This is a genomic window from Desulfovibrio sp. 7SRBS1 (genome assembly GCF_049723905.1).
Classification (GTDB): domain Bacteria; phylum Desulfobacterota; class Desulfovibrionia; order Desulfovibrionales; family Desulfovibrionaceae.
On sequence record NZ_JBJKFD010000001.1, the window covers coordinates 1,948,852 to 2,179,537 of the forward strand.

Sequence of the window (230,686 nt, forward strand, 5' to 3'; positions counted from 1 at the left end):
TCGACCTCGTCGTGAATGGTCCGCAGATGGTCGAGGTAGCCTGCCCCGAAAAAATCCGCACGCGTCGCCAGCACCTGGGCAAACTTGATGAAGCAGACGCCCTGCTCCAAAATGTAGCGTTTGAGCCGTTCGGGAGAAAGCGGCGGAACCAGCAGGGTGCGTTTTTTGCGCAGGGCCAGGGCAAAGACGGTCAGAAGAATTCTGACCGTCTTGTATACCCTGACCGGAGAAAAGGAAGCGAGCATCAGGACTTGTTGATAAGCTTTTTCAGCTCTTCAATATCGTCCTTGGTTGCCATGTTCAGGTCGCTCATGGCCTTGCGCATGCATTCCCGGATGCGCTCTTCAAAAGCCTCCTGCTCCTCCTTTCCCTTGGCCATGGCCTGGTCGGCAAAATGCTTGATCTCTTCCCGGCTCAGTTCTCCCTGCTCCTGAAATTCCTTGAGCTTGGCTTCAATGCTGTCGCGGGCCATGGATGCTGCACCCAGGCCAAGATACAAAAGGTCGGCTGGCTTCATAACATAGTCCTTGCGCTCGGCGCTTTTTACCCGGCTTCGGTTTCTTTTTGGGCACTGCCTTCACCGCCGGAAGTGGAGGCATGCGGCACATAAGCCATATCCGTAATACGAACATGGTTGGAAAACCAGGACATGACAAATCCAAGCAGGTCCTCGGCCTGCATGTAGTCGCCCTCAAGCACATTGATTTCATACTTCAAGAGGCGCAGGGAAAAGATGTCGTGCTCCCGGCGGTGCCGGATATATCCGGGATACCGGATGGAGCGCATGAATATCTCTTCCGTATAGAAATGGTAAAAGGCGTAATCGCGCAACTTCATCACAAGCCCGATTATCGTGGCCTTGTATGTCTTGTCATGCAGGTGGTGGGCGTCCTCAGGACGGGATTCGACAGCCTCTTCCAGGGCGTTAATCAGAGTTATTAAGCCCTTATGCTGGGCGTCGATCTTGGGCACCCCCGTACTCAAATTCTCGTTCCACTCGATCTTCATAGTCCCCCGTGCCTCACAAAAATCTTTGCCGTACTATGCCAGCACACGGAATTTGCCACAACTCCCCCGGCAAACTTAAAATCGGGAGTTCATGGTATCGAGCAGGCGGAGCAAATTTTCCATATCTTCCGATTCGAGTTCCGCGGTAAGTTCACGGGTTAGGGACAGATGATGTTTGTCGTGCGACCTGTAATGGGCCTGCCCTTCTTCCGTCAGCCCCACCAATATGGAACGACGGTCGTCCTTGTTAGGCATGCGGCGCACAACGCCCTTGTCTTCCAGCTTATCCACAAGAACGGTCAGGGTGCCGGTGGTAACTCCCATTTTCCCGGCCAGTTCCTTCATGCGCATGGGGCCTGTCGCACCCAATATCTCCACGGTGTGCATCTGCGGCAGGGTCAGTTCCTCCCCGCGCACCACGCCGTGTTCCCAGCTGGAAAATTTTTCGAAAAACTCAACAAGCAGTTCGGAAAGGCGGTGCAACGCCTCCGTATCATTCGCCATAGAGAAACCCCCAGGTTGAAAATGCAATGGTCAGCACACCCGCGCTGCGCATAATGGCGCTTTCTATCCACGGCTTTTCCAGCTTGCGGGCCATGGCCGCAGCCCTGTGGATGCAGAAGATGACGCCGCCCACACTGATGGATGTAGCCAGGGCGTAGACCAGAAAAACGCTGGTGCCTCGCAGCCAGTCCCCCGAATTGATTGCATAGCCGTACATGATGGCAGCCGTGGGACATGGGACGATCATATTGAGAAAACCGATGGCAAACAAGCCAATGGCCCCGGCACCGACAAGCTTTTGACGCAAACTGTTGCCGTGGTGCGTATGGCAATGGTCCCCGGCACAACACGCTCCATGATCATGTGTGCCTTGGGCTGAAGCATGGCTGCAATGGGCATGATCGTGATGGTCGTGGACATGATCATGCGTGTGCCCATGGTCATGGTCGTGATCGTGGTCATGGTCGTGACTGTGCAGCAGTTCGGGCTTGAGCACAAGAATCAGCCCCAGCACCGCCAGGACACCGAAAAGCACCAGGTCCATAATGTGGGCGGCAGAGGGCGGAATGAACGCCGACAGGGAGCCCAGCGTCATGCCCAGCAGCAGACAGGCAAGGGTTGTTCCGGAAAGAAAGGAGATGGTCAGCACGGCAGCCCTGCGCCCATCACGACCGTTGACCACAAAGGGTGCCAGGACAAGCCAGGAGTGGCCACATGGGTTGATGCCGTGGATGAGCCCCAACACAAGACTGGCTTGGAGCGCGGCGAAAAAGAGGGAAGATTCCATACGAGGTATCCTTTTGTTTTGACTTTCAAACTTTCCTACCCCCGTTTATTTTGACTATCAAGCTTTTTGGAAAACAATTTATCACTCTCCCAAACAAAAGGACCACTCCCCCTACAAAAGAACGGGTTGAATGCCCCCCACGGGATATTATATATAGATGGTATGGATCGAGCCGAGGAGCACCAATGAAAAACAAAACCGACACCTCCGCCCTCTTCCCTCCGACGCAGGGAATGACGCGGCGAGATTTTCTTCGCATAGCCGGACTGGCCGCAGTGGCCGGCCCCACGCTGGCCGGATGTGCAGTGAACCCCGTAAGCGGCAGAAGCCAGCTGATGCTTGTAAGCCGGGATGAAGAAATAAGCATGGACCGCCAGGAGTCTCCGCACCAATTTTCCAACGACCTTGGTGCGGTGCAGGACAAGGAGCTGAACAAATATGTCTCCGATACAGGCAAAAAGCTGGCTTCCCTGAGCCACAGGCCGGACATGCCCTATTCCTTCCGGGCCGTGAACGCCACGTACGTGAACGCCTACGCCTTTCCCGGCGGCAGCATTGCAGCCACGCGAGGCATTCTTCTGGAACTGGGCAACGAAGCCGAGCTGGCAGGATTGCTCGGCCACGAAATAGGCCACGTCAATGCCCGCCACACAGCCTCCCGCATGACCCAAAGTATCCTTGCCTCGGTTGCCGTGACAGGCGCGACCATTGGCGCAGGCATTGCCGGATACGACGAATACACCCCGGTGATAGGCGGCATCGGCGGCCTGGGATCTTCCTTGCTGCTTGCAAAGTACAGCCGCGACGACGAACGCCAGGCCGACGACCTGGGTATGCAGTACATGCACCGGGCAGGCTACAATCCCCAGGGCATGGTCGGACTGATGAACGTGCTGCGCTCCCAGTCGCACAAGGAGCCCTCCACCATCGAGGTGATGTTCGCCACCCACCCCATGTCGGACGAACGCTACGAAACAGCCAAAAGAAACGCGGAAACCATCTACAAGGCCGACGCGAAAAAGCCCCTGTACAAGGAACGCTTCATGGACCACACCGCCGGGCTGCGGCGCATCAAGCCTGCCATAAAGGCCATGCAGAACGGGGATAAACTGATGCAGTCCAAAGACTACAAAGGGGCGGAAAAACAATACGAACTGGCCTTGCAAAAAGCACCCAACGACTACGCAGCCCTCATAAAGATGAGCAAGTGCATGCTGGCCCAGGACAGAAACAAGGATGCCGAACGCTACGCAGACAAGGCCGCCGCGGTCTATCCCAAGGAGGCGCAGGGCCATCACTTCAGCGGCATTGCCAAGATAGCCAACAAGGATTGGAACGGGGCCTATGCCCAGTTTTCCACCTACGAGAAACTGCTGCCCGGCAACCCGTCCACGGTGTTTCTCCAGGCTCTTTCCTTGGAAGGCATGGGCCGCAGACGCGCTTCGGCCAAGGATTTCGCCCGTTACCTTAATATGGTGAACCAGGGCGACGCAGCCAAATACGCCTACACCCGGTTGTACCAATGGGGTTACGTACGCTAAATCAAAAGCCCCCAGAAAAAACGAAAACGGCCGTCTGAATTGCAGACGGCCGTCTTATTTTGCTTCTTGCTTTCACACATTGAAATAACATTGATATCTTTAATCTTCCCACGTTCTCAGGCTGTTCAGAAGGGGTGAGAGCAAAGCGTAAAAAAGGCGCAAGCTGTGATGTTCCCCAAACCTCTCAGGCTGTTCAGAACGGTGCGGAAACGAGGCGCGAGAGAAACTCAAGGCCGACGCATATTCTTCCATACGCGAGGATTTGAGTTTCTCGATGCAACGACGTTAACGTGCCGTTCTCAGCTGCCTCAACAGCCGCAGGCGGCTGAGAATAGTGGGGAAACAAGGCGCCAGACACATGAAAATGCGCAGTGTGCTCTTTGGCACATGAGCAGTTTTCATGTGCCGCAGCAACGATGTTAACGTGCCATTATTATCCCAAAAGCAGCCGCAGGCGGCTGAGAATAGTGCGGAAACAAGGCGCCAGGTGCATGAAAACGCGCAGTGTGCTCTTCTGCACATGAGCAGTTTTCATGTGCCGCAGCAACGATGTTAACGTGCCATTCTCAGCCGCCTGCCTAGGCTTTCATTTCGGAAATAAGGGACTCCAACTGCCCAGCCTTGCTTGCCAAATCCCCGATCTCCTCGCGTGCCAGGCGCATGGCCTCGGCCGTATCGTTGGACACGTGCGAGATATCTTCCACAATACGGCCGACTTCGTCCGTGGATGCTGCCTGCTGCTCGCTGGCGGCGGCTATGGCCGTCACCTGTCCGCTGGTGGATTCCACTATATCCACAATACGTTCCAGGGCCTGTCCCGATTCCTCGGCAAGCTTGGCGCACCTATCCACGGCATCCATGGACTTTTCCGCATCGGCCACGCTTTTTGCCGTGCTGGTCTGGATGCTGCTGATGGCTTCGGCCACTTCCTTGGTTGCGGTCATGGTCTTTTCCGCAAGTTTGCGGACCTCGTCCGCCACCACGGCGAACCCGCGTCCGGCATCGCCCGCACGGGCTGCTTCGATGGCTGCGTTCAGAGCCAGCAGGTTGGTCTGGTCGGCAATATCGCTGATGACTCCCATGACCTGGCCGATATCCTGGGCTTTGGCCCCGAGGGAGTCCATGGTTTCCTTGAGTCCGGCAGACTGGTCATGCACGTCGTTGATCGCATCGATGACCTTGGCAACGGAGTCCTTGCCGCCGGTGGCTTCCTGACGAGCCTTGTCCGCATTGCTTGCGGCTTCGGAGGCATTGCTGGCAACTTCAAAGACGGTGGCCCGCATCTGCTCCATGGCCAGAGCGGTCTCGCCGGTACGCTGGCGTTGCAGGTCCGCGCCCTTGTCGGCAAGTTCCACCTGAGAGGACAGGCTCTGCGAAAGAGTGCTGACGTCCTGGGCAATGCGCGTGGATTCTTGGGCCACGTTTTCAATCTTTTCGTTTTTTGCCGTAATTTCAGCTTCCTGGTGCCGAATCTGGGTAAGCTCGAAATAGAGGGTGAAGGCACCAGCCAGTTCACCGTCCAGGTCGAAGATGGGATTGGAGCTGACGTTGATGATGCGTTTCTTCCCCTGAATATCGCGGAACTGGCCTTCTTCCGTGATGGTCAGCCTGTCGCGCAGGGAGCGTTCCGTGCGTGTCATGTGGTTGGGGTCGCCGAAAAAGAACTCGCCCGGATTCATCCCGATATACTTGGCCGAATCTCCGGATTGTCCGGCTATGGCGATCATCTTGTCGTTCACAAAGGATATTTTGCAGTCCTTGTCCACTGTCAGGCAGGGAAAGGCACCGGAAATGCTCTTGAGAACACCTTCGGAAATGCCCAGCTTGAGCTTGAGCTCCGCCACCATGGCCTGGATGGAGGCCTTGAGGCTGCCGTACTCTCCGGGGAAGTTGCCCGAAATAGGAGCATTGTAGTTTCCTTCGGACACTTGCTTGGCGTATGTCTGCAACCGCTCCAGCGGACGCGTGACCATACCGGCAAGCCAGAATGCGCACCCCGCGCCCAATGCCAAGGCCAGCAAAACGGTCAGTCCGGCGGCCCACAGCATGGTTTTGGTGGTCTGCGCGGTCTGGTTCTCAACCTGGGTACTGGCGGCCATGGCTTCGGCTTCGTCTATTTCGGCAATAAGTCCGTACTTCAGCCCAGGCAAAGACAGCGGCTGCCACGAGGCCATGACCTTGCTGCCATCGGGCCCGGTGATGACCCCGGACCCGGATTCGCCGTCCAACGCCTTGCTTGCGGCTTCGGTGTCGATTTTCTTGTGCAGGACGTCGAGCTCGGCGCCGGAATTGAAACGCGACTGGGAGCGCATTTTCATGTCCGGCCCCACCAGATAGGTCTGTCCGCTCTTGCCCAGCCCCATGGCTTCCCACTGGCGGTCGGAAAGCATGATGCGGTTGATCTCTTTTTGGGAAATTTCCAGGGCCAGGGCACCGACAAGCTGGCCGCCGTCAAATATGGGCGCGGCCATAAAGGCGACCGGCGCGTTCTGCGCAGGCTCGTAGGGTGCGAAATCGCGGGTAAAAACAACCCGGGTATCCTTGGAGCGTCCGGCTTCCATGGCCTGTGCCACACATTGGCCCAAAGCCGAAGAGGCAAAAGGCCCCTTGGACAGGTCGGTCAGAAAATCCCTGTCCTTGCGCACGGAATAGAGTACGCGCCCTTTTTCCGCACTGACGATAATCATGTCCTTATAGCCGAACTGGTCTATGAAATCGCGGAATACGGGTTGATAAAGCTTGTGGTTGTCGTTGTAGCCACACTCCAGGTTGTCGACGGAATCCGCTTTGGATTTGCCGAGATAGGCGTGCTGCAGCAAAATGGCGTTGTTTTCCTTGGGAACGTAACTTTCCGGAGCGGAGGGGGTGTAACCCGAGGCAATGACCTGATTTTTCCTGAACTCTTCACTGCCGAGAAACTTCTGCCCGGCAGCCGAGGTTTTCAGTTCTTCCCGCGCCCTGGCAGCGTCGTCCACGGATTTTCCAGCTTCGTGGCGTACCATCTCGACGTCAAAGTCGAAGGCCAGGCAGGCATCAATAACTGTTCGGTCATGCGCCATGGTCAGGACCTGGCTGTGCATGGTTTTGAAAAGTTCTTCAATCTGCGCGGCCTTGAGGCTGCGCACACTTGCCAATTGATCCATTGCCCGTTGCTTGAGGCCGGCAGATCCTTCCTGTCCAAGACTGTCCATGCCCCGGGAACTGATTGTGAACAGGATGAGAGTGATGCCAAGGCTGCTGACGGCGAGCACAGCTGTAAGCAGAGCAGCAATACGCGGTTTCATTCCTAGATGTGAAAACATGAACCCCTCACAGTACATCTACGGATTAATAATGTAAAAAGAACGATATTGGGATGCGTTCAGACTTGCCTCGTTTATCAAATTTGTCAATGGATCATTTGTGACAGTTTTCCAAAAAAAAGGCATCTGCAAGCAGATGCCTTTGAAAAACCGAGATTTTTTTAATTTAATGTACGGGAATATCTTCCTTGAGAATGACCCGCTTGCCCACCGCCTCCATTACAACAAACGATTCGGTGGACGTTACCCCCCCAATTTCCGAAAGCTCGTCCACCAAGAAGCGGCGTAGCGCCTTACGGGATGTGGTGTAGACTTCGACGACAAGATCGTAGCGGCCGGTGACATTGATAACCGACTGCACGCCGGGAATCTCGGCAATACGTTCCATAAGCTGGCGATTGGCCGGATGGTCGAGGCTGAGGCCGACAAGGGCTGTCAGTGTGTCCTCGTGGTACAAAGGATCTACGGAAGCTGTAACCTGAAGATATCCGGAACGCATCATCCGCTCGGTGCGGTAACGGACTGTACCATCCGAAACGCCCAAACGCTTCGCGATATTCGTAAAAGACTCCCGCCCATTTTCCTGCAATTCCTTGATTATCCTTATATCAAGGGCATCCAAAGAATAGGGTTTGTCATCCATAGCTCTCCTCCATTGAAAAAAGTTCTTTGCGTGGCACTTGGTAACATATGCTCCATTTTTGCGTTTTTCGCAATAGTTTTCACCAATTTCACCCTACAAAGTAAATACAATTCTCCATAAATGTCACAAATACAACTTTGCACTGTACGAGAGGCAATTTCGAAGTCAAAAAAATTGCTCTTCCTCCAGCACTCCACTCGATGGAATTATGAAATTTTGTACCAATAAAAAAAACGCGCCCTTTTCCTGTTTTCGAAAGCCCTGTCCAATAAAGGGAACAGCACGGCAACACATGGACGACACCGTGCTTATGCGGGATTTTCTAATGCAAGGGACGTAGGTGAAACAGAGATAGCCGGACGGAAAACAATTCAAGACAATGAGGGGGCAAACTGTTCGTTCTTGCAGAAAAAGAGGAATCACGCCGTATTCAGCCACTACGCAGCGGAATGCTTTTTTCCATACAAGAAAATCCGGCTCCTCAAGAACCTGAATCATTTTCCCGCAGGGCTGGAGGACGAAAAAAAAGACAGGGCGGACACCAAAACAAAACCGCCGCCCATGCAAAGCTGCATGAACGGCGGTTCTGCTGTGTGAGGAAAGAATCTACATAATGACAACCGGCTTGATCAAATCGCGGGGCTTATCCTTCATAAGCATGAGGGCTTCCTCGATATGGTCAAAGCCATTGAACCGATGGGTAATCAGAGGCCGTAAATCGAGCCGCCCGGTTGTCACCAGCGTGGCCAGCTTTTCCATGCGCAGCCTGCCGCCGGGCATGAGACCTCCGGCAATTATCTTGTGCGCCATGCCGCATCCCCATTCCACACGGGGGATACAGAGGCTTTCGCCCGAGCCGTAGTAGTTGACGTTGCCAATACGTCCGCCGGGCTTGACCAGCCGCACCGCCTGTCCCAGGGCGTCCACATTGCCACCAGCGATGATGACCTTGTCCACGCCCTTGCCGTGGGTCTTGTCCAGAATCTGCTCGACAAGATCGCCTTCACGGTAGTTCACGATGTCGGTGGCACCATACTTGATGGCCGCATCCACACACACCTTGCGGGACCCAACCGCATAAATGTGGGATGCGCCACGCAGAGCCGCACCAGCAACCGCCATAAGGCCCACCGGCCCTATTCCGATGACCGCCACGGTATCCCCAAACTGGACGTCCGCCAATTCCACACCATGCAGACCTGTGGGAACCATGTCGCTGAGCATGCTTGCCTCAGCAGGCTCGATCCCTTCGGGGATCAGCGCCAGGTTGCCGTCAGCGTCATTGACGTGGAAAAATTCTGCAAAGACACCGTCCTTGAAGTTCGAGAACTTCCAGCCAGCCAGCATTCCACCGGAATGCATGGAGTATCCGGCCTGGGCTTCAACCGAATTCCAGTCCGGCGTGATGGCGGGAACAATGACCTTGTCGCCCGGCTTGAAATCCTTGACCAAAGCACCGACCTCGACAACTTCACCCACTGCTTCGTGACCAAGAATCATATCCGTACGTTCGCCGATAGCCCCTTCCCACACCGTATGCACGTCCGAAGTGCACGGCGCAATGGCAAGCGGACGCACAATGGCGTCCAGCGGCCCAGGCTTGGGAGCGTCCTTGTCTATCCAGCCGATCTTCCCGATGCCAAGCATGGCGAAACCCTTCATAACAGCCTCCTTGTGAATTTAATCACTTAGAACAACTTTCATGCAATCAGACATGTGAATTAAATCACATACCGGCTTGTACGTTACGCCCTACATAAAATGAATCAAGACATTTTTTTCATACAAAATAATCAAACAATTACACAATTCTACATATACTCAAAATAGCGTCACCACAGCCTTCCCGGAAGATTTCTACGTTCATCCCCGTACCTGCAACCACGTCCCACCAAGCAAGCATCCATGGCTTCCCCTTCCATGAAATTTGCGCCCTTCGTACCCCAAACAATTGCCCCCCTTCACCCACCGAAGCCCCATTGCCGCGGGCAATGTTCCCCCAACAAGCAAGCGCTCCTGCGGTCTGCCCCCAATTTCGGATACGGCCGCAGAAACAAAAAAAGTGCCTGGAGCGGTATTCCCCGCATTCCAAACACCTTCATTCAACAGCTTGAGCCGCAACCGACTCTGTTTTCAACCCGCTTATATTATAATCAGTCCGGGAGACGTGAGACCGCATTATTCGCCACTTCCTGGACTATAAAAATGCTCTGCCTTTCCCTGCCCAGAAAAAATGGGGGAAATTGACGGTGCTCCCTCTTTCCGGCTGGGTAAGTTTCGTGGACTGGGAAAACAAAAAGAGGTGTTTGAGAATGCGGAGAGTAGTGAACCTACTGCCCGGCCTCAAACACCTCTTTTGAACGAACCTAAACGCGTTCGTCGCGAAAATCGTGTAGCCTGAAAAAATCAGGCTGTTAAAAAACCAAACTGACCAGGCGCGAGAAGTTTGGCGAACCCTCGTGTATTCTTCAATACACGAGGGTTCGCCAACCCCGCAGCAACGCCGTCAGGGCGTTTTTTTTAACAACAAATTTTAACCTAGGCTGTTAAAAAAACGAACTGACCAGGCGCGAGGAGTTTGGCGGTTCCGACGTGTATTCTTCAATACACAAGGGTTCGCCAACCCCGCAGCAACGCCGTCAGGGCGTCTTTTTTAACAGCCTAGCAGACGGGACAACCAATGTCGGAATACACCAGACGCTCCTCATACTCCGCCAACTTGCCCTTGTTGAAGCGCGATACGGGGCGGTAGTAGCCGACAATACGGGTGTACACCTCGGTTTCCTCATTACAGGTGGGGCACTCGAAGTGCTCGCCGTAGATGTATCCATGGTTCTTGCAAACCGAAAAGGTCGGCGTGATGGACAGGTAGGGAATTTTGGTCTTGCTGAAGGCCTTGATGATGAAGCTTTTGAGGGCTTCCTGATCGGCCACGGCTTCGCCAAGATAGGTATGGAACACGGTGCCGCCCGTGTACAGAGGCTGCAATTCGTTCTGGTGCTCCAGGGCCTGGAAGATATCCCTGGTGTAGTCCACGGGCAGGGTGGTGGAGTTTGTGTAGTACGGCGTACCGTTGCCCGAGGTAATGATGTTCTCGTACAGTCCGCGGTCTATCTTTGCCAGCCGGTAGCTGGTCCCTTCGGCGGGCGTGGCTTCCAGGTTGTACAGGTTGCCGGTTTCCTCCTGAAAATCGGAGGTCAGATCGCGCAGATGGTTCAGGGCGCGCTGCATAAGGCGCGTTCCGGCTTCCGAATCTATGCCCTTGCCCAACAGGTTGAGGCATGCCTCGTGGCCGCCGACCAGCCCGATGGTGGAAAAGTGGGCATTATACCCGTTCTTGAGGTAGCGGTAGGTCCAGGGAAACATGCCGCGCTGCAGATTGTCGTTGATCATCTTGCGCTTGAACTCCAGGCAGTCCTTGGCAAGGGTGGCGTACTCGCCGATAAGGTCGAGAAAATCTTCCTCGCCCTGGGCAAGATAGGCCAGCTTGGGCAGGTTGAGCGTAACCACGCCGATGGAGCCGGTCAGGTCGCCCGCGCCGAACAGTCCACCGGTTTTCTTGCGCAGTTCACGCAGGTCCATCTGCAGACGGCAGCACATGGAGCGGACGTCTTCGGGGGCCAGGTCCGAGCTGATGAAGTTCTGAAAATAGGGAGCGCCGTATTTGGCGGTCATTTTCAGCAGCAAGTCCCCCACTTCGCTGTCCCAGGGAAAATCTTCCGTGATGTTGTAGGTGGGGATGGGAAAGGAAAAGATACGGCTGTGGTGGTCGCCGCGCAGCATCACTTCCAGGAAGGCGCGGTTGATCATTTCCATTTCGGGAATGAAATCGCCGTAGGTGGCATCCTGCAACTTACCGCCGATGATCACGGCTTCGGACGCCAGATGCTTGGGCGGATTGAGATCGAACGTCAGGTTGGTGAACGGGCTCTGCCCACCCCAGCGCGAGGTCGTATTCAGGTTGAACACGAACTTCTGCATGGCCTGAAAGACTTCGTCGTAGCTCAGATTGTCGTGGCGGACAAAGGGAGCCAGGTACGTGTCCATGTTGTTGAAGGCCTGGGCACCAGCCCATTCGTTCTGCAGGGTGCCGAGAAAGTTGACCATCTGCCCCAAAGCGGAGTCGAAATGGCGGGCCGGGCCGGCGCAGGAACGGTCTTCCAGTCCGAAACCTTCCAGCAGCAGGTCGCGCAGGCTCCAGCCCGCGCAATACCCGGCCAGCCCAAAGGACAGATCGTGGATGTGGAAGTAGCCGTGCTCGTGGGCCTGGCGGACTTCCTCAGGATATTTTTCCAGCGCATAGCGGGCCTGAACCGTTCCGGACAGGTGCAGCATGAGCCCCTGAAAGGAATGGGTCATGTTGGCGTTTTCACTCACACGCCAGTCGGCCTTGTTCAGGTAGTTGTCTATGGTGTCCTTGATGTCGAGATAGGCCTCGGTATGCTCACGGAGCTGGCGGCGCTTTTCCCTATAGATAACATAGCGACGGGCCACATGGTACAGACGGGACTCCATGAGCACCATCTCGACCATGTCCTGAACCTGTTCCTGGTCGGCAATATCTACATCACCAAGCTTGGCTTCTACTTTCCCCGCCAGACGTTTGGCCAGCAGCGGGTCCTTCACCCCGCTCGCTTTCAGGGCTTTCAGAATGGCCAGGGCAATCCTCTCCGTGGACCAGGTCTCCAGACAACCGTCGCGTTTGCTTATCTTGCTGGGCATTGCTTCTCCGTGGGGGGACGTAGTCTTGCAACGTCAGTTTAAAACCGTTGGGCAGATAGGTCTTGGCAGTCTCGATATCCTGGGCATCGAGCAGAGGTACTTTGGTAAGGCGAAAACGAAAGACGTCCGGCTGCTTTGCGGCCAGAGCGAAAATCCACTCAAGGGATTCCTGCGCCTGACGTTCGGTGCATGTATCGCCGGTAAGGGCCGGATACTTGTGCCATGGACCTTTCACGTCCACAAAAAACGCGTCGGCAAGCTTTTGTTCCAAAAGCATGCTCACGGTGCCCGGCTGCAACCCGTTGGTATCAACCTTGACGGGCAGCCCAAAGCTCCTCATGTCCTGAAGGAATGCGGGGAAATCGGGAACAATGGTGGGTTCCCCGCCGGAAATGACAATGCCGTCGAGCCAGTCCTTGCGGCGCTCGATGTAATTGACCACGTCGGGTGTAAACAAGGCAGGTTGTTTTTCCGGGTGCCAGGCAATGTTCGCATTGTGGCAAGTGGGGCAACGCAGGTTGCATCCGCCGAAAAACAGAACACAGGTGGTGTGACCAGGCCAATCGCAAAGGCTCAGAGGTTGGAGTCCCCGAAGCAGCTGCCAGGCCGGAGAAAGTTTGTCGTGCATGCGGCTGTATTTTGTGTGGCTGAACGTTGTCGTCTTCCTTGTGGAAGACTTTTGGAGGAAGTCTTCAGGCAGGGTCTGCTGGCTTATCCCGAATCGGCAAGAACATTCTGAAAACATTCACTGATTCGCGAAATACAGCGGCGGAACCGCTCCGGAATCGCACCGGAAAACCGAAAAAAAATCAAGCGATTAAGCGTAACCTGAAGAAATAATTCGCAATTTTCCATCCTGCCCCAAAGGCCGGAAGACAATCGCGCACATTGAGAGTGAACCTACTTCATCAGCCATTTCTTGTACAGTGCAGCTCTGTTCAAAAGCGTTACTTTATTTTGGCTCATCGCCGATTACAAGCAATTAGGTTCAATTAATCATGTCTGAAAAACTTTTTCCACAGGACAGTGGAGGGGGACCCCCTATTCGGCAGGGCATCAAAAAAAATTGAAAAAAAGCCCCGGCCATTTCACATGGCGGGACTTTATCTTATCGGCAAAGCATCTGGAGCGTACTGACAGCGCATGTTTCACGGAATAGGATTAGGAACAGCACTCCCCGGATTATACACAGGCCGGTCATAGATCTAAATAAAAAGTCCGTGGAATACATTTATGTACCTCACGGACTTTTCCTGCCAAAAACCACCCTGCTCTTGTCCGGCCCGCTGCACGCGGCCATATGGGAAGGCAGTTTACTGTTTCTTTCCGGCGAATTTTCCGGCTTCCCCGGTCGGCCAGTTCAGGAGTCGGCCAGTTCCTTGGCAATTTCTTCAGGAGTCATGTTCCAGAAAGGAAAGCCGTCCTTGGTGCGCCGCACCTTGACGAATTCGTTCTCGGTCTTCTTGATCTTGGTGGCCATGAGCACATCGTGCCCGTCGATTTCCACCCAAGCACCGTATATCTTTATTTTCTGTCCGGGCCGCAGATTGAGCGCTTCCAATTGCTCGTGGATGTACCCCTTGGGAGCCACATGCACCACAATATCTTCGCCGTCCGCACGGTCCTTTACCACAATGGCCGATCCCACTGCCATTCCTGGCAAGGGAGTCACATCTATAAGCTCTACAAAGCTGCCCTTGATCTTATCGTACTCGGCAACGTCGTACATTTTACTGTATTCGCCGTCCGCCTCCCAGCCGACAAACGTGTCCGCTGCCAGGGCAAAGGACCCCCACATGAATATCCCCAAAAAGACAACGGCCAGAGCCGACGCTGTATGCCGCATAGGTGAAACTCCTTTCTTCGCGTTTATCTGAGAATAGGCGGGGGGAGTTTTTTTTTCAAGCAGAGATGCGAACACACATCGACCGCATCCCATGACACGCCCATATAAATAATAAAATATAATTGGGTACCAAGGATTTGCTCTGCCCTATCCCCCCCAATGGCCCTTTGGACAGCACAACGTTTATATGGGGGATAAGTTGCCCCCTGCCCTTCGCATACAAAAAAAGCCCGATGCCGAAGCACCGGGCTTTTCCTCCACAAAGGGAAGATGTTTGATGAGTTAGAACATGTCGGAACTGATCTGTTCGGCAGCCTGGTCTATTTCCGCTTCGTCGCATGAAGGGCAAAACTTCTCGAGAAGCTTACGGACCAGATCTTCCGTTTCTTGGGAACTCTCAGCTTCAGCGGTTTTCTGAGAACCGGAAGCCTTGGCATTGGCCACGATTTCCTTCACAGTCATGCTCAGTCTCCATTGCTCAATAGGTTGCAGTACGGGGCTTCTGGAAAAACTAGGCTGGAAGAACATGTAAAAAAGGGCCATTACGATTGTATGACAATTCCATTGCTTTGGCACAATGTCAAGCCACACTATGGAAATCAATTTCTTCTCTCCCACATTTTTTATCTGAATGTAAACTCCCCAGTGAGCACAAAATTGTCTGCATACATTTCAAGAGTCTGTTGACCAACCTCCCCTGATTGCTGCAAAGTATCCGTTGAGGGGGCTTACGATCATTCTTCTGACAGTCTCGCAAAGACTGTGCGGAACTACCGCCGGCCGTGCCCGCATGGAGCGCACACGGTTTGCAGAAGACGGCACAACCATGTTTTGCATGGTGACGGACGCGCCATAGTGCGCCGACACCGCCAACAGGATGCCTATGATACGCAAAGCCATTATTACAATTACGCTTTTGTGCTGCCTGCTCTTCTGGGGCGTCAGCATTGGAATAAACCGTCTGGTCGAGAGTGCCGTAACCGACTACCTCAAAGACACCTGTCTTGTTAACGGCACCCTTTCAGAGGCCAAGGTCTCGCTTCTTTCAGGCGAGGCCGTGCTCTACGATCTGCGAATCGACAACCCGAAAGGCTTTCCCAGCGGAAGCGCCTTGGCAGTGCGGTCCATACGTCTGGCCTTCAAGCCGGATATCCTGTTCAACTCTCCGTTCACCTTGCGCGAAGTCGTCCTGGATGAGCCGGTCGTCCTTTTGTCCGGCCCTGTGGATGAAGACAACATTCTGGAAATAGGTCGCAACCTCACCGCAGCCATCCGCGTGTACGCAATGGACCTGCACCACAAGCGCAGCGATCCACTCATCCGCATCGAAAACATGTACACAGTGGACGGCATGCTCAAAAGCAAGGATACAGGGCCCGAACCGGTGCGCCTGCCCACGTTGCTCCTCAGCCAGGTGGGCGGCAGCAAGGGGCTTCCACTCAGCAAGGTTGTCATGCGTCTGCTTACCTCGCTGGACAACGCGGCCAACACGGCCAAACTGGCCGCCTTGCCGGAAGAAGGTGGCATGGGCGGCGGAGAAGAACCAGTCGGTGCCGGGGAGACTCCCCAGCCGGCGCAGGCTCCCCAAGCTTCCAAAACTTCCAAAGGCCCGGCCGGCAAATAATTTTTCCGGACCCATCGGAGCCCAGGCAAAACAGGTCAGCACTTTCAGATTGCTCAAAAAATAAGGCCCGGCGCAGGAACTCTGCGTCGGGCCTTATTAGTCATTTGAGAAGATCGCGTTTTGTTGCGGGCCTACAGCAACCGCTTGGCGATCTCCTTGGCTGCGCGGCGTCCGGCACCCATGGCCAGAATAACCGTGGCAGCGCCGGTTACGATATCGCCACCGGCAAAGACGTTGGGAATGGAGGTTTCTCCAGTCTCTTCATCCACCTGCACGTAGCCCCACTTGTTCAGTCCCAGGTCGGGCGTGGCATCCAGCAGGATTTTGTTGGGGCCGGTTCCCACGGCAATAACGGAGAGGTCGGTTTCGATCTCAAAAGTATCACCTTCAATGGGCACAGGACGGCGCCGTCCCGAATCGTCGGGTTCCCCAAGCTGCATGCGCTGCACCTTGAGTCCCCTCAGGTTGCCCTTTTCATCGCCCAGGAATTCCGTCGGGCTGGCCAGCAGATTCAGCTGCACGCCCTCTTCCAAAGCATGGTGAATTTCCTCTTTACGGGCGGGCATTTCTTCCTGCGTACGCCGGTAGACGATGGTCACCTCTTCGGCACCCAGACGCAGAGCGGTACGGGCAGCATCCATGGCAACGTTGCCTGCGCCCAGAACCGTCACCTTGCGGCCGCGGATGACCGGAGTGTCGTGCTCGGGGAAATCATACGCACGGCCCAGGTTCACCCGGGTGAGGTACTCGTTGGCGGAATACACGCCGATGAAGTTTTCACCGGGCAGTTTCAAAAACCGGGGAAGCCCGGCACCAACACCGATGAACACGGCTTTGTAGCCCTGGTCGAACAGGTCCTGAACGGTCACGGTGCGACCGCCGACCCAGTTGGTGTTGATTTCAACCTCGTGCTCTTTCAGGGCGTTGATTTCCCTGTGCACGATGGATTTGGGCAGGCGGAACTCGGGGATGCCGTAAATAAGCACACCGCCCGGTTCGTGCAGGGCCTCGAACATGGAGACCTTGATGCCCTTGGTGGAGAGATAGGCCGCAACGGTCAGGCTGGAAGGACCGGAGCCGATGCAGGCCACTTTGAGGTCTTCCCGGACCAGAGGACACTCGTCCTTGCCGGAAAGTTCCTGGCAGGCGTCGTCCGCGGCAAAGGTATCGGCCACAAAGCGTTCCAGCCGTCCGATGGCCACGGGCTCGCCCTTCTTGCCCAGAATGCAGGCACCTTCACACTGGTTTTCCTGCGGGCAGACGCGGCCGCACACGGCGGGCAGGCTGTTGGTCGCCATGATCGCCTTGTATGCGGAAACGATGTCGCGCTCCTGCACGTGTTTGATGAAGTCCTTGATGTTCACTTCCACAGGACAACCGGCCACGCAAAAAGGCTTTTTACACTGCAGGCAACGGTTGGCCTCGGCCACGGCCATTTCCATGTCGTACCCTAGGGTGACTTCTTCAAAGTTGGTACGGCGCACTTCGGGCGCCTGTTCAGGCATGGGGGTACGGGGGAGGATCTGCTTTTTCTTTTTTGTATCAGCCATGACGCTTCCTGTACTCTTCCATTGAAAGGATTTCCAAGGGGCGATAAGCGCCCAGCCGGCTGCGCAGTTCGTCGAAATCAACGGCATGGCCGTCAAATTCCGGACCGTCCACACAAGCGAACTTGGTTTCTCCGCCCACGGTGACACGGCAAGCGCCACACATTCCAATGCCGTCAATCATAATGGAGTTAAGCGATACGGTGGTCTTGACCCCGAAAGGCTTGGTCACCTTGCACACGGCTTCCATCATGGGGACGGGTCCCACGGCAACAACTTCGGCGACGGTCGGATCGTCTTCCAGGCGCTGCCTGACAAGATCGGTCACAAACCCTTTGTGTCCCCGGCTGCCATCGTCCGTGGAAATCATCAGTTCCGGGCAAAATCCTTCCAATTCATTACAGAAGAGCAACAGTTCCGCACTGCGAGCTCCCACAGCGGCAACAACATGGTTGCCGTTTTCACGGTGGCCTTTGGCTATGTGGTGCATTGCGGCGATACCCGTGCCGCCGCCCACACAAATAACAGGGCCGTCGTGTTTTTCAATGTGCGTTGGAGTTCCCAATGGACCGCAAACATCCAAGATCTCGTCGCCCTCTCCCATTGTCTCCAGCAGGGCGGTGGACTTGCCCACCACGAGGTAGACAATTTTTATAGTCCCGTTTTCTTTGTCCGTGTCGGCGATGGTAAGGGGAACACGTTCCCCATTTTCGTCAATTCGAAGAATGACGAAATGTCCAGGCCGGGCCTTCGCTGCAATTTGAGGAGCCTCCAGCGTGAGTTCGCTGGTCTGCCCAGGGATCAGCTGCCTTTTGGCTAGAATTCGAGTTGACATGGTACGTCCTTGCGATTGCACTTGGTACAAAATTCTAAAACCAGAGAATACCGGGGGGGGCAGGTGCTTGTCAAAAGCTCCCGGCAGCCTTATCCTTGTCTGGAAGGACAATTATTACGTCTTTACACCTCCTTGCGGGGCTAAAAATTTTTTTTACCCCTTAGAATTTTTTTCTTCCATGGACGGAAGAGCATATCGGCCTTCGCGGATGAAGGCCCGCTGAGAGACCCAACCTTCCCCACATCAAAAGACTTGGGGTATGGTTTCTCAGAGAAATATCAATGAGTTGCCCGAAAGGTCGGCAGATATGCATATCCGTGCCCAACAGGCGTATCAAAAAGCGTCGTATTCATATTCCAGCGCCTTTTCCCAAAAGCGCTCCGGTCCCAATGGCCTTGGCCCAAATAGCCCTGGCCCCAAAAGCTCTGGCCCTAAGAACTCTGATATGTCCGGTGCCGAGCGGTACATGGCCGATACCGGCACCGGCTATTCCGAAGCCACCGGAATCCGCACCATGCAGATTCCCAAGGCCCGCGTCACCAGCCGCGAAGTCGGCTTTTCCGTGGGCAAATTCGGGCTGAACTATACCTCGCAGAATGTCGCCTTCGACCAGGAAGCGATCAGCAACCTCCAGGGGCGGAAGCAGCTTTTTGAAAAAGAACTGGCCCATGCCCGGGAAATCGAGAACCTGCGGGAACGGACCGCATCTTTCATCCCGCCCGAAGATGCCCAGCCAAGCCAGGTATTCAGCATGCGGCAAGGCATTGTGGCCTATGCCCGCAACGCCTCCGCGCAAAGCTACGCGCAGCCAGCAAAACGGCAACTGCTGGCGACAGTATAAACCTACTTGGAACGCAGCGCCCGGCAGGCAGTCTGCAGCAGGTACAGCGGAAAACGCCGCACCAGCCAAAAATTGAAGTTTGCATAGGACACACGATCAGCCAAAATGTCAATATAACGGGACAGGGCCGCGGAATCGGTAAGCACTGCGCGCAACAGCCAGCGCGGCATCCACTCCATGGCCCGTGCCAGCAACAGGGAATGGCCCAGGGCGCGGCCTATCTCCCGCCCGACTATCTTGGTGTAGCGGGCTGCCGTTCCCGTGTCGCCGCCATGCAGCACACTCTCGGCAACGCACCCGGCGGCTATCTGGCCCGAACGTACGGCATAGCCTATGCCCTCGCCCAGCATCGCGTCCGTAAAGCCCCCGGCATCGCCTGCCAGCAGCACCCGGCCCTCGGCCACCGGCCGCCGAAATCCGCCCAAGGGAATCTTGTGGCCGTAGAGCTTGTCCGGCAGTTTCACGCCATGGCCGGAGAGAAAGTCCGATAACACCTTCCTGGGCTCGGCAAAGGTGGACATCTTGTCGCCTATGCCCACAGAGACCCGGCCGGGCTGGCCGAAAATCCAGCCGTAGCCCATTCTGCACAACCCAAAGTGCAGCACCAGAGGCGCACGCGACGACAAAGGCCCCGGCCGCATGCCGGTGTCCTCCACCTCGGGAACCTCCCCGCACAAGCAAAACATCACCTGGTCCGGCGTGGCTGCCGGACGCACCAGCTGCTTGAGCCTGCCCGAAGCCCCCTCGGCAACAATGAGATAACGAGCCCGAAAATCTCCCTCTGCCGTGTGGACCAGAACATGGTCGCCCTTGTCCCCGGCATCCAGCACCGGCGTTCCCGTATGGGCAACCGCTCCCTTCTGCACAGCACGCGACAAAAGATGGGCGTCAAACTCGCTGCGCCGCACCAGAACCCCGGCCATGTAGTCGTGCTGGATTTCAAGCCGGGAATCTTCAAAACAAAGCAGGCCGCCGTAAAACTCTCGGTGAATCAGCTCCGGCGGCAGATCGTGCTCCAACCAACGCAGACACTGCAGGGAAACCGCCCCGGCGCACGGCTTGGAACGAGGAAACCGGTCGCGGTCGAATACGGCAACACGCAACCCCTCACCCGCAAGAGCACTCGCAGCACTGGAACCCGCCGGACCGGCACCAACAACAATCGCATCATAATCAAACTGGGACATCGAAAACGCCTCCAATAACCGAGGCATCCTGGCCCAGCCCTGCCGAAAAGTCCACTGTGCCGGGGCTCCCGCCCGTTTTCCAGGTCAAAAGAACGTCACATCAACCCCCTCCCGGAACGCAACTCCTTGAAATAGAAAACCGTTCTACCGGACAGGTTCAATCACGGTATCGTTGGCCACAATACAACCCACCCGGTACAAAAAGATCAGCGCCGCCAAACCAAGCGTTACGATGCTGAGGAGTATCCACAAAAGGACATGGCCGATCTGCGAAGGAATATCCAAATCGCAACGCAGCCGTCCCACAGGTTTGTCACCTTCCATGATCCACGTTTTGTTGATGACGAACTTTGCCAGGGCATACGGGTACAGGAAGCTCCCCAGACCGAGTGTGCAGATGATGATGAGGTACCACAGAAGAAGATGGCCGATGGACGAACCTATGGTCAGCTCACAATAAAACCTTCCAACACGCATGTATTCTCTCTCCCGGCTGATGTTTCTAGTAAATATTACGTGCTATAGACCGGAGTACGGCTTGGTTCAAGTACGGAAAGGACGAAAGAAAGGGAACCAGAGGCGCTGCCTCTGGACTCCGCCAGGGGCATGATGCCCCTGGACCCGCATCACGTGTTTTTTGTTTTCCCCGGCAGGACTGCCGGAAAAAACAAAAACACGGAAGGGCCTAAAAGAAATATTTTTTTAGCACACTCAATGTCGAAAGAATGCCGAAAGGCTGTTCAGAACGGTACGAAAGCAAGGCGTGCAGCAACGAAGTTATCTGACTTTTTTCAGCGACATTGAATTAGGGGGCTCAAAAATGTTGGAGAACGAGGCGCAAGCAGAATTCATGACGACGCGTACTCTTCTGTACGCGAGGATTTGAATTCTGTGCGGCAACGAAGTTATCCGGCCTTTTTCAGCCAACATCATAAATTAGGGGGCTCAAAAAGGTTGGAGAACGAGGCGCAAGCAGAATTCATGACGACGCGTACTCTTCATGTACGCGAGGATTTGAATTCTGCGCCGCAACGAAGTTATCCGGCCTTTTTCAGCCCCCTAACGCTGGCAAGATGGGCAGTAAGTACTGGTCCTCCCCGCCACCTTCCGCACCGCCAACTTCGTCTTACACCTTGGGCAAGGCTCTCCGCCCTTGCCGTAGACGTTGAAGCGGTTCTGAAAGGCTCCGGAATCGCCGTGGGCGTTGCGGTAGTCGGAAATGGATGAGCCGTTTTCCGAAATGGCCTGGAGCAGAACTTCGCGCAAATGGCGGTGCAGTTCGGCCAGCCGCTTGCGGGAAACCTGTGATGCTTTGGTATGCGGGGCTATTCCGGCCCGAAACAGAGACTCGTCCGCGTAGATATTGCCGATGCCCGCGATGATCTTTTGGTTGAGAAGCACGCCTTTAATGGCCCCGGAGCGCGCCTTGAATGCGATGACGAAGTCTTCCACCGACATTTCCAGAGGTTCCGGCCCCAGGGTGCACAGAAAATCCAACTCTGCCAGTTCCGCATCCGTCATGGCGCGGCACCAGCCGAACTTGCGCACGTCCTTGAACTGCATGGCACAGCCGCCGGACAGGGAAAAAAGTATGTGGGTGTGTTTGTCCGGCGCGGTCAGGGCGGGATCGCCACAGGGCGGAACCCACAGCCGTCCGGTCATCTTGAGGTGCACGGCAAGGTGCATGTCTGCCGTGATATCAGTGGTCTCAGGTGATGCCGCTGCCTTGGAGGGAGTCGCAGAAGCCAGATCGACCAGCAGCATCTTGCCGCGCCGACGCACAGCTATCACCCGGCAGCCTGTGACACGGCGCGCGAACTCGTCCGCCCCCATGCGCGTGGCATTTGCGTAACGCACGTCAACAGACTCGATGGTACGGCCCACGATTTCCGGGGCCAGTCCACGGGCTATGGTTTCAACTTCGGGAAGTTCGGGCATGAAGCAGCTATTCCCCCACCTTGCCCAGATCAATATCCATCATCTCGCCGTCGCGCTCCACGCTGAAAATAAGTTCGGACTTTTCCTTGAAGGCCTTCATACCTGCCTTGTGCAGGTCGGAGAGGGCCTCGACAGGATCGCCCATGGCTTTGCGCACAATGTCGCCCTGCCGCAGTCCGGCCTTGTCGGCCTTGGAACCGGAAACAATGTCGGAAACCACCACTATGCCGTTCCGCTCTTCCAGGGACATGCCCCGGCTGCTGCGGTGGCTGGTCGGGCAATAATACAAAAGGTCGGCGCTGCCGATTTCATTCTCGCCGCCCCGCCAGGGCATGATGGTCAGGATGGTTGCGCCGGGATCGAAAATTTTCAGCCGGTGGGCAATGCCCCAGCCGAATTCCACATGGCCCCCGCCTGCCAGGATGATCACAGGCCGGTTGTAGCGCTTGTGCGCGGCTACGGCTTCCTGCGCCATTTTGCTGTCCCAAAGCGACTGCACCAGCACAAAACGCTCCAGGTGTTCGTTCTCTTCAGCAGCCTTTGCATCAGCCTTTTCAGCAGGCTTTTCAACGTCTTTTGCATCACCTTGGGTGGCATTGGTCATGGACGGCATGTTCTTGTGCGCCAAAAACGACGCGCGCAGGCTTTCGACCTGCTCTGCCGGAGGCGGAACAATGCGTGAGGGCAGGTAGGCGGCGAGTTCGTCGTCCAGATTGTCCACTCCCTGGCGGCTTACGGCATGCACCACCTTGCGCGGCACATTGAGCGGTTCCACGGGCAGCTTGTAGATTTCCGCGGCCCGAAACACGCCCCGGTACAGGTCGAACGGATAGCCCCAGGTGTTTTTCCAGCGCAACTCGGCTGGCAGGTCGTCCAGAGCAATATCGCCCCGGTTGAACTGCTGCAGAATAAAGGCCTGATCCGTAGAAACCATCTCCAGCCCGATGACAGGCATTTCCCCGGCACTGCCCATACGGTCGATGAAACGCATCTGCATGCGGTGGTCGCAGCGGTTGCTGTGCCCTTCACCGACCAGGATGTAATCGGCCTTGGCAGCCATTGTGTCGAACAGGGTGATGTCTACGGCCCGGCCCCGAGGGTCGGTGAGACTGCCACGCAGCGGAAGCTCGGATGTTCTAGCGGACGACCCCATATCCTTGGAGCCCGCTTGCGGAGTGGATATCGGCTTTGGGCCGGTAGGCGCACGCCCGGTCCCGGCACAAGAGGCCAGGACCAGGGCGGCGGTAAGAAGCAGAAGAAGGCGAACGGTTTTGATTAATCCCATTTGCGCTTGTCTTCGATGGGACGAATCTGCGGAGGCAGCGTACCGGGCGCAACAACGTTAAGCACCGGACGCAGCTTGATCTTCTCGCGGAAGATGTGCAGCAGCTCGTCCTCGCGTTTGAAGTTGTTTGTTTCGATGTGCAGGGTCATCTCGTCGATGCCTTCGGGGTTGGTGACTTCGATCTGCCAACGCTTCACTTCTTCGAAGCGCGACATGACCTGTTCCACCTGGTGCGGGTAGACGAACATGCCCATGATGCGGGCGGTGGTGTCCACGCGGCCCACGATGTTGCCCAGGCGCGGCGTGGTACGTCCGCAGGCGCAGGGGGCGCGGTCGATGTACGACAGGTCGCCCGTTGCCAGACGGATGAGCGGGTAGGTCTTGTTAAAGGCCGTTACCACGATTTCGCCCACTTCCCCGTCCTTCAGCGGAATGCCGGTGTCGGGGTGGCAGATTTCAACAAAGGCGCGGTTGGAAATGTGCAGCCCGGTCTTGTGGAAACATTCGTAGCCGATGCAGCCCACATCCGCCGTGCCGTAGCCCTGGCGCATGATGAGGTCGAACTTCTTTTCCACGGTGGAGCGCATTTTTTCCGAAAACTTTTCGCCCGTTACAAAGGCGACTTCCAGGAAGAGATCCTTGCGCAGGTTCAGCCCCTGCTCCTCGGCCTTCTGGGCCAGGTGCATCAGATAGCTGGGCGTGCCCACGTAGCCGGTGGCGCGCAGCTTCTGCATGATCTCCAGCTGGCTGCTGGTGTTGCCGGGGCCCGCAGGCACAACGGCGCAGCCGAGGTTCCGCAGGGGTTCCTCGAACATCAGACCGGCAGGGGTCAGGTGGTAGTTGAAGGTGATCTGAGCCACGTCGCCACTCCGGTAACCGGCGGCATAGAAGCCTTCGGTCCATCCCCAGTAGTCTTCGCTGCGGTCTTCCGGGTCGAAGATGGGACCGGGAGAAAGGAAGATGCGGCGCAGTTCGCCCAGGTCCTTGGTGAGCAGTCCGCCCAGGCGGGGACCCATGGACTGCAGGAAGATGAGTTCCTTTTTCTTGAGAATGGGAATGTGCTTGAGATCGGACAGTGTTTTGAACTTTTCGGCCTGAAACTGGGCGCGGTCAAAACGCTTTTTTACGTCCTCGCTGTAGCGGTAGGCGTAGGTGAGAAGCTCTTTAAGCTGAATGAGATTGTATTGATTGCGTTCGCTTTCATCAAGCACTTCGCGCCGGGAATAAATCCCTTCTGTTCTGTCTTTACGGGTCATGGATTTGTTTCCTCCAAAAGGCAATAATAGAAGCCCCCTGGCGTAATCTTTCCCGATTGAAAGCAACGGAAATACGCAAAGAGGTAGTGAGATTGGCGTTGTCTGGGGCAGGCTGTGAAGCCCTTTTCCGTAGACTTATCCAATGGTAGTCTATTGTATAGACACAGATGACAAAAAAAGCAAGAACTTCAATATAACCTCAAGGAATAACTAGAAATCCTCCCAAAGCACACTTTTTTATCAAAAGAGGCCCCCCAGGAACCATCCCACTGGGAACGACTCTTGCGGGGTCTCTTTTAACAAACGTTTCATTTTTCCAGTAAAGTCGCCAGCCCCACGGGAGCGGGCTGCCCGAATCCGGCCTGGACAAGACGCACGCGCGACAGAATCGGCGAGCACGATATCATGTCCAGAATAAGCAGCACCATGCTGAAGTCCCGAATATTATCCGGGGTGGTTTCCTGGGCGATATAGCCCTTGAACAACTCAAGATTTTCATCCAGAGACGTGTCCGGACCTCTGCGATCCGGATAGCAGACAGCATCCAGGATGCAGAGCAGGTAATGTTTCCAGTCCTCGTGGTAGTAGAGATGGTGGGCCATTATTTCCTTGATCTTGAGCATTCCGAAAAGAATGGTCTCGAACTGGGAAAAATCGCGCTCCACAATGTCTCTACGGTTCAGTACCGGGGGCGGGGCTATGGGCCCCGTCTCCTGCGCCTCGGCTAACTTGAAATTACGGTAGTCGTCCAACGAAATGACGTTTCCCATATCTTCACGACCTCCATGCCGCGCGGCCGGCTCCGTCCTTGGGCCGACCATTTGGGGCGCATCCTTGGCCCCATGGGTAATACATGTGCAAAATCCGCACATCATTTCTCTCGGACAATCATGAAAAAACTTTAACCTTTTTTTACATTATCTCGCCTGGGCATGGTCGGGAGGCAAATTTTCCCCCTGCACACGGTAGTTGAACTCGTAGCCCAGGGAACTGCTCCATTCTTCGTCGAACACATCCCTGCTGCGGGTGCCCCAAAGCGGTCCCTCGGGCTTGCCGAAGGTGTAGAACCAGTTGACTATGGGGTCCCCGGCAAAGCCCAGGCCGAGCCAATAATATCCGGGCCGCAGCACGGGCCGCTCCCGTCCGAAATCGAAGTTCTGCCAGCGATATCCCGGAGCCATGGACATTGCCACCACATCAGTCATTTCGCTGGCCGCCAGCAGTTTGCCCGGCGCTCCGTCCGCGTTCTCGTACAGGTCGAGCCAGAGCATTCCCCCGCCGCCGTACCGGTGCAGGGCAAGCGCCACTTTTTCCAGCGCCATGGGATGCTTCACCCGAAACACCTGTGCGTACTGGGTGGCCCTGGTGGTGACGTACTCCGCACTTTCCACCAGAAAGTTGCGGGTCACTTCAAACTGATCCTCCCCCACCTGGGTCATGGTGCCGTAGTCGGTAAAATCCGTATTTTCCGGGAAGTCCAGATTCCCGAATTCCACGGGTCCGACGAACCGAGCAGGAGCCGGACGGTTGGGCCAAAGAGGCTTTCCCGGAACGGAAGGCGCAACCGTTTTCCCTGGGGCGGGAGACGGCGCAGGGGCATCATCCTGAGACACCTGGGAAGGTTCCGGCATGGGAGCCACCTTTGCTACGTCGTTATCCACGACGGGCTTGTCCGGAGCCGATGTTTCACCGGGCACGGCCTTGGGAGCACTGGATTTCCCCCCAACAAACTCGGGGGCCGGGGCCTTGGGCACCACGAATTTCGGTGCGGCTTTTTCCGGTACGGCAGGTTCTGACGTGACAGGTTCTGGCGCGACTGGTTCAGGTGCGGCAGGTTTAGGCTCTACCGGTTTCGGCTCTGCCTTGGGCACCACGGGTTTTTCCGGGGCAACCTCGGGTACTGCGGGCTTGGGTTCAACAGCTTTTGGGCTGACCGGGGCCGATTTGGCAGGCTTTGGGGCTGATGTTTTCGCAACGTCAGTTTTCGCAATGGACGGCTCGGCCACCGGAGGAGTGGTCGCTTGCACGGCAGCCACAGCCTCCACACCAGGGAAAAGCAGCAGCTTGTCGGTAACCAGACTGCCCTTTCTGGCGGCCAGATTTACCGCATCGTCCGTGAAATCCCCGCCCAGGCCGCTCTTGAACTGTGGCCGCGGGGCGTTTGCCGACGCCCGGGTAAAACGGATGCGTCCGTCGTTGATGGTTTCCTTGTTGTCCAGCCCCACTTCCACGCGGATAAACCGGTTGGCGACGAAAAAAGATGTTTTCTGCGCGTCGAACGGCACCCATCCCAAATCCGGAAACCACACCTCTATCCAGGAATGGCGCCCGTCCGCGGATTTAAAGGTGTAGATGGACCGCCCCTCCTGCACACTATAGGGCCGGGCCAGGGTGTAGCCGTTGACGATGCGGGCCGGAATGCCCGAGGCCCGCAGCAGGGCCGCGCTGAGGTGCGAAAAGTTCTGGCAGTTCCCCTTGCCGGATCCCATGGAGTAGACGGCGTCGTATTTCTTCGGCAGGCTGACATAGCGCAGATGGTCCACCACATGGCCCACAATCTTCTGTACCGCGTCGTATTCGGTATCTGCTCCGGCTGTCAGCCGCGCGGCCAGGGCCTTTATGCGGCTGTCGTCCGACTGCACCTGCGCGGATGGTTCAAGATAGGGCGCTACGGACGGAGGCACGCTGAACACGGGAAACCCCGCTGTTGTTTCCAGGCGGTGCAACAGGGTCTGGTTGTCGACCTCGAAGGTCACAGTCATGTCCACCTTGTCCGGAGGATTGTTCCAGGTGGCCGTGATGATGCGGTTGCCCCGTTTGTCCGTGGAGGAGTCCTTCCTGTTGGGCGGTGGGGAAAACAGCAGTTTGTAATCGTGTATCTTCTGTACAAACGTGGGGGAGACGAACTCGTCCGGCACCACGAAGCTGGCACTCACCCGTTTTGCACCTCCGGGAAGAGTGATATCCTGCTTCAGCTCAAAGGCCACGTTGGAGCGCATGTCCCCGTCCAACTCCAGCGTTTGGGCATGAACCTGCGACCATCCCAAACAAATGGCAGCCACCCCCAGCCATGTCAGCAACCCGCGCATAATACCCCTCCCTATCGACCCTTTTCATTTCCGATTATTCGGATCGGAGATAAGTTATAATGAGCCCCACTGGCTTTTTACAAGGGAACAATGCATACTATTTCTAGGTAAACAATAATTACAAACGGAGCTACTCCTTCCTATGGAATGCGTCCTGCATACAAACGGCAACGAGTTTGTCAAAAAAATCCTGGAAACAACGGAACAGCTAAACTCCTACAAGGATGTGGACACTATTCTGGACCGTATTCTCCTGGAAGCAAGACGCATGTGCTGTGCCGACGCCGGTTCCATATTCCTGGTGGAAAACGACAAGCTGAATTTCAGCTATGTACACAACGATACCCTGTGCGAGCCGGACGAAACAACCACGGCAGTCTACTCCAATTTTTCCATCCCCATAAACGATACATCCATCGTGGGCTACGTGGCCCATACCGGCACCCCTCTGGTCATCGACGACGCCTACGACATCTCGCCCAAACGGCCCTATTCCTTCAACCAATCGTTCGACGAAACGTCGGGCTATCGCACCACCTCCATAATGACCATCCCGCTCAAGACCTTCCGCAACAAACTTGTCGGGGTGATGCAGCTCATCAATGCCAAGGACAGCACAGGCAAAAGCGTTCCTTTCAGCCAGGACAGCCAAACCTACGCCCCGCTCTTTGCCAACAGCGCCTCCGTTGCCATAGAGCGCGGCATAATGACCCGCGAACTCATCCTGCGCATGATGAAGATGGCCGAACTACGCGATCCGCTGGAAACCGGGGCGCACGTCCAGCGCGTGGGAGCCTACTCGGCGGAAATCTACCACCGCTGGGCCCTGAACAAAGGGGAGAACGCCAAGACGATAAAACAGACCAAGGACATGATCCGTCTGGCGGCCATGTTGCACGATGTGGGCAAGGTGGGCATTCCCGACGCAATACTGAAAAAGCCGGGCAAACTCACGGAAGACGAATACGAGGTGATGAAGCTGCACACCGTGTTCGGAGCAAAGCTTTTCCTGAACTCCACCAGCGACCTGGACCGCATGAGCTACGAAATAGCCCTGTTCCACCACGAAAAATGGGCAGGCGGAGGCTACCCCGGCAGGATAGACTGCGATCTGGACAACGTGACGCGTTGCGGCCAACCGCACGAACGGGAAGACATTCCCCTGGCCGCCCGCATCACCGGGCTGGCCGACGTGTTCGATGCCCTTTCCTCCCGGCGCAGCTACAAGGAAGCCTGGGACGACGGCAGGGTGCTCTCCATCATTCGCGAAGAATCGGGCCGCCATTTCGACCCGGACGTGGTGGAGGCATTTTTCCAGGTCTTCGACGTCATCAAGGCCATCCGCACCAAATTCAGCGAGAAGCCCCCGAAGAACTGATTCCCCGGTACGTGAACACAGCCCTGCACCGGGCGTTTCATACACGTTTCGCCGGAACCGCGTCCCGTTGCTCCCATCACGGATATGTCATACAAGTTCCAAGCTGCTGGCAAAGGTACAGTCGTTTCGTAAACTCCACCCCTCGCGTATCTGCAACTATGCGTCGGGATTGGGTTTTACTACAGGCACATTGAATCCTGCGCCTTTGCCAGCAGCCTGCCAGATTGCATATCGTAATCAAACTGGTGGTACCGTCTTTGCGTTTACCGTTTCCATATCAACCACTTCGGGGGGAGTGCATGCAACGCGGATTTTCCTTTTTCATTATCGTTTGTTTTTCCTTGCTGGCCGGGGCCTGCGCACCGCAGGTCGCCATGCAGAGCGTTCCGGTTTCCACCGCACCCATCGGCGCACAGGTTCTGGTGGACGGCAACGCCACCTGCACCAGCCCGTGCAGCGTGGACCTGCCGCGCAACAAGGACCACATCCTTACCCTGCTCAAGGACGGCTACCGCCAGCACGACGTGATCATCAAACGCCAGTACCAGCAGGACAAGACCATCCTCAACGCCCTGCAGACCGGTGTGAACCAGGGCACGTTCTTCAACAATCCGGCCATGGGCGTGATGGCGGGCGTGGATTCCATCGACTCGCAGGAAAAAACCGGCGAGGCGTATATTCTTCAGCCCTCGGCCGTCTCCGTGCAGCTGGTGCCCAATGATGCCCCGGCAAATGCCAAAGCCCAGGTGAAAACCACGGCAACCGGAAGTACGGGAGCGCAGGAATCGCAAAGCCTGGACATCGGCAAGATGGACAAGGAAAAAGCCGCCTGGGGAGCTGCCAAGGTAGGGGCCTCGGCCCTTCCCGGTCCGAAAAAGACCTGGAAGAACAGCAACGAAAAAAGCCATACCTCAGTATCCAGCGACGGCACAGTTACCAAAACCACCACCAAGACGAGCACCTCCGCCAGCGTGAGCGTGAATCCGGCTGCGGCCGTGGACCTGCTGGAAAGCCTGACAACGTCTCCAAACGACTCGACGGGCACGGCAAGTAATCCGACTGGCAATCCGACGGGCGAGACAAGCGACAAGCAGTAACCATATTCCCCGGGCGTTGAACTCCAGCGTCCGGGGAATACACATACATTGAACCAATGCCGCAAAGGGTGCGACAACCAAACGCGGGAAACACAGAGAATGGACAGCAACGCCACAGCCCCGGACCTTGAACACGCCTTGCGCCTGCACCGCGCCGGGCAGTGGAACGAGGCGCACGCCGCATACCAGGCTGTTCTCGAAAAAGAACCAGGGAACGCCCACGCCTTGCATCTGCTGGGCGTACTCATGGCGCAGGCTGGCGAGCTGGACGTGGCTGCGGATCTTCAACAGCGGGCCGCATCCCTTATGCCCGATGAAATCGCCTTTATCCGCGACCTGTGCACCACCCTGCACCGGGCCGGACGCTGGGAGGACTGCCGCACCGCAGCGCAGGCCGGGTTGAGCCGCTTTCCCCACGATTTTCCGCTATGCCACGCCCTGGCCGAAAGCCTGTACCATCTGGAAAAATTCGCTTCCGTTCCCGAGCTGTTGCAGAATATTCCAAGCGGTCACCCTCTGGCGGGCCGCACATTTTTTCTGCGGGCCAATGCCCGCCACGAACTGGCCGATTCCGAAGGTGCCATGGACGACTATGCGTCCGCCCTGGAACTGGTCCCGAACATGACCGCCGCCCGCATGAATCTTGCCATGCTGTACAAGGAACGCGGCCAGGTGGAACAGGCCTTTGCCATGTACCGCGAGGCCGCAGCCGCCGATCCGGCCAATGCCACGGCAGCCGCCACAGCACTTTTCTTCCGCCACTACATTCCCGGTTCCCGGCCTGCCGACTTTCTGGCCGAGGCCAAGGATTGGGCCGAACGCTTTACCACCTCCACCGGCCCCACTGCTCCCACCGGCCCCACAGGCGCCCCGCCTGCCCGGCACAAACCGGGCTCGATTCTGCGCGTGGGGCTGCTCTCAGGCGACTTCCGGTCGCACGCCGTGGGCTTTTTTCTCTACCCCGCCCTGGCCGCGCTGCAAGAGCTGTTCGGCGATCGGCTGGAACTGCACTGTTTTTCCAACAATCCGTTCAACGACGACACTACCGAACGCTTTACGGCCCTGGCCCGCAGTTTTTCCGACATCCGCTGCCTGAGCGACGAGCAGGCGGCCCAGACCATTGCCCGGCACAAACCCGACCTGCTTCTGGACCTGTCCGGGCTGAGCCCCAACTGCCGCCCCGGTGTCATGGCGTTGCGTCCCGCCCCGGTCCAGGCGCTCTGGCTGGGCTACTTCAACACCACCGGCCTGTCCGCCATGGATTGGATTGTTGCCGACAGCCACGTACTGCCTGCGGAAAGTGAACCTTTTTATACAGAAAGCCCCCTGCGTCTGCCCGCATGTTTTTTCTGCTATCCGCCACCGAAGTATGATATACTCCCGGCAAGTGAACTGCCTGCCCGCAGTGCCGGGCATATCACCTTCGGCTGCTGCAACGACACGGCCAAACTCAATGCGGATGTGCTTGCCCTATGGGCTGAGATTCTGCGCCGGATTCCCGATTCGCGTCTGCTGCTCAAATCCGAGCCATTTGGCGATTCTGCCGTGCGCCGCATCTTTGCCGCACGCTTTCAGAAATTGGGTGTGGAGCCCACGCGGCTGGACCTGCGCCCGGCCAGCAGCCACCGTGACTATTATGCCACCTACCGGGAAATCGACCTGGCTATGGACCCGTTTCCATACAACGGTGGCACCATTACCTGCGACGCCCTGTGGATGGGCGTGCCCGTGGTGAGCCTGTCCGGAGCGACCTTTGCGGGCAGGATGGGACGCAGCGTGCTGACCGAGGCGGGGCTTTCCGAACTGGTGACCGACACGCCGGAGGAATACGCCGACCTGTGCGAGGCCCTGAGCAAAGACCTTGACCGTCTGGCCGTATTACGCCACAACCTGCGCCAGCGGTTCACGACCTCGCCCGTCTGCGATATGAACGTTTTTTCAAAGGCTCTGGCCTCGGCACTGCACCGCATGATAACAACACCCCCGATTTTCTGAGCGGGCTGAACGGGCTGAACGGTCTAACTGGGCCTAACGGACATAACTGGTCCAACGGCCCCCGCAAACAGACGAACAACAAACCCAAGGCCATTATGTTCACTCTTTCCATCAATTCGTCCATCCTCGTCACCTGCCCCAAAGGCATGGCACCATATCTTGAACAGGAAATGAAGGCGCTGGGCTACGCCACAGAGCAACTCGACGCGGGCGTACGCACCACCGGAACCCTTGCCGACTGCATGCGCCTGAACCTGCACCTGCGCTGCGGGCACCGGGTCCACTACCGCCTCAAACGCTTCGGCGCCATGCACCCGGACATGGTCTACAACGAGACCAACAGCATGCCCTGGGAAGAGATCATGCGCCCGGACGGCTACCTGAGCGTGCATTGCAATGTTTCGCACCCCAGCATCCGCGACTCGCGCTTTGCCAACGTGCGGGTAAAGGACGCAATCGCCGACCGCTTCATGGCCAACAACGGAATCCGCCCAGACTCCGGCCCGGACGAAGGCAAGGGCGTGTGCATATTTCTCTACTGGCGTGGCAAAAAGGCCGAGCTGTTTCTGGACACCACGGGCACGCCCCTGCCCAAACGAGGCTACCGCACCCGTCCCCACCGCGCGCCCATGCAGGAAACCCTGGCCGCTTCCGTAATATTGGGCACGGGCTGGAAGCCGGACACACATTTCATCAACCCCATGTGCGGCAGCGGCACACTGGCTATCGAAGCCGGACTCATGGCCTGCAACATCGCGCCGGGCCTGCTGCGCCAGGACTTCGCCTTCCGCCACCTGCTGGATTTCGACCAGGAGAAATGGGAAGAGATGCGCTCCGAAGCCCGCAAGGCCATGCTGCCCACGCCACCGGCCCGCATCATTGCCACGGACATCGACCCGCTGGCCATTGAAGCGGCCCGCGACAATGCAGAGCAGGCCGGACTTGCCGACGCCATTGAATTTTCCGTGTGCGATTTTCGGGAAACCGAGGTGCCGCCCGCGCCGGGGGCCGTGGTGGTGAACCCGGAATACGGCGAACGGTTGGGCACCCAGGAAAATCTGGAAGAAATTTACGCGGCCCTGGGCGATTTTCTCAAACACCAGTGCAGCGGATATATTGCAGGCATTTTTACCGGCAGCCGCCTTCTGGCAAAGCATATCGGCCTGCGCTCCAAATCCAGGGCGCCGTTTTACAACGCCAAGATTCCCTGCACCCTGTTCCGGTACGAAATGTGGACAGGGTCGCTCAAGGAAAACAAGCAGAAGTAAGGGATTGGCTCTCGAAAATAGAACGCGGCTCTTAATCGTTTAGGTTAAGAGCCGCGTTCTATTTTGGGGTAGTAAGAGAGTAGGAGGGAATGTGTGAGTTGTCACGGCTTCCGGCTAAATCCGCATATCATCTCGGATTCACTTGCTCAGTGGGTGGGGACTTTTATTTAGTTATCTATACTATCAGTACTGTTTGGGAAAATATTCTTTCCCTGCTTGCCAAAGATACTTATCGATCTGTTTTGGTGTGTACTTTTGCAACCCATAAAACATTTTGAAATCCTTAAGAATTAAAACGTATCTTTCATATGACTTCATATCAGCCTTCTTAAACTCACTAAATTTGTCTTTGTTCTTAAAGTACATCAACAGTTTCTCAACAAAGCTGTCAAAAATAGGGTACGTTTCAGGTTTATGGTGGCTGCAATACTTAGTAGCAAATGAGTAAAAATTTCTTTGATTTTTTCCAATTTTTGTAATGGCGATCACATTTACCATACTGAGGTCGTTTGCTTTAAGCCTAGCGTCTATATTAAGAGCTATGATGTGTTTAGCTACTGCGAACGGTGAAAAAATATTTGTGCTATAGAAGTCATTCAAAGAGCAAACCTTAATCAAAACATCATCAAGCTCTTTGTTCTCTGGGTAGGTCACCGTGAAGAGCTTTCTCAGGCTGCTTTCTTGAGAAACATAATTTTCCATTGTATCCCATTTCGCGAGGTACGAATCTACGTGGCTTGGGGATGGTGTGGGTATAGTTGCTGATAACACTGAAACATCCTTGGTTTGTCGCTCCGCCCATTAGTTCCAATGGCGTTTCCATTTATTTTTCAGAAGTTATTTAATAGAAAAAAATACTTTCTATTATTGCAAGTAGATTTAAAAATCACAAAAAATGAAACTCTCGATCCTGCTTAATCCATGCGCATTCAGATAGAGAGGATTTGGTTACTGGTCTGCAAGCCTTTTCAGCATCTCACTATACTCTTCAATCAAATTAGGTAGCGATTCAGCTCCTCTGAAGAAGGTCTTTGAGTCAAAACCTTGGTCTAATGTGAGTCCTGTCATCTTTCGAACCCGATCAAGTCCAGCGGGTTCGACATCTCTTGACCAACCACGAAAGATCATGCGTCCTAATCTTCTTTTTGTCGTTTTCGTGGAACCGATGAATCCGTATTTTTTGACTTTTTCAATTTTGATTACATCAATATAGCCTTTGGATGGGGTTTCAAGGCTAATGGCATTCGCATGGAGTATTGAATTTAACTCATTATATGTAATCGTCGGTTTGTCGTATTCTATTGCTCTTGTTTTCCGTTTTAAAAATGTTGCGATAACTTTAATTTCCCCATTCTCTTTTTTTAGATACTTTTTGTATTCTTTGTAGTTGACCAGTTTGTTCCTGGCAATGTTCACAGTAAGCTTTTCAAATGCTGCGTGTGCAACACTTGGTATTCTATTCATTGTCCGTAAATAGAAAAAAGCAGTTAGAATGGCAGTCCTCTTATTGCAGTCATGGAAAGGGTGGTTTTGGATTAAACCATATAGGAGTGAAGCGCATATTTCAAAAGAGTCTTCAGACCAGCACTGTCGAGCGACAGCAGAGCAAAGCATATTTATGTCTTTAGGGCCAATTCCTCCAACTCTTTTTTCTGACTCTTTGGAATGATAGAAATAGTCAACTATGTGGTAATGAGCACAAAGCACATCTTTCACACTAATCTGACACCCTGCATATTCTCTGTCCCTTTCGGGTATAGAGTTGAAATGGTACTCGAAATCAGGCTTTAATTCTGGGTGATTGAATTCCATAATCTTCGTCTTATTGCTTATACTTTCTCAAACCATCGGCTATCGACTTCAACTTCCTCGCCCCTCCTAACATTAACTCCCAGACGAAGCTTCTTAAGCATTTCAACGAGGTCATCACCATCAATCAAGTCAATCGGTGAGCCCTGCGGGTGCCTTTTGGGTTGGGTCTCGTGTAAAATTCCCACTTGTAATAAACAGTCCTTTGCCTACTCTGCGACCATGGCTCCTCTGAAATCTCGAATTGCCCTAGTCTCACTGAACCTTTATAGCGTTTAGACTGGATTTGTAGTCGATATACTCCTCCATCTATATAAAGCCAAGACTCGAACAAAAAAAGGTTCATCTCCCAATTCCGGGGTCCATAAAAAGTTGAGGACAACGGCAACCCTCCGTAATCTCGACAGTTCCTACACTTTCGAGAGACACAAGGAGGACACCGTTGTCCAAGAGCAAGATTACTCGGTTGTTGGGTGGCTGGAAAGGATATCGTATCGGCGCAGTCCTGCGCCATGATATGAACGACGCATATGCCGCCGAGGTAGGGGCGCAATGTCCGAATGCCGAGATCGTTTACGACCTTTTCCATGTCGTAGCCAAGTATGGGCGCGAGGTCGTGGACCGTGTCCGAGCTGACGAGGCCAACAAACTCAAAAATGACAAGCAAGGTCGCAAAGTGGTCAAGGGCTCACGCTGGTTGCTCCTGCGCAACAAGAAAAACCTTGCGTATCAGGAAGACCGAATTCGACTTTATGATTTGCTCCAGGCCAACAGAAGTCTGATGAAGGTCTACGTACTCAAGGAGGATTTGAAACGGCTCTGGGACTATCGATATCCCAAGGCCGCCAGGAGGTTCTGGAAAGGCTGGTACAGCCGCGCAATGCAGAGCCGAGTTGCACCGTTTATCAAATTCGCCAAGCGTCTCACAAGCCATACATCAACGGGATCATTTCACACTGCCGGTATCCGCTCCATACCAGCCTGCTCGAAGGTATCAACAACAAGATCAAGGTGATCAAACGCATGGGCTACGGCTTCATGGATGACGAATACTTTTTCCTGAAAGTCAGAGCCGCCTTTCCCGGAATTGGGAGATGAACCTTTTCTTTAGACGCAAAGACCGGACCAGAAAAATTCTTTTTCCATTTTTCAGATAGTAGAATGACTGCGCCACGGCGATTATTGCTTGTTTGTGGTACGCTTCGTGTGCTGCATCGCCTAGGCCCGGAATACGTCTTGCCACCTCTAGACCAGTGGTCTAAAAGTTTTTTCGTCGTTCATGCAAATGACCCTATTAGGTCAGAGGAGGGTTCCTTGGGCTTACGAAATGACACCAACCAACGCCTTGCGGCACTTTCGAAAGTGGACAAGGCACGATGGCTGGATCCGGCAGAACAGGAATTTCGTGACTTGGGCTTCGCGAAAGCGTCTCTTAACCGAATTTTGGCGTCGGTAAAGGCAAGCAAGGGGCAATTTTACTACTACTTTGCCAACAAGGAGGCTCTTTATCGTGCCGTAGTCGAACGGGCGCTTAAACAGTTTGTCGTAAAGCTTGATGTGCATCCTCCCCTCGTATGCGCGTCAGCTACCGAGTTCTGGAAGGAAACTACTGAAATAATCGCCAATGTTTCCAGTGCATTTCGCGCAAATCCGCGATTTGCCGAACTCGCCCGCGGAATTCACCGGGAAGCCGCTGCGGAAATGGCAGTTCCAGGCCTGCAAAAGCGTTTGCTCAATTGGTTACGGAAGTGGCTCATCTCGGGGCAGCAGAGTGGCGCCGTGCGCGATGATTTGCCGCTTGATCTGATTGCTGCCCTGGCATTCTCAGCCATGCGCGAGGCCGATCACTGGTTCGCAATCCACGGCAACCAATTGCAACCGACTGAAGTCCGCACAATCAACGGTGTCATCACCCAGATGCTCTTGGCCATGCTTGCACCGCCTGATCGACTGGCCGACCTGACAGCCCGGTGTCCAATTACTTCTTAAGGAGACAACTTATGTTAATTTCAGAAGTGTTCACTGTCGCGCTGCTGATTGTCTCGGCAGTCAATATGGCTCTAATGATCCCCGGAGGTTTTGTTGAGACGCGAGATTTCAGCGCCTACTCTAAATTGACCCTTGGCGCGTTTAACCTGTTCCTTACGATCCTGGGCCTGGGCAGTTTCGTGCTCGCGTGGCGCATTGCTTTAACCAATACCGGTTTCGAGCTGGCCATGGCCTCGGGTCTACTCTATTCCATGGTTTATATTGCAGATTTGGGGCTGATATTTCCCGTCTCTCCCAGCCCCATGTCTCCGCTACTTGCCCGATTGGAAGCATTGGGTGCCACACTTGGCGGGGCTTTGGCGATGGTTGGAGCTTCAGCGCTCTGGAACCATCCCCTTGAACGGACAAACGAACGGGAATTGCCCTTGACCGTGATAATCGTATTGGTACTTGGCGGTATTGCAATTATTGCGTTCGCGACGCGTGCTGCAATGAAGGGAAAGTAGGCTTCTTTGACTCTACCTTTGTTCTTAACCGGGGCATGAACCTTAAATGCGGACATCGAGAATTGCTCCGCAGGCCTTGGATGTCTGTGGAGACTGTCTTGCTTGGAGAGTGGCGGGACACAAAATTTATGGAATCTCCTGAGCATGTGGAGGCTGCGGGACAACCTAACCGGCTAATATTCTCAAATCGTTAGAATGGCTGGGAGCCTGTCACGCCAGAGGCCGAGGGCTCGAGTGCCTGGGAGGATATCTATCAATATTTCAAGCCGTAGATAAAAAAAGGCCGAAACTTTCGTTCCAGCCCCAAAGTGACTCTTCTTACAATAACTGAATATTTATCCTGTTCTCCTGAAATATTCACACCCTACCGCCCAGCGGCTGCGTAAGTTTTGTCCGTGGCAAGGCGCAAAAGGGAATTTGGGGGCGAGGATAGGAGTTTTGCGCTCCATCCCGGCCCCAAATTCCTTTTTGCAACGCCGCCACGGGGAAAAATCGCGCAGCCGCCAGCCACTCGCCAGCTGTTGCCAGCTGTTTCCAGCTGCTGCCCCCTACCCCGCCGGCAACTCAATCACAAAAATCGTCCCCTTGGGCTGGTTGGGCCGCACCCGGATAAATCCGTAGTGGTCCGTGACAATGGAGCGGGTAATGGTCAGCCCCAGTCCGGTGCCGCCCTTTTTGCGCGAGAAATACGGCTCGAAAATGCGGGAACGTTCATCGTCGCTCAGTCCGGGGCCGTCGTCCCGAACCTCGATGCGCACATGGTGCAGGATGGTGTCGTAGCTCAGTTCCACCTCCACCCGGCCATGCCGGGCGTCCTCGTCCCTGTCGTTACCATGCTCCGCCCTGTAGGCGGTTTCCAGCACGTCGGCGGCATTGGATAGCAGGTTGATCATCACCCGGCTCATGCCGTCGCGGTCAAAGCGCACTATTGCCGATTGCTCGGGCACGGTCAGATCCCATTCAATGAAGCGGTGGCTGTGGCGGAAATCCCCCACCACTTCGCGCAGCAGGTCCGCCATGTCGCCGGGCTGGGGCACAACCTCGGGCAGTTTGGCAAAAACCGAAAACTCCTTCACCATCTGCTGCATCTGCTCCACCTGACGCACAATCATGCCGGTGCACTCGCCGAAAACCTTGTCGTCTATGGAGGGGCCGTACTTGCGTTCCAGCCGCTGGGCCGAAAGCTTGATGGGCGTCAGCGGATTCTTGATTTCATGGGCGATACGCCGAGCCACTTCACGCCATGCGGCCAGCCGCTGCATCTTTTCCAGCTCGGTAATATCTTCGAACACGGCCACCAGTCCGGCGTCGCGTCCGTCGTCGGTTTTCAGGGAAACCGCATTGACGAGAAAGGTCATCTGACGGCTGCCCACGGGAATTTCCATCTGACGCTGCCAGGTGGTGTCCGGGCTGATCGCCAGCTGGGAGGCTACCTCACCGACCAGATCGGCATACTCGCCCTGCACCAGATCCACAGGCAATTTTCCGGTCAGCTCGTCAGCGTCGATGCCCAGCATGGTCTCGGCCGCCGTGTTCACCTTGCTGACACGCCCTTTTTCGTCCAAGGAAATAACGCCTGCCGTGATGTTGTCCAACACGGCCTCGATGTATTTGCCGCGCGCTTCAAGCTCGGCGTTCTTGTCATTGAGGTGTCTGTTCACGTGGCGGATGCTGGCCTGGCTCTGCTCCAGGTCCTCTGCCATGCGGTTGAACGACTGCACCAATACGCCCATTTCATCCGAAGACTTGTCGTCCAGGCGCACGGAGAGATCCCCCCTTGCCACGCGCTGGGTGCCTATTGCCAGGGCCTGGATGGGGGCGGAAAGTTCTTTTGCCAAGCGGAAGCCGAACCACATGGAACCGAGAATGATGCTCAGGGTCATAAGGCCGAGGGTCAGGTAGAGAATCCCCTTGAGCGGCGACTTGAGGGTCCGCAGCTTCTTGTACTCCTCCACACCCACAACAATCTGGTTGAGCTTGTCCAGCAGCCCCGGCCCCAGGTCCTCGCCCAGCACCAGAAAGCCGGTCTTGCCTTCATCCACGGGCACCACGCCCACGGATGCGTCCGTGTTGTAAAAGGAACGGATGTCTCCCCAAAAACGCGGGTCTTCGGCCAGGGTTTCCCAGGGAACAGTAACATCCACCGCCTCCCAAATGCCGTCCCAGGCCGGATCGGCATGCCAGTTCTGGCGTTTTCCCTCTGGGCTTATCACCCCGATAAGCCGCAGCTGGTGCTGCTCCTTGCGCTCTTCCAGCAGGGAATCCATGGCCTTGCCACCCCAGGCGAACTTGCGCCCGCGCACGTCCGCAATGATGCTCAGCCCCAGGTTGTTCACGCGCCGCTGGGCCAGGCTGTAGAACTCCCGGCCCACTTCCAGGGACTGCTCCATGGAGCTTTCCACCTGGCTCTTGAACCAATAGTCCACACTGGTCTGCACAAACTTTACGGCCACAAAAAACATCAGCAGCGTCGGGATGAGCGAAAGCAGCATAAAGGACATCACAAGCCGCGTTCGCAACCGCGACCCCAGGACCTTGCGCCGCCGTTCCAGCATCAGCTTGACCATGTTGCGGATAACCACAAACAGGACAACGGACATCAGGAGGATGTTGAGATTGAAGAGAACCAGAAAAAGATAGGAATTGATGCCAATGTATTTGAGTTCCACCACAGTCATGACCGCGATGACCACGATACCGAAAACAGCCAGCCAGAGCTCGCGCTGACGGCGTTTGCGCTCCTTGGTGTCGGCAACGCTTACGCGTATGGGTTCCGGTGGGGTTCTCATGGTGTATCCGGCGGACCTTCGGGCAGCCCTGCGGTCAATACTGGAATGACATTCGGTAGGTGGTTTCCGGCACGGCGTCCCAATTCCAGAAGAAAAGCACGCTCTTCATCCAGCTGGGAACTTCCTGATGGATCAGACGGATGGACATATCAATAAAAAAGCTCTCGCCCGGTGCAAGCAAAGACCACTGGCCCAGGTCCAGATCAATATGCTTCCAGGCCTTGGCAAGCAGCACTTCCAAATCCTTGTCCCGCAAATTGTCGTCCACGCCCGGACGCTCCAGAATATAATTGCGGGTCAAAGCATCGAACCGCAGGGTGCTGTGATGCTCGGCATCCGTCAGCCCCTTGCTCCATATCAGTGACCGGTCCTGGCTGAGGTCTGCGCTTACGATGAGCTCCAGAACGGCTCCTCGCTCCAGCTCGGCAGCCAGACGCTCAGCACCGTCGAGCTTCAGCCCGAAACGGATCATGATACGGTCTTCCTGGTTGTCCACAACCAGGTTTTCCAACACTATATGTTGGGCCAGACAGGGGCGGGCATAGCCCATAAAAAGCAGCAGGGCCATAAGCAGAACATAGGTCAACCGCCCTTTGCCGCGAAGTCCAAGCCCATTGGGGGGAAAATGCATTTGTCCTCTCACTGCACAGCCGGTAGATACTGCTCGTATTCTGGTGCAAGTCATGCGGCGCAACTTTACCGCAAGTGGCTGCAGAGTATAGAAACGAGGTTGCTTTGACAACTTGCAAAGCGGGTTGTACAGACTGCGCGGCGTGTATTTCACGCTGAAAAAAATGGAGAAAGACGGGTGAAACCGGTACGGATACTCACAGTGGGCAAGGCCAAAGCGGGCCATTTTGGCAAGGCTGCGGACCACTACCGTAAACTGCTGAGCCGTTTTTTCCGGTTGGAGGAAGACTGGGTAAAGGATTCCTCGCCGCGTCTTTCCCCGGAACAGCGCAAGGAAGCGGAAGCCACGTCCCTGCTGGCCCGGCACAAGCCGGGAGAGGCCCTGATCTGCCTGGATGAAAAAGGCAAGTCCATGGCCTCGCGTACTTTTTCCGCCAAACTCCACAATCTTGTGGAGCGGCACAGCGGCGTCTGTTTCGTCATTGGCGGGCCGTACGGACTGGGAGAGGAAATTCGCAACAAGGCCGACATGCTGCTGGCGTTCGGCCCCATGACCCTGCCCCACGAAATGGCCCGGCTGGTACTGCTGGAACAAATTTACCGGGCCGCAGCCATCCGCGCGGGGCTGCCCTACCACAACGACTGAACGCCCCGGCATGGCCGGGATACCAGGAGACACACACCCTGCGGGCTTTGTACAAGCCGACGGGGTCTGACGGGGCCGCATTTTCACAGCCTCCTCTCTCCGCTTTACCCGCTACCGGGTTTGTGGCAGGTTCCCACGGATAACCGACGAACTGGAGACCACCATGCTCACTATTGAAGAGTTGAATAAATTCGAAGAGCTTATGTCTTCCGGCAAGCTGGAGGAACAGTTCCGGGGCGGCAGCCTCAACAAGCAGTACGAAATTCTCGACCTGCTGGAAAAGCTGATGGACGTTGCCGAACTTGCAGACGCAACGGCCACCAAGCTTATTTTCAAGGATTCTTATTTGGAAATGCTGACCGGGGTAAAGGCCCAGAAGTAACGCACGGCATCCAGCACGGTGTAGCGCGTTCCGGCCACCAGCCGCCACTGCGTCGGACCGGCACCGGCTTCCACGCAATCCCCTGCACCTACCGGTTCGGGTTCGTTGGCCATAACCAGACAGATTCCGCCGGGGCTCAGAAAATCCAGGGAAATGTCGAGAAAATCACGCCAGGGCATGAATGCCCGCGAGACGATCAGGTCGGCCCCGCGCAGGTCCTGCGGCAGGTTTTCCACCCGGCTCTGGTGCACATGCGTATTCGCGGGCTTGAGCCGCGCCGTCGCATAGCGTAAAAACGAAGCGCGTTTGGCCCGGGCCTCCACCAGATGATAGCTGCCCCGCGTCCAGAAGGCCCGCAGCGGCAGCCCCGGCAGTCCGGCTCCCGCGCCGAAATCCAGGCACAGCGGATCGGACGACAGGGAAAGCGAGTCCAGAAAACGGGCCAGATGCCAGCTGTCGGCGGCAAGCTGGCGTAGAATTTCCGCAGCGGACGACGGACCCACCAGGTTCATTTTTTTGTTCCAGGTTTCGGTCAGTCCGGCGTATCCTGCAAGATAACGGGCCTGCTCGTCATCGAGCGGCCAGCCGTCTCCGGCAGCCAGACGTGCGGCCTCGGCGGGCGAAAAAGTTTGCGACATATATGCTCCTGAAAAATTCGCTCCGGCCATGTGCCGGAAGTGCAGGGGCAAGCTATACCACACCGACGAAAAAGTCATTTATTGCGGCGCCGTTCCCAAGGAATGCGCTGTAGGGAGAAAACAACAATGACCACGACCGACCTTTGCGCCGTACTCTTTCCGGGACAGGGTTCCCAGGAAAAAGGCATGGGCCGCGATATAGCCGAAGCCGATGCCCAGTCCATGGAATTGTGGAAGACCGCGGAGTCCGTTTGCGGCTACGACCTGCGCGGACTGTACTGGGACGGTGACGACGCCGACATGGCCGAGACACGATGGCTGCAACCCGCCCTTACCGTGGTGGGCATGACCTTCTGGCGCCAGGCCAAGGGCAAGATATCCCCGGCCTTTGCCGCGGGCCACAGCCTGGGTGAATTTTCCGCCCTGTTCGCGGCCGGAGCTCTGGACGCAAAAAGCATCATAGAGCTGGTCGCCCTGCGCGGTCGGCTGATGTCCGAATGCGGCGGCACAGACGGCGCCATGGCCGCCATGCTCAAGATGAACCGCGAAACCGTGGATGAAATTGTCCGCGAGGCCGCCGATTCCACGGGCAAGCCGCTGCGCATTGCCAACTACAACACACCGGTCCAGTACGTGGTGAGCGGCCATGTGGACGCGGTAGCCGCCGCCGAAGCGCAGGCCAAGCCCAACAAGGGCCGCGGCATTCGGCTGGCCGTCAGCGGAGCCTTCCACTCGCCCATGATGAACGAGGCCGCCGCCGAACTTGCCAAGGTGATGGACAAGCTGCACTGGCGCAATGCCGACTTTCCCGTGGTCCTGAACGTTACGGGCGCGCCCCAAAGCGCCGGCCCAGCCCTGTGCGAGCAGATGAAAAAACAGATGATCTCCTCGGTCCTCTGGACCCAGAGCATGGAATCCATGTGGCAGGCCGGAGTCCGCACCTTTGTGGAGCTTGGCCCCAAGGGCGTGCTGACCCGCATGGTCGGCCCCAACGTGAAACCGCTGGGCGACGAGGAATTCGAAGCCCGGAGCTGTCCCGGTCTGGAAGCGGTCCAGGCCCTGTAGCTCGCAACCAATTTTCCCAAACAACAAGCAACCGAGAACCCAATGCGTGCATACAACCATTTGAAAGCGACCCTGGAACAGGCCCTGGCTTCGCTGGAGCTGCCCGTTCCCGAAAAGATGACCATTGAACCGCCCAGAGACAAAAGCTTTGGCGACCTGGCCACCAACGCGGCCATGATGCTCTCCAAGGTGGCCAAGAAGGCGCCCCGGAAAATCGCCGAAGACCTCAAGGCGGTCATCGAAGGCATGGATACGTCCATCGAACGCATCGACGTAGCCGGCCCCGGTTTTCTCAACTTTTTCTTTTCCGACGCTTTCTGGCGCCAGACCGTGGTGGATATCCGCGAGCGAGGCGAAGAATACGGACGCATCGACCTGGGACAGGGACGCAGGGTGCAGGTGGAATACGTATCCGCCAATCCCACGGGCCCCCTGCACATAGGGCACGGCCGCGGCGCCGCCGTAGGCGACAGCCTGGCGCGCATCATGCGGGCCGCCGGTTGGGAAGTTTCCACGGAATACTATCTCAACGACGCCGGACGCCAGATGCTCATTCTGGGCAAGTCCATCTTCTGCCGCTACCAGCAGCACTTCGGTGCCGACATCGAGCTGTTCGAAAACGGCTACAAGGGCGAGTACATCATGGACCTGGCCAAGGAGCTTGCCGACAAGCACGGCAAGACCCTGCTGGACATGGCCGAGGACGAGGCGGTTTCCATCTGCCGCGAATACGGCATGGCCGTCATTCTGGACGGCATCAAGCAGGACCTTCAGGATTTCAACGTGGAACACCAGGTATGGTTTTCCGAACGTTCCCTGACCGAAGCAGGCAAGGTGGACGAAACCTTCGACTTTCTCAGGAAAGAGGGACTCGCCTACGATGAGGACGGCGCGCTCTGGTTCCGCTCCACAGATTTCAAGGACGACAAGAACCGCGTTCTGCGCAAGTCCAGCGGCGACCTGACCTATTTTGCCTCGGACATCGCCTACCACGACGACAAGTACAAGCGCGGTTTCGATCTGGTCATCGACATCTGGGGTGCGGACCACCACGGCTACATCCAGCGCATGAAGGCCGCGGTGCAGGCCCTGGGCAAGGAAGCCGACCAGCTCGAAGTCATCCTTGTGCAGCTGGTCAACCTGCTCAAGGGCGGCGAACAGATCGCCATGAGCACACGGGCCGGAAAATTCGAAACCCTGGCCGACGTGGTCGAGGAAGTGGGTGCGGACAGCGCGCGCTTCATCTTCCTGTCACGCAAGAGCGACAGCAAGCTGGATTTCGACCTGGATCTGGTCAAGGAAAAGTCCATGGACAATCCGGTCTACTACGTGCAGTACGCTCACGCCCGCATCTGTTCCGTATTCCGCAAGGCAGAGGAACTGGACATTGCCATTCCCGCTCCGGGACAGGCCGACCTTTCGCCCCTGAATACCCTGGAAGACCAGTTGCTGCTGCGCTGCCTGGAACAGTTCCCGGACGCGGTGCAGGCCTCGGCCCACACCTTCTCCCCGCACCACATCAGCTACTATTTGCGCGAACTGGCCGGACTGCTGCACCGCTACTACTCGGCCAACAAGATTCTCACCGCCGGGGACGACGCAGTGATTGCCGCACGCCTGGCTCTCATCGATTCTGTACGCCAGGCACTGGCCAACGGCCTGGGCCTGCTCGGTGTAAGCGCCCCGGAAAGCATGTAGGCGCATAACAGCCGAGGACAAGCAATGGCTTTTTTGAGAAAATCCAACGGCAAATCCGACAAAAACGGAAAAGCCAAAAAAAACAGCGAGGCCAAGCAGCCCCGCAAGTTTACCCTGGAACTCTCGCCCGGCGGCCTTATCGCCGCCGGGTTCGGAGCCTTGCTCTGTTTGATCTGGGTTTTTATATTGGGCGTCCTGCTGGGACGGGGCTACCGTCCGGAAAATGACGTTCCCGAACTGTCCAAGCTCATCCCCGAACCGCCCGCCGCAAAAGCCGTGGCGGAGCAGCCCAAACCCGAGGACCGCGTCCTCAAGGCCGTGGAGCTGGACTACATGAAGTCCCTGCACCAAAAGTCGCCCAACACTGTCCGGGATATGAAGCCCAGCCCCAAACCGGAGCCAAAACCAAAGCCCAAGGCCGAACCGGCCAAAGCCCAAAAAGCGTCCCAACCCGCTCCGGCCGTGCAAAAGGCTTCCGCCCCTGCCACGCCCACCCCACAAAAGGGCATGTTCAACTACGTCTATCAGGTGGCGGCCTTTCAGGACAAACTCTCGGCCCACGGCTTTGCCAATACCCTGAAGGATCGCGGTCTTCACCCGGCAAGCGAATCCGTCAAGGTGGGGCAGAAAACCTGGTACCGGGTTCTGGTCCATTTTCGCGGAAAGCCCGCGGACACGGCCCATCTCAAAAGCATTCTTGCCGAGCTGGGTGTGAACAAGATCATCATGCGAAGCAAAAAACCGTTATAAACCTGCGTTCCCTATAGAACGCCCCGTGGGGTGGGCTGCAAACGGGTTTCAGCTTTTCCCTTGTCATCCATCCCCGTGCAAATTATACACCTGCCCATCAATTTTCGAGGGGGAGAGATGTCCGAAGAAACACGTCCCTGGTTCGCGAGCTACGATCCCAACGTGCCCAAGAACCTGACATACGAAAATATACCGGTATTCGAATACCTCGACCGCAGCGCCAAGGAATACCCCGACCGCGCGGCCATTATTTTCAAGAACAAGACCATCACCTACGCCGAACTGCACGCGCAAGCCGAGATAATGGCCGCCAACCTGCGTGCCCAGGGCGTTCGTTCCGGCGACCGGGTCGGCGTCATGCTGCCCAACCTGCCCCAGACCATCGTCACCTACTGGGGCATTCTCAAGGCGGGGGGCGCCGTGGTCATGACCAACCCCCTGTACAGAGAAAAAGAGGTCCTGCACCAATTCAACGATGCGGACGTACGCCATCTGGTGCTGCTGGACATGCTCTGGCCCAAGATAGAACCGCTGTACGACAGGACCCCGGTCAAAAAAATCTACATCACCTCCATCCCCGAGGCACTCAAGTTTCCCCTGAACTGGCTGGCCAAACTCAAACTGAAAAAAGAAGGCCGGGCCGTAAGGATTCCCTACGACGGAAAGAAGATCCTTCCCTGGAAGTCCCTGCTCAAGGGCAAGAAACGCTACTCGCACCCCAACATCATGCCCCATGCGGACCTGGCCCTGCTGCAGTACACCGGCGGCACCACGGGTGTTTCCAAAGGTTGCATGATCACCCACGCCAATCTGGTGGCCAACGCAACCCAAATTCACTCCCTGCTGCACACCTGCAACATGGGGTCGGAAGTTTTTTTGGGAGTACTGCCCTATTTCCATGTGTACGGTCTGGGAACCTGCCTGAACCTGCCCACCTCTCTGGGCGCGACCACGGCACCCATGCCGCGTTTCGACCCCATGGAAGTGCTCCAGGCCTTTGGCAAGATCAAGCCCACCATCTTTCCCGGCGCTCCCAGCGTGTACATTGCGCTCATGCACCAGAAGCGCTTTGAGGAGACGGATTTCTCTTCCCTACGCTATTGCGTTTCAGGGTCGGCAGCCATGCCCATGGAAATCCTGAACCAGTTCAGAAAACGCACGGGCGCGGAAATCATCGAAGGCTACGGCCTTACCGAAGCCTCTCCGGTAACGCACCTCAACCCGCTCAACGGCGAACGCAAGCCCGGCACCATCGGCCTGCCCTTCCCGGACACCGATGCCCGCATCGTGGACATGGAAGTGGGCGGTCCGCCCCTGCCTCCGGGAAAACTGGGCGAACTCATCATCAAGGCTCCCCAGGTCATGAAGGGCTATTGGGGGCGTCCGGATGAAACCGCCAGCACCCTGCGCAACGGGTGGCTCTACACCGGCGATATCGCCACCATGGACGAGCAGGGCTACTTCACCATCGTGGACCGCAAAAAAGACCTCATCATCTCCGCCGGGTACAACATCTACCCGCGCGAAGTGGACGAGGTGCTCTACGAACACCCGGCCATCCAGGAAGCCTGCGCCGTGGGCATTCCCCACCAGACGCGCGGCGAAATCGTCAAGGCGTTCATTGTGCTGAAACCCGGACAGCAGCTGACCAAGCAGGAGATTCTGGCCTACTGCAAGGAAAAGCTGGCTGGTTACAAGGTGCCCAAGCGGGTCGAGTTCCGTGACGAGCTGCCCAAGACCCTGGTCGGCAAGGTGCTGCGCCGTGCCCTGCGCGATGAAGAGCTGTCGCGCAAAAAAAGCAGAAAAAAAGGCGAGTAACAGACGCGTACCGTCTCCATTGCCGAAACAAATTCAAACCCCTCGCGTATTTTTCCATACGCGAGGGGTTATTTTTTCCGAGGTACCAAGCGCATCTCGACGATGCTCTCATGCCCTTCCCCCATACACCATGCTGCTCAAAGAGGTGGGAGCACAAGGCGCGAGGGGAAACTCAAGGCCGACGCGTATTTTTATATACGCGAGGATTTGAGTTTACCGAAGCAACGCAGCTATCGGGCCTCTTTCAGCCTTACGCCATGGCGCTCAAAAAGGCGGGAGAGCAAGGCGCAAGGGGAAACCCAAGGCCGACGCGTATTCTTATATACGCGAGGATTTGAGTTTACCGAAGCAACGCAGCTATCGGGCCTTTTTCAGCCTTACACCATGCTGCTCAAAGAGGTGGGAGAGCAAGGCGCAAGGGGAAACCCAAGGCCGACGCGTATTCTTATATACGCAAGGATTTGCGTTTACCGAAGCAACGAAGCTATCAGGCCTTTTTCAGCGCCATGGCACTTAAATTTGCTGTAAATGAAAAGGCAGGTCCCGCAAATCCTCCTGAAACTCCTGCCCGCATTCCTGGGCAATGTCGTTGTCTTCGTGGAAGCGCCAGCTCACCTCTATGTCTTTGCCGTTGCGCACGGCATCGTCGAGCATATCGAAAAGATCCATAAAGGCCTTGGAAGTGGAACTGTTGAAATAGACGATTTCCATGTTCAGGCGCAGTTTGTCCGATTGTGGGGATTCCAGGTATTCGCCCAGCAGGTCGAACAGGGGATCGTAGAACTTGCCGCAATTTTCAGGATAGGACTCCCCGCAGATTTCCAGAAGGCCTTCTTCCGGGTCAAAATCCACGGCTGGGGACGACTTTGTGGCCCCTATTTGCACGCGCTCCATTACTTCCCCTCCATGTCGAGACTGGCATTGACCACGAAGAAGAGCCCCTCGTCCTCCATGGGATCAAAGCTGTAGGTCAATGGTCTGCTGGCCTTACGCGCCATTTCTATGAATCCCAGCCCGGCCCCCAGAGAATCGGTGTCGGACGTTTTGCGTCGCTGCTCCCGGTAGTAAATTTTAAGTTGCTCTTTATCCATGCCGTTCACGATTTCGATCTTTGTACGGATTTTGTCTTTCATGGAAGGAGAAATCCTGTTGCCGCAGCTTACTGTAAAGCCGCCGTTGTTACGGCTTACCAAAATCTGCCCCATGCCCAGCCGGGACGATTCGCCCCGGGGATTCTCGCCCGCATAGTTGACCACGTTCTGCATCTGCTCCACCAATACGGCAAAGACCTTGCGAACCGTGTTGGAAGCATGATTCTCACTCGCCATTTTGCAGCGCAGCACATCGCCCAGCCCCTCCACCAATCCCTGGCAGATAGGGCCGCAAAAATACAGCACCACGCCTTCTCCTTCCATATGTCTATACTTCTGCAGCATGTTCCCTCCTGTCGGTCAGGGCAAAACCCAGAACTGTCCGATCGTCCCGAACGGACTCTCCACCACGATACCGTGTCAATTCGTGTTCCAGCAGCACCTGTTGTCTTGAAAAATCCTCTCGCCCGTTACCGGACAAAAAATTACGCAATCTCTTTTTACCATACGGCAGCCTCGTTTCGCCGCCCACCTGGTCCACAACTCCATCACTCATCAGGTAAAACCGCATGCCGGGGCGAACGGTCACCACCTTGTTTGTAAAACCGTAGTCGGCCGGAGAACGAGCAAACCCCACGCCGCACCTGTCGCCCTTCACTTCCGTAACGGCACTGTCGGCATGGCGGATAAAAAGTGAATTACGAGCCCCGGAAAACACCACCTGCTGCCTGTCGTCGGGGATGTAGCAAACGGAGCAGTCCATACCGTCGTCGGCACCGGAGCTGCCATCATCCGAGCCCAGGGCGCTTTTGACGCCGCGGTTCATGCAGGCAAGGACGCTGGCGGGATCGCCCTCCATGGATTCCACGTCCAGCCGTTCGAACAGAGAGTGGACAATAAGGGTCATAAACGCCCCTGGCACCCCATGCCCGGTGCAATCGATAACTGCCACAAATACCCCTGCCGATGTTTTGCGCATCCAGTAGGAATCACCGCCCACCACGTCGCGCTGTTCCCAAATGAGAAAATGATCGGGAAAAACCCCTTTCAATTCCTCGGGCGGGGGAAGAAACGCCTTTTGAATAAGGCTTGCGTAATCCAAAGACTCCATTACCCGCTGCTGCGCTCCCGCCAAATCCTTCAGCGCACTATTCAGGGCAATCTGGCGGCTTTCCACGGCATGGCTCATCCAAAACATGTTTGCCTTCAAAAGTTGAAGCTCATCCGGATTTTCCCAGTCTTCGGGCACGGATTCGAAAGGCGAGAGGTTTCCATTGCGCATTTCACTACAGGCCGCATTCAATCGGCGAATTGCTCTTCCGGCGACAAAATTAGTGGTCAGGTACGCACCAGGAGCCAGCAGAATAAGTCCGGCAGCCACCCATACCCCCAAAACGGTTTCCACGGTTGACCGATCCATGTAATCCATACCGATCAGCAGAATCAGGGGAAAGGCGATGGTGCCTCCAAACAGAACCAGTCGCATTTTCGTCTGCATGCGCATATTCATCCCTTTATCCCGCTGTTGTGCGAAACCGGGGCCGCGCTCTGGAGCCCGCCGCAAGCCACGAACGGCCCGTCGTACAGACACACCCTGTTTCTGCCGCTTCGTTTGGCTTCATACAGGGCCACATCCGCCCACTTCAGCAGCACGTCCGGGTCCGCTTCCTTTGTGTCTTCCGCATGTTCCAACTCCTCATGGAGCAGGTCCGGAGTCCAGGCGCACACCCCGATGGAAACAGTCACCAAGGGGCAGCGCGCCCCACCGCAACAACAATCCTCCACTGCCCCGCGTATCCTTTCCGCAGCCGTCAGGGCGATCTTTGCCTCGGTTTCCGGGAAGAGCATCACAAACTCCTCACCGCCCAGGCGTGCGCAGGTGTCCACATCGCGCACACTTCCGCAAATGCAGTGCGCCACCTTGCGCAGCACCGCATCTCCTGCATCGTGCCCCATGGTGTCGTTTACACGTTTAAAAAAATCTATGTCCGCAATCATCACGGCAAGAGGACTTTGGGCATGTCTGCTGCGCCGCAATTCCCGGCGAAATATCTCCATGAAATATCGGCGGTTTGGCAGTTCCGTCAGGGAATCCACATTGGCGCGGTGCGACAGTTCGGCCATAACCCGGCGCTGCTCTGTCATATCCAGGGCAACCCCCACGTAGACCTCTTTGCCGTCCGGGCAGACAACAACTTCCTCGTGGAGCCGCTGCACACTCAGTTGAATCCATACCTCGCCCCCGTCCCGACGTCTGAGCGCGGCTTCAAAGCGTTCCACACGGCCATGTTTGGCAAGCACATTCAGGTAGCTTTCATGGTCTTTGGGGGAAACAAACAGCGCCCCCAGACCGGGAACCGCAGCCACAAAACTCTCGGCAGATTCCCAGCCCAGAATGCGGGCCATGGCAGGATTGACCTCGACCAGATCGCCGCTGGACGTGGTGCTGAAAATCCCTTCGGAAACATGGGAAAAGATAGAGCGATACAAAGCTTCTTTGGCTGCTATCTCACGATTGAGCACATTGAGTTGCGCCTGCATTCGGTCGCCCATGGACAACAGTCGACCACTCTGACGCAGCAGCTTTTTGAAGCCTTCCAGCAGTTCGCGGAAGTCGTCCAGAGTCGGTGGTTCCCCTCCTGCCGCCCGGGACAAATAATGTTCAGCCCTTTCCACAAGGGCTTTCTCTTTTTTCAGTGGCATGTTCAGCTTATCTTTGCGGTTCCTTGTCTCGGCCCGGATATGCGGGAAGTTTTCGTAGGCGCTTCGGAGTATCCTTTGGTATGCCAGGAATTGTTACTATTGAATTTAATAATCAAGATCAATAGCTATTCCATCAAAAAGAAACTTGTTTCCACTTTTTCGCCACGCCATTGTGCTCAACAAGCCCACCGTGTACTATTGAGACTCCACAAAAACGCCAGCCAAACGGATATTCGCATGAAATTGTATTCCTGGAACATCAATGGATTCCGCGCCGTTATCAAAAAAGGCTTCTGGGACTGGTTCACGGCCTGCGACGCCGATGTGGTCAGCCTGCAGGAAATCAAGGCCACTCCGGACCAGCTCGACGAGGGCGACCTCAACCCGCACGGCTACACGGGCACATGGAATCCGGCCACGGTCAAGAAGGGCTACTCGGGCACGGCCTGCCTGTACCGCAAGGAACCGCTGTCCGTCAGCACCGGCCTGCCCGAGCCAGAATTTGCAGGCGAAGGCCGTCTCATCACCCTGGAATATCCAGAGATATACCTGATGAACTGCTATTTCCCCAACGGCCAGATGAGCCAGGAGCGCCTTGATTTCAAAATGGCCTATTACGACGCCTTTCTGGCCTATGCCCAGCAGCTGCGCGAGAGCAAGCCCGTGGTCATCTGCGGCGATGTGAACACCGCGCATACGGAAATAGATCTGAAAAACGCCAAGGCCAATGAAGACCGGTCGGGCTTTCTGCCCATGGAACGGGAGTGGATAGACACCCTGCTGGACCACGGCTATGTGGACACCTTCCGCATGTTCCAGCCGGACGGCGGCCACTATTCATGGTGGAGCTATCGCTTCAAGGCCAGGGAACGCAACGCGGGGTGGCGCATCGACTACTTTTTCGTGTGCGAGGAGCTTCGCCCCAAAGTCAAACGCGCCTGGATAGAGGACGACGTGACCGGTTCGGACCATTGCCCCATCGGGCTGGAGCTGGATCTGTAGACGAACGTCCGCAACCAACGAATAGCATCCGTCGCGTTCCGTCTGCCCTGCGCAGGTACGGGACGCGGCGGATTACTCTGTCTCTCCATCCGCCGCCTGTCCCACACCTCGGCTTGTCCCTATTCGACCACTTATTCGGTTACTTGTTTCACCACGCTATTTCACTACACTTTTCGTGTAGGTACGGACCAGTTCGTCGTTGCGGTCGAAAACCATGAACAGCCTGTACGTGTAGTCCAGCTCGTTTATCCGATGGCGCAGCCAGCTGCAGTATTTAAGGCCGTCGGGACGGGTATTACAGGACATGGGCTTGCCGAACTCGGCCACGGCCTGCTGGTAGTTTTGCGCTTCCACGGTTTTGGTAAAGCAGCCCCCAAGGCATAGCGTCGCCGTCAGCACGGCAAGCAGGAAGAAAATACGCATCTTGCTTCTCCTTTGATTAAAGGAAAAATACGCTGGAATACTCGAGGATTTCAAGCGACCATTTTTCTCGTGTCGCGTCCGGTTAATTTGTTGCATTACAAATGCAGGAGTACACGCGACACGTAACATGGTGGGAGAAGCCCACCATGCGCCGCCGGAAATATTGAAGGCGGCGTGAACGAACCTGAAAACCACGTTTTTCAGGTCGTGATCTTCCACCAACTCCATGCATGAAGTTGGTGGACATCACATGGATACTAAAATTTTCCATCCTGTCCCGCCACCTTGACGCAGTGGTGGTTTGTCGGGCATTTAAAACGCCTTATCCGGCTGTTGTGCCGAGTCTTCGGCAACCTGGTAGTGCCCCGGGTACGGGCGGATCATCATTCGTTATAAACGGAAGGATTAATACATTACGGAGGGCGACATGCTTTTTGATTATGAACAGGAAACCCTGCCTCGTGAAGAACTCGAGGCGCTCCAACTGCGGCGCTTGCAGACCCAATGCGAACGAGTTTACGCCAATGTGCCCTTTTACCGCAAAAAATTTGACGAGGCCGGGCTGAAGCCTTCCGAGATCCGCTCGCTAAGCGACCTGACCAACCTTCCGTTTACCGAAAAGCAGGACCTGCGCAACCACTATCCTTTTGGCATGTTCGCCGTACCGCGCGATCAGGTCGTCCGAGTGCACGCCTCGTCCGGCACCACGGGCAGAGCCACGGTTGTGGGCTACACCCGCCGCGACATCCGCAACTGGTCCGAACTCATGGCCCGCAGTTTCATGCTGGCCGGTGCCAACAGCAACGACGTCATCCACAACGCCTACGGGTACGGCCTGTTCACCGGCGGTCTGGGCGCCCACTACGGTGCCGAACGTCTGGGTGCCACGGTCATTCCCATCTCCGGCGGCAGCACCAAGCGCCAGGCCGTCCTGCTCAAGGACTTTGCCCCGGACGTCATCTGCTGCACCCCCAGCTACGCCCTGCACCTGCACGAGGCAGCCATGGAAGCGGGAATAGACATTGCCAAACTGCCCCTGCGCATCGGCATCTTTGGTGCCGAGCCCTGGACCGACGAAATGCGTCGCGACGTGGAACGTAAAATGGGCCTGAAAGCCATGGACATCTACGGTTTGTCCGAAGTCATGGGCCCCGGCGTTGCCATGGAGTGCATCGAAGCCCAGAACGGCCTGCACATCCAGGAAGATCACTTCCTCGTGGAAATCATCAACCCGGAAACAGGCGAAATTCTCCCTCCCGGAAGCACGGGCGAACTGGTCATCACCACGCTGACCAAGGAAGCCATTCCGCTTATCCGCTACCGGACCAAGGACCTGACCAGCCTGGACTACACGCCCTGCAAATGCGGCCGGACCTTTGCCCGCATGCACCGTCTGATGGGCCGTTCCGACGACATGCTCATCATCCGCGGCGTCAACGTATTCCCGTCCCAGATCGAAAGCATTCTGCTGGAAACCGAGGGACTTACTCCGCACTATCAGCTGATTATAAAGCGCGAAGGCACTCTGGACACGCTGGAAGTGCAGGTGGAAGTCGACGAAAAGCTCTTTTCCGACGCGATCAAAAATTTACAACGTCTCGAAGGCGGGATACAAAAAAATATCAAGGATTTCCTGGGCGTCACCGCAAAGGTCAAACTGGTCGAACCAAGAACCATTGAACGCAGCGCGGGGAAAGCCAAGCGCATAATTGACCAACGCGGCTAAACGTCCGCACCCGGCCGAATTATCAACCTGAAGCGAGGACGCAATGAAAGTCGAGCAACTCTCCATTTTTCTGGAAAATAGGGCGGGACGTCTGGCCGAAGTGACCAAGACACTTTCCGACAACAACATCAACCTGCGTGCGCTTTCCCTGGCAGACACCTCGGATTTCGGCATTCTGCGCCTGATCGTGTCCGACTTTGAAAAGGCACGCAAGGTACTGAAGGAAGCCGGTTTCACCGTGGGCCGGACAAGCGTGGTGGCAGTGGAAGTCCCGGACCGTCCGGGCGGACTGCACGACATCCTGGAAAATCTGGGAGAACGCGGGGTAAACGTCGAGTACATGTACGCCTTTGTACAGCAGAGCGGCAAAAACGCCGTCATCATCTTCCGCTTCGACAAGCTGGACCAGGCTATCGAAGTGTTGCAGGAACTCGACATCCCGATCATTCCCGGCACGCAGCTGTACGAAATGTAGCGCCCATCCCATTTGGTCCGAAGGCACCCCGGTGTCTTCGGACCAATGTTTCGCCGCTTCTTCCCCAAACAGGTTTTTCACAATTCAAACAACCAGCTCCCCGGCAAAGGGAAATGGCGGCTTTATAGAGTTTTTCAATGCGAATCGACGTACATACTCACGCTTTTCACGACAAGATTGCGGAAAAAGCTGTTGCCCATCTTGAGAACCACTACGGCATTCGGCCTTTGGGCACGGGCAAAGTGGACGACCTTTTGGAACGCGCCCGCAAGGCGGGGCTGGACAAGGTGGTTGTGCACTCTGCCGCAACGGACCGTTCCCAGGTTATTCCCGCCAACAACTGGGCCATCGGAATGCAGCAGAAATTCCCGGAGATTATCGCCTTCGGCACGCTGCACATCGACTACCAGCAACCGGAAAAGGAAATCGAACGCCTGCTCCGCAACAACATCACCGGCCTGAAAATGCACTGCGACTTCCAGGGCTTTTTCATGGACGATCCCCGCTTTGTGGAAATGCTGCGGCTTGTCGTGGACAAGTTCACCATCATGTTCCACGTGGGAGATGTACTCCCCCCGGAGAAAAACCCCTCCTGCCCCATCAAATTCGCCAAACTCATGCGCACTTTTCCCGGCGCACGCTTCATTGCCGCGCATATGGGCGGCTACCAGCACTGGAAATACGCTCTGGACACCATTATAGGCACGGAAGCCTTCATCGACACCTCCAGCACCCTGGACTACATCGACGACGCCACGCTTTCCGCCATCTGGAACAAGCACCCCAGGGAACGCATTCTCTTCGGTAGCGACTACCCTCTTTTCGATCCGGGCGACGAAGCCATCAAGCTGCAAAAACGCCTGCACCTCACCGACAGTGAACTGGACGAAGTGATCTGCAACGGCGGCCGTCTTTTCGAATAGCTGAAAAATCTGCCCCCAAAGACGCACCATCGCCGCAGGAAAGTCATTCCCTGCGGCGGAGGTGCGGTGTTAAGCGGCTAAATTCGAATTCTGACAATACCCAAAACATCATTTTCATAGCCACCGTCGCGCTTGTACTCGCGATAGCCCGCCGAATGCGCGCAGCCTACGGCATACAGTCCGTCGTTTTCCGCAACCAGGTGCGAAGAGACTTCTCCCGTACACAGCTGGCAAAAAGCGTCTGTCAGCGGAATCTTGTCCCCGGCCTTGTGCTCGGGATTGGTGGAGGCGATTATCACGCCGTCCGGGCTGACGAACAATCCTTCTGAATTTTCCAGAATATTGCCCTGCCCGTCGCGCGGCATGACGTCTTCCAGCATGGCCCGGAACTGGGGTTCCGAGTCGAAGATGATGCCAATCCCGCCAACCACGGTTTCATTGTCGTCCAGGGAGGTAATGGCTGCATTGTAGATGTAAGTATGGCGCGGCTCTCCGTTCTCCCCGGCATACAGGTGCGTGGATTTGAAATCCGACACGCTGTACTGCTGCGAGTTGGTCAGCGCCAGGGCTCCGGAAACGCAGGGCCCGCTAAGGATGCTTTCTTCCTGCCCGTATTCCGCGGGATTGGAACAGGCCAGGATACGCCCCGTTGCATCGTACACAAACAGGTTGGTGTAGACCGTGTACAGCCCGTTGATGTAGCCGAGAATCTCCCGCATCCGGTCGCGGTCGTCCGGGGTAACGGCTCCCTTTGCCAGAATGCGCCGGAAGTCCGATGTCAGAGCCCACCAACGGCAGTCGTTGGCGCGTTCGTAGAGGTTGCGGTCCATGATGTCGATGGACAGCTGTGCCAGAAACTGGACGTCGCTGAGCCGGGAAGTCGTTACAAGCTTGAGCAGATCGCCGGTGGACGACTGAAAAACATGCTGAATCTGGTCGCCGATCTTTTTGACTTCACTCAGGATGTTGGGCAGGGCACGAGCCTCTATCTTTTCCGATTCATCAGCCTGAACCGCCTTTTTGGCGGCCATTATCTCGCCGTTCTGGACCACCAGCTCCAGGTCGGACAGGACGTTTTCCGATGCTTCCTCCACCTTGAGCAGCCTTCCGGAAAAGTCCGCCTTGCTGCGGATCATTTTTTCGTCCAGGGCGTGACCGTTCGATCCGCTCCGGAAAGCCACATTAAGGCGCTTCATCACATGGCCGTACCACGGCAACCCCATGAACCCCTGATACCCCTTGGTATTGAGGGTCTTCGCAAGATAGGCCACGCCATCCATGTTCACAATGCGGAACGCGTCATGGCCTGTGGTGGTCAATTGCCGTCCCACGGCAACACACGAAGGATCGCTGGACGCAATGGCCCTGCCGGATTCGTCCAGAATGGCTATGGACATATCCTTGGAAAACAAGGCGAGATTTTCAAAAATCCCCTTCATTTCGTTTTCAAAGTCAAAGACAAGGCACAATACCCCAAGCGGGGCACCGGTCCCCGGCATGCGGATGGCCTGCGAATAGATCAGTACAGGACCGCGTCCCGGCACAAGGTCGGTTTCGCGGTAGGTCTCCACATACTGGTCCGGGTCGTGCGGGTCTTTTTCCAAGGCCGCTTTCAGCATGGGATCGTCGGAATGGTAGATTTTGTTGGACCGGTCCAGGTGGGCGCGTACTTCCCCCTTGGCGTCCAAGATGATGATTTCGTTGTAAACAGTATATTTATTACGATATTCCAGGAGCCGTTCCTCGATGCGCATAACAGCCCTGGCATCGCTTTCCGTCTCCTCATGGAGAAGAAACTGGACGATATCGTCATCCGTGGCCAGAAATCCCACGTCCGCAGTTCGTTCAAAAAGGTTCCGTTTGAGAATGTCGATGGCAACCTGCGCAACAGCGGAAATTTCCAGGACCACTTTTTGAAGATTTTCCACAAGCAGCGTGTCGATAAGGTTCTGCTTGAGAGAGGAAAAATTCTCCTGCGTGGTGATGATGAACTCGATGAGCGTGTGCGCAATCCGGCTGCAATTTATCTTGCCCGTCAGCGTGGCCATGGTCCACTGTCTGTCGAGACGGGAAAGATGGTTAACGCAGTTGTCCACGGAGTTCATGGCACTCAGCAAAGTCCGTTCGTGCCGCTTTACCAATGTCTTGTCCATTTTTCTGCTCCAATCTGGGCATGAATTCCGGGCCGTTTATAATATGAATTTTAATTGCCTAAATCATGCCAACCTGTTTGGACAGCAACACATGAAGAACATAACTCAGGATAATTAAAGACTCTTTTTCTTATAATCTTTTCTACTGATACGAGAAAAACCTTGCACACCAGACACAAGCGCCTTTTAAAAGGCAGCATGCTCTGCTAAATTTACATTTTGACGAAATTCCTATGTAAAAATATTTCAGTATATTTGTAATTTATTCATTTTTGCAATTATATTTTTCAATCAGTAAAAAACAATCTTCCAATTATGCGGCAGATTTCGCGTTCGAAAAATCTGTCTCTATTCATGGGCAAGCCATGTACGGCCTTGGTTATCGGGGGATGGGCCGGAAGCTGGCAACAGCAGGGGCCAAATGGAAAGCACAAAAAAAAGCGAGCCAGTTCCCAGCCCGCTAAAAAAACAAACCATGGCATATTACAAAAAAGTTATGCCCAAAATTTGAATGGAATTGAAATATCCTGAAAGGCCAAAGGCAGACTACCCCCGCCCGAATACCGCCTTTTGAAAATCTTCCAGCCGCTTCACGCCCTTTACGCCGGAACCGGAATGAAGAATGGGACCATACCCCAAACGGTCGGCCTGCTTGAAGCGCACCTCGTGGCCGGAAACAGGGCGTATCTGGCCGCTCAGGTCCACTTCTCCCCAAAACACCGCGCCTTCGGGCAGCGGGGTATCGTAAAAAGAAGAAAGCAGGGACGCCACAATGCCCAGGTCCAGGCCGGGATCGGCCAGCTTCAGCCCTCCCCCGATCTTGGCATAGACATCGAACTGTCCGAAATTCAGGCGCAGATGTTTTTCAATGACGGCCAGCAGCAGGTTGAGGCGTCCCTGGTCAAATCCCAGAGCCGTCCGCCGAGGCACGGAAAGAAAGGACTTGCTGGCCAGGGCCTGCACTTCCACGGCAAAGGGCCGGTGGCCGTCCACTGCCATGACCACGGCGGCTCCGGGCTGTCCGGCATCCCGCGCGCCAAGAAAAAAAGTGGAAGGATCGGGCACCACTTCCAGCCCCTTGGGCCGCATCTGCAGCACAAGCAGCTCGTCCGTGGGACCGAAACGATTTTTGAGCACCCGCAGGATGCGGAACACGTGGCGGCGGTCGCCTTCCAGGTAGAGCACGGTATCGACCATATGCTCCATGAGGCGCGGTCCGGCAATCTGGCCGTCCTTGGTGACATGGCCCACAAGAATAAGGGCGCAGCCGGACTTTTTGGCCTCCTCGACCAGCCCGGACGAAACCGCCCGCACCTGGGAGACGCTGCCGGGAATGGAATCCGCCTGGGAGGTTGCCATGGTCTGGACCGAATCCACAATAACCAATTCCGGCTTGTCCGTGCGCATCAGCGCGGCCACGTCGTCGGCATTGTTGCCGGACAGCGCGGTCAGTCCCGGCCCCAGCAGGCCGAGGCGTTCGGCCCGGCCCCGCAATTGGGAAAGCGATTCCTCACCGCTGACATACAGGGCGGAACGCCCCTGGGCCGCCAGTTGCCCGGCCAGTTGGATAAGTAACGTGGATTTGCCTATGCCCGGTTCCCCGCCCAGCAGCAGGGCCGCGCCGGGCACGAGTCCGCCGCCCAGAAAGGCGTCCAGCTCGTCCATGCCAGTGGGACGGGCCGCGCCGTCCTCCACGGGCAGGTCTTCCAGGGCCACAGGACGCACCAACGAGGCATCGGAAGACGCCTTGGAGCCAAGCCGCGTAACGGAAACAGGCTCCTCGGCCATGGTATTCCACTGGCCGCAACGGGGACACTGTCCGCTCCAGCGGGGCGAAACAGCCCCGCAGGCGGAACAGGCATATTGTGCGCGTTTTTTCATGGAGGGCAGAGGGCTACATTTTGGGCGGAAGCTTGGCCTCGACGACCTTGACCCCGAATTCGGCCACATCCTTGGGCGGATCGAAAAACAGGATCATGAACGGCGAGCCAGCGCCCTTGTCCAGATTCGTATTGTTGTTCAGCACACCCATTTCGTTGGAAAGGTTGGCCTCCAACTCGGTGCGGGAAAGAATCTGCAATTGGAAGTAGGAAAGCACGTTGCCGCAGACGACTTCCTTGCTCGCCAGGGACACACCGTCGGCATTGAACAGCGTGGCCTGCACCTTGAGGAACTCTCTGGGCGTATCGAAATTATTGACGGCCTTGCCCTCGATGACAAAGAGCGACCCGGCCTTCTCGTTGTTCACATAGTACTGACGCACGTTTTCCAGCAGAATGAGGCGGACGGCGTCTTCGGGAGACTTGGTGCCTTCCTCGCCTTCCGCGGTCTGCGTGGCATTTTCCGCGCTTCCCAGAAAGGGAATCATGTCCATGGAAACGACCTTAAAGTGGACAAGGGCAAAGCCACCGCCGCCCAGCAAGAGCAGCAGAATGAGCAGGGACAGAAAAATCTTCTTGCCCTTGCCTTTTCCCTTGGCCTTTTTCTTCTTGGATTTGCCTCCGATATCGAAGCCCATATCCATGTCGCCGAAACTGTCCAAACCGCTGCCGGAATCCTCGGTATCGCGCTCGCTCTCCTGCTCGGACGCGATATCTTCCTCTTCCTGTCCATTGGCGCCAAGCAGATCGTCCAGGGCTTCGTCCCCGGACGGCACGGACGGCGAAACCGAAAACACGTGCTTGCACTTGGTACAACGGACACGGGCTCCCGAAGGCGATATTTTGTCGTCAGGCAGATTGTATTTTGTTGCGCATTCCGGACAGGTTACGATCATTCGGATTCCTCGCTTGGCCTTGACATGGTGGTCGGCGCCATCACTCGACTATCTCATAGACTCCGGGAAGTTCCCTGTAGCGCTCGGCGTAATCCAGCCCGTATCCCACAACAAACCCTTCCTTCAAGGAAAAGCCGCTGTAGTGGACTTCAACTTCCACCTCGCGCCGCTCTGCCTTGTCCAGCAGGGAACAGATGCGCACCGAGGCGGGACCGCGCTTTTGCAACACGGCCATGAGAAACTCCATGGACCGCCCCGAATCCACAATGTCCTCGAAAATCAGAACATGTTTGTCGGTGATGTCGATTTCCAGGTCTTTGGAAAAGAGAATCTTTCCGGACGTGGAGGTGCTGTTGCCGTAACTGGACAGGCGGATGAAATCCAACATGGGCCGCATGGTCAGCCGGCGCACGACGTCGGAAAAAAAGCAGAAAGCCCCTTTGAGCACGCACACGCACACGACTTCCTTGTCCGCGTATTCCGTATTCAGCTGGTCGGCGATTTCCTGAATACGTTTCTGAATGGCCTGGGGGCTGATGAGTTCAACGAGATTGGCGTTGTTCATATCCATAAAAATACTATAGGGGTTTGATACTAATTAACATTGCGGTTTCATCGCAATCGGGAAACTTGGGGCAGTTCAGGCAATCGGACCAGATTTTCTGGGGCAATGTTTCCTTGCCCACCTTTTCCAGCCCCATGTGCTCAAAGAACCCGACCTCGTAGGTCAAAGTAAAGACCTTATGTAACCCAAGGGAGCGTGCCTCGTCCAGGCAGGCACTCACAAGCGCGCGGCCCAGTCCCTTGCCCTTGACTTCCGGTGCCACGGCCACGGAACGGATTTCGGCCAGGTCTTCCCAGAATATGGTCAGGGCCGAACAACCAAGCACTTCGCCGTCCTTGCCCTCGGCCACATAGAAATCGCGAAGGCTGCCGTAAATCTGATTCAGGGAACGCGGCAACAGCCGCCCCTTGCCCGCATAGTCGTACAGCATGGCGTGAATGAGTTTCACATCTTCCATGCGCGCTTTGCGCACACAATACTCGCTCATCTGGGAATACCTACTCGGATGCCTGTTGCACGGCCTGGACGAGTTCGTCCCATTCCAACACACCAACACGGTTCAAGACCCGTTTGCCCTTGGCCTTGTAAATCATGGTGTGGGGAATGCTGGAAACCCGAAACGCCTGAAACAGGTCGTTGCCCCCGCGATACACGGGGTAGTTCATGGGGTTGAGCACGAGAAACCGGTCCAGGGCGTTGATGTCCTGGTCCACGGAAATGCCGATAATCTTGAGTTTGCTCGTATCGTACGTCGCCGCCAGCTTGTGCAGCGTGGGGAGCTCCTGGCGGCAGGGACCGCACCAGGTGGCCCAGAAATTGACCACAACCGGGGTGTCGCTGGTTGCCAGCACCTTGAGCAATTGCGTGTACGTCATTGCCGGCGGCGCCTCGGCCCCGGCAGGTCCGGCCAGGGCCAGACAAAAAAGCAACAGTATTGCTGCCACTGTTTTTCGCATGTTCATTCCCTCGATAACAACGTTTAGCCAGGCGGGAGTTACGCTCCGCAGAGCTGCTTGGCCAGCTTTACCGCAGCCACGGCATCGGCGGAATAGCCGTCCGCGCCGATACTGTCGGCAAAGTCCTGTGTCACCACTGCGCCGCCCACCATCACCTTGGCGGCCAGCCCCCGTTCCCGCACCAGCGTCACCACGTCCTTCATCTTGACCATGGTGGTGGTCATCAGGGCGGAAAGCCCTATGACGGAAGCCTTGGCCTTGGCGGCCTCGTCCACAATGCGCGCGGCAGACACGTCCTTGCCCAGGTCAAAGACCTCAAAGCCGTGGTTGCGCAGCATCAGACAGACGATGTTCTTGCCGATGTCGTGGATATCGCCTTCCACCGTGGCCATGATGATGACCGCTTTTTCCTCTGTTGCCCCGCCCTTTTCCAAAAGCGGACGCAGCAGGTTGAAGCCGCGCTGCATGGTCTCGGCAGAGAGCATGAGCTGCGGCAGAAAATATTCCTTGCGTTCGTACTTCTCACCCACTTCCATGATGGCGGGGATGAGATCCTCGTTGACGATGGCCGAAGCGCCACGCCCGGTATCCAGCTCGGCCTGGATCATCCCTTCGATATCGTCCCTGGCACCGACGATGACGGCATCGCCAAGGGTTTCTATCTTGCGCCGGGCCTTGGCCGTCCCGCCTGCTCCACCGCCGGAGCCGGGCTTCCAGTCCGAATATCCGGCTATGAAGTTCTCGGCCTGGGCATCGCGCCCCAGCAGAACTTCGGCCGCGGCCATGGCCTCGCGCATGCGGGCCGAACCGGGATTGGAAATGAACGAGGTAAGCCCCGAGGCCATGCTCATGACCGCGAAATTGGTATTGATCAATTCGCGGGCGGGCAGACCAAAGGAAATATTAGACAGCCCCATGGTGGTGGCAAGCCCCCACTTGTCGCGGCAGTGGCGGATGACCTCCAGGCAGGCGGCTCCGGCCTGCGGCTTGGACGAAACCGTCAGCACCAGGGCGTCCACGCAGATGAGACGGCGCGGAATGCCCAGATCGTCGGCCTTGGTCAACAGCTGATCAATCACCTGCAAGCGGTCCTGCGCACTCACCGGCAACTTACGTCCGATAAGCGGCAAAAGGATGAAGGGAGCGCCGAAAAGTTTGCACAGCGGGCCAAGGCGTTCCATGCGCCCCGGTTCGCCGGAAATGGAGTTGATGAGCGGAGAGCCGGGATAGTTCCACAGGCATTCTTCGATGGCGTCCATGTCGTTGGAATCGAAACACAGGGGAATCTGGGCGCGTTCCACCAGCAGCTTGCCCAGAGCGGGCAGCACGGTCTTTTCCTCCACCATGGGCGCGCCCACGTTGACGTCCAGTATACCGGCCCCGGCTTCCATCTGCTCCTCGGCCAGCGCCATGGCATAGCCGAACTCGCCCTGCTGCAACTCGTCGATGAGACGCTGCTTGCCCGTGGGGTTGATGCGCTCGCCAATGATGACCGAAGGCAGGCCGAAGCCCATGCGGGTGGAAGCAGACCGCGAGGTGAGCGACAGCACCACCTTTTCTTCCGGCTCGTTGCAGGCAAAGTCCGCGCCGCGCACCTTTTCCGCCAAGGCCCGGATGTGGTCCGGCGTGGTGCCGCAGCAGCCGCCCAGGGTCTTGGCGCCGCACGTGGCAAACTTGGCGGTTTCGCTCGAAAAAGTTTCCGGGTCCAGGCGGAACACGGTTTTGCCGTCCACCATCTGGGGCAGTCCGGCGTTGGGCTGGACATGCAGAGGCGTTTCCAGCACCTTGCCCATACGGCGCACTGTGGACATAATCTCCACAGGACCGGCCGAGCAGTTCACGCCAATGAGCTCCACGCCCATGTTCTGCATGGTTTCCACAAACACGTCGGGAGGCGTGCCGGTAAGGCTGACGCCGCCCTCAAAGGTCATGGACGTAAGAATGGGCAGGTCGCAGACCAGCCGGGTGGCAACCACCACGGCCCGTATTTCGGCCAGATCAAAATGGGTTTCGGCCTTGATAAGGTCCACCCCGCCTTCCACGAGGCCTTCGATCTGCTCTTTGTAAATATCCACCATGTCGCGGAAACTGAGCGGTCCGAGCGGCTGGACAAACAGCCCGGTGGGACCGACGCTTCCCGAAACAAAAATATCGTTTCCAGCCACTTCACGTGCAAGCTGGGCCATGGTACGGTTTAGCGTGCGGACGTCTGCGGCACCTTCCAGCTTGGGCGCGGAACCGCCAAAAGTATTGGAGGTGAGTATCTCCGCACCGGCGGCAATGTAGTCACGGTGCGTCTGGCGGATGACCTCGGGTTCCTCAAGCCCCCACAGCTCGGGGGAACGCCCGGCAGGAAGTCCACGGGCCTGGAGAAGGGTTCCGTACCCACCGTCATATATATGGATGCGGCTGTCTGAAAGAAGTTTGCGGAAATCCGGCACGATATTGGCCTCCGAAATTTGGCGTGACACGGGGGAACGGCACTCCGACATGCGGTTCCATTCACAGAGGACCCGCACTCCCGCGTGTGGGGCACGTTTACTCAAAAACGTTGAAAAGGACAAACAAAAACTATAGAAGGTATGGTTCAACCCGTATCAAGACTGCCAGTCATACACACCCCGGCAAGGACGCTCGAGCGTTCAGCCAAAACAACACAAAATGAGCCCAAAAAAGACTACAAATAAAGCCAGGACCAAGAAGCTCGACCGTTCGTCGCAACCCAAAACGACACAACCCAACGATGAGAGCCTGGAAATGGACGATATGGCCCCCGAAGAACACGACGAAGACGTTCTCGACCTGGAACTGGACGACGAACTCGACGCCGCTCTTAACGACGATTCCCTGAAAGATTCCATGGACGATTCTGTGGACGTTTCCCTGGAAAACTCCATCGACGACACCATGGGCACAGACGTGGACGACCACGACGACTTTGTTCTGCTGCCCGCCCGCAAAGGAAGCGTGGCCGCAGGCGATCCCCTGCAGATGTATCTGCGGGAAATCAGCCGTTTTCCCATTCTGGACCCGGACGAGGAAAAGGAACTGGCCCGCAGGGTCCGCGACTTCAACGACTCGGACGCGGCCTTCCGCCTCATCAGCTCCCATCTGCGCCTGGTCGTCAAGATCGCCATGGACTTTCAGCGCCGCTGGATGCAAAACGTGCTCGACCTGATTCAGGAAGGCAACGTCGGCCTCATGCGTGCGGTCCAGAAATTCGACCCGGAAAAAGGCATCAAGTTTTCCTATTACGCTGCCTTCTGGATCAAGGCCTACATCCTCAAGTTCATCATGGACAACTGGCGCATGGTCAAAATAGGGACCACCCAGGCCCAGCGCAAGCTGTTCTACAATCTGAACAAGGAGCGCCAGCGCCTGCAGGCCCTGGGCTACGACCCGACCACCTCGGCCCTGTCCAAAAGCCTCGGGGTGTCCAAAGAGGATATCACGGAAATGGATCAGCGACTGTCCAAAAACGACATGTCCCTGAACCTGACCTATGGTGAGGATTCCAACGCCACGCGCATGGACTTCCTGCCCGCCCTCGGCCCCGGCATAGAGGAAACCCTGGCCGGAGACGAGATGAGCAGTTTGCTGACCTCGCACATCGATACGCTGCGCCCCAAACTCAACGAAAAGGAACTGGCCATTCTGGACGAACGGCTGCTTTCGGAAAGTCCGCAGACCCTGCGCGAAATAGGCGAAGAATACGGCATAACCCGCGAACGGGTGCGCCAGATCGAAGCCCGGCTGCTGCAAAAGCTCAAGCAGCATTTGTCCAACAGGATTCAGGACTTTTCCGTGGACTGGATTCGCAAGGAAGACTAACTTAGTCCCTCGTCGAGGTATGGAATACAGCCTTCCTCGAAACGCATCTTTTCAAGGATTGTTCATGCTGGATGCAACCATGATTCAGGCCCGTGCGGCGCAAAGCGCGTCCATCCCCACTCTCCGCACAACCGGAAGAGTTCCGGCCCGCCCCGCGTCGTTCGCGCTGGCACTGCTTTTGGCCGTGCTCCTGTCCGGCTGCGCTGCGCACAGGTCAATGCCTGCGCCCCAGCCCCTTCCCATGTCCAAGGATTCGGCCGCGTCCTATGCCTATCTCGTTTTTCTGGACGCCTTCAAATACGGCAACATGAAAGTCGCGGAAGAAGCCATCGGCAAGGTGCTGGAAATGCACCCCACGCCCGAGGCATATCTGGAAGCGGCGGAATTTCACTGGCGCATGGGCGGCTTGGACAAGGCCCGCGAAGTGCTCAAGAAGGGCCTGGAAAACTTCCCCGGCGATACCTTCATGACCCTGCGCCTGTCCGACGTCTACCTTGCCGAACAGCGGGCCGACTCCGCCGCCACCACCCTGGAGCTGTACCTGCAAAAGCACCCGGACGATGCGGCCATCCGCCTGCAGTTGGCCAAGGTGTACCTGGAAATGCACAAGTACGCCCAAACCCTGGACGTGCTCAAACCCATTCCAGCCAAGCAGCAGAGCACCATGATGTACGTGCTCCGCGCCAAGGCCAATACCCGCCTGGGACGCACCACCAAAGCCGTGGACCTGCTCAAGGCGGCGCTGCGCAAATCGCCCGAAGACATTACCATGTGGGCCGAGCTGGCCTACATCTACGAGCTGAAAAAAGACTACGCCGCTGCGGAAAAGACCTATTCGCACATTCTGGAACTGGGCGAACATGCCGCTGAAATCTGGCTGCGGCTGGTCAACCTGAATCTCAAGATGAACAACCCGGACAAGGCGCTGGACCTGACGCTGAAAGGCCCCAACGACACGCAATTTCGTCTCGAAGCGGCCCGCATGTTCATTCTGGATGGATTCCACGACCAGGCCCGGCAGATTCTGGACCCCATGCAGAGCCTGGAAAACCCGCCGGACACCTATCATTTTCTGATGGCCCTCCTGGCCCTGCAGGGCGACGACGACCCGGCCACAGCCTTGCGCCATCTGGAAAAAATTCCGGACGCCAGCCAGCTCGCCAACCGGGTGTTGAGCTACAAGGCCCATCTGCTCTTCACGCTCGATAGAATGGACGAGGCCATGGCCATTGTCCGTCAGGGCATGCAGCGCTTTCCCGACAACAAGGATTTCTACGAGATCCAGTCCTGGATTTTCGAGGACCGGCACGACTACGGCAAAGCGGAAGAGGCCTTGCAAAAGGCCCTGAAAAAGTGGCCCAAGGACACGGATTTTCTTTACCACCTCGGCCTGATCAAGGACAAGCAGGGCCAGCGCGCCGCCTCCCTGGAGATCATGGAGCGTATCATCCACCTGGACCCGGAACACGCCGACGCCCTGAACTACGTGGGCTATGTTCTGGCCGATGAAAACCGCGACCTGGACCGCGCCCTGGTGCTGGTCAAGGCGGCGCTCAAACAAAAGCCGGACAGTGGCTATATTCTGGATTCCCTGGCATGGGTCTACCACCGCCTGGGCAGACAGGCGCAGGCCTGGGAAGCCATTAGCCGGGCCGTAAGCCTGCAGTCCGCCATCGACCCCACCATGTGGGAGCACTACGGCGACATCGCGCTGGCGCTGAAACGCACGGGCGACGCCCGCAAAGGCTATACCCGCGCCCTGAAAGCCAAGGACAAGGGACTTACTCCGCAGGACGTGGCCAGAATTCAGGAAAAACTGGATAGATTGTGATGCCCGGCTCAACGCGAAAACGCCTCCGTCCCGAGACGTCCCCGCGTTTCTCGGCACAGCGACGCCCCTTTTCCCGTCTTTTTCTTCTGCTGGCTCTGGCCGTGGTGTGCCTGGCAACGGCCTGCGCGCCCAAAACCGCCACCGGACCATTCCGGAACGCGGACACGGCACAAAAATTCTGGCAGATGGTGCGCCGGACCGGCACCCTGGACGCCCCGCTGGACCTGAATCTGCGGGCCAGCATGTACGTCAACGAAGGGCACAAGTCCGCACGCATGCGCCTGAGCCTGTGGGGAAGCACAGCCCTTCCCCTGCGCCTGGACCTGCTCTCCACCATTGGTTCGCCCGTGGCCTACGCCAGCCAGACCCGCACGGTCTGGACCATTTTCTACCCCGATTCCAACCAGGCCTTTACCCACTCCGACGCCCGGCGCGCACTGCCCGCCCTGAATCTGCCCCTGCCCTTCAGCCTGCAGGACATGGCCCTGCTGCTGACCGGCCACGGCATGGCCCTGCTGCCCAAAACCTATGTTGCCGCCGATGCACTGCCCGACGGCGGCTGGTCCTATACATTGGCGAACAACCCGGTGGAAAAGGTGGACTTTGACGGCTTAGGAAATATCGTCCGCATGCAGAGCCCGCCACAGGATGCGAAAGATTCGGCCTGGACCATGGACCTTTCCCGCTACGGCAAGGAAGATTTTCCTCATTCTCCGGCAAAAATAATTCTGACCATGGGCCGGGACAAAAGCGCGAGAATTTTTCTCAAATCCGTGGAGGTTCGCAACCAGCCTTGGCCGACCAATGCCACACGCCTGGACCTTCCCGAAGATGTCGTGCCCATTCCGCTGGACGGAAGGGCTTGTCTTTATTAATGCCCCCCTTGGGTGTAGAGTGCTTCGCAACAAAATCGAGGAATACCAATGAGCCAGAAAAATCATTGCTCCTGTTCCACTTCCCGCCACGACCCCATCACCACGTTCCTGCTCGGGCTGCGGGTTCTGGGCAGCGAGATCACCTGGATGCTGCTGCGTCTTCTGGCCGCCATTGAAATTCGCCAGCTCGAAAGCCGCCTGCGCAAGGAAAACAAAGAGCACGAGCGGCTGCGTTCGCTCTGGCGGGCTGGCAAGGCAGACGGAGACGAAATGCTGCTGGCCGCACGCCAGGCCGATTTTCTGCGCGAGGAATTGAACTTCCTGCGCGGGGAAATACCTGTGCGGCGCGAACGTTTCGAGGCCTCGCGCAAGGAACGCTGGGGATTGTAGGGCCCCCCTCTCCGGCGCGGGAACACGGCTTCGCGGCGGAGGGATTCATCATAACCACGCCAATAGGAACACACTTCCATGCCAACCATATTCATTGCCTCGGACCACGGAGGTTTCAACCTCAAGAAGGCTGTCCGCGAACATCTGACCGAAACGGGCGTTACGGTGACGGACCTGGGGCCGGACAACACAAACTCGTGCGACTACCCCGAGTACGCCCAAAAGCTCTGCCGCAAGGTACTGGACACGCCCGACAGCCTGGGCATACTCATCTGCGGCACCGGCATAGGCATGGACATCACCGCCAACCATATTTCCGGCATCCGCTCCGCGCTGTGCCACAACGAGTTTACAGGACGCATGGCCCGGGCGCACAACAACGCCAACGTGCTGTGCATGGGTGAACGCGTTTTGGGACAGGGAGTGGCTCTGGCCATTGTGGACGCTTTTCTGTCCACCGAATTCGAGGGCGGACGTCACGCCCGCCGCGTGGGATTGATCGAAAACAACGGATAACCGACCTTACCTTCGGGCAGGCCCTTTTTCGCGAACCGCCAACGCCGCCGCAGATGCGGCGCATAGGAACAACTTCCATGGACCAGCAGATCGTCAACACCGTCAAAGGGTTGATCATGGACGCTACCCGCCAGGCCAATTCCGGCCACCCCGGCGGAGCCATGTCCTCGGCTGATTACGCCACCATCCTTTTCAAGGAATTTCTTAAATTCGACCCGGACAACCCAAACTGGTTCGACCGCGACCGGTTCGTCCTGTCCGCCGGCCATGAATCCATGCTCCTGTACGGCCTGCTGCATCTCAACGGCTGGCTCGGCATGGACGAAATCAAAAACTTTCGTCAGCTCGGTTCCAAAACGCCGGGCCACCCCGAACACGACATGACCCCTGGCGTGGAAGCAACCACCGGCCCCCTGGGACAGGGACTTGCCATGTCCGTGGGCATGGCCGTGGCCGAAGCCAAGCTGCGCGACACGCTGGGGCAGGACATCTGTAACCACCACACCTACGTTCTGGCCGGCGACGGCGACTTCCAGGAAGGCATCTCCTTTGGCGCCGCCACCCTGGCCGGAGTTTGGGGCCTGGGCAAGCTGATAGCCTACTACGACTCCAACAAGGTTCAGCTGGCCGGTCCCACCACCCGCGCGGACTGCACCGACTACCGCAAGATTTACGAAGGCATCTGCTGGCACGTCATTGAAATCGACGGGCACAACCACGACGAAATCCGCAAGGCCATCCGCGAGGCACAGGCCGAAACCTCCAAGCCCACGCTGATTATCGGCCACACCACCATGGCCAACGGCACGGCAACCCGCGAAGGCGACTACAACACCCACGGCGCGCCCCTGCCGCCCGAGGAAATCGCCGCCTCCAAGAAAAAACTCGGCCTGGCCGAGGACAAGTTCTTCCAGGTGGGCGACGACGTTGTGGCTGCCTACCGCGCCCGCTTTCCGCAGCTGGCCGACGTTTCCAGCCAGTGGAGCAAGCGCCTGAGCGACAAGCTTTCCGCCGACGCCTCCTTCAACGACGCCTGGCAGTGGGCCAACAAGAAGCGTGAAGACCTCACCTTCAACTGGCCGGAATTCCCCCCCGGCGAAAAAGTCGCCACACGCAAGGCCTGGGGCTCTGCCCTCAACGCCCTGATCGACCAGCTCCCCACCCTGGTGGGCGGCTCTGCCGACCTGGACCCCTCCAACCAGACCGTCAACTTCCGCGACACCACCGGCAACTTCAGCGCCGCCACTCCGGAAGGACGCAACCTGGCCTGGGGCGTGCGCGAATTCCCCATGGGCGTCATCTGCAACGGCATTGCCCTGCACGGTGGCCTCATTCCCTTTGGCGCGACCTTCCTGACCTTTTCCGACTACATGCGCAACGCACTGCGCATGTCCGCGCTGCAAAAGCTGCCCGTGCTCAACATCTACACCCACGACTCGTTCTACCTGGGTGAGGACGGTCCCACGCACCAGTCCATCGAGCACGTTTCCAGCCTGCGGCTTATCCCGAACATGCTCGTCATGCGCCCGGCAGACGCCAACGAAACCTGCGCCTGCCTGGAACTGGCCCTACGCCAGCCCGAAACACCGTCCTGCATCATGCTTACCCGCCAGGGCCTGCCGGTGATGGACTTTGCCGAATACCCCGCCCTTGAGGACGGTCCGGCCAAGGGTGGCTACGTGCTCAAGGACTGTGAGGGCACGCCCGATGCGGTCATCGTGGCCAGCGGTTCGGAAGTGAGCCTGGCAATCGAAGCCGCCGCCCTGCTGGAAGGCAAGGCCGTACGCGTGGTCAGCATGCCCTGCATGGAACTCTTCGACGCACAGGACGAAGCCTACAAAAGCTCCGTCATTCCCGACTCCGCCAAGGTGCTGGCCGCCGCAGAAGCGGGCCGCCCGGACCTGTGGCACAAGTACGTAGGCAAAAACGGCGTTATTCTCGGCATTTCCCACTTCGGCCATTCCGCACCGAGCAACGTGCTGGCCGAAAAATACGGTTTTACAGCTGAAAACCTCGCGGCCATGATCCGCGAAAAGTTCTAGGAGGAAGAATGGAAGCTCCTACCCGCAACCTGGCACTCGACCTGGCCCGCGTGACTGAAGCGGCCGCCCTGTCTTCCGCCCGCTGGCTCGGACGCGGCGACAAGGAATCCGGCGACAAGGCCGCTGTGGACGCCATGCGCAAATCCTTCTCCACCCTGGAAATCGACGGCCGCGTCATCATTGGCGAAGGCGAGAAGGACGAAGCCCCCATGCTCTACAACGGCGAAAAAGTCGGGTCCGGAAACGGCCCCGGCATGGACGTCGCAGTGGACCCCGTGGAAGGCACCCGTCTGCTGGCCTACGGCCGCCCCAACGCCATTTCCGTTGTCGGCATGGCCCCCAAAAACACCATGTTCAACCCCGGCCCCAGCTTTTACATGAAAAAGCTGGTCGTGCCCGAAGCCGCACGCGACATCGTGGACATCGACGCACCTGCCGATGAAATGTTGAAAAAGATCGCCAAGGTCCTGGGCAAAGACGTGGACGACATGACCGTGTTCGTTCTGGACAAGCCGCGCCATGCCAAGATCATCGAAGAAATACGCCGGGCCGGAGCACGCATCCTGCTGCACACCGACGGCGACATCACCGGCTCCCTCATGGCCGTGAACCCCAAGTCCGACGTGGACGTGATGATGGGTACGGGCGGCACCCCCGAGGGCGTGCTCTCCGCCATCGCCATCCGCATCATGGGCGGCGCCATGATCGCCAAGCTGGACCCCCAGCTGGTTGATGAAAAGAACAGCCTCATCGACGCAGGCATCGACACCCGCCGCGTGTACACGGAAAAAGACCTGGTCAAGAGCGACGACCTGTACTTTTCCGCCACCGGCATTTCCGGCGGATCGTTCCTGGGCGGCGTAAGCTTCTCCGGTTACGGAGCCACCACGCATACCCTGAGCATGCGCGGGCTCACCGGTTCCATCCGCTACATGGAAGCCGTACACAACTTCGAGACCCTGATGAAGGTCAGTAACGTCAAATATGACTAGTACCTGCTTGCGACTGGCCCGGAAGGCTGCGCCTTCCAGTTCGCCTGCACCGTACAGACACTTCAAAAACAACGCCCCGTGTATCGCAAAGATACGCGGGGCTTTTCATTGTATGGGCCGCCAAGCAAACCATCGCTGAGCAGAAGGCACGGCAAACCAGTCCCCCCCAAAAAAGGTGGGAGAACCGAAAAGACTCACCAACGGGAACCAACAAGCTATCACGCCTTTTTCAACATGATGAAAGAAGCACATCGAGCAGCTGCTCAAAAAAATGAGAGAGCAAGGCATGATGAAGATTCAAGACCGACGCGTATTTTCTTATACATGAGGATTTGAATTTTCCGAAACAACGCAGCTAACATGCCTTTTTCAGCCTTACCAGGAAGCAACATTATGCAGGCGGCTCAAAAAGGTGGGAGAGCAAGGCGTAAGAAAAATTCAAGGCCGACGCGTATTTCCTGATACGCGAGGATTTGAATTTTTCGAAACAACGCAGCTATCACGCCTTTTTCAGCCGCCTGCGACTTGACAAAACACCATACGGAAGAGCTAAATATATCTTTTAAATTGATCGTACGTATTTTTTGCCCCCTCCAACTCCAGCGACTCAACAACGGATCAAGCCATGGCCGCTTCCTCGCAGCAGATCATCCTCATTGTCGCACCCGACAAACAAGCGGGACTGCCTCTTGCCAAGTCGCTGAAAGCCCTGGGCAAAGATAACCTGGCGTTTGTACGGACCATGAGTTCCGCCATTGCCAAACTCCAGGAGGCCGATGTTTCCCTGGTTGTTGCGGACCAATCCGAAGGTTCGGTGGCCGCATTCAAACTGTTCCAGGGACTGCGTAAGGCCAAGCCGTACAAAAATCTTCCTTTTATCGGGGTTGTCGGTGCAGACGCGGCAAAACTCGTCAAGGCGGCAGCCAAAGACACTCACGCGCGCTTTATCACCAAACCGCTGGCTCAGGGCGCCATGCGCGGAGCCATTGGAGAACTGCTCAACGGCTCGTCCGACGCTCCCAGTCCTCCTCCCCACGCCGCCTCTCCCCTGCCAAATAAACCGTCCGACAAAAAACATTTTCGCACCCTGGAAGGGGGAATCGCCTGTCTGGAAGAGTGTGACGGCGCACAAGCCAAAACAATTTTCGAAAGCGTGCTCAAGGACCAGGGACCGTCCGCACTGGCCTACATGGGGCTTGCCAACGCGTTCCTGCTGCTGGGACAAAAAAACGGCTACAGAAGCGCCCTGGAACGGGCCGGAGAACTCGCCTCTCTGCCTGCTCCCGCGGTAAAGGCATCCGAGGCCCGGCCCACGGACGCACCAGCCTCGGCAGAAAAGCCGGAAGCGGAAGGGCAGTCCGACGGACTGCATGGAATCTGGCACAAGCTCAACCCCAAGGAACGCCGTCAAAAAGCCCACGACAACTTCACCCCGCGGCATGAAAACCGGGGGTCGCTCCGCCTGTTTGTTCCCGATTGGCAGGTGCGCCTGATCGACCACAAAATCGATCTGCAGGCCGTGGACCTGAGCGCAACGGGCATTTGTTTTGAAGCCACGCGGCCGCCTCTGGAAAAGGGGCAGACCATGAACGTGGAATTGATCAACCGGGGAGAGGTGGTCCTTTCCGGCATCAAGCTCCAGGTCATGCGCGTGGAAAAGACCACCATCGGCAGCAGCTTCCCCTCGCTCTCACGGCAACAGGAAAACACCCTCACCCACCTCATCACCGAGGAGCAGCGCAAGGGTGCACAGGTTGCCGACGAATTCGACATCAAGGGAAAAAAGGAAAAGAAAGTCATCAAACTTTCCTTTTGAGCCGTAGCCACCATCCCCCCTTGCCGCCCCAAATTTCACCAACCCGAATCAGCAAGGCGGTGGACCATGAACGAGAAAATTGCTCTTTTTGGATTCAACGGCGAGGCCATGTGCTTCGTACACGTCCTGCTCAACGCCCTGGACATGCATGACAAAGGAAACGACGTCCTCATCGTGGTCGAAGGGGCCAGCGTGAAGGCGCTGGTGGAGGTTGCCGCACAAGGCCATCCGTTCAATGCCCTGTATGCCAAGGCCCGGGAGGCCGGTCTGTTCGACGGAGCCTGCAAGGCATGTTCTGCCAAGATGGGCGTTCTGGACGCGGTGCAGGCCCTGGACATGCCCTTGCTGGCCGACATGAGCGGCCATCCGTCCATGGCCGCCTATATGGAACGGGGCTACAAAATCATCACCTTTTAAACCGCCCTGCCAAAGCACTCTCTTCTCCCCCGGAGCCTGCACACCATCCGGGGGAGTTCTTCTGTTCACCATTCTTCATTCACACATTTCCCGGCTTTTTCATTCTCCTTGTCTTTTGTTCCAGCTGGACATCCCACCATTGATATGGTCTATTTTATACAAAGATTTATTTGATACGTACGCCCACCAAGTACGGGTGTCGCCTTTACAATTTGCTTTGCTCAAGGGGTCGTTCAATGGACGATTACGCCTCCCAGATACTCAGCGTCATCCAGGAAGCGGTTTATGTCCGCGACAGGGATATGAATCTCCTGTTCATGAATCCTGCGGCCGAGGAACTGGCCGGTTGCACACAGGAAGAAGCCCGGGGTAAAAAATGCTGGGAGCTGTTTGGCGATCCCGCCCTTGCCTGCCGGACCGATTGTCCCGCCGCCCAGGTCATACGCTCGGGCCTCCCCGCCTCCCTTCTGTGGCGCACCATCCAGGCGTCGGATGGAAGCCTGCACGATATGACGGTTTCCATAACCCCCATACTGGAGAATGGAGAAGCCACATGCGCCGTCATGGTCATGGACGACCAGACCCTGCTGCTGAAGATGAAGGAAAATTTGCAGGAACGGCAGCACCAGCACGAAAAGGCGCAGGCCATTGCCCACCTGGGCCACTGGAAGTTGGATTTCAAAACCCGTCATCTCAGCTGGTCTGATGAGGTTGGCCGCATTTTCGGGTTTTCCCCGGACAGCTATGAAATGACCATAGAAACCTTTGTTCAGTCCATCCACCCCGAGGATCGGGAGATGGTCATCAACGCCTTCGAACAATCCGTGCAGAACAAAACCCACTATTGCATCACCCACCGGGTCGTCCGTCCCGACGGGAGCGTTGTCCATGTGCAGGAACAATGCGAAACCCACTACGACGAGCAGGGTACCCCGCTCCAGTCCCTGGGAACGGTGCAGGATATCACCGATCGAGTCCACACCGAACAGGAACTGCTCTTCGCCAGGCAACAGGCCGAAGCGGCCAACCACGTGAAATCCCAATTTCTGGCCAATATGAGCCATGAAATTCGCACCCCCATCAGCGGCATCATGGGCATGCTCCAACTTCTGGAAACAACGGACCTGGACGAAGAACAGCGCGAATTCATACGGCTGGGCATCGTGTCTTCCAAACGTCTTTCCCGGTTGCTCACCGACATTCTGGACATATCCCGCATCGAAGCCGGCAAAATCCGAATAAAAAAGGCTCCGTTCGACGTGCTGGAAACAACGCGCCAAGTCATCGAGCTGTTCCAACCCATGGCCGGACAGGCCGGAGTAAGCCTGCAGCTGAACATGGACAGCCGCCTGCAGAAACTGGACGAAAAAGTTCTGGGCGACGCCGTGCGCCTGCAACAGATTCTCACCAACATCCTGGGCAATGCCCTCAAGTTCACGACCACAGGCGGGGTGTCCCTGGATGTGTCTGCCGTGTCCGACACACAGCACAATACCCTGCGGATTCTCTTCTCCGTATCCGATACGGGATGCGGCATTCCCGACCAGACCCTGCACACCCTTTTCAAGCCATTCTCCCAGGGGCAGGAGGGGTTTTCCAGACAACACCAGGGGGCCGGACTGGGTCTTGCCATCACCAAAAATCTCGTGGAATTGATGGGCGGCGTCATGTCCGTGGAAAACGGCCCGGACAAAGGATGTACATTTCACATTTCCATCCCGTTTGCCTTGACGGACGCCGTCACAATGCAGAACAATGCGGCGCTGGACGAGAACAGCCCCCTGTTGAAGGGCCAGCGCATCCTTGTGGTGGAAGACGACCAGATAAGCAGTTTTGCCGCGCAAAAACATATTGAAATGGCCGGAGGCAACGTGACGGCTGTGGGGAACGGTCAAGAAGCTTTGCAAAGGCTGCGGAACGAACATTTCGATCTGGTGCTTATGGATGTGCAGATGCCGGTCATGGATGGCATGGAAACCACCAGGGCCATTCGCAACGGGCAGGCCGGGGGCGACAAGAAAGACATCCGCATCATTGCCATGACCGCCTTTGCAATGCCTGGCGACCGGGAACGCCTGCTGGCTTCCGGCATGGACGACTATTTGTCCAAACCCGTCAGCGTAGATGCGTTTCACAATGCCCTACGCAAGGTTTTTTACCCCCCTACGGCGTAGTTCCCATTCCGTTTCAATCCTGAAAAGAAGTTCGAAAATAAAAAATTAAAAAAAAGAACACACGGCTTGGATGTTTCCTTCGGACGGCTCGTATATACTCATGAAGACATGCCGGTCTTTCTCACTCGGATTCCCTAAAAGCTGTTTACAAACGGACTCGCAATACACGCTGTAGCGATCAGATCGGGAAGAAAAATGACTGACCTCAAAAGATGCCTAGAAGGAGACAAGCGGGCTTGGGACGCATTCGTGGACGAGCACACCAACGACATATACTGCACGGTGCTGCGAATCTTCCGCACCCGTGTTCCCTGCCCCGACCCGGCGGACGTTATGGACGTGACCCAAAACGTCTTTGTCCGCCTGGTAAAAAACGACTATAAGCTGCTGCGCAGCTACAATCCGGAAAAGGCGGGCATGCGGACGTGGCTCACCATCATAACCCGGAGCACGACCCTGGATTTTCTCAAAAGCGGATTTTACGGTGCACGGATCAAGCTGATAACGGACGAGGACGTGGAAGAACTGGGCCGCAACGATCCCCCCTGGCCCAAGGGAGTCGACATCCCCAAACAGCTTTTGACCCCTCGCCAGGAAATGGTCCTGCGCATGCTCTTCGAGGACGACTGCGGCACGGATGACGTAGCCAAGATACTCGGAGTGAATCGCCAGACAGTACGAAGCATCAAACATCAGGCCCTGACCAGGCTACGCGATCATTATTCTCCAGAATGTGCATAAACTTCGTACAAAAAGTGCCGATAGGAAGGTTCGGCAGGAATTTACGCTTGTTATAAAAAATTTCGTCAACCCCAAAGGAGTTGGTTCCATGGAAGGAACGAAGACACCAGGGAAGGATCTGCCCACTACGGACGACTGCATGGATTCAATGACCATGGCGTCCTACCTGGACGGAACACTGGATGAGGCACAGCAGGCCGCCTGTGAAGCACACTTTGCGACCTGCGCCGATTGCCGCCAAGCCTTGGCGGAACTGAACGGGCTGCTCAGCGATGAGTCCATTGTGGTGCCTTCTGTGGTACGTGAACGGGCAAAGCGCCTGGTGCAGCACAAGGAGGAGAACTCCTCGACAACAGAAACAGACAGCAAACCAGCATAGGGGAAACGCTTTCCCACCCCGTCCCGCCACAGCAGCGGGACAACGTGCCTGTCTCGCGCCTCTCCCCCATCTGCGGCGTCCGCCGCACAGCGCGAGAAATCTAAAGCACTTTTCCTGTTTCCCCCCACCATAAAGCCCGGCCAGGGCAGACACGCGGCGTGTTCCGCGCACGGACGAGTGCGCTCTTCCGCTCTCTCCTATGGCCTGGTTACGAATTTCCGAGTTGCCGACCGGCATGTCTTCGCGTGGCGATTACTTGGAACAGGGACGCAAAGGTCCTGTTCCACCAGCAACAACGCAGCGACGCGGAGGCAATTATGGCAACCGTTACCGACGTAACATCATATCTGAACGCACTTCAGCCCCCGGGCAAGACCACTCCGTCCAAGGACCTGGACAAGGACGATTTTCTTAAACTGTTCCTTACCCAGCTCTCACACCAGGATCCCCTTAATCCCATGGAGGACAAGGAGACCCTGGCCCAGCTCGCGCAATTCTCCAGCCTGGAGCAACTGGCCAATCTGAACAGCCAGATGACCAACATTGCCGAGGCTCTTACTGCACAGCAATTCCAGAATGCTTCCAACTACATAGGCAAGTCCGTATTGGCTTCCGGAAACCAGGTTGTCCTCGAAAAGGGCAAGGCCACGGACATCACCTATGCCATTGCCGAAGACGCCAAGGAAGTTACCGCCAATATCAAGGATAAGGACGGCAACATCGTGGATACCGTCAAGATTGGCCCCAAGGAAGCCGGACAATACGAATTTTCGTGGAACGGCCGGGGCTACAACGGCGCGACCATGTCCGACGGTACCTACACTGTGGAATTCACCGCCACGGACGAAAACGGCGGAGCGGTTCTGACCTCCACCCAGGTAGCCGGCAAGGTGGAAAGCGTGAGCATGTCAAAAGGCGGGGTGGTTCTGGAACTGGAAGACGGCCGCACCGTGGCACTGAACAACGTCTACACCATCACCAATGCCGACAAAACATCCAAGCCCGACGACAAGGCCGACAACGGCGACAAGAACAATACTGGTGACAAGGGCAATACTGGCGACACGGGCAAGACCGACGGTACGGACGACAACAAAGAAAGCAAGGCAGCATAGCCCTGCAAGGAGAGCAGCATGAGCATTACCGGCTCCATGTACAGCGGCATAAGCGGCCTGCGCACCCACAGCCAGGCCATGAGCGTCATCGGCAACAACCTGGCCAACCAAAGCACATACGGCTTTAAAGGGTCCAATACCCATTTTCAGGACCTTTTTTACGCATCCATAAGCACGGGCAGCGGGATTGGTCAGGTGGGCCAGGGTTCCCAGGTGGCGGCCATTATGAGCGACTTCGGCCAGGGCCCCAACGAAACCACCACCGCCGCCACAGACGTGTCCATCGGCGGCAAAGGATTTTTCGTAGTGAAAAATCCGGATACCAACGAATCCTTCTACACCCGTGCGGGCAACTTCCGCTTCGATAAGCAAGGAAACCTGATCGATACCCACGGGTATATCGTCCAGGGTTGGGAAGTGGAACCGGGATCGTCCGGCGGGCGGGTCCGCACGGTCGGTTCGGCCGGCAACATCAAGCTGGCCAACTTCCAGTCTCCGCCGCAGGCCACCAAGGCCGTGAACATGGTTATGAACCTCAACAGCAAGGACGATGACAAGTCCGCCGATCCAACAGACCCCTTCTTCTCCCTGCTCAAAAACTGGAACGGGCAGAAGGAACCACCATTGGCCTCCTCGCGCTATGCTGCCCAGAATACCATCAAGGTGTACGACGAAAACGGCACCTCGCATGACCTGACCGTCTACTTCGACCCGGTCAAGGACTCCTCCGTTACCAGCAACGCCGGTGGCCAGCAGGTGTGGGAATTCATCGTAACCGTACCGCCGAATGCGGACGGACGCGTACTGGGCGGCTCCAAGGTTTCCACAACCTCGGCAGCGGGCCTGGTCATGGCGGGCACCCTCACTTTCGACGCGGCAGGCAACATTACCGGCATGAGCGCCTTTACCCTTGGCTCCGGGGCAGGCGGCGACCTCAAGGGGCTCAACCAATGGACCCCGGCCAAATTCTCGGACAACGGACTGCCCGTGTTTACGGCCAACTTCTCCAAACTGAACGACGCCAGCACCACAAGTGCGCCCAACGCAACCAACATCGAACTGGATTTCGGCCTCAGAAACCAGGACACGACCGGAACAGGCTGGGCTGGTGCGGCCTCGAACGCCTCGGTGATTGGAACGACGGTGGCTTCCCTCAACAACTTCTCGCGGCCGCAAGTGGAAGGCCAGGCCAGCACCGCCTACGACGAGTCCGGTTCCACGGCCATTACCCAGACGCAGGACGGCTACGGCGCTGGTTTTCTGCAAAGCATCAGCATCAACAACGACGGCGTGATCACCGGCCATTATTCCAATGGTCAGGTCCTGGACCTGTACGCCCTCACCCTGGCCAACTTCAACAGCATGGAGGGGCTGAACCGGATCGGAGGCAACCTGTTCTCGGAAACACGCGAGTCCGGACCGGCCACCACCGGCCTGGCCGGAGTCGGTGGGCTGGGCACTGTTTCCTCCAACTCTTTAGAACAGTCCAACGTGGACACTGCGGAACAGATGGTCAAGATGATTACCACGCAGCGCGGTTTCCAGGCCAACAGCAAAATCATCACAACCGCTGACGCCATGCTTCAGGAAGTCATCCAGCTCAAGCGCTAACCACGCGCCTGGTGACTCCCGTTTCGCAGGAGATTCGTCATGATAAATATGCTGTACTCAATGGGCCTGTCGTCGCTGCTGAACACGCAATCTTCCATAAGCGTGCACAGCAACAACGTCAGCAATGTAAACGTGGAAGGATACCGACGTCGTTCGGTGGTGATGGAATCCAACAAAACCCTGGATATGGGGTTTGGTTCCGTTGGAACAGGTGCGTCCATCGCCAGCATCTACCGCAACCTGAGCACATACGTTGAGGAGCAGTACCTGGAACGACATGGGGAAGCCAGCAAATGGGGAACCCTTACTTCCCAGCTCAGCCAGACGGAACAATTGTTCAAGTCCACCGACGACTCCGGACTTGCGACAATTCTCGGTAAGTTCTGGGGGGCCTGGGGAACCGCGGCCTCGGATCAGGGGTCCTCGGGTTCCCTGGCCGCCCTTCTGGGCAAAGCAGACAGTCTGACCCAGCAGCTGAAGCTGATGCGTTCCGCCATGGACAGCCAGCAGCACCAGATTGACGAACAAATGCGTCAGGAAGTCGACGAGACCAACCGGATTCTGAGCGATCTGGCGTCGTTGAACAAATCCATAACCGCAAACCCGAACAACAACAGCCTGCTCGACACACGTGATGCACTCTTGCGCAACCTGACCGCAAAAATCGGCATCAAGACGCAGATTCAGGCCGACGGACAGGTAGCCGTAAGCACCACGAGCGGGCGCACCCTGATTTCGGGCAGCAAACACTATACCCTCAGCTTTGACGGGCCGAGCCGGGAAATAGGCCTCAGCCCCGGCTCGGCCTATGAAGGCGACATCTATTTTGAAGGCAGCAGTAACAGCGAGATAACCATCGACGTGCTGACCGACGGCCCTGCCGACGGCAGCGCGGGTGCAGCCACCTACCGCGTCTCCCTGGACGGCGGCAAGACCTGGCTGGAAAACAAGGACGGAACCCCCAAGGTCTTCACGGCAGGCTCTCAGGACGACAACACCACCGTAGACGGTGTCAGGATATGGTTCGGCAAATCCGGCGACAGTTCCGCCGCAGCCACCACCAACCTGAGCAAGGGGGACCGCTTTACCGTTGTTCCCAAATCCTCGGTCTACTGGAACAAGAACACTTCCACCAAAGAAAGCATTGCCCCCCACCCGCCCGACATGGCGGGCGGATCGGGCCGTGAAAGCGGCGGCAGCATTGTAGGTCTGCTGGCGACCCGGGACAGTTGTCTGGGAGAATACAAAAAGCAGCTGGACGCCATGGCGGAAAGTCTGGCCTGGGAAATCAACCGCCTCCATTCGCAGGGGGCGAGCGGGGCCCACCACAGCACCCTGCGCGGCCAGGAAAAAGCGCGCAGTACCAGCGCTGCCCTGGCCGATTCCGGCCTGTACTTTGCCGACAGGCTCACCGAAGGCAGCTTTGCCATTGCCCTGTACGACAGCACAACAGGCGAGGCCATGGGCAAGACGGCCATAGACTTCTCGTCCATTGTCCCGCCCGGAACGGCCACGTTCGACCCCACCCAGCACTCCATGGAGGATGTGCGCGACGCCATCAACGCATCCATGAGCGGCAACGTAACGGCGACCATAGAAAACAACGCCCTGGTCATCAGTGCAGGCAGCGGCGTCAAGTACGAGCTGGCCTCCGATACCTCTGGTCTGCTGGCCGGACTGGGCATCAACAACTTCTTCGACGGCCATTCCTGCGACGACCTGAGCGTTTCCCAGGACATCGTCAACACCCCGTCTGCCATCTGCGTAGGACACGTCAACGGCGCCGGGGAAATCAACGAAGGCGACGTGGATACGGCCAAGGCCATTGCCGCACTCGCCACCAAAGACGTGCTCTTTAAAGGGCCATATGCCGACCAGGAAACAACCTTTTCCGATTTTCTGGCCGGGCTGACATCCCAGGTGGGCACGGACGCATCCGGCGCCAAGTTTTCCTACCAGGCACAGCAGGCCCTGAGCCAGGACCTGTACACAAGGCAGGAATCCATCGGCGGCGTCAACATGGATGAGGAGATGGCCAAGCTTCTCCAACTCAACAAGAACTACGCGGCCGCCTCGCGCCTTATCCAGACGGCCTCGGACATGTTCGACACCATACTTGCGCTCAAGTAGGCGTCGGCAGAGCAAGGAGTTTCCCATGCGCGTAAGCCAAAACATGTTGTACTATAATTCGATAAACAACATGAACAAGTCCCTTGCCGAAATGATGCGGCTCAACGAAATGGGCTACTCTCAAAAACGCATCAACAGCCCGTCCGACGACCCGGCGGGCGCGGCCATTGCCGTGGCTCTGCGTTCGCAGGGCATGCGGCTGGAAGACTATCAGGACAACATCAAGGCGGCGAAGGGTTGGCTCACGCTGGGCGACTCCACTCTGTCGCAAGCCAGTACCCTGATTGCGAGCATCAAGGCCAAGGCGCAACAGGCCTCCAACGATACCGTGACTGCGGATCAGCGCCTTATAACGGCCGACGAGGTGCGCCAATTCCTTGATGAAATGCTCGCCCTGTCCAACACCGAATATGTGGGCAAATCCATCTTTGCGGGGCACAAAACAGACTCCAACGCCTACGAAAAGGCGCTCAGCGCCACCAGCCTGGACGAATCCATCCCCGGATCGGCCGTGGAAATGGTACAGGGAGATGCAAAACGTTCTGTGAAGGTGGAGTTTTTGGACTCGGGCACGGTGGGAGGCGCTACCGACCTGCAATACCGCTACTCCAAGGACGGCGGAAAGACCTGGACCACCGCCACCCTGCCCGCGGGTTCCCGAACCCTCGACTGCGGCGGGGCCGATCTTACCCTGGCCGACGGAACAGCTGCCACCGGTCGTGCCGGAGACACCGATGGTTCGGCGTTCATCATCCGGCCCACCGCCCAATACATGGGGGACGACCAGGACGATGTGTCCGTAGAGAAATACGGGGCAGCGGACATCAATGCCAAGGCCGAGGGAAACTTTCGGACCGGCACTGTGGTCCGGGTGGATGCCAACGCCACCCTGCCCGGTCCCGTACAATATTCCTACAGTCTGGACGGCGGCGATACATGGGTAAGCGGGCTCACTTCCAGCAACGGACGGCTGGCTGTGCCGGGGGGCACCCTGGAACTGACTCCCGACACGGGCAACACCCTCAGCGCCGGTGACCAATTCACTCTGGATCAGCGCGAAGCGCGCATCAATATCAATATTTCACGTGACAGTGAGGTGGAGGTGAACAACGTGGGCAAGGACATATTCGGCGGACTGTATCAGGAACCCGGCGCAAGCCACCCCAGTGCAAATCCAGACAAGGGCAACCTCTTTGAAACCATCGGCGAGCTTATCGGCTACCTGGAAACCAACGATAGAGACGGCATAGCCGACTGCCTGGACAAGCTGCAGGACGCACACGAGACACTGCTTTCCGGCGCGGCAAGCACCGGAGCACGCCTGGACCGTCTGACCAACAGCGCCTATGCCCTGGGAATCCAGGCCGACAACACAACCACCAGTCTCTCCGGGGTTGAAGATGCAGACCTTTTTAAACTGACTGCGGATACTGCCAGGGCACAGGTTATTTACAGCACGGTGCTCAAGACCACCTCCCAAATAATGAATCTGTCCATTCTCAACTACCTCTAACCGCAGGGGGAGAGAAGTTCGGGAGAAAACCCGACAGAGCCCTTAAGGGGCCCCAGCAGAGCCTGTATTGCGAGGCTTCCGGCAGCACTGTTCGCGAATAGCGAGTATGCCGGGAGCCTTTGCTTTTTTGGGAGGGAGGAGGAAAAAGGACACCCAGTTGGTCGGCAGCCAGCTTTGGGCGGTTTATCCCCGCGTGCGCGGGGAACTGATAGCGCCTTTTCAGCATCAATATTCCGAGAAATAAAGAGGAGGTGGGCAGCAAAGAAGGCATGGTGTCCCTTTCCTTGTCTACCAAGCACAGTTTCGTCGAATTATCCGGAAACAGTGGGGAAACCCGGTCAACGCGCCCGGTTTCCCCGGTTGTTTCCGGAACCTTCCCCTCCCTTTCCGACACGAAAGGGCCGCAGATTTCTGTTAGGTATTCTTGGCCGCCTCTTTGAACCAAGACAGGCGAGGTAAAACCCTTGCGCCATAATTTCCCCAGCAGCATTCCAAGCCCACTGCCGCAGGTACGCCACGAAGCGTGGCGAGGACACCGCAAGTGGTGGTGCTTCGCTTGAAGCACGCCCAACAAACTTATCCCCGCGTGCGCGGGGAACCCCCAGACCGGGAGGCGCTCTGATTCATGGCGCTCGGTTCATCCCCGCATGCGCGGGGAACACTCTATCGTCAAAAAATGGGTTTGGATTATTGGCGGTTCATCCCCGCGTGCGCGGGGAACACTTGGGACGGCGACGGCGACCTGGGCGACCAATCGGTTCATCCCCGCGTGCGCGGGGAACACCTGCCATCCACCAATGCACAAGACGTACAGATCGGTTCATCCCCGCGTGCGCGGGGAACACGGAGTCCCCGGCATAGTCCGGATTTCTCATTTGCGGTTCATCCCCGCATGCGCGGGGAACACGTAAAATCCTATGTTTTGCAAGTGTCTCATGTCGGTTCATCCCCGCATGCGCGGGGAACACAAGAAATGGAGCAGGAAAAACTCAAAAACCTTCGGTTCATCCCCGCATGCGCGGGGAACACTCTTCCACAAAAAACCTACCATTACAGACATCTGCGTGCATTGCAAAATTCTACCAACTTTTTCATCAATTATATCAAAGAGCTACAGAAGGAACAATTTGTCTACAATCTCAATGAGTTATATTTGGTACTTTTATTTGCCGTATTTTTACATCATTTCCCAATAATTAAAAAGGACAAGAAATCCCATTTTTACCCCACTGCCGCAGGTACGCCACGAAGCGTGGCGAGACCCCGCCATTGATGGGTGTGGCGATCAAGGCACATCCCCTAAATTCATCCCCACAAATAATATGCCTTCATAAAAAATGCGCTCACCTTTTAGTCACCGAAAAGCCCCTGGTCCCCAGCCTCCCCGCGGCAGTGTAAGTTTTGTTCCTGCCGAGGCGCAAAGTGATGTTTGGAGACGCGGATAGGAGTAAACCTCCATCCCGGCGCCAAACATTGCTTTGCAACGAAGGCAGGGAGAAAAATCGCGCTGCCGCCCCCACCCACATTGCACTGCCGCCATCCATCCCCCCAACAGCAGTTTCATTAGACAGTGGAGGATAAATCGCTTATGGAGAGTGGTTCATTTGGACTGCGCCTACAGGGGCTTGCCTCTCTTTGCAACGCAGAGCCACACATCCAGGATACCATGAAAAACATACGCAATTTCAGCATTATAGCACATATCGACCACGGCAAATCCACCTTGGCGGACCGTATTCTCGAAATTACCGGTTTGGTTTCAGATCGGCAACGGAGAGAACAGTATCTGGACCGCATGGATCTGGAACGGGAACGTGGCATCACCATCAAGGCCCAGAGCGTGCGCATTCCGTACAAGGCCAAGGACGGTCAGGAATACATTCTGAACCTGATCGACACGCCGGGCCACGTTGACTTTTCCTATGAGGTTTCCAGGTCGCTTTCCGCCTGCGAAGGCGCGCTGCTGGTAGTGGACGCCACCCAGGGCGTGGAAGCGCAGACCCTGGCCAACGTGTATCTGGCCCTGGACCACGATCTGGAAATCATCCCCGTACTGAACAAGATCGACCTGCCCAGCGCACACCCGGACGAGGTTGCCCACGAAATCGAGGAAGCCATTGGTCTGGATTGTACAGACTACCTGGCTGTCAGCGCCAAAAGCGGCCAAAACGTGGACAAGGTGCTGGAACGCATTGTCCGCGATCTTCCGCCGCCAATCGGTGACGCAAACGCCCCGCTCAAGGCCCTTATTTTCGATTCCTGGTACGATACCTACCAGGGCGTTGTGGTCCTGTTCCGCATCATCGACGGCAGCATCAAGCCGGGCCAGAAGATCATGATGTACTCCACCAAGGCGGAGTTCGACGTGACCGATCTGGGCGTGTTTTCCCCGGATGCCCTCAAGGTGAAGGAACTGGGCCCCGGTGAGGTCGGCTTTCTTACGGCCAGCATCAAGGAACTTTCCCAGGCCAAGGTGGGCGACACCATAACGGTTCCGGGCAAATCGGCACAGACGCCGTGCCCCGGCTTCCAGGAAGTAAAGCCCATGGTCTTCTGCGGCCTGTATCCCGTGGAACCCGCGGAATACGAGCTGCTCAAGGGCGCTCTGGAAAAACTGCAGCTGAACGACGCCGCCTTTTCCTACGAGCCGGAAACGTCCCAGGCCTTGGGATTCGGCTTCCGCTGCGGTTTTCTGGGCCTGCTGCACATGGAGATCATTCAGGAACGGCTGGAACGCGAATTCCAGGCCAAACTGATAGCCACTGCGCCCAGCGTCATCTACAAGGTGGAAACAACCGCAGGCGTAACCGAGCTGATCGACAACCCCAGCAAACTGCCCGACCCGCAATACATCAACTCGGTGGCCGAACCGTACGTGCGCATGGAAATCCACGTGCCCAACGAATACGTCGGCGGCGTGCTCAAGCTGTGCGAAGAAAAACGCGGCATTCAAAAGGACATGAAATACCTCACGTCCACCCGCGTCATCATCACCTACGAGCTGCCCTTTGCGGAAATCGTCTTCGACTTTTTCGACAAACTCAAATCCATCACCAGGGGCTATGCCTCCATGGATTACGAAGTGGTGGACTTCCGCGTTTCCGACATGGTCAAGCTGGACATCCTGATCAACGGGGACAAGGTCGACGCCATGTCCACCATCGTGCACCGGGAAAACTCCGCCCGCATCGGACGAAGCCTTGCCCTGCGCCTCAAGCGGGCCATTCCGCGCCAGCTTTTCGAAGTCATCATCCAGGCTGCCATTGGCAACAAGATCATTGCCCGCGAGCGTAACGCCCCGCTGCGCAAGAACGTTACCGCCAAATGCTATGGCGGCGACATCACGCGTAAGCGCAAGCTTTTGGAAAAGCAGAAGGAAGGCAAAAAGCGGATGAAGAAGATGGGCAACGTGGAAGTGCCCCAGGAAGCTTTTCTGGCCGCCCTCCAAACCAGCGACGACGACTAAAAACACGCATTTCCCCTCAAGGAAAAACATAATGAATCCCAAATTTGTCAACATGCTGAAAGAAACTACGGAAGCCCTTATCATTGCCATTGTCCTGGCGCTCTTCATCCGGGGCTTTGTGGTGCAGGCTTTCAAGATTCCCTCCGGTTCCATGCTGGAGACACTCCAGATCGGTGACCATCTGCTGGTGAACAAGTTCATCTACGGCATCAAGATACCCTTTACCGATATCAACCTGATAGACATTACCAAGCCCAAAGACGGGGACATCGTCGTCTTCCGGTACCCTGGCGACCCTTCCATCGATTACATCAAGCGCGTCATGGGTTCGCCCGGCGACACCATCGAAATCCGGAACAAGCGGGTCTACAGAAACGGAGAACTGCTTGAGGAACCCTATGTGAACTACGCAGCCATGGACCCGTACGTGCGGCCCATCGTGGTGGACGGACCTCCCGACGGCCCCGGCGGACTGCCCGCCTGCCCCGGACGCGACAACATCAAGAAGTTCACGGTGCCCGAAGGCAAATATTTTATGATGGGCGACAACCGCGACCACTCGTCCGACTCCCGTTGCTGGGGATTTGTGGACCGCTCCGCCATCATCGGCAAGGCCTGGATCATCTACTGGTCTTGGGAAGGCCCCACGTTCATCCGCTGGAACAGGATAGGCCGAATTCTGCACTAAACGCAGCGAACCGACTCTTCCTTTGGAACGCCATCAGAAACGTCTCTTGTTTGCGCAAGAGGCGTTTTTTAATTCGCCACACAAACACCTGTGCCCATCACAATTGCCATTGGATTTTAAGCCCGCGAGAACGTATACAGAGGATGTCCGTCGAAATAGACGGCAGAACATGAACCGCCCGCCGCCTTCTTTCGGGCCTGTGCAGCGGGCACAACCCCACAAACGTGACCATGAAAATACTTGCAGGCGACATCGGCGGAACCAACACCAGGCTGGCTGTTTACACCACGGAAGAACGGCTTAGCCCGGTAACTCCAATCAAAAAATACACCAACAGGCAGTTCAAGGGGCTTGACGAAATCATCGCGGAATTTCTGGATGGTTCGCCCCATGCCGACCATCTGGAAAAAGCCTGTTTCGATGTTGCCGGTCCCATTATCGACAACCGCGTGGACGCCACCAACCTTCCCTGGAGCATCCGGGCCTCCGAACTTGTGGAAGCTTTGGGCGGCCTGCCCGTCACCCTGCTCAACGACCTGGAAGCCATGGCCTACGCCGTTCCTCATCTTTCCCAAGACGACCTGCAGGAAATCAACCCAGGCAAACCGCAGGACAAGGCACCCAAGGCCATTGTCGCTCCGGGCACGGGACTGGGCGAGGCGTACCTTACATGGGGCGGCTCATGCTACCAGGCGCACAGCAGTGAGGGCGGACACACGGACTTCGGCCCGCGTACCGATACGGAGATGGAGCTGCTGGCCTACCTGCGCAAAACCCTGCACCGGGTGAGCTACGAGCGGGTCTGTTCCGGCATGGGCACTCCCAACCTGTTCAATTTTCTTCGCGACACGGGCCGCTACCCGGTCCCTGAAGCTTTGCAGGCCGAACTGGACGCCAATCCGGACATGACTGCTGTCATACTGGGCAATGGCATGAAAAATCCCGACAAGTATCCCATCTGCAAGGCCGTACTGGACCTGTTTGTCGCCATCCTCGGTTCAGAAGCAGGCAACCTCGCGCTCAAGCTGGGGCCCCACGGCGGACTGTACGTGGGCGGAGGCATCCCCCTGCACATTGCCGAAGCCGTGCACAGCGCCGCCTTTATGGAAGCCTTTTTGGACAAGGGCCGCCTGAGCCCCATGGTAAAGGAAATTCCGGTGTACCTGATCACCAACTCCGACCCGGCACTGACCGGATCGGCAGCCCACGCCTTGGAACTCTAAGAATTCCGGTCTGTGCTCTGGTAATTCCGGCCTGTGCTCTGGTAATTCCGGCCTGTGCTCTGGTAATTCCGGCCTGTGCTCTGGTAATTCCGGCCTGTGCTCTGGTAATTCCGGCCTGTGCAGGGGCGTGGCAGCCATGCCCCCGCGCATGCCGACCGGCATCAGAATTTGGGGGGCCTGTTGCCCTCCGTCCGCCGCCTGGAACACCATATTGCAGCTCCCACGCCCCCTGACAGCCGCCCCTCTCCCCTCCCAGAGGGCTTATTTGGGAGCTTATTTTTTGGAAGGCACGTATTCGACCGACCACATGGCCGCACTTTCAGGGCTATCGCGGCATCCCCTCCCGCCGTCCAGAGCGGCGAAATCGGACCGCAGACGGTTTTCAATATCCTGAGTTCCAGCGAAAGACTGAACAAAAAATACGAAAAATGTATTTTTACCACACCATCAGACTCTTATTCTGCTTTTGAATCGACAAAAAGAGTCACCCGAAGCATTTTGCCCACTTAAAACACATTTTTCCCCTTCAAAAAAGCTTCACATCACTAATTTGTTGTATAAAAAAGCACCATTATTCCATTTTTGTAAAACTAATATTTTATCTGATTATACAACATGTTGTTTTTATTAACTTTTGCAGTTTTCGTATTGGCACGATAAATGCTTAATAGAAAGCATGTCACCTCGTGTACGCCAACTCAAGCTTTCCGCACTGCTCGGCATCTGCCAGGTCATCGACAAGGCACTCGACATTGAGCAGACCCTTGCGGACATACTCAGGATACTGTCGGAGCAGTTGGCTATGCAACGCGCTACGGTGACGTTGTACGACAAACGCTCCGGCCTGCTGAACATCAGCGCTTCCTACGGACTGCGACCCGAAGAAATCCGTCGGGGGGTCTACCGCCTGGACGAAGGGGTTACCGGACGCATCTTTCTGACGGGAGAGCCGTACTACGTGCCGGACGTCAGCCGCGAGCCCCTTTTTCTGGACAAGACAGGGGCCCGCAGGGTGCAAAAAAACAAACTGTCTTTCCTTGGCGTTCCCATCCTCATGGGTGGGGAATCCATGGGCGTTCTCAACGTGGACAGGTTGTTTCTGGACGATGTCGAAGTCGAGGAAGATATCGACTTTCTATCGGCCGTTGCCACGCTTATCGCCCAACTCGTCAGTCTCAACGAAAAAATTCGCAAACGCGAAGAAGTGCTCAAGGCGGAAAACGTCCAGCTCCGCAGTCAGCTTTCGCGCGAGAACCGCGGGCCCTACATCGTGGGTCGTTCCCATGCCATGAAGGAGGTCCAGCGCCAGCTCGAACGTGTCGCGCCCACCAAAGCCACGGTCCTGCTCCTTGGGGAGTCCGGGGTGGGTAAATCGCTCATCGCCCGCATCATCCACGAACTGTCCGACCGCAAGGCCTATCCCTTCATCAAGGTGAACTGTGCCGCCATTCCGGAAAACCTGCTGGAAAGCGAGTTGTTCGGTTCGGAAAAAGGCGCCTTTACCGGTGCCACCCGCACCCGCCCGGGACGCTTTGAGGAAGCCTGCGGAGGAACCATATTTCTGGACGAAATCGGCGAGCTGGCCATGCCGTTGCAGGCAAAAATGCTGCGCGTGCTCCAGGACAAGGAGTTCGAACGGCTCGGGTCCAGCCGAACCAGAACCGTGGACGTGCGCATCATTACGGCCACCAACCGGGACCTCAGCCAGCTGGCTGCCAACGGAGCCTTCCGGCCCGACCTGTACTACCGCCTGAGCGTCTTTCCCATTACCGTGCCGCCCCTGCGGGACCGCAAGGAAGACGTGGCCGGTCTGCTCAACCATTTTCTCAACAAGGCCACCCACGACTACGGCCGCACCCTCTCCCTCACCCCGGAGGCACTGGACGCCCTTACCGGATACAATTGGCCCGGCAACGTCCGAGAGATGGAAAACCTCATCGAACGGCTCGTCATCATGGCCGATCAGGAACGGGTGGGCATGAACTTCATCCAGAACCACCTGACCGCAACAAATTCCAGTGCGTCGGGAGCTTCCGGAGAAGCTTTCGCCGTGCAGCCGGAATACTTTCCCCAACAGGACGAGACGGATATCGGCTACCACCTGCCAGCGGGGGCCTCCCTGGCAGACATGGAACGCCACGAAGTGGTGGCCGCCCTGGAACGCACCGGATGGGTGCAGTACAAGGCCGCGGCCGAGCTGGGCCTTACCCCGCGCCAGATGGGCTACCGGGTCCGCAAGTTCGGCCTGGAAACCGTTATTGCCGAAGGCCGAGCCAGACAGCGGCGCAGCAAGTAAACGCTTTTCCGTATTCCGCCTGATGAAATGCAACGCCACGGCATTTCCTCAATTTTCATAACCTCCTGAGGAGTTGGTTATCGGCCGGGACATGCCATGTGTTCCGGCCTTTTTCATGCAAAATTGCCCGTGCCTTCTTCCCCTTCTCCCTTCTCTCTTTCCTGCCAAGACCAGCCCAGACCATGTCTCGGCCCGCCTTCATTTGCCAGGTTGCACTCTCCCCCTTTTCACCAGCCCATACAAAAAAGGAGGTCCCGGTGTCGGCACACACCAGGACCTCGTGATGGGAGGGGGCTCCCTATTTGGCAGCCCCAATGGGAGTTGGGTAACTTTTCTCAGCCGCAGCCTTCTCCGCCGCCGGAGCAACCGCCGCCGCATGCCCTGGCCTTGCGGGCCGAAAATGCGCTCAGGTCGCCGGTGCGGTACAGCGCGTCCAGATTGTCGGTAATAAAGCCGCTGACCGCGTGTGCGGGCAGACCGTTTTCTTCCAGCAACAGCCTGGGCGTATCCCCCATGGCAGCCACCAGCACGGCCCGGCAGTCTTTGAGCACATCCGCCAGAGCGGCCCAGCGTTTGGCTCCGCCGCCCGAAGCAGGTGCGGCGCGATCCATGATTTTGCAAAATCCGGAACCGCTGGGCGAGGGCCCCCAGATCTGAAATGTTCTGGTTTCACCCAAATGCATGTTCACCAGCAAACCTTCCCGCGTAGCCACCGCAACATACGGCCTGCTCTCGTTCTCGGAAGTCGGCAGCAAACGCGAACACTGGCTCAGGGTTTCGGCAAACTCACCGGAACGATCGGCTTCCAGCAGCCCGACGGCGTCGGCACGGCAGCGCTTGCAGTGCGTCATCTGGGTTACGTGGACCCCCGCCACTTTGCGCAGTTCCTTGATCATGGCGTGTGTGGGTTCGGGCACCGCGGCAAACGGCGTGTCCGCGGTCGGGTACAGCGGGATGCAGTTCTGCAGCGTTGCCCCGAGTTCGCCAGCCACCTTGGCGACTTCTTCAACGTGATGGTCGTTGACGCCGGGCACCACAATGGTGTTGACCTTTACGATTATGCCGCGCTCCACCAATCCCTTTATGGACTCAAGCTGACGCTCGATGAGAACCTTGGCGGCATTGCCTTTGCGGTAGATGACCTTTCCGTCACGAGCCCAGGAATAAATTTTTTCACCGATATCCGAGTCCACCGCGTTCATGGTGATGGTGGCGTGGGTCACTCCCAACTCCTTGAGCCTGTCCAGATAGGGAGGCATGTTCATGCCGTTGGAGGACAGACAGAACAGGAGGTCCGGGTAGTGTTCCTTGGCCAGGCGCATGGTTTCCAAGGTTTCCACCGGGTTGGCCATGGGGTCGCCGGGCCCGGCAATGCCCACCACCGTGGTATTGGGCGCGGCGGCCATGACCTTGTGCAGATATTCCAGGGCCTGATGCGGTTTGAGCACGGACGAGGTGACCCCGGGACGCGATTCGTTGACGCAATCGTACTTGCGGTTGCAGTAATTGCACTTGATGTTGCACTTGGGCGCGACTGGCAGATGAACACGTCCGCATTGTCCTATGGACGACTTGTCGAAACAGGGATGCTTTTTCACGGTCATGGCAGTACTCTCCTAAATATATCCCCAGCCGATGGGACTGTCGGACTGTTTCTTGGCTATCAGGGCATTGACCACGCGGTCGTACAATTCCTGGGTTCCTTCGTAGCTGAAGGTCTTCAGGCGCTGGCCGCCAAAACGGTCATGGATGGGAAAACCCAGACGGACCAGGGGGACGTTCCACTCGCGGGCGTAACGCTGGCCCTTGGAATTGCCGAACACGATGTCCGGGCTCATGGTCCCGGCTTCGGCGGCAATGTCGTAAAAATCCACGCCCTCGCGTACAACCGGCATTTCGGGCAAAAGGTCGCCGCACAACGACTCTATGGCCTTGGCCACGCCCTTGCCTTCGGCACCTGTGCCGACCAACACCGGACGTATGCCGATTTCCGCCAAAAATGCGGTTACGGCCACAACCAGATTTTCGTCGCCGTACACCACGGCCTTCTTGCCAAACACGTACTTGTGTCCGTCCACGTAGGCGTCCACCAGGCGTCCCCGTTCCAGCTCGTAGCGGCGGGGCATGTCGTCCAGAGCGGCGATTTCGCACAAAACCTCGTGCAGTGCGTCGGCCCCGCGGATTCCCAGGGGAACGGGCAGGCGATGATTGCTCACGCCAAAGCGGTCTTCCAGACAGATGCCGCCGGTTTTGGGCAGCAGGCAGGAGCCGAATTCCAGGGAAGCGAACACACCGGGCAAGGCCTTGATCTCTTTGACGGGTGTGCCGCCCGGAGCGATGGGCTCGTAGTCTTCCAGGGTCGGACCATCCAGGGTTTCGGAAACATCGGGCAGAATGGTCGCCGTCAGTCCGTATTCGCGCACCACGTCCTTGATCACACGGATATTGCCCGGAGTGGTCATGCCGGGGAATACGGCCACCCTGTCCGCCGTCACCTCGCCCTTGGCTGCTGCGGGATCGGCCAGCTGATCCACCATGGCATGCACTGCCAGATGAAAACCGTCCGAATGGGTCCCCTGGAAGCTGGGCGTGGACACATGCACCACGTCGGGCAGGTCCAGATCGCCGAATTCCTGGCGGAACTCGTGCAGGATGAGCCGCATGTCGTCGCCGATGGTCTCGGTCAGACAGGTGGAGGCCACGCCGACCATGGTCGGGTTGTACTTTTTCATCACATTGAGGATGCCCTTCTTCAGATTGGGGCCCCCGCCGTAAATGGCGTTCTTCTCGCCCAGGGCGGACGAGGCAATGTCTATGGGTTCGCGGTAATGGGAAATTATGTAACGGCGCATGTAGGTGGCGCAGCCCTGCGAACCGTGCAGAAACGGTACGGCACCTTCCACGCCCTTGAATGCCAGGCTGGCTCCCAGCGGGGTGCACAGCTTGCAGGCGTTGGTCGTGGACACGTAGTTTTTCTTGGGGGGATTATTTGTCATCACAGCCTCCGGAGGAGCAGCCACCCGAACAGCCCGTTGAGCCATTGGCGGCCAGTTCGCCGCATCCGCACTCCGCGGACTTGGCCTTTTTGTTGGCCCGGCGCGGAACAAAGTTCCAGACCGGACTCATCACCGAGGAATGGATCTCGCGGGCAAAGTTGAGCATGCCCACAAAACCTTCCAGGGGAATCTTGCGCTCGTGGTTGTGGTCGCAAAAGCCCACGCCCAGCTTGAAGGCAATGGGGCGTTCCTTCACGCCGCCCACAAAGACGTCGACATCCTTTTCCTTGATGAACTCCTGGAGCTCCATGGGGTTGGCATCGTCCACGATGATGGTGTCGGGGTCCGTCACCTTGGCCAGTTCGGCGTAGTCTTCCTCGGTCCCGGTCTGGGAACCGACCACGGCAACGGAAATGCCAAGGTGCCGGAAGGACTTGAGCATGGAAAAGGCCTTGAACGCGCCGCCCACGTAGACGGCCGCCTTTTTGCCTTCCAGATCTCGGCGGATGGCCTGTATCTCGGGCATGATGGCTTCCAGCTCGCCGCGCACCAGTTCCGCGGTGCGTTCCATGATGCCGGGGTCCTTGTCCTGAAAGAATTCAGCCACCTTATACAGCGACTCCGCCATGTCCTCGATGCCCAGCCAGGATACGCGACAGTGGGGGATGGAAAATTCCGCCTCCATCATCTTGGCCAGATCAAGGGTGGCTCCGGAACACTGGACCATGTTCAGGGAAGCCCCGTGGGCACGACGTACGTCGTCCACGCGGCCGTCGCCCGTTACGCTGCAGACCACGGTAAGGCCCATGCGTTCCAGGTATTTCTTGATGATCCAGGTCTCGCCGGCAATGTTGAAATCGCCGAAAATATTTACGGAAAGTTCAGGTACGTCCGAGACGTCGGCTGTGCCGATAAGCCGGAACAAAGCTTTGCAGGCGGCAAGATAGCCTTCGCGCTTGCTGCCCTTGAAGCCCTCGGATTGTACGGGAAGCACGGGGATTCCCGTAACTTCGGAAACCTTTCTGCACACGGCCTCGATGTCGTCGCCGATAAGCCCCACGATGCACGTGGAGTAGACAAAGGCGGCCTTGGGATTGTGCCGTTCTATAAGTTCAAGCAGAGCGGCTTCCAGCTTCCTTTCGCCGCCGAAAATGATGTCTGTTTCACGCAGGTCCGTGCTGAAGCTCAACCGGTGCAATTCCGGCCCGGAGGAAAGCGCGCCACGGATGTCCCATGTATAGGATGCGCACCCTATCGGGCCGTGCACCAGGTGCAGGGCGTCCGCGATGGGGTAAAGCACCACGCGGGACCCGCAGAACACGCAGGCCCGCTGGCTCACCGCTCCCGCCAGGGATGCGCGGTTGCAGGCGATATCGATGTCGCCGCTTCCGGAGCGGACAACCTGCGATTTACGTTCTTCAAGAATGCTGGTGTCGATGGTCATGACGCTTTCCTTACTGTAATCCTACTGTTTGTCTGAACCGAGTCTGAGGCTGACGAGGTGGGTTTGCCCCCAACCGATCCGCCGGTAAAAATCCAGGGCCGACGTGTTGTCCCTGTCGGCCAGAAGTTGCAGCCGCGTCGCTCCCTGTTTCCAAGCCCATTGCTCCATGGCTTGAAGCAGTGCCCTGCCTATCCCCTGCCGCCTGTGGTCCCTGCGGACCACCATATCTTCCACCAAAACGGAGTAGCCGCCCTCGGCAGTGGAAACGACAAGCTGCCCGGTGCACATGGCCACTGTTTCGCTGTCCGCTTCCGCCACCAGAATCCGTCCGGCCCCCCGGGACTGCTCATCGAGCAGCATGGCCAGCCCGTCGCGCTGACGCTGTTCGTCGGGCCGAAAATCGGCCTCTATGGAAAACAGCTCGGTCAGCAGAACGGCCATGGATCCGATATCCTCGGCACGGGCCGGACGGATTGTGTATTCTGGAGCGAAAGGCATTTCATTGTCCTCGTGTGATGTCCGCAAAATACGTAGACGTATTTTGCGGAGGACCGCGCTCTGAAAAACGCGGTTTTCAGATGCGCTCACGCCGCCTTTGGCGGTGCATGGCGGGCATGGCCCACCATGAGACGTGCCGCTCGTTCTACCGCTTGCATAACGATGCGGATTTAACGGACGCAACACTAAGCGATCAGATAGTCCGCAGCGGGTTCGCCGTCTTCGATGCCGTCGAGCACCGAGTCGATGGCGTCTTCGCTGTCGATCCCCTTGAACCACCAGTTTTCAGGCATAACGACCATGACGGGCCCCTGTTCGCACTGCTTGAGGCAGCTTGTGGCCGTCACCAGACAGTCGAGACCACGGTCGATGATCTCTTCTTCGAGATATTGCAGAAAGCCGTCGGTCTGTTTGTGGCAGATGCCCTTGGGGTCTCCGCCTGCGCGGAAGCTCTGGCAGACCATGATTACACGTTCGGGAGTGGCCATACTGTCTCCTGTGACTGTTTCCTGGAGTTTCAGAAGGTTGCGGCGGACAGCCGCCGCAACCCCGGATTGACGGATTAAAGTACGAGTTCGAAGCTCTCTTCGGGAGAATCGCGGTCCTTGCGGTCCAGCAGAGCGCCCAGGATATTTTCCAGAAGGCGCAGGCCGCCCTTGTAGCCCACGGTCGGGAAGTACTGGTGGCCAACGCGGTCCAGGATGGGGAAGCCCCAGCGGACCAGAGGAATGTCCTCGTCGCGGGCAATGTACTTGCCGTAGGTGTTGCCGATGAGCAGATCCACGGGTTCGTTCTTGATCCACTGGTGCAGGGTGAACATGTCGCCCGCAGCCTTGACATTGACCTCGTAAGGCTGATCCGCGGTGATTTCCTTGATGCGGGCCACAAAACGCTTGCCCGGCGTGCCGGTGACGATGTGCACGGGCTGCATGTCCATGGACACCAGGAATTCGCACATGGAGATGAGCTGGTCCGGGTCGCCCCAGATGGCCACCTTCTTGCCGTAGGTGTACTGGTGCATGTCCGAAATCATGTCCACCAGCTGGCCGCGTTCGTGCACTATGCTTTCCGGAACGCTGGTCCCGGCGATAATGCGCAGGGTGTCCACAAAACGGTCGGTCGCCTTGAGGCCGAAGGGCATATCCAGCACGGTGCAGGGCACCTTGCAGTTGGTATCCAGCCAGCGGGCCGCATCTGCCGAGCACCATTCGCCCAGGGCCATGGTGCCGATGGCGTTGCCAGCGTCCTTGAGTTCGTCCACGGTGACGCCGCCCTTGGGGAACATGTGGTATTCGCCGGACATGGGACCGTTGAGAACGCCGGAGGTATCCGGAAACAAAGTGATGTCCACATCCATGAGCGCGGCGATACGCTTGATTTCTTCCATGTCCGAAGGTTCGACCCAACCGGGAATGACGTTGACCTTGCCGTTCCTGTGCCCCGTGTTCTTGGCGAACGTGGAGGCCATGGCCTTGACCATGTTGGAGAATCCGGTGACGTGCGATCCCACATAACTGGGAGTGGGAGCACCAAGCAGATGCTTGCCTTCGGGAACCTTTCCTTCCTTCCTGGCCTTGGTGAAAATCTGGTTCAGGTCGTCACCGATGGTTTCGGAAAGGCAGGTGGTGTGCACGGCGATACACTCGGGCTCGTACACGTTGAAGATGTTGGTGATGGCCTGCAGCAGGTTTGCCTGCCCGCCGAACACGGACGCACCTTCGGTAAAGGAACTGGTGGCCGCGGAGATGGGCTCCTTGTAATGCCGGGTCAGGGTGGAGCGGTGGTAGGCGCAACAGCCCTGCGACCCGTGCGAGTGCGGCAGGCAGCCGTGGATGCCCAGGGCGGCGTACATGGCGCCGATGGGCTGGCAGGTCTTGGCCGGGTTGACGACCAGGGCCTTGCGCTCGGTGATCTCTTTGGGTGTGTGTCTGAGTAAGGTCATTGTACCGCTCTCCTATTCCCACACGTACGTGGCTGAGAGTTCCGGATTTTCCTGCCAGGGAGCCTTCAGGTAGCCCCATACCTTGCTGTTCACGAGACGATCGATTTCGTGGTAGAAATTGACCGCTCCCTTGAACCCTGCATACGGACCGCCGGAGTCGTAGCTGTGCAGCTGCTTCATGGGCACGCCCAGCTTCTGGATGGAGAATTTTTCCTTGATACCGGCGCAAAAGATGTCCGGCTTGAGGATTTCCACCAGCTTTTCGGCTTCGTACTGGTTCAGGTCGTCCACTATGAGGGTCTGATGATCCATGTCGCGGATCATGCCGTCGTATTCCTTAAACGTGTATCCGGCATCGACGAGCTTCTGCATTTCCTCGCTGCTCTTCCGGGGATTGTAGCGAGACTCGTCCGGCTCAACCGTAATTTCCTCGATGTTGCGCGAATCGGCATCCACCTTCAGGTTGGGGATGACTTCACGGCCTTCGTAGTCGTCGCGGTGGGCGAACTCGTATCCGGCGGAAATGGTCTTCATGCCGATTTCGCCGAACAGATCCTGATAATGGTGGGCGCGGGAACCACCGACGAACAGCATGGCCGTCTTGCCTTCGGTGCGGGAAATAACATCATCCCTGGCCGCTTCCACTTCCGGCATTTCTTCGGCAATAACTTCTTCGATGCGGTTGATAAGGGCTCTGTCTTCAAAGTACTGGCCTATCTTGCGCAGCGACTTGGCTGTGGATTCGGCACCAATGAAGTTCACCTTGATCCACGGAATGCCGTATTTTGTTTCCAGCATGTCGGCCACGTAGTTGATGGACCGATGGCACATGACGCAGGACAGGTCGGCCTGATGCGACGTGGCAAACTGGTCAAAGCTAGAGTTGCCGGAAAAGGTGGCGATGTTGGTGATGCCGCACTTTTTCAGGATGCGGTCGATTTCAAAACCGTCGCCACCGATGTTGTATTCACCCAGCAGGTTGATCTTGTATTTCCCTTCCACCGGCTCATCGATCTTGCCGACCAGGTGTCTGAAGACCTGGTTGTTGGCGATGTGGTGGCCTGCGGACTGGCTGACGCCCTTGTAGCCTTCGCAGGAGAAACCAAAAACCGTGCAGTCCTCGAACTTGGCGTCCATCTTGGCGGCAACGGCGTGGATGTCGTCGCCGATCAGCCCCACCGGACAGGTGGCGAAAATGCAGATGCCTTTGGGATGAAAGGTGTCGTAGGCTTCCTGAATGGCGGCCTCCAGCTTCTTTTCACCGCCAAAGATGATGTCGCCGTCCTGCATGTCCGTAGAGAAACAATACGTCATGTAGTTGTCGGCACCTGGGGCGGTGGCGTCGGTCTGGTTACGCCGGGTAAGCCAGGAATAGAAACCGCAGCCGATGGGCCCGTGCGTGATGTTCACGATATCGCGGGTGGGGCCCATGATAACGCCCTTGCAGCCCGCATACGTACAGCCGCGCATGGTGATGATGCCCGGAACGGTACGGACGTTTGCCACGATTTCGGGAGCCTCGTTGCCTTGGGCTTCATTGATCAATATTTGCTTGGCGCGCTTTCTTGCCACCTTGGGAGGATACTTCTTGAGCATCTCCTCCTTGATGTCGGCAGGGTCCCACTGCACCAGCTTTTTCTTGGTCGCCATGTGATACTCCTTAAAATGCTCTCATTCTCAGCTGATGGACTTGGTACCGACTTCGCCGGTACGCACCCGGACCGCGTCGGTCACGGGGAGAACCCATATTTTTCCGTCGCCGGGCTTGCCGGTCTGGTTGGCCTCGATGATGGTGCTGACGATGGTGTCCACCTCGTCGTCGGGAACAACAATGGTGAGCATGCGTTTGGAATACAGCTTCCCCTTGCCGCCCAGAAGCTCAGCAGCTTCCTCGTAGCCCTGTTCCGCACCTTCAAGCAGTTTTCTATTGGCAAACCCCTTGCCGCGTCCCTGGGCCTCGTTGGCGAAAAACGCGTCAACTCCGGCTTCGGTAAGGGCAAGCTTGGTCTTGTTCATCATGTTCATGCGGACAACAGTGATGATTTCCTTCATGCCGTGCCTTCCTCTGCGTCCGAGGCTTCCTTGACCCCGGAGGAAATGGTGTAGACGTCGTCAACATCGGAAACAAAGATCTTGCCGTCGCCGAACGCGCCTTTGGTTCCGGAGCGGGCGGACTTCATCACAGTGTCGATAACGAAGTCCTTGTCGGCTGCGGGAACAACGCTCATGAGCATGGTTTTGGGAATCTCGTCGTAGGTCACTTCGCCGATTTTGATGCCCCGCTGCTTTCCGCGGCCGGCAACCGAATATTTGGTCACGGCGGGGAAACCCGCGTCCATGAGGGCTGCAAGGACATCGTCGGCTTTTTCCGGGCGTACGATGGCCCGAATCATGATCATAGGCATAAAAAGTCTCCTTGAACTTCGATGGGTTAGGCTTGCAACAGACCGTAATCGAGCAGCAGCTGCTCCAAATCCTCAATTTCCAGGGGAGTGGGGACGACGAACATTTTGTTTTCATCGATGGCTTTGGCCAGTCCGCGGTACACGTCAGCCTGCGGTACTTCGCCGTTCCATTCGATGACGGTTTTCCTGTTGATTTCCGCACGCTGCACGTCGTTGTCGCGGGGGACGAAGTAAATCATCTGGGTGCCTATCTTGCGGGCCAGCTCCTCGATCATCTCTCTTTCGTTGTCCACGTTACGGGAGTTGCAGATAAGGCCGCCCAGGCGCACGCTGCCGGACTGGGCGTATTTCATAATGCCTTTGCAGATGTTGTTGGCCGCATACATGGCCATCATTTCGCCGGAACAGACAATGTAGATTTCCTCGGCCTTGCCGTCACGGATGGGCATTGCGAAGCCACCGCAGACAACGTCGCCCAAAACATCGTAAAAAGCGTAATCCAGCCCTTCGCTCTCCTCGTAGGCACCAAGGGACTCCAACATGTTGATGGAGGTGATGATGCCCCGGCCTGCACAGCCGACACCGGGTTCCGGGCCGCCGGATTCGACACACCAGGTATCGCCGTAACCGGGCTTGCGGATATCCTCGAGCTCGACGTCTTCACCTTCTTCACGAAGGGTATCGAGCACGGACTTCTGCGCCAGGCCGCCCAGCAGCAGACGGGTGGAGTCGGCTTTGGGGTCACAACCTACAACCATGACCTTGCGGCCCATTTCTGCCAAACCAGCAACAGTATTCTGGGTGGTGGTGGACTTGCCGATACCGCCCTTTCCGTAAATGGCTACTTTTCTCATGGGGAGTCCTCCGTACATTGTTTTCATTCACACCTGCTCCCCCTTACGCAATGGCCGTGCCATTCCGGAAATATCGACTCAACACACTGAAATTACTAAACTAGACAAAAAATACTGGAAGAAAAAATCAAATCCGATTTTGTCGTGTGAAACAACAATCTACATACGAAAGTGTAGATTCTACACTTGGGGCGGCTCTGCCACGAAAAGGGTACAATCCTTATAAGGGCTATAAAAACAGCAGGTTATAAAACCACACTGGATTGGCATCGGAATTGCCTCATCACCAGGGTACGGCAACACGAATACGGAGATGTATTTATGATACTCGACACGACCCTGAGAGAAGGCCTGCAGATGTTCGGAGTGCGCATGACGGCCAAGGAGCGCAGGGACCTGGCCCTTGGGCTGGCCGATCTGGGAGTGGAAGAAATAGAAGCAGGATGGATTGGACTGGCAGGGCTTGGAGAATTTCTCGACTGGTCCGGCCCTCTCCTGAACAATTCATGGGTGTCGGTCTGGAGCCGCTGCCACACCAAGGATGTACTCCTGGCCGCAGACCACCATGTCACCCGCATCAACCTGGGCGTTCCCGGATCGGACGCACACAGGAACAAACGGCTGTCCATGTCCCGCCCCGAACTGCTGGAACACATGCGCGCAACGGTCCGGCTGGCCCGCATGCACGGCATGGATGTTTCCGTGGGGCTGGAAGACGCTTCCCGCGCCGATACCGACTGGCTTATCGAACTTGCCATGGCGGCTCAGGCCGCCGGGGCATTCCGGGTACGCATTTCAGATACGGTGGGTGTCTACACGCCCCTGACCATTTTTCAGGTTGTCTCGGGCTTTCGCTCCCAGCTCGATGTGGATATCGCCGTGCACTGCCACAACGACTTCGGCATGGGCACTGCCAACGCCGTTACCGCGCTCCAGGCCGGTGCCGACTGGGCCGACGCCAGCCTGTTGGGCATGGGCGAACGTTCCGGCCTTGCCGCCACGGAAGAACTGGCCGCCTATCTCAGCCTGCAGTCCAAGGACCGCGACTACGAAACCCGGCTTTTGCCCGACCTGTGCGCCCGCGCCGCCCGGCTGGCAGACCTGCCCCTGCCGCGCAACAAACCAGTTATCGGCTCCGACATTTTTGCCTGCGAAACCGGCATTCATCTGCACGGCATGCAGCGCGACCCCGGTCTTTTCGAACCCTATGCCCCGGAAAACGTGGCAAATTCACGCAAGGTAAAATTGGGAGACAAAAGCGGACGCCAAAAATGGCGCAGCTAAAAAACAAGGCCGGACGACAGGTGCATATGTTCCACCCGTTGCCCGGCCTTTCGTTTCCGCTCTTTGAAAAAAACGCAGGGCCAGCCGAAGCTCCCCCGCACATCATCTTACGAATTCAAGGCCTTTGCCCGTTACTCATCATCGTCGATATTGAACCAGCCCTTGCGCCGAAAATATAAAAACAGGGCCAGGCCAAGACAGACCATGAACGCCACCACCGTGGCGTACCCGTATTTCCAGTGGATCAGCGGCATGTTCCCGAAGTTCATGCCGTAATATCCCGTTATAAACGTCAGCGGGATGAAAATGGTGGCCACAATGGAAAGCAGCTGGCCTATGCGGTTGAGTTGCAGATCCCTTCGGCTCATATACACGTCGAGCATCTCGGCCAGCATCTCCCGCAGCGAATCTACGGCTTCGAGCACCTGCAAAACGTCCTGCTGCAAATTGCCCATGAAAAACCGCACTTCCTCGTCCTGGGCACGCGGATTTTCACGGACCAGCCGACCGATGACTTCGCGCAACGGCCACAGGGACTTGTGCAGAAACATGACCTCGCGCTTCAGCCGGTATAAGGCAACCAGCGTTTCCTCCCGGTTGTCCACAAGCGTCTGCTCCTCCAGCTCCTCGATATCCTCGGCAAGTTTGCCAATGGTATCAAAATACTGGTCCACCACCGCGTCCAGCAGGGCAAAGAGCAGATGGGCGTACCCGAAAATGTTGACCCGGCCCAGGCCTTCCCGGGCGCGCTCGGCCATATCGTCCCAGATATTCTTTTCACGCTCCTGAAAGGTGACGATGACATTGTCCCCAACGATGATGCTCACCTGCTCGGCCACGACCTCCTTGGCGTCTTCCAAATAGCCGAGCATGCGCATGACCATGAAGACATTCTTGTCGTAGACTTCCATCTTGGGGCGCACGCCCTGGTCGAGCACATCGTCCACGATAAGGCGGTGCAGGCCGAAATGTCTGCCAATGGAACGAATCATTTTTTCATCGCCCAGGCCGTTGACTTTAATCCAGAAAAATTTGTCCGGGGAAGAGGTCAGCGAATCGAGATCATGCGGCGTACATTCGCGGGACTCAACTCCCTGCGGGCTGAAAGTGAAAAGCCGAATGGTGGATGCAATTTCGTTGCGCTGTACACTGAAGTCCGTCTTATCAAGCTTTCTCTGCCGACGGGACCGCTGGCGTCTGTTGAACATGCGGAGCAAGGCTTCCCCCAAAACATCAGATGATATTCAATGCGATTGTCCATAAACACACCGTGCCCATAGCATGGCTGCGCCTCGACCGGGTTATGCGGATACGTCCCTCGGGGCAGGGATTGTAACATCATCATAACGATTGCCGTATACACAGGAAAAGGCAAGCGGGAAAATATCGGCCGCATTCAAAAATCGCAGTCCCCCGCATCCCGTACTTGCGGCAGCTTCCAAAAGGAGTTGCCCAAAAAGGAGTTCCCCCAAAAGGAGTCTCAATGACACCGCATATCGTCAGCCGCCGCCTGACCGTACCCGACAAACTCAGGGCCGCACGCTGTTTCAGCCATCCCCATCTGGGGCCATACATCCTGTTCTTTACTGGCGGAACCGCTCTGCGACCGCTGAGCCGGAAGCTCATAGACTACACCCAGAACTCCATCCATCTGGTCACGCCCTTTGACTCGGGCGGGAGCTCGGCCGTGCTGCGCAACGCCTTTGACATGCTGGCCGTGGGTGATATCCGCAACCGTATCATGGCCCTGGCTGACCGCAGCGTGCAAGGCAACCACGAAGTCTACGAGCTCTTCAACTACAGGCTTCCCCAAAACGAGGATACGCAAACCCTTACGGAACGCCTTGCCTCCATGATCAAAGGCTCCGATCCACTGGTCCACGCCATCCCCCACCCCATGCGCAAGATCATCCGCTCGCACCTGGGATTTTTCCGCGAGGCCATGCCCGCAGACTTCGACCTGCGCGGGGCAAGCATCGGCAACCTCATCCTGGCCGGAGGTTTTTTCAACTACAACCGCCATATCGACCCGGTCATCTACCTCTTCACCATGCTGGTCAAAGCACGCGGCGAAGTCCGCGCCACGCTCAACGGCAACCTGCATCTGGCCGTGGAGCTGGAAGACGGCACCACCATCATCGGCCAGCACCTTGTGACCGGCAAGGAAGTTACGCCACTGGACCAGCCCATCCAGCGCGCCTTCATTTCCTCGGAGACGGAACGCCCCGTGCCCGTGGCAGCGCCCATCCGCAGCAAGATACGCAAGCTCATCCGCAAGGCCGAACTGATCTGCTACCCGCTGGGCAGTTTCTATTCCAGCGTTGTGGCAAACCTGCTGCCCGACGGCGTGGGCGACGCCGTGGCCGAAAATCTCTGCCCCAAGGTCTACGTGCCCAACATGGGCCACGACCCGGAACAATACGGCATGAGCGTGGCAGACAGCGTGCGCACCCTGCTGCACTATCTCAAGCACGGCTGCTCCGATGAACGCTCCACGACCGAACTGCTCAACTATGTGCTGGTGGATTCGGAAAACGGCGACTACCCCGGCGGGCTGGACATGGACGCCATACGCATCCTGGGCATCAATGTGGTGGACGCACCGCTGGTGACGGAGGAAAGCGCGCCCTATGCCGACCCGACGTTACTGGCGGAGGCATTGGTGTCTTTTGTGTAAGCGGGGGCATTGCCCCCCAGCCCCCACCAGGAGGCAACGGCCTCTCAGGCTGTGGCAAAATGCACGATAACTGCGTTGCCTCAAAAAATTCAAACCCTCGCGTATAAGGAAATACGCGTCGGTCTTGAATTTTTCTTGCGTCTTGTTCTCCTACCTTTTGCCCCAGCCTGCGAACTTGCGGCTTTAAATTTCTGTAAAAAAATCAAAGGCCTATTTGACGTTACACACGATGTGGGTCCAGGGCCATCATGGCCTCGCAGACCTCGCAGGTCATGGCGGGGTGTGGGGCGGCGCCCCACTCTGCTGATGCGGAAAGCACGTTAACTGCATTGCTTCGAAAAACTCAAACCGGATGCAAAATTGGGAGATAACCCTAATTTTAATAATGGTACCGACACTGTACAACTAAAAGACTATCCGCCTCATCATCATACCGATACACCAGCCGGTGTTCATGGTTGATACGCCGCGACCAATACCCTACCAAATCGAACCGTAGCGGCTCCGGCTTTCCCATCCCTTCTGCAGGCGAACGTAGCGCGTCACGGAGGAGCGTGTTAATACGCTTAACCTGCTTTTTGTCTGTTTTCTGCCAATAGAGGTAGTCCTCCCAGGCCTGCGGCGTCCATGTTAAGAGCGCCATTAATCTTCTGCCAACTCGTGGGACTCCACTTGTCCACCCTGCGCTGCCAGAATGCTCTTCCTCAACCGAGCTGCATTGGCCGGGCTTTTAAGCAAATAGGCCGTCTCGGTGATGCTGTTGTAGTCATCCAGGGACAACATCACTACAGCCTGTGACTTCCGCCGGGTAATGATTATTGGCTCGTGCGTGTCGCATACCTCATCCATCTTCGATGCCAGGTTCTGTCGGGCATCCGTGTATGTAATTGCCTGGGGCATACTGCCACCTCCTTTATCTTGTACAGAAAATAGTACATGTTGTATCAGTGGTCAATACGTAGGGAGGATATTGCTCGATCCGAAGCGTGCCCGGATTATGAATCGGTATTAGCGCGAATTTTACGTACAGATCCATAAGCCAGCTGCCTTGTGCCAAGCAGCAATTCACGTTTGAACGCCACTTTAAACTACGAAAAAAGGCGGCCTTCCAAAAAAAGGCCGCCTTGCATAATTTCACTCATTCTCGCCAAGAGAGCACCAAGAGAGTGCGCAAACTTGTTGAAAGAAGTCAGATGATGCTGTTGGTCTTGACCGATGTTTCCTACTTGCCCATACGCTGTGCAGTCTTTTCCATGGCAAAGTCGGGCAGTGGCAGATCGGGCACCACGGAGCGCACCAAGGCCAGGGGGGAGATGTATTTTTCCCGCCAGTCAAAGGTAAGCTCCACAATACCGTCGTCCTGTATGGAGACGTCTGCGGTCAGGGCACGGGCATCGATGGTGCGGGTGCCCTTGCGGGTGGTGCGCTCGAACAGAAACGACTCGGAGGCTGCAAAATTCTTCCAGGCCTCGTTCCAGTCTGCCAACCCGGCGGGATCACCGATGTAGCGGCAGACGAAATCCTCTTCCAGGGTGCGGTCCTGCTTCTTGCCCATGGAAAGAACTTCCACGGAGGTCACGTCCACGCCCTTGGGAAAAACATTGGCCAGACGGCGCTTGAGCTCGCCCGCACTTTGGATTTCGCGAGTAAAGACGTTGAACCACTCGCAGCGGCTGGACACGCCCACTGGCGGCGCATTGCCAAAGGAGACCTGGGGCATGGGATGAAAGCCTTTGGAAAAGGAAACCTTGACCCGACCACGACGCAGCGCACGTTCGACCACGGGCTGCAGCTCCAGGGTGCTGAGATAGGCGGCCAGCCCCAGCTTGGTGTACCAAACGCGGAAATGACCGGACTTCTGGGTCAGCTCCTCGTTGATTTTCGGCGGCTTGGGCGCGGCCTTTTTGCCAGGAGCCTTCACTTCTGGCTGGGCTGTTTCCGAAACTTCGGCTTCGCAAGCGCCAGGCTCAGCAATCGGCTCGACAACGGGCTCGACTGCATCTGGCCCAGCCGCGGCCTTGGCATGCGTTTCAGGCAGCTGCGGACATTCCTCTACCTGGTCGCGGTGGTCCAGCACCACACGCGGGCGCACACTGCCGTCGCCTTCGGGATCGAGCAGACTTTTCCGGCCTTCGTGGTTGCACACGCCGCAGTTGCGGCAGGTGTTGAACCGGCAGTCCGGGGTGATCTTTTCGGCCAGGGCGCGTTTGCGTTCGGTCAGCAGAAAGCGCTTGCTCACGCCAGGGGACAGATGGTCCCAGGGCAGTGGGCCGTCGGGATCGCGGGAGCCGATATAAATGTCCGGGTCAATGCCCTCTTCGGCCAGGGCCTCGCGCCACAATTCCGGGCTGAGGTGATCCATCCAGCTGGAAAAGAGCGCACCCTTGCGATAGGCCCGTTCGACAACGGGCGCCAGCTTGCGGTCGCCTCGGGAAAAGACGCCTTCCAGCCAGCTCATGTCCGGTTCGTGCCAGCGGAGTTTGAATTTCTTGTGCTTGGAAAAGATGTGGCGCAGGTAATTCACCCGACGCTTGATTTCGCTGATGGAAATCTGCGGCACCCACTGAAACGGCGTATGCGGCTTGGGCACAAAGGGCGAAACCGCGGCTGTAATCTGCAACCGTTTGGCACCCTTGGGCGCACAGGCCAGGACTTCGAAGCACAGGTCCAGGATGGCGTCCAGGTCTTCGTCGGTTTCGGTGGGCAGGCCGATCATAAAATAGAGTTTCATCCCGCTCCAGCCGTTCTCGAACAGCTTGCGGGCATGGGCAATAAGCCCTTCCTGAGTGACGCCCTTGTTGATGACGTCGCGCAGGCGCTGGCTGCCCGCTTCCGGGGCCAGGGTCACGCCGGTACGGCGCAGGCGGGCGAGCTTTTCAATGATATCTTCGGAAAGCGACCCCACCCGCAGGGAAGGCAGGGAAATGGAGACCTGCTCGGCGGCACAGGCGCCGAACGTACGCGTAAACAGAGCTTCCAGAGCCGAATAATCGCCCGTGGACAGGGAAAGAAAGGAAAGTTCTTCAAATCCGGCTTCGTCCAGCCCCTGGCGCATGATCTCGGCAATGCGTTCCACGCCACGTTCGCGCACCGGACGGTAAATGATACCGGCGTGGCAAAAACGGCAGCCGCGCGTACAGCCGCGGGCAATTTCCAGGGCCAGCCTGTCGTGCACGGCCTGGCAAAAGGGAAGCACCTGAATGTCGGCTTCCTGGGAGGAATCGAAATCAGAGACCAGGGTCTTGGTGACCACTTCGGGCACGTCGCCGATGGGCACGGGGGTAATCTGCCCTTCCGGCACTTCGTACATGGAAGGCACGTACACGCCCTGCAGTTTGGAAAGCGCCAGCAATGTCTGCTGCCGGTCCATGCCCTGCTGGCGGGCCTGCATGATGATTTCGGAAACGCGGACAATGGCTTCTTCCCCGTCGCCCAGCATCATGGCGTCGATGAACGGGGCCATGGGCTCGGCATTGAAGGCGCAGCCGCCACCGGCAAGCACAAAGGGATCGTCTTCGCCCCGCTGGTCGGAATGCAGGGGAACGCCGCCCAGATCGAGCATGAACAGGACGTTGGTGTAGCAAAGCTCGTGCGTCATGCTGAAGGCCACCACATCCATGGCGGACAGGGGCGTGTCGGACTCCAGGGTGGTGAGGGGGGCGTTGTGCTCCCGCAGTACCTCGGCAACATCCGTGCTGGGCGCAAACACGCGCTCGGCCCAGAAACGCTGGTCATGGTTCAGGGCCGAATACAATATCTTTTGGCCCAGGTAGGACATGCCCACATCGTACAGATCGGGAAAGGCCAGGGCGACCCGCAAGCCGACGGTTTCCGGGTCCTTGTGGACCGCGCCCCATTCCGTACCCAGATAGCGGCTGGGCTTGGTGAACAAAGGAAGAAGTTCTCGCATGTGCGCCTTCGGGCCTGCGGAGGACCACAGGCGGCAGGAATAATATGTGTGTAAGAGAAAAAGGCGGCCGGATAGCCGCCCAAGACTGCCGAGAAAGGTCCAATAGCTGGTGCGCCTTGGAAAAATCAACCCCGCATGTATTGAAAATCACGCGACGGCCCTGATTTTTTCCTACGCCCTGCTCTGGAGACCATTCTCAACAGTCTGGCGAATTATCGCAATTCAGAACAGCCGGTCGGCGCCCTGAATACTGAATGACAAAAGGGGGATTCCGGCTGGCTACTTCTTAAGCAGGTCGGAAAAGCTGCCCATGCCGCCCTGTCCGCCCAGGTTCTGGAGGTTGTGCAGGTCGCCGGGAGTGGAGAGCGTGAGGTTGGAAGTAGCTTCCATGTACTTGGTCTTGAGTTCTTCGGGGAACTTTTCAAACACGTACATGATGTGCCTGGCGTCGATTTCGCCGGTGATTTCCGTCTCAAAAGGATATCCGAAAGGCAGCAGCATCATCTGCACACCCTGCTGGGTGGGAACCGTCTGCAAAACAGCCACGTCGGTCAGCTTGTGGCCTTCTTCGTCCCATTTGCCAAGAATATTGTCGCCGTTGATGAGTTTCACCAATTTGATGTCATAAGCCATAGAGGGCCTCCTTGAATGCGTTTTGAGGTCAGGCGTACACTAGGTACTGCCCAGGGGCCTGTCAACAGGGGCAAAAATGATCAGTCCGCCATGCGGCGCAGCACGGGCATAAGGGCCAGGGCCAAAAGCAGCGCTCCGCCAAGGCAGACAAATCCCGTGGCAAATCCTCCGTGGTCCCCGGCCACTCCGAGCAGCGTGGGGATGACTCCCGCGCCTATGGCCGCGGAAATGGGAGTGGAAAGGGAAATGGCCAGACTGCGCAGGCGGCTGTCGAAGGCGCGGGAAAGCAGGGTGTATCCGGCGGGAAAGAAAAGTCCGGCCAGCAACGCCTGAACCAGCACCACGCCCACCAGAAACGAACCGGACGTAAGGCCCAGCAGCGCGGTGGCGGTTCCGGCACAGGCCAGATAAATGGTGATGGTACGCACGGGGCCGAGGCGGTCCGTAAGCACCCCGCCCACCAGGGCCATGAAGACGCTGGAAATTCGGGAGACGGAGACCAGTTCGTTGGCGACTTCACGCGCCATGCCGTGGTCGTGCACCAGGAAAAGAGGCGTCATGCCGTAGGTGCCCAAAGCCACGCCCACGGCCAGACTCACCAGCAGGGTGAACAGCCAGAAAATGGGCCGCACAACAATTTGCCGGGCCGTTGCAATGTTTGGCGGACTGCCCTTGAAATCGCCGCCGCGGGCAAAAAGAAAGAAGAGCGTGCCCATGGCTACCAGGGCCACCCCAATGGCCGAAGGCCCCAGCCGCCACGTGTCCAGCCACAGGACCAGTTCAGCCAGCAGCGGTGTAAGCACAAAGGCGGAATTGGGAGCGCACTCGTGCACGGAAAGCGCCTTGCCCCAATGTTTCTGTGGTGCCAGACAGGTGATGTAAGCAATGGCCGAGGGCAGATACAGGCCGACGCCCATGCCCGCGCCAAACAGCCACATGCGGAACGCTCCCACGCTGTACGCATGTCCCGCTCCCCACAGGCTGACACCCATGAGCAGAGTCGCCAGCCAGATGGTCCGCTTGTGGTTGACGGCCGCGGCCACAAACCCGGAAAGCAGCACGGAAAGGCCCGCACCCAGCGCAATGAGCAAAAACAGCCCGCCAGACTGGGTATGGCTGATGCCCAGCTCTGTTTGAATGTCCACCATGAGCGGGCCGATGATGATCCGCCCCATGAACAGCAGCAGAAAAATAAACGCAATGAAGACCACGCCGGGAAGCGCGCTCCGGAAACTCGCCCTGTCCTGCTTATTCTGGCCGTCCAGATTATCGGGGCTATCCAGATTATCGGGGCTATCCAGATTATCCGGGCCGTCAGGCGTATTCTGGGAATGGAAAGTTGAATCGGGTTGCACATTGTCGTGCTAGATGAGCCCATTGGCTTTGGCAAGCGAATAATCCATAAAACTTGAACAGTAGTCATGTTACGGGTATGTAGTGAGCCTATGAAAAGCTATCCACCATGCCTTCTGGCAGCCATCACATTGTGTTTTCTGCTGTTTCCCGGCGCTTTGTTTGCGCAAAATGCCACCGATTCCGAGGACAAGGTGGAGCGCAGCGCGGTTGGCGACCATTCCGGCTACGTGGGCAACCCGGCCCCTACCCTCGTCGTTCATTTGGAAAACGATACCTTTACCGGTACGGACCGCTACTACACCAATGGGGTCAAGCTGACCTGGCTTTCCAAAGACCTGGAAACCCTGAGCGACGAAGAGAACCTCCCCGGCTGGTTCAAACACTCGCTGGGCTGGCTGGACAACCTCTCGCTGGGCGAACGGCAGGCCAACGGGCCCAAGGCATGGCGAAACATAGGCATCTCTGTGGGGCAGAGTATTTTCACTCCCCAGGAGACCGACACGGAAATTCCCGATCCCGATGACCGGCCCTACGCAGGCTGGCTGTATGCCTCCTTTGCCCTGCACAGCAAAACCGAACGCAAATTGGACACTTTGGAGCTCACTTTGGGCGTGGTTGGACCGTCCGCCCTGGGCAAGGAAACCCAAAACAGCGTCCACCGCCAGATAGGCGCCAAGGAATCCGAAGGCTGGGAATACCAGCTAAAGGACGAACCCGGCATAATCCTTACCTGGATGCGCTACTACCGGGCCTTTCAGGCCGGGCTGCAGCCCGACGGCAAAGGATTTGGCGAGGACTTCATCCTGCACGGCGGCGGCTGCCTGGGCAACGTCTACACCTATGCGGCCCTCGGCGGAGAATGGCGAATAGGCTACAACCTGCCGCACGACTTCGGCACCTCGCTCATCGCACCCGGCGGCGACGTCAAGGCCCCGGCCGATCCGGCCAACGAAGCCGACTGGGGCGCGCTGGTCTTTATCGGTTTTGAAGGACGCGCCGTGGCCCGCAATATTTTTCTGGACGGCAACACCTGGCAGTCCGGCCCCCACGTCAATAAAAAACCAATGGTAGCGGACGCCAGCGTCGGCTTTTCCGTCTACTACGGCCCCATGAAGGTGACGTACATGTCGGTCTACCGCAGCAAGGAATTCGACAGCCAGCCCTACAGCGGCCAGATGTTCGGCTCCCTGAGCATGACCTATTCTTTCTGATGCATGAAAAATCCCCTGTCGCATAAAAAATGCGCAGGGAAAAAAGCATCCCGCCAATTATACGAAGAAAATATCAGATAACGAGGGAAAGGCCGGAGGTGGCGTTGCGGCCACCCGAAGCGTTGTGAAAGATTGCGTTCTGCGTGTAGCTTTCCAGGGCGCGGGAGCGTCTGGCGCCACCGCTTTGCGAGGGGGCACTGCTGCCTTGTGACGCGCCGATATAGAATTCTTCTACAGAAAACTGCGCGGCTTCGGGACCGGCAGAAGAAATCTTCGCGCCCAGGGAAGCCGGGCTTCCAGTGGTTCCTTCTTCCTTTTCAGCCTGCTCCTGTTCCTGCAGATCGTTCCGGGCCTCGGCTTCCATCTGCGAGGCCTTGGCCGCAACAATCATATCCTGGCCCGAAGGATTGGCCGGAGCCAGGGCCGCCTGGCGCACGGAACGCGCCTTGTCCTTGGTAGCCTGCGGGTCGCCCCCCACCTTGGAGGTGTCTATGGAAACCTCGCCGCCAATGGCGTACATCTGGCCGTCCGGGCCTTTCTGCAAGGTATAGCGAGGGCCGGAGGCAATGGCCGAACCGCCTGCTGCAACGTGTGCCTGCTCGTGGGAGCGGACCTCCCGGTCACGCTGCTTCAGCTCCTTGAGGTCGGCGGCCTGTTCCGCGCCCACTTCCCGGGGGGCGGACGTCTTGGCATTGGAGGTTTTTCTTCCGCCCGTTCTGCCGCGCTTTGCAGGCTCTTCCCCTTCCTGCACCTTTTGTTCGGCAACCTGAATATGGCGCGCCGTGGTCTGCTGCAATGCATCGCACATGCAGACCATCCCGCCGCATTTGGGGCAGGACTGCAAAGAAGAAAAGGTGATTCCAGAGGTATCCAGCATGGGCGTCCCAGGACAAGGTTGCCTTGTAAATAAAAATCCGCTTACGGTCCCTATCGGACACTTGGACAAAAACCTTTAGCCCCATTGAAAACTTTTTTGCATCTTTTCGAAAAAAATGGATTCCCCTGCCCCATTCGCGTAGGCTGATGCACACAATGATCGCAATTCGCGTATACAAGGCATGCCGTTTATTACGATACCAACCCCCTTGGAGGCTATCATGTCCATCAAGCAGCTTTGCCCCATCCTGATTTGCGACGATCCTGCCACGTGTGCGGATTTTTACATTCATCGTTTGGGCTTTCAAACGTCCTTCCAGAACGAAGAATACGTGGGTCTGGAGTACACGAACGGCGAGTGCCGCATAGAACTCGGACTTTTGCGTGGCTGTGCCAAAACCCCGGTGTACAGCGGCCAGGGCGTTATTTTCGGGCTGGAAGTGGAGGACGTGGACGCGGAGTACGAACGCCTCAGCGCCGAAGGCGTCACCTTTGTGCAAAGCCCCCAGGACAATCCATGGGGCGACAGAAGCTGCATTTGCATTGATCCGGCAGGCATGGCAGTCTATCTCTACCTTCCTATCGAGCCGAGTGAAGAATACAGCTCCGCGTTTGTAGACGGGAAGTAACATCGGCTTTTCCAGACAGCAGGGTTGCAAACCTTCTTCTGGCAGGCTGCAGATAAAGGCCCGATAGCTTCGGTGCTTCGAACAAAACTAATCCTCGCGTATCTACAAAATACGCGTGGCCTTGTTTTGTGCAGCACCTTGCTCTCACACTTTTCCAAGCAGCCGGAACGTTTTTTAGCGAATTATCTTGAATATCAATCTGGCAGGCTACCCGAGTTTACCGGACAGCCTGTAAGTCCCGACGCAACAAACATCACTGCGTCGGCATCCGCACCCCGTGAGCGGGGCGAACCCAAAACACGCAAGGAGGCCGCATGGCCAAGGCAAAAAAGGGCGATACCGTCAAAGTGCACTACACGGGAACGCTGGGCGACGGATCACAGTTTGACTCTTCCCAGGGACGCGATCCGCTTGAGTTCGTCGTAGGCCAGGGAATGGTTATTCCCGGCTTTGAAAACGCAGTGGACGGCCTGGAAGTGGGCGAAAGCGTCTCCGTAGCCATCCCCTGCGCCGATGCATACGGTGAGTACAACGACGAGCTTACCGGCACCATCGAGCGCGACCGTCTGCCCGACGACCTCAACCCCGAGGTAGGCATGATGCTGCAGCTTTCCGCAGAAGACGGCCAGACCCTTCAGGTGATGGTTACGGAAATGGACGAAGAAACCATCTCCGTGGACGGCAACCACCCCCTGGCCGGAAAAGACCTCAACTTCGACATTGAACTGGTGGAAATAGCCTAACTTTTTCACCATACACTTTGCTTGCCCTGCCGGAATATCCACGATATCTCGGCAGGGCATTTTTTGGTGCCCCACCTTGTGATTTTAATTTGGTTGCACTCGCAACGTATTGTCGTTATTCTCGAAACTAAATTTGGGGCAAATTCTCAGGAGCTAACATATTATGACCACCTTCAATCCCGACCGTTCCATTGGTCGCTGGATAAGCATGGCCTATCGTCTTATGACGAGAGTGCTCAACCGCGAGTTGGAACCTCTGGGTCTAAGCATCACACAGGCATTTTTTCTCATTGTTCTCTTTTTTCAGGACGGCCAATCGCAGGAAGAGCTGTCCACCATCCTCCAGATAGACAAGGCCAATACGGCAAGGGCTCTGTCCAAGCTGGAGAGCCTGGGACTCATCACCAGGGAACTCGCCCCCCACGACCGGCGGACCAAACTGGTGCAACCTACAGACAAGGCTCGCGCCATCCAGCCGAAATTCTTTAAAATATTTACCCACATGTCGGAGCACATTTCCGAACGCTTCACATCCGAAGAACAGGATATTTTTCTCCAAATGCTGGCCGAACTCGTGGACAGCCTCATTGAGCAAATCGCAGAGGCCGAGGGCAAAGAAAAATCCGACATCTGTAGAGAAATGTGCCCCAGGAAAAAGAACATCCTCTGGCACCCCTGGAGCTCCCTGGGAGACCCCGCAGCGGAATAGCTGGTTTCTCTCCCCGGCTCCACGCCCCTTCCCACCACGCCATGGTCCGTCCACTTGGGAAGTCTCGCGTTACTGTCATACCCCGGACAACTCCGGTGTTTGCTCTATTTCTACGGCCCTGCCCTTTCCGGAGGGACGCGGCTTTTGCCGTAGCTGGCAGCCCGTGACATCCCCTGCCCCTGGGCAAGCCGACGAGTGCGCCGCCCACAAAATACAGGTGTAGTGTTTATCCAGAACCACGGTCTGAAAACGAGATTTTCAGCTTCGCTCACACCGCCTCCACAATCTTCCCCATGCAAAATCGCGAAAATAGCGCCCGGCGGCCTCTGCCCATCATGTGCCATGCCACGCGGACTGTCCCATATGAGAAGAGATGCAAATTGAACGGACGCGGCACGGGGCCGAACCTTTGCATTCCGTATGTGGCTGGAATCCTGCGGGGGTTCCCGAAATAGAGAAAAACACGTACAACGCATACGTCCATCATTTCATCGGCAGGAATTCATGCACGGTTGCCCGCCTGCATGTCCGCCGATACCGGCAGGAACGCATCCGTGCCTGGACCGACCTTCCCGGTTCGGCCATTCCAGTCCGGTCATTGCCGCTCCACCGAAAGCCGGGGGAGGCGGGAAAAAGCGGAGTGCAACGCCCGCACCTTTCAAAACAGCCTGACCAACTACCAGCCAGGAATGACGCGCATGCAGTTGAATGAGCATCTGAGCAAAGTGTTGTTTGTAGAGGCCGAAATTCCCACACCGCAGGGCATTCTTTTTTCTCCGGAAAACATAGGCACACTCTGGCCCGATTTTTCGCCCCCCTGGGTTCTCAAGGCCCAGGTGCTGGCCGGTGGACGGGGCAAGGCGGGCGGCGTTCGCATTGTGGACGACAAGGACGCCTTTGTCCGCGAGGCCGGGGAAATCTTCGGTCTGCATATCAAGGGCAAGCCGGTTCCCCTGTTGCGGGTGGAACCCAAGGCGGACATTGCCGAAGAATTCTACCTTTCCTTTACCGTGGCCCGGAACAGGGAAAGCATGGTTCTGACCGTCTCGGGCAGCGGCGGCGTGGACGTGGAATCCGTGGCCGACAAATCGAAGATCAGCATCCAGAACGTGGACGTGGTCACCGGCCCCGCCCCCAGCCAGGTACGTACCGCCTTTTTCCGGCTGGGGCTGGGCAAGGAACACTTTGTCGGATTCGCCAAACTGGTGGGTACGCTGTTCAAGGCCGTGCGCAACTACGGCCTGCTGCTGGCCGAAATCAACCCTCTTGTGTTGACTTCGGACGGCCAATGGCTGGCCCTGGACGGCAAGGTGGAGATTGACGACAACGTGCGCGACATGCGCACCGAGCTGGACCGCTTTTACGAACCCCGCCACGCCTCTGCCGAGGAAACAGCCTCACGCGGCCACGGCCTGAGCTTTGTTACCCTGGACGGCTGGGTGGGGCTGCTGGCAAACGGCGCAGGCCTTGCCATGGCCACCATGGACCTGCTCAATTTTTCCGGCCTTCCGGCCGCCAACTTTCTGGACCTGGGCGGAACCGCGGACCAGAAACGCATGGAAGTGGCGCTCAAGCTCCTGTTTGGGGACAAACAGGTGCGGGCCGTGTTCATCAACCTGTTCGGCGGCATCCTTTCCTGCGAAAGCGTTGCCCTGGCCCTCAAGGAGGTCCTGGCCGGAACGCCGCCGGAAAAACCTCTGGTCGTCCGCTTTGCCGGAAACGGCGCTGCCCAAGGACGCGAGGTGCTGGACAGCCTGAAGCTGCCGGGTATCCATTCCGCCGACGACATGGGCACGGCCATGGAAATTCTCTCCGGCCTGGGGCCGCGCAAAGACAATCCGCCGGTTATCGAGATGCCGGAAATTGCAGCGCCAGAAAAAAATAATGATGCCGCACTGCCCATTGCCGGACAAGACACCGGACAGAACGCCGTCTTCGACGTGCACGGCGGGTCCAAGGTGCTGGTGCAGGGCATTACCGGCAAAGTGGCCATGCGGCACGTGGAGTACATGCAGGCATACGGCACCAATATCGTGGCCGGGGTCACACCCTTCAAGGGCGGGCAGACCTGCCTGGGCGTACCGGTCTACAACAGCGTGTACGACGCCTGCCTGGACCACGACATCGACGTGAGCATCATTTTCGTGCCTGCGGCCTTTGCCGCGGACGCCATCCTCGAAGCTGGGGACAATAATCTGCCGTGGACCATCTGCATTACCGAGGGCATCAGCCAACAGGACATGCTCTCCGTCCTGCCCCGGCTGCGCAACTCCCGCACCCGGCTTATCGGCCCCAACACACCGGGCATGATCGTTCCGGGCCAGACCAAGATAGGCATCCTGCCAGCCGATCCCTTTACCCCCGGCAACGTGGCCGTGTTCTCGCGCAGCGGCACCCTCACCTACGAGGCGTCCAGCCGCATGAGCGCGGCGGGCTTTGGGCAGAGTTTCTGCGTGGGCATAGGCGGCGATCCCTTCATTGGGCAACGATTTACAGACCTGATGGCCATGGCCCGCAACCATGAGGAAACCAAGGCCGTGCTGGTGCTGGGCGAGATCGGCGGACGGGCCGAAGAGGATTTGGCAGAATACATCGTCCGCACCCGCTTTCCCAAGCCCGTGCTGGCCTTCATAGCCGGGCAGACCGCTCCGCGCGGCAAACGGCTGGGACATGCCGGAGCCATTTTGGAAGAATCAGGCAACGGCGTGGGCGGCAAGCTGGCCCGGCTGGCAGGAGCGGGAATACATTTGTGCCGGGATCTGGAAAGCATTCCCGGCATGGTAAAAAAAGCGCTGAAACACTGAGATAACACCGCCCTTTCTTCTAGCAACACGCGATATTCCGGCCCTTCGGATCGACCATGCACTATCGATCCGAAGGGCCGTTGCAGTTGCAATTCACTCCATGCACTTCATAAAGAGCCATTGAAAGGCGCGGCCCCCAAATAAAAAACAAGAAGGCCAGCCAGGTCGGCACGGGACGTCTGCCTGAACGCTCCCCCTTCCAATTTCCGAAATCATGCTCTTTTTCAATGTTTTACGGGGATGAGTACGATGTAATGACAAATAAGTAGTGATGGTTTAGGTTGGGCCGTAATAAATCAGGAGAAAGCATGAACACCAAACAAGCTCGTATCATTATAGGCGTTGTCGTAGTGGCAATCGTCATTTCCGGGATATGGCTTTTCTCCCGCAAGGCGGAAACGCCTCCACAGGCCGTCAACGCCACGCAAAAGCCGCAGATAGCCACATCCATGCAACAAATTGCGGATAAAGCGGCTGAAACCATAGACGAAATATCGCCCGACGAGGCAACGCAAAACGGTTCGTCCGGCAATGCAACCGCCGGAGCACCCAAAACGCAGCCAGCCGCACCAGCGGTCGCAGCGAAACAAGCGCAGACCGAACCGGCTCAAAAGCAGGAAGAAACCACAGAGGAAAATGTTGAAGACGACACCATCCGCCTGTCCTTCATAGACAATCTGTCCGCATACCTCGTGGCCGGATACCAGCCGCCCAAAAGCCGGAAGAACCCCACGGAGCGCGGCAGGCTTGCCATTTCCTACAAGCAGGTCAACATGCACTATGGGCTGGACCCGTCCCTGTTCGGCAATCCGGGCGGCGCCGCAGGCCAACTGCGCAAGGCCGTTCTCGACTATGCCTTTCAACCGGGCATGCTCAAGTCGCTGTACACCCTGTACGCAGACTCCTTTGTGGACCAGATGTCCGAGCAGGCACAGACGGCCGAGCGTTCCTTCCCCACCAATGGCGGCTCCTTTGCCACCGCCCAGCTCAACGCAGCCCAAAGCGCAGAGCTGCTTACACTGTATGCCAACAGATGTTCGGATGCAGCGCGTGTCTTCAAGGTCATGGCCAAAGAGCCGGAGCTGAACGACAACGTGGAAAGATACCTGCTGGCGGCGCGTAATGTGAACACCGCCTACGAACACTTCTGGAAACGCGACCTCAAGGCCCCCTCCCAGGTGGAACTTGCCGGCAAGGAAATCAAGCAGGCCATCGTCCTTCGGGAAGAGTTGCGCTCCAAGGTCATCCAGGCGATACGCAACCGCAACAACCTGAACAACCTCTCCGACGAGCAGTTGCTGTACCTGGCGCAATGGGGCCACCGCCGCTCCATGAGCGCGCCGCAGCCTGCGAAGTCCCTGGACAACCTGTCCGAAATTCTGACGGACCTGGGCAAACGGCTCAAGGCCGAGGCCCAAAAGATAGGCGAATAGCTCTCCTTCCAAGCAGATAAAAAAAGAGGGGAGAAAGATGTTTTGTCTTTCTCCCCTCTTTTATTTGGCTATGAAAGGCTTTCCGAACGGTGTGCGAGCCTCTGGACAAGAACTTTACCTGCCAACTTGCTCCCTCGTTCTTCCTCTTTTTCTATTCAACCACCCGCCTCGGCAGGGAACGTCCTAAGACTTAAGCGCCCAAAGTGGGGGACGATACCCCCTCACGAGCTCCCCAAGACTTACAGCCTCTTTCTTTTCTTTAGGCCACCGTCGGCAGGTGGCGGAGAAAGGTGCGAGAGCAAGGCGCGAGGTATTTTTAAACGCGACGTGTACTTTTTTGGTACACAAGCGGCTTAAAAATGCCGAAGCAACGCCGCCATCGTGCCTTTATCGGCAGCCTGAAAAGCAACGCCGCTATCGTGCCTTTATCAGCAGCCTAAGAGACTAATCGGTCCAGGAGCCCCCCCCAGCCGTCAACATACGCTCGCGTATGCTCGGCGTGCACTCTTGGAGCTGTTTCTCGAAACATACACCACACACCGCGCCCGCGTTCCAGACGATGATGCCACGGGTAGCGACCAACACGTCCTCCAACGCACCGGGCGCATGGGTGACAGCCACGCCGCACCCCTTGTCCACGCCCGGAGGACCATAACCGGAAATGAACTCGATCATCATCCCGGAAAAGCTCAGGTTGCGCAGAAAAAACTGTGCTTCCTGTTCAGCCGTTCCCTCCCCCACAACCATGGAGAATACGTGGGAAGATTCGAACTCGTACCGCTCATGTCGCCGTTGTTCTTCCGACATGTGGCCCTCACAGTATCCTGTAGTGCACAGTGGGCGCAGCAATGAAGTCCGTGTGTTCAATGGCGTCCAAGGTGGCTTTCACGCTGCCCATGGGCGCTTCGTGCGTGATGAAGACCACGGGCACCACTTCCTGATCGCCGTTGCCTTTCTGGATGGCCTGGGCAATGGAGATGTCGTGCTCGGCCATGGCCGAGGCAATAGTCCCCATAACGCCCGGCCTGTCGGCCACGCTGAAACGAAAGTAATGCTGCGAAACCGCCTGTTCCGGCGGCAATATGTTGGCCGGAGGCAGCTCCGGCATGGTCCAGCCCGTGTTGTTGGGGCGGTCCTTGTCTTTGATGATGGCCATGACGTCCGAGAGCACGGCACTGCCCGTTGGCAAATCGCCCGCTCCCTGGCCGTGCAGCATGATGGGCCCCACGGCGTTGCCTTCTATGCGCACGGCATTATAGTTGCCGCCCACCCGGGCCAGCAGAAAGGTGTACTTGACCAGGGCGGGAAATACGCCCGCCTCGATGGCTCCGTCCACGTCGCGGGCCTGGCCTATGAGCTTGAGGCGGTAGCCGAACTCGCGGGCAAAGGAGATATCTTCCTTGGCCACGTTGCGGATGCCGCTTACCGGCAGATCCTCCAGGGCGTAGTGCTGCCCGAACGCCAGGCGCATAAGCAGCACCAGCTTGTGGGCCGTGTCCACACCGTCGATGTCGAAAGACGGGTCGGCTTCGGCATAGCCCAGTTCCTGAGCCTGGGCCAGGGCCGTGGAAAAATCCAGTCCATTGCTCGACATTTCGGACAAAATGTAGTTGGCCGTGCCGTTCATGATGCCGGTCAGCTTCAAGATGCGGTTGGAGGCCAGGCTCTCCTTCAGGGTCTGGATAACCGGCACCCCGCCCACGGAGCTGGCTTCGTAGTAGAGGCACAGGTTCTTTTCACGGGCCAGGGCGAAAAGCTCCTGGCCGCGTTCGGCCAGGAGCGCCTTGTTCGCCGTAACCACGTGCTTGCCCGCTTTCAGGGCAAGGGAGATGAGATCGTAGGCAGCCTCGATGCCACCCATCAGTTCCACGATGATGTCGATCTCGGGATCGTTCACCAGGTCTGCGGGGGTCGCGGTAAAGCGCACGGTGTTCTCGGGTGTACCCGATGTGGTAGTCGAAGTCGGGGTGTAAGTTCGGGTCTTGGTAAGATCGCGCACCAGAATGGTCTTGATCCTGATGTCGCAGCCCATACGCTGAATGATGCGTTCACGGTTCTCGTCGAGAATCCGCGCAAGCCCTGTTCCTACGGTGCCGAATCCGGCAATTCCGAGCACTGTGGCTTTTTTGCCCACGTTCACTATCCTCCGATAACGTTCTTCAGGTTGCGTACAGCCTGGTTGATACGCTGCCGGTTTTCAACGAGTGCGAACCGAACATGGTCGTCGCTGTATTGTCCGAAGCCCAGCCCCGGGGAAACAGCAACCTTGCACTCGCGCAGCAGCAACTTGGAAAACTCGACCGACCCGAGATGTTTGAACTGGTCGGGAATCTCGGCCCAGGCAAACATGGTCGCCTTGGGCTTGGGGATTTCCCAGCCTATACGGGCCAAGCCTTCTATCAGGGCATCGCGCCTGTCCTGATGCACATCCATGATCTCGCGCACACATTCCTGCGGGCCGTTCAGGGCCACGGAAGCGGCAATCTGGATGGGTTGAAATATGCCATAGTCCAGGTAGCTCTTGATGCGCGTCAGCGCCTGGACCATGTCTTTGTTGCCACAGCAGAACCCCACGCGCCATCCGGCCATGGAGTAGCTTTTGGTCAGGGAAAAGAACTCTACGCCCACATCCTTTGCACCCTTGGCCTGGAGAAAGCTGGGGGCTTCGTATCCGTCAAAGGTGAAATCCGCGTATGCAAAGTCGTGGATGACCCAAATGCCGTGTTCCTTGGCGAAGTCCACGATTTTCTGAAAAAAGTCCACATCCACACATTGGGTGGTGGGGTTGTGCGGGAAATTTATGACCAGCAGCTTGGGCTTGGGCCAGGTCTGACGCACAGCCATTTCCAGATCTTCAATGAAATCCCGGCCTGCGCCAATGGGAATGCGGCGCACATCCGCCCCGGCAATGATGGAGGCATAGGGGTGGATGGGATAGGACGGGTCCGGGGCAAAAACCACGTCGCCAGGCTGCAGCATAACCAGCGCCAGGTGGGAAAGCCCTTCCTTGGCGCCCATGGTGACCACGGCTTCCATGTCCGGGTCGATTTCCACTTCAAAACGGTTTGCGTACCAGTCTGCTATGGCCTTGCGCAGGCCCTTGATCCCCTTGGATGCACTGTAGCGATGGTTGACCGCCTTGCGGGACGCTTCGCACAGCTTGTCCACTATATGTTGCGGCGTGGGCATATCGGGATTGCCCATGCCCAAATCAATGACATCGTCGCCCTGGTGGCGGAGTTTCATTTTGAGCTCGTTGACCTGGGCGAACACGTACGGCGGAAGCCTGTGAACGCGGGGAAACTGGTGCATACTCGAATTCTCCTTGTGTCGAGTGGTTTGAACTCTAAATTTTATCACCCGGATTTGAAAAGAGTCAAAACCACAAAAAAAAGGATTCTATGGAAATCTTTTACTTTTCTGAAAAACACCCCTCTTGAATTTGGGAATGATGAAAACATACATCCAAGAAATACCTGCTAGAAGGCAATCGAGCAATTTTTTTCATGCATGGCCGGGAATCCGCATCCCTTCTATGTTTCCGGGCAAAGGCATTCCATGGAGGCCCGCAACGGCGGAAAAATACTTCAAAAAACCGGTCAGGGAAGAAAGGTCCGGATGATGTTGACCGGAAGATTCAGGATGTCCTTGAAGATGGAAACACCCGTTGCCTGGATGGCGCCCATGGCGCTTACCCCCACCTTTACGTCGTCCCATGGGCCGACCATGCGCACGGGTATGGTGGCCGTGTTCAGGTACTGCATGGTCAGGGTGTAATCCAGAAACTCAAGATACAGGTCGCAGAACCCCTTGCCCGAAGCGGAAAAGATGACCGGCTGGTTGATGACCAGATCGTCGCTTGTGGCAACGCCGTCCAGCACCTTGAGGGAAATGCTGGCCTTGCTGAAATGCGTCCACGGGTCCTTGCGGTCCTTGGGGCCGAGGTTTCCCTGGTCCAGAAAATTTTCCACGCTCAGTTCCGGCTGCCTGGGTGTCGAGCGGTCCGAGCCAAAGTTGTAGGCTCCGTTACCCATCTTGAGCGCACCCCAGCCAGCCAGGCTTTGCAGCAGGTCCAGGTTGGTGGGGCCGTGGCCGTTCAGGTTCAGTGAAAAGTCGGCCTTGCCGCGGATGTAATCCTTTCCGGCCATCTCTTCCAACATGCCGCCCATTTCAAAGCCACGGACCTCGGCCTGGGTGGAGAACTGCAGCTCATCGCCCAGGGCCTTGAAATACAAGGTACCCTTGACCCTGCCGCCCTTGAAAAATGCCGTCGTGTCGGTAACGGCAAGCAGGCCGTCCTTTACGGAGACCCGGCTTTGGCAATTGGTGTAGGTCATGCTGTAGATGGTCAGCTTGTCGATCTGCACTTCGCCCATAAAATCGAGCTTGCGGATCATATCCACGGGATAGACCACGGGCTCGAGCATGCCGGTGGGCGCGGGAAGATACCGGTTGTAGTTGAATTCGTTGCCCGAAAGTTTGGTCTTCACCTGGGGCCACTCGAATCCCGAAACATCCACGGTCCCTTCCAGCACGGTCTGGTCCAGCACAAAGCGCATCTCCTCCAGCCTGGTCTGAGGAGCCTTTTTGCCGTCACCGGCCTGCCAGTCGAAATCCGAGGCAAGGGCCATGTTGCGCAGGGCGGTATCGTCCTTGAGCTTGAACGTGCCCCCGCCCAAGGTTTTGATGAGCTCGCGCGGATTAAAGTCGTTGAGTGCAAAATGTCCCGAGGCCCGCAGGGGCTTTTCCCCGAACTGCAAACTGCCGGAGGCATCCAGATGCAGCCCCAGGGCCATTGCCACGGCCCGGTCCACCGTCAGTATCCGACGTTCGCCGTCCAAGGAGAACGTTCCGTTCAGCTGGGCATGCTGCGAAAAGACGCCGGTAGGGGAGGAGTCGGGAGCAGCGGACACGTTTTTCTTGCCAAGCACGTCTTTTGTGCCAGACGCGCCATTCTTGCCAGCCGCGCCATTTATCGCAACCGCCCCTTCCGGCAGATATTCAAGCTGCAGACGGCCCTTTTCCAAAGACGAGGCCCCGCAATGTGAAGGCTTGAGCCAGGCTATGGCGTCGGCTTCCAGCTTGAGGCTGCCCCGCCGGTCGTCCCCCATGTCCACGGCGGTACCGCCGCGCAGGGAAAGGTCAAAAACCGGCCTGTTCCAATCACTTTCTTTCCGCCCGGAAAAACCCAGCACCGCCGTTGTTTTCCTCAGCGGGAACAGCTCCGCGCCGCTCTTGGCATCTTTTTTACCAAGTGCTTTGGCCCGGCTTCCGTCGGAAACGGGCACAAAACGCAGCTTTGCCTGCCCCGAACTGCCGGACAGCCACTGGCCCAATGTCGCCCCTTTGCCCGAGGCGCTCACTTCGGCCCGCACCCGGCCTGCCGGAATACGGGAGGCCTGTTTTTTGCCCACCAGCTGGGCAAGCCACGGCATGGAACGGGTATCCCAATCACTGGCAAGCAGATGCAGATTCAGAACATTGCCCTGTTCCTTCCGGACCGCGCTCAGAGAAACCGTTCCCCCATGCACCTGGGCGTTGAACCGCAACTCGGCACCGGCCTCTGTGCCGGTATCCACAGCCAGGTCCAAATTGCGAACGTTCTGTCCACCCACCCGCAACTCGTCCAGCTGCACGCGCCCCTTGAACCGGGAGTCATTGCCGGAAGGCTGCAAACTGACAGCCCCGACCGTGTCCGCAGGGCAGGCCCTGCTTGGACGTTCGGCCCCCAGCGCGCCAAGGAAAACAGACAGCTTGTCCAGGTCCACACGGCGTGTCTTGGCAAAAAATGTGACTTCCGGATGGGAAAAACTCTGCACGTCGAGATCGAGCTGCAACACGTCACCGTTCACGCCCAGGCGGGCGGAACGAGTCTTGAACGAATCATCCGTGCCTTCGAAGTCAAAAAGGGCCGAGACAGGCCGCCAGGTCTTTCCATCCGGGAGTTTGGGAATATCCAGGCCAAAGGTGGCAATGAGATCCGACGGATTGAACCGGGGGATGTCGCAGGTGCCCCGGTAGCTGTCCACCCTGCCGTTCACATTCAGGCTTGTGGTAAATATGGCGGCGTCGCCCTGGCGGGTCGTGCCGCTGCTGTTCAACGAGGTGCCCAGAATGCGCAGCTGCCCCTGCACGGACAGATCGTCTTCGAAAACCTGCATGCGCAGGGAGGACATCAGCCTGCCTTTGGCAAAATTCGCGGCCAGACGACGCACCTGGAACAGGCCGCCGTGGGCCGAAACATCCAGCGTGGCATTGCTGGCCTGCACCTTCCCGGCGCGGATATCATCCACATTGCACAGCAAATCCAGATTCAGACGACGCAGCACGTCGCGCAACGGACGGCCTCGTTCCTTTCCATACAACGGATTGCGCGGGCTCTGTGCACCCATGGCATCGGGCGCGCTCCATTTGTTCAGATCCAGGCTGTCCAGATGCAGATCCAGCGCGGTCCACGGGTCGGCCACCCATTGGGTGAACAGCGAGGCTGAAAAATCCGATCCGGCAACCGTTCCCGTGGCTTTGGAAACAGCAAGCTCCGTCCCGTTGAGGCTGAAACGGCCGAGAAGCTCCACCTCCTTATCCAGGGCTCTGGGTGGACGCATCCCCAGACGGCGCAGCAACCGGGCCGGCTTCTCCGCCTTGAGCTGAAATTCTCCGTCCACTTCCGGCACCAGGGGGAGAGAGCTGTTGCCGTTGTTTCCGGTCAGGTCTCCCAAGGCAAGCCGCCCGGCCCCGTTCAGCCCGACATGCAGTCCTTCGCTTTCCACCTTGGCCTCGCGCAGGACAAGATTGCCGCTCTGGCTGTCCCAGGCACCCGCAGCGGAAAATTCACTATCAACACTTTCTCCGGAGGCCGTGTCCAGCATGCCGGTGCTGTGCACCTGCATGTCGTCAATACGGAAATCCCGCAGCAGCCGGTCACACTTTCCCCTGCCGTCCAGGGACATCCAGCCCCTGACGGAACGCAACGGAGCGTTCTCGCCCAAGGAAACCAGATACCCGCCGTGCAGGGAAAAGATGTCGCCGCCTTCACGTTCGGTTACGGCCAGGGTTGCATTGGAAATATCCACGAACCATCCCCGGACCGCGTCGCTGTAGTGCACCCCCAGGTTATCCGCGCGCACCCCGGAAGGGGTAAAGGAAAAGGTCCAGTCCCCCACGGACGCATTGCCTGCCCCGGCAGCACCAGCCTCGGGGAGTTCGTCCGGATCGGGGGCTCCCTGTGCTTCACGGCGCAGGTTCACCTTCACATCGTCCAGCTCAATGGCCTTGAACTCCACCCGATGCGAAAACAGCGGAAACAGACGGACTTCTACCCGAGCCCTGCCCACGGACAGCAACGGAGCGGGCCCCACCCCCGAGCCCAGCACATGCGGGTTTTCTCCTTCCAGCCCGGAAAGAGTGGCGTCGTTGCACTCGAACCCGAAGGTCGGCACCAGGGAAAGCCGGACATCGCCGTCAAAAACGGCGGTACGGCCCGAAACATTGTAAATGTACTGGGACAGGGCATTCTTGAGCAGAGAAGTATTTACCAGTGCCGGGCCGAATACGACCAGCACGGTTGCCAACAGGAGTCCGCCCAGGACGGAAATAAGGGGGAAAGCGTAACGTTTTTTCATGCAGTTGCCGGAAACGGGATCATCAGTTTCCGTCCTTTTACTTGTATACGCAACTCCACGCCTTGTCATTGAAAACCGGGATCAAAACAAAGAGGGCGAATAATGCGCCCTTTCTTGCTCAAAACTGGCGCAAAAATATCCATTGCTAAAATAATTTTTGTCCCATCTATTCAAAACATGCTGAATTAAAAGAACTTTTCAAAAAAGAATTATTCTGGAATGATCTTTGCTTCAGATGAGACATCAAACTCAATCAAGGAGGAACACTATGCCAGGAATGAACGGAACAGGTCCTACAGGACAAGGTCCCATGAGCGGACGCGGAATGGGTCGTTGCGGCACAGGCATGGGCCGTTGCGGCATGGGCCGTGGGCTCGGCGGTCGCGGCCGTGGCATGGGCGGCGGAATGGGAAGCGGCATGGGCCGTGGAATGGGAATGAACCAGCAGGCCTCCCAGCCCGAAACCGAGGCTGAACTCCAGGACCGGCTGCAAAGGCTGGAACAGGAAGCCCAAGACATCCGCGAACGGCTCACCCCGCAAGAATAGTGGAAGGACCGCGACCGGAAAACCACGGTTTTCTGAGACGCACACTCGCTCTTTCCGCCCTTTATGCCGCACGCGGCATGCAACCTGACTGAATGGCCGGATCGCGCACCGGTCGCACAAGCACAGGGAACAGGCCCCATTTCGGCCGTCCCCTTCACACAAAACGCTGACCAGGGCGTCCCGCACAGCTGCGCGACGGGGCGCCTGAGTAAAAATTTTTATGAACATCGCCATCGCCAGCGGCAAGGGAGGAACCGGCAAGACCACGGTAGCCGTCAACCTCGCCCGCGCCGCCACACTTGCCGGAGATTTCGTCTGCCTTGCCGACTGTGACGTGGAAGAACCCAATGCCCACGTCTTCCTCAACCCCAGATGGGAAAAGGAAACCGAACGGCACGTTCCGGTTCCGGCCATCGACACCGAAGCCTGCACAGGGGCCGCGTGTCTCCAATGCATCACCCAATGCCGCTTCAAGGCATTGCTCTGGATGGCCGACGAAGTCATGGTTTTTCCTGAGCTTTGCCACGGATGCGGCCTGTGCGAACTGGTCTGTCCGGTCAATGCCATCTCCGAAACCACCCGGCTTATCGGCGTTACCAAGGAAGGCCGCGCGCATGGGCTTCAGGTTCATTCCGGCCTCCTGCGCATTGGCGAGGCCATGGCCCCGCCACTCATCAAGGAAGTAAAGAAACTTCCCCTGGAAATGCCGGAACATGCCTCCCGCATTCTGGACTGTCCTCCCGGCACTGCCTGCTCTGCCGTCAACTCCCTGGATGGCGCGGACTTCGCCGTGCTGGTGGCCGAGTCCACCCCCTTCGGCCTGCACGACCTCGACCTGGCCGTGCAGCTGGTACGCCATATGGAGCTGCCCTTCGGCGTGGTGCTCAACCGCGACGGCATGGGCGACGACCGGGTTCGCGAGTACTGCGCAAAAGAACACATCCCCCTGCTGGCCGCCCTGCCCCACAGCATGGAGGCTGCCTCGGTCTACTCGCGCGGTGAACTCCTCGTGGACGCCCTGCCCGAGTTCCGGGAGCATTTCACCACCCTCTGGAAAGTCATCCGTCTGGCCGCCAAAGAGGCAAAAGGAGCCGCCTCATGAAAACCATCGTCATCATCAGCGGCAAGGGCGGCACGGGTAAAACCAGTGTAACCGCCGCACTCAGCGGACTCGGCCCCAAAAAGGTCATTGCCGACTGCGACGTGGACGCCGCAGACCTGCACCTGGTGCTGAAGCCGCAAACCACCACGGCCCACGATTTCTACCAGGGCGAAACCGCATCCATCGATCCCACCGTCTGCACCCAATGCGGCCAGTGTAGAGAACATTGCCGCTTCGGGGCCATCAGCGACGACTTTGCCGTGCGCGAAGAACATTGCGAAGGCTGCGGCGTGTGCGCCTTTGTCTGCCCTGTACAGGCCGCGACCATGGCCCCCGCCCACTGCGGCTGGTGGTACACCTCGGAAACACGCTTCGGCCCCATGGTGCACGCCGCCCTGAAAATAGGCGCGGAAAACTCGGGCAAGCTCGTCACCACCGTACGCACGGAAGGAGACGCCATCGCCGAGCAGATCGGAGCCGAACTCGTGCTCGTGGACGGTTCGCCCGGCGTGGGCTGTCCGGTTATCGCCTCGCTCACCGGCGCGGACCTCGCCCTCATCGTCACCGAGCCCACCACCGCGGCAAAGCACGATTTTGAACGAGTGCTCGAACTGACGCACCATTTTAAAATTCCGGCCGCCACGGTCATCAACAAAACCGGCATCAACCCGGACGTTGAAAAGGAACTTGAAAATCTTTGCGCCAAGCAGGACATTGTTCTGGCCGGACGCCTGCCCTACGATACCGCAGTGGCCGACGCCCAGATTCACGGACGCACCATTTGCGAACACGATCCCGACGGCCTGGGCAAAAACATCCAGGCCATCTGGAACACATTGGAAAAACAACTGTAAACCAAGCCAAACAAACCATCAGGAGGACATACAATGAAAATTGCAATTCCCGTTGCCGACGGCATGCTCTGCGCGCACTTCGGCCACTGTCAGGTATTCGCCATTCTGCACATCAACGACGAGACCAAGGCTATCGAAAAGGTCGAAGCCCTTACCCCGCCGCCCCACGAACCCGGCGTAATCCCCAAGTGGCTCAATGAAGTGGGCGCCGACATGATCATCGCAGGCGGCATGGGCATGAAGGCCCAGCAGTTCTTTACCCAATTCGGCATCAAGGTCGTTGTCGGCGCACAGCCCGGCAAGCCCGAAGATATCGCACAGGCATGGCTGGATGGTAAGCTGACCACCGGCGCCAACATGTGCGACCACTAAGAGGGAAACGGGAGAGAGAAGAGAGATGCGAGGGGGACCCCCTTTTTTAAAGGGGGTCCCCCCGCGCTCCCCTTTCCAAAAATTTTTATTCTTGGGGAAAGGGTGTGTTAAAGGGAACAAAACGCTTCTTCCAGACTGCCCGTAGCCTTTTCCCCTTAGCCGCCAGCGGCCAAGGGGAAAAGGCTACGAGAACAGGGGGTCCGGGGGAGCAATGCTCCCCCGGGCAGGGCGCGGGGGCGCCGCCCCCGCTCTTCACAAGAGAAGGCCGTGTAAGTTTTGGGTCTGGCAAGGCGCTGCGAATTTCGTGAGTGAGGACAGTATTTTTATGATACGGCTCACAAAGCGAAATGAAGCAGCAACGTAACCAGACACAAAAATCACACCTCAAGTGAAGGCCGTGTAAGTTTTGGGTCTGGCAAGGCGCTGCGAATTTCGCGAGTGAGGACAGTATTTTTATGATACGGCCCACGAAGCGAAATGAAGCTGCAACGTAGCCAGACACAAAAATCACACGGCCCAGGAGGGAACATGGAAAAGATTCTCATCATAGGCTGCAAAAAAGCCATGGACGATGTGTGTATCGGGTGTTCTCGCTGTTTGGTAGGATTCAACAAACGCGCCGGAAAATTCGAGGGATACGGCGACGACGCCGAGGTCATCGGCCTGCTGAACTGTGGCGACTGTCCGGGCGCGACCATTGTGACGCGTCTTGCCCAGCTGAAGCTCTGGAACGCACCTATGGATGAAAAGCCCACAAAAATCCATCTTGGTCCGTGCATTACCGACCACTGTCCGCACAAGGACACGATTATCGCAAAGATCAAGGCCAAGGCCGGGATCGAGGTCATCGAGGGAACCCACCCGTACATGCCGGAAAATATTTTTGCCTAGATTTTCAACAACGAGACGGACCGGAAGAACAGAATGAACGCCGGTCCGAACAAGGGGGAGAACCATGCCCATTTATGAATTCACATGTGCCAAGTGCGGCGAAATGTTTGAAGAAATCGCAACATCCAGCGAAGACACCAAGCCCTGCCCCAAGTGCGGCAACCCGGACGCCGTCAAAGTCCTTTCCGCCACGGCCACCATGACGGGCAAGGACGGCATGAGCACGCCTGACGCCCATGGGCACGGCTGCTGCGGAAGCAGTCCTTCGGCCAAGGGATGCGTACCCGGCAGCTGCTGCGGCCGCGCAGGACATTAATCTCCTCGCATCTTGTACCATCCCCGGCAGGATGAGAAATCTTCCCATTCTGTCGGGGGCGTCACCTGCTGCTAGGTTGTTTTCAAAAGCCCCAGCCTGCGGCAAGGACTTTGATTGATTACAAAGTTCAATCTGCCAGGCTGCTCAAAAAGGTACGAGAGCCAAAAAAACTCACCGTTGTAAAAAAAAACTCAAGACCGACGCGTATTTTCCGATACGCGAGGGTTTGAGTTTTTTGAAACAACGACGCTATCGGGCCTTTGTCAGCAGCCTGAGCCCCTGCCTCCGGCAAGGACTATGGCCTTTGCCGTGCGCACCACATGCTGCGCAAAACCTCCCCACAACCCTCCGACACGGGCTCCACACGTCGCAGGGCACTTTTTCTTTTCCCCACCATCCAAAAAGGATATACGTTGTACTGGCTACGACGAGCGGCATCCGTTCCCAGGTAAGCACAGAGAAACCGCGAGGTTGCCATGTTCAACCGGCGCATCCGCCAGTTCATCAAACTCTTTACCCACGATATCTGGTTTGCCGATTTGGGCGGCATGGACCGGGGCGAACGCACCCTGTTCGGTTTTTTCCGGCTGCTCTACATTGTGGCCCACGGCTTTCTGCGCGATAAATGTCTGTTGCGGGCCGCGGCCCTCAGCTACACAACGGTGCTTTCCATTGCGCCGTTCCTTGCCGTTGCCTTTTCCATTTCCAAGGCCCTGGGGCTGCAAAATACCGAATACATCCGCAGCCTGCTCATGCGCGCCAGTGCGGGCCGTGCAGCCATGGTGGACCAAATCCTCACCTACGTGGATCAGACCAACGTCAAGACGCTGGGCACCCTGGGGCTGGTTATCCTGCTTTTTTCCGTCATTTCCCTGATGGGCACCATAGAAAGCGCCTTCAACGACATCTGGGGCATAAAAAAAGGCCGCCGCATGTGGCGCAAGTTCACGGACTTCTTTTCCGTCACCCTTATCTGTCCGGTCTTTGTACTGGCAGGCGTCAGCCTGACCGTCAGCCTGGAAAACGACTCCCTGGTGCAAAGCCTGCTGGACATCACCGCGTTCAACTACCTGCACCTGGGCATCATCAAAATCGCCCCGTACATTATGATCGGGCTGGCACTGACCGTGCTGTACGTGTTCATCCCCAACACCAAGGTCAAAATAGTGCCAGCCGTCGTGGGCGGAATATTCGCGGCCCTGCTCTGGCAAAGCGCGCAATGGGCCTACATCACCTACCAGATAGGGGCCAGCAACTACAACGCAATCTACGGCAGTTTCGCCCAATTCCCCTTGTTTCTGGTGTGGCTGTACATCAGCTGGAGCATTGTTCTGCTGGGATCGGAAATCGGCTACGCCATCCAGCACGCCAAATCCTTTGCCGGAGAGCTGCGGGCAGAGCATGTCAGCAGGCGGGAACGCGACCACATCGGCGTTTTGGTCATGCTGCTGATGACTGCCGACTTTGAAACGGGCAGACGCCCGGAAGGCGCATCCAACGTGGCTGCGCGGCTCAAGGTTCCGGCCGAAACCGTTGCCGGGGTTCTTGCCGACCTGCACACCAACGGCATGGTGCTGCCCCTGGAAGGCGACGACCACGCCTACGCCCTTGCCAGGGACCCGGACCAGGTCCGGCTTTTGGACATCATCCTCGCCCTGTCCAACATTCCGCCCTCGGAAAACAAGTTCATCCGCGACGACTACCTCGCTGTTTCGGACAATCTGGACAAACTTTTGCAATCTGCGGAAAAAAGCCCGGACAACCTCAGCCTCAAGGAATTCCATATTCTGACCGCGGAGCGGGAAGAAGCATCTTCCCCTCTGGCCTAATGGTGCTGGTGGCATCCCGGCAGATAGAAGAGAGTCTCATTTGCTCCCGCCCAAAAAAATGCTACCGTGCCGCCGGTTTGAAGACGACACAACAAGGGTGGGGGTATGCAGTTCGAACAGCGTGAAATCGATGGAATTCAAGTTCTCAAGGTCGTGGAAAAGCGCATCGACCTGGGCAACCACCTGGAGCTGAAGGGCGAAATCACCCGTCTTGTCCGCAAAGGCGCAAAATATCTCATACTCGACCTTGGTCTGGTTCAACTTGTGGACAGCAGCGCCCTGGGCATCATTATTCTGTGTTCACGTGGCGCCTGCGGGGAATGCCCGCTTGTTCTGTGCAACCTGCACCGCAAGATCATCAGCATTTTCAAGGCAGCCAAGCTGGAGACCCTGCTGCTTCTTGCCGACGACATTGAAAGCGCGGTGGGCAAGGTGCTGGAGCTGCAAAAAGAAGCGGGAGAAGTTGAAGACACGCCTGCAAATGTGGACGCGGAAGTGGAAACAAACGAGTCGTAAGAGAAAAAAAGCTCCGCAAGAGCCGATGTGCTACGTTGCTTTGGAGCCGGAAATATCGACCTTTTCAAAATCCATGGACAAAAGATCCATGATCAGCATCTTTCCATCCAGCGAAGCCTTTCCCGTGGTTATTATCTGCGCGACCTGACAGCACATCAAGGCCCCGACGGAATAGACACCCGGAGCCTGGGTTCCAAGGCTGTCCTCGGCGGCCGCGCTGCCTGCGCAGCGGTCCATAAACCGGGCAGGGCCTACCAAAGCCCTCGAACCACCAGATTCACCCGCATTTCCAGAATTCCCCAAATCACCAGACAGGCCAGTGCCTTGGGGCAGCACCGAGCCCACGTATCCGGTCCACCCGGCCACGGCCCCGGTAACCAAGGGAATCTTCGCCTGTTCGGCCGCTTCCTGCAAGGCCATGCGATACTCCAGCCCGCCCAGGCAATCCACCACCAGATCCGCACCGCGCAGAAAGGCACTCATTTCCTGTGTGGAAAGAAACCTATCCACCGCCTCGAAACGTACCGCAGGGTTGATGCGCGCCACGCGCTCCCTGGCAACGAACGCCTTGCTCATCCCCATGGTCCGTTCCGTGGCCAGAATCTGGCGGTTTCCATTGGAGGGGTCGAACACGTCGCCGTCCGCGCCCCGCATGTATCCCATCCCCAAACGGGCCAGCCCTTCCACCATAATGCCGCCCAACCCGCCCAAACCCACGATGCATACCGTGGCCTCCAGCATGGCGATCTGATTTTCCACGGAAAAGGCGGCATGATTGCGCTGGTAGCGCTGCGGCATGATCCCCAAACGCAGGGCCTGGGCGTCCACGTCGGCAGGGGAAAGGGAATACTCCCGGGCCAGGCGCAATGTATCCCAACCGGAGAGCAATTCCTGCGCACCTTCCTTGAAAGCTGATTGGACAATGGCGTTTACGAGGGGGGAAGTCATGCGATCCTCCGGTTCATCCTCCGCCCACGGGCGGGAAAATACCGACGCGGTCGCCCTCCACCAGCTCGCGCTTCGGCTCGGAATGCAGGTTGTTCACGAACAGCAGGGCAACTTCATCCTGATCTATGGCCAGTTCGGCAAGCAAATCCCCCAGGGTGCTCCCGCGGAAATCGTATTCGGAATCGTTTTCCGGCTGGCGGTCGGAGAGTGTGGCAAAACATTTTACTGTAATCTTCATATTTTTGCAGTTTGTGGTTTGGCAGGGTGAATTTCAAGTAAAAAAAGGGAGAGGCCTGTCGGCGCCCCTCCCTTCCATAGATTTCTGTAGAATGCGCCCCAATACGTTGACGTATCAGGCGGACAGCACATTAGAACTTAGCGGCCTGGAGTTCGTCCACGTCGATGTCCCACTTCACATTGTGCGGGGGCAGGTTTTCGCGGAAGAAACGCGGCAGTTCGTCGTCCACCTTGGTGAATCCGGCATCGCGGTTGAAGTCGTGCTCGTCTTTAAGGACCGAGGCACCCAGGCCGAGAACATCGTCCGGGGTAAAGGTCTGTCCGAAACGGGCAGTCAGCATATCGCAGATGATCTGCATGGACTCTTCCACGTCCAGCACGGCAAAGGCCACGAACAGGCAGAAACCGGCGGAGTCCACGGCTGCGGTGGCTACCTGGAGTCCCTTGGACAGTTCCACGTTGCCAGCCTTGTCCAGCCCGCTCACGTCACCGCCGCACTTCAGTATGTTCTGGCAGACCGCGTAACCGGCGGTATGGTCCGCGCCCATGGGGGTGGTGGCGTAGGTAACGCCCACGCCCTTGACCGCACGGGGATCGTAGGCGGGCAAAGCCTGGTTCTTGACCACGGCCACGCGGTCCACGCCAAAGGCTTCGCCCATGAAGCCCGCGCCGTTGCCTATGATGTTTCCCATGGCATCGTTGCTGCCGACCTTGTCCAGCAGCTTGATGGCGGCCTGGGCATCGCCCCAGGGAATGACGCCGCCTTCCATGGCCACGGCAATGGCGTTGCCCATTTCAATGGTATCCAGGCCGTATTCGTCGCACATGCGGTCCATGGTGGCGATGGCGTCCAGATCATTGATCAGGGAGTTGGGGCCCATGGCCCACAGGGTTTCGTACTCGAAACCGCTGGTAAGGTACTTGCCGTCCTTGTCCATGTAACGCTGCGAACACTGAATGACGCAGCCGGGATGACAGCCTTCTTTGACCTTGCCGCCACGCTGGGTGATGACTTCGGCCATTTTTTCGCCGGACACATCGGCGGCCTTGTCCCAATAGCCTTCGCGGAAATTCTTGGTGGGCAGCGCCCCGGCTTCGTTGATAACGTTCACCAGGATTGCCGTGCCGTAGGCGGGCAGCCCCTGCCCGGTGATGGCATGGCCGCGCAGGATTTCCACCCAGCGCTTGGCCGCCACCTTGAAAGCATCGGGATCAGCGTATTCCACACCGGCAGCGCCCTTGTCGTCGACCACCAGCGCCTTGACCCGCTTGGAGCCCATCACCGCTCCCATGCCGCCGCGGCCTGCGGAACGGGCCGGGTTGCCTTCGGGGTCGGTAAACTGGATGGTGGAGGCTTTCAGACATTTTTCACCGCCCACGCCGATAACCGCACAGGCAGCCTTGCCGCCGTACGCTTCGTCGAGCACGGTCTGATATTCGTAGTTTTTCATGCCCATGGAACCGGGAGCGTCCTCAATGGTCACGCCGTCCTTGTTCAGGCGGATGACCATGAACGGTGCGTCCCGTTCGGGCTTGTCTTCCAGGATAATTGCGCCCAAGCCCAGCTTTGCCAGCTTCTGCGAAACGATCCCCCCGGAGTTGGACTCCTTGATACCGCCTGTCAGCGGGGATTTCGCCCCCACGGAAATACGACCCGAGTTGGCCGCTCTGGTACCTGTAAGGATGCCGGGGGCGAAGACGAGCTTATTTTCTTTGGATAGGGCATGGCAGGTTGCCGGCACTTCCTTGCGGATAATCCGCGAAGTCAGGGCGCGACCGCCCAGCCCGGCATACTCTCCCATATCTTCAAAGGAATATTCCCGCGTCCTGGTGTTGATGCGAAGAATCTTGCTCATAGCGTCTCCTGTCGTTTCGGCGCCGGTTTGCATGTCCGCTTTTCTGGGGAACCATTCCCCAAGCCCAGCTTGGAAGAAACAAAAAAAACGGAAGCAAGCAGCGTTATGGGTTGTAGCTCTTTATTTTTCTCTCTATACTACAAAAAAATTAACTGTAAAGAATATATAGCTATGCCTTATTAGACATAACACAATACAACATATTATGTCTTTTTTCACATAAGACACAACAAGCCAACATACTGCATTAAAAATATATACAGAAAAATTGCAGGACGGACACCATGAAGCACATGCAATGTATTGTATCCAAAAATAACATTTCATTATTCCATCACATACTGCGGCAGGGAGTCGAATATAGTTGCCAGCTCCCCCAGAGCATCAAGGAGTTTCTTCTGACCGAGCTGGAATTGACTCCGCAGCAGGTGGAAGACGAAATAAGGACCGTCTTTCTGGACAACTCCCCGGTGGACAACCTGGAAGAAGCCCTCCTCATCCCCGACTGCGTTCTCGCACTGGGCACGGCCATGCCGGGACTGGTCGGCATCACCATGGCCTGCTCCAGCCCATTTTCCAGTTTTCGGGACGACATCAGCGCAGCCCGCCACCATGCCGCAGATTTGGCGAATTCCAGGGAACTGGGGAGTCTCCGCGTCAAACTCTTCAGCTTTGTGGCTGACATGTGCGGCAGCGGAATTCTGAAAAAAGGCGTGTTTGTTACCGAGGAAAAACTGAGGGGACTGCTGGGCGAGCTGGAAAACAATCTGGGCAGGGAGCTGGAAAAACACCTTGTTTCCCTGAGCATAGATGGTAGGACTGTTCCCGTGCGCACCTTCCTTGCGCAGGCCGGGCCGCAGCCCACGCCCCAGGGAACAAAAGAAACTCCTGCGCACAGTGCAACAGAGCTGATACGATTTACATGCCGGGAGACAACGAGCAGTGAACACCACGCCGACACAACAGGAAATTGACCAGACCATCGCCCTGGCCCGCACAGCCGCGGACCGCATTCTTGAGTTTTTCGAACCAGCCGACAGCAGGCCAGCGGATTTTCACCAGGCCGGGATTGAACGCAAAAAGGACGGAAGCCCGGTCACCCTGGCGGACAAGGGTTCCGACGCCATTCTCCGGGCAGGACTTGCCAATATATTTCCAGAAATCCACATAGTATCCGAAGAAACCGCCCTCCCCGCCCCGGATGAACGTCGCCAATGGAAAGAATTTCTGCTGGTCGATCCGCTGGACGGCACCAAGGAGTTCATTGCCGGACGCAACGAGTTCTGCATCTGCATCGGGCTGGTTCGGGACGGCCACCCGGCATGGGGTCTGATTTTTCTCCCGGTAACCGGAGACGCTTATTACGGCGGCAAGGGAGTGGGCGCATACCATCGCTTCTCCGACGGAACAACGCAGGCAATCCAATCCTCGGGACGGACCGAGGAGCAGGGACTGCGCGTACTGCTCAGCCGTTCGCATCCCTCGTCCGGGATGGACGAAGCACTGGCGGACAGAAACATTGTGGAACGTCTGAACGTGGGCGGGGCCGTGAAGTTCTGCCGCATCGCCGACGGCACGGCCGACCTGTACCAACGCTTCAACCCCACCATGGAATGGGATACCGCAGCAGGACAGGCTATTGTGGAAGGTGCGGGCGGAAGCCTCACTGCGCTGGACGGCGGTGATTTTCCCTACAACAAGAAAAGCCTGAAGAATCCGGGGTTCATCTGCAGGGGATAAAAGCCATATCCTCCCAGGCTGCGGCCAAGGGCACGAGAGCGGCCAGGGGCACTAAAACAGCCATGACCGCGAGAGCGGCCTTGCCTCAAACGGCCCGGCCCTTCACGTATCAGAAATGACGCGGCCGCCTGAATTTTCCTCACCACTGAGAATTGTGGCTCCCACATTTTTTTGCGCAGCCAAATTGATTGAACCTTGCGGTCAATCTGCCATCCATGGTGTGGTCCAGAAAAATTTTGCAGACGGGAATGGGGTGGATCGAGAGAATATTACGGAAACTGCTTTTTCTTCTCGCAGCTCTGGATTGTCACCCGCTGGCTGCAGAAGGACATGCCCACTTCGGCAGAGACGCAACGGCCTTCGTTATCTATTGTATACGGCACGGTCACGCGGATTTTCCCCCAGGCCGGGGAAGCCAGGACCACACTGTGATATTCCGCAAAACAATAGAAATCCGACGCCTTGGAGGCATAGAAGGCATTGAACCGCAAGGCATTGTCCTTGCGTCCGATAAAATTGAAATCTCTGTAGTACTTGCAGGAAACCGCACCCAGAGCCTTCTGGCAGATGTCGCGGTAGAGGGCAGACGGATCGAATTCTTCTTCGTCCAGCGGAGGAGCGGGAAGGCGGAAAGGAAGGTCGCCGAGTTTTTCCGTGGCGTTAAGGATGTGTTCGTCCGGTTCCGGTGGATTCCCTATCGGCGGAGGCGCAGCTGTAGAACCGGTGGCGTTTTCCGCCCCGAATGCCGTCCCACAGGCTCCCAAAAGAAGCATCAGGACAATCAGACCTGCAGTTCTGCGCATGCGCATTTCCCTACTTGAGGTAAAGAAATATCTGAAACCCCACGGGCGAGTCGGTTTCGCACTGGCGTTTGCACCCGGCACACTGGTAGCTGCCTTCCTTGAAATACCAGACAGCTTTGCGAGGGCTGGGACAACCAAAGGTAGCATACACGGACGAGTCCACTGTGCCCCTGAAAAGGCGATACCCCGAGTTCCTGAGATATTTGACGAAACGCATGAATGCCGCGTCCGTTCCTTGGGTTCGGGTCGCTACTCGAAGCTGACTTCCACTGTGAAGTCGCCTGCCTCTGTAGAAAAAGGTACAGCCATTATGGGACTTTTGGACACATGCTGGATGGTGTGGTTGGTGCCCATGATAACCGTAGGCGTGGCCGCCTGAAAAACATATCCCATTTCCGAAAGGCCGCGACGGGCCTGCCCGGAAATCATGTTGGTCAGCTCACCGACGGCATCCTTCACGTCCTGTACGATATCCTCGATGTCTCCACCAAGCATGTTCTTGACGATATTGACTGCACAATCTTTTGTAAACGTAACGGAAATGGTTCCATTTTTTTCGCCGGTTATACCTATCACGCCGGTCACATCCCCACGGGCGACATTGTCCTTCTTAACAAAGGGCTTCCCAGGTACGGGAGTAATCATGGCCATTGTGGAGAGAACATCCGTGGTGGCTTTTATGAACGGCTTGGCAACATTGATATCCACTTGGGAACTCCTGGATGCTAACGCATCACCATGCTTGGCAGTAATGAGTAACTTTGGGACCGAACATGCCGGTCATAAAAATATGTCCTGCAACCTCTTTCAATTCCTCATTAACGCGGAAATGTGACGATCAACAGGCCCAGAGTTGAATAGTATATTCAACTCCCGCCCCATGGCAAGTCTGATTTGCCCGGCAAGGCACCACTTCCGCGGAGAGTACACTACATTTTTCATAGTTCGAACCGGCATCAGAAGGAAATTATAATCCTAACGTTATTGGCGTGAAACGCCGATTATGCCATACAGAAAGTTCATAAAAGGAAATGTCAGTTTTCAGGTCCGTTAATCCGGGGAGAAAATACGGCAGATGAACAAGCGAGATGTGAACAAAGGACGCAAAATCCGAGGGATCTCCATCCTGCATGTGGAAGATGACCCCATTATTCAATTGCACCTGCGCACAATTCTGGAGCCTCTTGTAGAAGTTCTCCACGCGGCAAATAACGGTGCGCAGGGGTTCAAAAAGTTTTGTGCCGAATCGCCGGATATCGTCATCACGGATATCCGCATGCCGGAAATGGACGGCATGGAAATGGCCGCCAACATCCGTTCCATGTCTCCCCACACGCCCATCGTGGTCACCAGCGCATACAACGATTCAGACTATCTGCTGCGTTCCATAGAACTGAATGTGGACAAATACATCATCAAGCCGTTCGACCAGGACGCGGTGGTCGAATTGATAACGCATATTGCCGAGTCGCTTCTTGCCGAACGAAGGCTGCAGGAAGCCAATCGTCTGAATAAATTTCTCCTGGACATCAACCCCAACTTCATCGTCACCATGGCCGATGGACAGGTCGATTACATCAACACCACCTTTCTCAAATACCTGGGCTTTGACAGCCTGGAGAGCTTTCGCCTGAGCGGCGCAGACCTCGATTCCTTTATTTTTCCCGTGGACGAGGACAACAACGAAGACCTTACGCTGGAAGGACTTTCCACTACCGAATGCTCGGGGAAAATGGTCCGGCTCAACAGCCCCGTGCCCGATTCCGGCCAGGGATATTTTCTGGTGTCCAGCAACCGGCTTCCCGACTCCGAAGTCTATGTGGTGAGCTTTACGGACATCACCCGGCTGGAAGTGGAAAAACAGAGCCTGGCCTTTCAGGCAGCCACGGACCACCTTACCGGGCTGTGCAACCGCATGACCTTCACCCGGCTGCTTGCCGAAGAAATCGGCCGGGTCAAACGCCACACCCTGACCTCCAGCCTGATCATGTTCGATTTGGACGACTTCAAACACGTCAACGATACCTTCGGCCATAACGTGGGCGACCAAGTGCTCATCGACGTCGCCGCAATCATCGGCAAAAGCATCCGCCAGGGAGATATTCTTTCACGCTGGGGCGGCGAAGAATTTCTTTTGCTCGCACCGGGGTGCGACAACGACCAGGCCCGAGGACTTGCGGAAAAACTGCGTACAGTCATGGAAGACAATTCGTTCGGAGGCCAGCCCTCGGTTACCGCCAGCTTCGGGGCCACCCGCATTCTGCCCGACGAGACGGTAACAGACCTTGTGGAGCGCGTGGACAGGGCCATGTACCGGTCGAAAACCGACGGAAAAAACCGGGTCACCGTGCTGTAGTTCCCCGAAACGACCGGTCCTCTGCTCCACTCTGGACAAAAAAACCCGACCTCAAAACAAACGCGTGTTTTTTACGGAACGCCGCAACCGCTTGAAGGCAAACGCGCCCACAACCACCCCTACTGCCAGTTCAAGCCCCAACAAAAGCATGCTCGGGTCCGTAACCGAAGACAATGAATAGATTATAGGCAGTGCACCATAATACATGAAAATAGTGGCCCAGCCGAGTGCCAGCACGCCGATGGCACGCTGCGGGGGAAATACCAACGCCCCGGCAAGCCGCACCAACAGCTTTGCCAACAGCAGGTAAAAAGCCAGACCCAGCAGTGCAGTGCCCGCAATTAAAAATATCCATTGGGGGATATGCAGCCCTTTACAGAAAAACACTATATCACTGTCGTCATGAAACATTGTTCTGGCCGGTATGTAGGACCAAAGCTGGGCCAGATTGTGCACCGCGTTCCAGAACAGAAAATAGGCCCACAGCGTGTGCCGCCGCATATCCATGGTTTTCAGAAGCCAAAGGCAGACCACGGCAAGGATAAGATTCGTCAGCGGTCCCCCTCCGCCGACAAACGCGGCCTTTATCCCCTGCCCCGAAGAAAAAAGATGGTCATAGAAGCCGCCGTCATCCACCGCATAAATTCCCTTCATAATCCAACCATGACCATAATGAATGTCGAAAATACTGCCTGTACGCACCCCCAGGCAATTTGCCCACAAAGCATGAGACCACTCGTGGAGCAACAGGGAACACACTTTGGCCACCAGATAGAACACCGTTGTTGCCAAAAGAAAATGTTCAGGCCTTTGCAGCCATACCGGAACGGTCAAATCCGGTTCTTCCCAGAAAGGCAACAAAGACAAAACGGCAAGCCCCCCGCCCCCAAAGAGTAGCAGCAAGGTATAAACGGTAGACGAACCAAATACGGCCGAAAGGTAATAGCCGCAGAAGGCCGAGACCGTCAGCAGCAGCGCCAAAGCGTGTACTCCTCTGAAATGACTACTCATCGTCTTCTCCGGTTAGATCCGCCTATCCCCCTGGATCGATCCTAGATGGTAAGGAGCAGTGTATACACAAAACAGCACTTTTTCCATTCCATTTGTCAAATTCCTTCTCCCGCGGATTATTCTTTTTGGCAAAAGACTATTTTTTAAGTGGGAAATTATGCTACACTAAAATTCCTCTTAAAGCTGCAATCGAAAAAACATTGTGTCGCGCATTCTTCTGCTATCATAGGGAGGATACCCGGTATGCGCCTGAGAACAAAGATGACACTTATGCAGATCATCTCGACAGTGGTGGCCATAGGTACTCTGAGCTGGATTTTCGTATACCAGATTACCGAGTACGCCGAAGTCGAGATGCAGACCTTCCGCTCCGACACACTTGCGGAAAAAAAGCTCCAACTTAAAGACTTCGTCCAGATGGCAACCGGAACAGTGGAAAGCTACTACAATCGTTCCCAGGATATCGAAGGACTCAAAAAGGCCAAGCTGGACGACCTGAAGCGGCTGGTGGACGCGGTCTACGGCCAGGTCAGCGCGTATTACAAGCGCAACAAGAACAGGATCTCCGAAAAAGAGCTGCTCAAGGGGCTGAACGAACTCGTTGTCCCTGCCCGATACGACGACGGCAACTACATCTGGGTGCACGACCTCGACAACATCATGCTGGCCCACCCTTCCGACAAACTTGCAGGCAAAGACGCCAGCCAGCTTACGGATAAAAAAGGAAGCCGGATCGTCAGCGACATGACCGAAGTCGCCAAGGCACACGGTTCCGGCATGACCTCATATTGGTGGGCCAAACCCGGCGAGGAGGAGCCAAAACTCAAGATTTCCTACGTGCGCCTGCTCAAGGAGGCCGGATGGATAGTGGGCACGGGCGCATGGATAGAAGACATCACCTCGGCAATGAAAGCCGAAGCGCTGCAGCAGCTTGCCAAGATGCGCCAGTCGGACGGCAACTATTTCTGGGTCAACAACCTTGAACCCAGGGTGATAATGAATCCGGCAAATCCGGCCCTCGACGGCAAACTGGTCGGCGACATGCAGGACACCAAGGGCAAATACTTTTTCCGCGCCATGGTCGACACGGTCCAATCCTCCGGACAAGGCTACGTACCCTATTACTGGACCAAACCCGGCCAAAAAGGCGACGTGCCCAAACTTTCCTTTGTGAAGCTTTTCAAGCCATGGGAATGGGTCATCGGCATGGGGGTCTACATCGACGACATCGACAAAGCCGTGCTTGCCAAGAAAAAGGCCCTCGACGCCACAGTCCAGTCCATTATCTTCATCATACTCGGCATTTCCCTCCTGTTCGTTACGGCGGGCGTGGTGGTCGGCCTGTTGGGATCACGCTCCGTCATCCGCGCCATTGGTGGCGAACCCAACGACATTGCGGAAGTGGCGGACGCCATTTCCAAGGGCGACCTGACCATTGCGGAAAACGATGAAAGCCACAGGGAGGCCACGGGCATTCTTCAGTCCATGAAGGAGATGGCGGACAACCTCAACAACGTGGTCGGCGATGTACAAAGTGCCACGGACAACCTGGCTGCCAGCAGCGAGGAGCTTTCCACCTCCTCCGAAGTGCTCTCCCAGTCCACCACGGAACAGTCCGCCTCCATAGAGGAGGTATCCTCCTCGCTGAGCCTGATTGTGGAGTCCATACACGACAATGTGAAAAACGCCGAATCCACCCGGCAAACAGCCGAAACCTCCAACCAGGAAATCCATTCGGGCGAGGCCACGGTCCGCCAGGCCATCAACGCCATGCGGAAGATTGCGGAAAAAATCGTCTTTATCGAGGAAATAGCCAGACAGACCAACCTGCTTGCCCTCAATGCCGCCATAGAAGCCGCACGGGCCGGAGAAAACGGCAAGGGATTCGCCGTGGTTGCCGCGGAAGTGCGCAAGCTGGCGGAACGCAGTGCAGCCACCGCCCAGGAGATCAACGAACTTTCCGCAACCAGTGTGGACATTGCGGAAAAAACCGGAGAACTCTTTGCCCGGATCAAACCGGAAATAGCCAGCACCACGGAACGCATCCAAAAGGTGGCCCGTCTCTGCGCCGAGCAGCAGGAAGGTGCGGTCCGGATAGAAAAGGCAGTGGCGCAGTTCAACGCCACCATCCAGCAGAATGCCGGGGCTTCCGAGGAGATGGCCGCCACATCAGAAGAGTTGGCCAGCCAGGCGGCTTCGCTGCAGGGTACGCTGCGCTATTTTACCGTGAAGAAATAAGGGATGGGAGAGTACGACGCGTCCGCGATCCCCGCGTACATGCGGGGACCGCGACGGCGTCCGAAAGGATTACAGAAGCTTCAGGTCCAGGTTGAACCGGCTGGTCCGCTTGGCCTGCGGCACCTTTTTGGGTTTGCTTTCCCTCAGGTTCACGAACAGGCTGAATCCGGCCTGCCGCAGTTTTTCCACTTCCGATGAAATATCCAACGGCCATCCAGGGTAGACCCAATGGTTCTGCCCATAGGTCCGCACCCACGCCACCTCTTTCATGGGGCTGTAGAACGGCTCCTCGGCCTTGACCTCGGCCGCCTTGGTCCGCGACACGCACAGCGGCCACATGCCGCCCGAAACAATACCCAGCGGAAGCGTGCTCTGTTTGGGCAGAGCCAGCAGGTCTTCCATGGGCAGCTCGGGGCTGACAATGGCTCCGCTGAAGCCGAGACGCCGCAGCACGTCCACGGCCTGCGGCCCGGCAATATTGCAGAACGGTCCGGCCCAGGCACGGATGTTGTCCTCGGGCTTGAACAGACCGAGTTGCCAGGGTGCGCCCAAAACAAAATTGCGGGCCTTGTTGCGCAGCAGTTCCACCAAAGTACGGCGGTACACGTCTTCCTCGTTGGGCCAGATGACCGGCGGCATCCACCACCAGATGCGGCTCACCATGGACCGCGACACGTCGCGCGCAACCATGGGACGCACCCATATGCCGGGCGCGTCGGCTATGCGCCCCTTGGGCTGGCTGCGCCAGACATCCAGGCGCACGTGACGGCTGAGCGGCTCGCAGGGAGTAAGGGGCGCGGCAGTGAAATCCGAGGCATCCTTGCCCTGGGGCGTTATGGTCGCCAGTTCATTTTCCAGACCGGCCAGAAGTTCCACAAGTTCGGGATCGCGCCGGTCGATGAGAAACACGGGGGTTCCCTTGGGCGGCAGGGCCTTTTTGGGAAAGCGCAGCTGGTAGGTTCCGCCCTTGGGCGTGTTCCTGCCCAGCTGGGCTATGCGGTGCCAGGGCTCGTCTTCGTAGCCCACGCGCAACCTGTCGCCGCGCAGCAGGGGAAGACGGGGTTTGAGCGGTGCCATGCCGTCGTTTCCCGCGCCCGTGCGTCCGGCCAGCAGGCCGGAACCGGTGTCGTCCTTGGGCGTAACAGCCGGATGCGGCTTTTGCGGAAGAAAAGAATAGTGCGTGCCCGAACGCCCCAGAGCCATGGACAGATAATCCATGGCTGCCTTTTTGCTTTCTGGGCTGTTGTTGCCGTCGCGCAGGGTGCGGTAGGCGGCAACGGTATGGTAGACGTAGTGCGCGCTCTTTTTGCGGCCTTCGATCTTCCAGCAGGTCACCTTCGGCACTTCCAGAAGCGTCTTGACCAGGAGATCCAGGGACAGGTCCCGGCAGGAAAAAAGCCGTTCCTTGTTGCCCCGGTGGGAGTACATGCGGCGGCAGGGCTGGACGCAACGTCCGCGCAGGCCGCTCTTGCCCCCAAAGTAGCTGGACCAGTAGCAGCGGCCGGAAACCGCATAGCACAAGGCTCCGTGCACGAAGAGTTCCAGGTCCATCCCTTCGGGGCATTGCTCGGCAAACTGCTTGATTTCGTCCACGTTCAGCTCGCGCGGCAAAATAACCCTGTCCACGCCCAGCTTTTCGCGGAGCATGGCCAGCCCCGCGGGATGGCTTACGTTGGCCAGGGTGGAAAGATGGATTTCCCCTTCAAAACCGGCCTGACGCGCAATGTCGATAACGCCGAGATCCTGCACGATGAGGGCATGCGGCTGGACCATGTTGTTCAACCGCTGTATGAGCCGCCCTGCCGCGTCGGCCTCGCCGGGCTTGAGCAGCACGTTCATGGGAATGTGCAGGTGTGCCCCGTGGCGCTCTGCAAGTTCGCGCAGGGCCGCCATTTCCTTAAGCGCGAAGTTGTCGGCCTGCATACGTGCGGAAAAATGTTTCAGGCCCGCGTACACCGCGTCGGCTCCGGCGGCCAAAGCCGCCAGAAATGCCTCTTTGTCACCGGCAGGGGCGAGAATTTGTGGCTTGTGATTGTTCATGTTTCTATGTGATACTTTCAGTAGAAGGACTTTGTACAGGCTAGAATACACTATCCCTGTTTTAAATGACAGGGCCCAAACACCTATACGAGATGATTATGGACCGCAACAGATGCTTTGACACAGAGGTGACCCGCAACGAGCTGATAGGTTCGGAAGAAGGCGGCCAGTTCCTCCTGGGGCTGAAAGCCGTGGGCTGGAAAACATTCAGCCCCGGACAGTTCGCCATGATACGCCCTGGCAAGATCACTTTGGATCCTGTCCTGGCCCGCCCTTTTTCCATTGCTTGGGCAAACGAGGAGGAAATTCTTTTCTTCGTCCAAAAGCTCGGCCGCGGCACCCGGCAGTTTGCAGAACTGCGTCCCGGCGACGCCGTAACCGGGTGGGGCCCGCTGGGCAGCTTTTTCGCCCGCGATCCTTCCAAGCCCACCCTGGCGCTGGCCGGAGGCATCGGCCTGGCCCCCTTTATGGGCTACGCCCGCAAATTCGGAAATCCGGACAATCTGGAACTTCTGTTGGGCCACACCCAGCCCGCAACCAACTTTCCCCTGGACTTCTTTGACGGACTCGTCAGCAAGCTGGACACCTTTTACCAGCAGACCAGGGAAGACCTGAATACATTCATCGAAATGCTGGATGAACGCATTTCCCGCTACGCCGACGGCCACGTCGTGGCCTGCGGGCCCATGCCCTTTCTCAAGACCGTGGGCAATCTGGCCACCAAGTACGGGGCCAAGGCCCAGCTCTCGCTGGAAAACAAAATGGCCTGTGGAATTGGCGCCTGCATGGGATGCGTAACAACCAACGCCAAGGGCGACCACGTCCAGGTGTGCACACGGGGTCCGGTCTTCTGGGCCACAGATCTGGATTTGGAGGCATAACCCATGGACATGCGTGTACAAATCGCCGGAGTGGAACTGAAAAACCCCGTGGTGACGGCCTCGGGAACCTTTGGCTACGGACAGGAATTCACGCCCTACGGCGACCTGAAAAAACTGGGCGGCATTTCCGTCAAGGGACTCTCCCTCAAGCCGAGGAAAGGCAATCCCATGCCCCGCCTTGTGGAAACCGCCTCCGGCATGCTCAATGCCATCGGCATCCAGAATGTGGGCGTTGAGGAATTTCTGGGCAACAAACTGCCCAAACTCCCCTGGAAGGAAACAGCCATCATCGCCAACCTCTATGCCAGCTCGGTGGAGGAATTCGGCGATCTGGCCGGTCTTTTCGCCGACGAGGAAGGCGTGGCCCTTCTGGAAGTCAACGTCTCCTGCCCCAACGTCAAAGCGGGCGGCTCGGCCTTTGGCCAGGACCCCACACTCATCCGCAAGGTCACGGAAATGGTGCGGTCCCGCAGCAAGGACAAGCCGGTCATGGTCAAGCTCAGCCCCAATGTCACGGACATCACCGTTGCGGCCCGCGCCGCAGAGGAAGGTGGCGCCCATGCCATTTCGCTGATCAACACCATCAGCGGCATGGCTGTGGACATCCGGCGCCGCAGGCCCTGTCTGGCCAATGTGGTGGGCGGACTTTCCGGTCCGGCGGTCAAACCCGTGGCCCTGCGCTGCGTGCATCAGGCCTGCAATGCGGTAACCATCCCCGCCATGGGCATGGGCGGCATCTCCTGTGCCCAGGACGCACTGGAATTCATTCTGGTGGGCGCGCACGCCATCCAGGTGGGTACGGGCAACTTTATCCGTCCCGATTTTTCCTTCCGTCTGGTGGACGAAATCGAGGCCCTGGCCGACGAACTGGGACTGTCCAACTGGGACGAGTTCCGGGGAACCCTGCAAGTTTAGCCTGCAACGGCGGAGGCACTATGCCGAGCATTGCCCAGGCCGGACGCAACGTCGTTATCGACAAACGTTCCGGCCGTTACCTCAGCTTTCCCGACGTCTGTCTCACCGACGATGGACGCCTGCTGGTGGTCTACCGGGAGTGCGACCGCCATATTGAGCCCCAATGGTCGCGCCTGCTGCTGCGTGAAAGCACAGACCTGGGCGCGACCTGGTCTGCTCCCCGCATGCTGTGCGCAACGGGCAGCCATTGTCCGCGCATCCAAAAGCTCTCGGACGGACAGATCGTCATCATGGACGACGGCAGCCGCATGCAGTTCTGGTCCGTGGACCAGGGGCGCACCTTTGCCCAGGCACCAACCAACGGCCTGGAAAAATCCATGTTCGACCGGGTGTTGCAGCTGGACCGCGACGTCTTCCTGACCACCTCCCACGACCACCGGGGACAATGCGCCGCGCCCATGGCAGGGCAGCCTCCAACGGAACAGATGGTCTACCGCAGTCAGAACCGGGGAAAATCATGGAGAGCCTACTCCATCTTGGGCCACGACGAGTGCCTCATGTATTGCGAGGCATCCATGGTCAAACTTCCCGACGGCCGCCTGCTGGCCTTGCTGCGTGAAAACAGCGGGGTGTTCGAACCCACCTATGCCCGGTTCAGTTCGGATAACGGTGCCACCTGGAGCGATCCCGTGGACACGCCCATGATCGGACACCGGCCCACTGCCCTGGTGACCAGCCAAGACAAACTGCTGACCACCTATCGCAACGTGGGGCCGGATATGGGGGTTTCCGCCTGGCTGGGTGAAGTTGACGAGCTGGGCAGATACGCCGTGCACGGCCACGTGCCGAAGCCCGAATGTCTGCACCTGATGCAGGACGGCCTGCTTCTGGAATGCACGGACAGGGAAGAAGCCCGGACCTTCTGGGCGCTCCGTCCCCTGAGCGATCCCCGCCGGGCCCACGCCAACCTTTCCTTGGACCTGACGCCCGGCATGTGTGCGGGCAATACCCTGCACCTCCACCTGGGCTGCTGGTGGCGCATCGAACCGGGCACCATCCGTCCGCTTCTGCCCCGTGCCCGGCGCAGTTCCCTGCCCGCCGGACGGGTCAACATCCGCCTGGAATACAGCCAGGGCGAAATCGCCCTCCGTATCAACGGACGGTTGCGCCGCCGCGTCCAACTGAAAAACGTGGACGTGAACGCGCGCCCCATCATTGTGGGCAATGCCGCCAGCAAACAGAAAATGGCCGAAGTTTCGTGCCGCTGGAACCTGCACGCGGCAGAACTGCACATTTCCGACCCTGGATACGGACGCGAGTATTCCTGGCAATGGACCCCGGAGATGGGCATGCCCCATGCCGAAGCCGACAGGCGCATCCTTACGCTGGCAGATCCGGCAGGAGCCTGGGGCGGAGACATGGGCTACAACGGAGTGATCGAGTTGCCTGATGGATCATTCTATTGTGTATATCATATTGCGGATGGACAGGCCCCGGACTATGACAAGGGAACGACCACCTGGGTCGAGGGAATACGCTTTGATGAAAGCGACCTGACATGACATTCCTAAGGGAGGATCAAACGTGTTGCATCGTATAGCCTGTTTTCTGGGCATCTGCCTGCTGCTCTGCTCCTGCGCGCCCAAAGAGCCCATGAGCATTTCCAAAATGCACTTCCTGTGCACGAACACCGAAGAACTCAGTTGCGGTCCAGCCGACCAGGAAACTATCTGCAGCACTGCGATCCAAGTGCTGCAAAGCGGCAAGTTCACCACGGCCGTTGAATGCGAAAAAGCCTGCGACGACGCGCTGGAAACCATGTACCGCAAGCAGGCCATGTATACCTGCGCCCATTTCAAGGCCGGGGCCGAAGACGCCTGCGCCGTGTTCTGCGAAACCAATTATCCCTAGGGTGAAGTCCGTAAAATACTGACTGTCTTCCGCGGAGAATCGTGAATCGGCAAACCCGGTTTCAGGTCGTTCGCACTGTTTCCGGAATTTCACATCGCACATGGTGGGAAGAGCCCGTCATGTGCAATGCCTCGTGTGCAGCCTGCCCTTGGGATAGTAGGAAATGCAGCACGACAACTCCGGGCGCGGCGCGGTGGCAGATTTGTCAAATTACATTTCCACGCTGCCCAGCCCCAAGTGACAGGAAGACTCGTCAAAAAACTTGCCCCACAAAAAGGGAGACGGCATTCCCAAAAAGGAGGGAGTATGAAAACCATACGCACGGCAATGTGCATTTTTTTGCTGTTCGGCTTGTGCTCCTGTGCCGATAGAGGCCCCATGAGCACTTCCACAATGCGCTTTCTGTGCATGACCCAGCCCAATGAATTCCAGGAGGAATTCGTCAGCCGCTCCCTCTGCCGAGCCGCATCCGATGCCATGGAAAACGGCAACTTTACCAGCGCGGACCAGTGCATAGATGCCTGCTACACCGCACTGGATGAAAAGGCGGGCATGGACAGGGGGATCGACCTGGCAAGGGCCACGGCCAACGCCCAGGCGGCTTGCTCCTTATATTGCCGCAGGAACTATCCCTAACCAGCCAGGGTGGGGATAACGGCGTGATGGCGGCGTTGCTGCGAAAACTGCAAATCCTCGCGTATAAAAGAATACGCGTCGGCCTTGCAGTTTTCTAGCGCCTTGCCCTCGCACCGTTCTCCCCACCCTGGGCGAAGCGGATATAGGGCGCGATAGCCGCGTTAATGTGAAGAGTTCAAATCTGCGCGGATCAAAAATACGTGTTGGGTATGCGTTCTTCTCACGACCATACTGGCTTGGGGCTCCCACATTTTTTCCCACTGCGTATGCCACGCAAAAAGGCCCGGTGCACAAGCACCGGGCCTTTTGATTTTCATCCAGCTGAAACACCGCGGCCGGTTGGCAGCGCCGGTTCAGAGCAGAGCCTTTGGCCTGCTATTTGTTCATTTCCGCCCGGGCCAGCACTTTGGCGACCACGCTGCGCAGCACATCCTGGAGCGATTCCTCCAGAATATCGCGCACGGCGGACTTGCCGGGCATCACGGTGCGGTCAACATTGCCTTCCACGGTATCCGTGGCAATCACCTTGTTGCCCTTTTTCAAGGTCACGGTCAGCGTCAGCTGGGCATTGTAATCGGTCAGGGACTCCTGCTTCACCCACAATTTGTCCACACTGCCCATAATTACAAAATCGCTGATCGGATAATATTCCTTGTCGTGCACCAGGGTTCTGCACTGGTTGACCTGCAACTCCCTTTTCAGGGCGTTGGTAACCCACATGGAGATGTCGTCATCCGTGTAGATGCCCTCGCCGTCCGAATTTTCCCCAACCTGCGAGTCGTCGCCCTTCAGCGAAAATTCCACCACGGTAAAGCTGGCCGGACAGCTGTCTGCCGGACCGGTGACGGTGTTGTACATGAGTTTGGGATTGGCGGAACCGCCGCACCCGGCCAGGGCCAAACAAGCCAGAATTCCGACACACAGCGCTGTTGCGCGGATAATCTTCACGGTAAACTCCTTACATGCAAAATATGCACGGATGTCTGAAAACGCACACAACGTTTTCCCGACCTTATCCTCTTGTTCAGCCTTTAGGTATCAGAGAGCGGACGGATTTTATAGCCCCATGAAAAAGTCCCGTATTTCCCAGCCTTGCGGCGGGTTCCCTTTTTTCCAAGAAAAAAAATTTTTTTTCTTACTTCCCAGAGTGGATATGAGGTATTATAGAAAGAAGTCAGCGATTCATACCAAAAAGGTAGAAAATACCCACGGAGGTTACCATGTGGGACTATACAGACAAGGTTAAGGAACATTTCCTCTCCCCCCGCAACGTGGGGGAACTCGAAGATGCCAATGCAATTGGCGAAGTCGGCAGCCTGGCCTGCGGCGACGCCCTCAAGCTGTTTCTCAAGGTGAACGAAAACGAAGTCATCCAGGATGCGCGCTTCCAGACCTTTGGCTGTGCCAGCGCCATTGCCTCCTCCTCCGCCCTTACCGAAATGATCAAGGGCATGACGCTCGAAGAGGCTTCGAAAGTCACCAACAAGGACATCACCGAATATCTCGGCGGCCTGCCCAAGGAAAAGATGCACTGCTCGGTCATGGGGCAGGAAGCTCTGGAAGCTGCCATCAAGAATTACCGTGGCGAAACCGTGGAAGCGCACGACCACGCCGAAGGCAAGCTGGTCTGCAAGTGCTTTGGCGTAACCGACCTGCAGATTCTACGGGCCATTGAGGAAAACGGGCTGACCACGGTGGAGGAAGTCACCAACTTCACCAAGGCCGGAGGCGGCTGTGGCGAATGCGTGCCGGAAATAGAGCGGCTGCTGGCCCAGGCCCAGGGCAAGCCCCCTGTAGCCGAATGCAAGGACCGCAAGCTCAGCAATCTGGAACGCATGCGCCTTGTCGACGACCTGATAACCAGGGAAATCCGCCCCAGCCTGCAAAAGGACGGCGGCGACATAGAGCTGGTGGACATCGAAGGGGCCAAGGTCAAGGTCGCCCTGCGCGGGGCCTGCACCACCTGCCGCATGAGCCAGATAACGCTGAAGGATTTTGTTGAACACCGCCTGCGCGAAGCCGTGGACGAAAATATCGTCGTCGAGGAGGTCAGATAATGCAGCCGATATATCTGGACAACAACGCCACCACACGCACCGCTCCGGAAGTTCTGGAGGAAATGCTCCCCTTTCTGGGCGAACTGTACGGCAATCCCTCCAGCATGCACTCCTTTGGCGGGCAGGTCGGCAAATATCTGGACACGGCCCGTGAACGCGCCGCCCAAACCCTGGGCTGCCATCCGCAGGAAATCATCTTTACCTCGTGCGGTTCGGAAAGCGACAACACGGCCATCCACTCGGCCCTCGCCTCCCAGCCGGAAAAACGCCACCTCGTCACCACCAGGGTGGAGCACCCGGCTGTTTTGTCCGTGGCAAAGCACCTGGAGGAAAACGGTTTTGACGTGACCTATCTGGGCGTGGATTCCAAGGGACGGTTGGACCTGGACGAACTGCGTGACAGCCTGCGCAAGGATACGGCCCTGGTCTCGGTTATGACCGCCAACAACGAGACCGGAACCATCTTCCCCATCCATGAGGTTGCGGAAATCGTCAAGGAAAAGGGAATCCTGCTGCATACGGACGCGGTTCAGGCCGTGGGCAAGCTGCCGCTGAACATGGCCGACCTGCCCGTGGACTTTCTGGCCCTGTCCGGCCACAAGCTGCACGCGCCCAAGGGCGTCGGCGTTTTGTACGTGCGCAAGGGCACGCGTTTCCGCCCGTTCCTCATCGGCGGGCACCAGGAACGCGGACGCCGGGCCGGTACCGAGAACATCGCCTCCATCGTGGGCCTGGGCAAGGCCCTGGAAATGGCCGGGCAGAACATTGCCGAGGAAAACACCCGCGTAAAGGCACTGCGCGACAGGCTGCAGGACGGACTGCTCAAGGCCATCGACCTCTCCATTGTCAACGGAGACGAAGACTCCCGCCTGCCCAACACCCTGTCCATCGCCTTCAAGCACATCGAGGGCGAAGCCATTCTGCTGCTCATGGACCAGTACGCCATCTGCGCTTCGTCCGGTTCGGCCTGCACCTCCGGTTCTTTGGAGCCGTCGCACGTGCTCCGCGCCATGGGCGTACCGTTCACCTATGCCCACGGGTCCGTGCGTTTCTCCCTTTCCCGCTATACAACAGACGAGGAAATAGATACGGTTATTGATAAATTGCCTCCCATTGTGGAGCGGTTGCGCGCCATGTCCCCATTCCGGGACACGGACGCAGAAAAGCCCGCCTGCACCTGTTGAGACAAACACTGCAGCGTTTCCCGGCCCGGCTTGTGCACAGTGCACCGGCCGGGCCGAGGGGACTTTAAGGCTTTTTTGACGTTTTTTCGGGTCCACTCGACCCCGCACCGCCCGCAATGAACACGGCGTTACCTATTTCAGGAGAAGAATATGGCCATTCACGAAAACATGTTGGAGTTGGTCGGCAAGACCCCCCTGGTCCGCCTCGGGCGTCTCGCCGTTGGTTGTAGCGCAGACGTAGTGGCCAAACTGGAATGTATGAACCCGTGTTCATCCGTTAAGGACCGCATCGGCAAAAGCATGATAGAAGCTGCGGAAAAAGCCGGTATACTCAACCCGGATACGCTGGTTGTGGAACCCACAAGCGGCAATACCGGCATTGGCCTTGCCCTGGCATGTGCCATCAAGGGATACCGCCTTATCCTGACCATGCCCGAGAGCATGAGTATAGAACGCCGCATGCTCCTGGCCGGACTGGGAGCCGAGCTGGTGCTGACACCGGCCTCGGAAGGCATGGAAGGAGCGGTACGCAAGGCCGAGGAAATCGTTGCCGAATCCGGCAATGCCTTCATGCCTCAGCAGTTCGAAAACCCGGCCAACCCGGCCACGCACGAAAATACCACTGCCGTTGAAATCTGGGAAGATACAGACGGAAAGGTGGACGTTTTCGTGGCCGGAGTGGGAACGGGCGGCACCGTGAGCGGTGTGGGCAGGGAACTCAAGCGTCGCAATCCCGACGTGCACATCGTGGCCGTGGAGCCCGAAGAGTCGCCCCTGCTGTCCAAAGGTGCGGCAGGCCCCCATCCCATCCAGGGCATCGGGGCCAACTTCGTGCCCGGCAACCTGGACCGCTCCGTGGTGGACGAGATAATGCCTGTGGGCGGCGACGATGCCTTCCGCACGGCCCGCGACCTGATGCGCAAAGAGGGCATCCTGTGCGGAATCTCGTCGGGTGCCAATGCCTATGCCGCTTTGAAGATAGCCCAGCGCAAGGAATTCGCGGGCAAACGGGTGGTCTTTGTCGTCTGCGATACGGGCGAACGCTATCTGAGCACGGACTTGTTCTCGCATTCCGAGTAGTCCGCCTTACACGGGCCGCATGCCGGAAAAATTCTTTCCGAATGCGGACATCACACAGATACGCGCCAAAGACTGTGGGCGCCTGGAAAACGATCGGCTGAACCGTTCGTCTCCGTATGCCGTCGCCCCACAAAGCCAACTCCAACGAAAAGGCCGGAGGGCCAAGCCCCCGGAAATAAAGATATCATGTCTCCCAAAATCAATAATTTCGACGAAATCATCAAAGAGCTGTCCAATCCCGAATCCTACGAGACAGTTTACCATCAGCCCCGCCACGACCAGCCCATGCCTTCCATCGAGGCATTGGAAGAAATTGTCAGCCGCCTCAGGGCCGTGCTTTTTCCCGGCTATTTCGGAAAATCCGATGTGTCGCCGGACACCATGGCCTACCATCTGGGCGCAAGCCTGGACAAAGTGGCCTCCATGCTCTGCGAACAAATCCGGCGCGGCCATTGCTTTTTCTGCAAGCTCAATGGCGAAGGCGATTGCAATGATTGCGACCAGCAGGCAAAACAGCTGACCGAACGTTTCATTGCCAAACTGCCGGAAATACGGCGGCTGCTGTCCACGGACGTCATGGCCGCCTTTGAAGGCGATCCGGCCAGCGTGAGCCCCGGCGAAACGATCTTCTGCTATCCGTCCATCACCGCCCTGACCCATTACCGCATCGCCCATGCCCTGCATGAGCTCAAGGTGGACCTCATCCCGCGTATCATCACGGAAATGGCCCACTCCATCACGGGTATCGACATCCACCCGGGGGCGACCATCGGCGAGTATTTCTTCATCGACCACGGCACCGGCGTGGTCATCGGCGAGACCTGCATCATCGGCAACCATGTCCGCCTGTACCAGGGCGTCACCCTTGGGGCAAAATCCTTTCCCAAAGACGAGGAAGGGCAGCTTATCAAGGGCATTGCCCGCCACCCCATTGTGGAGGACGAGGTCATCCTCTACTCCGGCGCCACCGTTCTGGGCCGCGTAACCATCGGCAAAGGAGCGGTTATCGGGGGCAACGTCTGGGTAACCCGCGACATCCCCACCGGTGCCAGGGTACTTCAGGAAAGGGCCGACTAGCGTCGGGGGATCGAGATCTGAAAACCGCGGTTTGACGACACAAAAAAAACTCGCAGTGCAGAGTCCAAAACCGTTTATACCGCCACCCCAATCTGCATGCGCACACGACAACGTATCCCATAACGCGGTAAATGAATGGCACTGGCTAGCCGTTCATTTACCGCGTATGCTTTTACGGAACTTCGGCGCACTGTGCCGCCACATGTCGCTGCACAGTGCCGCATGTCTTTGACGGGCGTCACACCAAATTCCACAAATCAGACTTCAACAAAGGAGAACCAAATGATCGACTGTGCCCTGAAAGAATACTTCATGCGCCACGGCATTTTTTCCTGGAACGAACTCATGGCTTCCGATCCGGAAAAGGCCAAAAAATTTTACGGGGAATTGTTCGGCTGGACATTTGAAGAAATGCCCATAGCCGAAGGCCCCATGGCTGGAAAGATCTATGTGGTTGCCAAGTCCGGAGACGCCATGGCCGCAGGAATCCTTCCCAAGCCGGACGGATGCGAAGCCCCCGACTATTGGGGACCGTACGTTACCGTGGACAACATTGAAGAGGCTCTGGAAAAAGTGAAAGAACTGGGTGGCGAAGTTACCGTACCCGCGACAATGATTCCCGGAGTGGGTTCCTTTTCCGTAATCCAGGACAACGCCGGAGCATACCTCATGCTCATGGAATATTCGTTCAAATAGTACTCTTGGGGCCTTGTCCGCCGGACATGGAGGCCCTTCTTATGCCATGCGCTTCATAACCCACACCCATGTCACGCTGCCCGACGGACGCAGTTACTTTCAGACGTCGCGGCGCATGCGCAAAGGATTGCCCGGCCTGCACGACAGCAGCGGGACCTGGCGGACAGCCCCCTGCGAACCGTCGCGCAGAGCCCATTGGTTGCGATTTTGGGAGATCGGCAAACTCTCCTGGTGGATATCCATCCTTTTTATGATCGGCTCTCTTCTCTTCTGCCTGGCCGGTCTGGCTGCGATTGCCCCCACACTTCCGGGCGGTCCGTATTCGTCAACCGCCTTCAATAGAGCCTATTGGCTGGGCGCAGTCTTCTTTACTCCCGCTTGCCTGCTGCAATGGCTGCAGGCCATGAATGCGGATGTGGCCGAGTACCAGGGGCCGGACACGCCACCTTCCGGCAGCAGCTGGCATTGGTGGCGCTTCCGGCCGCACAATCTCGGCTGGCTGTCCGCCGCAATACAATTTGCCGGCACCCTGCTTTTCAATGCCACCACCACAGATGCCCTTCTTCCCGGCCTCGCCTGGATGGGCGAGAACATGTTTGTCTGGACGCCGAACATGGTCGGTTCCGTTTGTTTCTTTGTTTCCAGCTGGCTGGCCTGCCGCGAAATCTACCACGGAAACATTCTGTTTCAGCCCCGCAACCTGGGCTGGTGGATTACGATGTTCAACCTGGCCGGGTCTGTTTTCTTCCTCATTTCCGCACTGCTGGCATTCTTTGCACCGGACACCGCCCATACCATGCAGCCGTTGCGCATGTGGTGGAGCAATTTTTTTACGCTGGCCGGGGCAATTTGCTTTCTTATTGCCGCCTATCTGCTGCTGCCCGAGATGTTCGAACAAGAAGACGAGGATGCCGGTCCGGCCTGCACCTGATACCCCGGAGTTTTGCTCCACGTTATCTGTATCCTGCAATTTACCCCCTTGTTTTTTCGGTTCAGGGAATACAGACGGCGCCAAACTCGCGGATCGGAAAGACTGCACCCATTTGCCTTGAATTCTCCCCTTCCCGGTGCTAGGGTCCCCCGCGCTCAACACGTTCATACCCCGCACACACCCAACGGCAATCCCGTTCCTGCTCCCGACAGCCGTTCGACATGCGGTTTGTGGACACCGTACGAACGTAAGCACAAAAATCCCTACACAAAGGAAAATCACATGCAATCGGGCAACACCACCGCCCAACCCAGCCGTGACGGATTCGCCACCGGACTGGGAGTGCTCGCGGCAACATTGGGTTCCGCCGTGGGTCTGGGCAACATCTGGAAATTCCCCTACCTCACCGGCAGCAACGGCGGGGCAACTTTTCTGTTCGTCTACCTGGCCTGCACCGTGCTGGTGGGGCTTCCGGTAATGATATCGGAACTGATGCTGGGCCGCGCAGCCCAGGCCGACGCGGTAACCACATACCAGCGTCTGGGCGGAAACAAAGGTGCCTGGGGAATCATCGGGGTATCCGGCGTTTTGGCCTCCTGCCTTATCCTGGCCTTTTACACCGATGTAGCGGGATGGGTGTTCGCCTATATTTTCAAGGCCATGTCCGGGAGTATTGTTTCCACGGACCCGAACACGACTTCGGCGGCCTTCAACAGCATGGTCAGCAATCCGATACAGTCCCTTGTGTGGCAGTGGATTGTTCTGGCAGTCGTGGCGACCATCATTATCATGGGGGTTTCCAAGGGCATCGAGAAAACCACCAAACGCCTCATGCCCGTGCTTTTTCTGTTGCTTATTATTATCTGCGTGCGCAGCCTGACCCTGCCGGGCGCTTCCAAGGGGCTGGCCTTTCTGTTTTCGCCCGACCTGTCCAAAATAAACGGCACAGCCGTACTCATTGCCATGGGGCTGGCCTTTTTCAAGCTTTCCATCGGCACCAGCACCATGACCACCTATGGCAGCTACTTCCGACGCGACCAGAACATCCCGCTTACGGCAACCCGCGTCGTGCTGGCCGACCTTACGGTTTCCCTGCTGGCGGGCATTGCCATTTTCCCGGCGGTCTTCGCTTTCGGCTTCAAGCCCGATGCCGGTCCCTCGCTGCTGTTCATTACCATTCCAGCGGTCTTCGCCTCCATGCCCATGGGCAGAATCTTCGTGGTCATCTTTTTCGTTCTGACGGCCATTGCCTCCACCGGTGCCATGCTCTCGCTCTTTGAAGTACCCGTGGCCTACCTGGCCGAACGGCACGGCATGTCGCGTCTCAAGGCTTCCGTCATGTGCGCGGTGGGGCTGGCACTGTTCGGCGCTCCGTCCACCCTGTCCAGCAACCTGATGGCCGATTTCAAAATTTTCGGTCTGAACATGTTCGACCTGTGCGACTTTGTTTCATCCAACCTGCTCATGCCCATCGGCGGCCTGTTCATCTGCTTTTTCGCCGCCTGGATATTCGGCAAGGACCGCATAGTCGAGGCGCTGTCCAACCGTGGAGCCTTGAGCAACCAGGGAATCAGCCGCGTGTACACCTTGCTGGTCGCTTTTCTGACGCCGATATTGGTCATCATTGTGCTGCTCAACGGCCTGGGCGTCTTCTAGCCCTCGGCCCACGCAACGCGCCTGCAAGATATCAAGCAAGGGAAGCTATTCGCTTCCCTTTTTTTTTGAGCAATTACCATATTCCGTATTGCGGCACCGGATAAAAAAAGATATCTTTATTCCAAATTATCCGAAATGGATCTGTAACCATGAAATTTTGCAGTGGGGGATGGGAGTGGGGATTTCCGTCGTCTCACAGGCTACTTCGCATCAGATACAACAGGCCTTCCAACCGTGGCGGCGTTGCGACAAAAGTCCATACACCGCGTCGTTCGGGGCGACCATGGAGAGTATTCTCTTGTGCCTCCGTCCCGGACAATGGCTTTCGCCCTTCATTGAAGGCGGATGGACGAAACCGGCCCGGCAGCCTTTCTGTGCACGTTTGTAGCTTTCCCTGCACTATCCATGGAATTCACGCAACGCGACAAAACCGGGTGCGGATAAGTCTTCGGCCGCGCCGGTGCAGGAAAACATTTCCTGTTGAAGCCCACCATGAACGAAGTACAAGATAACTCCGCCCATCTCTTCAGCACCGGCATTTTGTCCAGCCCGGATAACTTGCTGAGCATCACCCAGGCCATTCCCGATCCGCTGCTCATCATATCGGGCAAAGGCTTGATACTCGATGTCCTGGGAGGCCATACCCCGGAACTCTACGGGATGATACACACTTTCAAGGGCCGGATGCTGCAGGAGATTTTGCCCGCAGAAACAGCCTCGCATTACCTCTCCCTGATCCGCGAATGTCTGGACGACAGGGAGCTGAAAACGTTCGAATTCCGCCTTTCCACGGACGCCCTGTTTGCGGCTTCTTCCATACGCAGCTGTGCCGAATGCCAATGGTATGAGGCGCGCGTCCTTCCCCTTCCCAAAGGACAGGGCAGGCCCGATGCCGTCATATGGGCAATTCACAACATCACCACACACAAGATGCTCATCGACAAGCTGTCGAATCAATGCGTGCGCGACTCCCTGACCAAGCTCTACAACCGCCGCTATTTCGTCACAGTGTTTGAAAAGCAGTTCGACATCGCCCGCCGGTACGGGCAGGATTTGTCCCTGCTGATTCTGGACATCGACCACTTCAAACGCATCAACGACACCTTCGGCCATGCCGCGGGCGACGCCGCGCTCAAGGGATTCGCCGCCCAGTGTACGCCCATGTTTCGCAAAGCCGACATCTTTGCCCGCTTTGGCGGCGAGGAATTCGTCGGCCTGCTTCCCAATACAAATATCGAGGGCGCGAAAATACTGGCCGAGCGCCTGTGCCAGGCCGTGGCGAGCAATATAGTGGATGTGGGCGGATTGGGAGTGGAAATGACGGTCAGCATCGGCATGGCCACCCTGCGGCCGGAAGACGACACTGTGGACGAGGTCATGTCCCGGGCGGACCAGGCTCTGTACAAGGCCAAGGAACGCGGCCGCAACCAGGTTTGCTCCTTCTCCGACCTGGAAGAGTTGGGCGAAGCCTGAAACAAGACCAGTCCCGCATTGTTTTTCCCTGGCAGCACTCGACAACTGCCAGTTCTCTTCCTGCGCAGCTGTAGCCAGCTGGTGTGCGCCAAGGGCTTCATCACTTTCCCCTACTTTCCCTCTTTCTCTACCCGTTTTTGACCAAGACCGACCAGTCCGCATGCAAAGCCCGGCCCCCGGCAGTACAAGCTCGAAAAGTAGGGAGAAAAGGCAGAACCACCCCGTATTCTTCTCCAGGCGAGGGTTTGCATTTCTCCAAGCAACACCGTAATTTTTCCCTTCGTCACAACAGGCTCTGTAAGAATCGGTCTGTTTTTCCCAAAACTTTTTACACCAAGGATACAATCATGCCGCTCGAAGCCCTCGGGCTGGTGGCCATCAGTGTCATTCTGCTGTGGTTTGGTGCGGATTGGGTGGTGGACAGCGCCTCCGCCCTTGCCCGAAAATTCGGCATGTCCGACCTGTTCATCGGGCTGACCATCGTCGCCTTCGGGACCTCGGCCCCCGAGTTTCTGGTTTCCGGCTCCGCAGCCTTCAAAGGGCTGCCTGCCATATCCCTGTCCAACGTGGTCGGTTCCAACATCATCAATCTGGGCCTGGTCCTCGGGCTTATGGCCCTTATCCGCCCGGTATGCGGAACACGCACCGTATGTTACCGTGACGGCGGCACCCTGCTGGCCGTTTGCGTACTTGTCCCCCTGCTGGCAATGAACGGCCATGTGGGAAGATTGGAAGGTTTTCTGCTGCTGGCCCTGCTGGTGGGCTATCTGACCTTTTTGTGGAGCCGCCGGGGCTCTCTGCCCCCGGATGTTACCGAGGCTCCCACGGGCCGCGAAGCCGTATGGCAGGATTGGCCCAAGCTGCTTTTGGGTTTTGTGGGCGTTTCCGTGGGCGGGGATCTGCTTGTGGACGCAGCCAGAACCATTGCCCTGTCCGCCGGAGTATCCGAGTGGTTCATCGGCATGACCATTGTGGCTGGCGGCACATCCCTGCCCGAGCTGGTCACCTGCCTGGCCGCCTCCGTCCGGGGCCGCAACGACATGCTTTTGGGCAACCTTGTGGGCAGCAACCTGTTCAACTATCTGGGCGTGCTGGGCATAACGGCGGTCCTGCGCCCCCTGACCGTAGGCCCGGAGGCCATACCGGGAATGATTTTCCTGATCGGCATGGTGGCCGTTACCCTGTTCTTCATCCGCACGGGCTGGCGCGTCAGCCGCCTGGAAGGCGCAATCCTGGTTCTGCTGACCCTGATACGCTGGGGCATGGACTTTTCCGGGTAAGCCCGCCGGGAGCAAACTGCGGCCCAAAGAAAATTCGGCAAAGAAGCGGTCGGTTCTTCTTGTCATTTGCCGCAAGGCTGATTAGCTTATTCATCACGAAAACATTACGTACACTACAGGAGTTTATTCCAATGGCTCAATTTCAGACTTTCGGTACATCCCGCGCCAGCAGCGTTGAAGTTGTCAACGCCTTTATGCGCGGCATTTATGCCTGGATGAGCGCGGGTTTGGGCATTACCGCCCTGGTTGCCTTTTATACAGCGCGCACCCCGGCCCTGATGGAGGCCATATTCACCAACCAGATCCTGCTCATCGGGCTCATCATCGCCCAGTTTGGTCTGGTGGTGGCCATTTCCGCTGCCGTGCACCGCATGTCCGGCACCATGGCTACCGGCCTGTTTCTGCTCTACAGCGCCCTGACCGGCCTTACCTTGTCTTCCGTGCTGGTGGTCTATGCCACTTCGGACGTGTTCAAGGCATTCGTAACCGCGGCTGGCATGTTCGGAGCAATGAGCATTTACGGCCTTACCACCAAAAAGGATCTGACCTCATGGGGCAGTTTTCTGTTCATGGGGCTTATCGGCATCGTCATCGCCATGGTGGTGAACATCTTCCTGCGCAGTCCGGCCATGGACTTCGTGATTTCCGGCGTGGGCGTGCTGGTCTTTACCGGCCTTACCGCCTACGACACGCAGAAGCTCAAGGTAATGGGCGAACGCGCTCCGGCCAATGACGCTACGGCCGTACGCCGGGGCACCATTCTTGGGGCACTCACCCTGTATCTGGACTTCATCAACCTGTTCCTGATGCTGCTGCGTTTTTTCGGAGGCAACAGGGACTAGTTATACGCACGAATACTTCACACACACTTGAGAAACGCTCCTGCGGCCATAAAAATGGCTGTGGGAGCGTTTCCTTTTGGTGTGAACCATGACGTGTCGTTGTTTCGCACAACAACTCCTCGCGCAGGGAAAATGCGCATCATGCTGAATTCTTTTTTTTCTTTTGATATGGCCGACATAGACATAGGCGAACAAACTGCCGAAAGGGACGATCTGCGGCTCTGCGTAAAAAAGATGGGTGGACAGTAAAAATTCACTTTTTTTCAAAAAAAAAGCGCAACGGACTAAACTTTCCGCCGCGCCGTCCGAAGAGGTCTTCAACTGCGTTGTTGCAAACCTTTCCAGAAAAGGCCGAAGGATACTAACCGTCTCCTTCGGCCTTTTTCTTTATGCCTTGTTTGCTGGCGTACATGGCCGCATCAGCCAGTTGCAAAAGTTCGTCCAGATTATGCAGTCCGGTCTGCGACGACACACCCACGGAAGCGGAAATGCGCAGCCCGGTGTCGCGTCCGGTGCATTCGGCCACGTTGATGGCGGCAACCTCCTGCTCCAGACGCACGGCCATGGCAGCGGCTTGGCTCTCGTCCGTATCCGGACAGAGCAACACGAACTCGTCCCCTCCCAGCCGGACAAAAATATCGTAATCCCGCACCAGGTTGGAGATGCGGCGGCCAACCTCCTTCAGGATGGCGTCTCCGGCATTATGGCCCAGATTGTCGTTTACCGGTTTGAAATCGTCCAGATCAATAAACAAAAGGCTGACGGGAAATCCCTTGCGGCGGGAAAAATCGAGCAGCCTCTGGGCATGGCGTTCAAGGTACATCCGGTTGTGCACGCCGGTAAGGGGGTCGACGACGGACTGGCGCAGCAACACGTCGTGGTCGCGCACCGTAACCAAGGCGCAGGCCATGAGTTCGCAGAAATGGGAAAGAAAATCCGTGGCCTTGTCCGCGCCGTAGCGTTCGGGATCGGCCGAATACAGGCTCAGAACCCCGATGTGCCCTTGCGGATCGTATTTGTTGTCGAGCGGATGCACATAGCAGGACCCTTTTTTTTCCTTCCCGACCTCCCCCAGAAAAAATTCAGGCAGGGGCAGTTGCCCAACCGGCCCCAAATATCCTTTACCGGATAAAAGCGAGATGGCCTGCTCCAGTTCCGCGCCGGGCACGGTGCGAATGGTCCGGGAAACGAACTCGTCGCAGAGTTCGGCCCGCAGGGCCAATTCCAGGGAATCAACATCCAGATGGGATTTCAGCTCCAGCAGAAAAGCCGGGAATTCGGCCAGGGAACGCAGCCGCTGCATGTCTGCAATCAGCCGCCGGAAGCGCTCGAACACGGTCAAGGACTGGGTGTAGCAGTCCCTGGTTTCAAAAAACAGGGATTCCAGCTTGTCCGTTGTCATCTTCTGATGCCTGCAACGCTGCTCCAGAACCTTCAGCTCCCCCTGCACCATGGCGCAGTCGGCCCGTATGCGTTGCTCCAGTTCCTCAATGCGCGAGCACAGCTCCAGAACCAACCTGCTGTCGCCTTTTTGTATAGCCTGCTGGAGCTCCCAGATTGTTCGTGTGAGCTTCCCGCTGCTGCTCGCCTCGTTAAGGTTGCGTTCCATCTCCCGACCATACACGCAGTGGATAGCTTGCGGCAACTGTCATTAAAATGTCGGTTGACCAATATTCTGGTGTGGCATAAATCGTCGTAATGACAAGGGAACAATATCTACTTGAATATTTATTCAAATCAGGAATCGATACCGTGCGTCCTGATCTTGCAGTAAACCGATGTGTCCGCATTTCGGACAATTTGCTGCATATCTGTGGCCGGGTCTACGATCTCAATGCATTTGAAAAAATAGAATTACTGGGTGCCGGGCTCCAGGTCGGGGCCATGGCCCGCGAAGTGGAAGAAATCCTTGGAGACAGGCTGAGCGGTGGAGACATCATTGTGGGCGAAGGCCAAGGCCTTGACCTCAAACGTGTTGCCTGCCACGAAGCCTCGCTCCCGCTCCCCAGCGGAGAAGCATTCGCCGCCTCGGAAAATATTCTTGCCAGACTCCGGGCAGGAAACGAAAAGACACTTTTCATCGTACTTATCAGCGATGGTGCAAGCTCCCTGTTGTGCGCTCCCAGTCAGCTTCCTCTAAGCGACAGTCGGCAAACCATTCGTCTGCTTCTGGAAAAAGGTGCGAGCACCGCCCAGGTGGCCTGCGTCCGCAAACATCTTTCCCGCCTCAAGGGGGGCCTTCTTGCCCGCCGCGCCGCGCCTGCGCATTTGGAGTGTCTGGCCGTCTCCGACCTGCCGGAAGACGTTCCCGGCCTTGTCGGCGCAGGACCTACCCTCCCCGATCCAACGACCTTTGCCGATGCTTTGGAAGTGCTCTACGCCCACGGCCTTGAGGATAAAGTCCCGCCCAGCGTGCTCAGAAGGCTGACCCTTGGCAAGGCCGGCCGCCTGCCCGAAACACCCAAGCCGGGCGATCCCGTCTTTGCCCGCTGCCACACCACGGTGATTGCCGGAATGCGCCGCATGCTCAGCGCCATCACCGAAAAGGCGGCCACCATGGGGCTGGAAGTACGCCAGCTCCCGGCCATCAGCGGCAGTGCCCGCATTACTGCATGGGAACTGTCGCACCTGGCCAGCATTGCCGCAACCGGACTCAATGGTGACAGGCCCATCCTTTTCCTGACCGGCGGACAGACCACCACGGTGCAGAGCGACGGCAGCAGAAAATGGAAACATACGGACAAGAAAAATGAGCGCAACCAGGAGCTGGCCCTGGCCCTTGCCTCGGCCTTTCAAGGCAACATGCGGCTGAGCGCCCTGTGTGCTGGAACCACCGGTCTGAACGGAAGTGCCGAAACCGCCGGCGCATTTGTGGACGGAGCCACGGTAACCAGCGGCCATGGACAGGGGCTCGACGCCCGCGACTTTTTGGCCCGCAACGATTCCCACGCCTTTTTCCAAAAGGTCGGAGGACTCTTCACAACAGGCCCCACCCGCACCAATGTGGCGGATCTGGCCATGGTCCTCATCGGCAAGGCCGACAAAATCAACTTCTCCTGAGCCAACACGGTAATCGCGAGATTCAGGCGCCCATTGCCAACATCCTGTGACGCGGATACTCTGCAGTCATGTATCATATCAGGAATTTTCACCTCCCCGTACTTACTCTTCCGCTGCTTGCGGTCTGGCTGCTCTTTTCCGGCTGCACCTCCGTCCGCACCGTGGCCGACCCCGTCGATCTGACCACCCTTCCCCAACGGGCCGAGGCGTATTTTCCCCCGGAGCAGGCCTGTACCCCGCTTATGGAACCTGCCGAACAGCAGCAGATGTACCTGCGCTTTCGGGCCTATTGGTTCGGACCCTGGGAACGGGAACAGCCCGTCAGTCGCAAGTCCCTGATTCTCTGGCCGGTAACGGCATACCGCAAAAGCACCCTGTACGGGGCCAATCTGCGGCCGCTGCCGGAACACTGGCTCCACGACATGGCCGCAAAGGCGGACATGGAAGACTTCCCCAACACGCGGTTGCGGGGCATCACCGTAACCAACACCTCCCTGCGTGCCCTGCCCACGGACCAGCCCGCCTTTCTCGACCCGCACAAGGCCGGGGAAGGATTCCCCTTTGATTACATGCAGAACAGTGGAGTTTTGGCAGGCACCCCGCTGTTCCTGGCCCATACCTCGGCAGACGGCCAATGGATTTTCGCGGAAGCGCCCCAGGCTTCCGGCTGGATTCCGGCCCGTGATGTGGCTTTCGTGGACGACAGCTTTGCCGACACCTTCCGCTCCGCCCCGCTTATGGCGGTGGTCCGCGACCACTCCCCCCTGCACGACGACTTCGGACTTTTCCGGTTTCAGGCCCGCATCGGCTCTGTGTTGCCGCTTTTGACGCGCAGCGGCAGAGGCTGGGAAACCCTGCTGCCCGTCCGCAATATCTTTGGAAAGGCCGCGGCGGTTCCTGCCGTTGTGTCCGCCCCCAATGCCCGGCCTATGCCCTGGCCCCTGACAAAGGCAAACATGGCCGTGCTGTTGGATCAGATGATAGGGCAGCCCTACGGATGGGGCGGCCTGTACGGCGGAAGGGATTGCTCGGCCAGCATGCTCGATCTGTTCATCCCGTTCGGCCTGGGACTGCCGCGCAATTCCAAGGACCAGACCAACAGCGGGGAAGTCATCCGGCTGGAAGGACTGACGCCGGACCAGAAAAAAGAACAGGTGCTCGAACAGGGGCGCCCCTTCATGACCCTGCTGGGCATGCCGGGACACATCATGCTGTACCTGGGCGAATTTGAGGGAAAGGCCGTGGCCTTCCACGCCACCTGGGGCGTCAAGACCAGCGAGACCCTGCTCTGGGGACGGCACAAGGAAGGAAGGCACCTTGTGGGCAAAGGGATCATCAGTACCCTTTCCCTGGGCATGGAACTTCGCCACGCCAAAAGACCGGAAGGCGATCTCGCCTACCGTCTCACCACCATGACGCTACTCGGTTTCTGAGTCGCCCGACGGCCCAGTCATGGCCCCAGGCAGCGGCTCAGTCGGCTCCTCGAACAGCGGAAAGAGCAGCACGGCGCAGGGAGCCTTTTCCATGATGGTCATGCCCGTGTAATCCACCCTGCCCAGTGGATGGCCGGAAGGCTGATGTCCGCCGATCACGATGAGATCCACATTGGTGGACCGGGCCAGACGGCAGGCTTCCATGGCAGGGTCCGCAGGGTAGCAGAGAAATTCCACGTCCACATCAGGTGCCAGCCCCGAACGGATTTCTTTTTCAAAGCGTTCAGCGGCCTTGGAGCAGGCATTCGCACATTCCGCTTCAGATTCCCGTCCAATGCATCGATAATCCACGGCATGAAAAAGGATAAGCCGTGCCGCATGAACCCCGGCCAGCTCGGACGCTTTGCGTGCAGCCTGCAGGCTGCTGGTGGAAAACTTGAGAGGAACCAGTATACGCCGGAACATCGCACACCTCCGTTGTATACCTTTCCTTATCACGAACCCGTCCACCATGCGTAGCGTTAAATACAGCTTCATATATATTGTTTCAGCCCCGCCGTTTGCGCCTCCAAGGGGCTATTGCTCCTCTTGGGCTTCCGGTTGCAGTTCCAGCTTCCGGTACAGCGCCCTGAACTGATTATAGGTCAGCCCCAGCAGTTCCGCGGCCTTTCGCTGGTTGTACCGCGAGGTTTGCAGGGCATTGACCATCAATGTCCGCTTGAGCCGCTCCACCTGGTCGGGAAGAGAGCTTGAAAAATCAGTTTCCTTTCCAGCCCTCGCCCCTGGTCCCCCGGCTTGCTGCGCATCGGGGCAAGCATCGGGGCAAGCATCGGGGCAAATACCAACCTCCCCAGCCGGGGCTCTTTCCGCGGGGGCCTTGTCGGCATTCTCGGCATTGTCGGGACGGGGACGAAACGGTGATTTGAACGGATCAAAACCAACGTTTCGTACATCCCCTCCGCTATTGAACACGGCCCGTTCCACCACGTTTTTCAGTTCCCGGACATTTCCCGGCCAGGGGTAGGACAACAGCTGTTTTTCGGCCTGAGTGGAAAACTCGGGGCTCTGGTCCAATTCCAATTCCAGAGCCATATCCGAGGCGAACTTGCGTGCCAGCAATAAAATATCGTCCTCGCGCTGGCGCAAAGGCGGCACGGTCAGCACCAGAAAGCTGAGTCTGTCCAGCAGGTCGCGCTTGAATTTTCCATTGGCTGCCATGGACGGCAAATCCGCATTGGTCGCGCCAATGACCCGGGCGTCGGACTGGACCACCTGGCTTCCACCGACCCTTTCGAAAACACCGTACTCCACGGCCCGCAAAATCTTTTCCTGGGCTGCCAGGTCCAGGGTGGCTATTTCATCCAGAAACAGTGTTCCTTCGCAGGCAGCCTCGAATTTCCCCACGCGCCGGGCCACGGCACCGGTAAATGCGCCAGCCTCGTGCCCGAACAATTCACTTTCCAGCAGGGAGGGCGTCAGGGAGGCACAGTTGAGCGTAACCAAAGGCCCGTCCCACCGCTCGGAAAGGTAGTGCAGACGAGCCACGGCAAGCTCCTTGCCGGTGCCGCGTTCACCAATGACGAGCACGGGGCGCTGCACCCGCGCAGCGCGGGCAAGATCGTCCAGAAAGTCCAGAAACACATCACTGCGGCCCAATAATTCAATACGGGCTGGATCGAAGGGCAAATCTTGGCTCATATAAATACTCTTTGGCTAAATTAACCTATAACTATCTAAATACGCCAGTTACGTTTTTACGACAAGCTCGCATTCCACCAATATTCCAAGCAGTTGCAAAAACAACGTCATTGGCACGACTTCTGCTTTTATCCGGACAACTACAATTCATCGGAGGACGTCATGGGTATTTTTTCTCGTTTCAAAGACATCGTAACTTCCAACTTCAACCATATGCTCGACCGGGCCGAAGATCCGGAAAAGATGATACGCCTCATGATTCGCGAAATGGAAGAGACGCTGGTGGAGATCAAGTCCTCCTGCGCCGCATCCATGGCCGATCGCAAACGCATGTCCCGCGACCTGGACAATCTGCGCTCCAAGGAAGCCAAATGGGACGAACGCGCCCGTCTGGCAATGGAACGCGGGCGTGAAGACCTGGCCCGCGAAGCCCTGGTGGAAAAGAAGCGTCTGAGCACCCTGCTCGAAGAACTGGAAGCCGAACTCGCCCAGGGCGATGCCGTAGTGGAGCAGGCCCAGGAAGACATTGGCCTTTTGGAAGAAAAGCTGGCCATGGCCAAGGACAAGCAGCGTTCCCTGATCAAGCGGCACGCCAGAGCCAAGCAGCGCAAGCAGGCCCGCCAGGAAGTCCGCAAGCTGCACGACAACGAAACATTCCTGCGATTCCACCGCTACGAACAGCGCATCGAACGCATGGAGGCCGAAGCCGACGTGGAAGGCCCGCACAGCGGCCCGACCATGGAAGACGAATTCCGCCGCATGGAAGCCGACGAGGACGTGGAAAAGGAACTCCAGGACCTCAAGAAGAAAGTGGCAAACAAGGATTGATTGGGGCACAATGACGTTGCGACCGTCCGAAAGGAGGGCATGACGCCCCGCTGCCAAAGCCCCTTTCGACCTCGCCACTTCGCAAACCGACAACTACCGGCAGGCATCACATGCACGGCTTTTTTTGGCAGGAAGAATTCTGGGACATCATCAAACTGGTGATTATCTTCGCCTTCATCCTGGGCATTCTGAAATTGCGCCAGGGCTCAGGAAAAGACAAAGAGCGCGACGCCGAAGACACCAAGACAATTCAGGAACTCTACCAGGGGTTCGAGCGTATGGAAGAGCGTGTTGACTCGCTCGAAACGCTCCTCCTGGACAAGAACAAAAAGGATAAAGGCTCATGAGACGCAACAATGGGGGTCCCCGCGGTTGGAAGGTACGGAGTTGCAGGTTCGGGCGAGGTCCCGGCCAGCAGAGCTACGGTCCGGACGGAAGAACCGGGCCCTACCGGTCACGCAACGGTAAATTCCTTGGAGTGTGCCGAGGGATGTCGGAATACTACGGACTCCCTCTTCGCTGGGTACGAATCGGCGTTATTGCGGCGGCAATATTCACGGGCATCTGGCCAGCTCTCATCCTTTACGTCATTGTGGCCTTTCTGCTCAAACCGGAACCCGTTGTTCCCCTCAAAAACGAATCGGAGCAGGAATTTTACGAATCCTATGCTTCTTCCCGCGAACAGGGGCTGAGCAGACTCAAGCGCAAGTTCGACCAGTTGGACAAACGCATCCGGCGTATGGAAGACCATGTGACCAGCAAGGAATTCGAATGGGATGAGCGGTTCAACCAACGCTAGTCCCGCATTTGCCGCTTGCCGTTCAAAGCCCCCTGCCCGCGGCACACGCCAGTGCAGCAGCCATGCCCCCTATGCTGCATGAGCAAGGCGAGTTCCTTGAACACCGCATTTGCTGGTTGATCGCGCTGATGATTGTTTGAAAATTTCCCACTACCAATTCCTGCCGGGTATTCGCCTGGCAGGAATTTTTCATTGCAGAGCGCAATCTCTTGCTGAAAGCACCCAGCAACGGAAAATAAAAAAACCGACGCGCACGAGGTACACGTCGGTTGAAATCATTACAAAATGACCGCCTCCGGGAGACGTTTCAGCTCTTGGAATCCGAAATGATAATACTGGTCTTGTTCCGGCGCACACTTTCCCAGTCGCGCACGGTCCAGTTGGTCTCGGTTGTCCGGCTGGGCAGCACGGAGACTGTGCGCTGTTCACCGCCTTCGACAACCAGCACATCCACTTCTCCACCGCTCTTGCGGGCCTTGGGTGAAAAGCTGGCAGTAAAGGCGGCCGCATCCCGCACCACTTCTTCGCTCCATGACGTACCGGGCAGCTGACGCCCCAAGGCCAACGGCCCCGGATGGTCTGCCAGGCGGAACAATAAATCCGTGGGGCGGATGAATTTTTCCAGCATGTCGTTGTCGGCCTCGTTGCGGCCGATGCTCAGCCAGTGGGGGCCGCTCCAATACTGGCGTCCGGTGTTGGCCAGATCGAAATCTTCGGGAACCGGAGCGGGCATGTGGCGAAAGACGTCGAAATACCGTTTGGCCGACTCCTTTTCCGTGAGCCTGCATCCGCCAGCCGGAGCAGGAATTTCCACAAACCCGTATTCTTTGGCCAGGGCAAGCTGATCCTTCCGCCCGCGTCCCCGCATATCGCCCAGCTTTTCCCGATCTACCAGGCCGGAGAGTTCCACAGGCGTGGGGTCGATCTGGCGGGCACAGAGCGGACGCAGCAGGACGTCGCCGACCTCGGCCTCGTTGCGGATGGAATTGAGCGCGTCACGCCGCTGCGACATGGGCCGCTGGCCCACCACCTCGCCACTGATGATGAACTGCGCCCCGTATTGGGCCATCATCTGTTTGGCCCGGCGCAGCATGAGGATTTTGCAGTTGATACACGGGTTGAGAACCTTGCCGAAACCGTAAACCGGCCCGGAGCGCATCATATCTATATATTCCTGGCCCACGTCCACCTGAAGAAGCTCCACACCGTACATGCTCTGCCATTCGGCCAATAGGCCCGGGTGGCCGAAAAAAGGCGAGGTAAAGTGCAGCCCCAGGACGTCAAGCCCTTGCCGCTGAATCATACGAACGGCCAGAAGCGAGTCCAGCCCTCCGGAAAAAAGTGCTAATGCGTGGTAGGATTTTTTCATCGCCGGGAAGCTACTCATTCCCCGTCCGGCTGGCAAGCCGCAATCCGGAAGGCCGAAACGGTCCGGAGCAAGTTCTGTTTCTCCCGCAGGGTCTACGAAAAAAGGCCGCTACCTTTTCCATTTCCTGTCGAGCATATTTCTGAGGACTTTTTGCAGGGACTCCAATGTGACCGGCTTTGCAAGGTAATCGTCCATGCCCGATTGCAGAAACTTGTCCCGATCGCCCGTCATGGCGTATGCGGTCAGGGCCACAATGGGAATGCGGGCCTTTTCCTCGCCCGCCTCGCCCGAACGTATGGCCTTTGTCGCCGCAAGGCCGTCCATTATCGGCATCTGGATGTCCATGAGAATCAGGTCGAAATTCGCCTTGCGTAGAGCGTAAACAGCCTGCTCTCCATTGGTTACCGCCGTCACCCGGCAGCCGTTCCGCTCCAGATAACGGATCAGGGTCAGCAGGTTGACCCGGTCATCCTCCGCCACCAGAACATCCGCGTCTATTTGGCCATTTGCAACATCTACGGGCTCGCTGCGAAGCCTTTCCGCCGGTGTCTCATCAGGCGCCACGGCAAACGGCAGGCTTACATAAAAACTGGTCCCCTTTCCGGCCTCGCTTTCCACGGACACCGAACCTTCCATCAGCTCCACCAGGCCCCGCACAATGGACAGCCCAAGCCCTGCCCCCTGAAAACGCCGGTCCATCCCGGCTTCCGCCTGGACAAAGGTATCGAACAGTGAATTCAATTCACTGTCCTTGATGCCAATGCCCGAATCCGTAACCATGAACAGGCACTTCACCCTGTCGTCGGGAGAATACGGCAATGCGTAGACTGCGACTTCGATCTGCCCTTCCTCGGTAAATTTGGCCGCATTGCCCACAAGATTGGTCAAAATCTGCTGAACCCGCATCTGGTCGCCCATTACCCGCTGGGGCACACGGGGATCGACATGACAATACAACATCACCCCCTTGACCTCGCATACGGTTCTGAACACCTGCTCCAGCCCGTGCACCGTCTCACGGATATCAAAAGCTCCAAACAACAACTCCATCTTTCCCGCCTCCACGCGGGAGAGGTCGAGAATATCACCAAGCAGCATGGTCAGCCGTTTGGCGGATTCAATGGCGTTGTTCATATACTCGGTCTGTTCCGAATCCTTGGCTGTGGGCTGCAACAATTGCAGCATGCCCATCATACCGTTCAGCGGGGTGCGTATCTCGTGGCTCATATTTGCCAGAAATTCGGACTTGGCGCGGCTGGCCAACTCCGCATATTCCTTGGCCTGTTTCAAATCTTGTTCCACCAGCTTGCGGCGCGTAACCTCGTCGCGCAGAAGAATGTTGGCCGAAGACAGCTCCTTGGTCTGTTCCATGACGCTACGACGCAGGCGAGCCTGACGAAAGACCAGAAGATACACCACAAAGGCGAGGAGAACAGCCAGGCTTATTGACAGCCCCCGGTAGAGCAGCAGGGGCTCGGCAATCTCTTCCTTCCAACCTTGTTCGGGGATCATATACAAGGTCCACTGGCCTTCGGGGAGTTGGATGGTGCGAGCCTCCGGCTCCATACGAACGATGTCCTTATCCCCTACAAAGATGTCCCCCTCTGTATCTCCAAGGGCGAAACGTATCCCTTTGGGCGGCGGCACCAGGCCGGCCTCTTCAAGGATGGGCGGCACATCCAGCGCCATGGTCACCAGTCCCCAGAAAGTGCCATTGGAAAACACGGCCATACGGGCGACGAGCCCCAATCCGCCCTGGCGCAGTTCATACGGTCCGCTCATTGCTACCTTTTGCGTATCAACTGCACGCTGCACGGCCAGCCGTACTTGCGGACGCTTGTCGTGCAAAAGGTCGTGGCCCAGAGACGGATGGTTGGATCGCAAAGGATAGACCAGACGGTTTACCCCGTCCGGGGCAATGATGAAATTTCGTACCCCGTTTGCCGCCCGGTACAGCCCGGAAGCAAACAACGAGAACGAATCTTCCATGCAGTCGTGCGATTTACCGCGCTTTACAGCGGTCTGTACAAAGACCTTGAGCCCCTGGAGCAGAGACAGGCGACTGTTCAGGGATGTGGAAAGTCCGATGGCTGCGCTGTCCAGACACCCGTGAAGTTCTGCCTTGGAATCTCCCACCAGTACTTCTTTGTAGGTCCCCTCCAGCCAGAAAAGAAAAGCGCCCACAACCAGAAACGCCACACAGGCGAGCCCGAATGCCATGCGACGTTCTCTCCTGAGAGATTCGGCAGTACGAACGGGGTTCCCTTTGTCCAAGTGTCCCTCCCTGTGGATGACACAGTCTCAGTTTACCCACTCCCGATTTTTCCTCCACTCCCCGGTGCACGGCACTTGGGAGAAAACAACCGTATACATTTAACCCTTAATCAGCATTCTTTGTCCAGAAAGAATCAGGTCCAACCAATGCAACGAAAAAGCCTTTAAACCAATAAAATACATGCCGTCTTCGCACCATCTTCATTCCGCAACATTCTCGTAACACATCGCAGGCAATGTCTGTCCGGTCTTGCGACATCGCTCGTGAGAACAAGGTTTTCAGGGCTGTAACCGAGATTCTCTCAGCCTGTAACGTTTCTGCAACATAGGGCTTCTACCTATTATCATCGTCTCACTTAGACATTTTGTTTGATCATCCTCAGGAGGACAATTATGAAAAAACTGCTCGTACTCGCTTGTTTGCTTGTCATCGGTCTCACCGGCAATGCCTTTGCTGGCAGCAAGATCGAAATCAAGGGTTCCACAACCGTTTTCCCCATCATGCAGAAGGCCATTGAAGCATACATGGCCAAGCATCCCGATGTCTCCATCTCCCTTTCCGGCGGTGGTTCTTCCAACGGCATCAAGGCTCTCCTTGACAATACCACGGACATCGCCATGGCTTCCCGCGACATGAAGGGCAAGGAACATGACCTGGCCAAGAAAAAAGGGATTGATCCCGTCCGCCTGGTTGTCGCCCGCGACGCCGTGGCCGCCATCGTCAACCCTGCCAACCCCGTAAAGGCCCTGTCCAGCGCTCAGCTCAAAGACATCTACGCCGGCAAGATCACCAACTGGAAGGAAGTGGGCGGCAACCCCGGACGTATCGCCGTCATCTCCCGCGACAGCTCCTCCGGCACGTTTGAAACCTGGCAGCACCTGATCATGCAGAAAAAGACCAAGGTGACTCCCATGGCTCTGATGCAGGCTTCCTCCGGTGCCGTTCTCCAAACTGTGGGCAAGAACAAATATGCCATCAGCTACGACGGCCTGGGTTACGTGGACAACACCGTCAAGGCTCTCATCGTCGACGGCGTCGCTCCCACCGCTACCACAGCCAAAGACGGTTCCTACCCTGTTTCCCGTTCCCTGTTTGTTTTCACCAACGGCGCTCCCAAGGGCGAAGTCAAGAGCCTGCTCGACTTCCTGATGGGACCCGAAGGTCAGAAGCTGGTTGCCGAAGCCGGTTTCGTCCCTGTGAAGTAAGTACTCGATTCAAAGTAGTGGCACAGGAAGGGCTTCCCCATTTCCCAAAGAATGGGGAGGCCCTTTGCCAGCTAAGCACTTTTAAATTTTACAGCGGGTGTCCCAATGCGTCGCAAGACCAAGGATAAGATCATCCACATTACTTTCTTCATGATAGCGCTGGTCTCCATACTGATCCTGGCGCTCATCATGATCTTCCTTTTCATGGAAGGCTTTCCCCTTCTGCAAAAAGTTCCGGTCCTGCGCTTCCTCTTCGGAGACCAATGGTACCCGACCTATGAGCCGCCGGAATTTGGAATATTTCCCCTGATTATCGCCTCCATGTCGGTTACGGCACTGTCGTCACTGATAGCCATCCCGCTGGGCATCATGACCGCCGTATACCTGGCGGAGATAGCCAGGCCCCAGGTCCGCAGCATCGTCAAACCAGTCGTCGAGCTGCTGGCTGCCCTGCCTTCGGTCGTCATCGGTTTCTTCGGTCTGGTGGTCGTGGCCCCCTGGCTTCAGGATACCTTCGATATCTGGATAGGGCAGAACCTTTTCAATGCCTCGCTCATGCTGGCCTTCATGTCCGTCCCGACCATCTGCTCCATTTCCGAAGACGCCATCTACAGCGTGCCCCGAGAACTCAAGGAAGCCTCCCTGGCATTGGGGGCAACCCACTGGCAGACCATCGGTCGGGTCATTCTTCCCGCTTCCATCTCCGGCATCAGCACCGCCACCATTCTGGGCATGTCCCGCGCCATCGGCGAAACCATGGTCGTGTTGATGGTTGCAGGCGGCGCAGCGCTCATCCCGACATCCATTTTCGACCCGGTCCGCCCCATGCCCGCCAGCATTGCCGCGGAAATGGCCGAGGCTCCCTTCCGGAGCGACCACTACCACGCTCTTTTCGCTATCGGCATCGTATTGTTCCTGTTCACACTTCTTTTCAACATTGTGGCGGACTATATCGCCGAAAAGCACAAACAGGTCGGCGCGGCCACCCTGTAGGGCTCCGGCCGGTACGTGAGGAACTGCAACATGGCAGAATCAATAGATATGGCACAAGGATCGGGCATGGCACCCGTACAAAACGAGGTGAGGGCCACGGTGAAAAAATCTCCCAACAGTCACCGTTCGTCCCAGTGGCGCAGGCTTGTACAGACCATCATGTTCAACATGTTCCGCACGGCCGCACTGATCAACGGGCTGGCCCTGGTTATCATCTGCGCCTACCTCTTCTATCACGGAATTCCCGCCATCAGCTGGGAATTCCTGTCCGAAGCGCCGCGTGACTCCATGACCGCAGGCGGCATCTTCCCCTGTATCGTGGGCACGGTCATCCTTGGGCTCGGTTCCATGCTGGTCGCCTTTCCCCTGGGAGTGGGATCGGCCATCTATCTGCACGAATATGCCCGGCCCGGCCGCATCGTCCGGATTCTCCGCCTGGGCATCAACAACCTGGCAGGCGTTCCTTCGGTCGTGTTCGGCCTGTTCGGCCTTGGCCTGTTCGTTACCGCCTTCGGCTTCGGCGTCTCCATCCTCTCCGGCATCCTGACACTCGGCTTCCTGACCCTGCCGGTCATCATCGGCACTTCCGAAGAAGCCCTGCGCAGCGTTCCGCAGACATACCGCGAAGCCAGCCTGGGCCTGGGCGCAACCAAATTCCAGACCATCTTCCGGGTGGTCCTTCCCGCGGCACTGCCCGGCATGCTCACAGGTTCCATTCTGGGCATCAGCCGTGCCGCAGGCGAAACAGCGGCCATCATGTTCACAGCTTCCGTCTTTTTTACCCCGGAACTGCCCACCTCCTTCATGGACGACGTCATGGCCCTGCCCTACCACATTTATGTGCTGGCCACTGCCGGAACAGAAATCGAAAAGACGCGCCCGCTGCAGTACGGTACGGCCCTGGTGCTCATAGCCCTGGTTCTGGGCATGAACATGGTCACCATCTGGATTCGCGCCCGCCTGCAGAAAAAACATTAATTGCAAAGTTGCTTGAGGGAGCCGCCAAGGGCTCCCGTCTGCGATTCTCGTGCTTTTATCAGCAACAAGCCCCGCCTCTTGGCGGGGTTTTTTTTGCCTGGGACCGGTTTGAAGAATGTTGCGGAACTCCCCGTACACACACCAGGTCATCCCGCCGGAAGGACATGTTTTCCAACACCGTCACCAGGTTTTGCAGGTATGAGGCAAGAATATTCTTGGGACTGTACATAAGCCCGAAACTGGCGCTGGGCAGCCCACCCTCCACCTCGATTTCCTGAAACAGGCCGCGGTCAATTTCCTCCTGCACTGCAAACCGCATAAGAAGCGCCCCACCTAAATCCTGCCGGATAAACTGCCGGATAACGTCGGCGGAAAGATTCTCCATGACAATTTCAGGAGTGATCCCCTTTGCCTCGATATATTGTTTGACGATGTAAATACTGCGCTCCTGCAACAGCAGGGGAATCGAAGCAATGTCCTCCGGAAGAATCTTTTTTTTCCGAGCAAACCTCGACCCGTTCAGGGTGACCAGGACCAGCTCTTCCGCAAAAAGGGGAATAAACTTGAAGGGCGGAGCCTGAAACAGCTTGGCTGTCAGAACAAAATGCAGCTCGTCCGCCAGAAGGCGCTCTTTGATGGCTGTGGAGGCATCCGGAACTATCTGAATATCCAATTCCGGATGCGCCTGTTTGAGCAGAAGAATGAGATTGGGAAGGATGTGCGTGGCCAAAACGCGGTGGGAACATCCGATGAACACCTTGTCCTTGTGCGAATGCATCCTTTTTTCAAGTTCCGCCTCCAGAATCTCCGCTTCCCGGAAAACCTTCCCAGCAAGGGCGAATATGGGTTCGCCAGCAGGCGTGATTCGTATGGAATTGCCTCCCCGGGTGAGCAACCGGAAGCCAACCCATTGCTCCAATTTTTTAATCTGCATTGTAACGGCCGAAGGAGTCACAAAGAGCACGTCGGCCGCTCTGGAGACAGAGTTGAATTTTCCAGCCAGATAAAAACAACGCAACTGATTAAGGTTTATCCGCATTTTTTCCCCAAAATAGTCAGCTTTTCCTTTTTGGCTCTCTTTCAAATCACAAAACGTCATGTTCTGTTTTTCACAATGATTTCAAAAGATAGAATGAGCACTGCGGCCAATTGCTTCGTTACAAAATGCACAATGAACCCGCGGATTAAAAAAAACTTAAAAACAACTCATTTTAATTGCCTTGTATACACACCGCAAAATGTGATTACCCCTTCAATTAACTAGTGTTTGTCACATACATACATTTTTGGTCTTCATCATCGTTACAGAATGTGAACAAGCGCAATACATCAGATCATTTTCAATACATATTTTTCACATGGTGAGACATTTGAAGTATTTTTTAACAACATAAAAAAACTAGAAATTGGAATAAATATGGTTGTATTTTTTTATAAAACTACAAAACAAACATGCATACCAAATAAACTATATATGCGTAATATTTTTGAAATTTAACATAGATAGCAAGTCAAATTGAATACAGTCTTTGATCAAGTTGGGCGCATTACAAGTAAAGATACAACAACACAGCATTTACAATACAAAGAAATACACTGAATAAATTATTAAAAATCAAATATACCCCCTAAGACCACTGCATAACCAAGCATACACTATGTATACATAAATCTAAGATTATTATTTTCAGACTAAAAACATACCACAGCAAAGCTCACAACATAAGAATCCACCATCAATCTCCAGCTGTAGCCTCATCAGAACAAATACAAATACGTTTTAAAAGTTGATAATCTATATATTGAACAAATTTTCGGACAATGAATGTTTCTCACCAACAACAGGAGGCGTAAGAATGAACTGGGCTAAGATCCACCTTATTATGGGGATGATATTGCTCTGCTTTGGGACAACCGCCTATGCGGCAGAAAACTACCCGGTTGCCTGGGGACCATCTTCGGCCACATTCGGCCCGTGTGGCATCAGCATCCCTGCGGGGAAATTCGGCATTGGCGGCAATATCGTATTCGGCGAAGGCGATGGTGCACGGCAGTACAGCAAGCGCCTCAACGGTGATGTGAAAAGTACGAAGTTCAACGAAGTGCTGAAACTTCGCTACGGCATCCTGGATACCCTGGACATCCGTCTGGCCACACCGTTCTACAACGTGCATCTGAACAGGAGCAACGCACCCGACCACGATGTGTATGGTGTGGGTGACACGACGGTTGTGCTCCACCAGCGTCTTCTGAACCAGGGCGGGGGCGATCCGCTGTCTCTGGCATTGGATTACGGCGTGACCTTCCCCACGGGATCGGTAAGTGCCCACTCTTCGGATGCAGCCGGTAACGCCGCCTGGGGCGGAGTGGTCGGCATTGGCGCCACCTATTTTCTCTATGCCAACCGCTTTGATACGGAAGTGAACTACGCCATGTTCACCGAAGGCGGCCACGATTTACAAAAGGGCAACAGATTTCGTTGGAACCTGGGCTATGCATATGCCCTGAGCAACCTTGTAGACCTGGGTATTGAATCGACCATGGAAGCGAACGACAACTCCAAAAGAGGCGGCGTACGGCAGCAGGACGCCTCCCTCGAATGGTACGCCGGCCCCAAGGTCGCTTTCAAATACAAGCCCTGGAACACCTTTGCCGGGCTTACTGTCAAATTCCCCCTCGAACGCTGGTACCATGGTACCCAGGGCGTTTCGGACGACTATCGGATCGAGTTCAAGCTGATAAAGGTTTTTGATGTAGGAACCTTCTTTTAGCAGAACCTGCGGCCCGCCGACAAAGGCGGGCCATTCCCTTCCGCGGAGGCTGTCGCTCCACACGCCCTTCCTCCGCTCGAACGGACGACTTGACGAAAACCGGCTCCACCGAGCCGGTTTTTTTATGCACGCCAGGGTGATGCCTCACGTTGTGGCGCGTTTGCCCCGCCCGCAGCCTCCCGACGCAGCTTCCCGACTCAACCTTCCGGCCCTGAAAGCCGTCATGCGCTTAAGCAAAGTCATAGGATCTTCTCTTGACTTATTCTCATGGCTTCGCATAAGTCTTGTCCTAATTTTCACATTTGCTACCAGATCTAAAGCAAGCTGCTATTTCTTGTATAAATATTGACGCTATTGCTAGATCAAAAGAGATATATGCTCATTTTTCTATAATATGTTCTTTCAAACATTGATCCCTCCGAGAGCGCGTCTGTTGCCACACCAGATGTCTTCTTGATGATGCTTTGGGCTTTAGCACCAACAGTGCTTCGCATAATTCCGCTGGCTTGCCACCCGAGGAACCATTCACTGTCCCATTCACGTTCATTGAGGAGGAAAACATGTTACGGCGTATTGTTTTGGTTCTTTTACTCGTGTGCAGCTGTACAGCCCCCGCTTTGGCTCAGGATCAGGCCGAAGCCGGGAAAAACAAGGATACGGCAGCCGCAGCCAGCGATGTTTATACTTTGGGTGAGGTCGTGGTCAGCGACCAGTCGGGCGTCAAGGAAATAGCTCTCAATAATGTGGTCACCGAAGATGAAATCATCAAATCCGGTGCCAAAAACGCAGCCGAAGCTCTGCGCTTCGTGCCCGGCGTCAATCTTTTCTACAACCGCAAAGGCAACGCAAACATCGCCATGCAGGGGTTCCAGCAGGACCGCATCCTGACCCTCATCGACGGTGTGCCCTATTACGAAACAAAGTACGGCTACCTCGACCTTTCCTCCATCCCGTCCAGCATGATCTCCCGCATCGAGGTCATCAAGGGCGCTTCGTCCGTGCTGTACGGTCCCAACGCCGAGGGCGGCGTCATCAACATCATCACCAAAAAAGGCGGGGACCAGCCGTCCCTTTCCCTGCGTGGTGAAATGGGCGACTACGGGACCAACCGCGAAGTCATTTCCGGCGGCGGACAAAAAGGCATAGTGAACTTCTGGGGCACGTACGAGCATAAATACTCGGGCGGCTGGAACGTTTCCGATTCCTACGATCCTGTGGAAGCCACGGTCAGCCAGCGTCCGGGCGGCTCCTACAACACCGTCCTGCAGGGAAAAGGCAAACGCGACAACTCCGATTACGAATCCAACAACGTCTGGCTGCGCCTCGGCCTTGTTCCGGACGAAGACACCGAACTTTTCGCCAGCTATTTTTACCTGGATTCGCAGCGCGGCCAGCCCGCCATGGTGGACGAAGCCAAGGTGTTCCCCTCGCATCCGGCCTTTACCTGGTTCTCCCGCTGGGGAATCTACCAGGATACCGGCGTGGACCTGGCAGGACGGCATCGCTTCGGCAAGCAGTTTCAGTTGCGCGCCAAGATGTTCTACCACGACCATAAAGACCGCTACGACTCCTACCTGACCAACGAACTGGACGACAAACTTGCCGAAAGCACCTACAAGGACAATCTGATCGGCGGTTCGCTTTTTGCGGACTTCGATCCCGTGGATTGGTTCGCCCTGAACGCAGCCTTCCATTACAAGCGTGACGAACACAAACAGAATCCCGATTCCGATGTGGACTACGCAACCTCCCGGGCAAACACCTTTTCCTTTGCTCTGGAAAACACCCTGCGTTCCGGCTGGGGCACCGACCTGGTGTACGGATTCAGCATGGATTCCTACGAGGTCACCAAGGCCCAGGATTATGCCGGGGACAAGGTCACTGTAATCGAAGTCGACACACCGTCCGAAGAGACGGCCTTCAACCCCATGCTGGGCATCACCCACACCTTCGGCGACGGAACCCGGGTGTATAGTTCCATTGCCCAGAAAACACGCTTCCCCCGCCTGAGCGACTACTTCAGCACCGGCGGAACCAACCTGAACCTGAAACCGGAAAAGAACCTCAACGTCACCGTGGGTGCCAGCCGCGCATTTCTGGACAACAAAGTCGACGTGAGCCTGGCCTACTTCCACAACGACATTGAAGACATGATCTTTTCCAAAGACCGCAACAGTCCCTATGAGAACATCGGCCACGCCACAACCCAGGGCGTGGAAGCCGGAATCAAATACTCCCCCCTGGAACGGCTGAACCTGTACGCCAACTACACCTTCACCCACGCCCGCAACCACAGTGCGGACCGTACCTCCCGCTATCTGCAGGACGTGCCTGAAAATCAGGTCGGCCTCGGCTTCGACTGGCTCATCCCGGTCCTCGACGTGGACTGGACCACCAATGCGCTGTACCGTGCCAACACCGTGGGCAGGCTTCCCAGCAACGAAGGCGACGACCCGGAATGGCTTACAGACAGCTTTACCGTGGACACCCGTCTTGCCAAGGATCTGGCTCCCTACCTTCCCCACTATGTGGAGAAGCTGGAAGTCTACCTGGAAGTGAAAAACATCTTCGACGAAAACTACTGGGATTCCGATGCCCTGCCTGCGCAGGGACGAAGCTTCCTGGTTGGTATGTCCGCCGAATTCTAGTGTCGCGTCCGTTCAATCCGCATCATTATGCATGCAGCAGAACAAGACACGTCACATGGTGGGCATGGCCCGGCATGCACCGCCAAAAGCGGTGTGAGCGCGCCTAAAAACCGCGTTTTGAAGGTCGCGGTCCTCCGCAAAATGCGTCTACGTATTTTGTGGACATCACACTAGGAACGAAAACCACGGGCGTTCCGGTTTGCCCCGGGACGTCCGTTATTTTCCATCCATCTTCAAGGTTTTTTCGGAGATCTATTCCATGAAACGCCTGTCTCTTTTTTTCGCCCTTTGCCTTCTCTCCGCTCTTCTGCTGGCACAGACCGCACATGCCCGCACCATAACGGATATGGCCGGTCGTACGGTCCAGCTGCCGGACAAGGTGGAACGCATTGTCACCAGTTTTTCTCCCGGCACGCTGTTCGTCCTGTGTGCCGGACTCGGCGACCGGCTGGTGGGTGCAGACAACCAGGCCGACAAGCAGACATTGTTTCAGGCCGTAATCGGCGACCGCAAGGTCGGCAAGGTCGGCAACCGGACCTCCGGACTCAATCTGGAAGCCATTGTCGCGCTCAAGCCCGATCTGGTGGTCCTGTACGCACAAAAGGACGGCCACTCCATTGCGGACAAGCTCGACCAGCTGGGCATTGCCTCGCTGATCATCAAGCCCGAATCCATCAACGACATGAAGCACATCCTCTCCCTGCTCTCCCAGGCCTGCGGCGTGGAAGAAGAGGTGGGCAAAGTGGTTGCCGCCATGGACGACATGTTGCACCTGGCCCACGACCGCACACAGGATATCGCCCCCAAGGACAGGGCCACGGTTTACTACTGTGCGCCGCAGGGGCCCCTGTCCACGGTTTCCGGGCAGATGCTCCAGGACGAAATGATCTCCCTGGCCGGAGGAATCAATGCCTCGCACGAACTGAACGGCTTTTTCCAACGAGTTTCCCCAGAACAGATCGTCAAGTGGAATCCCGACGTCATCGTCTTCAGCCGCCGTTTGGTGCCGAGCCGCCTGAAGATTTTCCAGGGCGAACAGTTCGCATCCATTCCCGCGGTAAAGAACGGACGGCTGCACCGTTTCCCCTCGGAAATGGTTCCCTGGGATTTTCCTTCCCCGCTGAGCGTCCCCGGAGTTCTCTGGCTGGCAGGAAAAACCTACCCGGACCGCTTTGCCGATGTGGACATGAAACAACGCACCGCGGAATTTTACGACATGATTTTCGGCAAAGGCTTCAGCGCGAAACACCATTGCACGGATGACGTGAACTAGGCCATGTCCGACAGTCTTGCAGACCTTGCCGACAGCACCCGGACGGAACAAAACATCCGTTACCGCAGGATACTCCTGGCCCTCGGCCTTCTGGTTCTGGTGGCTCTGGCTCTTGCCCTGCGCACCGGACGGCTGGACATAGGCACCGATGACATGCTGGCTGGCTTCAAGGTCTTATTGACCAAAAGCACTGCCGAGAGCACTGCCGATCTCTCACCCAAGGCTTTGGCCTTCATGCTCATCCGGCTGCCGCGCTGCCTGCTGGCCCTTACCGTCGGCATGGGCATATCCGCTTCCGGTGCGGTCTACCAAAGTGTCTTTCGCAACCCTCTGGTCTCGCCCGATATTCTTGGCGTGGCCGCAGGCTGCACCTTTGGCGCCGCATTGGGGCTCATCCTGCCGCAGGTCAGCTTTTCCGGGGTCCGCGTTCTGGCCTTTTTCGGCGGCGTGGCAGCGGTCTTCTCGGCCGTGGCCATAGCCCGGCTGGTTTCCGTGCGCATGACCATCATCCTGGTGCTGGCCGGAATCATCGTCACCGCGGTGTTCAGCGCCCTGCTCATGCTCATCAAGTACACGGCCGATCCGCTCAATGAACTGCCCGCCCTGGTCTTCTGGTCCATGGGCAGTTTGTCGCGGGCAAGCTGGGACGACATGGTCGTCATTCTGCCGGTAACCGTGGTCGGTCTGGGCATTTTCCATCTGCTGCGCTACCGGCTGGACGTGCTTTCCCTGGGCGATTCCCAGGCCAAGGCCCTGGGAGTGAATCCCCGCATGTACAGGGGGCTGTTCATCTGCCTGTCTTCCCTGGTTGTGGCCGTGGGCGTGGCCTCGTGCGGCCAGATAGCCTGGCTGGGGCTGGTGGTCCCCCATCTGGCGCGCACCGTGGTGGGCCCCGGCAACCTGCGCCTTATCCCCATAACCGTTCTTATAGGCGGCATCTTCCTGTTGCTGGCAGATACCGTGGCACGTACCGCCCTGCCCTCGGAACTGCCCATCAGCATCATCACGGCCCTGGCAGGCGCGCCGCTGTTCGCCTGGCTTCTGTACCGCAACCGGGGGGCGGGCTGGTTATGAGTCTGGAATGCGAACACCTCTGCTTTGCCTACAATCACCGGCCCATCCTGCAGGACATCTCCTTTTGCCTGCGGCCGGGTACCGTTACCGCCATTCTGGGGCGCAACGGCTCTGGCAAAAGCACCCTGCTCTCCTGTCTCAACGGCTTGCAGCGACCAACCAGCGGAAGCCTGCGCCTGGACGGTCAGGACCTTCTGTCCCGACCGCAGGAGGACATTGCCCGCCACGTCAGCCTGGTTCCGCAGGAACATGTGGAAACCTTTCCCTTCAGCGTGCTGGAAGTCGTGGTCATGGGGCGCACCCCCTATCTGGGCCCTTTTTCCTCGCCCGGCCCCAAGGATTACGCCATGGCCTTGAGCGCGCTCCAAGCTCTGAACGCAGTCCACATGGCCGACCGCAACTTCAACCGCATTTCCGGCGGCGAACGGCGCATTGCGCTGCTGGCGCGGTCCATGGTGCAGGAGGCGGAAATAATGCTGCTGGACGAGCCCACCAACCATCTGGACTACAAGAACCAGTTCCTGCTGCTCGATTATGTACGCAGCATGGCCCGGGAAACCGGAACCGCCGTGCTGGCTTCCATGCACGATCCCACCATGGCCCTGCACTTCGCAGACCACGCCATGCTGCTCAAGGACGGACGCCTCATGGACAGTGGACAAACCCACCGGGTGATGACGCCCGAGGCGGTCAGCTCGCTCTATGACATCGACGCCCGCCTCCTGCCCACCAGCAACGGCCCCAAGGTGTTTCTGCCTTCCATGGTGGCGGACTGCGGCCCCGAAGCGGACGAATGCCGGGAATTTCCCCAAAGCAGCGGGCCGCGGGTGGTGCTGGTGACCGGCTCGGTACAGAGCGGCAAAAGTACTCTGGTCACACGGCTCTTGGCCGAACTGCAGCGTGCGCACGTAAGCACCGCCGGTATTCTGGCCGAAGGACTATGGAAAAACGACCAGCGGGCCGGGTTCGACCTGCGCGACCTGCACGACGGTACGGTGACGCCTCTGGCGCGCCGCGACGAGGCCAAACGCAATGGGGCCGAACGCGACGGGGCCAGACACAATGGGGGACTGACGCCCTACACTTTTTTTCCGGAAGGCGACCGGGCCGGACGGCTCGCCCTGTCTCCGGAACGTTGCGCAAACAGTGACGTGATAGTTGTGGATGAAGTCGGCAAACTGGAACTGGCAGGCAAAGGCTGGGCCGATTGCCTCCCGCCGCTGCTTCGGCTCAACCGGCCCGTACATATATGGATTGTGCGCGACTACCTGGTGGAACAGGTTATCGAGCGCTGGAACCTGCAGAATCATGTGGTTGTTCAGGCGAACAGGGCCGGGAGCCTTCAACGCCTGATCGAGTTGTGCCATCCCGACGCGAACGGCTGACCACGCAACATAAAGGCAACTTCCGGAGTTCCGCATGCAACGCTTCTCCCAACTCTCCCAGGCGGTCTGGATAATTCTGGCGCTGTGCGCCCTGCTGACCGTCGGCATTCTCATGATGCAGTCGCCAGCCGTGGAAGCGGCTTTCGCAGCCATGAACCACACCCTGCTCCTGCCCTGGCTGCTGGCACACGGGGCCGACAACCCGGCCGTCACCATCTGGGTGGGGTTGCTCATCCTTACCGGCGGCCTGCTCTTCACCAACACGGTCTGCTGCACCTGGTGCAAATTCATCCTGCGGCTGCGCGGCGGCCTGCCTGCGGCCCAGGTGCTCATCATCGCCATCCACGTGCTGCTGCTCACCATGCTGGTGGGCCACATCCTGAACTTCACCTGGGGTGAAAAATACACGCCCTTCCGCCTTTTTCCAGGACAGGAACACAGCTTTGGCGACGGCTACACGCTCAAAGCCGAGGCCTTTCACCTGACCGTGGACCCGGAACTGCTGCGCACCTCCGCGGACCGGCGCTTTCACTACCTGAAGCCCGAGGAATTCAACGTCCGGGAAAACACCGCAACCCTGGCGCTGTACCAGCACGGGCACCTGCTCAAACGGCAGGACGTCCGCTACATGGGGCCGCTCAGTTGCGGATCTGTAAAATGCATCGTCAAAAAATTCTTTGCTCCCCCCCAGGGGGATCAGGTGGGCATCCTGGTCTTTGCCATCAAGAACCCTTCGGCCGAGCCGTTGTTCATCGTCTACATTCTGATGATCGCCTGTACCCTGGCCTACGCCTTCCTCACCTGGAAAAAAGTCCCGGCTCAGATCACCCGGGCAAGCGATGACGAATCATGATGGAACTTATCGCACCCTATCTGTACAAGCTCCCCCTTGTCCTGGCCGTCTGCGGCCTGGTCGCGTCATATGCAGGAAAACCGGCCATGGCCCGCTGGATATTGGCCGCTTCCGTGGCTCCGCTGCTCGGCCTGACCGTCCATGTCACCATGTTGCGCGGCTATCCGCCGTTGCATGGCGGATTTGAAGGAAGCCTTTCCACCGCCCTGGTCCTTTCCGCCTGCATCCTGCTGTTTCCCGTTTCCAACGGCCGCTCGAGCAAGGCGAACATCTACACATTTCTGGCTCTGGCCTTGCTCCTCGTGCTGCTCCCCATGGCCTTTACCGGAGTGGCCCCAAGGCCCGAAGAAAACATGGCCGCCCTGGTCTGGGCCCGCCTGTTTTTCATCTTCCGCAGCCTATCCCTGGGCTTTCTGTTTTTTTCCTCGCTGGTCCTGCTCAGCGGGGCGCTTGCTCCGGGGCAGACAGGGGCCAACACTGCGCGAATCCAGGGCAGAAACGTCCTGCTCCTGGGGGTGTGCTCCTTTTTGGCAAGTGAGGTTGCCGGATGTTATTGGTGCCTTTTGGGCTGGGGAGACACATGGCAATGGAGCGGCAACTTCTTGCGCTCCACGTTGTTCTACCTGCTCATCATGCTGGCCTGCCATCTTCCGGCCCGCTGGTTTTCTTCCTACAAGCCACGGGCGCTGGCCATGGGCCTGCCGCCACTGGCCGTTTTTCTCATCATTTTTCTGATGAACCTTGGCTATTGACATAGAGAATCATTTTCAACTATTGCTCAACGGCACTGTCTGTTGCCAGCATGCGTGTTTAATTTTTATGATCATTTTTCCTGTAGATTCCATGCATCCAGTTTCGGGAGACCATACAATGCGCTTTTCATTCAGTCGTGGAAAATTTCGCCCACGGTTTATCCACCAAACCATTTTCGTGCTGGCGCTTCTGGCCTGTGCCATCCTGTCGCCCCCACCCCGGGCATCGGCTGCGGACCTCGTATCCAAGCAGGACAAACTGGCCGCGTCCATCAAATCGCAGTCCAAGGCGCAAGAAGAACTCGACCAATGGAACCGCGACAAGCAGGCGCTTGTGCAGGACGTTCGGGACGCCGAATCCCGCCTGGCCTGGACCGAGTATCAGGCGGATAAATATGCCCGCTACGTGGCCAGGGAAAAGCGCAACATTGCCATTCTCAAGGACAAGCTCCAGGCCATCAAGCAGATCCGCTACGAGCTGGAACCCTATCTGGACGAAGTCTACGCCCGGCTGGAAAAGGCCGTGGCTGCCGACCTCCCCTTTCTGCACGATGAACGCGCACTGCGCCTCAAAGCCCTGCGCGACGTACTCGACGACCATACCGCCGACCTGGGCGAGAAGCTCCGTCGCACGCTGGAGGCCGTACAGATAGAAGCTTCGTACGGCTCCCTGGTGGAAGCCCGCGAAACCCTGCTCCACCTCCATGGCGAAGCTCAACCAGCCAACGAGGTGGAAGTGCTCCAACTGGGCAGGCTTGCCCTGTTCTACCGCACGCCCGACGGCTCGGGCATCGGCCGTTTCAACAAGCAGACCGGCCAGTGGGAGGAACTCCCCGAACAATACGGCCAGGCCATCAAGAACGCCATTGCCGTGGCGCGCAACAAACGGGTGGCCGAGCTGCTCGATCTGCCCATTGGGGCCTTGGGAGGGCAGAACTAATGAAACGTCTCTTCGCATATACCTTCCTGGCCCTGTTTTTAGCCATAAACGCACATCCCGCTACGGCGGCTGAGGCCACTGACAACGGTCTGCAAAAGGCCGCCACCACCCTGGACGCCCTGACCACCCAGAATGCCCAGCAGGCCGAACACACCCGCAAACTTGCCGCCATGGAAGAATCGGCGCTCAAGGCCCGTCTTGCCGATCTGAAACAACAGCTGGCCGCAAAAGACAAGGAATACAAGTCGCTGCAGCACGAGCTGACCGGCCTCACCAACTCCCGCGAGGGATTGCAGGCCGATCTGGAAGAGCAGGCCGACGACCTCAAGACCGTGGAAGGCACCATCCGCATTGCTGCCAAGCAGGCTGCCGACGACATCAACGGCAGTCTGGCCGCTCCTGCCCACCCTCAGTGGCAACAGACCGTGTCCGCGCTGCTGCACAGCGACCGCTACCCCGGCGTACCCGCCATCCGCTCCCTGGTGGACGTCCGCTTTGAACAGATGGAAGCCGCCAAAAACCATGCGCTGGCTCCGGGAAAATACATGAGTGCTTCTGGCCAGCCTGCCAGCGGCGACATCCTGCGCCTGGGGCTGTTCACGGCCATCTACCGCGACCAGTCCGGCAACGTGGGTTATCTCAAGCTGGAAGAAGGCGGCGAACGGCTGGCCGTGGTGCCGGAAGTGACGGACTGGCTGACCACCTCGCGCATCGAGGACTACATTGCGGGCAAGGCAGAGTCCGTGCCCATGGATATTTCCAACGGAGCCGTGTTCGCGCGGCTGCTGGCCGGAAAGGACACCCGCGAATGGGTCCGCGCAGGCGGCCTTCTGCTCTGGCCCATCCTGGCCGCCGGAGCCCTGGGCCTGCTCATCGGGCTGGAACGGCTCGTCTTTCTGCTGCGCCAGCGAAAGGGGTCCCGGACGTTTTTCAAACAATTCATGGATACCGCAGACAAGGGCGACTGGCAGACCTGCGAGAGCCTTTTGGAAGGCAACGGCAAATCCCCTGCCGGACGTGTCCTGGCGCGCCTTATCAAGGAACGCGGCCAGGGGCCGGACGTGCTTGAGGCCACGTTGCAGGAATCCATGCTGGAAGAAATGCCTCGTCTGGAACGCTTTCTCTCCACCCTGCAGGTGCTGGCCGTCATCTCCCCGTTGCTCGGCCTGCTGGGTACGGTTACGGGCATGATCAACACCTTTCAGGTCATCACCGTGTTCGGCACGGGCGACCCGCGCATGATGTCCGGCGGCATCTCCGAAGCCCTGGTCACCACCCAGGCCGGACTGGCCGTGGCCATCCCCATCATGCTCATTGCCCATTTCCTCAAACGCCGTGTCTCCGGTGTGCTGGACGACATGGACGCCAAGGGCACGGCCTTCACCGCCCTGCTCCTGCGCCGGAGGGACTGCGCCGATGGATGACCGTCTTCTGCTGCAGGCTTTTGAATTCGTCCGCACCGGCGGCCCCATCATGCTGCCGCTGCTGGCCCTTTCCATATGGCTGTGGGTGCTCATCTTCATCACCCTGGTCCAGGTGGCGGCCTTTGCTCCGGGCAGCCGCGACTCACGGACCCAGCGCGACATGAAGATGCACCTGCTCGGCCTCATGAAAAGCTACCGCAGTGCCTCGCCCAAGCTGAACCGCCGCTTGCTGGAAACCCTGCTGGCCGACATGCAGCGCCCGTTGCGCGCCTCCATAGCCACCATCTTCGTACTGGCCTCGGCAGCGCCCCTGCTGGGCCTGCTGGGAACGGTAACCGGCATGATAGGCACTTTCGAGGCCGTGGCCCAGTTCGGTACCGGCAATGCCAAGGCCCTGGCCTCCGGCATCTCCGAAGCCATGATAACCACCCAGACCGGCCTGATGGTGGCCGTGCCCGGCATGGTGGCCGCCTACATTCTGCGGCGCAAGGTTTCCAAAATTCAGGGACGGCTGGAAAGCTACGGCCTGTCCCTACTCAAAAACGGCTGCGGAGGTGCGGCATGAGACGCAGACTCGGCTACCGATCCATGGAAAACGGCAGCGACGAAATCAACATGACGCCGCTCATCGACATGGTCTTTATCCTGCTCATCTTTTTTCTGGTTACAACCAGCTTTGTGCGCGAGGCGGGCATAGAAGTGAACCGGCCCTCGGCCCAGAGCGCGGAAACCAAAGAAAAGACCAACCTGCTCGTGGCCGTGGCCGCGGACGGACAGGTCTTTATAGAAGGCAAGCATGTGGATATCCGGGCGGTACGGGCCCGCATGCAGCGTTTTCTGGCCGACATGCCCCAGGGCTCGGTCATCGTGGTCGCGGACAAGGACGCCAGTACGGGCGCCACATTGGCCGTGCTGGACAACTGCCGCATGGCAGGGGTCAAAAACATCAGCGTGGCCGCCAAGAAGGCCGAGTAGATCGTGCAAAAACGACGCATCATCGGCATATGCGCGGCCCTGGCCGCCGCCTGTCTGGTCACGCTGGGGCTGTGCGTGCTCATGCCCATGCTTTCGGGCGATGTCGGCTTCAAGGGCGGGGAAACCTATTCCCAGCCCATCCGCATAGCGCGTGTGATGCCGCCGCCCAAGCCCAAAAAGCCGGAACCGCCACGCGAGGAAAAAAAGCCCGAACCAAAGAAAATCAAGCCCCGGGAGTTCACCGCCCAAAGGCAGCAGAGGCCGCCCACGCCGCAGCTTGAAATGCCGCAGCTCAGCTTCGATCCGGCCCCGGCCAAAACCGCCACGGTCAGTGTGGCACCGCCACCGGCACAGACGGGATTTTCCGGTCCTCCGGCTACTGCAGGATTCTCATTGGGCGAGGTGGACCAACCGCCACGGCTGGTCCGCTACCTGCCGCCCATGTACCCGGTCATGGCCAAACGCCGCCGTATTCAGGGAAAGGTCCTGCTGCGCGCCCTCATCACCACCGAGGGCAAGGCCGTTCAGATAAGCACCGTCTCTGCCGAGCCGCAGGGAATTTTCGAGGAATGCGCGCAAAAAGCCCTGGCCCGCTGGACGTTCCGTCCGGGAATCCTCGAAGGCAAGGAAGTACCCACATGGATAGAAATACCCGTCGCCTTCACATTGAATTAAACAGCAGTACCGATGACAACCGGTTCAGCGTTCCCAAATTCTGGTTGGCGCTGTGCCTCATGCTATGTCTGTTGCTGGCAGGCCTGCCGCTCCGGGCCCAGGCCGCCCAGCTGTCCCCCTTTGCCCAGCGGGTGCTCTATACGGCCAGCCAGAACATGGAAAAAAAGGAATTCGCCAAGGCGGCCGAATCGCTGCAGAAATACCTGGACGAACACGACGGCAAGGCAGAGGAACAGTTTTACATTCTTCTGGGCAACTGCCGGTTGGAAATGGAAGACATCAAGCAGGCTTATGCCACCTTTTCCAAGGGGGTTGCCGCCCACCCCGACTCGTACCCGCTGCAATACAATCTGGGCGTGGCCGCCTATGGACAGGACAAGCTCGCCATTGCGGCCAAAGCCTTTGAAGACGCCTACGCCCTGCAGCAGAAAGACACGAAAAAATACGGCGACACTCCGGTGCTGCTCTATCAGGCCGCAGCCTGCCGTTTCCGCATAAAGGACTACAATACCGCTCTGGACAGGCTCAACCAGCTTCTGACCCGGCCGGACGTCCGCAAAAACGGCCCCAAGCCCAACTGGGTCAAGCTCAGGGTTAATCTGCTCTGCCAGCTCAAACGCTGGAAAGAAGCGGAAACCGCCCTCACCTCCCTGCTGAAATCCAGCCCGGACCTGGCCGATTATTGGGAACTGCTGGCCCAGGTGCAGATAAACCGGGAAAAACACGCCAGCGCGGCGGCCGCACTGGAAACCGCCTACGCGATCAAACCGCCGTCCGCCTCCAAATGGCAAAGCCTGGCGAACCTGTATCTGTACATCAACGCGCCACTCCAGGCCGCCCGCTGCCTGCAAAAGGGCGCACCCCACGACCTGGCAAAACGCCTCGGCTCCATCTATTCCCGATCCAACCGCTATGAAGAAGCCCTGGCCGCATGCGACAAGCTCGTACAGTCTGCAAACTGCGCCGATCCGCTCCTGCTCAAAGCCCGCATCCAGATGGAATCCGGACACTCGGCGGAAAGCATGCAGACCTATGCGCAGGCTGCCGAAACGCGCGTCTGCCCGGCAGACAAGAATACAAAGAAAACACGCACCAAGAAATCCATCCAGGGCGAGGCCTATACCATGGCGGCATTGGCCGCATGGGATGTGAAGGACTGGCCTGCCGCGTTGCGTTATTTCTCCCTGGCCGAAAATACGGTTGCTCCGTACGCCAAACAGGCCAAATACGGCCACGCCATGGTGCAGGACATTCTGGACGCGGAAAAGTTTGATCCCGACCGCGTTCCGACCATCAAGTAATCCCCACCGGACTCACCACGCCCGGTCTACGGCTGGTGGTGAGTCCGGTATTTTCTGTTCCCCTCTCGGTGCGGCGAATCAAATTCCTTTCTGTACCACGTCCAGAACACCACGCGTCGAAGCAACTCCGATCACTACCAGGTCCGCTTCGCCTGATAGCTCCTGGTCTTTTTTCTGCATTGCCTCTTTTACGGCACCCACCTACATTTCCCCAAAAAGCTGCGCACAACTCTACGCTGCGAAACTGCCATTCAAAACAGAGCACACATCCAATTCATCGAGCAAGTAGGGAAAAATGAAAGCAAACTACGTATATCTTGTGTTGTACTCATTGATTCTCGTCGTGGTTGGAAGCAACCCGTGCTTTGCCCAAACAAAGTCCGGCATGACCTTTTCCGCCCATGCCCCACTCTCCGCAGAGCCAAAATCCGCCTTTTGGCAACAGCAACGGAAAGGGGCAAACGGCGACATTGAACAGAACCCGGACCAATGGTTCAAGGCTGCTTCCCAGGCAGGAATTGAATTTGTCCGCCTGTCCCCCACAAAGCTCAAAGGACAGGGCCGGGATTTTCTGATCGGCAACGCGGATAATTTTACCGACATTCCCCGGCAGGACCTGGCGCGCCTCAAGGCTGCCCTGGACAGCGCGGCAAAATACAACGTCCGCGTGGTGTTGACCACGTTCAGCCTTCCCGGCGCACGCTGGCGCCAGCAAAACAAAGGGAAATTCGACTACCGGCTCTGGACACAGGAAAAATACCAGCAACAGGCTTTTTCCTTCTGGAAAAAACTTGCCGCGGAATTGAAGAACCACCCTGCGATTGTGGCCTACAACCCGTTCAACGAACCCTACCCGGCACGCAAGGATAACCTGAGCAACGAGGACCATGCCGCCTTTGACAAATGGCTGAAAAAGCACACGGGAACGGCAGCCGACCTCAACCGCTTCAACCGCCGGATGGTAGCGGCCATACGCTCGGAAGATACGAATACGCCAATCATTCTGGACGGTTGGTTTCACTCCGCGGCAGATGGGATACAATACCTTACCCCGGTGGACGACAAGGCCGTGCTCTACGCATTCCACTTTTACGACCCGTGGAATTACACGACATTTCGCATCAACAAGGGACGTTTCTCCTATCCGGACAAAATGCCAGACGGGTGGGACGGAAAGACGGAAGCCTGGACCAAGGCCGATATTGAACAAAGAATTCAGCCCGTGGTGGATTGGGCAGCCCGGTGCAACGTGCCGACCTCCCGGATCATCGTCGAGGAATTCGGGTGCAACCGCCGGGTTTCCGGGGCCAAGGCGTATCTGGAAGATCTGATTGCGGCATTCAACGCCAAAGGATGGCATTGGGCGTTCTACTCATTCCGCGCTTCCGATTGGGACGGAATGGATTATGAACTGGGCACGAAACCATTGGGCGGCAAATACTGGGCAAAACGTGAAAAGGGCGTTCCGCACGAACAACTCGTAAAACGTCGCGCCAACCCCTTGTGGAATGTGTTCAGCCGGGAATTCGCCAAATAGAACATTGTCGGGAATGGTGTCCCCGGCGTTCTCCCCGACGTTCTCCCCGACGGCTGCATCGTGCCGCCAAACGGGTTGGCGAACAGGAGACCATTCCTACTTCATGGAAAACAGGGGAACCGGATCGACATTAACACCTTGGGCAAATACGCTGAGGTGCAGGTGCGCGCCAGTTGCTCGGCCCGTAGCGCCGGAACGGCCGATTTCCTGCCCCTGCTCCACCATATCGCCTTGTTTTACCAAAACTTTCGACATGTGCGCATACGAGGAGACAACACCATCCCCGTGATCAATATACACGCAATTTCCGGCAAAATAAAAATTGTTCCCCACAAGAACCACCTTTCCAGGGGCTATGGAGCATATGGGAGTTCCAAGGTAAGCCCGAAAATCCTGGCCCTTATGCCGGGCCTTCACAGTGTTGTTGAACACTCTGTACAGCCCGTACCGGCTCAGCATCTTCCCCTTCACAGGCAATGAAAACGGCACGCTCCAGCGGCGCCCGGCGGAAACAGTATAAATCGCTTTCAGGGCCGACTCACGCTCGTGGAGCAAACGCTCTTTCAGCTTTTTCGGAGGCGCCACCATTTTGGGGGCAACGGTGAGTGTTTCCTTTTGGTATGGGTGTTCAACTATCTCAATTTCTTTTGAATACGATACCGTCTTGTCTTTTCTGCGTACCTTCACCGCTAGTTGCAGACGCGCTGGATGCAATTTGAGGGGAGTCCCCAATAAGACAATGGCCCTGGATATTCCGTCTGCATTTTCAACCGAAGGGTGCAGGGATTTTGCATTCCAAACAACCTGCACATCATCCGCAACATACGGAAACGCCAGCCGGACAAGAAATGGCTGCCCTATCCCAATGGAATCAGGAGCATCGAGGACCTTACAATCCGAGGAGTTGGCAATGGAGAGCAGACAAACCAGCAGAAGCGACTGTAAAAAGAATACTCTGATACAGCGCATGATGTTCCATGAAAATATGTTCATTGTCTTTCCTGATGCATATGACAGCAAATATGTTTTTCTAAATGAAAAATGATATTACTATCTTTTATTTTACAGTTTTTCTAATAAACACTTGCAGCAAAGGCAAGCTCTGCCGTGTAAACCGACAAGGCAGTACAATTGTACGCATTCTGTTACATTCCATATGAAATGTCTCCCCACTCCTGCCCAGCCCCCCTGGCGTTGCCTCTTTTACGGCAACCCTCTACAATTCTGGATACAATGCAGCCTGAAAACAACGTCCTGCCATTGGCGCAGGTGTTGTAAGTTCATTGGATTTTGGGGTGGTACCGTCTGGACTGCTCTCGTCTGCACGGGGCCAAAAACAGGGGAGGAAATGTATGAAACTCCGGCACTGTTCACCAAGACCCATCCTCAATGAATGTCCGTCAGAATCCTGTACATACCAGATAGCCCCTTACATTGGTTGCGCGCACCAATGCCCATACTCGAAAAAGTCGCGCCGTTTGTGGACAAAATATGGGTTTACGGACTCAGCATCCTTGATGCGTCGGGAGTGAACTGGAAAAATATCGATTTGCTCCTGAAACAGGAGTATCCGACAGATTATCCCGAGATACGAAACGCGATTTTTGACAAGACCCATGATTATTGGACGGATCTCAAGGCAAAGCTGATTGACGCCCACAGCCGGGAAGATTGTGTGTTGTCGGTGCATTGGTAAGGAAGGCCCCATACAAGGAGAAAAAACATGACCCCCTCGGACGCCACGGAACAAAACGCTATTTTGAGTGTTCTTCGGGAATGTTTTTACGGAGCAGGCGATAAGGGAGCCTTTTTGGACCCCGGCCCCAATGGTCTGTTCGCTCTCTTGAAAAACCTCTCGGCACAGGAGGCGTCTTTACCGGTAGCGGGTGCTTCCATTGCAACGCATGCGTTGCATGTTGCCTTCAGCCTCGACGTCTTTGCCCAATGGATACAAGGAGTGCGCGGGGTTACATACGACTGGAATACAAGCTGGGAAAAAAACGAAGTAAGCGAGACAGAGTGGAACGAGCTGCTCTGCAAAATGGAAGGTCAATGCCTTGATCTGGAGCAGGCAATCATGCAACAAGCTGCTAGCGACGTTGAGGCCATGTGGGGAGCTGCCGGGGCGCTGGCGCACACGGCCTATCATTTGGGGATCATTCAGGTTAAGATTGATGCCTTGCACAAGGTAGAATAACAGGCAAGCCGCGTCATTCCTGAAAAAGCGGGTCGATCCGCACACCGCCTGCAAATTTCCGTTGTATTGCGTTTGGAGAAAACACACTCCATAAAGGACCACGGGGGCGCGTTTCCCTCTTTGGACAATGCCTTCCCATCCCCAAAATGAGCAAAATTACCGACTACATACAGACCCTTTCCGATTCCGAACGCATCGGCCCCATGCTGGTGCATCACGAGCTGTTGCCGGAACAAAAGGCCGTGCACCGCGATCCGGCCCGCCCCCTGCCGCAGGTGTTGCAGGGCATGCTGGGCGCCTACGGCGTGGGCCAGCTTTTTTCGCACCAGGCCCTGGCTATCGACGCGGCCCGCTCCGGCCAGGACGTGGTGGTTGCCACGCCCACGGCCAGCGGCAAGACCTTGTGCTACAACCTGCCGGTCTTTGAACAAATTTTCTCCCTGCCCGACAGCCGGGCCCTGTACCTTTTTCCACTCAAGGCCCTGGCCCGCGACCAGCTGGGCACCATCCGCAAGCTGGCTACCCTGGCCCCGTCCCAGCAACGCATCGAGGCCGCGGTTTACGACGGCGACACCTCTCCCTATCAGCGCAAAAAACTGCGCGACGAACCGCCCGACATTTTGCTGACCAACCCGGAAATGCTTCACCTGTCCATCCTGCCCTACCACTCCACCTGGTCGGCCTTCCTGGCCAACCTGACCCACGTGGTGGTGGACGAGGTACACACCTACCGGGGCGTGATGGGATCGCACATGGCCCTGGTGTTCCGGCGGCTCAAACGGATATGCCGATATTACGGAGCAGACCCGGCCTTCATCCATTGCTCGGCCACCGTAGCCAACCCGGCCGAACTGGCCCACAGCCTCACCTCGCGCAAGCCCGTGCCCGTGCTGGAAAGCGGCGCGCCGCAGGGTGCCCGCCACTTCGTCTTTGCCAATCCCATGGGCTCGCCCGCGTCCACGGCCATCCGCATGTTGCAGACCGCCCTGGAAAAAGGGCTGCGCACCATTGTCTACGCCCAGTCGCGCCGCATGGTGGAGCTTATCGGCATGTGGGCCGCGGAAAAGGCCGGACCGTTCAAGAACAAGATCAGCGCCTACCGTTCGGGCTTCCTGCCCGAGGAACGCCGCGAGATCGAAGCACGCATGGCTTCGGGCGACCTGCTGGCCGTGGTTTCCACCAGTGCCCTGGAACTGGGCATAGACATCGGCGGCCTGGACGTCTGCATCTTGTGCGGCTACCCCGGCTCGGTGATGCAGACCTTGCAGCGCGGCGGCCGCGTAGGGCGCAAACAGCAGGATTCGGCCGTGGTTCTGGTGGCTGGCGAAGACGCCCTGGACCAATATTTCATGCGCCACCCCACAGACTTTTTTCAGCGTCCGCCCGAATCCGCCGTGGTCAACCCGTACAATCCGGTCATTCTGGCCCGCCATCTGGACTGCGCCGCGGCCGAACTGTCTCTGCGGAAAGGTGAGGAATTTCTGGCCGAGGAAGGCATCCAACGCGAAGTGGACAACATGCTGGCCAAGGGCGTGCTGCTGGAAAGCGCGGACGGTCTTGAGATTTTTTCCCAGCGCAAGCGGCCCCACCGCATGGTCAACCTGCGCGGCACCGGTTCCACCTTCAGCATCGAGGATGCGGACGGCACCATCATAGGGCAGCTCGACGACACCAGGGCCATCAAGGAAGCGCATCCCGGCGCGGTTTATCTGCATCTTGGCCGGACCTACGTGGTCCAGGACCTGGACATGGGCACGCGCACGGTAAAGGTGGTGCAGACCCGGGTGGGCTACTACACCAAGGTGCGCGCGGAAAAGGACACGGAAATTCTGGAGCGGCTGGACAGCCGCGTCGTCTGGGGCACGCGGGTCCATCTGGGCAGGCTGCGGGTAACGGAACGTGTTATCGGCTACGAAAAACGGCGCACCGGCGACGGGCGCATGCTGAACATGACCCCGCTGGAGCTTGAACCGCTGGTCTTTGAAACCGAAGGATTGTGGTTCGACATTCCCGATACAGTCCGCCGCCAGACCGAAGATGCCATGCACCATTTCATGGGCGGTATCCACGCCGTGGAGCATGCGGCAATCGGTATTCTGCCCCTGCTGGTGATGACCGACCGCAACGACCTGGGCGGCATTTCCACGCCCATGCATCCGCAGGCGGGCGGGTCGGCGGTCTTCATCTACGACGGCCATCCGGGTGGAGTGGGCCTGTCGCGCCTGGCCTTTTCCAAGGCCGACGACCTGCTGGAACGCACCCTGGCGACCATCGAGTCCTGCCCGTGCGAATTGGGCTGCCCGTCCTGCGTGCACTCGCCCAAATGCGGCTCGGGCAACCGCCCCATTTCCAAGGACGCCGCCATTTTCGTGCTCAAGGCCATACGCGACGGCGAACCGCCCAAGCTGGAAGCCACGGAAGAAACAATACAATCCGTTCCGACTGCAAATATGGAGAATATACCAGCCATGCATCCCGACGAGCAGCCAACCGAATTTCCTGCGCTGGCCATTGAGCAGCCCGACATGCAATCCGGCAAAACACCATCTGCCGACGCCCCCTTGCCCAACGCGAAATCTGACAACACGCCATCTGACGCAGGATCTCCCAACACTTCGGCCATCCGCTACATGGTCATGGACGTGGAAACCCGCCGTTCGGCAAAAGAAGTGGGCGGCTGGAACAGGGCCGACCGCATGGGCGTGTCCGTGGCCGTGCTCTACGACTCGGCAGGGGACGAATACATAGACTACGAGCAGGACCGCATCCCGGAAATGGTGGAACGCATGGCCCAGGCCGACATGGTCATCGGCTTCAACATTTCGCGCTTCGACTACGCCGTGCTCTCCGGCCTGTACACATACGATTACCAGCGTCTGCCCACCCTGGACCTGCTGACCTCCATCTACCACCGCCTCAGCTACCGCCTGCCCCTGGACAATCTGGGCAAGGCCACGCTGGACGCGCCCAAGACCGCGGACGGACTCCAGGCCCTGGCCTGGTGGAAGGAAGGCAAACTGGACGAAATAGCCCACTATTGCCGGGCCGACGTGCGCATAACCCGCGACCTGTACCTGTACGGCCGCGACAACGGCCACGTGCTCTTCACCAACAAGGCCAAACGCGTCGTCCGTCTGCCCGTTGACTGGACCTATCCCGCGGCCTTGTCCAACTCGGCAAGCAGCTTTTCCAAATCCAGGTCGTAACGCCGCGCCACTGCTTCCAGGCTTTCAAACAGGGCATTGCAGCAGATGCATTCGCCAGCCTGCGCGTCGTAGCTGCTGAAGACCTTTTGTGTCGGCTCCCAGGCCGCCACCACGTCCAGAACGGTCATGTCCGGCCGTATACGTGGGATGCTGGAAAGTGCCCCGGCCGGAGCCTGTGATTTTTCTTTCATATATGTCTCCTGCAACACATATTATCAATTGAAAACATCTTATGCATAGTTAATTTCTATGTCATTATCTACATGCCATCGCATCAATCAATTTGTTTTTACTCCTTTGGGGCTGTTATTTAAAAAGACAATCAATTTTAGCTTATGTATTTTCCGAGAGCGACATGGGAAATGCCAAAAAAATTCTTTGCCTGCCCGCTACGCTGTCGGCCTACCGCATCGTCCGGGTGGGGCTGGCGTTGATGTTTCTTGTGGCCGGAGTGCTCAAGCTGGCCGATCCGCAGGTCTTTGCCGTTACCATAGAAGCCTTTGGCATCGTTCCCAAATTTATTGCATTTCCCATTGCCCTGGTCTTGCCCTGCCTGGAAATCCTTCTGGCTCTCGGCCTCATCTTTGATGTGCGCTGGTCTTTGGAAGGCATTGGCGGGCTGACCACCTTCTTCATTGGAATCTTGTTGTACGGCATACACCTTGGCCTGGACATCGACTGCGGCTGCTACGGTCCCGAAGACCCCGAGGCCGAAGCCTTTTCCAGCCTGTATACCTCCCTGTACCGCGACATCGCCATGCTGGCCGCCGTTGTGTACCTGCACTGGTGGCGCTGGCGCAACAACCGCGGCATCTTTCTGCAACGCTCGAACACACGCTACCGCCCCGTGGATGCGTGATTTCACCTACCCCGCAACCCTACAGAAGGAGATGAGGAAAAATGAAGAAAGTGTTGCTTGCCGTACTCTGTCTGGCCGTTCTCGGGCTCAGCACAGGTTGCGACGACAAATTCAAGGCCGAAGTGGAAAAGGAAAACAGCGCGGTCAAACTGCTGCGCGAAGTTGAACGCGGCGGATACGGCATCGTCAAGACGGACGAGCTCAAGAAAATGATAGACAGCGGCAAGGACATTCTCATCATCGATACCATGCCGTACGAGGCCAGCTACAAGAAAAGCCACGTGCCCGGTGCAAAGCAATTCCTCTTCCCCATCCCCGACATGAAGGAGTGGGATGTAAAGGAAACCGACGGCAAGACACAGGAAGACTACATCGCTCTTCTGGGACCGGATAAAGACAAGACCATCGTGATCTATTGCGGATTTGTGAAATGCACGCGCAGCCACAATGGCGCAGTCTGGGCCAAAAAGCTTGGCTACAAGAACGTCTACCGCTATCCTGGCGGCATCTACGCCTGGAAGGGCGCAGGAAACGCCGAAGCAAAAGTCGAATAACACAAATCCCAACGGCCCCGGAGCACAACGCCTCGGGGCCGTTTACCTCACAGGATACAATATGACAGCCAGAACTCCCGAAGCGCTTGCCCAAGCCGCACGCGAACGTGCCCAAGGCCTGTACAACTCCCGCCAGATGCTCTGCTCGGAAGCGGTTCTGGTAACCATCAACGAGCTTTTCAACGGCGGACTGGATGAAGAGCAGGCCGTACGCCTGGCAGCAGGCATGGCCTGTGGCCTGGGGGACAGCGGCTGCCTGTGCGGCGCAGTCAACGGGGGCGTGGCCGCCCTGGGGCTCATCCTCGGAAAGGAAAAGCCCTATGCACGGCGCAAGCTCTGCCGCAAAGCCGCCAATGAACTGCACGACGCATTCAAGGAGGCCAACAAAAGTACCTGCTGCCGCGTGCTCTCCAAAAAGGTAAAAGACACCCCAAAAATCCATTTTGCCCAATGTGCCGGACTCACAGGGAATGCCGCCGCCATGGTTGTGGGCATCCTCCTCCGCCACCAGCCCGATTTGTCAGACACCTCTACCGCACCGCGCAAGGACAATCCCATATTCGCCCGGGTCAAGGCCCTGGCCAACCAATTTCTGCGCTAGCCACGCATCTGCGGCCCCTTTTCACCCCCGCAATTCCCTTTGTACCACGCCCCATTGCCTCGGGCTTCGTATATGGTGTACACTGCACCAAAGATGAGTCTATCCGGCCAAATTCAGTAAACGAATTTGTCCATTCGCTACCTGAAAAAACGAAACTACGCGCCTGACGAACTCCCAAAGGCTCGAGAGGTCCATGACCAACGATCGCTATCTCATTGTCGAGCTGGCCCAGCTTGCCGATATTCCGGAAAACACCGCGCGGCGCTACGCACGGCTGTTCGAGGAATTCTTCAGCGGAAAACGCTACGGCCGCGCCACCAAATACCCCCGAAGCGATGTCCAGACTCTGGAACTCATCTCCGGCCTCTACCGCGACGGTCTGACCACCCCGGAAATTTTCGAACGGCTCCATAACTGTATCGACGAACAGCTGCATGAGCCTTCCCCCATGGGGCGCCCCCTCGACCCCACTCCTGAAAGCCCGGATGTACACGGCGAGCTGCCGCCCTACGACGAACTCATGGCCGCCATGCAACGCCAGGAAAACGCCCTGCACGACTACGGTCTGGTGCGCAACAGCGTGGCCATACTGTGGAAGGAGTACAAGCGCTGGCGCTCCCAGCCGGGTTCGGTCGCCTCCCTAGGCAATGAAATAAAAAAACTGCACAGCCAATACACCGGTTTGGCAGAGGCCTTGGAAGCGGCACAGCAGCAGACCCGCGACATTTCCATGGAACTTGCCCTAGTGCGCGAGGAAAACGCCGCCCTGCGCCGCGAGCAGCACACCATGCAGCTTGCCGTGAAAAACGCCCTGGGGCCGCCCGAAGAGTTTCTCTGTCTGCCGCTGGTCTTTCTGTCGGATAAAAACGAATTTCTCGGCGTGTCCGACCGCGACCGAAAGCACTTTTCACTGCTCGATTTCATTACCCTGATGCGCCGCAACGCAGGCACCACCCGCGCCCTGGCCCTGCGCTGGCACAGCACCAGCACGGAATGGACCCTGCACATCTCGGAAAATGCCGGACAGCCCGGCAAGGTCCGCAAGCACTACATCACCGTGACACGCACCCGCACCCCAAAGGGCAACATGGTCTGCCAACTCCAACGCCTTTCCTTTGACGGGCACGACATGCCCCCCTTTGGATTCTACGAGTTATTCAAGCATATAGGGCAGGAAATCGGTTAGGGGGATTAGGCCGCGCGATTTTTGAGTCCGGCTGCGTTGCTGCTAACTTTCGCTGCGCGGGACGTATTAAAACATACTGTCCTCGAATGAGGATGAAGGCCGCACGATTTTCGCGTCCGGCTGCGTTGCTGCTAACTTTCGCTGCGCGGGACGTATTAAAAATACTGTCCTCGCTTGCGAAAGCTTGCAGCGCCTTGCCGGACACAAAACTTACGCGGCCTAGCTATGTGGTGGGGGACCAGAGGGAAGAAAGAGAAATTTAAAATAATTTCAAGCTTTTAAGCATTGACAATTTATCCATACCTCCCAAACCACGCAGACTGCTCAAAAAGGTTTGAGAGCGAGGCGTAAGGAAAACTCAAGGCCGACGCGTATTTCCTGATACGCGAGGATTTGAGTTTTTTGAAACAACGAAGCTATCGGGCCTTTTTCAGCAGTCTAAATACAAGGGGAGCACAAGGGGGAGAACCTCTTGACTGCCAGATGCGCAAAGGACTGGACGCCCCTTGCGGGACCGGGCGACGCGAAAGCATGGTTTCGCTCTGCCCTCACGGTGCTGTGCACCGGCCTCCATTCTGGAGGACTTTCTGAAGAAAGCCCCTTCCCCTACGAATAAAAGTCTTTGGAAAGGGGGAGCGCGAGGGGGAAGAACCTTTCTTCAGAAAGGTTTGCCCCCTCGCATCTCTTTATTCCCCCACTTTCTTCCAAAAATCCGGCCACTGTTCCAGCAGCAAGCGCAGGGCATTGCCGCGATGTGAGCGGGCGTTTTTTTCTTCGCGGGTAAGCTGGGCATTGGTGCGGCCCAGTTCGGGATCTGTAAATACAGGATCGTAGCCGAAGCCGTTATCTCCAACGGGCTTGTAGCCTATGCGTCCGCGCCACTGTCCACGCGCGGTAATGGTTTCTCCGTTGGGTGCCACGGCAGCGACCACGCAGACGAACTGCGCGCCGCGCTTTTCGTCGGGCAGGTCGCCGAGTTCGCCCAGGAGCTTGGTGTAATTTTCTTCGTCCGTGGCGTGCTCGCCAGCGTAGCGGGCGGTGTAGACGCCGGGCCGCCCGCCCAGGGCGTCGACTTCAAGGCCGGAATCGTCGGCAACTGCGATTTTGCCAGTTGCCTTGCACACGGCGCGGGCCTTGATGAGGCAGTTCTCCTCAAAGGTCTCGCCGTCCTCGACGATTTCCCCGATCTCCGGGTATTCCGCCAAGCTGTGTACTTCAATGCCGAACTCGGACAGCATCTGCTTCAATTCGACGACTTTGCCTTTGTTGTGCGAGGCCAAAACTATTTGCGCCATATTGCCTCCTGCTCCCTTATCTCGTGGTAATATAAAAAAATCGGGTTAGCTCCCGAACACGGATAGCAAAAAAGAGCCTTTACCCGATGGTTCGGGCGCGCGTCAAAACTGCTTTATCAGGTCCTCGGATGCATCCACAACGACCTGCGCCCCTGCTTTGGCAAGCTCGTCCGCGCCGCGATATCCCCAGGCCGCCCCAACGCTGATCATCCCGGCATTGGAGGCCGTAAGCATGTCCACGTCCGTATCGCCCACAAAAAGCGTACGCTCCGGCTCCACGCCCATATTCAGGGCAAGGGCCAATGCGCTGTCCGGCGCGGGCTTGAGAGGCATGTCGTCGCGCCCTCCCCGCACTTCAAAGAAATTCGCACTGGGCAGAAATTTGCGTATGGCAACCTTGGTGAATTTCTCGGGCTTGTTCGAAAGCACGGCGTACTTTTTCCCGGATTCTTCCAGCTTGTGAAGTGCTTCAACAATGCCGGGGTACGGCGTGGCAACGGTGTTCAGCGACCGATTCAATTCTTCCTCAAGAATGGGGTTAAAACGGTTGAACACTTCCTGGGTCTGCTGGTCCGGGGGCAGCATGCGCAATGCAAGCTTCTTTGCTCCGCTGCCTAGAAAATGGTTGTACGCATCCACAGGGTGCGTCGGATACCCCAAACGGGCCAGGGCATCGTTGCCCGCGGTTGCTATCTCTTCCAGAGTGTACAAAAGAGTACCGTCCAAATCAAAAATTACTGCAGAAAAGTCCAATGAATTCCCCATAGGTAGTATATTATTTGTATTCAGAAACAACGAGTGTTGTCTGCTCGATCTCGAGCCAGATATTGTTGCTCCGGGCTTTCGCTTCGCGGGCTGTATTCTGCACATCTTGTCTGGATGCCGCAATGGCGGACAAAGATGAAAATTCAGCCTCCCTACGGCACCCCGCCCTTCTTTATGAAAAAGAATTTCAGCCGGGCAACAGCCCGACATTATTCCTTGAGCCGGTTCATAAAGACTGACACGGTTCGTTCCGCATGACGGACAATATCCTCATGCGTCGGAACGGGAATGAGCCCCACAAGGACGTTCATACGCAGGGCAAGCAGAGTGCTGAGAAACATTTTTGCGGCATATTCCGGGTCCTCAACATGAAATTTCGCGGTTAAGAATTCTTTCAGGCACTCTGCCGTCCTGTGCGGGCCAAAGGCAAAAAAAGCCCGGGTCAGCTCCGGAGCGTTCGGCCCTTCCGCAACCAAAAGGCGCACACCGGCCAAGTGATCTTCGGACATGTGCAGCTTGAGAAAGCCAATGGCAAAACGAGTAAGGGCCTCGTACGGGTCATCCCCTGCCAATTCTCCCTGAAACTGTCTGTCCAGGCCTGCCCGCCGGGCTTCAAGCGAAGCCTGGAACAGCACCTCCTTTGAAGGAAAATACCTGTACACGGTTTGCTTGGTCACCCCGGCGCATTGGGCAATTTTGTCCATGCTGGCTCCAATATACCCATCCGTACGAAAGGTTTCCTGGGCAGCCTGGATAATATCGTTCCGCTTCTGCTCTTTTTTCTGTTCGCTTTTTTTCATGCCGCTCTTCCCTTCAAAATAAAATCATACTAGCCAGTATGCTTTTCTTGACATGGACCATAAAAGCTCTCATTATCATACTCATAAGTATGATAATACACAGGAGTACCTTATGAACATATCGTCAGTAAAGACAATACTTCCCGACAACGACCATGGAAAGGGACGGCTAGCGGCCTTGGGAGGCGGACTCCTCCTCAGCTTCGACTCCGTCTTCATACGGCTTTCCGGGGTCGGCGGCGTTGATACGGCCTTTCTCTTTGGTCTGTTCTCCGCCATTTCCATGGCGCTGCTCATTCAGATCACAGACCCCAGAGGTCTTGTTCGCACACTAGTGGAGAGCGGTTGGCCCGTCGTTGTTTCGGCGCTGCTTATTGTGGGCAGTGCCTCGACCTTCGTGCTCAGCATCAAGCATACTTCCGTGGCCAATACGGTCTTCATCATGAGCGCCCGCCCCATTTTCACCGCTCTGGTCTCTTGGATTATCCTGCGTGAGAAAACACAAAAATCCTTATGGCTGGCCATTGCAGGCGTAATATTGGGCATCTTTATCGTGGTCAACGGCTCGCTGAAAGGGGGAAATTTCCTTGGAGACGACTTTGCCATCATTACGGTTTCCTGCCTCGGTCTCAACGGGACATTATGGAGAAAGTACAAAGAAATCAGCAGGCTCGCCGTTGTTGGATTAGGCGGTCTCTTTATCGCCCTGGTGATGTTCATTCCCTCTACGCCGTCCAACTTCAGCTTGAATACCTGGCTGATAATGGGATGCATGGGGCTGTTTTCCGCTCCACTCGGGCGGGTGCTGAATGCGGTTTCGTCCCGCTATATACCAGCCGCGGAAATGGCGACTCTCACCTTGATCAGCGCTGTGCTGGCTCCGGTATGGGCCTTTGCCTTTTTTAACGAACAGCCCCCGCTCACCACCATAACGGGCGGCGCGGTCATCCTGATTTCCATCGTCTGGTACGTCCTCAGAACCAGTAAAAAGCAGATTCACCCAAAGATGACGGCAATCGTGTCTCCACAAAAGTAGAAGAAGAAAAGAAAACTGGAGGCGCTGCCTCCAGACCACCGCCAGGAGGCAACGGCCTCCTGGACCTGCGGTTTAAGCACACGTTTTCTCTTCCGAGGCCTTGAGGCCTCGGAAGAGAAAACGTGTGCTTAAAAATGGCAAAGGGGGAAAACTTTTAGACTTGCCAGATGCGCAAAGGACGGGACGCCCTTTGCGGGACCGCCTACGCGAAAACGTGGTGTCGCTACGGCTCACGGTGCTGCGCACCGGCGCGATACTACCCGCTCTTAAAAGAGATTCTCTGGCGGTTGAATATCAAGCCCAATTAATCATTATTAAAAAGTTCTGGAAGGGGGAGCGCGAGGGGGAGAACCTCTTTTAAGAGGTTTCCCCCTCGCATCTCTTCTTCTCCCCTCTTCTCTTTCCCTTTCTCCCTTTGCCCTCTCCTACGCCTCGTCCTGTTCGCGGATTTCGGCGCGTTTGATTTTGCCGGAGATGGTTTTGGGAAGCTCGTCCACGTAGACCACCACGCGGGGGTATTTGTAGGGAGCGGTAACTTTTTTGACGTGGTTCTGAATATCCTTGGTCAGTTCATCAGACGGCTCATAGCCCTGGCCCAAAACAATGGTCGCCTTGACGGCCTGCCCACGCACGGGATCGGGCACGCCGGTCACGGCGGCTTCGACCACGGCGGGATGGGTGATGAGGGCGCTTTCCACTTCAAAGGGTCCGATGCGGTAGCCCGAACTCTTGATGAGGTCGTCGTTGCGGCCGAGGAACCACAGGTAGCCGTCTTCGTCCATCCAGGCCTTGTCACCTGTGTGGTAATAGCCGTCGTACTTAACGGACGCGGTCTTTTCCGGCTCGTCGAGATACCCGGTGAACAGGCCGAGCACATTGCGCTTGCTGCCATCCTCGTTCTGGATGCGGATGCAGATTTCCCCTTCCACACCGGGTGCGCAGACCTTGCCTTCCGGGTCGAGCAGGTCAAGTTCCCAACCGGGTGCGGGTTTGCCGATGGAGCCGGGCTTGGGCTCCATAAAGGGAAGCGTCACGATCTGCAGGCAGGTTTCTGTCTGGCCGTAGCCTTCGTAGATGGGCAGGCCTGTGGCTTCTTTCCAGGCCAGAAATACACTGTCGTTGAGCAGCTCGCCTGCCGTGGTGCAGTGGCGCAGGGCGGAAAGGTCGTACTTGCTCAGATCTTCACGCACCATAAAGCGATAGACAGTGGGCGGCGCACAAAATGTGGTGACTTTATGGTCGGCAATAAGCTGCAACAGGTGCGCGGGTTCGAACTTGCCCCGGAAGTCCCAGGTAAAGACTGCGGCCTGGGCCATCCACTGGCCGTAAAATTTGCCCCATACGGCCTTGCCCCAGCCCGTGTCCGCCAGGGTAAGGTGCAGGTCGTCCGCGTGCAGGTTGTGCCAGTACACGCCGGTTGTGTAGTGGCCCAGCGGATATTCGTGGGTATGCTCCACCATCTTGGGCATGCCCGTGGTGCCGGAGGTAAAGAAGATGAGCAGCGGGTCCTTGCCGCCGGGGGCCTCGGCAGTACGCGGAAACTCGGGGCTGGCGGCATTGCGGATGGCATCGTAGCCAGCCCATCCGTCGAATAAAGACTCCCCGCTTACCTGAATGAGCACGCTCAGAGAAGGACAAGCGGCCCGCGCGGCTTCCACCCGGTCTGCCACGGTATTTTCCACGATAACGCCTTTGACCTTGGCATAATTGACGCGGAATTCAATGTCCTTGGGGGTCAGGAGCGCGGGCGACGGAATGGGTACGACACCGATGCGGTGCAGGGCCAGCATGGTGACCCAGAATTCCACGCGGCGGTAAAGGATGAGCATGACCCGGTCGCCTTTGTTCAACCCCTGGCTCTTCAGTGCATTGGCCAGTCGCATGGATTCGTCGCGAAAATAGGCAAAGTCGTATTCGCAGCGTTTTTCTTCCGGGTCGATGTGGACCATGGCAATCTTGTCCGGATGTTCTGCGGCCAGGGCATCCAGAGTATCGAAGGCAAAGTTGTAGTTATCGGGCACATCAACGTGGAAGGTCTTGCAAAACTCCTCATACGAGGCTGGCTTAAGGCGGCTAGTCACTTTAATTTCTCCCTTATGTCATGCTGCCGGAGCAGCTTGTGGTTGCGTCGGACATGCCGCAACACGCGGCACGGACAGTAAAAAACCGAGTTTTTACGTGTGATGTCCGGGGGCGGTGGGCCTTGTCTTGCCAAGCCGAGCCGCTCCCGACGAACATCACACTAGATAATGACGTCCAGAAACTCGGCTTCCGCGTTGTCCAGTCCACGCAGCGCATGAGGAATATGGGAGTCGAAATAGATGCTGTCTGTGGGTTCCAAGACCGTAACCTTGTCCTCCAGGCGGATTTCCAGGCGTCCGCGCAGCATGTAAATGAATTCCTGCCCCGAGTGGCGGTTGAAATTCATTTCTTCGGGTTCCTTGGGCGGGACGGTGACCACAAAGGGTTCCATCTTGCGCCCGGCAAAGCGGTAGGCAAGGCTTTTGTAGCCGTAGTCCTTGCGCCGCCGAACATCAAGCCCGCTTTCCCCGCGCACCACGGTAAAGCCCTTCAGGTGGGAGTCGCCACCGGAAATAAGCACGGTGGTGTCCACGCCGCACACCTTGGCGACGTCGAAAAGAAAGCTCACGGGAATTTCAGATTCTCCGGACTCGTACTTTTCCACCTCTTCCACGCTCATCCCGGTCTTTTCGGCCATGTCCTGCACGGTCATATCCACGGCGTCGCGCAGCGCACGAAGTCTTGGCGCTATTTCTTCATACGGTTTGCTCATTGCGCACCTCCAGTAGTGCATGAGGTTGCGGTGCAACACGAACGGACCGCCTTCCACGTCGGCGGCGGCCCCATCAACAGGCACGTTTCATGTGGTGTCGGCCACTTACTCCATGGCCTCGGGAAACAGCTCCCCGGCCATTTCACGCAGTTTGTACTTCTGAATCTTTCCGCTGGCCGTCATGGGATATTCATCCACAAAGGCGACATACTTGGGAATCTTGTGCCAGGCGATCTGCCCGCGGCAAAAATCGCGCACGTCTTCGGGCTGCATGTCCGTGCCGTTTTTCAGGCGGACAAAGGCGCCCACTTCCTCGCCGTACTTGCGGCTGGGCACGGCCGCCACCTGCACGTCGGCCACGCCATCCATATTGTAGAGGAATTCCTCGATCTCGCGCGGATAGATGTTTTCCCCACCCCGGATGATCATGTCCTTGAGGCGTCCGGTCACTACAAAATAGCCGTCCTCGTCCATGGTGCCGAGATCGCCGGAATGGAGCCAGCCGTTTTTGTCGATGGCGGACACAGTGGCTTGTTCGTTGTTGTAGTAGCCTTTCATAACATTATAGCCACGACAGCAAATTTCACCCTGCACGCCGATGGGACATTCCTCCCCGGTTTCCGGGTCCAGAATGCGGACCTCGATTTCCGGCATGGCCTGTCCCACGGTTTCGGTCTTGCGGCGGATGTCGTCGTCCACACGGGTCTGCGTCATCACGGGCGAGGCCTCGGTAAGACCGTAGCAGATGGTGATCTCCCGCATGTTCATAACTTCCATGACCTTGCGCATGATGGGCACGGGACAGGGCGACCCCGCCATGATGCCGGTACGCAGGGAGGAGTAGTCGAAACGGTCGAACAGCTTGTGGTCCAGAATGGCGATGTACATGGTGGGCACCCCGTACAGGGCGGTACACTTTTCCTGGTCCACGGCAGCCATTACGTCGAGTGGCTTGTAGGTTTCCGTGATGACCATGGTTGCCCCGTGGTTGATGCAGGCCATAACGCCCAACACGCAGCCGAAGCAATGGAACAGAGGCACGGGGATACAGACGCGGTCCTCGTGGGTGAACTTCTGGTTTTCACCGATCCAATAGCCGTTGTTACCGATGTTGTAGTGGGTGAGCATGACGCCCTTGGGAAACCCGGTGGTTCCCGAGGTGTACTGCATGTTGACCACGTCGTGCGGGTCCAGGCTGTCCTGGCGCTCCTGGTATTCCTTGTCCGTAACCATGGCCGAAAGGCTGATGATTTCCGGCAGGGAGTACATGCCGCGGTGCTTTTCCGAGCCCAGAAACATGACTCGCCGCAGGTGGGGGAATTCCTCGTTGTGCAGGTGCCCCCGCTCGCTGGTGCGCAATTCCGGAATCAGCTCGTGCATTACCCGGATGTAGTCCGTGTCGCGCATGCCATCGATGATGAAAATGTTTTCACACTCGGACTGCTTCAGCAGATAGCGGACTTCTTCGCGCTTGTAGCTGGTGTTGACCGTAAGCAGGATGGCCCCGATTTTGGCCGTGGCAAACTGGAGCGTGACCCAATAGGGCACGTTGGTGGCCCAAATGCCGACCTTGTCGCCGCGCTTGATGCCCAGAGCCATCAGCCCCTTGGCAAGTTGGTCCACAAGCTGTCCGAATTCGGTCCAGCTTTTGCGGAAGCCTCGGTCCACATAAATGAGCGCGTCTTCGTCCGGATATTTTTCAATGGTCTGGTCGAGGAGTTGCCCCAGGGTCATTTCTCGCAATGCGGTTTGTTTTTCTTTCATGCCTTACTCCGGAAAATAGAGCACTGCATAGATTTCCGCCGGGCTGTCGCCTTCGCATCCAACGTGGTGCGGCACGATGGAATTGAAATACAGGCTGTCTCCCGGCCCCAGAATATGTTCGTTACGGCCATGCAGCAGCTTTATCTTTCCCGACACCACGACGATGAACTCTTCGCCTTCGTGGCTGGAAAGCTTGTGCTCTCCCTCTTCCGGACGAATTTCAATGAAAAAGGGTTCCATGTGGCGGTCGGTCTTTCCCTTGCCCAGCGAATGGAAGGAAAGTGCTGCATCGCGCCTTATACCAGGGCGCATGGTCAATTCCTCTTCGCGCTCCATCTGGCGGATGATGAGCGGGTCGACGTTTTCCTCGTCGTCCATGAAGGTTCCCAGTCGCACGCCGAGAGAACGGGCTATTTTGATCAGCGGTCCCAACGAGGGATACACATCTTCCTCTTCCAGAGATGTTATGAACGCCAAATCAAGACCTGAACGATCCGCAAGGTCTTCGCGGCTGAGTTCGAGTTTTTCCCTGAAGGTTTTGATTCTCTCGCCAAGTTTGCTTTTCCCCATGGTGTTCCTCCCTATGAGGGGTTTCGTGTACGCTTTGGATTATAAGAAAGTGTAGCCGAGTCCGCCGTGCGAGTACCATACTCGGTCGCGGCGCGGCACAACAAATCGGTTAACGGACAACCTGCCATGGCAGGCGGTTGCCCTATAGAATAGGTAGGCCGGATAGTCCGGCCCCAAGAGGGATATTGGCCGCTGAAAAAGGCCGACCAGTAGAAAAAAGATGGGATATGCGTTTCATTGCCTGAGGGGCATGAAAGCAGGGCTCGCACTCAAAAACTGCGTGTTGGGAAACCGGCGTGCTGTGCCGGACTTGGGCAAAACCCGCTTTTACTCCCTGGTGTGCAGAGTACGTTCCGGGATGCGAGGAATCAGTCTTGCAAACTTTCAACAGCTTGATCCACAGTTTCGTAAATTTCAAAAACCTTGTCCAAGCGAGTCAACTGAAACAGGGCTCTCACCTCGGGAATAAGACCGGCAATAAGCAGGACGCCACCTTTGGCTCCTACCGTGCGGAAGCTGGCAACCAGAGTTCCCAGACCGGACGAATCAATGAACGGCACATTGGACATATCAAGCACCAGATTCAGGTAGCCTTCCGTCAGGCGATCCTGAATCCGCTTTTTCACATCCGGTGCATTGTCGCTGACAACACGTCCATCCAGTTTGATGACCGGAATTTTGCCGTACATTTCGTCCATCTACGCTCCTAAACCTTTTGGTGATGGTTGACGGGAAGTCTACTTCAAGACGCCCGTGGTGGCAAGAGGAGGAGAAAACCCTCCGTAAAGAGACAAGAAAGAGACAAGAAAAAAAGGGGACAGAAGAAGCACGGCACGGCAGTGTCCCAAGCATGCCCCCCCTTTTGCTGCTGCGCAAAGAAAAAGCGGCCGATTCCTTGGAACCGGCCGCCGGACTTGCGATAGGATGCAGATTTGCGGACTCTTGAAGAACTCGCATGACGAGTCTGGTCAAAGGTGACACGCCCGGTCAGATCATCAGCAAAAGACGTCTCCGCATATTGCGGACTTCACATCAGGCTGCGTTTTCCGCTTCGCCCCGGCCCACAACCCGCCGCAGCGAGCTGATGCCACGGGTCATCATGGAGCGCAAAGGATTTTCCGTCCTTGCCGTCTGCCCGGTGAACCGCAGGTACAAGGCTCCGGCCTTGTCCAGATGGGGGTACTGCTCCAGGGCCTCTTTCAAGAATTCAACCGCCTGATCGTTGCGGCCGATGATATTGTAGGCCCAGGCCAGGCAGGTCACCACCCGGTCGCTTTCCGGGGCCAACTTCACCGCCCTGCGCCAGGACAGAATGGCTTCGGGATAATCACCGTCCTTCCATTGGCTGATGCCCAGCTCGTAAAACGGATTGACCGGGAATTCGCGGGCCTTGCGCAGCTCCAGAAAAACATGGCGCGTTTCCAGAAAGCGTTCCTGTTCCGCGTACAGCTCCATGGCATGCTTCATGTTCTCGGCATATCCGGCTTCGTCGGCCATGCCACGGCAGGCGCGGGCCAGCCCCTCGTAGGCTTCGGCATAATATTTGTTGATCGTGATGGCCCTGCGAAATTCCTCGGCCGCGGGCCGATAGGCATTGTTCACGTAGCAGATCTGCCCCTGCTTGTAGTGAAAGCGGGCCGGATTGCGCTCGGCGATTGTCGGCACCGGATCGAGCCGGGTGCTTGGTGCAGGACGGGTAATGCCTTCCTTTTTGCGCTTGGCGCGGGCCTTGGCGTGCAGAACAGCCATGTTGCCGGGAAACGAGCTGCTGCGAACAGCCTGGCTGATCTGGCGCTCGAAAGAATCCTGCGAATACGGGCGGACCAGATAGCCGGAGCACCCGGAGGCCAGGGCTTCGAGCACATCGACCTCGTCCGAACTGCCGGAAGCCATGAGCACGGGGAGCAGGGAAAGCACCGGGTCACTCCGCAATCGGGAAGCGAATTCCCTTCCGCCCATATCTGCCAGCTGCTCGTCGCACACTACCAGATCGGCGTTGTTGTCCCGGAGAAACTCCATTGCCTGTTCGCCTGTTCCGAAAATTTGTACGCTGACGGCACCCGCGTTTCCCGCTGCCAAGCGGTCCATACGTGCGTGCCCTTCATGGCCGGAAACTATGACGACCAAATCCAATCCCTTCAACATGACTCCACTCCAATGACCGGAATTTTTTTCCTTCAATGATTCACTCTGTGGTCAGGAATGCAGCAATGGTGCCATACGCCGCGACAGGTGCGCACACGAAAAAAACGGACGGGTGTGGACACAAAAATTTCTCCGGGCTATTATCAAATTGAAATTCCCGTTTTTCTTGCCCAAAGGACATGCCATGGCCGGTTCGGACCACAAGACCTCAGCCCCCTACGAGGGTTCATCCGGTTCGCCCAAAGGGACATCACCAGGCGCATCGGAACGTGATCCCTCTGGAATTGCCGAATTTCTGGGCAAAACACTTCCGTTTACCGACCTCCCCGAGGAGACGCGCCTGCGCCTGGCAAAGCAATGCACCATAGATTTCATCCCGCGCGGCGAACAATTCATGCATCAGGGAAAGACCGAGCCGGACACGCTGTGGCTGGTGCAGCGCGGTGGCGTGCGTCTGTTTCTTGACAGGCTGGAGGGTGGGGAGGAAAGCCTCTCCCTGGTCGACTTCAGGGGCGAAGGCGGAGCCGTGGGCGCCCTGGCCCTGATACGGGGAGACAAAGCCGGGCTGAACGCGGAAACCGTGGAAGACACCTTTTTCATCCGGATGGAAAAACAGGCGTTTTTGGAGCTTGTGGACAAGCAGCCGGGCATTGCCCGCCACTACCTGAAAAACTTTTCCGAAACCTATATGGACAAGGCCTTTTCCGAGCTGCGCCAAAGCCACATAAGCCCCAAGCCGGAAGCCAGCCTGTATCTTTTTACCGCCAGGGTGGACCGAATTGTGCGGCGTGAGCCGATCATTGTGGAGGCCGGAAAAAATATCCGGGCGGCAGCGGAAATAATGGCCCGGGAACATGTGGGGTCGCTTCTGGTGGCAGACGCCAAGGGGGAAGTCCAGGGCATCGTTACGGACAAGGATTTCCGCTACAAGGTTGTGGCCCAGGGGCTGAACTACAACTGGCCTTTGCACGAAATAATGACCGCACCCGTGGCCACCATCCGGGCCGATGCCACCTGCTTCGACGCCCTGCTGACCATGATGCGCGAAAAGATCCACCACCTGGCTGTTGTCGACCCGGACAGTCCCGACCCCAATGAAAAAAAAACAATCCGGGGCGTCATCACGTCGCACGATATTTTAGTGCTCCAGGGCCGTTCCCCTTTTTCCCTGTACCGAGAAATCGTGGCAGCAAACACCTTTCAAAGCCTCTATGACCTGAGCCGCAAAACCCCCATGGTCATCCGGCTGCTCATGGAAGAAGGGGCGCGGGCCGACAACGTGAGCCGGATGGTCGCCGTGCTGGGCGACCTGCTGCTGGAACGGCTGCTGACCCTGTGCATACGCGAGGCCGGTACACCGCCGGTGCCGTTTTCCTGGATTCTGCTGGGCAGTGAGGGACGCCGGGAGCAGACCTTTCGCACGGACCAGGACAACGCCCTGGCCTTTGTGCCGCCGGGCAAATCGGACAAACCGGAAGAAAGGAAAGAGGCCGAGGCCTACTTTGCCGCCCTCTCCCGAACCATGATCAACCACCTTGAGCAATGCGGATTTCCCCGCTGCCCGGGCGACATGATGGCCTCCAACCCCCAATGGCGCAAAAGCGGGCCGGACTGGCGCACATATTTTCTGAAGCTGATGCAACAGCCGGAACCGGACCGGCTGCTGCACGCCACCATCTTCTTCGACCTCCGGCACGGGTACGGTGACCCGCAGCTGTGCGGCGACCTGCGGGCACTCATTGCCGACCATGCACCGCAAAACGGCGTATTCCTCAAACTTTTGGCGCGCGACTGCCTGCGCCAGAACCCGCCCCTGACGTTTTTCAAGAATTTCATGGTGGAAAAAGACGGACAGCATAAAAACCGGCTGGACCTGAAAAAACGGGGCATCATGCCCTTTGTGGATTTCGCTCGGCTGCTTGCCCTTTCCCAGGGCGTGCAACGCTCCAACACCCTGGACCGGCTCAAGGCGGTTTACGAAAAAGGCGCGCTCAGCCACGGCCTGTACAATGAAATCCGCGAGGCCTACGCCTTCATCACCCAGATACGCATGGTGCACCAGCTTCGCCGCATGGACCAAGGACGCGAACCGGACAACTTTCTCGATCCGTCCGGCCTGACAGAGCTGGAAAAACGCACGCTGAAGCAGGCATTTGCCGTGCTGGGGGAAATGCAATCGCACGTGCGGGAAACTTTTCGGCTGGATATGTAACCATGGCCGCGCCCACGTGGCCTTTCCGGAGCCCCCATGCCCCTGCGCCGCGCCCTTGGCCTGCTGAAAAAAAATCCACAGGAGCACCCGCTTCTGCAGGAGAACGACACGGCCTGCGCGCTACTACGCCGGGACACGCCCCTGGCTGACGTGCCCTTTGTGGTGCTGGATACGGAACTCACAGGCCTTGACCCGGCGGGTGACGAGATTGTTTCCATCGGAGCCGTACACATCGACAGCCTGCGCATCCAGGCGGGCAAGACCTTTTATTCCGTGGTCCAACCGCGCGAAGGGCTGAAAAAACTCTCCACCCTGGTCCACCGCATCACCCCGGACGAAGTACGGAACATGCCCCGGCTGCGCAGTGTGCTGCCCGATCTGGTAACCTTTTGCACGGGCCGGATTATTGTGGGCCACAACATCGGCCTGGACATGGACTTCCTGAACCGCGCGCTGGGCGATGTGATGCAAGGCAGGCTGAACAACCCACGGCAGGACACCATGCATCTTGCGCAGGTGCACCAGGCCGCGCAAGGCGGATACTTCCAACAGTTCGACCAACGTACCGCCTTCGACCTCGCCCACCTGGGAAGAATCTACAACCTCCCCCCCTACCCGGCGCACAACGCCCTGTCCGACGCCATGCAGACCGCCTGCCTTTTCCTGGTGCTGCTGCGCAAACTGCGTGACGGGCGGCTCTCCACGTGGGGAGAGCTGCTTAAAGTGTAGCCCCGGCAAGCTGTTTTCTGCAAAAAAGGGACAATTGCTGTCCAACTCCACATAAAAAAAATGCTGTTAAAACGATTTTGTTTTTATAAAATGCATTATGCTGCCAAAAGCATAGGCACAGAAAAATAAAACAACGAATCACCCACACTATGCCCCTTGTAATCAATATACTATTCCACTAAATAGCAAAGTAGTTCGAATATTTTTTTACATGGAGGAATCTCCCATGCGCAAATTCTCTATGGTGATTTTCAGTCTCATCCTGGCTTTTGCATTCTCCACTGCGGCCTTTGCTGAACCTCTCAAGGTAACGGTTCCGGGCGAATTGACTCTGGCCCAGGCTCAAAAGGTGCTTACGGCTGCAGTTGCCAAAGCCGAGGCAATCAAAGTTCCCGTGAACATTGCCGTGGTCGATTCCGGCGGCAATCTGAAAGCCTTTTACAGAATGGACGACGCTTTCCTCGGCAGCATTGATGTTTCCATCAAAAAAGCTGTTACGGCCCGTTACTTCAACATGTCCACACGGGCACTGGGCGAAGCCTCGCAGGTTGGCAAATCCCTTTACAGCATTGAAGTCACCAACGGCGGCCTGGTTCTGTTTCCCGGCGGTGTGCTGCTGGTGGACAAGAACAATGTGGTTGTCGGTGCCGTGGGCGTAAGCGGCGGAACCGTGGACGAAGACGAAAACGTAGCCAACGCAGCTGCCGCTGTTCTGAAATAATTTATCCCTTCCCAAAACGATCCCGAAAGGCGCTTCATAAAGGAGCGCCTTTTGTTTGCGCTCGATCACAAATTCCAATTTGTCAGGCCGCTCAAAAAAATACAAAAGCACGACGGGAAAAATTGCAGTACCGGAGCCATCTTCCCCAGCATCCCCCCGCGTCCTTCCCCACGTCTCCTGTAAAGCAACAATCCCGAGAACCGAGACCAGAAAGTCGGCCCCCCTACGCCTCTTGACCATAAAGACCTATAATGTAATATAATTAAACTGCCCTCCCTCTTAGAGTCTATCGAGTCCATTGCTCAAGCCATGGAGCCCAGATGAAAGCACTAACGAAAATACACACATTACTCACAATATTACCGGCCCTGTTCATTATGCTGTGCAGTGCAATGGTGAAGGCGGAAAATGGCAAAGACGTCATTGTCATCCAGAGCTACCACCCGACGCTGACCTGGACACGGCAATGCGACACCGGAATCCTGAAAGTTCTGGGGAATCTGAACGTTAAATTCTATTATCTCGACTCCAAGCGCCTGGCCCCGGAGCAGTTTGCTCCGAAAGTCGACGCCATATACTCTGAAGTACTGCAGCAATCGCCGGACCTCGTAATGATTGGGGACGACACGGCCTTCAATCTGCTCGGCCTCCGCATTGCAAAGTTGAAAATTCCCGTTGTCTTCTTCGGCATGAACAACAATCCCCGCAAATATTTTTGGGAACGGCCTTCCAACCTCGCGGGCCTGCTGGAAAGAACACCGGTTCTTCCGACTGCCCGAATTTTAAAATCCCTGCTTCCATCTGCCCGGAAAATGCTTTTCCTGTTCGACAACAGCCCTACGAGCGATTCCCTTCTGGAAATTACCATCAAGGACAAAAGATCCCTACGGCTGGGCACTCTTTCCCTGAAATTCAAGGTCGCCTACAACTGGGCCGAGTGGAAAAAAGCCATAAGGCGGGCGGGACGGTACGATCTGGTTGTAATTCCGACCTTTCATGCCCTGAAGGATGCGGATGGAAATCATGTGGGCATAACAAAAGCCTTGGACTGGACCACGACCCATTGCCCCGTCCCGGTCTTCTCCTGCCAGGAACACACGGTACATGACACGGGAACGGTTGGCGCGTTCACTCTTGACGGAGTTCACCACGGGGAATCAGCCGCACGCATCGCCCTAAGGATTCTTCAGGGCACTCCTCCCGCAGACATTCCACTGCAGGTCGACAGCCACGGGCAGCTCTACCTGAACAAAAAACAACTGGAACGCTTCCACATCAGCGTACCGGAAGAACTCGCGCACAGTGTGATTTTCCAGTAAGAACTGTCCGGACCGGGCGATGGAGAAACACTCCATTACAAAAGCCGCCGGTATGAGGAACCGGACCAGGGCCATATTTCTTCTGCCACCAGCCAACATACGGATAACCAATCGAAATGGCGTCAATTCACTGTTACATTTCCGGCCGCGTCCAAGGCGTCTGGTTTCGCGGCTGGACGCAAAAAACAGCCCGCGCCATGGGCGTTATCGGCTGGGTACGCAACCTGCCCGATGGTCGGGTCGAATGCATGGCCCGGGCAGATGGCAAAACACTGCAAAAATTTCGGGCAAAACTCGCCAAGGGGCCGTCTTTTTCCCGGGTGGATGCCGTGGACTGCTTCGAAGCGTCGGAAGAATCGTCTGCCCCGGACCTGGCTGCCCCGGAATTGGCCGCCCCGGAATTGGCCGGACTCGATGATTTTCTTGTTATACGCTAAGACACTTCACCACATTTCTACCATTTGTTTACCGTACAAGTTCCTTCTCATTAGCCGACACTCCTCCATTTACCATGTTCACAACTAGTTTTTTCAGTATTATTTCTTTCAAAACACCTTTTTTCTCTTTACGCACCCCTCAGAGTGATTATTAATTAACATCTGGCGGACAATTACCTCTGCCTGGCCCTCTATTTTTCCGTGTAAAAGGCCGAAGAGGCACTTCAAGCGATATATCCAGGAGGTTCACGCCCATGAGCGACGAGAACAAAACCACCCCTCAGGAACTCGAATTTCAGATCGAGGCTGAGGATTTGATTGATGACCAGGATGAAAAAGCTTCCATGGATATTCCCGAAGTAGTGCCGGTGTTGCCCGTTCGCGACATCGTCATTTTCAATTATATGATTCTGCCCCTGTTTGTGGGGAGGGAAAAATCCGTGGAGGCGGTGAATGCCGCTCTCAATTCCAACCGGTTCATCATGGTGGTCACCCAGAAGGAAGAGCATGTTGACGAACCGGAACATGAAGACCTGTACACAGTAGGTACGGTCTGCATGATCATGCGCATGCTCAAAATGCCCGATGGACGCCTCAAGGTGCTTGTCCAGGGGCTTTCGCGAGCCAAGGTAAAGGAATTCACCCAGAGTGAGCCCTTCCATGAAGCGCGCATAGAAACGATTGAGGAACAGGAGCCCGAAACCACCGGGGCGGAAGAAGAAGCCCTTATGCGGGCCGCCCGCGAACAGAGCGAAAAGATCATGTCTCTGCGCGGCATTTCCACCCAGGATATTTCCAGCGTACTTTCCAGTGTGGAAGACCCTGGGCGCCTGGCCGACCTCATTGCCTCCAACCTGCGCATCAAGGTTGCCAAGGCACAGCAGATTCTGGAATGCGAAGATCCGGTCGAAAGGCTCGAACTGGTCAACGCGCAGCTCGGCAAAGAAGTCGAAGTGGCCAGCATGCAGGCCAAAATCCAGAACATGGCCAAAGAAGGCATGGACAAGGCCCAGCGCGAATACTTCCTGCGCGAACAGCTCAAGGCCATTCGCAAGGAGCTTGGCGACGTCGGCGGCGAAGGCGACGAAATGGAAGAGCGGAAGGACGCCATTGCCAAGGCGGGCATGCCCAAGGAAGTGCTGAAAGAGTCTGAAAAGCAGCTCAAACGGCTCGAATCCATGCACCCGGATTCGTCCGAGGCAACCGTTATCCGTACCTATCTGGACTGGATGGTGGAGCTGCCGTGGAAGAAGCTTTCCCGCGACCGGCTCGACATCAAGGAAGCCAAGACCATCCTGGACGAGGACCACTTCGATCTGGAAAAGGTCAAGGAACGCATCCTTGAGTATCTTTCCGTGCGCAAACTCAACCCCAAGATGAAAGGCCCAATCCTTTGCTTCGTGGGCCCTCCCGGCGTGGGCAAAACCTCGCTGGGCCGCTCCATTGCGCGCGCCCTGGGCCGCAAATTCCAGCGCATGTCCCTGGGCGGAATGCGGGATGAAGCGGAAATCCGCGGCCACAGGCGTACCTACATAGGCGCCATGCCCGGACGCATCATCCAGAGCATCAAGCAGTGCGGAACCCGCAACCCGGTCATCATGCTCGATGAAATCGACAAGCTGGGCGCGGATTTTCGGGGCGATCCGTCGTCGGCCCTGCTGGAGGTATTGGACCCGGAACAGAACAACTCCTTTTCCGACCACTACCTGAACGTGCCCTTCGACCTCTCCAAGGTCATGTTCATTTGTACGGCCAACGTGCTCGACACCATCCCCGGCGCATTGCGCGACCGTATGGAAATTATCCGCCTGCCCGGCTACACCGAGCAGGAAAAGGTTAAGATTGCCCGGCGCTACCTGCTGCCGCGGCAGATAGAGGAAAACGGCCTGCAGATTGAAGACGTGCTGATGGGCGACACCGTACTGGCGAAGATCATTCGCGAGTACACACGCGAAGCCGGACTGCGCAACCTGGAACGCGAAGTGGGAAGCATCTGCCGCAAGCTTGCCCGACGCAGGGCCGAAGGCGACGAAGGCCGCTTCCGCGTTACCGCCAACATGCTTTCCAAAATGCTCGGCCAGCCCATCTTCCGCGACGAGGACAAGGATACCGAGCTGCCCGCAGGCGTTGCCCTTGGACTTGCCTGGACACCCTACGGCGGAGAGATACTGCACATCGAAGTCACCACCATGCCCGGCAAGGGCAAGCTGACCCTTACCGGACAGCTCGGCGACGTGATGAAGGAAAGCGCCCAGGCCGCCCTTACCTATGCCAAGAGCCATGCCGAAGCCCTGAACATCAAGAAGGACCTCGACAAGGTGGACCTGCACGTGCACGTGCCCGCTGGCGCCACCCCCAAGGACGGACCGTCGGCAGGCATTACCCTGGTGACGGCGCTGATTTCCTCGCTGACGGAACAACCCATTTGCAACAACACGGCCATGACCGGTGAAATTACGTTGCGCGGGCGCGTCCTGCCCGTGGGCGGCGTCAAGGAGAAAATCCTGGCCGCTGTAACGCGTGGACTCAAGCGGGTTATCATCCCGTCCCAAAATACCAGGGACCTGGAAGACATCCCCAAGGAACTGCTCCGCACCATCGAGATAAAACCGGTGGAACGCATCGACGAAGTGTGGCCCCTGGCCTGCGAAAAGCTGGACAACTAGCGACGCGAAGTTCGGCAGGCACAGCCAGTCACGGGGTAAACCCAACAAAAACAAAGGCCGGAGAAGGATATCCTTCTCCGGCCTTTTAAATTTTTCAAAAGATTTCAATCGTCTATTTTTTTCAATCGTCCCCCGTCGCCGCTCCCACCGGCTCTCCGCCGGAGCGCCGCGGGAGTTGTTTCCGGCAGCAGGCGAAAAAACAGAGTTGCACAATTGAAAAGCCAGGAATAATGTCCCCATTTTTCCGGGAACAACAGGCTCCTGCAACGCGTCAGCTCCTTCCCTCGGCATCGAAACAAACTTTCGGATTCACCACCGACCATTTGCCTGCGGGCAAAAATAACCGGCGGATCGGTCACCGCATTTCGGCAGCAAGTCGTGCAACAGTTCACCCATCTTCTCGTCATCCTCGGCGTCGCCCTTGTGGGCGGCCTGATAATGAACCGGCTTCATGTTCCAGGAGCAACAATCATCGGCGCAATGCTTGCCGTCATAGCCTTCAAACTGATGATCAACACGCCCCTGACGCTGCCGAAGCACTGGTCATTCGCCATACAGATCATTGTCGGCGCGGCCGTGGGCATGCAGTTTTCGCCAGACATGCTGCAGCAGATACGCCATTACGCCATTCCCATGCTCTCCTCCGCGCTCCTGCTGATCCTCTTCGGCGGGCTGCTGGCCTTTGTCTTTTCCAAATTCCTGGGCATCGATCCAGACACCGCGTTCCTCAGCACCAGCCCCGGCGCCATGACCGCCATGGCAGGAATGGCGACCAGCATCGACGTCAACCTGTTCCTTGTGCTGACCTTCCACATCGTCCGGGTCATCCTGGTCATTCTTCTTGCACCAACCATTATGCGGCTGTGTCACATCCTTCTCTGAAAAGAAGACCTCTACCAAGGCCAGATTATATCCGCAGGCGGAAGTTGACAGCCTGAACAACAAGCCCTCAGGCCTTGCGGACCTCGACGGTGTTGTCGTTCAGCGTGGTTGCCTGGCCCATGTCCGAAAGTCGTTCGTGGTGCAAGGTGTTGACAAGCTTGCCGTTTGCCGACCTGGCGGTTTGGAACACCCCGACGGCAGCCACGGTTCCGCGGGCGACGAGAGGCGTGAGGCTGGCGCAAAAAGCCACCTCGCCCTGCTCGTTGAAGGCCAATACCGCATCTCCATCCACAATGCCGCGTGCCGCCGCGTCGTCCGGGTGCATGACCAGGGCCATGGCCCCGCGCCGGTCCACCAGATCGCCCCGCTCCAGAAAAATGGAGTTCAGGGTCTCGGAACTGGGTGCGGCCACCAGATGAAGCGGCTGCGTGCCCCCGTGATTTGCGAAATAATGCGGCATGGGTGCGTCCAGCGCGTCGTTGACGATAAGCATCTTTCCCGCGCCGGTCTGCCAGTCGGTATGGTCGACAAAAGGTATGGAAACCACCCCGCCGGTCCGCAGAACGTCCCATTCTTCTTGCGAAAGCCCTTGCAGCCCCTGCCTGGGGTTGCCCAAAAGCTCCTTCACAAGATCCTCCTCGCTCCGGTCGAAGTGGCTCTCTTGGTAGCCCATGGCCTTGGCAAGCAGACAAAAGATGTCCCAGTTGCTTTTGCATTCGCCGGGTGCGGGAATGACCTTGAAGGATGTGCCAAAGGAACAATAGCCGTAGGAGCTGTAGCAGTCCGACTGCTCCACGGAAAAAGTGGCCGGCAGGATGATGTCCGCATAGCGGGCCGTATCGGTCATAAACCGTTCGTGCACCACGGTGAACAGGTCGGGATTGCTCATCCCGCGCAGGATGCCTTCCTGGTTGGCAACAGCCCCCACCGGGTTGCAGGCGTAGATGTGCAGACACCGAATGGGTGCCTGCCCGGCTTCTCCGCCCAGGGCCGAAGCCAGCATGTTGATATTCACCTTGCGGGCCGTGTTGCTGCGCAGGTCCGGGCGGGTGATGCGGGTCATATCCACATAGGGTCCGCCGCCGGGATTGCAGCCGCACAGTCCGCCGCCGGGACGGGCCCATGCGCCGGTAAAGGCCGAAAGAATGGTGATGAGCCGCACGGTCATGCCGCCGTTGCCGTGGCGCGAGTTGCCGCTGCCCAGAATGATGGCAGGGGCCGAAGCCGCTCCGAATTCCCGTGCCAGCTCGATGATGGTCTGTGCCGGAACGCCGGTGATGCCCTCGGCCCAGGCCGGGGTGTAGGTGTCCAGAGTCTTGGCGAAGTCCTGGAAACCAACGGCCTCGCGCTGCAAAAATTCCTTGTCGACCAGCCCTTCCCGGAGCAGCACATGCATCATTGCCAGGGCCAGCGCACCATCCGTTCCCGGAGTGACCAGCACGACCTGATCGCAATACGAGGCCATTTCGCGGCCATAGGATTCGATGAGCACCACGCGCTTTCCCTGTTGCCGGGCCTTGGCCAAGTCGCGCATGCTTTGCAGCCGCGTGGCCTTCATGTTGCTGCCCCAGACGATAAAGAGATCGCTGTGTTTCAGCTCACGCGGGTCCAGGCAGCCGGTCTTGCCCATCACCGACGAGTAGCCCGCGCCCTTGGCCGAGGCACAAAGCGTCTTGACCAGCGAACAGGCCCCCATCCGATTGAACAGGGCATCCCCGCCATTGCGCTGGATAAGGCTCATCACCCCGGAATAATAAAACGGCAGGATGGACTCGGGGCCGGTCTCGGCCAGGGCCTGTTTCCAGCGGCTGGTGATGGTATCCACGGCCTCGTCCCAGGAAATCGGCGCAAACCGCCCCTCTCCCTTGTCACCCACGCGCTTGAGCGGGGTGAGAATCCGGTCCGGCGAATGGATGGATTTTTCGTAGCGCTGCATCTTGCGGCAGATCAGCCCGCGGGAAACAGGATCGTCGCCATCCCCCCGCACTTTCAGGATGGACTGTCCGTCGGTGGTGACAACAAGCCCGCAGCTTGTCGGGCAGTCGTAAGGGCAGATCGTCTTGCAGGTCTTCATTTTTCAAACTCCGGCGTGTGTCGCGGTCTTTAAATTCATGGGATAAAAATGCACCAGCCCCCGCCTCTACTCCGGCAGCGGCAGGCGGCTTGAGGATTTCAATTCCCGCAGGGAAATATTGGAACGAATGTTCGTGGCGCCGGGAATCTTGCGCAACACGTCTTCCACAAAACGGCTGTAGTCGTCCAGGTCCCTGGCAACGACCTGAAGCAGAAAATCGTCATCGCCCGTGGTGTTGTGGCAGGAAAGAACATTGGGATTTTCAGTGACTATCCGCTCCAGCTCGCGGGTGACTTTTTCCGAATGCTGGTTGCAGCTGAGCTGCACAAAGGACAGCACGCCAAAGCCGAGTTTTTTCCGGTTCAGTATGGCCTGAAAGCGCTCGATGACCCCGTTTTCCCGCAATCTTTTCAGCCTGCGCCAGCACGCCGCCTCGCTTATGGACACCTCTTCGGCCAGTTTGGCGTTGGACGCCCGCCCGTCCTCCTGGAGAACGCGCAAAATACCCATATCTTTCTCGTCAAGTTCCATCATTGAGGCATCCTTTCATTAATAGCCATCAAAACGAATGAACATTTCATTTTTTAGGATAATTTTATCTGCGAAATCAAGGACAATTCACCTCTTTTGGCCCTATAGTCTCCAGTGACCGTAAACCCGGACTTTTGTACCGCTTTTGCCCTGGAGGATGCGAACAACATGAAAGCCGTCTATTACGAAGAATTCAACCAGCTGCCCGTGGTTACCGACCTGCCCGATCCCACACCGGACGACAACGGCGTGGTGGTAAAGGTGCTGGCAACGGGCCTGTGCCGTAGCGACTGGCACGGCTGGGTAGGTCACGATCCGGACATTGCTCTGCCCCATGTGCCGGGGCACGAACTGGCGGGTGTGATTGTCGAAACCGGAAAGAACGTCAGCAAATGGCAGCGCGGCGACCGGGTCACCGTGCCCTTTGTTTGCGGTTGCGGCACCTGCCCCCAATGCAATTCCGGCAATCAGCAGGTGTGCGACCACCAGTTTCAGCCCGGCTTTACCCATTGGGGATCGTTCGCCGAGTTCGTAGCCCTGCAGCACGCGGACGCCAACCTCGTGCGCCTGCCAGAGGACATGGACTACGCCACGGCGGCCAGCCTGGGCTGCCGTTTCGTCACTGCCTTCCGGGCGCTGGTGGACCAGGCCCGTGTATCGGCCGGGCAGTGGGTGGCAGTGCACGGCTGCGGGGGCGTGGGCCTTTCCGCCATTATGATAGCCACTGCGCTGGGGGCCAACGTGGTCGGCATAGACATTGGCGACGACAAGCTGGAACTGGCCCGGCAGGTGGGCGCGGTCGCCACCATCAACAGCTCGCGCGAGACCGATACCGTGGCAGCGGTACGGGACGTAACCGGCGGCGGAGCCCATGTTTCCGTGGATGCATTGGGCCATCCCCAAACCTGCTTCAACTCCGTGGCCAATCTGCGCAAGCGCGGGCGGCACGTGCAGGTGGGGCTGATGCTGGGAGAACACACCACGCCACAGATTCCCATGGCCCAGGTTGTGGCCAACGAGTTGGAAATATACGGCAGCCACGGGATACAGGCCCACCGCTACGACGCCATGTGGAACATGCTGGCGACCGGCAAGCTTAACCCGGCGCAACTGGTCGGCAAGACCATCCCGCTCGGTGAGGCTCCTGAAGCGCTCGCGGATATGAATACTTTCAGCGGAACCGGAATAACGATCATCGCTCCCCACGCATGAGGAAACACACCATGAAACATCTGGACGCAACGTTCGTACGGCAGCAATTCCCCGCCTTTTCCGAAGAATCGCTCAAGGGCACCGTGTTTATGGAAAACGCTGGCGGTTCCTACATGTGCCGCCAGGTCATGGACCGGCTGAATACCTTTTATCATCAGTGCAAGGTGCAGCCCTACTACCCCAACCCGGTCTCCATGAAGGCCGGGGACATGATGGACGAGGCTTACGGCGCACTGGCAAAATGGATGAACGTGAATGCGGACGATGTCTATTTCGGCCCGTCCACGTCGCAGAACACCTATGTTCTCTCCAAGGCGGTGCTGGGCTGGCTG

General features: G+C 57.2%; 201 protein-coding genes, 1 pseudogene, 1 CRISPR repeat array and 1 riboswitch (2 of these 204 running past the window's edge). Of the genes and pseudogenes, 115 read left to right on the forward strand and 87 right to left on the reverse strand.

Going from position 1 to position 230,686, the window contains the following annotated elements; all coding sequences use genetic code 11:
* From ACI0FJ_RS09020 to ACI0FJ_RS09040, 5 genes are all read right to left on the reverse strand, one after another.
* On the reverse strand, positions 1–245 hold the 5' portion of the coding sequence (locus tag ACI0FJ_RS09020) for an ABC1 kinase family protein (protein WP_424302063.1). The gene continues 1,306 nt to the left of window position 1, outside the view; only the first 245 of its 1,551 coding nucleotides appear in the window; its start codon is at positions 243–245; its stop codon lies off the left edge, out of view.
* A complete protein-coding gene (locus ACI0FJ_RS09025) occupies positions 245–517 on the reverse strand; it encodes a phasin family protein (protein ID WP_424302066.1) in 273 nt (90 codons plus the stop codon). The genes ACI0FJ_RS09020 and ACI0FJ_RS09025 overlap by 1 nt, the downstream gene beginning before the upstream one ends.
* A gap of 26 nt (positions 518–543) precedes the next feature.
* Positions 544–1,008 carry a bacteriohemerythrin gene (locus ACI0FJ_RS09030; RefSeq protein ID WP_424302069.1) on the reverse strand — a complete coding sequence of 155 codons (465 nt, stop codon included), beginning with the start codon at positions 1,006–1,008 and terminating at the stop codon, positions 544–546.
* Between the two features lie 75 nt (positions 1,009–1,083).
* Positions 1,084–1,512: a MarR family winged helix-turn-helix transcriptional regulator gene (locus ACI0FJ_RS09035; protein ID WP_424302072.1), complete on the reverse strand. Its 429-nt coding sequence runs from the start codon at positions 1,510–1,512 to the stop codon at positions 1,084–1,086.
* On the reverse strand, positions 1,502–2,299 hold the full coding sequence (locus ACI0FJ_RS09040) for a sulfite exporter TauE/SafE family protein (RefSeq protein WP_424302075.1): 798 nt from the start codon (positions 2,297–2,299) through the stop codon (positions 1,502–1,504). Before ACI0FJ_RS09040 ends, ACI0FJ_RS09035 begins: the two co-directional genes overlap by 11 nt.
* A gap of 185 nt (positions 2,300–2,484) precedes the next feature.
* On the opposite strand from ACI0FJ_RS09040, the gene ACI0FJ_RS09045 reads away from it, so the two are divergent.
* Positions 2,485–3,840: a M48 family metalloprotease gene (locus ACI0FJ_RS09045; RefSeq protein WP_424302078.1), complete on the forward strand. Its 1,356-nt coding sequence runs from the start codon at positions 2,485–2,487 to the stop codon at positions 3,838–3,840.
* A 578-nt stretch (positions 3,841–4,418) separates the two neighbouring features.
* Here ACI0FJ_RS09045 and ACI0FJ_RS09050 read toward each other — a convergent pair.
* From ACI0FJ_RS09050 to ACI0FJ_RS09080, 7 genes are all read right to left on the reverse strand, one after another.
* Complete coding sequence (locus ACI0FJ_RS09050) at positions 4,419–7,142, reverse strand: methyl-accepting chemotaxis protein (RefSeq protein WP_424302081.1); 2,724 nt, start codon at positions 7,140–7,142, stop codon at positions 4,419–4,421.
* Between the two features lie 166 nt (positions 7,143–7,308).
* Positions 7,309–7,785: an Lrp/AsnC family transcriptional regulator gene (locus ACI0FJ_RS09055; RefSeq protein WP_424302084.1), complete on the reverse strand. Its 477-nt coding sequence runs from the start codon at positions 7,783–7,785 to the stop codon at positions 7,309–7,311.
* Between the two features lie 606 nt (positions 7,786–8,391).
* Positions 8,392–9,447, reverse strand: a complete 1,056-nt coding sequence (locus ACI0FJ_RS09060; RefSeq protein ID WP_424302087.1) for an NAD(P)-dependent alcohol dehydrogenase — start codon at positions 9,445–9,447, stop codon at positions 8,392–8,394.
* Between the two features lie 999 nt (positions 9,448–10,446).
* Positions 10,447–12,450 (reverse strand): ribonucleoside triphosphate reductase, encoded by a 2,004-nt coding sequence (locus ACI0FJ_RS09065; protein ID WP_424306526.1) that lies wholly within the window; start codon positions 12,448–12,450, stop codon positions 10,447–10,449.
* Positions 12,353–13,135 carry an anaerobic ribonucleoside-triphosphate reductase activating protein gene (locus ACI0FJ_RS09070; RefSeq protein WP_424302090.1) on the reverse strand — a complete coding sequence of 261 codons (783 nt, stop codon included), beginning with the start codon at positions 13,133–13,135 and terminating at the stop codon, positions 12,353–12,355. Before ACI0FJ_RS09070 ends, ACI0FJ_RS09065 begins: the two co-directional genes overlap by 98 nt.
* Positions 13,136–13,185: 50 nt before the next feature.
* Positions 13,186–13,354, reverse strand: a riboswitch (cobalamin riboswitch).
* Positions 13,355–13,867: 513 nt separating this feature from the next.
* On the reverse strand, positions 13,868–14,353 hold the full coding sequence (locus ACI0FJ_RS09075) for a hypothetical protein (RefSeq protein ID WP_424302093.1): 486 nt from the start codon (positions 14,351–14,353) through the stop codon (positions 13,868–13,870).
* Positions 14,354–14,635: 282 nt separating this feature from the next.
* Positions 14,636–14,815, reverse strand: a complete 180-nt coding sequence (locus ACI0FJ_RS09080; RefSeq protein WP_424302096.1) for a hypothetical protein — start codon at positions 14,813–14,815, stop codon at positions 14,636–14,638.
* A gap of 421 nt (positions 14,816–15,236) precedes the next feature.
* Here ACI0FJ_RS09080 and ACI0FJ_RS09085 point away from each other — a divergent pair, with 421 nt between their 5' ends.
* On the forward strand, positions 15,237–15,977 hold the full coding sequence (locus ACI0FJ_RS09085; protein ID WP_424302098.1) for a hypothetical protein: 741 nt from the start codon (positions 15,237–15,239) through the stop codon (positions 15,975–15,977).
* 131 nt (positions 15,978–16,108) lie between these two features.
* Here ACI0FJ_RS09085 and gltA read toward each other — a convergent pair whose 3' ends face one another.
* Together gltA and ACI0FJ_RS09095 are read right to left on the reverse strand one after the other, a co-directional pair.
* On the reverse strand, positions 16,109–17,527 hold the full coding sequence (gltA, locus tag ACI0FJ_RS09090) for an NADPH-dependent glutamate synthase (protein ID WP_424302101.1): 1,419 nt from the start codon (positions 17,525–17,527) through the stop codon (positions 16,109–16,111).
* Complete coding sequence (locus tag ACI0FJ_RS09095; RefSeq protein WP_424302104.1) at positions 17,520–18,359, reverse strand: sulfide/dihydroorotate dehydrogenase-like FAD/NAD-binding protein; 840 nt, start codon at positions 18,357–18,359, stop codon at positions 17,520–17,522. The genes gltA and ACI0FJ_RS09095 overlap by 8 nt, the downstream gene beginning before the upstream one ends.
* Before the next feature lie 445 nt (positions 18,360–18,804).
* On the opposite strand from ACI0FJ_RS09095, the gene ACI0FJ_RS09100 reads away from it, so the two are divergent.
* Entirely contained in the window at positions 18,805–19,200 is a 396-nt protein-coding gene (locus ACI0FJ_RS09100) for a hypothetical protein (RefSeq protein WP_424302107.1), read from the forward strand.
* 2 nt (positions 19,201–19,202) lie between these two features.
* Here ACI0FJ_RS09100 and ACI0FJ_RS09105 read toward each other — a convergent pair whose 3' ends face one another.
* The 7 genes from ACI0FJ_RS09105 to ACI0FJ_RS09135 all read right to left on the reverse strand — a co-directional run bounded on the left by ACI0FJ_RS09105 (position 19,203) and on the right by ACI0FJ_RS09135 (position 27,955).
* On the reverse strand, positions 19,203–20,387 hold the full coding sequence (locus ACI0FJ_RS09105; RefSeq protein WP_424302110.1) for an NAD(P)/FAD-dependent oxidoreductase: 1,185 nt from the start codon (positions 20,385–20,387) through the stop codon (positions 19,203–19,205).
* Positions 20,388–20,531: 144 nt separating this feature from the next.
* Positions 20,532–20,864, reverse strand: coding sequence for a DUF6693 family protein (locus tag ACI0FJ_RS09110; RefSeq protein ID WP_424302113.1), 333 nt, complete (start codon positions 20,862–20,864; stop codon positions 20,532–20,534).
* Between the two features lie 582 nt (positions 20,865–21,446).
* The gene (gene mutM / locus ACI0FJ_RS09115) at positions 21,447–22,325 is read right to left on the reverse strand and encodes a bifunctional DNA-formamidopyrimidine glycosylase/DNA-(apurinic or apyrimidinic site) lyase (protein ID WP_424302116.1); all 879 of its coding nucleotides are present in this window, start codon (positions 22,323–22,325) and stop codon (positions 21,447–21,449) included.
* A 7-nt stretch (positions 22,326–22,332) separates the two neighbouring features.
* Entirely contained in the window at positions 22,333–23,610 is a 1,278-nt protein-coding gene (locus tag ACI0FJ_RS09120; protein WP_424302119.1) for a ChaN family lipoprotein, read from the reverse strand.
* Entirely contained in the window at positions 23,601–24,866 is a 1,266-nt protein-coding gene (locus ACI0FJ_RS09125) for a phenylacetate--CoA ligase family protein (RefSeq protein WP_424302122.1), read from the reverse strand. The genes ACI0FJ_RS09120 and ACI0FJ_RS09125 overlap by 10 nt, the downstream gene beginning before the upstream one ends.
* A 308-nt stretch (positions 24,867–25,174) precedes the next feature.
* Complete coding sequence (locus ACI0FJ_RS09130; protein WP_424302125.1) at positions 25,175–25,636, reverse strand: hypothetical protein; 462 nt, start codon at positions 25,634–25,636, stop codon at positions 25,175–25,177.
* Positions 25,637–25,783: 147 nt separating this feature from the next.
* A complete protein-coding gene (locus ACI0FJ_RS09135; protein ID WP_424302128.1) occupies positions 25,784–27,955 on the reverse strand; it encodes a transglutaminase domain-containing protein in 2,172 nt (723 codons plus the stop codon).
* A 142-nt stretch (positions 27,956–28,097) separates the two neighbouring features.
* Between ACI0FJ_RS09135 and ACI0FJ_RS09140 the strand changes: the two genes are divergently transcribed.
* From ACI0FJ_RS09140 to ACI0FJ_RS09155, 4 genes are all read left to right on the forward strand, one after another.
* Positions 28,098–29,333, forward strand: a complete 1,236-nt coding sequence (locus ACI0FJ_RS09140) for an HD domain-containing phosphohydrolase (protein ID WP_424302130.1) — start codon at positions 28,098–28,100, stop codon at positions 29,331–29,333.
* A gap of 299 nt (positions 29,334–29,632) precedes the next feature.
* Positions 29,633–30,430 (forward strand): PEGA domain-containing protein, encoded by a 798-nt coding sequence (locus ACI0FJ_RS09145; RefSeq protein WP_424302132.1) that lies wholly within the window; start codon positions 29,633–29,635, stop codon positions 30,428–30,430.
* Positions 30,431–30,529: 99 nt separating this feature from the next.
* Positions 30,530–32,425, forward strand: a complete 1,896-nt coding sequence (locus ACI0FJ_RS09150; protein WP_424302135.1) for a tetratricopeptide repeat protein — start codon at positions 30,530–30,532, stop codon at positions 32,423–32,425.
* A 95-nt stretch (positions 32,426–32,520) separates the two neighbouring features.
* Positions 32,521–33,693, forward strand: a complete 1,173-nt coding sequence (locus tag ACI0FJ_RS09155; RefSeq protein WP_424302138.1) for a THUMP domain-containing class I SAM-dependent RNA methyltransferase — start codon at positions 32,521–32,523, stop codon at positions 33,691–33,693.
* A 183-nt stretch (positions 33,694–33,876) separates the two neighbouring features.
* Here the strand turns inward: ACI0FJ_RS09155 and ACI0FJ_RS09160 are convergent, their stop codons facing one another.
* Positions 33,877–34,464, reverse strand: coding sequence for a hypothetical protein (locus tag ACI0FJ_RS09160; protein ID WP_424302141.1), 588 nt, complete (start codon positions 34,462–34,464; stop codon positions 33,877–33,879).
* Between the two features lie 177 nt (positions 34,465–34,641).
* A complete protein-coding gene (locus ACI0FJ_RS09165) occupies positions 34,642–35,505 on the reverse strand; it encodes a type II toxin-antitoxin system death-on-curing family toxin (RefSeq protein WP_424302144.1) in 864 nt (287 codons plus the stop codon).
* A 487-nt stretch (positions 35,506–35,992) separates the two neighbouring features.
* Between ACI0FJ_RS09165 and ACI0FJ_RS09170 the strand changes: the two are divergent.
* The 3 genes and pseudogenes from ACI0FJ_RS09170 to ACI0FJ_RS09180 all read left to right on the forward strand — a co-directional run.
* Positions 35,993–36,600, forward strand: a pseudogene (locus ACI0FJ_RS09170) (ISL3 family transposase); the annotation flags it as partial.
* A gap of 216 nt (positions 36,601–36,816) precedes the next feature.
* A complete protein-coding gene (locus ACI0FJ_RS09175; protein WP_424302147.1) occupies positions 36,817–37,491 on the forward strand; it encodes a TetR/AcrR family transcriptional regulator in 675 nt (224 codons plus the stop codon).
* 11 nt (positions 37,492–37,502) lie between these two features.
* Positions 37,503–37,997: a hypothetical protein gene (locus tag ACI0FJ_RS09180; protein ID WP_424302150.1), complete on the forward strand. Its 495-nt coding sequence runs from the start codon at positions 37,503–37,505 to the stop codon at positions 37,995–37,997.
* A gap of 548 nt (positions 37,998–38,545) precedes the next feature.
* Here ACI0FJ_RS09180 and ACI0FJ_RS09185 read toward each other — a convergent pair.
* Both ACI0FJ_RS09185 and ACI0FJ_RS09190 read right to left on the reverse strand, forming a co-directional pair.
* Positions 38,546–40,786 (reverse strand): ATP-binding protein, encoded by a 2,241-nt coding sequence (locus tag ACI0FJ_RS09185; RefSeq protein WP_424302153.1) that lies wholly within the window; start codon positions 40,784–40,786, stop codon positions 38,546–38,548.
* Positions 40,787–40,820: 34 nt separating this feature from the next.
* A complete protein-coding gene (locus ACI0FJ_RS09190) occupies positions 40,821–41,417 on the reverse strand; it encodes a DUF4390 domain-containing protein (RefSeq protein WP_424302156.1) in 597 nt (198 codons plus the stop codon).
* 177 nt (positions 41,418–41,594) lie between these two features.
* On the opposite strand from ACI0FJ_RS09190, the gene ACI0FJ_RS09195 reads away from it, so the two are divergent.
* The gene (locus ACI0FJ_RS09195) at positions 41,595–42,062 is read left to right on the forward strand and encodes a 23S rRNA (pseudouridine(1915)-N(3))-methyltransferase RlmH (protein ID WP_424302158.1); all 468 of its coding nucleotides are present in this window, start codon (positions 41,595–41,597) and stop codon (positions 42,060–42,062) included.
* Positions 42,063–42,225: 163 nt separating this feature from the next.
* A complete protein-coding gene (locus ACI0FJ_RS09200; protein ID WP_424302161.1) occupies positions 42,226–42,444 on the forward strand; it encodes a hypothetical protein in 219 nt (72 codons plus the stop codon).
* On the opposite strand, the gene ACI0FJ_RS09205 is transcribed toward ACI0FJ_RS09200, so the two are convergent.
* Positions 42,405–43,082, reverse strand: a complete 678-nt coding sequence (locus ACI0FJ_RS09205; protein ID WP_424302164.1) for a 16S rRNA (guanine(527)-N(7))-methyltransferase RsmG — start codon at positions 43,080–43,082, stop codon at positions 42,405–42,407. The genes ACI0FJ_RS09200 and ACI0FJ_RS09205 overlap by 40 nt on opposite strands.
* Before the next feature lie 126 nt (positions 43,083–43,208).
* Between ACI0FJ_RS09205 and ACI0FJ_RS09210 the strand changes: the two genes are divergently transcribed.
* From ACI0FJ_RS09210 to ACI0FJ_RS09225, 4 genes are all read left to right on the forward strand, one after another.
* On the forward strand, positions 43,209–44,147 hold the full coding sequence (locus tag ACI0FJ_RS09210) for an ACP S-malonyltransferase (RefSeq protein WP_424302167.1): 939 nt from the start codon (positions 43,209–43,211) through the stop codon (positions 44,145–44,147).
* Positions 44,148–44,189: 42 nt separating this feature from the next.
* A complete protein-coding gene (argS, locus tag ACI0FJ_RS09215) occupies positions 44,190–45,845 on the forward strand; it encodes an arginine--tRNA ligase (RefSeq protein WP_424302170.1) in 1,656 nt (551 codons plus the stop codon).
* 24 nt (positions 45,846–45,869) lie between these two features.
* Positions 45,870–46,595, forward strand: a complete 726-nt coding sequence (locus ACI0FJ_RS09220; RefSeq protein ID WP_424302173.1) for an SPOR domain-containing protein — start codon at positions 45,870–45,872, stop codon at positions 46,593–46,595.
* Positions 46,596–46,712: 117 nt separating this feature from the next.
* On the forward strand, positions 46,713–48,413 hold the full coding sequence (locus tag ACI0FJ_RS09225) for a long-chain-fatty-acid--CoA ligase (protein ID WP_424302176.1): 1,701 nt from the start codon (positions 46,713–46,715) through the stop codon (positions 48,411–48,413).
* Between the two features lie 513 nt (positions 48,414–48,926).
* Here the strand turns inward: ACI0FJ_RS09225 and ACI0FJ_RS09230 are convergent.
* Genes ACI0FJ_RS09230 through ACI0FJ_RS09245 form a run of 4 tightly spaced genes read right to left on the reverse strand, consistent with a single transcriptional unit; the run spans position 48,927 to position 52,207 of the window.
* A complete protein-coding gene (locus tag ACI0FJ_RS09230; protein ID WP_424302179.1) occupies positions 48,927–49,307 on the reverse strand; it encodes a DUF1987 domain-containing protein in 381 nt (126 codons plus the stop codon).
* A complete protein-coding gene (locus tag ACI0FJ_RS09235; RefSeq protein WP_424302182.1) occupies positions 49,307–49,849 on the reverse strand; it encodes a SiaB family protein kinase in 543 nt (180 codons plus the stop codon). Before ACI0FJ_RS09235 ends, ACI0FJ_RS09230 begins: the two co-directional genes overlap by 1 nt.
* A complete protein-coding gene (locus ACI0FJ_RS09240; protein WP_424302185.1) occupies positions 49,833–51,002 on the reverse strand; it encodes a PP2C family protein-serine/threonine phosphatase in 1,170 nt (389 codons plus the stop codon). Before ACI0FJ_RS09240 ends, ACI0FJ_RS09235 begins: the two co-directional genes overlap by 17 nt.
* A gap of 8 nt (positions 51,003–51,010) precedes the next feature.
* Positions 51,011–52,207, reverse strand: coding sequence for a sensor domain-containing diguanylate cyclase (locus ACI0FJ_RS09245; protein WP_424302188.1), 1,197 nt, complete (start codon positions 52,205–52,207; stop codon positions 51,011–51,013).
* 237 nt (positions 52,208–52,444) lie between these two features.
* Between ACI0FJ_RS09245 and xth the strand changes: the two genes are divergently transcribed.
* A complete protein-coding gene (xth, locus tag ACI0FJ_RS09250; RefSeq protein WP_424302191.1) occupies positions 52,445–53,209 on the forward strand; it encodes an exodeoxyribonuclease III in 765 nt (254 codons plus the stop codon).
* Positions 53,210–53,365: 156 nt separating this feature from the next.
* On the opposite strand, the gene ACI0FJ_RS09255 is transcribed toward xth, so the two are convergent.
* Positions 53,366–53,632: a hypothetical protein gene (locus ACI0FJ_RS09255; RefSeq protein ID WP_424302194.1), complete on the reverse strand. Its 267-nt coding sequence runs from the start codon at positions 53,630–53,632 to the stop codon at positions 53,366–53,368.
* Between the two features lie 427 nt (positions 53,633–54,059).
* Here ACI0FJ_RS09255 and ACI0FJ_RS09260 point away from each other — a divergent pair, with 427 nt between their 5' ends.
* The 3 genes from ACI0FJ_RS09260 to ACI0FJ_RS09270 all read left to right on the forward strand — a co-directional run bounded on the left by ACI0FJ_RS09260 (position 54,060) and on the right by ACI0FJ_RS09270 (position 56,756).
* Positions 54,060–55,358, forward strand: coding sequence for a phenylacetate--CoA ligase family protein (locus tag ACI0FJ_RS09260; protein WP_424302197.1), 1,299 nt, complete (start codon positions 54,060–54,062; stop codon positions 55,356–55,358).
* 43 nt (positions 55,359–55,401) lie between these two features.
* A complete protein-coding gene (locus tag ACI0FJ_RS09265) occupies positions 55,402–55,833 on the forward strand; it encodes an ACT domain-containing protein (protein ID WP_424302200.1) in 432 nt (143 codons plus the stop codon).
* A 137-nt stretch (positions 55,834–55,970) separates the two neighbouring features.
* Positions 55,971–56,756: an amidohydrolase family protein gene (locus tag ACI0FJ_RS09270; protein ID WP_424302203.1), complete on the forward strand. Its 786-nt coding sequence runs from the start codon at positions 55,971–55,973 to the stop codon at positions 56,754–56,756.
* Between the two features lie 77 nt (positions 56,757–56,833).
* Here the strand turns inward: ACI0FJ_RS09270 and ACI0FJ_RS09275 are convergent, their stop codons facing one another.
* The 7 genes from ACI0FJ_RS09275 to ACI0FJ_RS09305 all read right to left on the reverse strand — a co-directional run bounded on the left by ACI0FJ_RS09275 (position 56,834) and on the right by ACI0FJ_RS09305 (position 65,647).
* On the reverse strand, positions 56,834–58,909 hold the full coding sequence (locus ACI0FJ_RS09275; protein WP_424302206.1) for a cache domain-containing protein: 2,076 nt from the start codon (positions 58,907–58,909) through the stop codon (positions 56,834–56,836).
* Positions 58,910–59,455: 546 nt separating this feature from the next.
* On the reverse strand, positions 59,456–60,790 hold the full coding sequence (gene radA, locus ACI0FJ_RS09280) for a DNA repair protein RadA (protein ID WP_424302209.1): 1,335 nt from the start codon (positions 60,788–60,790) through the stop codon (positions 59,456–59,458).
* A gap of 13 nt (positions 60,791–60,803) precedes the next feature.
* Positions 60,804–61,685: a DUF3426 domain-containing protein gene (locus tag ACI0FJ_RS09285; protein ID WP_424302212.1), complete on the reverse strand. Its 882-nt coding sequence runs from the start codon at positions 61,683–61,685 to the stop codon at positions 60,804–60,806.
* Positions 61,686–61,725: 40 nt separating this feature from the next.
* Entirely contained in the window at positions 61,726–62,250 is a 525-nt protein-coding gene (gene hpt, locus ACI0FJ_RS09290; protein ID WP_424302215.1) for a hypoxanthine phosphoribosyltransferase, read from the reverse strand.
* Between the two features lie 13 nt (positions 62,251–62,263).
* Complete coding sequence (locus tag ACI0FJ_RS09295; RefSeq protein WP_424302218.1) at positions 62,264–62,737, reverse strand: N-acetyltransferase; 474 nt, start codon at positions 62,735–62,737, stop codon at positions 62,264–62,266.
* A gap of 10 nt (positions 62,738–62,747) precedes the next feature.
* Positions 62,748–63,206, reverse strand: coding sequence for a TlpA family protein disulfide reductase (locus ACI0FJ_RS09300; RefSeq protein WP_424302220.1), 459 nt, complete (start codon positions 63,204–63,206; stop codon positions 62,748–62,750).
* 38 nt (positions 63,207–63,244) lie between these two features.
* Entirely contained in the window at positions 63,245–65,647 is a 2,403-nt protein-coding gene (locus ACI0FJ_RS09305; protein ID WP_424306528.1) for a homocysteine S-methyltransferase family protein, read from the reverse strand.
* Positions 65,648–65,963: 316 nt separating this feature from the next.
* Between ACI0FJ_RS09305 and ACI0FJ_RS09310 the strand changes: the two genes are divergently transcribed.
* The 20 genes from ACI0FJ_RS09310 (at position 65,964) to nifA (ending at position 93,252) form a co-directional block, all read left to right on the forward strand.
* Positions 65,964–67,037 (forward strand): sigma-70 family RNA polymerase sigma factor, encoded by a 1,074-nt coding sequence (locus ACI0FJ_RS09310; RefSeq protein WP_424302223.1) that lies wholly within the window; start codon positions 65,964–65,966, stop codon positions 67,035–67,037.
* 64 nt (positions 67,038–67,101) lie between these two features.
* Positions 67,102–68,868 carry a tetratricopeptide repeat protein gene (locus tag ACI0FJ_RS09315; RefSeq protein WP_424302226.1) on the forward strand — a complete coding sequence of 589 codons (1,767 nt, stop codon included), beginning with the start codon at positions 67,102–67,104 and terminating at the stop codon, positions 68,866–68,868.
* Positions 68,868–69,743 carry a hypothetical protein gene (locus tag ACI0FJ_RS09320; RefSeq protein ID WP_424302229.1) on the forward strand — a complete coding sequence of 292 codons (876 nt, stop codon included), beginning with the start codon at positions 68,868–68,870 and terminating at the stop codon, positions 69,741–69,743. The genes ACI0FJ_RS09315 and ACI0FJ_RS09320 overlap by 1 nt, the downstream gene beginning before the upstream one ends.
* A 48-nt stretch (positions 69,744–69,791) precedes the next feature.
* A complete protein-coding gene (locus ACI0FJ_RS09325; RefSeq protein ID WP_424302231.1) occupies positions 69,792–70,133 on the forward strand; it encodes a hypothetical protein in 342 nt (113 codons plus the stop codon).
* 78 nt (positions 70,134–70,211) lie between these two features.
* Complete coding sequence (gene rpiB / locus ACI0FJ_RS09330; RefSeq protein ID WP_424302234.1) at positions 70,212–70,649, forward strand: ribose 5-phosphate isomerase B; 438 nt, start codon at positions 70,212–70,214, stop codon at positions 70,647–70,649.
* A gap of 77 nt (positions 70,650–70,726) precedes the next feature.
* On the forward strand, positions 70,727–72,691 hold the full coding sequence (gene tkt / locus ACI0FJ_RS09335) for a transketolase (protein WP_424302236.1): 1,965 nt from the start codon (positions 70,727–70,729) through the stop codon (positions 72,689–72,691).
* 8 nt (positions 72,692–72,699) lie between these two features.
* The gene (gene glpX / locus ACI0FJ_RS09340; RefSeq protein ID WP_424302239.1) at positions 72,700–73,683 is read left to right on the forward strand and encodes a class II fructose-bisphosphatase; all 984 of its coding nucleotides are present in this window, start codon (positions 72,700–72,702) and stop codon (positions 73,681–73,683) included.
* 625 nt (positions 73,684–74,308) lie between these two features.
* Positions 74,309–75,499, forward strand: a complete 1,191-nt coding sequence (locus tag ACI0FJ_RS09345; RefSeq protein ID WP_424302242.1) for a PilZ domain-containing protein — start codon at positions 74,309–74,311, stop codon at positions 75,497–75,499.
* Positions 75,500–75,565: 66 nt separating this feature from the next.
* Positions 75,566–75,916, forward strand: a complete 351-nt coding sequence (locus ACI0FJ_RS09350; RefSeq protein ID WP_424302244.1) for a DsrE family protein — start codon at positions 75,566–75,568, stop codon at positions 75,914–75,916.
* Between the two features lie 236 nt (positions 75,917–76,152).
* Positions 76,153–78,090 (forward strand): ATP-binding protein, encoded by a 1,938-nt coding sequence (locus tag ACI0FJ_RS09355; protein ID WP_424302247.1) that lies wholly within the window; start codon positions 76,153–76,155, stop codon positions 78,088–78,090.
* Between the two features lie 195 nt (positions 78,091–78,285).
* Positions 78,286–78,831, forward strand: coding sequence for an RNA polymerase sigma factor (locus ACI0FJ_RS09360; protein WP_424302250.1), 546 nt, complete (start codon positions 78,286–78,288; stop codon positions 78,829–78,831).
* An 88-nt stretch (positions 78,832–78,919) separates the two neighbouring features.
* The gene (locus tag ACI0FJ_RS09365; protein WP_424302253.1) at positions 78,920–79,210 is read left to right on the forward strand and encodes an anti-sigma factor family protein; all 291 of its coding nucleotides are present in this window, start codon (positions 78,920–78,922) and stop codon (positions 79,208–79,210) included.
* Between the two features lie 317 nt (positions 79,211–79,527).
* Positions 79,528–80,325: a flagellar hook assembly protein FlgD gene (locus ACI0FJ_RS09370; protein ID WP_424302256.1), complete on the forward strand. Its 798-nt coding sequence runs from the start codon at positions 79,528–79,530 to the stop codon at positions 80,323–80,325.
* Positions 80,326–80,343: 18 nt separating this feature from the next.
* Entirely contained in the window at positions 80,344–81,936 is a 1,593-nt protein-coding gene (locus ACI0FJ_RS09375; RefSeq protein ID WP_424302259.1) for a flagellar hook protein FlgE, read from the forward strand.
* A gap of 39 nt (positions 81,937–81,975) precedes the next feature.
* The gene (gene flgK, locus ACI0FJ_RS09380) at positions 81,976–84,066 is read left to right on the forward strand and encodes a flagellar hook-associated protein FlgK (protein ID WP_424302262.1); all 2,091 of its coding nucleotides are present in this window, start codon (positions 81,976–81,978) and stop codon (positions 84,064–84,066) included.
* A gap of 25 nt (positions 84,067–84,091) precedes the next feature.
* Positions 84,092–85,579 (forward strand): flagellar hook-associated protein FlgL, encoded by a 1,488-nt coding sequence (gene flgL, locus ACI0FJ_RS09385; protein ID WP_424302265.1) that lies wholly within the window; start codon positions 84,092–84,094, stop codon positions 85,577–85,579.
* Between the two features lie 633 nt (positions 85,580–86,212).
* Positions 86,213–86,608: a CRISPR direct-repeat array (repeat unit 29 nt; unit sequence CGGTTCATCCCCGCATGCGCGGGGAACAC).
* Between the two features lie 637 nt (positions 86,609–87,245).
* Positions 87,246–89,045, forward strand: a complete 1,800-nt coding sequence (lepA, locus tag ACI0FJ_RS09390) for a translation elongation factor 4 (protein WP_424302268.1) — start codon at positions 87,246–87,248, stop codon at positions 89,043–89,045.
* A gap of 31 nt (positions 89,046–89,076) precedes the next feature.
* Positions 89,077–89,733 (forward strand): signal peptidase I, encoded by a 657-nt coding sequence (gene lepB / locus ACI0FJ_RS09395; RefSeq protein ID WP_424302271.1) that lies wholly within the window; start codon positions 89,077–89,079, stop codon positions 89,731–89,733.
* A 230-nt stretch (positions 89,734–89,963) separates the two neighbouring features.
* A complete protein-coding gene (gene glk, locus ACI0FJ_RS09400) occupies positions 89,964–90,956 on the forward strand; it encodes a glucokinase (RefSeq protein ID WP_424302274.1) in 993 nt (330 codons plus the stop codon).
* Positions 90,957–91,632: 676 nt separating this feature from the next.
* Entirely contained in the window at positions 91,633–93,252 is a 1,620-nt protein-coding gene (gene nifA, locus ACI0FJ_RS09405; RefSeq protein WP_424302277.1) for a nif-specific transcriptional activator NifA, read from the forward strand.
* Between the two features lie 335 nt (positions 93,253–93,587).
* Here nifA and ACI0FJ_RS09410 read toward each other — a convergent pair whose 3' ends face one another.
* The 10 genes from ACI0FJ_RS09410 to nifH form a co-directional block, all read right to left on the reverse strand.
* Positions 93,588–94,856, reverse strand: coding sequence for a radical SAM protein (locus ACI0FJ_RS09410; protein ID WP_424302279.1), 1,269 nt, complete (start codon positions 94,854–94,856; stop codon positions 93,588–93,590).
* A 12-nt stretch (positions 94,857–94,868) separates the two neighbouring features.
* Positions 94,869–96,248, reverse strand: coding sequence for a nitrogenase component 1 (locus ACI0FJ_RS09415; protein WP_424302282.1), 1,380 nt, complete (start codon positions 96,246–96,248; stop codon positions 94,869–94,871).
* Positions 96,238–97,692 carry a nitrogenase iron-molybdenum cofactor biosynthesis protein NifE gene (nifE, locus tag ACI0FJ_RS09420; protein ID WP_424302285.1) on the reverse strand — a complete coding sequence of 485 codons (1,455 nt, stop codon included), beginning with the start codon at positions 97,690–97,692 and terminating at the stop codon, positions 96,238–96,240. Before nifE ends, ACI0FJ_RS09415 begins: the two co-directional genes overlap by 11 nt.
* Positions 97,693–97,713: 21 nt before the next feature.
* Positions 97,714–98,190 carry an N-acetyltransferase family protein gene (locus ACI0FJ_RS09425; protein WP_424302288.1) on the reverse strand — a complete coding sequence of 159 codons (477 nt, stop codon included), beginning with the start codon at positions 98,188–98,190 and terminating at the stop codon, positions 97,714–97,716.
* A gap of 185 nt (positions 98,191–98,375) precedes the next feature.
* Complete coding sequence (locus ACI0FJ_RS09430) at positions 98,376–98,678, reverse strand: (2Fe-2S) ferredoxin domain-containing protein (RefSeq protein WP_424302291.1); 303 nt, start codon at positions 98,676–98,678, stop codon at positions 98,376–98,378.
* 74 nt (positions 98,679–98,752) lie between these two features.
* Positions 98,753–100,132, reverse strand: a complete 1,380-nt coding sequence (nifK, locus tag ACI0FJ_RS09435) for a nitrogenase molybdenum-iron protein subunit beta (protein WP_424302294.1) — start codon at positions 100,130–100,132, stop codon at positions 98,753–98,755.
* A 12-nt stretch (positions 100,133–100,144) separates the two neighbouring features.
* Positions 100,145–101,782: a nitrogenase molybdenum-iron protein alpha chain gene (gene nifD / locus ACI0FJ_RS09440; protein WP_424302297.1), complete on the reverse strand. Its 1,638-nt coding sequence runs from the start codon at positions 101,780–101,782 to the stop codon at positions 100,145–100,147.
* Between the two features lie 27 nt (positions 101,783–101,809).
* Positions 101,810–102,184, reverse strand: coding sequence for a P-II family nitrogen regulator (locus tag ACI0FJ_RS09445; RefSeq protein WP_424302300.1), 375 nt, complete (start codon positions 102,182–102,184; stop codon positions 101,810–101,812).
* Entirely contained in the window at positions 102,181–102,531 is a 351-nt protein-coding gene (locus tag ACI0FJ_RS09450) for a P-II family nitrogen regulator (protein WP_424306530.1), read from the reverse strand. Before ACI0FJ_RS09450 ends, ACI0FJ_RS09445 begins: the two co-directional genes overlap by 4 nt.
* A gap of 32 nt (positions 102,532–102,563) precedes the next feature.
* On the reverse strand, positions 102,564–103,391 hold the full coding sequence (nifH, locus tag ACI0FJ_RS09455; protein WP_424302303.1) for a nitrogenase iron protein: 828 nt from the start codon (positions 103,389–103,391) through the stop codon (positions 102,564–102,566).
* 321 nt (positions 103,392–103,712) lie between these two features.
* On the opposite strand from nifH, the gene ACI0FJ_RS09460 reads away from it, so the two are divergent.
* Positions 103,713–104,675: a LeuA family protein gene (locus ACI0FJ_RS09460; protein WP_424302306.1), complete on the forward strand. Its 963-nt coding sequence runs from the start codon at positions 103,713–103,715 to the stop codon at positions 104,673–104,675.
* A 131-nt stretch (positions 104,676–104,806) separates the two neighbouring features.
* On the opposite strand, the gene corA is transcribed toward ACI0FJ_RS09460, so the two are convergent.
* Positions 104,807–105,883, reverse strand: a complete 1,077-nt coding sequence (gene corA / locus ACI0FJ_RS09465; RefSeq protein WP_424302309.1) for a magnesium/cobalt transporter CorA — start codon at positions 105,881–105,883, stop codon at positions 104,807–104,809.
* 275 nt (positions 105,884–106,158) lie between these two features.
* Between corA and ACI0FJ_RS09470 the strand changes: the two genes are divergently transcribed.
* Positions 106,159–107,352 (forward strand): GAK system CofD-like protein, encoded by a 1,194-nt coding sequence (locus ACI0FJ_RS09470; RefSeq protein WP_424302312.1) that lies wholly within the window; start codon positions 106,159–106,161, stop codon positions 107,350–107,352.
* Positions 107,353–107,731: 379 nt separating this feature from the next.
* On the opposite strand, the gene ACI0FJ_RS09475 is transcribed toward ACI0FJ_RS09470, so the two are convergent.
* The 5 genes from ACI0FJ_RS09475 to ACI0FJ_RS09495 all read right to left on the reverse strand — a co-directional run bounded on the left by ACI0FJ_RS09475 (position 107,732) and on the right by ACI0FJ_RS09495 (position 113,250).
* On the reverse strand, positions 107,732–107,995 hold the full coding sequence (locus tag ACI0FJ_RS09475; RefSeq protein WP_424302315.1) for a Txe/YoeB family addiction module toxin: 264 nt from the start codon (positions 107,993–107,995) through the stop codon (positions 107,732–107,734).
* On the reverse strand, positions 107,995–108,252 hold the full coding sequence (locus tag ACI0FJ_RS09480) for a type II toxin-antitoxin system Phd/YefM family antitoxin (protein ID WP_424302318.1): 258 nt from the start codon (positions 108,250–108,252) through the stop codon (positions 107,995–107,997). The genes ACI0FJ_RS09475 and ACI0FJ_RS09480 overlap by 1 nt, the downstream gene beginning before the upstream one ends.
* Positions 108,253–108,574: 322 nt before the next feature.
* Positions 108,575–111,262, reverse strand: a complete 2,688-nt coding sequence (locus tag ACI0FJ_RS09485; protein ID WP_424302321.1) for a TIGR03960 family B12-binding radical SAM protein — start codon at positions 111,260–111,262, stop codon at positions 108,575–108,577.
* 279 nt (positions 111,263–111,541) lie between these two features.
* Positions 111,542–111,895 (reverse strand): hypothetical protein, encoded by a 354-nt coding sequence (locus ACI0FJ_RS09490; RefSeq protein ID WP_424302324.1) that lies wholly within the window; start codon positions 111,893–111,895, stop codon positions 111,542–111,544.
* Between the two features lie 80 nt (positions 111,896–111,975).
* Complete coding sequence (locus ACI0FJ_RS09495; RefSeq protein ID WP_424302327.1) at positions 111,976–113,250, reverse strand: MFS transporter; 1,275 nt, start codon at positions 113,248–113,250, stop codon at positions 111,976–111,978.
* 90 nt (positions 113,251–113,340) lie between these two features.
* On the opposite strand from ACI0FJ_RS09495, the gene ACI0FJ_RS09500 reads away from it, so the two are divergent.
* Entirely contained in the window at positions 113,341–114,462 is a 1,122-nt protein-coding gene (locus tag ACI0FJ_RS09500) for a lipid A deacylase LpxR family protein (protein ID WP_424302330.1), read from the forward strand.
* 73 nt (positions 114,463–114,535) lie between these two features.
* Here ACI0FJ_RS09500 and ACI0FJ_RS09505 read toward each other — a convergent pair whose 3' ends face one another.
* The gene (locus ACI0FJ_RS09505; RefSeq protein WP_424302333.1) at positions 114,536–115,339 is read right to left on the reverse strand and encodes a putative metalloprotease CJM1_0395 family protein; all 804 of its coding nucleotides are present in this window, start codon (positions 115,337–115,339) and stop codon (positions 114,536–114,538) included.
* A gap of 220 nt (positions 115,340–115,559) precedes the next feature.
* Here ACI0FJ_RS09505 and ACI0FJ_RS09510 point away from each other — a divergent pair, with 220 nt between their 5' ends.
* The 5 genes from ACI0FJ_RS09510 (at position 115,560) to ACI0FJ_RS09530 (ending at position 121,656) form a co-directional block, all read left to right on the forward strand.
* A complete protein-coding gene (locus ACI0FJ_RS09510; RefSeq protein WP_424302336.1) occupies positions 115,560–115,967 on the forward strand; it encodes a VOC family protein in 408 nt (135 codons plus the stop codon).
* Positions 115,968–116,281: 314 nt separating this feature from the next.
* Positions 116,282–116,710, forward strand: a complete 429-nt coding sequence (locus tag ACI0FJ_RS09515) for an FKBP-type peptidyl-prolyl cis-trans isomerase (protein ID WP_424302339.1) — start codon at positions 116,282–116,284, stop codon at positions 116,708–116,710.
* 163 nt (positions 116,711–116,873) lie between these two features.
* Entirely contained in the window at positions 116,874–117,419 is a 546-nt protein-coding gene (locus ACI0FJ_RS09520) for a MarR family winged helix-turn-helix transcriptional regulator (protein ID WP_424302342.1), read from the forward strand.
* A gap of 698 nt (positions 117,420–118,117) precedes the next feature.
* Positions 118,118–120,223 carry a succinate--CoA ligase subunit alpha gene (gene sucD, locus ACI0FJ_RS09525; RefSeq protein ID WP_424306532.1) on the forward strand — a complete coding sequence of 702 codons (2,106 nt, stop codon included), beginning with the start codon at positions 118,118–118,120 and terminating at the stop codon, positions 120,221–120,223.
* A gap of 308 nt (positions 120,224–120,531) precedes the next feature.
* Complete coding sequence (locus tag ACI0FJ_RS09530; protein ID WP_424302345.1) at positions 120,532–121,656, forward strand: hypothetical protein; 1,125 nt, start codon at positions 120,532–120,534, stop codon at positions 121,654–121,656.
* Between the two features lie 444 nt (positions 121,657–122,100).
* Here ACI0FJ_RS09530 and ACI0FJ_RS09535 read toward each other — a convergent pair whose 3' ends face one another.
* The 4 genes from ACI0FJ_RS09535 to ACI0FJ_RS09550 all read right to left on the reverse strand — a co-directional run bounded on the left by ACI0FJ_RS09535 (position 122,101) and on the right by ACI0FJ_RS09550 (position 129,278).
* Positions 122,101–122,463, reverse strand: a complete 363-nt coding sequence (locus ACI0FJ_RS09535; RefSeq protein ID WP_424302348.1) for a hypothetical protein — start codon at positions 122,461–122,463, stop codon at positions 122,101–122,103.
* A gap of 7 nt (positions 122,464–122,470) precedes the next feature.
* Positions 122,471–123,790: a homoserine dehydrogenase gene (locus ACI0FJ_RS09540; protein WP_424302351.1), complete on the reverse strand. Its 1,320-nt coding sequence runs from the start codon at positions 123,788–123,790 to the stop codon at positions 122,471–122,473.
* A 5-nt stretch (positions 123,791–123,795) separates the two neighbouring features.
* Entirely contained in the window at positions 123,796–124,968 is a 1,173-nt protein-coding gene (locus ACI0FJ_RS09545; protein WP_424302354.1) for an aminotransferase class I/II-fold pyridoxal phosphate-dependent enzyme, read from the reverse strand.
* Positions 124,969–125,255: 287 nt separating this feature from the next.
* Positions 125,256–129,278, reverse strand: a complete 4,023-nt coding sequence (locus ACI0FJ_RS09550) for an AsmA family protein (RefSeq protein ID WP_424302357.1) — start codon at positions 129,276–129,278, stop codon at positions 125,256–125,258.
* Positions 129,279–129,546: 268 nt separating this feature from the next.
* On the opposite strand from ACI0FJ_RS09550, the gene ACI0FJ_RS09555 reads away from it, so the two are divergent.
* The 8 genes from ACI0FJ_RS09555 (at position 129,547) to ACI0FJ_RS09590 (ending at position 135,705) form a co-directional block, all read left to right on the forward strand.
* Complete coding sequence (locus tag ACI0FJ_RS09555; protein WP_424302360.1) at positions 129,547–129,825, forward strand: DUF5320 domain-containing protein; 279 nt, start codon at positions 129,547–129,549, stop codon at positions 129,823–129,825.
* A 220-nt stretch (positions 129,826–130,045) separates the two neighbouring features.
* A complete protein-coding gene (locus tag ACI0FJ_RS09560) occupies positions 130,046–130,927 on the forward strand; it encodes a P-loop NTPase (RefSeq protein ID WP_424302363.1) in 882 nt (293 codons plus the stop codon).
* Positions 130,924–131,781: an ATP-binding protein gene (locus ACI0FJ_RS09565; RefSeq protein WP_424302366.1), complete on the forward strand. Its 858-nt coding sequence runs from the start codon at positions 130,924–130,926 to the stop codon at positions 131,779–131,781. Before ACI0FJ_RS09560 ends, ACI0FJ_RS09565 begins: the two co-directional genes overlap by 4 nt.
* A gap of 33 nt (positions 131,782–131,814) precedes the next feature.
* A complete protein-coding gene (locus tag ACI0FJ_RS09570; protein ID WP_424302369.1) occupies positions 131,815–132,153 on the forward strand; it encodes a NifB/NifX family molybdenum-iron cluster-binding protein in 339 nt (112 codons plus the stop codon).
* 528 nt (positions 132,154–132,681) lie between these two features.
* The gene (locus ACI0FJ_RS09575) at positions 132,682–133,044 is read left to right on the forward strand and encodes a CGGC domain-containing protein (protein WP_424302372.1); all 363 of its coding nucleotides are present in this window, start codon (positions 132,682–132,684) and stop codon (positions 133,042–133,044) included.
* 64 nt (positions 133,045–133,108) lie between these two features.
* Positions 133,109–133,360, forward strand: coding sequence for an FmdB family zinc ribbon protein (locus tag ACI0FJ_RS09580; protein WP_424302375.1), 252 nt, complete (start codon positions 133,109–133,111; stop codon positions 133,358–133,360).
* Positions 133,361–133,836: 476 nt separating this feature from the next.
* Positions 133,837–135,189 carry a YhjD/YihY/BrkB family envelope integrity protein gene (locus ACI0FJ_RS09585; protein ID WP_424302378.1) on the forward strand — a complete coding sequence of 451 codons (1,353 nt, stop codon included), beginning with the start codon at positions 133,837–133,839 and terminating at the stop codon, positions 135,187–135,189.
* Between the two features lie 105 nt (positions 135,190–135,294).
* Entirely contained in the window at positions 135,295–135,705 is a 411-nt protein-coding gene (locus ACI0FJ_RS09590; RefSeq protein ID WP_424302381.1) for an STAS domain-containing protein, read from the forward strand.
* 30 nt (positions 135,706–135,735) lie between these two features.
* On the opposite strand, the gene ACI0FJ_RS09595 is transcribed toward ACI0FJ_RS09590, so the two are convergent.
* From ACI0FJ_RS09595 to ACI0FJ_RS09605, 3 genes are all read right to left on the reverse strand, one after another.
* Positions 135,736–136,653 carry a HesA/MoeB/ThiF family protein gene (locus tag ACI0FJ_RS09595; protein ID WP_424302384.1) on the reverse strand — a complete coding sequence of 306 codons (918 nt, stop codon included), beginning with the start codon at positions 136,651–136,653 and terminating at the stop codon, positions 135,736–135,738.
* Positions 136,654–136,666: 13 nt separating this feature from the next.
* Complete coding sequence (locus tag ACI0FJ_RS09600) at positions 136,667–136,891, reverse strand: MoaD/ThiS family protein (protein WP_424302387.1); 225 nt, start codon at positions 136,889–136,891, stop codon at positions 136,667–136,669.
* 130 nt (positions 136,892–137,021) lie between these two features.
* Complete coding sequence (locus tag ACI0FJ_RS09605) at positions 137,022–138,746, reverse strand: aldehyde ferredoxin oxidoreductase family protein (protein ID WP_424302390.1); 1,725 nt, start codon at positions 138,744–138,746, stop codon at positions 137,022–137,024.
* A gap of 284 nt (positions 138,747–139,030) precedes the next feature.
* On the opposite strand from ACI0FJ_RS09605, the gene ACI0FJ_RS09610 reads away from it, so the two are divergent.
* On the forward strand, positions 139,031–139,720 hold the full coding sequence (locus tag ACI0FJ_RS09610) for a hypothetical protein (RefSeq protein ID WP_424302393.1): 690 nt from the start codon (positions 139,031–139,033) through the stop codon (positions 139,718–139,720).
* Positions 139,689–140,486, forward strand: coding sequence for a 3'(2'),5'-bisphosphate nucleotidase CysQ (cysQ, locus tag ACI0FJ_RS09615; protein ID WP_424302396.1), 798 nt, complete (start codon positions 139,689–139,691; stop codon positions 140,484–140,486). Before ACI0FJ_RS09610 ends, cysQ begins: the two co-directional genes overlap by 32 nt.
* 269 nt (positions 140,487–140,755) lie before the next feature.
* On the opposite strand, the gene ACI0FJ_RS09620 is transcribed toward cysQ, so the two are convergent.
* From ACI0FJ_RS09620 to ACI0FJ_RS09630, 3 genes are read right to left on the reverse strand one after another with little or no spacing between them, the layout of a single operon-like run.
* Positions 140,756–141,289: a hypothetical protein gene (locus ACI0FJ_RS09620; RefSeq protein WP_424302399.1), complete on the reverse strand. Its 534-nt coding sequence runs from the start codon at positions 141,287–141,289 to the stop codon at positions 140,756–140,758.
* A 10-nt stretch (positions 141,290–141,299) separates the two neighbouring features.
* The gene (locus tag ACI0FJ_RS09625) at positions 141,300–141,506 is read right to left on the reverse strand and encodes a DNA-binding protein (protein WP_424302402.1); all 207 of its coding nucleotides are present in this window, start codon (positions 141,504–141,506) and stop codon (positions 141,300–141,302) included.
* A gap of 32 nt (positions 141,507–141,538) precedes the next feature.
* Positions 141,539–141,997, reverse strand: a complete 459-nt coding sequence (locus ACI0FJ_RS09630; protein WP_424302405.1) for a chemotaxis protein CheX — start codon at positions 141,995–141,997, stop codon at positions 141,539–141,541.
* Between the two features lie 367 nt (positions 141,998–142,364).
* Between ACI0FJ_RS09630 and ACI0FJ_RS09635 the strand changes: the two genes are divergently transcribed.
* The gene (locus tag ACI0FJ_RS09635; RefSeq protein WP_424302408.1) at positions 142,365–143,645 is read left to right on the forward strand and encodes a diguanylate cyclase; all 1,281 of its coding nucleotides are present in this window, start codon (positions 142,365–142,367) and stop codon (positions 143,643–143,645) included.
* Between the two features lie 51 nt (positions 143,646–143,696).
* Here ACI0FJ_RS09635 and ACI0FJ_RS09640 read toward each other — a convergent pair whose 3' ends face one another.
* On the reverse strand, positions 143,697–144,656 hold the full coding sequence (locus ACI0FJ_RS09640; protein WP_424302411.1) for a site-2 protease family protein: 960 nt from the start codon (positions 144,654–144,656) through the stop codon (positions 143,697–143,699).
* Between the two features lie 243 nt (positions 144,657–144,899).
* Between ACI0FJ_RS09640 and ACI0FJ_RS09645 the strand changes: the two genes are divergently transcribed.
* Positions 144,900–146,894, forward strand: a complete 1,995-nt coding sequence (locus ACI0FJ_RS09645) for a methyl-accepting chemotaxis protein (RefSeq protein ID WP_424302413.1) — start codon at positions 144,900–144,902, stop codon at positions 146,892–146,894.
* Between the two features lie 69 nt (positions 146,895–146,963).
* Here the strand turns inward: ACI0FJ_RS09645 and ACI0FJ_RS09650 are convergent, their stop codons facing one another.
* A complete protein-coding gene (locus ACI0FJ_RS09650) occupies positions 146,964–148,934 on the reverse strand; it encodes a U32 family peptidase (RefSeq protein WP_424302416.1) in 1,971 nt (656 codons plus the stop codon).
* A 98-nt stretch (positions 148,935–149,032) separates the two neighbouring features.
* Here ACI0FJ_RS09650 and ACI0FJ_RS09655 point away from each other — a divergent pair, with 98 nt between their 5' ends.
* The 5 genes from ACI0FJ_RS09655 to ACI0FJ_RS09675 all read left to right on the forward strand — a co-directional run bounded on the left by ACI0FJ_RS09655 (position 149,033) and on the right by ACI0FJ_RS09675 (position 153,277).
* Positions 149,033–149,815: a dihydroorotate dehydrogenase electron transfer subunit gene (locus ACI0FJ_RS09655; RefSeq protein WP_424302418.1), complete on the forward strand. Its 783-nt coding sequence runs from the start codon at positions 149,033–149,035 to the stop codon at positions 149,813–149,815.
* 3 nt (positions 149,816–149,818) lie between these two features.
* Entirely contained in the window at positions 149,819–150,730 is a 912-nt protein-coding gene (locus ACI0FJ_RS09660) for a dihydroorotate dehydrogenase (RefSeq protein WP_424302421.1), read from the forward strand.
* A gap of 20 nt (positions 150,731–150,750) precedes the next feature.
* Positions 150,751–152,292: a sialidase family protein gene (locus ACI0FJ_RS09665; RefSeq protein WP_424302424.1), complete on the forward strand. Its 1,542-nt coding sequence runs from the start codon at positions 150,751–150,753 to the stop codon at positions 152,290–152,292.
* 22 nt (positions 152,293–152,314) lie between these two features.
* Complete coding sequence (locus ACI0FJ_RS09670; RefSeq protein WP_424302427.1) at positions 152,315–152,641, forward strand: hypothetical protein; 327 nt, start codon at positions 152,315–152,317, stop codon at positions 152,639–152,641.
* A gap of 306 nt (positions 152,642–152,947) precedes the next feature.
* Positions 152,948–153,277, forward strand: coding sequence for a hypothetical protein (locus ACI0FJ_RS09675; RefSeq protein WP_424302430.1), 330 nt, complete (start codon positions 152,948–152,950; stop codon positions 153,275–153,277).
* A 375-nt stretch (positions 153,278–153,652) separates the two neighbouring features.
* Here ACI0FJ_RS09675 and ACI0FJ_RS09680 read toward each other — a convergent pair whose 3' ends face one another.
* On the reverse strand, positions 153,653–154,225 hold the full coding sequence (locus ACI0FJ_RS09680) for a hypothetical protein (RefSeq protein WP_424302433.1): 573 nt from the start codon (positions 154,223–154,225) through the stop codon (positions 153,653–153,655).
* Between the two features lie 272 nt (positions 154,226–154,497).
* Between ACI0FJ_RS09680 and nifU the strand changes: the two genes are divergently transcribed.
* The 10 genes from nifU to ACI0FJ_RS09730 all read left to right on the forward strand — a co-directional run bounded on the left by nifU (position 154,498) and on the right by ACI0FJ_RS09730 (position 165,553).
* A complete protein-coding gene (nifU, locus tag ACI0FJ_RS09685) occupies positions 154,498–155,334 on the forward strand; it encodes a Fe-S cluster assembly protein NifU (RefSeq protein ID WP_424302436.1) in 837 nt (278 codons plus the stop codon).
* Positions 155,334–156,518, forward strand: a complete 1,185-nt coding sequence (nifS, locus tag ACI0FJ_RS09690) for a cysteine desulfurase NifS (protein WP_424302439.1) — start codon at positions 155,334–155,336, stop codon at positions 156,516–156,518. The genes nifU and nifS overlap by 1 nt, the downstream gene beginning before the upstream one ends.
* A gap of 150 nt (positions 156,519–156,668) precedes the next feature.
* A complete protein-coding gene (gene cysK, locus ACI0FJ_RS09695) occupies positions 156,669–157,598 on the forward strand; it encodes a cysteine synthase A (protein ID WP_424302442.1) in 930 nt (309 codons plus the stop codon).
* Positions 157,599–157,784: 186 nt separating this feature from the next.
* Positions 157,785–158,675: a serine O-acetyltransferase EpsC gene (gene epsC / locus ACI0FJ_RS09700; RefSeq protein WP_424302445.1), complete on the forward strand. Its 891-nt coding sequence runs from the start codon at positions 157,785–157,787 to the stop codon at positions 158,673–158,675.
* Between the two features lie 282 nt (positions 158,676–158,957).
* Positions 158,958–159,371, forward strand: coding sequence for a VOC family protein (locus ACI0FJ_RS09705; protein ID WP_424302448.1), 414 nt, complete (start codon positions 158,958–158,960; stop codon positions 159,369–159,371).
* 46 nt (positions 159,372–159,417) lie between these two features.
* Complete coding sequence (locus ACI0FJ_RS09710) at positions 159,418–160,302, forward strand: hypothetical protein (protein ID WP_424302451.1); 885 nt, start codon at positions 159,418–159,420, stop codon at positions 160,300–160,302.
* Between the two features lie 282 nt (positions 160,303–160,584).
* On the forward strand, positions 160,585–161,958 hold the full coding sequence (locus tag ACI0FJ_RS09715; protein WP_424302454.1) for a sodium-dependent transporter: 1,374 nt from the start codon (positions 160,585–160,587) through the stop codon (positions 161,956–161,958).
* A 492-nt stretch (positions 161,959–162,450) separates the two neighbouring features.
* The gene (locus tag ACI0FJ_RS09720) at positions 162,451–163,431 is read left to right on the forward strand and encodes a GGDEF domain-containing protein (protein WP_424302457.1); all 981 of its coding nucleotides are present in this window, start codon (positions 162,451–162,453) and stop codon (positions 163,429–163,431) included.
* 347 nt (positions 163,432–163,778) lie between these two features.
* Positions 163,779–164,711: a calcium/sodium antiporter gene (locus ACI0FJ_RS09725; RefSeq protein ID WP_424302460.1), complete on the forward strand. Its 933-nt coding sequence runs from the start codon at positions 163,779–163,781 to the stop codon at positions 164,709–164,711.
* A gap of 131 nt (positions 164,712–164,842) precedes the next feature.
* Complete coding sequence (locus ACI0FJ_RS09730; protein ID WP_424302463.1) at positions 164,843–165,553, forward strand: Bax inhibitor-1/YccA family protein; 711 nt, start codon at positions 164,843–164,845, stop codon at positions 165,551–165,553.
* 361 nt (positions 165,554–165,914) lie between these two features.
* On the opposite strand, the gene ACI0FJ_RS09735 is transcribed toward ACI0FJ_RS09730, so the two are convergent.
* Positions 165,915–167,162 carry a DUF484 family protein gene (locus tag ACI0FJ_RS09735; protein WP_424302466.1) on the reverse strand — a complete coding sequence of 416 codons (1,248 nt, stop codon included), beginning with the start codon at positions 167,160–167,162 and terminating at the stop codon, positions 165,915–165,917.
* Positions 167,163–167,251: 89 nt separating this feature from the next.
* Here ACI0FJ_RS09735 and ACI0FJ_RS09740 point away from each other — a divergent pair, with 89 nt between their 5' ends.
* The gene (locus ACI0FJ_RS09740; protein ID WP_424302469.1) at positions 167,252–168,613 is read left to right on the forward strand and encodes a glycerate kinase type-2 family protein; all 1,362 of its coding nucleotides are present in this window, start codon (positions 167,252–167,254) and stop codon (positions 168,611–168,613) included.
* Between the two features lie 68 nt (positions 168,614–168,681).
* Positions 168,682–170,046: an SH3 domain-containing protein gene (locus ACI0FJ_RS09745; protein WP_424302472.1), complete on the forward strand. Its 1,365-nt coding sequence runs from the start codon at positions 168,682–168,684 to the stop codon at positions 170,044–170,046.
* Here ACI0FJ_RS09745 and ACI0FJ_RS09750 read toward each other — a convergent pair.
* Positions 170,032–170,511, reverse strand: coding sequence for a universal stress protein (locus tag ACI0FJ_RS09750; RefSeq protein ID WP_424302475.1), 480 nt, complete (start codon positions 170,509–170,511; stop codon positions 170,032–170,034). The two genes, ACI0FJ_RS09745 and ACI0FJ_RS09750, sit on opposite strands and share 15 nt — an antisense overlap.
* Before the next feature lie 111 nt (positions 170,512–170,622).
* A complete protein-coding gene (gene pspF / locus ACI0FJ_RS09755; RefSeq protein WP_424302478.1) occupies positions 170,623–171,744 on the reverse strand; it encodes a phage shock protein operon transcriptional activator in 1,122 nt (373 codons plus the stop codon).
* A gap of 162 nt (positions 171,745–171,906) precedes the next feature.
* Here pspF and pspA point away from each other — a divergent pair, with 162 nt between their 5' ends.
* The 3 genes from pspA (at position 171,907) to pspC (ending at position 173,371) form a co-directional block, all read left to right on the forward strand.
* Positions 171,907–172,572 (forward strand): phage shock protein PspA, encoded by a 666-nt coding sequence (pspA, locus tag ACI0FJ_RS09760; protein ID WP_424302480.1) that lies wholly within the window; start codon positions 171,907–171,909, stop codon positions 172,570–172,572.
* A 110-nt stretch (positions 172,573–172,682) separates the two neighbouring features.
* Positions 172,683–172,919 carry a hypothetical protein gene (locus ACI0FJ_RS09765; protein WP_424302483.1) on the forward strand — a complete coding sequence of 79 codons (237 nt, stop codon included), beginning with the start codon at positions 172,683–172,685 and terminating at the stop codon, positions 172,917–172,919.
* On the forward strand, positions 172,916–173,371 hold the full coding sequence (gene pspC / locus ACI0FJ_RS09770; RefSeq protein ID WP_424302486.1) for an envelope stress response membrane protein PspC: 456 nt from the start codon (positions 172,916–172,918) through the stop codon (positions 173,369–173,371). The genes ACI0FJ_RS09765 and pspC overlap by 4 nt, the downstream gene beginning before the upstream one ends.
* Positions 173,372–173,678: 307 nt before the next feature.
* On the opposite strand, the gene ACI0FJ_RS09775 is transcribed toward pspC, so the two are convergent.
* Together ACI0FJ_RS09775 and ACI0FJ_RS09780 are read right to left on the reverse strand one after the other, a co-directional pair.
* Positions 173,679–174,758, reverse strand: a complete 1,080-nt coding sequence (locus tag ACI0FJ_RS09775) for a tRNA(5-methylaminomethyl-2-thiouridylate) methyltransferase (protein WP_424302489.1) — start codon at positions 174,756–174,758, stop codon at positions 173,679–173,681.
* 90 nt (positions 174,759–174,848) lie between these two features.
* Positions 174,849–176,960: an ATP-binding protein gene (locus tag ACI0FJ_RS09780; RefSeq protein ID WP_424302492.1), complete on the reverse strand. Its 2,112-nt coding sequence runs from the start codon at positions 176,958–176,960 to the stop codon at positions 174,849–174,851.
* Positions 176,961–177,407: 447 nt separating this feature from the next.
* Between ACI0FJ_RS09780 and ACI0FJ_RS09785 the strand changes: the two genes are divergently transcribed.
* From ACI0FJ_RS09785 to pstA, 3 genes are all read left to right on the forward strand, one after another.
* The gene (locus ACI0FJ_RS09785) at positions 177,408–178,220 is read left to right on the forward strand and encodes a phosphate ABC transporter substrate-binding protein (RefSeq protein WP_424302495.1); all 813 of its coding nucleotides are present in this window, start codon (positions 177,408–177,410) and stop codon (positions 178,218–178,220) included.
* A 105-nt stretch (positions 178,221–178,325) separates the two neighbouring features.
* Positions 178,326–179,213 carry a phosphate ABC transporter permease subunit PstC gene (gene pstC, locus ACI0FJ_RS09790; RefSeq protein WP_424302498.1) on the forward strand — a complete coding sequence of 296 codons (888 nt, stop codon included), beginning with the start codon at positions 178,326–178,328 and terminating at the stop codon, positions 179,211–179,213.
* Positions 179,214–179,372: 159 nt separating this feature from the next.
* The gene (gene pstA, locus ACI0FJ_RS09795) at positions 179,373–180,191 is read left to right on the forward strand and encodes a phosphate ABC transporter permease PstA (protein WP_424306534.1); all 819 of its coding nucleotides are present in this window, start codon (positions 179,373–179,375) and stop codon (positions 180,189–180,191) included.
* A 58-nt stretch (positions 180,192–180,249) separates the two neighbouring features.
* Here pstA and ACI0FJ_RS09800 read toward each other — a convergent pair whose 3' ends face one another.
* The gene (locus ACI0FJ_RS09800; protein WP_424302501.1) at positions 180,250–181,230 is read right to left on the reverse strand and encodes a LysR family transcriptional regulator; all 981 of its coding nucleotides are present in this window, start codon (positions 181,228–181,230) and stop codon (positions 180,250–180,252) included.
* An 817-nt stretch (positions 181,231–182,047) separates the two neighbouring features.
* On the opposite strand from ACI0FJ_RS09800, the gene ACI0FJ_RS09805 reads away from it, so the two are divergent.
* From ACI0FJ_RS09805 to ACI0FJ_RS09870, 14 genes are all read left to right on the forward strand, one after another.
* Positions 182,048–182,962 carry a transporter gene (locus ACI0FJ_RS09805; protein WP_424302504.1) on the forward strand — a complete coding sequence of 305 codons (915 nt, stop codon included), beginning with the start codon at positions 182,048–182,050 and terminating at the stop codon, positions 182,960–182,962.
* A gap of 560 nt (positions 182,963–183,522) precedes the next feature.
* A complete protein-coding gene (locus tag ACI0FJ_RS09810) occupies positions 183,523–185,610 on the forward strand; it encodes a TonB-dependent receptor (RefSeq protein ID WP_424302507.1) in 2,088 nt (695 codons plus the stop codon).
* Between the two features lie 259 nt (positions 185,611–185,869).
* On the forward strand, positions 185,870–186,883 hold the full coding sequence (locus tag ACI0FJ_RS09815) for an ABC transporter substrate-binding protein (RefSeq protein ID WP_424302510.1): 1,014 nt from the start codon (positions 185,870–185,872) through the stop codon (positions 186,881–186,883).
* A gap of 3 nt (positions 186,884–186,886) precedes the next feature.
* Entirely contained in the window at positions 186,887–187,957 is a 1,071-nt protein-coding gene (locus ACI0FJ_RS09820) for a FecCD family ABC transporter permease (protein WP_424302513.1), read from the forward strand.
* A complete protein-coding gene (locus ACI0FJ_RS09825; RefSeq protein WP_424302516.1) occupies positions 187,954–189,342 on the forward strand; it encodes an ATP-binding cassette domain-containing protein in 1,389 nt (462 codons plus the stop codon). The genes ACI0FJ_RS09820 and ACI0FJ_RS09825 overlap by 4 nt, the downstream gene beginning before the upstream one ends.
* 34 nt (positions 189,343–189,376) lie before the next feature.
* Positions 189,377–190,195, forward strand: coding sequence for a hypothetical protein (locus ACI0FJ_RS09830; RefSeq protein WP_424302519.1), 819 nt, complete (start codon positions 189,377–189,379; stop codon positions 190,193–190,195).
* Positions 190,192–190,947, forward strand: a complete 756-nt coding sequence (locus ACI0FJ_RS09835; protein ID WP_424302522.1) for a hypothetical protein — start codon at positions 190,192–190,194, stop codon at positions 190,945–190,947. The genes ACI0FJ_RS09830 and ACI0FJ_RS09835 overlap by 4 nt, the downstream gene beginning before the upstream one ends.
* A 118-nt stretch (positions 190,948–191,065) precedes the next feature.
* Complete coding sequence (locus tag ACI0FJ_RS09840) at positions 191,066–191,887, forward strand: DUF3450 domain-containing protein (protein WP_424302524.1); 822 nt, start codon at positions 191,066–191,068, stop codon at positions 191,885–191,887.
* On the forward strand, positions 191,887–193,311 hold the full coding sequence (locus tag ACI0FJ_RS09845; protein WP_424302527.1) for a MotA/TolQ/ExbB proton channel family protein: 1,425 nt from the start codon (positions 191,887–191,889) through the stop codon (positions 193,309–193,311). The genes ACI0FJ_RS09840 and ACI0FJ_RS09845 overlap by 1 nt, the downstream gene beginning before the upstream one ends.
* Positions 193,304–193,876: a MotA/TolQ/ExbB proton channel family protein gene (locus ACI0FJ_RS09850; RefSeq protein ID WP_424302530.1), complete on the forward strand. Its 573-nt coding sequence runs from the start codon at positions 193,304–193,306 to the stop codon at positions 193,874–193,876. Before ACI0FJ_RS09845 ends, ACI0FJ_RS09850 begins: the two co-directional genes overlap by 8 nt.
* Positions 193,873–194,286 carry an ExbD/TolR family protein gene (locus tag ACI0FJ_RS09855; RefSeq protein WP_424302533.1) on the forward strand — a complete coding sequence of 138 codons (414 nt, stop codon included), beginning with the start codon at positions 193,873–193,875 and terminating at the stop codon, positions 194,284–194,286. Before ACI0FJ_RS09850 ends, ACI0FJ_RS09855 begins: the two co-directional genes overlap by 4 nt.
* A gap of 3 nt (positions 194,287–194,289) precedes the next feature.
* Positions 194,290–194,961 carry a TonB family protein gene (locus ACI0FJ_RS09860; RefSeq protein WP_424302536.1) on the forward strand — a complete coding sequence of 224 codons (672 nt, stop codon included), beginning with the start codon at positions 194,290–194,292 and terminating at the stop codon, positions 194,959–194,961.
* Complete coding sequence (locus tag ACI0FJ_RS09865) at positions 194,925–196,262, forward strand: tetratricopeptide repeat protein (protein WP_424302539.1); 1,338 nt, start codon at positions 194,925–194,927, stop codon at positions 196,260–196,262. Before ACI0FJ_RS09860 ends, ACI0FJ_RS09865 begins: the two co-directional genes overlap by 37 nt.
* A gap of 295 nt (positions 196,263–196,557) precedes the next feature.
* Positions 196,558–197,799: a glycoside hydrolase family 5 protein gene (locus ACI0FJ_RS09870; RefSeq protein ID WP_424302541.1), complete on the forward strand. Its 1,242-nt coding sequence runs from the start codon at positions 196,558–196,560 to the stop codon at positions 197,797–197,799.
* Between the two features lie 96 nt (positions 197,800–197,895).
* Here the strand turns inward: ACI0FJ_RS09870 and ACI0FJ_RS09875 are convergent, their stop codons facing one another.
* A complete protein-coding gene (locus tag ACI0FJ_RS09875; protein ID WP_424302543.1) occupies positions 197,896–198,792 on the reverse strand; it encodes a M23 family metallopeptidase in 897 nt (298 codons plus the stop codon).
* Positions 198,793–199,249: 457 nt separating this feature from the next.
* On the opposite strand from ACI0FJ_RS09875, the gene ACI0FJ_RS09880 reads away from it, so the two are divergent.
* The 3 genes from ACI0FJ_RS09880 (at position 199,250) to ACI0FJ_RS09890 (ending at position 203,202) form a co-directional block, all read left to right on the forward strand.
* The gene (locus ACI0FJ_RS09880) at positions 199,250–199,495 is read left to right on the forward strand and encodes a hypothetical protein (protein WP_424302546.1); all 246 of its coding nucleotides are present in this window, start codon (positions 199,250–199,252) and stop codon (positions 199,493–199,495) included.
* 27 nt (positions 199,496–199,522) lie between these two features.
* Positions 199,523–199,996 (forward strand): hypothetical protein, encoded by a 474-nt coding sequence (locus ACI0FJ_RS09885; protein WP_424302549.1) that lies wholly within the window; start codon positions 199,523–199,525, stop codon positions 199,994–199,996.
* A gap of 146 nt (positions 199,997–200,142) precedes the next feature.
* Positions 200,143–203,202: a DEAD/DEAH box helicase gene (locus ACI0FJ_RS09890; protein ID WP_424302551.1), complete on the forward strand. Its 3,060-nt coding sequence runs from the start codon at positions 200,143–200,145 to the stop codon at positions 203,200–203,202.
* Here ACI0FJ_RS09890 and ACI0FJ_RS09895 read toward each other — a convergent pair.
* Entirely contained in the window at positions 203,148–203,393 is a 246-nt protein-coding gene (locus ACI0FJ_RS09895; RefSeq protein ID WP_424302554.1) for a hypothetical protein, read from the reverse strand. The two genes, ACI0FJ_RS09890 and ACI0FJ_RS09895, sit on opposite strands and share 55 nt — an antisense overlap.
* 164 nt (positions 203,394–203,557) lie before the next feature.
* On the opposite strand from ACI0FJ_RS09895, the gene ACI0FJ_RS09900 reads away from it, so the two are divergent.
* The 4 genes from ACI0FJ_RS09900 to ACI0FJ_RS09915 all read left to right on the forward strand — a co-directional run bounded on the left by ACI0FJ_RS09900 (position 203,558) and on the right by ACI0FJ_RS09915 (position 206,402).
* Complete coding sequence (locus ACI0FJ_RS09900; protein WP_424302557.1) at positions 203,558–204,061, forward strand: MauE/DoxX family redox-associated membrane protein; 504 nt, start codon at positions 203,558–203,560, stop codon at positions 204,059–204,061.
* Between the two features lie 41 nt (positions 204,062–204,102).
* Positions 204,103–204,615, forward strand: a complete 513-nt coding sequence (locus ACI0FJ_RS09905; RefSeq protein ID WP_424302560.1) for a rhodanese-like domain-containing protein — start codon at positions 204,103–204,105, stop codon at positions 204,613–204,615.
* A gap of 61 nt (positions 204,616–204,676) precedes the next feature.
* Positions 204,677–205,216, forward strand: a complete 540-nt coding sequence (locus tag ACI0FJ_RS09910) for a C-GCAxxG-C-C family protein (protein WP_424302563.1) — start codon at positions 204,677–204,679, stop codon at positions 205,214–205,216.
* A 193-nt stretch (positions 205,217–205,409) separates the two neighbouring features.
* On the forward strand, positions 205,410–206,402 hold the full coding sequence (locus tag ACI0FJ_RS09915; protein ID WP_424302566.1) for a MerR family transcriptional regulator: 993 nt from the start codon (positions 205,410–205,412) through the stop codon (positions 206,400–206,402).
* 686 nt (positions 206,403–207,088) lie between these two features.
* Here the strand turns inward: ACI0FJ_RS09915 and ACI0FJ_RS09920 are convergent.
* The 3 genes from ACI0FJ_RS09920 to ACI0FJ_RS09930 all read right to left on the reverse strand — a co-directional run bounded on the left by ACI0FJ_RS09920 (position 207,089) and on the right by ACI0FJ_RS09930 (position 209,262).
* Positions 207,089–207,697: an XTP/dITP diphosphatase gene (locus ACI0FJ_RS09920; protein WP_424302568.1), complete on the reverse strand. Its 609-nt coding sequence runs from the start codon at positions 207,695–207,697 to the stop codon at positions 207,089–207,091.
* A gap of 102 nt (positions 207,698–207,799) precedes the next feature.
* The gene (locus ACI0FJ_RS09925; protein WP_424302570.1) at positions 207,800–208,450 is read right to left on the reverse strand and encodes an HAD family hydrolase; all 651 of its coding nucleotides are present in this window, start codon (positions 208,448–208,450) and stop codon (positions 207,800–207,802) included.
* A gap of 221 nt (positions 208,451–208,671) precedes the next feature.
* Positions 208,672–209,262, reverse strand: a complete 591-nt coding sequence (locus tag ACI0FJ_RS09930; protein ID WP_424302573.1) for a TetR/AcrR family transcriptional regulator — start codon at positions 209,260–209,262, stop codon at positions 208,672–208,674.
* 112 nt (positions 209,263–209,374) lie between these two features.
* Here ACI0FJ_RS09930 and ACI0FJ_RS09935 point away from each other — a divergent pair, with 112 nt between their 5' ends.
* Entirely contained in the window at positions 209,375–210,298 is a 924-nt protein-coding gene (locus ACI0FJ_RS09935) for a DMT family transporter (RefSeq protein WP_424302576.1), read from the forward strand.
* A gap of 124 nt (positions 210,299–210,422) precedes the next feature.
* On the forward strand, positions 210,423–210,659 hold the full coding sequence (locus tag ACI0FJ_RS09940) for a hypothetical protein (protein ID WP_424302579.1): 237 nt from the start codon (positions 210,423–210,425) through the stop codon (positions 210,657–210,659).
* Positions 210,660–210,723: 64 nt separating this feature from the next.
* On the opposite strand, the gene ACI0FJ_RS09945 is transcribed toward ACI0FJ_RS09940, so the two are convergent.
* From ACI0FJ_RS09945 to ACI0FJ_RS09970, 6 genes are all read right to left on the reverse strand, one after another.
* Positions 210,724–212,379, reverse strand: coding sequence for an AMP-binding protein (locus ACI0FJ_RS09945; RefSeq protein WP_424302582.1), 1,656 nt, complete (start codon positions 212,377–212,379; stop codon positions 210,724–210,726).
* A gap of 161 nt (positions 212,380–212,540) precedes the next feature.
* Positions 212,541–213,092, reverse strand: a complete 552-nt coding sequence (locus ACI0FJ_RS09950) for a helix-turn-helix domain-containing protein (RefSeq protein ID WP_424302585.1) — start codon at positions 213,090–213,092, stop codon at positions 212,541–212,543.
* 105 nt (positions 213,093–213,197) lie between these two features.
* Positions 213,198–214,856, reverse strand: a complete 1,659-nt coding sequence (locus tag ACI0FJ_RS09955) for an AMP-binding protein (RefSeq protein WP_424302588.1) — start codon at positions 214,854–214,856, stop codon at positions 213,198–213,200.
* A gap of 3 nt (positions 214,857–214,859) precedes the next feature.
* Positions 214,860–215,426: a helix-turn-helix domain-containing protein gene (locus ACI0FJ_RS09960; protein ID WP_424302591.1), complete on the reverse strand. Its 567-nt coding sequence runs from the start codon at positions 215,424–215,426 to the stop codon at positions 214,860–214,862.
* A 368-nt stretch (positions 215,427–215,794) separates the two neighbouring features.
* Positions 215,795–216,124, reverse strand: a complete 330-nt coding sequence (locus ACI0FJ_RS09965) for an STAS domain-containing protein (protein WP_424302594.1) — start codon at positions 216,122–216,124, stop codon at positions 215,795–215,797.
* 334 nt (positions 216,125–216,458) lie between these two features.
* A complete protein-coding gene (locus ACI0FJ_RS09970; protein ID WP_424302597.1) occupies positions 216,459–217,571 on the reverse strand; it encodes a response regulator in 1,113 nt (370 codons plus the stop codon).
* A gap of 184 nt (positions 217,572–217,755) precedes the next feature.
* On the opposite strand from ACI0FJ_RS09970, the gene ACI0FJ_RS09975 reads away from it, so the two are divergent.
* The 7 genes from ACI0FJ_RS09975 to ACI0FJ_RS10005 all read left to right on the forward strand — a co-directional run bounded on the left by ACI0FJ_RS09975 (position 217,756) and on the right by ACI0FJ_RS10005 (position 226,537).
* Positions 217,756–219,783, forward strand: coding sequence for a putative nucleotidyltransferase substrate binding domain-containing protein (locus ACI0FJ_RS09975; RefSeq protein ID WP_424302600.1), 2,028 nt, complete (start codon positions 217,756–217,758; stop codon positions 219,781–219,783).
* A gap of 36 nt (positions 219,784–219,819) precedes the next feature.
* Entirely contained in the window at positions 219,820–220,512 is a 693-nt protein-coding gene (locus ACI0FJ_RS09980) for a 3'-5' exonuclease (protein WP_424302603.1), read from the forward strand.
* 226 nt (positions 220,513–220,738) lie between these two features.
* Positions 220,739–221,233 carry a GlcG/HbpS family heme-binding protein gene (locus ACI0FJ_RS09985; RefSeq protein ID WP_424302606.1) on the forward strand — a complete coding sequence of 165 codons (495 nt, stop codon included), beginning with the start codon at positions 220,739–220,741 and terminating at the stop codon, positions 221,231–221,233.
* Between the two features lie 320 nt (positions 221,234–221,553).
* Positions 221,554–222,552 (forward strand): ABC transporter substrate-binding protein, encoded by a 999-nt coding sequence (locus ACI0FJ_RS09990; protein WP_424302609.1) that lies wholly within the window; start codon positions 221,554–221,556, stop codon positions 222,550–222,552.
* 116 nt (positions 222,553–222,668) lie between these two features.
* On the forward strand, positions 222,669–222,989 hold the full coding sequence (locus tag ACI0FJ_RS09995) for an acylphosphatase (protein WP_424302612.1): 321 nt from the start codon (positions 222,669–222,671) through the stop codon (positions 222,987–222,989).
* 254 nt (positions 222,990–223,243) lie between these two features.
* A complete protein-coding gene (gene lon / locus ACI0FJ_RS10000; protein ID WP_424302615.1) occupies positions 223,244–225,655 on the forward strand; it encodes an endopeptidase La in 2,412 nt (803 codons plus the stop codon).
* Between the two features lie 378 nt (positions 225,656–226,033).
* Positions 226,034–226,537: an AbrB family transcriptional regulator gene (locus ACI0FJ_RS10005; protein ID WP_424302618.1), complete on the forward strand. Its 504-nt coding sequence runs from the start codon at positions 226,034–226,036 to the stop codon at positions 226,535–226,537.
* A 67-nt stretch (positions 226,538–226,604) separates the two neighbouring features.
* On the opposite strand, the gene ACI0FJ_RS10010 is transcribed toward ACI0FJ_RS10005, so the two are convergent.
* Positions 226,605–228,611: a molybdopterin-containing oxidoreductase family protein gene (locus tag ACI0FJ_RS10010; protein ID WP_424302621.1), complete on the reverse strand. Its 2,007-nt coding sequence runs from the start codon at positions 228,609–228,611 to the stop codon at positions 226,605–226,607.
* A 66-nt stretch (positions 228,612–228,677) separates the two neighbouring features.
* Entirely contained in the window at positions 228,678–229,145 is a 468-nt protein-coding gene (locus tag ACI0FJ_RS10015; RefSeq protein ID WP_424302624.1) for an Lrp/AsnC family transcriptional regulator, read from the reverse strand.
* Positions 229,146–229,310: 165 nt separating this feature from the next.
* On the opposite strand from ACI0FJ_RS10015, the gene ACI0FJ_RS10020 reads away from it, so the two are divergent.
* Positions 229,311–230,354, forward strand: a complete 1,044-nt coding sequence (locus tag ACI0FJ_RS10020) for a zinc-dependent alcohol dehydrogenase family protein (protein ID WP_424302627.1) — start codon at positions 229,311–229,313, stop codon at positions 230,352–230,354.
* Between the two features lie 11 nt (positions 230,355–230,365).
* Positions 230,366–230,686: the start of an aminotransferase class V-fold PLP-dependent enzyme gene (locus ACI0FJ_RS10025; RefSeq protein ID WP_424302629.1), read on the forward strand. Its footprint extends 912 nt past the window's final position; 321 of the gene's 1,233 nt are visible here — the first part of the coding sequence; its start codon is at positions 230,366–230,368; its stop codon lies beyond the right edge, outside the window.

What these genes read in the sequence shown, in the direction of transcription:
- ACI0FJ_RS09025 (WP_424302066.1), bottom strand. Translation starts at nt 517, where the DNA reads ATGAAGCCAGCCGACCTTTTGTATCTTGGCCTGGGTGCAGCATCCATG.
- ACI0FJ_RS09030 (WP_424302069.1), bottom strand. Translation starts at nt 1,008, where the DNA reads ATGAAGATCGAGTGGAACGAGAATTTGAGTACGGGGGTGCCCAAGATC.
- ACI0FJ_RS09035 (WP_424302072.1), bottom strand. Translation starts at nt 1,512, where the DNA reads ATGGCGAATGATACGGAGGCGTTGCACCGCCTTTCCGAACTGCTTGTT.
- ACI0FJ_RS09040 (WP_424302075.1), bottom strand. Translation starts at nt 2,299, where the DNA reads ATGGAATCTTCCCTCTTTTTCGCCGCGCTCCAAGCCAGTCTTGTGTTG.
- ACI0FJ_RS09045 (WP_424302078.1), top strand. Translation starts at nt 2,485, where the DNA reads ATGAAAAACAAAACCGACACCTCCGCCCTCTTCCCTCCGACGCAGGGA.
- ACI0FJ_RS09050 (WP_424302081.1), bottom strand. Translation starts at nt 7,142, where the DNA reads ATGTTTTCACATCTAGGAATGAAACCGCGTATTGCTGCTCTGCTTACA.
- ACI0FJ_RS09055 (WP_424302084.1), bottom strand. Translation starts at nt 7,785, where the DNA reads ATGGATGACAAACCCTATTCTTTGGATGCCCTTGATATAAGGATAATC.
- ACI0FJ_RS09060 (WP_424302087.1), bottom strand. Translation starts at nt 9,447, where the DNA reads ATGAAGGGTTTCGCCATGCTTGGCATCGGGAAGATCGGCTGGATAGAC.
- ACI0FJ_RS09070 (WP_424302090.1), bottom strand. Translation starts at nt 13,135, where the DNA reads ATGCACGACAAACTTTCTCCGGCCTGGCAGCTGCTTCGGGGACTCCAA.
- ACI0FJ_RS09075 (WP_424302093.1), bottom strand. Translation starts at nt 14,353, where the DNA reads ATGCGGCATACAGCGTCGGCTCTGGCCGTTGTCTTTTTGGGGATATTC.
- ACI0FJ_RS09080 (WP_424302096.1), bottom strand. Translation starts at nt 14,815, where the DNA reads ATGACTGTGAAGGAAATCGTGGCCAATGCCAAGGCTTCCGGTTCTCAG.
- ACI0FJ_RS09085 (WP_424302098.1), top strand. Translation starts at nt 15,237, where the DNA reads ATGATACGCAAAGCCATTATTACAATTACGCTTTTGTGCTGCCTGCTC.
- gltA (WP_424302101.1), bottom strand. Translation starts at nt 17,527, where the DNA reads ATGGCTGATACAAAAAAGAAAAAGCAGATCCTCCCCCGTACCCCCATG.
- ACI0FJ_RS09095 (WP_424302104.1), bottom strand. Translation starts at nt 18,359, where the DNA reads ATGTCAACTCGAATTCTAGCCAAAAGGCAGCTGATCCCTGGGCAGACC.
- ACI0FJ_RS09100 (WP_424302107.1), top strand. Translation starts at nt 18,805, where the DNA reads ATGTCCGGTGCCGAGCGGTACATGGCCGATACCGGCACCGGCTATTCC.
- ACI0FJ_RS09105 (WP_424302110.1), bottom strand. Translation starts at nt 20,387, where the DNA reads ATGTCCCAGTTTGATTATGATGCGATTGTTGTTGGTGCCGGTCCGGCG.
- ACI0FJ_RS09110 (WP_424302113.1), bottom strand. Translation starts at nt 20,864, where the DNA reads ATGCGTGTTGGAAGGTTTTATTGTGAGCTGACCATAGGTTCGTCCATC.
- mutM (WP_424302116.1), bottom strand. Translation starts at nt 22,325, where the DNA reads ATGCCCGAACTTCCCGAAGTTGAAACCATAGCCCGTGGACTGGCCCCG.
- ACI0FJ_RS09120 (WP_424302119.1), bottom strand. Translation starts at nt 23,610, where the DNA reads ATGGGATTAATCAAAACCGTTCGCCTTCTTCTGCTTCTTACCGCCGCC.
- ACI0FJ_RS09125 (WP_424302122.1), bottom strand. Translation starts at nt 24,866, where the DNA reads ATGACCCGTAAAGACAGAACAGAAGGGATTTATTCCCGGCGCGAAGTG.
- ACI0FJ_RS09130 (WP_424302125.1), bottom strand. Translation starts at nt 25,636, where the DNA reads ATGGGAAACGTCATTTCGTTGGACGACTACCGTAATTTCAAGTTAGCC.
- ACI0FJ_RS09135 (WP_424302128.1), bottom strand. Translation starts at nt 27,955, where the DNA reads ATGCGCGGGTTGCTGACATGGCTGGGGGTGGCTGCCATTTGTTTGGGA.
- ACI0FJ_RS09140 (WP_424302130.1), top strand. Translation starts at nt 28,098, where the DNA reads ATGGAATGCGTCCTGCATACAAACGGCAACGAGTTTGTCAAAAAAATC.
- ACI0FJ_RS09145 (WP_424302132.1), top strand. Translation starts at nt 29,633, where the DNA reads ATGCAACGCGGATTTTCCTTTTTCATTATCGTTTGTTTTTCCTTGCTG.
- ACI0FJ_RS09150 (WP_424302135.1), top strand. Translation starts at nt 30,530, where the DNA reads ATGGACAGCAACGCCACAGCCCCGGACCTTGAACACGCCTTGCGCCTG.
- ACI0FJ_RS09155 (WP_424302138.1), top strand. Translation starts at nt 32,521, where the DNA reads ATGTTCACTCTTTCCATCAATTCGTCCATCCTCGTCACCTGCCCCAAA.
- ACI0FJ_RS09165 (WP_424302144.1), bottom strand. Translation starts at nt 35,505, where the DNA reads ATGGAATTCAATCACCCAGAATTAAAGCCTGATTTCGAGTACCATTTC.
- ACI0FJ_RS09180 (WP_424302150.1), top strand. Translation starts at nt 37,503, where the DNA reads ATGTTAATTTCAGAAGTGTTCACTGTCGCGCTGCTGATTGTCTCGGCA.
- ACI0FJ_RS09185 (WP_424302153.1), bottom strand. Translation starts at nt 40,786, where the DNA reads ATGAGAACCCCACCGGAACCCATACGCGTAAGCGTTGCCGACACCAAG.
- ACI0FJ_RS09190 (WP_424302156.1), bottom strand. Translation starts at nt 41,417, where the DNA reads ATGCATTTTCCCCCCAATGGGCTTGGACTTCGCGGCAAAGGGCGGTTG.
- ACI0FJ_RS09200 (WP_424302161.1), top strand. Translation starts at nt 42,226, where the DNA reads ATGCTCACTATTGAAGAGTTGAATAAATTCGAAGAGCTTATGTCTTCC.
- ACI0FJ_RS09205 (WP_424302164.1), bottom strand. Translation starts at nt 43,082, where the DNA reads ATGTCGCAAACTTTTTCGCCCGCCGAGGCCGCACGTCTGGCTGCCGGA.
- ACI0FJ_RS09210 (WP_424302167.1), top strand. Translation starts at nt 43,209, where the DNA reads ATGACCACGACCGACCTTTGCGCCGTACTCTTTCCGGGACAGGGTTCC.
- argS (WP_424302170.1), top strand. Translation starts at nt 44,190, where the DNA reads ATGCGTGCATACAACCATTTGAAAGCGACCCTGGAACAGGCCCTGGCT.
- ACI0FJ_RS09220 (WP_424302173.1), top strand. Translation starts at nt 45,870, where the DNA reads ATGGCTTTTTTGAGAAAATCCAACGGCAAATCCGACAAAAACGGAAAA.
- ACI0FJ_RS09225 (WP_424302176.1), top strand. Translation starts at nt 46,713, where the DNA reads ATGTCCGAAGAAACACGTCCCTGGTTCGCGAGCTACGATCCCAACGTG.
- ACI0FJ_RS09230 (WP_424302179.1), bottom strand. Translation starts at nt 49,307, where the DNA reads ATGGAGCGCGTGCAAATAGGGGCCACAAAGTCGTCCCCAGCCGTGGAT.
- ACI0FJ_RS09235 (WP_424302182.1), bottom strand. Translation starts at nt 49,849, where the DNA reads ATGCTGCAGAAGTATAGACATATGGAAGGAGAAGGCGTGGTGCTGTAT.
- ACI0FJ_RS09240 (WP_424302185.1), bottom strand. Translation starts at nt 51,002, where the DNA reads ATGCAGACGAAAATGCGACTGGTTCTGTTTGGAGGCACCATCGCCTTT.
- ACI0FJ_RS09245 (WP_424302188.1), bottom strand. Translation starts at nt 52,207, where the DNA reads ATGCCACTGAAAAAAGAGAAAGCCCTTGTGGAAAGGGCTGAACATTAT.
- xth (WP_424302191.1), top strand. Translation starts at nt 52,445, where the DNA reads ATGAAATTGTATTCCTGGAACATCAATGGATTCCGCGCCGTTATCAAA.
- ACI0FJ_RS09255 (WP_424302194.1), bottom strand. Translation starts at nt 53,632, where the DNA reads ATGCGTATTTTCTTCCTGCTTGCCGTGCTGACGGCGACGCTATGCCTT.
- ACI0FJ_RS09260 (WP_424302197.1), top strand. Translation starts at nt 54,060, where the DNA reads ATGCTTTTTGATTATGAACAGGAAACCCTGCCTCGTGAAGAACTCGAG.
- ACI0FJ_RS09265 (WP_424302200.1), top strand. Translation starts at nt 55,402, where the DNA reads ATGAAAGTCGAGCAACTCTCCATTTTTCTGGAAAATAGGGCGGGACGT.
- ACI0FJ_RS09270 (WP_424302203.1), top strand. Translation starts at nt 55,971, where the DNA reads ATGCGAATCGACGTACATACTCACGCTTTTCACGACAAGATTGCGGAA.
- ACI0FJ_RS09275 (WP_424302206.1), bottom strand. Translation starts at nt 58,909, where the DNA reads ATGGACAAGACATTGGTAAAGCGGCACGAACGGACTTTGCTGAGTGCC.
- radA (WP_424302209.1), bottom strand. Translation starts at nt 60,790, where the DNA reads ATGAAAAAACGCGCACAATATGCCTGTTCCGCCTGCGGGGCTGTTTCG.
- ACI0FJ_RS09285 (WP_424302212.1), bottom strand. Translation starts at nt 61,685, where the DNA reads ATGATCGTAACCTGTCCGGAATGCGCAACAAAATACAATCTGCCTGAC.
- hpt (WP_424302215.1), bottom strand. Translation starts at nt 62,250, where the DNA reads ATGAACAACGCCAATCTCGTTGAACTCATCAGCCCCCAGGCCATTCAG.
- ACI0FJ_RS09295 (WP_424302218.1), bottom strand. Translation starts at nt 62,737, where the DNA reads ATGAGCGAGTATTGTGTGCGCAAAGCGCGCATGGAAGATGTGAAACTC.
- ACI0FJ_RS09300 (WP_424302220.1), bottom strand. Translation starts at nt 63,206, where the DNA reads ATGCGAAAAACAGTGGCAGCAATACTGTTGCTTTTTTGTCTGGCCCTG.
- ACI0FJ_RS09310 (WP_424302223.1), top strand. Translation starts at nt 65,964, where the DNA reads ATGGACGATATGGCCCCCGAAGAACACGACGAAGACGTTCTCGACCTG.
- ACI0FJ_RS09315 (WP_424302226.1), top strand. Translation starts at nt 67,102, where the DNA reads ATGCTGGATGCAACCATGATTCAGGCCCGTGCGGCGCAAAGCGCGTCC.
- ACI0FJ_RS09320 (WP_424302229.1), top strand. Translation starts at nt 68,868, where the DNA reads ATGCCCGGCTCAACGCGAAAACGCCTCCGTCCCGAGACGTCCCCGCGT.
- ACI0FJ_RS09325 (WP_424302231.1), top strand. Translation starts at nt 69,792, where the DNA reads ATGAGCCAGAAAAATCATTGCTCCTGTTCCACTTCCCGCCACGACCCC.
- rpiB (WP_424302234.1), top strand. Translation starts at nt 70,212, where the DNA reads ATGCCAACCATATTCATTGCCTCGGACCACGGAGGTTTCAACCTCAAG.
- tkt (WP_424302236.1), top strand. Translation starts at nt 70,727, where the DNA reads ATGGACCAGCAGATCGTCAACACCGTCAAAGGGTTGATCATGGACGCT.
- glpX (WP_424302239.1), top strand. Translation starts at nt 72,700, where the DNA reads ATGGAAGCTCCTACCCGCAACCTGGCACTCGACCTGGCCCGCGTGACT.
- ACI0FJ_RS09345 (WP_424302242.1), top strand. Translation starts at nt 74,309, where the DNA reads ATGGCCGCTTCCTCGCAGCAGATCATCCTCATTGTCGCACCCGACAAA.
- ACI0FJ_RS09350 (WP_424302244.1), top strand. Translation starts at nt 75,566, where the DNA reads ATGAACGAGAAAATTGCTCTTTTTGGATTCAACGGCGAGGCCATGTGC.
- ACI0FJ_RS09355 (WP_424302247.1), top strand. Translation starts at nt 76,153, where the DNA reads ATGGACGATTACGCCTCCCAGATACTCAGCGTCATCCAGGAAGCGGTT.
- ACI0FJ_RS09360 (WP_424302250.1), top strand. Translation starts at nt 78,286, where the DNA reads ATGACTGACCTCAAAAGATGCCTAGAAGGAGACAAGCGGGCTTGGGAC.
- ACI0FJ_RS09365 (WP_424302253.1), top strand. Translation starts at nt 78,920, where the DNA reads ATGGAAGGAACGAAGACACCAGGGAAGGATCTGCCCACTACGGACGAC.
- ACI0FJ_RS09370 (WP_424302256.1), top strand. Translation starts at nt 79,528, where the DNA reads ATGGCAACCGTTACCGACGTAACATCATATCTGAACGCACTTCAGCCC.
- ACI0FJ_RS09375 (WP_424302259.1), top strand. Translation starts at nt 80,344, where the DNA reads ATGAGCATTACCGGCTCCATGTACAGCGGCATAAGCGGCCTGCGCACC.
- flgK (WP_424302262.1), top strand. Translation starts at nt 81,976, where the DNA reads ATGATAAATATGCTGTACTCAATGGGCCTGTCGTCGCTGCTGAACACG.
- flgL (WP_424302265.1), top strand. Translation starts at nt 84,092, where the DNA reads ATGCGCGTAAGCCAAAACATGTTGTACTATAATTCGATAAACAACATG.
- lepA (WP_424302268.1), top strand. Translation starts at nt 87,246, where the DNA reads ATGAAAAACATACGCAATTTCAGCATTATAGCACATATCGACCACGGC.
- lepB (WP_424302271.1), top strand. Translation starts at nt 89,077, where the DNA reads ATGAATCCCAAATTTGTCAACATGCTGAAAGAAACTACGGAAGCCCTT.
- glk (WP_424302274.1), top strand. Translation starts at nt 89,964, where the DNA reads ATGAAAATACTTGCAGGCGACATCGGCGGAACCAACACCAGGCTGGCT.
- nifA (WP_424302277.1), top strand. Translation starts at nt 91,633, where the DNA reads ATGTCACCTCGTGTACGCCAACTCAAGCTTTCCGCACTGCTCGGCATC.
- ACI0FJ_RS09410 (WP_424302279.1), bottom strand. Translation starts at nt 94,856, where the DNA reads ATGACCGTGAAAAAGCATCCCTGTTTCGACAAGTCGTCCATAGGACAA.
- ACI0FJ_RS09415 (WP_424302282.1), bottom strand. Translation starts at nt 96,248, where the DNA reads ATGACAAATAATCCCCCCAAGAAAAACTACGTGTCCACGACCAACGCC.
- nifE (WP_424302285.1), bottom strand. Translation starts at nt 97,692, where the DNA reads ATGACCATCGACACCAGCATTCTTGAAGAACGTAAATCGCAGGTTGTC.
- ACI0FJ_RS09425 (WP_424302288.1), bottom strand. Translation starts at nt 98,190, where the DNA reads ATGCCTTTCGCTCCAGAATACACAATCCGTCCGGCCCGTGCCGAGGAT.
- ACI0FJ_RS09430 (WP_424302291.1), bottom strand. Translation starts at nt 98,678, where the DNA reads ATGGCCACTCCCGAACGTGTAATCATGGTCTGCCAGAGCTTCCGCGCA.
- nifK (WP_424302294.1), bottom strand. Translation starts at nt 100,132, where the DNA reads ATGACCTTACTCAGACACACACCCAAAGAGATCACCGAGCGCAAGGCC.
- nifD (WP_424302297.1), bottom strand. Translation starts at nt 101,782, where the DNA reads ATGGCGACCAAGAAAAAGCTGGTGCAGTGGGACCCTGCCGACATCAAG.
- ACI0FJ_RS09445 (WP_424302300.1), bottom strand. Translation starts at nt 102,184, where the DNA reads ATGAAGGAAATCATCACTGTTGTCCGCATGAACATGATGAACAAGACC.
- ACI0FJ_RS09450 (WP_424306530.1), bottom strand. Translation starts at nt 102,531, where the DNA reads ATGATCATGATTCGGGCCATCGTACGCCCGGAAAAAGCCGACGATGTC.
- nifH (WP_424302303.1), bottom strand. Translation starts at nt 103,391, where the DNA reads ATGAGAAAAGTAGCCATTTACGGAAAGGGCGGTATCGGCAAGTCCACC.
- ACI0FJ_RS09460 (WP_424302306.1), top strand. Translation starts at nt 103,713, where the DNA reads ATGATACTCGACACGACCCTGAGAGAAGGCCTGCAGATGTTCGGAGTG.
- corA (WP_424302309.1), bottom strand. Translation starts at nt 105,883, where the DNA reads ATGTTCAACAGACGCCAGCGGTCCCGTCGGCAGAGAAAGCTTGATAAG.
- ACI0FJ_RS09470 (WP_424302312.1), top strand. Translation starts at nt 106,159, where the DNA reads ATGACACCGCATATCGTCAGCCGCCGCCTGACCGTACCCGACAAACTC.
- ACI0FJ_RS09475 (WP_424302315.1), bottom strand. Translation starts at nt 107,995, where the DNA reads ATGGCGCTCTTAACATGGACGCCGCAGGCCTGGGAGGACTACCTCTAT.
- ACI0FJ_RS09480 (WP_424302318.1), bottom strand. Translation starts at nt 108,252, where the DNA reads ATGCCCCAGGCAATTACATACACGGATGCCCGACAGAACCTGGCATCG.
- ACI0FJ_RS09485 (WP_424302321.1), bottom strand. Translation starts at nt 111,262, where the DNA reads ATGCGAGAACTTCTTCCTTTGTTCACCAAGCCCAGCCGCTATCTGGGT.
- ACI0FJ_RS09490 (WP_424302324.1), bottom strand. Translation starts at nt 111,895, where the DNA reads ATGGCTTATGACATCAAATTGGTGAAACTCATCAACGGCGACAATATT.
- ACI0FJ_RS09500 (WP_424302330.1), top strand. Translation starts at nt 113,341, where the DNA reads ATGAAAAGCTATCCACCATGCCTTCTGGCAGCCATCACATTGTGTTTT.
- ACI0FJ_RS09505 (WP_424302333.1), bottom strand. Translation starts at nt 115,339, where the DNA reads ATGCTGGATACCTCTGGAATCACCTTTTCTTCTTTGCAGTCCTGCCCC.
- ACI0FJ_RS09510 (WP_424302336.1), top strand. Translation starts at nt 115,560, where the DNA reads ATGTCCATCAAGCAGCTTTGCCCCATCCTGATTTGCGACGATCCTGCC.
- ACI0FJ_RS09515 (WP_424302339.1), top strand. Translation starts at nt 116,282, where the DNA reads ATGGCCAAGGCAAAAAAGGGCGATACCGTCAAAGTGCACTACACGGGA.
- ACI0FJ_RS09520 (WP_424302342.1), top strand. Translation starts at nt 116,874, where the DNA reads ATGACCACCTTCAATCCCGACCGTTCCATTGGTCGCTGGATAAGCATG.
- sucD (WP_424306532.1), top strand. Translation starts at nt 118,118, where the DNA reads ATGCAGTTGAATGAGCATCTGAGCAAAGTGTTGTTTGTAGAGGCCGAA.
- ACI0FJ_RS09530 (WP_424302345.1), top strand. Translation starts at nt 120,532, where the DNA reads ATGAACACCAAACAAGCTCGTATCATTATAGGCGTTGTCGTAGTGGCA.
- ACI0FJ_RS09535 (WP_424302348.1), bottom strand. Translation starts at nt 122,463, where the DNA reads ATGTCGGAAGAACAACGGCGACATGAGCGGTACGAGTTCGAATCTTCC.
- ACI0FJ_RS09545 (WP_424302354.1), bottom strand. Translation starts at nt 124,968, where the DNA reads ATGCACCAGTTTCCCCGCGTTCACAGGCTTCCGCCGTACGTGTTCGCC.
- ACI0FJ_RS09550 (WP_424302357.1), bottom strand. Translation starts at nt 129,278, where the DNA reads ATGAAAAAACGTTACGCTTTCCCCCTTATTTCCGTCCTGGGCGGACTC.
- ACI0FJ_RS09555 (WP_424302360.1), top strand. Translation starts at nt 129,547, where the DNA reads ATGCCAGGAATGAACGGAACAGGTCCTACAGGACAAGGTCCCATGAGC.
- ACI0FJ_RS09560 (WP_424302363.1), top strand. Translation starts at nt 130,046, where the DNA reads ATGAACATCGCCATCGCCAGCGGCAAGGGAGGAACCGGCAAGACCACG.
- ACI0FJ_RS09565 (WP_424302366.1), top strand. Translation starts at nt 130,924, where the DNA reads ATGAAAACCATCGTCATCATCAGCGGCAAGGGCGGCACGGGTAAAACC.
- ACI0FJ_RS09570 (WP_424302369.1), top strand. Translation starts at nt 131,815, where the DNA reads ATGAAAATTGCAATTCCCGTTGCCGACGGCATGCTCTGCGCGCACTTC.
- ACI0FJ_RS09575 (WP_424302372.1), top strand. Translation starts at nt 132,682, where the DNA reads ATGGAAAAGATTCTCATCATAGGCTGCAAAAAAGCCATGGACGATGTG.
- ACI0FJ_RS09580 (WP_424302375.1), top strand. Translation starts at nt 133,109, where the DNA reads ATGCCCATTTATGAATTCACATGTGCCAAGTGCGGCGAAATGTTTGAA.
- ACI0FJ_RS09585 (WP_424302378.1), top strand. Translation starts at nt 133,837, where the DNA reads ATGTTCAACCGGCGCATCCGCCAGTTCATCAAACTCTTTACCCACGAT.
- ACI0FJ_RS09590 (WP_424302381.1), top strand. Translation starts at nt 135,295, where the DNA reads ATGCAGTTCGAACAGCGTGAAATCGATGGAATTCAAGTTCTCAAGGTC.
- ACI0FJ_RS09595 (WP_424302384.1), bottom strand. Translation starts at nt 136,653, where the DNA reads ATGACTTCCCCCCTCGTAAACGCCATTGTCCAATCAGCTTTCAAGGAA.
- ACI0FJ_RS09600 (WP_424302387.1), bottom strand. Translation starts at nt 136,891, where the DNA reads ATGAAGATTACAGTAAAATGTTTTGCCACACTCTCCGACCGCCAGCCG.
- ACI0FJ_RS09605 (WP_424302390.1), bottom strand. Translation starts at nt 138,746, where the DNA reads ATGAGCAAGATTCTTCGCATCAACACCAGGACGCGGGAATATTCCTTT.
- ACI0FJ_RS09610 (WP_424302393.1), top strand. Translation starts at nt 139,031, where the DNA reads ATGAAGCACATGCAATGTATTGTATCCAAAAATAACATTTCATTATTC.
- ACI0FJ_RS09620 (WP_424302399.1), bottom strand. Translation starts at nt 141,289, where the DNA reads ATGCGCAGAACTGCAGGTCTGATTGTCCTGATGCTTCTTTTGGGAGCC.
- ACI0FJ_RS09625 (WP_424302402.1), bottom strand. Translation starts at nt 141,506, where the DNA reads ATGCGTTTCGTCAAATATCTCAGGAACTCGGGGTATCGCCTTTTCAGG.
- ACI0FJ_RS09635 (WP_424302408.1), top strand. Translation starts at nt 142,365, where the DNA reads ATGAACAAGCGAGATGTGAACAAAGGACGCAAAATCCGAGGGATCTCC.
- ACI0FJ_RS09640 (WP_424302411.1), bottom strand. Translation starts at nt 144,656, where the DNA reads ATGAGTAGTCATTTCAGAGGAGTACACGCTTTGGCGCTGCTGCTGACG.
- ACI0FJ_RS09645 (WP_424302413.1), top strand. Translation starts at nt 144,900, where the DNA reads ATGCGCCTGAGAACAAAGATGACACTTATGCAGATCATCTCGACAGTG.
- ACI0FJ_RS09650 (WP_424302416.1), bottom strand. Translation starts at nt 148,934, where the DNA reads ATGAACAATCACAAGCCACAAATTCTCGCCCCTGCCGGTGACAAAGAG.
- ACI0FJ_RS09655 (WP_424302418.1), top strand. Translation starts at nt 149,033, where the DNA reads ATGGACCGCAACAGATGCTTTGACACAGAGGTGACCCGCAACGAGCTG.
- ACI0FJ_RS09660 (WP_424302421.1), top strand. Translation starts at nt 149,819, where the DNA reads ATGGACATGCGTGTACAAATCGCCGGAGTGGAACTGAAAAACCCCGTG.
- ACI0FJ_RS09665 (WP_424302424.1), top strand. Translation starts at nt 150,751, where the DNA reads ATGCCGAGCATTGCCCAGGCCGGACGCAACGTCGTTATCGACAAACGT.
- ACI0FJ_RS09675 (WP_424302430.1), top strand. Translation starts at nt 152,948, where the DNA reads ATGAAAACCATACGCACGGCAATGTGCATTTTTTTGCTGTTCGGCTTG.
- nifU (WP_424302436.1), top strand. Translation starts at nt 154,498, where the DNA reads ATGTGGGACTATACAGACAAGGTTAAGGAACATTTCCTCTCCCCCCGC.
- nifS (WP_424302439.1), top strand. Translation starts at nt 155,334, where the DNA reads ATGCAGCCGATATATCTGGACAACAACGCCACCACACGCACCGCTCCG.
- cysK (WP_424302442.1), top strand. Translation starts at nt 156,669, where the DNA reads ATGGCCATTCACGAAAACATGTTGGAGTTGGTCGGCAAGACCCCCCTG.
- epsC (WP_424302445.1), top strand. Translation starts at nt 157,785, where the DNA reads ATGTCTCCCAAAATCAATAATTTCGACGAAATCATCAAAGAGCTGTCC.
- ACI0FJ_RS09705 (WP_424302448.1), top strand. Translation starts at nt 158,958, where the DNA reads ATGATCGACTGTGCCCTGAAAGAATACTTCATGCGCCACGGCATTTTT.
- ACI0FJ_RS09710 (WP_424302451.1), top strand. Translation starts at nt 159,418, where the DNA reads ATGCGCTTCATAACCCACACCCATGTCACGCTGCCCGACGGACGCAGT.
- ACI0FJ_RS09715 (WP_424302454.1), top strand. Translation starts at nt 160,585, where the DNA reads ATGCAATCGGGCAACACCACCGCCCAACCCAGCCGTGACGGATTCGCC.
- ACI0FJ_RS09720 (WP_424302457.1), top strand. Translation starts at nt 162,451, where the DNA reads ATGAACGAAGTACAAGATAACTCCGCCCATCTCTTCAGCACCGGCATT.
- ACI0FJ_RS09725 (WP_424302460.1), top strand. Translation starts at nt 163,779, where the DNA reads ATGCCGCTCGAAGCCCTCGGGCTGGTGGCCATCAGTGTCATTCTGCTG.
- ACI0FJ_RS09730 (WP_424302463.1), top strand. Translation starts at nt 164,843, where the DNA reads ATGGCTCAATTTCAGACTTTCGGTACATCCCGCGCCAGCAGCGTTGAA.
- ACI0FJ_RS09735 (WP_424302466.1), bottom strand. Translation starts at nt 167,162, where the DNA reads ATGGAACGCAACCTTAACGAGGCGAGCAGCAGCGGGAAGCTCACACGA.
- ACI0FJ_RS09740 (WP_424302469.1), top strand. Translation starts at nt 167,252, where the DNA reads ATGACAAGGGAACAATATCTACTTGAATATTTATTCAAATCAGGAATC.
- ACI0FJ_RS09745 (WP_424302472.1), top strand. Translation starts at nt 168,682, where the DNA reads ATGTATCATATCAGGAATTTTCACCTCCCCGTACTTACTCTTCCGCTG.
- ACI0FJ_RS09750 (WP_424302475.1), bottom strand. Translation starts at nt 170,511, where the DNA reads ATGTTCCGGCGTATACTGGTTCCTCTCAAGTTTTCCACCAGCAGCCTG.
- pspF (WP_424302478.1), bottom strand. Translation starts at nt 171,744, where the DNA reads ATGAGCCAAGATTTGCCCTTCGATCCAGCCCGTATTGAATTATTGGGC.
- pspA (WP_424302480.1), top strand. Translation starts at nt 171,907, where the DNA reads ATGGGTATTTTTTCTCGTTTCAAAGACATCGTAACTTCCAACTTCAAC.
- ACI0FJ_RS09765 (WP_424302483.1), top strand. Translation starts at nt 172,683, where the DNA reads ATGCACGGCTTTTTTTGGCAGGAAGAATTCTGGGACATCATCAAACTG.
- pspC (WP_424302486.1), top strand. Translation starts at nt 172,916, where the DNA reads ATGAGACGCAACAATGGGGGTCCCCGCGGTTGGAAGGTACGGAGTTGC.
- ACI0FJ_RS09775 (WP_424302489.1), bottom strand. Translation starts at nt 174,758, where the DNA reads ATGAGTAGCTTCCCGGCGATGAAAAAATCCTACCACGCATTAGCACTT.
- ACI0FJ_RS09780 (WP_424302492.1), bottom strand. Translation starts at nt 176,960, where the DNA reads ATGGCATTCGGGCTCGCCTGTGTGGCGTTTCTGGTTGTGGGCGCTTTT.
- ACI0FJ_RS09785 (WP_424302495.1), top strand. Translation starts at nt 177,408, where the DNA reads ATGAAAAAACTGCTCGTACTCGCTTGTTTGCTTGTCATCGGTCTCACC.
- pstC (WP_424302498.1), top strand. Translation starts at nt 178,326, where the DNA reads ATGCGTCGCAAGACCAAGGATAAGATCATCCACATTACTTTCTTCATG.
- pstA (WP_424306534.1), top strand. Translation starts at nt 179,373, where the DNA reads ATGTTCAACATGTTCCGCACGGCCGCACTGATCAACGGGCTGGCCCTG.
- ACI0FJ_RS09800 (WP_424302501.1), bottom strand. Translation starts at nt 181,230, where the DNA reads ATGCGGATAAACCTTAATCAGTTGCGTTGTTTTTATCTGGCTGGAAAA.
- ACI0FJ_RS09805 (WP_424302504.1), top strand. Translation starts at nt 182,048, where the DNA reads ATGAACTGGGCTAAGATCCACCTTATTATGGGGATGATATTGCTCTGC.
- ACI0FJ_RS09810 (WP_424302507.1), top strand. Translation starts at nt 183,523, where the DNA reads ATGTTACGGCGTATTGTTTTGGTTCTTTTACTCGTGTGCAGCTGTACA.
- ACI0FJ_RS09815 (WP_424302510.1), top strand. Translation starts at nt 185,870, where the DNA reads ATGAAACGCCTGTCTCTTTTTTTCGCCCTTTGCCTTCTCTCCGCTCTT.
- ACI0FJ_RS09820 (WP_424302513.1), top strand. Translation starts at nt 186,887, where the DNA reads ATGTCCGACAGTCTTGCAGACCTTGCCGACAGCACCCGGACGGAACAA.
- ACI0FJ_RS09825 (WP_424302516.1), top strand. Translation starts at nt 187,954, where the DNA reads ATGAGTCTGGAATGCGAACACCTCTGCTTTGCCTACAATCACCGGCCC.
- ACI0FJ_RS09830 (WP_424302519.1), top strand. Translation starts at nt 189,377, where the DNA reads ATGCAACGCTTCTCCCAACTCTCCCAGGCGGTCTGGATAATTCTGGCG.
- ACI0FJ_RS09835 (WP_424302522.1), top strand. Translation starts at nt 190,192, where the DNA reads ATGATGGAACTTATCGCACCCTATCTGTACAAGCTCCCCCTTGTCCTG.
- ACI0FJ_RS09840 (WP_424302524.1), top strand. Translation starts at nt 191,066, where the DNA reads ATGCGCTTTTCATTCAGTCGTGGAAAATTTCGCCCACGGTTTATCCAC.
- ACI0FJ_RS09845 (WP_424302527.1), top strand. Translation starts at nt 191,887, where the DNA reads ATGAAACGTCTCTTCGCATATACCTTCCTGGCCCTGTTTTTAGCCATA.
- ACI0FJ_RS09850 (WP_424302530.1), top strand. Translation starts at nt 193,304, where the DNA reads ATGGATGACCGTCTTCTGCTGCAGGCTTTTGAATTCGTCCGCACCGGC.
- ACI0FJ_RS09855 (WP_424302533.1), top strand. Translation starts at nt 193,873, where the DNA reads ATGAGACGCAGACTCGGCTACCGATCCATGGAAAACGGCAGCGACGAA.
- ACI0FJ_RS09865 (WP_424302539.1), top strand. Translation starts at nt 194,925, where the DNA reads ATGGATAGAAATACCCGTCGCCTTCACATTGAATTAAACAGCAGTACC.
- ACI0FJ_RS09870 (WP_424302541.1), top strand. Translation starts at nt 196,558, where the DNA reads ATGAAAGCAAACTACGTATATCTTGTGTTGTACTCATTGATTCTCGTC.
- ACI0FJ_RS09875 (WP_424302543.1), bottom strand. Translation starts at nt 198,792, where the DNA reads ATGAACATATTTTCATGGAACATCATGCGCTGTATCAGAGTATTCTTT.
- ACI0FJ_RS09880 (WP_424302546.1), top strand. Translation starts at nt 199,250, where the DNA reads ATGCCCATACTCGAAAAAGTCGCGCCGTTTGTGGACAAAATATGGGTT.
- ACI0FJ_RS09885 (WP_424302549.1), top strand. Translation starts at nt 199,523, where the DNA reads ATGACCCCCTCGGACGCCACGGAACAAAACGCTATTTTGAGTGTTCTT.
- ACI0FJ_RS09890 (WP_424302551.1), top strand. Translation starts at nt 200,143, where the DNA reads ATGAGCAAAATTACCGACTACATACAGACCCTTTCCGATTCCGAACGC.
- ACI0FJ_RS09895 (WP_424302554.1), bottom strand. Translation starts at nt 203,393, where the DNA reads ATGAAAGAAAAATCACAGGCTCCGGCCGGGGCACTTTCCAGCATCCCA.
- ACI0FJ_RS09900 (WP_424302557.1), top strand. Translation starts at nt 203,558, where the DNA reads ATGGGAAATGCCAAAAAAATTCTTTGCCTGCCCGCTACGCTGTCGGCC.
- ACI0FJ_RS09905 (WP_424302560.1), top strand. Translation starts at nt 204,103, where the DNA reads ATGAAGAAAGTGTTGCTTGCCGTACTCTGTCTGGCCGTTCTCGGGCTC.
- ACI0FJ_RS09910 (WP_424302563.1), top strand. Translation starts at nt 204,677, where the DNA reads ATGACAGCCAGAACTCCCGAAGCGCTTGCCCAAGCCGCACGCGAACGT.
- ACI0FJ_RS09915 (WP_424302566.1), top strand. Translation starts at nt 205,410, where the DNA reads ATGACCAACGATCGCTATCTCATTGTCGAGCTGGCCCAGCTTGCCGAT.
- ACI0FJ_RS09920 (WP_424302568.1), bottom strand. Translation starts at nt 207,697, where the DNA reads ATGGCGCAAATAGTTTTGGCCTCGCACAACAAAGGCAAAGTCGTCGAA.
- ACI0FJ_RS09930 (WP_424302573.1), bottom strand. Translation starts at nt 209,262, where the DNA reads ATGAAAAAAAGCGAACAGAAAAAAGAGCAGAAGCGGAACGATATTATC.
- ACI0FJ_RS09935 (WP_424302576.1), top strand. Translation starts at nt 209,375, where the DNA reads ATGAACATATCGTCAGTAAAGACAATACTTCCCGACAACGACCATGGA.
- ACI0FJ_RS09950 (WP_424302585.1), bottom strand. Translation starts at nt 213,092, where the DNA reads ATGAGCAAACCGTATGAAGAAATAGCGCCAAGACTTCGTGCGCTGCGC.
- ACI0FJ_RS09955 (WP_424302588.1), bottom strand. Translation starts at nt 214,856, where the DNA reads ATGAAAGAAAAACAAACCGCATTGCGAGAAATGACCCTGGGGCAACTC.
- ACI0FJ_RS09960 (WP_424302591.1), bottom strand. Translation starts at nt 215,426, where the DNA reads ATGGGGAAAAGCAAACTTGGCGAGAGAATCAAAACCTTCAGGGAAAAA.
- ACI0FJ_RS09965 (WP_424302594.1), bottom strand. Translation starts at nt 216,124, where the DNA reads ATGGACGAAATGTACGGCAAAATTCCGGTCATCAAACTGGATGGACGT.
- ACI0FJ_RS09970 (WP_424302597.1), bottom strand. Translation starts at nt 217,571, where the DNA reads ATGTTGAAGGGATTGGATTTGGTCGTCATAGTTTCCGGCCATGAAGGG.
- ACI0FJ_RS09975 (WP_424302600.1), top strand. Translation starts at nt 217,756, where the DNA reads ATGGCCGGTTCGGACCACAAGACCTCAGCCCCCTACGAGGGTTCATCC.
- ACI0FJ_RS09980 (WP_424302603.1), top strand. Translation starts at nt 219,820, where the DNA reads ATGCCCCTGCGCCGCGCCCTTGGCCTGCTGAAAAAAAATCCACAGGAG.
- ACI0FJ_RS09985 (WP_424302606.1), top strand. Translation starts at nt 220,739, where the DNA reads ATGCGCAAATTCTCTATGGTGATTTTCAGTCTCATCCTGGCTTTTGCA.
- ACI0FJ_RS09990 (WP_424302609.1), top strand. Translation starts at nt 221,554, where the DNA reads ATGAAAGCACTAACGAAAATACACACATTACTCACAATATTACCGGCC.
- ACI0FJ_RS09995 (WP_424302612.1), top strand. Translation starts at nt 222,669, where the DNA reads ATGGCGTCAATTCACTGTTACATTTCCGGCCGCGTCCAAGGCGTCTGG.
- lon (WP_424302615.1), top strand. Translation starts at nt 223,244, where the DNA reads ATGAGCGACGAGAACAAAACCACCCCTCAGGAACTCGAATTTCAGATC.
- ACI0FJ_RS10010 (WP_424302621.1), bottom strand. Translation starts at nt 228,611, where the DNA reads ATGAAGACCTGCAAGACGATCTGCCCTTACGACTGCCCGACAAGCTGC.
- ACI0FJ_RS10015 (WP_424302624.1), bottom strand. Translation starts at nt 229,145, where the DNA reads ATGATGGAACTTGACGAGAAAGATATGGGTATTTTGCGCGTTCTCCAG.
- ACI0FJ_RS10020 (WP_424302627.1), top strand. Translation starts at nt 229,311, where the DNA reads ATGAAAGCCGTCTATTACGAAGAATTCAACCAGCTGCCCGTGGTTACC.